This window comes from Variovorax sp. GW823-FHT02B07 (assembly GCF_058797695.1).
The window spans coordinates 499,004-723,018 of sequence record NZ_JBXAJX010000001.1 but is presented as its reverse complement, the minus strand read 5'-3'; the positions used below and the strand labels follow the sequence as shown (position 1 = coordinate 723,018).

Below are 224,015 nucleotides of genomic sequence, written 5' to 3'. Positions count from 1 at the left end.
AGGGGGCACGGGGCTCCATCACGAGCGGCAAAGTCCGCGCACTGGCCGTGACAGGCACGCGCCGCATGGCTGCATTGCCAGACGTCCCCAGTTTGACCGAATCCGACTTCAAGGGGCTCGACGGCGTGGACCCGTACAGCTACTACGGCCTGCTTGGCCCTGCCGGGATGCCGCCCGAAATCGTGGCGAAGCTCAACAACGCCATCAACCAAGTGTCGCGCAAACCCGACGTCGTCGGCCACGTGCAGCAGCGACTCTATGCCGAGCCCGCAGCGGGCAGCCCCCAAGCCTTCCGCGAATACATCCAACGCGACCTGGCGAAATGGCGTGGATTCGCACGCCACGTGGTCCTTCCCGATCAATAAAAGTTCCGACCATTGGAACCGGTATTGACAAACAAAACCTGTGCTAAACTAAACTTAACCATCGGAGTGTTCTCATGATCTATACACGAAGCGGAGCAGACGCACTGTCTAAGCGCATCGACATCGTCTCGCCTGGCACTGGCAACAAGCATTGGGGCACCACGTACTTCGGTCCTCGAAGCTCCAACAAAGAAGCGACGGGCCCTCAGGCCACCATGTCCGAGCTGCAGGCCAACGAGTCGGTCGTGCCGCACTTCCACGGCGTTTCGATGTTCCAGTTGTTTATTGCCGGCTACGGCACTATCGGCAACCAAGGCAAGGAACTGAAGCCGCTGACGGTGCAGTTCAAGGACCACCACACCGCCTACGGCCCCATCGTCGCTGGGCCTCAGGGTCTATGCTTCGTGGCATTGCGCATGTACACGGGCAACTCTGAGCCGGTCTACCTCTCCGAGCCAGGCTATCGCGACCGACTAAAGCCCAGCAAGCGCCGCAACCTCACGTCTCCGCAGGTTCACTTCTCCATCGAGCCGGTCATGCAGCACCGTACTGAAGTGGCATGGGAAACCTTGCTGGAAGCCGATGACGGCATGCATGCACAGGTCGTGCGCCTCGGCGCGGGCATGAAGGTGCAAGGTCCCGACCCGAAGGTGGCGGGCGGCTATTACATCTTCGTGGGCAACGGCAGCATCGTGCACAACGGTGAAACGCTACCAAAATGGTCAATGGTCGTGGTCGAGAACAACGAACAGGAGTTCGAAATTCGAGCAGGCGACCAAGGCCTCGAAGCCTTGGTACTGCAGTACCCACGCGAAGAGTCCTAATCGGCCCAGGGCTTGCCAGCTTGCCTGGCAAGTCCTGCGTCGGTTATGCGCAGGCCTCGGTCCGCCCCAATGCGCGGTGCCCTCAGCATGCTGTTACGGCTCCTAATGAAGAGCCCCGGACCAGCAAATGCCCCCGTCTTCGAGAACTTGACGTGGCAGGAAATCGGCCTCTGACTGCGCCTGATGTCCGAGCGCATCAGACTACCAAGCTCTGCCCTGTTGCGCATAGCCCAGAACCTGCAGATAAGAGCACTACCTAGCGCAGGTAGACGAACAGCAGCACCGCCCCCCATTTTCCGCTTTACGCCTCTGGCTGACCCGGAGCACTGAGCATTCACAAAGTGGTGCGTCTAGTGATGCCCAGGCGAACGAAGATGATGGGGTGATGCCGTGGCGTCTCAGATAGCCAACACAGAAGGACGCATGTGCATCGGCGAGGTTGCAACCGCATGTCCGTTGCTCAGCTTGGTAAGCAGGTCCCCAAATTTTTCGGGTGCCAGGCTCACATCTGCCGACCAAGAAAGCATTGCGGCTTCTTGCCCGACCGGTCACGAAGGAAAAGCGTGTGCAAGTCCTAGCGCAGATTTAACTCATCGTCATCCACGACAAGGGATTCACGCTCTTGCACGGCGAATGGGTGGTCAGCGTGCCTGTTGGCGCGGCGCCATCTCGGGCGCCGAGACAACCGATTGCATTGCTGCGCCGGGCTAGCCCCCTTTCGCGTGAAGGAAAAGTTCATGCCACTGGCGCTGATGGCAAGCCGCCACAGATTCTTCGCGCCACCACGGCGGGGCTTTGCGTCCAGTGCTACCACGCGGGTCGAAATCTGGGCGTCCTACACGCGCATCAGTACCGACTTGGTTTGCGTATATGCGTCGATCGACTCTGCGCCCATCTCGCGCCCGAACCCGGATTGCTTATAGCCACCGATGGCCATGACGGGATCGGATTCAGCGTAGGTATTGATCCAGACGCGCCCGGACTTGATAGCGCGCATCATCCGGTGCGCCCGCCCGATGTCACGCGTCCACACAGCGGCCGCCAGCCCGTACGGAGTGTCATTGGCTTTGGCGACGGCGTCCATCTCATCCTTGAACGCAATGACGGAAAGCACCGGTCCGAAGATCTCTTCCCTCGCGATTGTCATGTCATTTGTCACACCGGCGAAGATGGTCGGCTCGACGAAATAGCCTGCAGTGCCGATGCGCGACCCGCCCAAGACCAGCTTCGCCCCCTCTCGCCGACCGGCCTCGACATAGGAAAGCACCCGCTCCATCTGCTTCGCCGAGATGAGCGGTCCCAAATCCGTATCGCCCGAAAAGGGCGAGCCCACCTTGTAGCGGGACGCAACCGCCGCGACACGCGCGACCACCTCGTCGTATACGCTTTCATGAACGAGCAGCCGCGTCCCTGCAGAGCAAACCTGACCGGAATTCCTACAGAACGCCAGTGCCGACGCCTCGATCGCTCGGTCAAGGTCGGCATCTGGAAAGATGATGTTGGGTGACTTTCCACCCAACTCCAGCGTCGCCTTCTTCATGTTGCCGGCCGAGGCCTGCAGGATGCTGCGGCCTACGGCTGTGGACCCCGTGAAGGCGATCTTGTCTACGTCGGGATGCGCCGCCATGGCGGCGCCGACCACCGCACCATCACCCTGGACTATGTTGACGACCCCGTCGGGAACCCCCGCTTCCTGGATGAGCTCGGCGAGCCGCAAGGTCGTCAATGGCGATTGTTCTGCAGGTTTCAGCACGGCGGTATTTCCGCAGGCCAGTGCGGGCGCGAGCTTGCTCGCAGCCATCACGAGCGGAAAGTTCCAAGCGTTGATGAGCGCGCACACCCCCATTGGCTCACGCACCATGTAGATGAAACGTGAATCGTCGCTGGCATTCGTAGTCCCGTAGATCTTGCTCGTCCATCCCGCGTAGTAGCGGAAACGCTCCGCAGTGCCCGCCACCTGTGTTCGGGCGAAGCTCAACGGCGCGCCGATGTCCAGCGATTCGAGCGCGGCGAGTTCCTCGGCATGCACCTCGATCGCATCGGCGATCCTTTCTAGGTAGCGCCCGCGCGCATGGGGCGAGATGCCGGACCAGGACGGCCTGTCGAATGCACGCCGGGCCGCAGTGACTGCAGCATTGACGTCTCGCTCGTCGGCCTGAGCCACCTCGGCCAGGCACGCCTCCGTCGCGGGGTTGATCGTCTCGAAGGTTTTTCCGGATGCGCTCTCGATCCAGCGACCATCGACCAGGAGTCGCTTCTTGCCCGCCCCGATCCACTCGAGTGCTTGTTGCTGGCCAGATCTTTCGGCCTTCTCGATATTTTCATTTCCTGACATTTTTATCTCCAATGACTCGAATACTGCTCAGGCCCGGCGCGCGATAGCGTCCTGTAGGATCATGGCGGCGCCCTTCTCCCCGATCATCATGGTCGGTGCGTTGGTGTTCCCCGATGTGACCTGCGGCATGATCGATGCGTCGACGACGCGCAGGCGGCGAGCCCCTCTCACGCGCAGGCGCTCATCGACAACTGCCAGCTCATCGAGGCCCATCTTGCAAGTGCCAGCTGGATGGTGGGCGGAGTTGCCGTGCGTGCGCATGTATTCGAGGATCTCGTCATCAGTACGCGCTCGCGGCCCCGGCATCCGCTCCTCGATCACGCGCGAAGCGAGAGGCTCGGTGCCCAGAATCTGACGGATCGTCTTGATGCCCTGAATTACCGCACGCACATCGTCGGGGTGTGAGAGGAAATTCGGCTGGAACGCGGGGGCCTCGCGCGGATCCGCGGAGCGGAGCGTTACTGTCCCCGTACCGGCCGGACGCAGACGGTACACCGAAGCAGCAATCGAAGGCCGGTCGTCCACTTCCACCACGCCATCGCCGTGGTAGGTGAACGACATGGGGCGAAAGCTGATTTGCAAGTCCGCGTATGGCTCCTCTGGGCGACTTTTTACAAACGCGGCGGCCTGCGAAGATCCCAGCGCGAGATAGCCCTTTCCATTGAGCAGGTAACGCAGGCCCTGCCAATACTTCCGCAATCCCGTGATCTCGTGGTTGTAGGAGCTCTTGCGCGTCGCCTCATAGCTGGTATGCACGTAGAAGTGATCTTGGAGGTTCTGACCGACGCCGGGGCTGGCCAGAACCTGTGCAATCCCGTGGCGCTGCAGCTCCTGCGGAGGGCCGACGCCCGACAGCATGAGAATCTGTGGTGAATTCAGCGCGCCCGCCGATAGGATGATTTCGCGCGCGGCCGCAACTTGGCGCAACTCGCCGCCCTCTAGCAACTCGACGCCGACGGCTTCAGTGCCCTCGAACAGAATGCGCCTGACAAACGCCCCGGTGCGGATGGTGAGATTCGGGCGCGTGCGCACGGGCTCGACGTAAGCCATGTAGGCCGAGTGACGCTTGCCATGGCGGATGTTGTGCTGCATGAAGCCGACCCCGTCGTGCAACTCTCCATTCAGGTCTTCGGTACGCGGAATCCCGAGCCGGGCAGCCGCCTCGATGAAGTCGGCCGAAGCGGGGTGGCGGATCACGGGGTCGCTGATCCACAACGGGCCGCCTACGCCCCGATAAGCATCCGGGCCTCGCTCGTTGTGCTCCATGCGCTTGAAGTAAGGAAGCACGTCCTCGAAGCCCCAACCCGGGTTGCCAAGGTTCTTCCAGGTGTCGAAGTCGCTTCGATGGCCGCGGATGAAGACCATGCCATTGATGGCGCTGCTGCCCCCCAGCGCTTTGCCTCGCGGCCAGTACATCCGCCGGTCATGCAACTGCGGCATCGGCTCAGTGAAGTAGTTCCAGTTCATCTCCTCGTGGAAATACAGCCGGGCCATGCCCGCTGGCGCCTTCACCCAGAACTGGTCAGCTTCGGGTCCGGCCTCAAGCAGCAGGACGCGTGAACCCGGGTCCTCGGAAAGCCGCCGCGCGAGCACGCAACCAGCGGATCCAGCGCCAATGACAATGTAGTCGTACGTTTCTGTTGATTGGTACATGGTGCGACGCATGGCGTCCTAAAGTCCAGGGAGCCACATCAAGGAGACGGAGGCCCCCTCGAGAAGGAACGAAACGCACGAAGTGGGGAGCGGGGCGACCAGCATCTCAGTCCTTGGTGAACTTCAGTTCGACCGCAACCTTCGCCATGTCGGTGTACTCGCGCGCGAGGTACTCGGAAAAGTCCCTGGGCGTCATGAAACTCGTGTCCGAGCCGTCCGCGCGAATGCGGTCTCCCACCTCCTTGCTTTCGAGGGCGTACCGGATCGCTTCAGACAGCTTGTTAACCACCTCGGGCGGCGTACCCGACTTGGCGAGCAATCCCAACCAGACGCTGTAAGTAAAGTCCGTGCCCAATTCTCGAAATGTCGGCACATTGGGCAGCGCGGGCAGACGGGTCTGTGAAGTCACGGCGAGCGCCTTCATCCGCCCTCCCGAGATCTGACCGCCGCTGCTGACGTATGCGTCGAAGAAGAACGATACGCGGCCTGCCATGACATCAGGCATCACGGCACCATTTCCCTTGTATGGCACAGCAAGCACTTGATTCAGGTTGTACGCTCGCTTGAACAGTTCACCGGCAATATGCGGCGCACCGGCCACTCCGCCGTGCCCGTAACTGAGCTTGTCGCCCTCCCGGCGTGCCAAGGCGACGTAGTCGGCGATGCTGCGCACGGGCTCATTCCCACCCACCAGCATGATGAACGGAATACGAGACATCATGCCGACGCCCGTGAAATCCTTGGGCGAGTAACCGGGATTGTTCTTGATGTAAGGCAGTGTCGAGAAATTGAGTGACTGCGCGAGGAGCGTATAGCCGTCCGCCGGTTGTTCACGCACGTGAAGGATGCCGATAAGCGTATCGGCACCTGGACGGTTGTCGATGATGACCGGCTGTCCCAGCTTCTCGCTCATCTTCTGCGCGACGAGGCGTGTCGTCGCATCCGTCGCGCCGCCCGGAGCCGTGCACACCACGATGCGGATGGGCCGTGTTGGCCAGGGCTCCGCCGCGGCGCACGTGCCTGCCGTTGCGGCGAGGGCGAAGGCGACTGCCGCGATGGTTCTTCTGGTGAATTTGAGGGGCGTCATGTTGTCTCCTGGTCTTGTTGCTTGGTTTCACTGATCAGAACCATTGTCACTGTTCGACTATTCCCCTTGCAAATGAATAGAATGAAGGAGTCCATAAGCAAAAGCACATGCCGAGCAAACTCGATGAAATTCCGTGGGCGCGGCGGCTGAAGCTGCGGCACCTCGAGGTGTTCCTGGCGGTGCACGAAACCGGCAGCCTTACCTCAGCGGCCGTGCGCCTGCACATGACCCAGCCAGCCCTTTCGCACTGGCTCTCGGACGCCGAAGAAGCGGTGGGCCGACCGCTCTTTTTGCGACTTCGCCGACTCACCTTGACCCCTGACGGAGAGGTATTCCGCGCCCACGCGGCAAGGATGCTGGGCGATGTGGAACGCACCGATGCCGATTTGAAGGCCGTGCGCGCCGGCTTGCAGGGGCGATTGCATGTCGGAACGGGGTTGCCGCGTGTGCTGTTGCCGCGTGCGATCGCCCGGCTGCACGAATCACGGCCCGGGATTTTTGTTTCGGTCTCGGAAGCGCCTCTGCCCCAGCTGCTCGAGATGCTCGCCAAACGCGAAATCGACATGATCATCGGCGCCCTCGCTGCGCAGGCGCGTGCATCGGGCTTTGCCGTCGAACCGCTGCTCGTCGACAGCGTGCAAGTCGTCGCACGCCGGCAGCACCCGTGCCTCCAGCAACCCGCGACCTGGGAAAGCACGCTGCAGTACCCATGGATCCTGCCTCCAGTAGGCGCCGTGATGCGCGGTGCGCTCGACGCTGCGTTCGCCGCCCAGCACCTGGCTCCGCCTATACCTTGCGTCGAAGCGAACTCATCGGTGCGCGTCCAACTTCTTCACGAAGAGCGCAACTACTTGTCTATCCTGTCCGCTTCGGAAGTGATGCTCTACCGCTCGCAGGGCGTCCTGGACAATCTGCGCCTCTTTCCAGAGATCCCCTCGCCTGACATCGGCGCAATCTGGGAGGATGAACGGGATTCAGGACTCGTGAGCCATTTCCTTGAAGCACTACGAGCCCAGGCGCAGGTGGAGGCGATCGAGCTCTCTCATTCGGACGCCAAGTAAGCGATTCAGCCTGCCTCGCCCGCAGTCGACTCGATCCTGCTGCGAACCTCGTTGACCACCAGGATCGACGCGCCTTCGCGGATCGCAAGCTCGGCCACTTCGCGCAGATGACTGGCGACGAGATCCAGGTCGCTTACATCGGGCAGTGAGACAGCAGCGGCACCGAGCTTCTCGAGGACCTGGCTCCAGCCCGAGCTAGCCTGCACGGCTGCCACGAGGCGCCCCGGCTCCAGTCCCTGCTTCACGCCCATTGTCAGCGCCTCCTGAGTGACCCATCGATTGCAGATGGCAGTCGCCTTGTCGATAACGCTCAGCAGACGTTTCTGGTGCGCGGATGACAATTCATCGGCCGCGGCTCCTACGATGCGCGTGCCACTCATAGATTCGACCAGCCTCACGACATCTTCGAGTTGCGCCGAGTCACCCAACGTGTTGCAGCCGATCTGCAGCAGGCCGCGAACAATGCCGGTAATGGGCATGAGCGCGCGCGCGTCCATTCCCATCTGAACCGATTGATTGATGTCCTTGAGCATATGCTTCAGCGCGAAATTGGTGGATACACGCCCTTCCACCAGTGCGGTGAGCATCAGCTGAGAGGGCCTGCTCCTGCCTGCTCCGGAGTTCAGCGCGTCCGCAATGGCGGCAAGCGACAGTCCGCATTTTCGGCCCAGTGCCGCCATCTCCAACATCGCGAGCCGGCAACCGGTGTTGATGGTGTTGTTGACCAGCTTGGTCGCCTGCGCATCACCCACATGCGCACCGCAATTCAGTACCTTCTGGCTGATTGCATGCAACCAGGGCATGGCACGCGCCACGTCCTCGGCGCCGCCGGAGTACAAGACGGTGCATTCGCCTGCAGCTGCTGCGGCTGTGGTGCCGGACACCGGCGCGTCGATCATCGACACACCTGCTTTGCGCAGTCGCGCCGCGATGAGGCGCGTATCCGCCGGCGTGCCGCTTGTCTGATCCACCACTAGCGCGCCAGGCTTCAGCCCCTGCAACAACCCTCTCGCACCTTGGATCACCTGCTCGACGTCTGCGGTGCGCGGCAGGGACAGGAAGACGATGTCGCATCGTTGTGCCAACGCCGCAGCGTCCTCCATGGCGATAGCGCCTTCGCGTTCGAGGGTGCTCACGGCGGAGGCATTGAGGTCCCAGATATGCAGCCGTGCAGCCGGGAGGAGGCGACGGGCCAACATGCCGCCCATAGCGCCGAGTCCAATATAGCCGACGGCGATCTGCACCGGTTCCTTCGTTGCCATGAACTGCTCTCCTTGTAGTGGCCGCATGGTAGGCACCAGCCACGAACGGGACGGGACATGAACTTGAAAGATCTTCAAGTGTGCATTGCAAGTTAGCGCACTGCGCTGTGCACGGGAAGGGTTCAGCCCGCGCTCACCATCCCCATCCAGTACTGCATGCTGGAGCCTGGCGTCTCCACATCGATCGTGCGCACAAAGTTCAGGCGACCGTCGTCCGAGATGCGGAACACCGACAAGGTCGCCGGCACTGGCTCCACGACGCCTCCAGTTCGCCGACAAAGCGCTTTGATGCTCGCCGTGATAAGCAGGCGGCCGGTTGGGTCAATCGAAAACGTGCGCACGTGAAAAGAATGCGTGTCCGCGTGCTGCAGCAGCATCGGCTCTCCGGACCGCGCATCAATCGCATACACGGCGATGCTGTTCTCCCCCCCCGTGAAGACCTTGCCCTGCGGCGTTTCAATCGATTGATCACAGCGGTTGGCCGCGTACACGAACTTTCCGTTCGGATGCACATGGATCGCCCCGCCCAGCTGGCGCGGCCGCGCCGTGTCGGGCTCGCGCAGCATGTCGCGCGTGAACGCGGGATCGCCTTCCAGGCGGTCGTTGTCATGGCGGAACATGTAGAGCCGGCTGGTCCTCTCGTCGGCCACATAGAGCCACGGCATGGAAGGGTGGAAATCCACATGACGCGGCCCGAAGCCGAAGCCACCACCAGGAGCTACTACCTGAACCGGACCTGCTGTGCCATTGCCCAAGTCGAACGCGCGCAGGGCCCCCGGATCCTCGGGCTTGCTCGCCTGTGCGTGATTGCCACGGTCCACGATCAGCACCGTGCGACCAGACGGGAACACCATCACCTGGTGCGGGTAGATCCCGAAGTCCACCCCCCCATCCTGCGGGATTTCATCCAACACACGGCCATCCGTGTCCAGCCGGTGCACCGACAAGTCGCCTTTGCCAAAGTTGTGCGCATTGATCGCGAACCGGCCATTGGCATCCACGCACATGTGGACCGCGCGCTTGCGCAGCGCCACTGGCTCGCCGAGGGCCCCAAGCGCGCCATCCGACCCGATGCGAAACGCGCTCAGGTAGTTGCAGTCAGACGCGACGCGGGGGCCGCCGTTGCTGCTGCTGACGTAGAACACGGGCAGCGACGGGTGCCTCCACGCGTATTGCACCTTCGCCGGTAGTGCGACAGACGAGCGCTTGGCGAGTGCGGCACCATCCACATCCACGGCCCAGCAGAACAGCACCTCATCCACAGCGCTGTAGAGATATGTGCCGCTCATGGCGCAATCGGCGTGAACATCGGCACAGCCGTGCCGTTCTCCGAATGGCGGAATACGACCTGTACGCGTTGGCCGATGCGCACTGTGTCCAGGTCCGTGCCAACGATATTGGTCATCATCGTGGGGCCCTCGTCGAGCGTGACGTAGGCAATGCAGTACGGCGCACCCGGGCCACGGCGCGCGACGCTGAAGGTGTAGATCTCGCCTTGGCCCTTCGCATCCTCCCAGTGCACATCCGAACTCCAGCAGAACGGGCATATCGTGCGCGGATAGTGATGCGCTTGGCCACAGGCGTGGCACGCCTTGAGCACGAGGCGCCCCTCCGCGGCCGCGTCGAAAAATGGTCCATCGCCAGGATTGAGCGGTGGATCGGCGATCTTGCGGTCTTCGTTGAAGGTGGGCATGGCTTATTCCCTTTCCAGAATGACAGTGGCGGCGCCGTGGCGGTGGCCGATGGCCCCCCCGATGCCGGTAGCCAGCGCCAGCTGGCAATTGGGCACCTGCACCTTGGGATTGGCTTCGCCGCGCAGCTGGCGCACCGCCTCGATGATCTTCGTCATGCCACCGCGGTTGGCGGGATGGTTGTTGCATAGGCCACCGCCATCCGTGTTGAAGGGCAGCTTTCCCACTCCGGAGATCAGGTTCCCATCCATAACGAACCTTCCGCCATCGCCCTTTTTGCAGAACCCGAGGTCCTCGAGCTGCAACAGCACGGTGATGGTGAAGCTATCGTAGATGGAGGCGTACTGGATATCGGCGGGTGTCACGCCCGCTTCCTCAAAGGCGCGCGGTCCGCTCCATGCCACACCGGTGTAGGTGAGGTCGATCTTGCCGCCTGACTGGTGCTTAGTCGTCTCGCCGGCACCAATCAGCTTCACGCGTGGCCGGTTGAGTGACTTCGCGATCTCAGGCCGCGCGACGATGATGGCGCCACCGCCATCGCTCACCACGCAGGAGTCGAGCCGGTGCAGCGGATCGGAGATGACGGGCGAGGCGAGCACGTCTTCCACCGTCACCAAGTCGCGCAGCATGGCATGGGGGTTGTGCTGCGCGTGGTGCGACGCTGCGACCTTGATCCAAGCGAGCTGCTCGGAGGTGGTCCCGAATTCGTGCATGTGCCGTTTCGCACTCATTGCATAGAGATTGAGGTTGACCGGCGAGTACGGAAACTCATAGGGCGATTCCGGCAGGTTGGTTCCGCGGACACGCACGGTGGTGCCGGAGCTGCCTTCGGAATTGGGTCGGCCCGCCAGCGTGATGAGCGCAACGTTGCACTTGCCCGCCGCAATCGCCTGCGCCGCGTGCGCGACATGCATGAGGTACGAGCACCCCCCCATGTCAGTCGAATCGATGTGGCGCAGCTTTTCCAGGTTGAGATGGCTTGCCAGCGACCAGGCGTTGGCGCCGGGCGCGTCGGCTGCGCAGAAAAAGCCGTCGATGTCAGTGCGGGACAGTCCCGCGTCCTCGATCGCGCCTTTAGCGACTTCGGCGTGCAGCTGAGCGAGCGAATGATCCGGCGCCTTGCGCAGTGGATGCTCGTACGCCCCAATGATGTAAGCCTTGCCCTTGATCGTCATGGTTGCAGGTTACCCGTGTTGGATTGAGAATTCTTCTTGCCCAACAGTTCCACTGATTGGAATTAGTGTTGACTGTTAGAACTCATGATAACATCGCCGCACGCACAAGCCACACGCAACTGGAGACAGCATGAACGACACCCCTTTCAAAGTCTGGCAGTGCATCCTGTGCGGCTTCGTCTATGAGGAAGCCGCCGGCATGCCACAGGACGGCATTGCGCCCGGCACGCGCTGGGCCGACGTGCCCCAGAACTGGATCTGCCCCGAGTGCTCGGCAACCAAGGCCGACTTCGAAATGATCGAAATCTGACAACGTAAGGCAAATCCAGCATGATCGATGTTCTGGTCATCGGCGGCGGCAACGCTGCCCTGTGCGCCGCCCTTATGGCGCGCGAGGCCGGCGCCAGCGTGCTGCTGGTCGAGTCCTCGCCGCGCGAATGGCGCGGCGGAAACTCCCAACACACCCGTAACCTGCGCTGCATGCACGATGCACCGCAGGATGTGCTTGTCGATGCCTATCCTGAGGAAGAGTACTGGCAGGACCTTCTGAAGGTCACCGGTGGACTCACTGACGAGCACCTCGCGCGGATCGCGATCCGTGCATCGTCGACCTGCCGCGACTGGATGCGCAGCCACGGCGTTCACTTCCAGCCGCCACTGTCCGGCGCACTGCACGTGGCGCGCACCAACGCCTTCTTCATGGGTGGAGGCAAGGCACTCGTCAATGCCTATTTCCGCAGCGCCGAAAAGCTGGGAATACAGATCCGATACGACACGCCCATCGTCTCGGTCGAGCTGGATGGCGACCGCTTTGTCGCAGCGCTGACGGCCAAGGGCGAGCGCATCGAGGCGCGCAGTTGCGTGTTGGCCGCTGGCGGCTTCGAGTCCAACCGCGAGTGGCTCAGCGAAGCCTGGGGCGTGAACGAGCGTGGCGAGCGCCCAGTGGAGAACTTTCTGATCCGCGGCACCCGCTTCAACGAAGGCGTGCTACTCAAGGCGATGATCAAGGCTGGTGCCGATTCGATCGGCGATCCGACGCAGGCACACATGGTCGCAATCGACGCCCGTGCGCCGCTGTACGACGGTGGCATCTGCACACGCATCGACTGCGTGTCGCTCGGCGTGGTGGTCAACCGTGAGGCGAAACGCTTCTACGACGAGGGTGAGGACTTCTGGCCCAAGCGCTACGCGATCTGGGGCCGGCTGGTAGCGCAGCAGCCGGGACAGATCGGCTATTCGATCATCGACCGCAAGGCCATCGGTCGCTTCATGCCGCCGGTATTTCCGGGAACGGTGGCCGACAGCCTACCGGAACTCGCGCGCAAGCTGGGCCTGCCTGAAGCGGCCTTCGTCGAAACCGTCAGCGCCTACAACGAGGCCTGCCGTGTCGGCACCTTCGATCACACCGCACTCGACGATTGCCACACCGAAGGGTTGGCGCCCGCCAAGACGCATTGGGCGCGACCGATCGACACCCCGCCGTACTACGGCTATGCGCTCCGTCCCGGCGTCACCTTTACCTATCTGGGTTTGCGAGTGAATGATGAATCAGCCGTGCATTTCGACGGTCGTCCAAGCCCCAACCTCTTCGTCGCAGGCGAAATGATGGCCGGCAATGTACTCGGCAAGGGCTACACCGCGGGCGTCGGGATGGCCATCGGCACGGCCTTCGGTCGCATCGCAGGCACGCAGGCCGCCAAGGCTGCGAATACTCTGAAGGAAGCACGGCATGCAATCGCTTGATGCTCTGACGCGTGAAGCCGCCTCGCTCGCAAGTAGCGGCGGGCGCGCTGTAATCCCGATCCTGAGCGAACGCGAGGCCGAGGTCGGGCGCCAGATGCAAATCTGCAATGCCTGTCGCTATTGCGAAGGTTTCTGCGCGGTCTTCCCAGCAATGACGCGGAGGCTGGAGTTCGGCCGCGCCGACATCCACTATCTCGCCAATCTCTGCCACAACTGCGGCGCGTGCTTGCATGCCTGCCAGTACGCGCCGCCGCACGAGTTCGCGGTGAACGTGCCGCGCGCGATGGCAGAGGTGCGGGGCCAGACCTACGCCGACTACGCCTGGCCACCAGCGCTGGGCAAGTTATATCAACGCAACGGATTGACCCTGTCGCTTGCGCTGGCGGCGGGACTGGCGTTGTTTCTGATGCTGGCAATGGCGTTCAAGGGAACGCTATGGGGAGCCCCGCTGCAAGGAAACTTCTACAACCTGTTTCCGCACAACCTGCTAGTCAGCCTTTTTGGGCCAGTATTTTTGTTTGTGGTCTTCGCGCTAGGAATGGGCGTGACACGTTTCTGGCGCGAGCTGAAGCCCGCGACCAGCGGCGCACCCGTGAGCGCGCCGGCGGCGGCGGAAGCGACTCAAGCGGTGCTGAGCCTCAAGTACCTCGACGGCGGCCACGGCAAGGGCTGTCACGACGAGGACGATGCGTACACGTTGCGTCGGCGTCGCTTCCACCACTTTACCTTCTACGGCTTCCTTTTGTGCTTCGCGGCGACCTCCGTCGCGACGCTCTATCACTACGTCCTCGGGTGGCATGCGCCCTACGAGTTGCCGAGCCTTCCCAAACTGCTCGGAGCGGTGGGAGGCGTGAGCCTGATGATCGGCACCGGGGGACTCTGGCACCTCAATCGCCGGCGCCATACCCTGCAGTCCGATGCTGCGCAAAAGCCGATGGACCTCGGCTTCATTGCCTTGCTTTTCCTCACCAGCGCGAGCGGACTGGCGCTATGGATCGGACGTGGCACGCCGGCGCTCGCGCTGTTGCTATGCCTTCACCTCGGCGCAGTGATGGCGCTCTTCGCAACTCTGCCTTATGGAAAGTTTGCCCACGGCATCTTTCGCAGCGCGGCGCTGCTTCGTCACGCAGTCGAGAAGCGACAGCCGAATCGCCTGCAACTCGGCTCGGATTAATAACTAGCATCAGGAGACAGACGTGCCATTGATATCTTTTACGCGGATCATCGCGACCGCTTGCACCTTCGCATTCGCTTCGGGCGCTGTGCAAGCGCAGCAATACCCATCGCGCCCTATCAAGATCCTGGTGGGCTTTGCCGCGGGCGGCGGTGTTGACACGATCGCACGTATCTACGCGCACAAGCTGCAGGAGATCTTAGGCGCACCCATCATCGTGGAGAACAAGCCGGGGGCATCCGAGTTGCAGGCGATCACACCACTTGTGAACGCGCAGCCGGACGGCTATACGCTCATGATGACGAGTGCCAGCAGCATGGTGCGAGGTCCTGGCGTGCGCACCGACTTGCCTTACGACCCCCTCAAGCAGATGACCTTCATCGCCAAGCCCGCGACGGTCGAGGCGATGTACGTGGTCAGGAACGATCTGCCGATCCAGACAGTGCCTGAGCTTTTGGCCTATGCCCGAGCAAACCCCAAGAAGCTGAACTACGGCTCCGCTGGCATTGGGTCATCCAACCACCTCCTGACCGAGCAGATGAAGATGCTCACGAAGACGGAGCTGGTGCACATCCCCTATAAGAGCGACGCGGAGGTGGCACGCGAGATGGCGGCCGGCACACTGGATTTCGCCATCGCGATCACGACGTTCACGGTGCCGTTTATCAAGGACAACAAGATCCGCGCGATCGGCGTCACAGGTGCGCAACGCGTCGCCGCTCTACCCAATGTTCCCACCCTCGACGAAAGCGGCGCACAAGAACTCAAGGACTTGGGTAACTACCTCTTCTATGGCCTGGTCGGTCCGGCCAACCTGCCACAACCCATCGTCGCCAAGCTCAACGACGCGATGAATAAGGCGGCCGTCATGCCTGATGTAGTGCAGCGGCTCGAAGGTGCGCAATTCCGTCCTGCCACAAGCACCCCCGCCGAGTTTCGCCAGCTCATCGAAAAGGAGCTGGCCAAGTGGAAGGAGATCGGCAAGACGGTGAAGGTGGGCAATTTCTGAAATGCCCACCATGCAGGCCGACTTGCTTCATGACTTCATCGTTGTCGGCGCAGGCAGCGCCGGCGCCATCGTGGCCAGCCGCCTGAGCGAGGACGGCAAGTACTCCGTTCTTCTGCTGGAAGCAGGTGGCTGGGACCTCAACCCTTGGATTCACATTCCGCTCGGGGTAGGCAAGACCATCACCAACAAGAAGGTGAACTGGGCTTTTCAGACCGAACCGGTCCCCCATTTGGGCGACCGCAGCGTGTACCTGGCCTGCGGCAAGGTCGTGGGCGGCTCGGGTGCGATCAACGGCATGGTGCACGTGCGAGGCCAGCCCGAGGACTTCAATGGCTGGCAAGAAGCCGGCTGCGACGGCTGGGGCTGGAGCGATGTTCTGCCCTACTTCCGAAAATCGGAGGACCACTACCTGGGCGATACCCCGCTGCACGGCAAGGGCGGCCCGGTGAGTGTCACGAAGTCGCGTACACCGTCGGCGCTTTGCGACCACTTCATCGCGGCCGGCATCAACGCCGGACTCGAGCGCAACGACGACTTCAACGGCGAGAAGCAAGACGGCATCGGCGTCTATGACCACACAGTGCGGCGCGGCCTGCGCTCCAACTCCGCCATCGGCGCATTACGCGAAGCCAAGCGCCGCCCCAACCTGCGCATCGAAACCCGTGCACAAGTCGAGCGCATCCTGTTCGATGGCCGCACAGCCGTCGGCGTCACGTACCGGGACTCGCGCGGCAACTCTCAGCATGCCCGCGCGTCGCGCGAAGTGGTCCTGTGCTCGGGCGCGCTCAATACGCCCAAACTGCTCATGCTGTCGGGCGTGGGACCGGCGGCGCAGTTGCAAGCGCACCGCATCCCTGTGGTCGCGCAACGCGAGGAAGTGGGACGCAACTTGCAGGACCATCTTGCGATTCGCGTCGTGTGCAAGACTCGCGATCCGATCACAGTGAATGACGATCTGCGCAGTTGGAGAAAGCGCTTGCTGATGGGCGCTCGCTTTGTGTTTCAGCGGCAAGGACCGCTCACTTTCGCGTCGGCGCACGCCGGCATGTTCTTCCGGACACGCGAGAGCGAACCAAGGGTGGACGCGCAGGCCTTTCTCATGCCGTTCAGCGTGCCAGGCATCGGCCAGTATCCGGATCCGTTCTCAGCATTTACCGTGTCGGTCACGCAGTCGTGGCCGAGCAGCCGCGGTCGCGTCGAGCTGCGCGACGGGGATCCACGCACGCCACCGGCGATCCATCCGAATCACCTCGCCACCGAAGAAGACCGGCAGTTCTTCGTTCGCGCAATGCGCAAGGTGCGGGAGGTGCTCGCCACGTCACCTATGGATCGTGTCGTCGCTGAGGAGTATCTGCCGGGCAAGGCCGTGACGACCGATGAGCAGATTCTGGACTACGTGCGCAACCGGTCGAACACGATCTACCACCCGTGCGGCACCTGCCGCATGGGCGGCGACCCCAATGCAGTAGTCGACCCGGCGCTGCGCGTGCGCGGCGTGAAGGGCCTGCGCATCGCCGACGCGTCCATCATGCCGCGCATCACGTCGGGCAACATCAATGCGACCTGCATCATGATCGGCGAGAAAGCCGCCGACCTCATATTGGCATCCCATACGGACCACGCGACCGCGTGACCATCGCCCCATTCCCCTCCCACACCCAATAGGCTCATCATGAAACACTACGGCAACTTCTACATCGACGGCGAATGGGTCCAGCCCCTGCAGGCCCGTACGCAGGAACTCATCAATCCCGCGACCGAAACGGTGTTTGCCACGGTGAGTCTCGGTAGCTCGCAGGACGTGGACCGCGCTGTTGCCGCTGCGCGCAAGGCGTTCGTGTCATTCAGCGAATCGAGCAAGTCCAGCCGCATTGAGCTTCTCGAGCAAATCGTGCGCAAGCTCGAAGCGCGTGAAAACGAAATCATGGAGGCAATCACCACAGAGTTGGGGGCGCCCCGAACATTGAAGGGACAAACCGGTTCGGCCGTGGCGGCGTTCCGCCAGGCCGTCACCGTCCTGCGAGACTACGAGTTTGAATCGCGTCTGGGCAATAACATCATCCGCCGCGAGCCGATTGGTGTGTGCGGCCTTATCACTCCCTGGAACTGGCCGCTGCAGACACTGGTGACCAAGCTCGCGGCGTCCATCGCGGCCGGCTGCGCAGTGGTTGTCAAGCCCAGCGAGGTCACGCCGGTAAGCGCGATTCTGCTTACCGAAGTGCTCCATGAAGCGGGCGTGCCGGCCGGGGTTTTCAACCTCGTCAACGGCGACGGCCCCACCGTGGGTGCCGCCATCTGCAGGCACCCCGACGTCGACATGGTGTCGTTCACGGGCTCCACGCGAGCCGGCATCCTGGTCGCCGAGGCGGCGGCCCACACCGTCAAGCGCGTGTGCCAGGAACTAGGCGGCAAGTCGGCGCACATCATCCTGCCCGACGCTGACCTAGCGAGCGCCGCACGCTTCAACATCGTGCGTGGGTTCTCCAACAGCGCGCAATCCTGCCACTCACCGAGCCGCATGCTGGTGCACAAGGATCAGGTAGAGCAGGTGCTGGAGTTGCTCACGCAAGAGGTGGCCAAGCTGAAGGTCGGCGATCCGCAGGACAGCGCAACCACCATGGGCCCGGTCGCGAACGGCTCGCAGTTCGAGAAGATCCAGAAGTACATTCAAAGCGCCATCGACGAGGGGGCGCGTCTGGTGTGCGGCGGCCCTGGCCGGCCTGAAGGGCTGGACAAGGGCTACTACATCCGCCCCACGGTGTTCGCCGACGTCAGCCCAGAAATGACCATTGCCCGAGAAGAGATTTTCGGACCGGTACTTTCGGTGATGGCCTACTCGACCGTGGACGAAGCCATCGCGATCGCCAACGCCACGCCCTACGGCCTCGGCGGCTACGTCTACGCCGGCGACCTGGCCGAAGGCAAGGAAGTCGGCAAGCGTCTACGCGCAGGCCGCATCTTCTATAACGGTGCCCCCAGCAACCTGGTTGCCCCCATGGGCGGCTACGGTCAATCGGGCAACGGCCGCGAGGTCGGTGTGTACGGGCTTGAGGAATACCTCGAGGTCAAGGCCATGATCGGGTTCGAGGTGGCTGACGCAATGTGATTCGGGTTCCGGTGGGTGAGATACTGTGATCTACTAGAGTCTTCACAGAATTCTTGCCCACCCCTCCGATCATGATGCGTTCCGTGCAGCGAATACTCGCCGTATTCGAGAGTTTCACTACCGAGAGAAACACCCTCACTCTTCAGGAAATCGCCGACCGCATCGATCTTCCGAAGTCCACGTCCTTCCGGATTGTGCAGAGCCTGGAGAAAGCAGGCTACCTCGTTCGCCTCGAAGACCAGCAATACTGCCTGTCCTTCCGCTTCACGCGCCTCGCGGGCCTCGTCAAGAGCACGCTCGGCATCCGCGAAATCGCCCGGCCAGTGATTACCGAGCTGGCCGACAAGTCCAAAGAGACCGTGTCCATCCACACCGTGGTCGGGCGCAACCGGGTGTGCATCGATGCGATGTCCACGTCGTCGGCGCTGCGCAGCGTGATCCAGCCCGGCGAGCAGGTGCCACTGCTGGCGGGCTCAGCCACCAAGGTGTTGATCGCCTACCTGGAAAAGAAAGAGCTGACGCCCATCGCCGCGTCGATCGCCAAGGCGATGAAGAAAACTCAAGCCCAAGTGATGGCCGAGATCGCCGCCGTGCGCGAGCAGGGCTTTGCCGTGTCACACGGCGAGCGCCTGCTTGGCGTGTCGGCGATTTCTGCACCCATCAAGGACGTGGAAGGTCAGGTCCACTACTGCCTGTCCATCGGCGGGCCCAGTGTCCGCATGCAGATGCACGAGAAGGAATTCGTGAAGCTCGCGGTGGATGCCGCAGCCGAAATCTCGCTGCAGTTCGGCGCGCAGATGCCCTGAGGGGCTGCTGGCGACGCCGTCAGATCATCGCGCCGACCATCCCGCCTTCGACGTTGATGCTGGAGCCGGTGACGAAACCGGCCTGCATCGACGCGAGGAACGTCACCACGCCGCATACCTCTTCCTGCTTGCCCATACGCCCAAGCGGCGTGAGCTTCCTGCGAGCTTCCGCCTGAGCCTGCGTGTAAGCCGCGCCACCAGTGCGGTGTGACGTGTCGATCAACGCAGGTGCGACGCAGTTCACCGTAATGCCTCGGGCGCCCACCTCGTTGGCCAGGTGCTTCATGTAGGCCGTAACGCCAGCGCGAAACACTGTGGACAGGCTGTGATGCGGCATTGGTTGCTTGACCGATGACGAGGTGATCGCAATGATGCGGCCCCAGCCCCGGTCAAGCATCAGCGGCAAAACCCCGTTGGCCACCTGGATGACACCCCACAGCTGATTTTGGTACGCCTCGTCCCAGCGCTGCTGCTCAGTCTCCTCGAGCGTGGCACGAAGGGGATTGGGCGCGCGGCCCGTATTCAGGACGAGGATGTCGAGGCCGCCGAACTCATGGCGAACCGCCGCGCCCAAGCGATCAACATCGGTTTGCGCCAGCATGTCACCGGCCACCGGCAATACCTTCACACCGTGCTTTTCACGGATTTCAGCAGCCACTGCTTCGAGTTTCTCAGCGGTACGAGCGAACAGCACAACGTTGACGCCCTCGGCCGCAAGCGCGTTAGAGATATTCTTTCCCATGCCCGCGCTCGATGCCGTGACCAGTGCGACCTTGCCCTTGATACCGAGGTCCATGGCTTACTCCGACACGACGACTTCGTCGCCCTCGACGGTGAAGCTGTGCGGCATGTCTTCGGACGCCCACTTCATATAGTCGACTACCTGCTCAAAACGGGGGTCACCACGGCGCAGCACTTCGGGACGGTACTTCTCGTCAAACATCACCGGTAGGAACGAATAGCGCGCGCTGCCATCCTTGACCACCACAGCCTTGGCGAGGAGGCTGATCGTGCAGTCCTTGCCGTAGGGCATGAAGGGGTACGCCGGATCCAAATCCGCGTGATTTCGAACGGCACCGTGCATCCACGCCGGCTCCTTCCACGAAGGAGCGGGGAACGACTTGGTCATCGCGAACACGCCGATACTGTAGAAGATCGCTTTGCCTTTGTACATCTCGACCGCCTTTGGCAGGTGCGGCGCATGGCCCACCACCATGTCGGCGCCCGCATCGATCGCCGCGTGCGCCACTGCGACTTGGTAGTCAGAGATAACGCGCGGCAGGCGGATCACCCCTGCGTGAAAGGCCAGCACAATGAAGTCCACTTCACGCCGCAGCTTGGCGATATCTTCTACTAGATTGGCCAGGTCCTTCGCGTCGGGCTCGGTTCGCACACGCACCGGCTGGTGCGGGCCGCGCGTCTCGTACATAGTCTTGACGCGGATCGGCGCGATGCCGGGCTTGTCCGGTCCCGCTTCGCTGCCGGCCGGGCCGACGGACGTGTAGCCGAGGTAAGCGATCCTCACGCCGTTGCGCTCGAAGACAGCGGCACGGCGCGCCTCTGCAAGGTTGCGCCCCGCGCCCGTCACCTGGATGCCGCGCGAGTTCAGCAGCTCTCGCGTGTCCACCAATGCATCCGGGCCGCTGTCGTAGCTGTGATTGTTGGCCATGGTGACGGCATCAAACCTGCCGTTGGTATAGATGTCAGCCATCTCGATGGGCTGACCGACCTGCGGCGCATGGTCCATCTTCACACCGCGCGTCGAGTAGGTGCGCATGCAATTCACAAAGCGCAGGTCCACGGCATCAAGCGCGGGCTTCACAAGATCGGTATAGCCCTCGATGGGGAAACCTTGTGCAGGGCCGTGCGTGGGCCCGCAATCACCGCCAATCAGAAGGCTGGTCTGAGAGTTCATTTTTTCTCCTTGCGAGGATGGATGTATGCAGTTTCACTGAATGGAACTTATGCTGCCAATCAGAACCGATGTTATCATCAACCCATACGAATGCCTACAGCATGACGCGCACAGCGCGCACCACTACGACCTGAGGAATACCCATGAAACCAACATCAAGACAAGGCGAGGGTTGGACGCCCGCCCAGCGCCTGCAGGGCAAGACTGCCGTGGTCATCGGCGCGGGCCAGAGTCCGGGCGAAGGCATCGGTAACGGCCGCGCCGCCGCCATGCGTTTCGCGCGTGAAGGTGCGCGCGTGCTGTGCGCGGACCGCCGACTCGATTCCGCCGAAGAGACCGCGTCACTCATCCGCGGAGAGGGTTTCGAGGCCATAGCGTTCGAAGTGGATGTGGCGCGCGAGAAAGACCTCGCCGAGGTCATGGCCGAAGCGCAAGGGCGTTGGGGCTCGCTCGACATCCTGCACAACAACGTGGGCGTGAGCCTGGGCGGCGGCGACGCAGACTTGCTCGAGATCACCGAAGAGAATTTTGACAATGTCGTGCGCATCAACTTGCGCGGCACCGTTTTCGCGTGCAAGCACGCGGTCGCAATCATGCGGGAGCAAGGCTCCGGTGCCATCGTGAACGTAGCGTCGGCCGCAGGGCCTGGCAAGTACCCTTATGCCGCTTACAAGGCCTCCAAGGCTGGTGTGATTGCATTCACGGAACAACTGGCCCTTCAGCAGGCTCCCTTCAACATCCGCGCCAACAGCATCCTGCCCGGGCTCATCGGCACGCCAATGGCGGTGGAGACACGCTCGAAGGTTTGGAAGATGTCACGCGAGCAGATCGAGGAGGAACGGGCCGCCAAGGTGCCTCTGGGCCGCCAGGGTTCGGCCTGGGATGTGGCCAATGCAGCCCTCTTCCTCGCCTGCGATGAATCTTCTTTCGTGACCGGGGTTTCGCTCCTCGTTGACGGCGGCCGCATTCTGAATCGCATCTGATGCCAGCGGGTCGCGCAGACCCCCCTGCCCTCCGCCTGGGCTGGGAGATCGCGCGAAGCATCGCCGGCCAGATCTGCCTGCATGCAGCGATGGCTGGCGCTCGGCTCACGACAGCGCTCCTCGCGCTCTCGCAGGGCTATAGCAAGGCGGCCGTGGGTGCGCTTGTGGCGCAATTTGCGCTCATGCAGGTGTTCCTGGCGTTGCCAGCGGGCAGATTCGCCGACCGGAACGGGCTCAAGCGGCCGCTCACCTACAGCACCATCGCAGCGATCACGGGCCTGTGCTTGGCCGCCACTTGGCCCATCTATCCCGTCTTGTGTCTGTGCGCGCTGCTATGCGGCGGAGCGACCGGCGCGGCGGCCATCGCGCTGCAGCGACACGTGGGCCGACTTGCCCAACCCCCTGCACAGCGTCGTACGGTTTTCACGTGGGTCGCAACGGCCCCAGCGATGGCGATCGTCATCGGCCCGGCAGCGGCAGGTTTCATCATCGACCACGCAGGGTTTCGTGCCGCGTTTCTCATCATGGCGCCATGGCCGATCGCGGCATGGCTGCTGTCGAGGATGGCGACCGAGAGCACGACAGAGGGCACTCCCGCGAAGCCTGCGGGCACCACATGGGACTTGCTACGTGCCCCGTATATGAGCGTCCTACTGCTCATGAACCTGTTCATGTCAATTTCATGGGAGCTACACGCCTTCATGGTGCCGGTGCTCGGCCATGAGCGCGGACTGCATGCCTCGCAGATCGGCACGATCCTGGCCTGCTGCGCCACAGGTGTCGCCGTAGTGCGGATTGCAGTCCCACTGTTCGCCGCTCATCTGGCCGAGTGGCTACTGATCACGCTCGCGGTGGCGTTTGCGGGCGTTCTCATCATTGCGTATCCCTTCGCGCCGTCGACGCTCGTGATGTGCGTTGGCTCCGCGCTAATCGGCATGACCCTGGGTTGCGTGCAGCCCATGGTACTGAGCATGCTGCACCAGATCACGCCAGCCGACCGGCAAGGCGAGGCCTTGGCAATCCGAATGATGACGGTGAACGCCTCTGCCGTGACCATCCCGATTGTGCTCGGAGCGGTGACTGCAATCAGCGGTCCAGCGGGCGTCTTCTGGGTAATGGGCATGGTGACTCTTGCTGGCAGCACGCTCGGCAGACGCCTGCGCTTCGCGCCCCGGCATTCGTGACCATCCTAAGTTCCACCCATCGGAATTGATTCCAAATTTATTGACGTACTCGGCCGACCGCAGTACAGTCCCGTCGACGCTCCTCCCCGCCCCTTTCTGCTTTCCCATGAAAAACTTCCAGCACCTCTTCGAGCCTCGTTCCATCGCCGTCGTTGGCGTGTCGGACGACGCCGTCCGCCCCGGTTCACAGGCCGTGCGCGCCCTCATCAATAACGGTTACGCCGGCACCATCTACCCCGTAAACCCGAAGTACCCCGTGTTCGAAGGGCTCAAGTGCTATGCCGCGGTGGCTGACATTCCCGATACGGTTGATCTGGTCGTCATCGGTGTTCCCGCGCAGGGCGTCCTACCCGTGTTGGAACAGTGCGCTGCGAAGAAGGTGCCTTACGTGGTGGTGCTAAGCGGTGGCTTCCGCGAAAGCGGTCCTGAAGGCATCGAGCGCGAACACCGAATGATGGAAATAGCGCGTGCAGCGGGCATCCGCATCGTGGGCCCGAACTGCCTGGGCTTCGCCAACATCCACTCCAACGTCTACGCTGCATTTGGCAGCATCACGCGCGCCCCCAAACTGCAGAAGGGCTCAGTCTCACTGGTCACGCAAAGCGGCGGTTTCGGCTATTCCATTGCCCTCGCCTGCGCCGAAGCGGGCATCGGTTTCCGCCACGTCATTGCGACCGGCAATGAAACGGATGTGGACACCGTCGAACTCATTGACGCGCTGATCGACGATGAAGCCACTGGTTGCATCGTCGCGTATATCGAAGGCTCGCGCGACGGGCGCAAGCTGTTGGAAGTCGGGCGTCGCGCCCTCATCGCGGGCAAACCCGTACTGCTCTGGAAAGGCGGCGTGACCGAACAGGGCGCGCGTGCAGCTGCATCGCATACGGCCAGCATGACCGGGACCTACGATTTCTACAAAGCACTGTTCAAGCAGACCGGCATCATCGAGATCCAGGAACTGCACGAAACGGTGGACTACCTCAAGGCCCTGGTGCCCGGCAAGTACCCGGCAGGTCGTGGCGCGGCAGTGATGGGAGTATCGGGCGGCTCCGCCATCGTCTTCGCCGACGCGGGCGAGCGTGTCGGCGTGACCATGTGCGACCTGGCGCCGCCTACGCAGGAACGCCTGGCCAAGGTCGTGCCGAACATCGGCGCCGTGCACAACCCGATCGACCTTACCGCCGGCTACTTCTCGGCTGCCAACCAGGAGAAGCTCGCCGAAGCCGTGCGCGCCGTCCTCGCAGACCCAGACGCCGATTCACTGTGCGTGAATCTCGCGACGACCGGCAAAGCCGGTAGCCTCGCCGCAGCCGAAGTGCTTGGTCGTGTGGCGAAGGAAACCGACAAGCCGATCGTCGTCTTCTCGTCGGCACCGGCCAGTGAAGTTGGCGAGGCAATGGCGCATTTTGCGCAAGCCGGCATCCCGGTCCTGCCCTCCCCCTCGCGTGCTGCACGCGCCCTGGGCGTACTGGCGGACTTTCGGCAGGCGCGTGCAAAGCTGAGCGCAGCCGATCCCGCCATCGACGTCGCTTCGTTCGAATTGATCAGCACGCTGGAGCAGCTCGCGACGCAGGGAGCGCTGTCGGAAACTCAGTCCAAGTCCATCCTTTCCAGAGCGGGTGTTTCGGTGTCGAAGGACGTCGTGGTCCAAGGCGTGGATGGCTCCGTCTTCGACCACATGAAAGCGCCGCTGGTGGTGAAGATCGTCTCGAAGGACATACCTCACAAGACAGAAATCGGCGGCGTCAAGATTGGCATCCAAACGCGCGCCGAGCTGGAAGAGGCGATCGCAGAAGTGCTGGCTAACGCGAAAGCGCGCGCACCGGGTGCCTCCATCGAAGGCGTGCTGGTGTCGGAAATGGTGCGCGGCGGCTTCGAGCTAATCGCCGGCGTCGTGAACGATGAGGTCTTCGGCCCAGTCGTTGTCGTGGGCGCCGGTGGCATCTACACCGAAATCCTGCGGGACACGTCTTGCCGCATCGCGCCCTTCGGCGAATCAACCGCGCGCGAAATGCTGGACGAGTTGAATTGCCGCCGCATCCTTGACGGCGTTCGCGGTGGCCCCGCGCTGGACGTCGCAGCTGTGGCGAAGTCGCTCGCGGCGCTCTCGCAATTCGCATGGGCCGCGCGCGACGTGGTGCAGGAAGTCGATGTCAACCCGATCTTCGTGCTGCCGCAAGGCGCCGTGGCGGTAGACGCCTTGATCGTTCCGCGCAACGCGGCATCCATCGCCGCGCACTGAAGGGCCATGATGAACGCCCCGCAAGACGAACTGGTTCTCATCGCGCGACGTGGTGCACACCTCGTGCTTACGCTAAACCGCGCAGACAAGGCGAACGCGATGACTGTGGCGATGGTCGAGACGCTCACGGCTCAGATCACACAGGCAGCAAATGACGCGGGCATTCGCGCCATCGTCCTCACGGCCAATGGCGAACGGGTGTTCTGCGCCGGCGTCGATGTACGCGAGAAACCCGCCGACGGCGACATTGCCGCGCAGCGCGAGCGCCGCTCGCACGCGCTGGCAGCCTTGCAGGATGCTGTCACCGACGTCCCCAAGCCAGTTGTCGTATCACTGAACGGCACAGCCACCGGCGCGGGCGCGATGATCGCGCTTATGGCGGATGCGTGCGTCGCTGTAGACAGCGCGAGCATCGGCCTGCCCGAGATCGACATCGGCATCGCGAGCTTCTCGGGCGCCAACATCCTCACCGTAATCGGCGGCCGCGCTCTGGCACTGGACCTGATCCAGAACGGCCGCAAGATGCCCTCGGGCGAAGCACTCACCCGCGGGCTCGTTCGCACCGTCGCTGCGCGATCCGAACTTGAAGGCGCGGCTCAAGCCACGGCCGATTTGCTTGCGGCAAAGGACGCGCAGGCGTTCGCGGCCAATAAGCACTGGATCAACCGCGGCTTGAAAGCGGCTCTGGTCGAAGCACGTGCCGAGCACGCGCGGCATCGAGCGAAAGCCACCGCGAAGTAACCTGCAATCAGCAACGCACAAGGAGACACACGTGGCAGATCTGGAACTCGGAACGCACGACGGCGTAATGGTCGCGACACTCAATCGTCCCGACAAGAAAAATGCCACCAGCAAAGAGATGCTTGAGGCGCTGCAGACAGCGCTGAAGCAGGCCAACGACGACGAGACGATCCGCTGCTTCGTGCTCACTGGCGCAGGCGACGCTTTCTGTTCGGGTGGCGACCTCGGCCGTCGTTCGAAGGAGATGGGAGATCCGACGCCGCTCGAACGCAAGAACCAGTTGGCCTATACCCAGCGACTTGCTCTCGCCATCGAGCAGTTCGAAAAGCCCTTGATCGCCGCCGTCAATGGTCCTGCGGTCGGTGCGGGCATGGACCTCTCACTCATGTGCGACATCCGCTTCGCCGCAGCGTCCGCGCGCTTTTCCGAGGGCTACATCAAGGTGGGGCTTATCCCTGGAAACGGCGGCTGCTGGTTCCTTCCACGGCTCGTCGGAACGGCGCGCGCGCTCGAGTTGCTCTGGACAGGCGACCACGTCGACGCACAAGAGGCGTTGCGTATTGGCTTGGTGAACCGCGTGACTGCGGACGACAAACTGATGCCTGAAACGCTTGCCTTCGCGAAGCGCCTAGCCGAAGGTCCGCCGCTACAGCAACGCGATATCAAGAAGCTCATGTATCAGGGCCTGCGCACAGACTTGCGCACGAGCCTAGAGGCGGTGACGACGCACATGGCGGTCGTGCAATCGACGGCCGACTACAAGGAAGCCATCCAGGCCTTCAAGGAAAAGCGCAAGGCGGTGTTCAGCGGTCGTTGAGCGACGGCGTCCACCGCTCGCGACCAAAACCCGCCCGCGAGTTGAACATCGGCATTTCAGTGCGGTTCTGCGCTTTCGTGATTTTTTCAATAGATGGAACTGGTTCCAGTTGAATCCAGAAGCGCGACAACAATAGGAGACAAGGATTCCCATGAGAATCGGATATATCGGACTGGGCGCCCTCGGCAGTGAGCTCGCCCGCCGCTTCGTCGCAGGCCATGAGCTGACGGTGTGGGATCTCAACAACCGCGCGGCGGCACCGCTCGCGCGGGCCGGCGCACGTGTGGCGCCTTCAGCGGCGGAGCTCGCAAAGCAGTCGGACGTCATCCTGTTATGCCTGCCGCGCAGCGCCGATGTGCGCGACCTCATTTTCGGCTCCGGCGGCCTCGCCGAAGGTCTCTCCCCAGGGCAACTCGTCATCGACCAGACCAGCGGTGTGCCGAAGGAGACCGCCGAGACGGCGGCCCGCCTCGCAACGCTCGGTGTAGCGATGATGGATGCGGCTGTATCTGCGAGCCCTCACGTGGTCGCGCAAGGTGCAACCACCCTCATGGCGGCCGCGCCCGACGACGTGTACGAACGCGCCCTGCCGGTGCTGCGTGCGATCACTGAAAAAATTCATCGCTGCGGCACGCGGGTCGGCGACGGCCAAGCCATGAAGATCGTCAACAACGCCATGAACGCGGCCTGCAGGCTCGGTACGCTCGAAGTCGTGGCAATGGGCCGGAAGGCGGGGCTGTCGCTGGCCGCGATGACCGAGACACTCAACACCGGACGCGGATGCAACCAGACCACCGAGAAGATGCTGCCAGCGATCGCACGCGGCGAGGCATCGACTAACTTCGCGCTGGCGCTGATGCTCAAGGACGTGAACCAGGCCACTGCTCTGGGCATGGAACAGAGCGTGCCGATGCCGATTACCGGCATCGTGCGCAGCCTGCTACAGATCGGCTTGAACACGCTCGGTCCGCAGGCAAAACTGGAAGACATGGTCGGCCTCACCGAGGCTATGGCGGCAACTCGCTTCGTGGACTCGCCCCTGGGAGCTGCGCCTGAAGAGGATGCCGCTGACACCCTGCTGACGATCGATTCCGCTGTGGCGGCACTCGGACAGCTCGTTACCTACGAATGCGTGGCCGCGGGTTCTAGACACGGCCTTGCACTGCCTGACATGGCGCGCATCCTTCACGGGACCTCGGGCTGGAGCCACGAGTCGCGCGAGGTGTTCGCGCAATTGAACGCCGGCACCAAGGTTTCGAGGGAGCAATTCGGACTCATGACCGCGAGCTTGGCAACCGCCGCGGAGTTGGGCCTGCGCGTCGGCGCACCTATGCCGATTTCCTGCGCCGTGCGCGGCGTAGCCGAGTCGGCATACCACGGCACCGCAATCCAATTTTTCGGAGACTAAACCATGAAGACTTTCAATCTGCTGCGCGCGCTTGTCGCACTCATCTCGGTGGCGGCGACCTCTCATGCGGCGCTCGCCGCCGATGCGTTCCCCACACGCCCCGTGCGAATCGTCGTCAACACGGCCCCGGGCGGGCTGACCGACATCACCACGCGACTGGTCGCGCAGCACATGGGCGAGGCACTCAAGCAGCCCGTCATCGTGGATAACCGTGCCGGCGGCGACGGGCTCATCGGCATCCGTGCCGTGAAGTCCGCGCCCGCCGATGGCTACACGCTGCTTGCCACCGCAGGGACCATTGCGTTGCAGATGGCGGTGCGCGAGGACCCGGGTTACGACTTGGTGAAGGACTTCACTGGCGTAGGGCTCATGGGCCGTTCGCCCTACCTCATGGTCGTAGCCCCAACCGCGCCGTACAAAACGTTGGGCGAATACGTCGCCGCCGCCAAGGCGAACCCGGGAAAGGTCACCTACGCGTCTGCTGGCGTCGGCACGGCAGTTCACCTTGCCACCGAGCGGTGGATGCACCAGCTCGGAATCAAGCTGATGCATGTGCCCTACAAGGGTAATGGCGCGGCGATGCCCGACGTGATGGCGGGTCGCGTTGACATGATTCTCGAAGCCTACGGCAGCAGCAGTGGAAAGCTTAAAGGCGGACAGTTGCGCGCGCTAGGCGTCACAAGCACGTCCCGCATCAGCGCCTTGCCGAACGTGCCCACCTTTGCGGAGTCCGGCGCGCCGGGCTACAGCTACTACACGTGGCTGTGCGTCGTCGCTCCGGCCGGCACGCCCAAGGACGTCGTAGCGAAGCTTTCCGAAGCTCTTCGCAGTGCGACCAGCACAAAGACCGTCAAAGACCGCTTCCGCGATGACGGTATGGAGGCGATGAACCTCACGCCGGATGAATTCAATCAATTTCTCTCGCGCGAAGTGACCCAGGCGCAGGCAACCGTAACCGAATTGGGTTTGCCGAAGCAATGAGAAAGGCACGCACATGACGTCCCTTCATACTGGGCGACGTGTCATCGCTCGCATCATGGCTGCGGCGATGACGCTGTGCGCTTTCGGGTTTCATTCCGGTGTTGGGTATGCGCAGGCGACGAACTTTCCCGACCGACCGATCCGCTGGATCGTGCCCTGGCCGCCCGGTGGGGGCGCCGACATGCTCGCCCGTATGCTGAACGTGAAGCTGGGCCAAGTGCTGGGTCAGCCGGTCGTGATCGACAACCGCGGCGGCGCTGGCGGCAACATCGGCGCATCCGCCGGTGCCAAGGCCGCACCCGATGGCTACACGATGACGTTCGCCTACTCGGCAACCCACTCGATCAATCCGCACGTCTATCCGAAGATGCCCTTCAAGGAGAGCGACTTCGCTCCAGTGATCTTCATCTCGCTGGTGCCGCAAGTCCTTGTCGTCAATGCTTCGTCGCCGGCGCGCAACGTACAGGAGTGGCTAGCACTTGCAAGGAAGCGGCAGATGGCTTTTGCATCTGCAGGACAGGGGTCCATTGGCCACCTCGGTGGCGAGCTATTCGCTTCGCTTACCGGCATCAATATGCTGCACGTTCCCTACAAGGGCGGTGGCCCGGCCTTGGCCGCCGTGCTCTCGGGCGAAGTGGACGCCTTGTTCGGCGTGCCTGTCGTGCTCGCGCCGCAGATCAAGGCGGGAAAACTGCGCGCGATCGGTGTCACGACCGCGATGCGCACCGGCGTGCTTCCCGATGTTCCCACCATCGCGGAGCAAGGAGTCCCGGGCTTCGACGTGAGCTCGTGGAACGGGGTCCACGTACCTACGGGAACACCACCCGAAGTGATCGCAAGACTTAACGCAGCCTTCAACAAGGTGCTTGGGGACCCCGAAGTTCGCAAGCAGCTGATCGAGAACGGCTACGAAATCATCGGCGGCGAGCCGGTGAAGTTTTCCAGCTTCGTTGCGGTCGAGCTGGAGAAATGGAAACCCGTCCTCAAGAGGGCCAAAGTGCAAATCGAATGAACCACGCCATGACTGAAAACCTGCTGGACAGCGACAACGACGATTCCGTGCGCATGAGCGTGGCCGAGGCGCGTGCGCTCGGCGAAGAAGCGCTTGGCACCCTGGGCTTTTCACCAGACGATGCAGCTGCCATCGCTACGCACCTGGTGGATGCTTCCACATGGGGCTATGAATTCGCGGGCTTGCCCCGCATTCTGGTCATCGCGAACCGCGCGGAACTGAAGAAGCCGGTGACCCCCGTCACTGTCGTCAAGGAAACGGCGGTCTCCGCATTGCTCGACGGCGGCAACCAGGTGGGCTATCTCTCGCTCAATCGGGCAACGGACATCGCGATCGAGAAGGTTCGAACGGCAGGCGTCGCAGTGGTGGGGCTGCGCAACAGCTGGTTCGCAGGGCGAAATGCGTACTACCTCGAGAAGGTGGCTCGCGCAGGCTACGCGGCCGTGTACTTCGGCAGCAGCACGCCGACGGTGGTGCCTCAAGGCGCAGTTCAGAAAGCACTGGGAACCAACCCGATGGCGATTGCGCTGCCGGGCAAAGACAACCCCTTCGTCTTCGACATGGGTACGGCCTCAGTCATGTCGGGTGAAGTGTTGATGAAGGCATTCCTTGGCGAGCGATTTCCACACGTCGTTGGGGTGGACAAGGACGGCAACCCGACCAGCGACGCGCGTGAACTACTCGAAGGCGGCGTCCTTCCCTTCGGCGGCCACAAAGGCTATGGCCTGTCGCTTGCCGTCCAGGCCCTCGGCCTGATGGCGGGCGCACGTATGCGCAATGGTGAAGTCAGCGACTTCGGCTACCTTCTAATTGCGTTCGATCCTGGGCTTCTCATGCCCGCCGAGCAATTCATCTCTGAGTTTCAGGAGCTGCTCGAAAAGATCAGGGGCTTGCCGCGCCAACCGGGCGTCTCCGAAATCCGGATTCCTTCCGAGCGTGGATTCCGGGAACGTGAGATCCGGCGCAAGCAGGGAATCCTGGTGAACAAGCGCGTGGTCGAGCGGCTGCGTGAAATGTGCGAAAAGGCCGGCCCACACTGAATGGAGCGACCGCATGAAAAAGCACCCCACGCGGCGAGCTGTGTTGTCCCTGCCTCTGGCGGCTACAGCGCTATACCTACCCGGCGCCTTTGCGCGGAGCGACTATCCGAACAGGCCAATCAAGATCCTCGTCGGGTTCGCACCGGGCGGTTTCACTGATGTGGCCGCGCGCTTGATCGGCCAGAAGCTCGCCGATTCGCTGGGACAACCTGTGGTGGTAGAAAACCGCCCCGGTGCCAATGGCCTGATTGCGAGCGACGCTACGGCGAAATCGCCGCCGGATGGCTATACGCTCTTCATGTCGTCTCTAGGCCTCACTACGAACCCCCTGCTGCAGGAGCGCGCCACCTACGATCCAGTCAAAGGCTTCACGCCGATTTCACTGCTGGCGATGGTCCCTAACGTGCTGGTAGCAGGCCCGAGTGTGCCGGCGAACAACCTGAAGGAACTGCTTGCACTCGCTCGCACACGCAAGCAGCCTCTGACTCAGGCATCAGCGGGCAACGGGTCGCCGGGACACCTCTCAGCAGCCCTGCTGCAGGTCATGACACAGATTCGTCTCGACCACGTCCCCTACCGCGGCTCGGGCCCGGCCATGACCGATCTGATCGGAGGCCACGTGGACATCTCTTTTCCAACGATTCCCACTGCCTTGCTTCAGGTACGCACCGGTAAGCTCAAAGCCATCGCGGTGACCGGCGCGAAGCGATCACCGTTGCTGCCCGAAGTACCCACCATGGCTGAGGCGGGTGTACCTGGCTACGACATGGGCGGTTGGTACGGCCTGGTTGCACCGCCGGGTATGCCCAAAGAGATTGCCGACATGCTGTCATCCGAGGTCGTCAAGATCGTCAAGATGCCCGACGTGCGCGAACGCTTCCTTGCCGAGGCCTCCGAGCCGGTGGGTTCGGATGGCGTCGAAATGGCCGCCTTCCTCGCTCGCGACTTCAAGCGCTGGAAACAAGTCGTCCAGGCCGCCAACATCAAGCCGGGCACCTGAGAATCATGGCCGCACCCGTCGCAGTCGACCCCAACCGACCCCAGGGCCACGCCCGCCGTCTGCTCGAGCTGTTGCATGCCCTTGGCAACGATGCGCCCGTGGCGCCCATGGAGAAAGCGCGCTGGTGCTTGCTCGACGCGCTGGGCTGCGGCCTGCTTGGGGCTCACCAGCCCTGGGGAGTCATCATGACGACTGAGGTGCTGGCAGATGGCGCGCATGGCGCGTGCAGCATTCTCGGTACGACTCACACCACTGCACCGGCACAGGCAGCGCTATGCAATGGCACGGCGATCCACGGCTTCGAGCTCGATGACCTGTTGTCCGAGGCGGTAATCCATCCGGGAGCGGTGATCATTCCGGCCGCGCTCGCTGCGGCGCAGACCTGCGATGCTTCGGGCGAGCAACTGCTGCGCGGCATCGTCGCCGGCTACGAAGCGACCGCTCGCATCAGCATGGCGCTGGGCATGGAAGCCTCGCAACGGGGCTTTCACAAGACCAGCGTGGTGGGCCCGGTGGCCGGTGCGATCGCAGCCAGCGTGACGATGAAGCTTTCTCTCGAGCAGATGGTGAACGCCGTAGGTTTGGCGTGTTCCTGCGGCAGCGGTGTCAAGAATTTCGCGACGGGTTCTGCCGGTATGGTCAAGCGCATGCACGCGGGCCGCGCCGCTGAAGCCGCCGTGCGCATGACGCTGCTCGCCCAGCGCGGCTTCACCGCACCGCCAGCGGCCATCGATGGCTCCTACGGCCTGCTCGACGCCTTCAGCGGCAATCAGGCGCAGCCGCAGCGGCTGGACGCCGCCTGGGGCGAGAAATGGGCCGTTGACGACGTGTGGGTCAAGGTGTATCCCATCTGCGGCTGGATCCAGGGCGTGGTGCAGATCCTGAGCGCGATGCGCTCGGGATGCGGCTTCACTGCAGCCGACGTGGAGAACGTCGTCGTCGCCACCAGTTCATTCGCAGTGAAAAACAACGCGAACGTCGACGTGCGCGACACCATGGACGCGCAGTACAGCATCCCCTATTGCGTCGCTGTGGCGCTAGTAGGCGACCCGATGAACCCCGAAGAGTTCGCGACACCCCACATCTTCGACGCTGTGCGACAGGGAATTGCGCAAGACGTGGAGCTACAGGTAGACCCGATAGCCGACCAGGTATATCCACGCCAATTTGCGAGCCGCGTGGAAGTGCGCTTGAAAGACGGCCGCACGTTGTCACGTAGCACGCTCGATCCTCATGGCACGCCCGCTGACCCGTGCAGTGTGGATGAGCAGATCGGAAAGTTCAGGAAACTGGCGCGCCTCTCGGGGATAGTCAAGGACTTGTCAGGTGCGATCGACATCGTGCGCACATTGGAATCGCGTCAAGTCAGCGAACTGATGCGTGAACTGCGGAAAGCCTGATGGAAACGTTCGACTACGTCGTCGTGGGCGCGGGGTCCGCCGGCTGCGTCGTGGCGCGACGCCTGTCCGACGATCCCACTGTGCGCGTTCTTCTGCTCGAAGCGGGCGCACAGGCTCGCGGATTCTGGACGCGCGTCCCCGCAGGCATGGGAAAGATGTTCAGCGCGAACCCGTTCAATTGGGGCTATACCACCGAGCCAGTCCCGGGCCTGAACGGTCGCTCGCTTTTCTGGCCACGCGGAAAAACGCTGGGAGGCAGCAGTGCGATCAACGGCATGGTGTTCACGCGCGGCAACCGGCAGGACTACGACAACTGGGCCCGCGCTGGCAATGCCGGCTGGTCATGGGACGAAGTTCTTCCCTACTTTAAGGTGCTCGAAGACAATCAGCGCGGTGGCAACGACGTGAGGGGCGCGGGCGGGCCACTCAGGATCAGCGACCCTGCACTTCGCTCACCGGTGGTCGATCAGTTCATCCTCGCGGCGCAACGGCTAGGCGTTCACCTGGTGGAGGACCTCAGCGTTCGGGGTGTAGAAGGCGTCGGCATCCTGCAGGCGTCGATCCACAACGGTAGGCGGCAGTCCACCTACGACGCGTACCTTGAGCAGGTACGCGAGCGCGGTAACCTCGTGATTCGCACGGTGTCGCATGTATCACGCGTCGTGCTGGCTGATCGCATCGCCACTGGTGTAGAAGTGATGGACGGCGGCCAGTTGCGCACCATCCATGCGGCCCGGGAGGTTGTGCTGTGCGCAGGTGCGCTCAATTCACCGCAGTTGCTGATGCACTCCGGCATCGGCGATGGCGATCAGCTTCGCTCGCATGGCATTCCCGTCGCATTGCACCTGCCCGGCGTGGGCAAAAACCTGCAAGATCATCTCTCGGTGAACGTGAAGGTGCGCACGGGCCCAGGTGTCTCACACAACCGGCATCTGAACGGCTGGCGCAAGTACCGCGAGGGCGTTCGCTACCTGCTGGCGAAGAACGGCTACCTTGCGTGCGGCGCGACGCTCGCTGCGGCCTTCACACGCAGCCATGCCGGGGCCGACTACGCGGACCTGGAACTGGGCTTCAGGCCGATCAGCTTCAGCTACTCGCCTTCAGGGCAAGTGACGGTGGATGACATCGATGCGGTTAGCGTAGCCGTTTTCGCATGTCGTCCGGCATCGCGCGGCGAGGTGAGGCTCGCATCGTCTGATCCGCTGCAGCCGCCCGTACTCCTTCCCAACTACCTCGACGATCCGGTTGACCTAAAGGCCATGCTCGCGGGTATCCGACAGATTCGCGAGCTGCTGCGAATACAACCCATCGCCGCCTCGATCGAGGCCGAACTGCTACCCGGACCGCAGGTCACCAGCGACGAGCAACTCACGGAATTCATCCGCAATACGGGCAAGACGTCCTTCCACGTGTCAGGCACCTGCCGGATGGGCTGCGACTCGATGGCCGTGGTAGACCCGCAGTTGCGCGTGCGCGGCATCAACCGCCTACGCGTTATCGACGCTTCCATCATGCCCACCGTGACCTCGGGCAACACCAATGCCCCCACGATCATGATCGGCGAAAAGGGTGCAGCCCTGCTCAAGCAATTCCCACCGCATGTTTAGAAGGCTCCCATGTATTCGTCCACAAAGAAACTTACCTGGCTGGCCGGGGCAGCATTCGCGCTAGCCCTGGTGAACGTGGGCCCGGTCCGTGCGCAAGGCTACCCCACAAAACCGATTCGCATCCTGGTGAACACTGCGCCCGGCGGCGCGGTGGATGCGACCACGCGCCTGGTCGCTCAGCACCTGTCCGAGGAACTCAAGCAGAGCGTTTTCGTCGAGAACAAGCCGGGCGGCGGCGGCCTACTGGGCATCCGGACGGCGAAATCAGCGCCGCCGGACGGCTACACGCTGCTCGCTGTATCGTCCACGATCACCATCCTGCCATCGATCCGGAAAGATCCTGGCTACGATCCGCTGAAGGATTTCATCCCCATCGGGTCCATGGTGCGCATGCCTTTTGTCCTGGTCGCTCCGGCGAATCTTCCGTACAAGGGGGTGCAAGACATGCTCGCTGCAGCGAAGACGTCCCCCGGCAAGATCAACTTCGCCTCCGCAGGGCAGGGATCAACCACGCACCTGGCCGTGGCGAAGCTGTTCAAGGATGCCGGTCAGGAGGCGACGCACGTGCCGTACAACGGGAACGGTGCCGCCATGGCCGACCTCCTTGGCGGTCGCGTGGACCTTCTCTTCGAGCAATACGGCGTCGCCCTGCCGCACGTCAAGGCCGGCCGCTTACGCATGCTGGGTGCCAGCACGGCTTCGCGCATGGATGCGGCGCCCGATCTCCCAACGGTTGCCGAGCAAGGCGTACCCGGCTACAACTACGTGGTGTGGAATGGAATCTTCGCACCGACGGGCACGCCGAAGGAAGCGGTACAAAAGCTCGACGAAGCCCTGCGTCGCGTGCTGGCAAAAAAGGAGGTGGCCGACCGCATCCGCAGCGGCGGCGACGAGCCGCTCCTGATGAGCTCGCGCGACTTCCACAACTTCGTAGCCGGTGAAGTGGTGAAGATGGAAAAGCTGGTCAGCGACCTACAGCTTCCGAAGGATTGATCACAGGCATGCGGCCCAGAGGACCTGCACTCTCACTCCAAAGAGAGGAGCGCTATCTCGGCCGAGCATCCGGCCCATGTGCGCCGGGTCCGGATTCATGCAACGAAGAGATGATGCAAGGTGTCGGCACCGTTCAAACCCGAAGCCGAACCTGCCCGCCTCGTGGTCGAGGACCGTTAGGGTCGGATGAGAATCAAGGATGCGATCCAGTACAGCAGCCGTTCCGGCCGCTCCTCTGCTGCGAGGCATACGGCGATCAATGGCAACTGCAATGGACGCGCACGAGCGGGGGCAGATCCCGCCGTCCGGTGTGCCTGATTCGCGAGGCTCGGCGGAGCATTGCCGCTGCAAGCGACGTTGCGCCAGTCAGGACCGCGAGGGAATGGGCTCCATGGACGCAGAGCCCGTCGTCAGCGGGATGCTGAAGCCGCAGCCGGCGCATTGCGGATCAGGTCCACCATTCGCTTCCAGCGGGCCGCTTCCGCAGGTGCTTCCGCGACGATCTTCCTGTAGTCGGCCACGTCGGAATACATCAGAGGCCCCTTGAGGTGCTCGAGGAAGTGTGGGGTCTGCGCGATGCGCGTCACTTCATCGGACAGTCGGTGCTGCACTGCAGCAGGGATGCGTGCCGGTGCCATCAACGTGATGAAAGACGAAATCTCGAAGCCGGGCACGCCGGCCTCAGCCACTGTAGGGACGTTCGGAAGAGCTTCCAGACGTCGCGCTCCCGTCACCGCCAGAGCGCGCAGTCTCCCAGCCTGCACCAGCGAGAGAACGGAGGCCGGCCCCTGGCACGTGAGGTCCACGCGGCCACCTGCCACATCGGTCACCGCTGTCGTGGTTTCGCGATAGCCGACATGACGTGCCTTCGTAGTACTCGAATCATTCAGCGCGACCATGCAGATGTGGGCGGTGCTGCCCACGCCCTGCGACGAATACGTAATGAGGTCGGGCTGCATCTCCATCGCCCTCAGTAGGTCCTTGAATGTGCGGTAGGGTGAGTCCGCGCTCACGACAATCGCCTGGGAGACGCGGGCCACACGTGCGATGGGACTGAAGTCAGTCAACGCATCGAACGGAGGCGGCTGCGCCTCGGACAGCAGCGCCGTGAGGTACAGCGGAATGCCCGCCATGATCAGCGTGTAGCCATCGGCTGGCGACTTGGCCACCGAGGCATAGCCGATCAACCCCCCTGCACCACTGCGGTTCTCGACCACGACTGCGGTGTTCAACTGCTTCGCCAACGCATCGGCCAGCGCGCGAGTCACCACATCGATGCCGGTTCCCGCGGATGCGGCTACGATGATCTTGATCGGCCGAGACGGAAAGGCCTGGGCCCTCGTTGCTCCCGCTACGAACAACGGCAGCGCGCAAGCCGCCTTGACCATCCTTCTTCTGTCTGAACGCATTTCCTCTCCTTGTCTGTCTGAGGCTGAATCGATCTCGTTAAAGCCTGGCGTCCTCGGCGAGCAGGGCGGCCCCTTTTTCGCCGATCATCATCGAGGGCGCCGCCGTGTTGCCCGAGGTCAGGGTCGGCATGATCGACGCGTCGATCACGCGCAAGCGCCCGACGCCACGCACGCGCAGGCGATCGTCGACCACCGCATTCCCATCATTTCCCATGCGGCATGTACCCACGGGGTGGTAAGCCGACTTTCCGTTTTTTCGGATGAACCCCGCTAACGCATCGTCCGTGCGAAGCGACGGGCCAGGGGAGATTTCAGCCTCGACAGCACCTGCGAGCGGCGCTGCGGCGAAGATCTGCCTGATCTGGCGAATGCCCGCGATGGTGGCACGCATGTCGTCGGGCGCGGACATGAAGTTCGTGTGCACCTCAGGAGCCTGCATCGCGTCGGGGGATTTCAGGAGAATCTCACCTCGCGACGAGGGGCGCACACGGTACACGTTCGCGCTCACTGCTGGCGTGGGATCGACCATCACAAGCCCACTGGGCGCATAAGTGAAGGTGATGGGCCGAAAGCCGATCTCTAGGTCCGCATAGGCAATCTCGCTGCTGCTGCGCGTAAAAGCCGCCGCTGGCGTGGAACTCGCGGTGAGATAGCCCTTGCGCACCGCAACGTACTTGAAGCCTTCCCAGTATTTACGCCAGCCACTCAGGTCGGGGTTATACGACCAGCCCCTGCGGGCGCTGACCTTCACGTGCACGCTGCAATGGTCCTGCAGGTTCTGCCCCACGCCGGGTGCGTGCACCTGGGCCGCGATGCCCATGCGCGAGAGATGATCACCGTTTCCAATGCCCGAGAGCATGAGGAGTTGGGGCGTATTGAGGGCTCCAGCAGAGAGGATGATCTCGCGCGTGGCGGACACGTGGCGCACCATGCCGCCTTGCAGTATCTCGACGCCTCGGGCCTCCCGGTTCTCAAACAACACGCGCCTCACATGCACACTGCTCCACACAGTGAGGTTGGGACGAGAGCGCACCGGCCCGATGAATGCTTCGTAAGCGGTCTGCCTCAGGCCGCGGTGGATGGTGGCCTGAAGCCTTCCGACACCTTCTTCGCCGGCCACGCTGAGCTCCTCTTGGGGCGTGATACCGCACTCGGCAGCAGCTTCTATGAAAGCCAGCACAGCACGCGACATTGGCGCCACGTCACCAACCCTCATCGGACCGCCCACGCCGCGGAACTCGCTGGCCCCGCGAGCGTTGTCTTCCAAGCCTTTGAAGTACGGCAGCACATCGTCCCAGGCCCAGCCGCGATTGCCCAGCGACGCCCAGTGGTCGTAGTCGCGACGGTTGCCGCGCGTGTACACCATGCCGTTGATCGCGCTGCTCCCTCCGAGTGCCTTGCCTCGCGGCGACGGGATGAGCCGGCCATCGAGTTCAGGATTTGGCTCGGTCATGTAGCGCCAGTCGAAGCGCTCGGCACCGATCACCTTGGCCATTCCAGCTGGCGTGCGGATCCAAAAGTGATCGGGGCGTTCCCCCGCCTCGATCAGTAGTACGCGCACCGTGGGATCGTCCGAAAGACGTCTGGCCACAATACAGCCCGCGGAACCCGCGCCAGCAACTATGTAATCCCAACTCTCCATGCGCTCGGTATCTCCTCTGGTGGCCGACCACGCCGACCTGATCGCATGTTCGATGGGCCCGGCACTTCGGTCCAATCGATTTTTCCAGTGAGCTGAACGTTCGCGCCTATAACGCTCTGATCACGTCCCTTGCGCAATCAAGAAACTGTCGAAGTGCGGGCGACATGGACGACGCATTCCAGACGAGCGATGCAGGAGCGTCAAGCGGCTCGCCGCTGATCGGTGCGAAGCGAACACCAGACCACCCCAGGCGAGCAAGGGAGCCGGAAACCACCGCCAAGCCGCGGCCCTCCGAGACCATCGCCACCATCGTGAGCCAGTTGCGAATCGAGTGGACGAACCTCGGGTAGATGCCTGCGTTGTGAAAGAGGCCCACTACGGCGTCGTGACTCATCGGGTTGACGTCACGGTTGAACATGAGAAAAGTCTCGCCCCTTACCTCATGCAACTCAATGATGGGAAGCTGAGCCAGTGGATGCTGCACGGGCATGCAGAGCACGAAGGAATCCGGCTCCATCGCTATTGCATCTAAGTCCGGGTGCGATGGCGCTGCGTACATGAATCCGGCGTTCAGACGCGCACGACGCAAGCGATCGATCTGCTCGTTCGATGGAATCTCATGCAGCGCCACCTCAATGTCGGGCGCTCGACGTTGGAATTCGTTGAGGATACGAGGGATACCTCGCAGAATGAGCGTTCCGGCGAAGCCGATGTCGAGCCGCCCGGCCATGCCGCGGTCCACTGCCACCGCAACATTCCGGGCCCGTGAGACGGCATCGAATACATGTCGCGCTTCGACGAGGAACGCCGCGCCGGCGGGTGTCAGTTCCACCTTCGTCTTGTCCCTGTCAAAGAGCAACACACCTAGCTCCTCTTCGAGCGACTTGATCGCACCGCTCAAGGTCGGCTGTGTGATCGCGAGCTTCGCGGCTGCACGGCCGAAGTGCAACTCCTGTGCAAGGACAGTAAAGTACCGCAGGAACGCAAGTCGCATCATTTCGCGACTGTCGCGTGCCTCACGGCCGTCCCGTGCGACGCCGCCGGAGCCCCGATCAGGCTGACGCACCTGTTGCCATCACTCGTTGAGCGAGACTGGATGCGAAGGTTGGCTCCGCTTCAAAGCTCCAATCGAGTGTGTGGCGACGCTGTGCAATGCGCCATTCCCCACTGTCCTGGCGCAACTGATCGATGTATCGCAAGCCTCGCACAGCCATCTGTCCAGAGATGTTTTTCGGTGGAATCATGAACGCGATGGCGTAGGTCTCGGTATCCGCAAGGTCACCGTCCAGACGTATCAGGTTGAAGTTGCCCATGAAATGCATGGTCAATTGCATTTCACCAGCGGCAATGCGCTTGAACGTCTTGAGAGAACCGATGACAGCATCGATGCCCTTCTCCGGCGCCCGCCCGTCGTACAGAACCTGAGCATCTTCGGAAAAACAGCTGCGCACCAACGCCTTGCTTCCGCTGTCGATGCCTCGGAAGTAGCGCGCAATGACGTCCTGGATGCACGCCCGATGCCCAAGCATCTCCAAGTCCATGCAAGTCTCCGATTAGGAACAGGCTAGGAACAATACACCCATTGAAACAATATTGGCACTTGTTTCGACTATCGGAACTTGCATTGAAAGTGCTTTCTTGATCGGCCCGCAATCAGAGCGCCACGACGAAGCCGCGGCGGAAGAACTCATCGAGCAGTGCTTTGGGGCTGCCGCAGGCCGCTGCCATTCGGTATCACAGGGTCATGGCTCACCGTGCTCGGCGTGCTGCATGCGACTGCAGTCATCCTCATGGAGGAAGGCTCCATCGGGTTCGAGCGAAGCCACAGGCTTTCGAGTTTGCCGAAGGCTAGCAGGAACCCTGAGCGATGCGATGAATGTGGAACCTAGTATTCCGGCGCTGCGAACCCCCACTAGGAAACAAACTCATGCAGAAATCACTAATCACACTGGCAACGCTGGCTGTCGCCGCATCGGCGTCGGCCCAATCATCCGTGACCATGTTCGGCGTCGTCGACGTTGCCGTCAGCCGCTACAGCGTTAAGAGCGAGTGGTACAACAACACCGCCAACCCCTTCCTGCTTCCACCGCCCGGCCAGCCGGCGAGCGTCAAGCGAAGCCAGACGGCCATGTCGCAGGGCAACCTGGCCACTAGTCGCCTGGGCTTTCGCGGCACCGAGGATCTCGGCGGCGGCCTGGCTGCCGGCTTTTGGCTTGAAGGCCAGATCAATCCGGACGACGGATCGCGCGGCCCCCAGAACTTCAATCGCCGCTCCACCGTCAGCTTGTCTTCAAGCACTCTCGGGGAGCTGAGGCTCGGTCGCGACTACACGCCTTCTTTCTGGAATGACACCGTGTTCGATCCACTCGGCGGCGTGGGAACCGGTATCAGCCTGATCAATACAGTTTTCACCAACCTTGCTTCCGTGCGCGGAGCCGCGACCACGGCCAATCCGGGCGTCATCAGCTTGGGTGGTTCTGACTCCTACGTGCGCACCAGCAACTCGATCGGCTACTTCCTGCCGCCCAACCTCGGCGGTGTCTACGGCCAGGTGCAGTACGCGCTGCACGAGAACGTCGATCAGAGCAACGTAGCGGGCACTCCGAGCAAGAAGGGGCGCTACTTCGGCGGACGCCTGGGTTATGAAAGCGGGCCTTTGAACGTCGCAGTAGCGTATGGCGAAAGCACGGCAGGCGACTTCACCGCGGTTACGCCTGCAGGCCTGCCCACCGGTGCGGGCTTCGAAAACAAGATCAAGAGCGCTAACCTGGGTGCGTCCTATGACTTCGGCGTAGTGAAACTGTTCGGCGAAGTATCGGTGGCACGCGATGAGCTCAAGTCCAGTGTGCCCTTCGCGGGCCAGCCGTTCACAACAACTGAAAAGGACAAGTACACGGGCGGCCTGATCGGTGCCACGGTGCCAGTGGGTCCCGGGCTCATCCGTCTCGCGTACCAGCGTGTCAAGTTCAAGAATGACCCGGGCCTGACACCGCCAACGCCTTTCGCATCCAGCCGGGATGCTTCGGCGAACAAGATCGCCATCAGCTACGTACACAACCTGAGCAAGCGTACTGCGCTATATGCGACGGCTGCCCGCATCCGCGTGAAGAATGGCGAGAACAATCCCGCGATCATGGGTGCGACCGCGCTCGGCTCGGCGCAGTATCTTTCCACCGGCAACGGTGTGACGGGCTACCGGCCGCGCAGCGCAACCGGCTTCGACTTCGGCATTCGGCACGCGTTCTGAGCGCAAACCTGCCCCGCCCTCACGGGGTCCAGGTCCCGAAACACAACCAGAGAGAGTTTCCCGCAGAGTTGATCGCAAGTTTCTCCACGGGTTCGGGCCGGGCGTTCTGCGCCCGGCTTTTTTCCACCTCGGGTCCTCTAAAAAGGAATGGACTACTCAGTGGTGCAATGGGCCTCGAGGGGAAAAGATGCGATGGGGTCGGAGTCATACATGCCTCATGCCCCTAAAAGGCAATACCACTTTCGCCGGCAGCCGGCTGGACACATGGGGAACAGGTAGCCACAAGGTTCTTCACGCGCTTGAAACGTTGCCTGTCCACTGGGCCAGAAATGCGGCGACCCTTTCTCTGATGTGACTCTCGACAGTTCGCAAGCGAAGCAAGGGAATGCCGCTCTTTTCCAAGATGCTGTTCTTCAAGGCATCTCGCTCGGCCTGATCCAGTCTGTCATGGGATGCGCCATCGACTTCGATCACGCCCAACGGCATCTTTCCTACCTTGAAATACAGCACAAAATCACAACTGGCGCGGTGCGCCATGAACGCCCGCTCTCGATCCGTCAAGGCGGGATTGCTGGATAAGGCCACCTTGTTTAGAGCGATCTGGGAGTGGAAGGTCAGCCCCTGGCCGGATGCTTCCGACATCGCCTCCCGTAACAGTTGCGCCAAGATCTGCTCGGACTTGTAGCGTGAATCAGCAGGCCGCAGCTTGGCATTGAGCGATGCCAGGGATTGGTCGTATTCTTTGTACAGTAGGTCAAAGGCAGAAACCACGGGAGCGCGACGCACCTGCCCATCATCCGCATAGTAGGTGACGTACCGTATCAAAGCGGCGATCGACCCGTTGCTGACGGAAAAAACGTCGTCGCCCGTCACCAGGGTGAACCGGTTTTTTGCCCTGGACACCGCCACGTTGACCATGCGCGGATCATCCACGAAATCCAGCCGAGCCTGGCTGCTGCGCTTCTTATCCAACACGGTAGAGAAGACGATCTCATCGCACTCTCGGCCCTGAAACTTGTGCACGGTCTCTTTGATGAAATCCGCTGGCAGGTGCGTGCTTGAGAGCGCGACTTGGGCGCGAAAGGGCGCGATGAAACCCCTGCCATCCTCGCCCTGCCAAAGACTTTCCCCTGCATCGTCGAGTGCTTTGAGCAGCGAGTCCAGTTCTCGCAGATTCGTGTTCTTGCGGGTGTGATTGCCCTTGGACGTGATCACCAGGCGCAAAGCCTGCTGGCCGTCGTCCTGCGTCATCGGAATCAGGGCGTTGTCATAGAACTGCTGGTTGCAAAACTGGATGATTCTGGGGTGGCATCGATAGTGCTCCTTCAGCAGTGTCTTGGGCAGCGCCTCTTTGAAGACCCGGAGGCACGAGTCGAGCAGACTGTGCTTCTCGCAATCCCAGTCATCAGCGGGCGCCGCTAAGCCCAACGTCACAGGAATGTGCGCCAACTGCCTGCCGTCGCCGACGACCACCAGGTTCTTCGCGCACCCCAGTGCCAAGATGCCCGGAACGATGTCCTGCTGCGAGGCCTCGTCAATGATGACGTAGTCGAAGATCGCTCCCTCTTTGATCGAGTTGACGATGGAGTGTGTGCTGCTGCCAAAGATCGGAAAGCGCTTTAGGAACGCATCGAAATTTCGATGGTAATTCCCTACTTCGAAAGTTTGGGAGTCCTGAATATGCGCATGAAGATGGCTCTTCAAATATCGCATCGAACCCGCTGTCAGTTCATCCAACAGAGCCTTGAATTCGCCACGTTCCAACGATGCCCGGCAAGCAGCCAGGGTCGCCTCTTTCTCCCGCAAGGCTTGATCGTAGTAGTGAAGCTGCAAGGCATGGATGACGGATTGGCGCCTGTCCCCATTGCCGAAAGGCTCGGTTCGGAAGATCCTGAAGTTGAGCAGCAGCGCGATCCTGTCCTGAAGCCTGATTCGCTGCTCAGCAAGATGGGACAGGTAGGCCATCAGGTCTGTTGTTTTGCGTGGAGACAGCCCGTACTTGCCCAGAGATGGCGAGGCCTGCACCCCGTTCTCGCGCTGCCACTGCAACAGATAGCGCCGTTCGATGACCAGTTCGTCCACTTCGGCCTGCAGTTGCGCGGCCGTGTTGTGCGCGTGCAGAAGGTCTTTCAACTGTGCCAGGATTGCTTGTATGCGCGCCATCGTGGGAGGAGGTTCAGGAACATCCGGCGGCACGGTCGGCATACAGGCGAAGAATCTCTCTCGATGCTCTTTGCTCCCGAGCCGAGCGACAAGGTAATCCAACCCAGCTTTGCCCAGCTTTTCATACACGTTCTCTACAGCCGCGTTGTTGTTGGACAGAACCGCGACCGTTTTCCCGCGCACCACGACATTGGCGATGATGTTCAGGATCGTCTGCGTCTTGCCTGTGCCCGGCGGACCTTCGATCAAGCTGACTTGCGAAGTGAAAGCCTCCTCGACCGCCACGAGCTGGCTTGCGTTCACGCCGAACGGATAGATCAGGGGGGTCACCAGCGCCTGTCGGGCGAGCTGCCTCGTGCAGTAGCCATTCAAGACGGTGCCCGAGTAGGCCGGCAACCTCCCCAGCTGGCGCACCACATTGGCGGCGATCTGCTTCTGCACCGCTGAGGTGGCTCGCTGCTCCCGTGCGTTTGCCACGGCAACGAAGTAGTGGAAGATCGCTTCGTCCTTCATCGTGGTCTGAGGAACAAAGTCGATATCGCCCAGCTTCCTGACATAGGGCTTGGAATTTCCGGGCGAGTGGACGACGGCGTACTTCTCGCCGTAGATCACCACCTTGTCGATGGGCGTGACAACCGCACTGCCCTTTCTCATCAGCAAAATCTTTTCCTGCTCCCGGCTGGGCGTAACGCGGCAGTCGCTGAGTGGTCTGGAGAATGATTTGCCGGAGTGGAAGTGGCAGGTCAGCGTTAAGGCCGCACGCTGTTCATTCCATCGGATCTCCCAGTCACTGATTTGCCGGGTCCTGTCTTCGCCCTGGACGTAGATGGAAACACGGATCTCTTGCGTCATGCGTCCCTAATACAAGTTCGATCGAAGCCCGGGAACATCTGCCACCTCGAAAGTCGAATCCTCTGATTTTTCGAGTTGGGGGATCCATCTTGCCATCACTGCATTGGGGGCGACACGATGTGCCGCTCAACTGCATCATCAAATCTGTGTCTCTGTTGATCAGGCGTATGCGTCGGGCGAAGTCAGTGGGCTGCTGCCGGTCTCATAGACATCGACCCAAGCTTTTTTAGCTTTCTCGAACTCTATCGGACTGACGTAGCCGTGGCACTACTGCACCGTTAGCCCGCGATCCAAATCGACGATCTCCACCTATCAGGTTGGGGACGACTGGCAGTTGGTGAGCTGAGTTAGCGGTCGCGACAAAGGGCCTCCTGCACACCCGGCCGCAGGCCCCTGCATTGCAGGGCTCTTGAGAACTCGCCCATGCCAGTATTCAGGCAGCACGCGATTTGAAGGGCACCACGACAGCTCCGTCGCGCAAGCCGTCCAGGTAGTCAGCCCAGTGTTGAATTTGCTGGAACCGCTTCGCCAAGTATTGCGTGCGGTTGTAGCTACGACCATTGGAATCCTTTACGGCGTGCGCGAGGTTCGCTTCAATCGCCAGAGGATCCAGGTCGAGCTGATCAACCATCATGGTTCGGGCGCTGGCTCTGAAGCCGTGCCAACTCTGCTCCTTACCGACGCCCAGGGCATAGAGAGCCGTGCGTACCGAGTTGTCGGACATGGGTCGGTCATGGTCGCGCTGGCCCGGAAAAACGTAGCGGCCGCGCCCGGTCAATGGCTGGAGTTGACGCAACAGATCAACAGCCTGTTTGGGCATGGGCACGATGTGGGGCTCGCCTTGCTCTTTCTCCTTCACCCCGCGCTTCATCTTGGCGCTGGGGATAGTCCATAGTGCCGTGTCCATGTCCAGTTCAGCCCATTCCATCGTGCGCAGGTTAATGGGACGCTGATACAGAATCGGTGCTAACAATAGGGCCGTGCGCACCACCGGCCCGCCCTTGTAGGCGTGCATGCCGCGTAGTAGTTCACCGAATCGCTGCGGCTCCACAATGGCCGGAAAGTGCGTGCCGCGGTACGGCGTGAGGCGCTTTTGGAGCCCTTCGGTGATATTGCGCTGCCGTTTGTCAGCAGTGGGCAACCAGTACGCGTATACCTGCCGCGCCAACATCAGCGCGCGGTCGGCCGTCTCGTTGGCACCCCGCTCCTCGATCTTCTGCAATACGGCCAGCAGTTCCATGGACTCGATCTCATCCATGCGCCGGTCCCCCAGCCAGGGAAAGAGGTCTCGCTCAAGCTGTCGCTTCATCCGCTCAGCGTGGCCCGGACTCCAATTGCCAACCTGCTTGTCGTGCCATTCCAGAGCGACGGCCTTGAACGTGTCCCCTCCTTCACGCCACCCCTTGAGCTTCTCGAGTTTGCGAGCCTGGATGGGATCCACACCAGCAGCCCTCTGCATCTTGGCCGCATCTCGGGCTTGACGGGCAGCCGTCAGTGTGACAGTCGGATAACTGCCGAGCGCCAGCTGCTTTTCCTTCCCATCGACCCGGTACTTCAGAAACCAGCGCTTTGAGCCTTGCGGGCTAACTTGGAGGTACAGCCCGCCCGCATCGGCAAAGCGCGCCTGTTTACGATCAGGCGGACACGTGGCGTTGCGGCATCGGACATCGGTCAACATGGGGTACAGAACTCCGGGACAAGCGGGGGACGGACTGGGAACCAGTGGGCCAATCGTGCCCCCAGCAGGGGATTGAGGCAATTTAAGGGGGTACAGAGAGGAAATTCTACGGTTTTTGCCTCGCCATACCCCCATCCGCACCCCCACTTCGCTCTGGATGCAGTCGGACTGCATCACACTCACCTGGACAGTAAGTCGTTGATTTTCCAAAGAAAAAAGGCGTCCATCGGATGCCGATGGACGCCTTTGGACAGTGTGATGGTGGAGCTGGGGGGATTTGAACCCCCGTCCGCAAGCCTTCATCGCGCAGTTCTACATGTGTAGTGATCTGATTTAAGTCTCGCTTCCGGAGTCGCGCAGTCACACGCTAAACCGGACGCCAGCACCCTATTTTCTCGCCCCGACCCAAGGTACCCGGATCGGAGCCAGCCCATGTAATTATCCTTGCAGCCGGGAGGTCAGGATTGCTCCAGACCCCCTTGCCCAGCCCATCGGCCAACTGTTGCAAGGCTCACTGGCAATTAAGCAGCGAGTGCGAAACGTTCGTCGTTTGCAGTTAGTTTGTTTGAATCTGTTTTACGAGCGCATTCAGCTCGACATGCCCCGCTGCGACTCCGAACCCACGTCGAAACCAGTGCAGCCCCAAGCGACTCATTTTAGGCGCTATTGAGTAACTTCAAGAGCTCCAGGGGCGAAGAGATTGAGGCATCGGCTTTCCACAGCGCCGCATCGGCCTGAGAACCCATGTAGCCGTAGGTGGCCGCCACGGTTCCCATGCCTGCGGCGCGGCCCGCGATGATGTCGCGCTCGTCGTCTCCCACGTAGATGCAGGCCTCGGGCGCCACGCCGAGGCGACGCGCCGCCTCGTGCAACGGCTCGGGGTGCGGCTTGGCGAACGGCGTGGTGTCGCCGCTCACGATCGCGCCGGCGCTCGCGAAGAGCGGCATCGCGGCGGTCAGCGGTTCGGTGAAGCGGGCCGACTTGTTGGTGACCACGCCCCAGCGCAGGCCGCGCTCGCGGATCGCCTCGATCAGCGGCGCCACGCCGTCGAACACCAGGGTGTTGAGCAGCATGCGGCGTTCGTAGCCGACGTAGAACTCCTCGCGCAGCGCGTCGAACTCCGGCGCATCGGGCGTGATGCCGAAGGCGATGCCGAGCATGCCGCGCGCGCCGGCACCGGCCATCGGGCGGTAGCGCTCCAGCGGGTAAGGCGCCAGGCCTCGGTCGGTGCGCATCTTGTCGGCCGCCGCGCCCAGGTCGGGCGCGCTGTCGATCAGCGTGCCGTCGAGGTCGAACAGGATGGCCTGTGTGGTCGTGCTCCCGATCTTCATCATCCCTGCGCCTCCGGCAGCGCCGGCTTCTGGGTCGCGAAGAGGTAGTTGACGCTGGTGTCGGCGCTGAGCCAGTAGCGGCGGGTCAGCGGGTTGTGCTCCATGCCGCGGGTGTGGCGCAGGTCCAGGCGGGCAGCGCGGCAGTAGCCGGCCAGTTCGCTGGGGCGGATCAGCTTGGGGTACTCGTGCGTGCCGCGCGGCAGCATGCCCAGGACGTACTCGGCGCCCACGATCGCCAGCATGAAGGACTTCAGGTTGCGGTTGATGGTCGAGAAGAACACCCAGCCGCCCGGCTTCACCAGGGTGGCGCAGGCCTGGATCACCGACGCCGGATCGGGCACGTGCTCCAGCATTTCCATGCAGGTGACCACATCGAAGCTGCCGGGCTGCTCGGCCGCCAGCGCCTCGGCACTGATTTCGCGGTACTTGACGCCGCGCGTCCCGGCTTCGAGGGCGTGCAGTTGGGCGACCTTGAGCGCCTTGGTCGCGAGGTCGACGCCCAGCACATCGGCGCCCTTGCGCGCCATCGAATCGGCCAGGATGCCGCCGCCGCAGCCGATATCGACCACGCGCTGGCCCGCAATAGGCGCAATACCGTCAATCCATTCCAGCCGCAATGGATTGATTTCGTGCAGCGGGCGGAATTCGCTCTCCAAATCCCACCACCGGTGTGCGAGTTCCGAAAACTTGGCCAGTTCGGCCGGGTCTGCATTCACGTTTTCTGTCATGGGGCAATTATGAAGCGAGCCAAGCCCGGCTCGAACGCAATGGGCTTGCATCGGGCACGGCCGCAAATACGGCAGGCATAAAAAAACCCCGCCGAGGCGGGGTTTTCATTCGTCGATGTAATCGATCGATCAGTTGGCGCGGGTGCCAACCACTTCGATTTCCACGCGACGGTTCTTGGCGCGGCCTTCCTTGGTGCGGTTGTCAGCCACAGGCTGCTTCTCGCCCTTGCCTTCGGTGTAGACGCGGTTGCGTTCGATGCCCTTCGAGACCAGGAAGGCCTTGACGGCTTCGGCGCGACGCACCGACAGACGCTGGTTGTAGGCGTCGGTACCGATGGAGTCGGTGTGACCCACAGCGATGATGACTTCGAGGTTCACGCCACGAATCTTCTCGACCAGGTCGGTCAGCTTGGCGCGACCTTCGGGCTTCAGCACCGACTTGTCGAAGTCGAAGAAGGCGTCAGCAGCGAAGGTGACCTTCGAAGCAGCGACTTGTGCGGCAGGCGGAGCGACCGGAGCGCCAGGCGTGGGAGCCACAGCAGCCGGAGCAGCCGGAACCAGAGCGCCGTCGCAACCGGCGGCAGCCGTTGCGGGCGTCCAGTTGGCATCGCGCCAGCACAGTTCGTTCGTGCCGTTCTTCCAGACCAGTTCGCCGGTGCCGTTTTGCCAGTTGTCGATCGTAGGACCGCCGTTCGCAGCGGTGACACGGGTCTGCGCGCCGGCGGCAGTGGCGAGCGCAGCGACTGCAAACATCATCGCCACTTTATTCAGTTTCTTCATGGTTCTCCTCTTGGGGAAAAAGCCGCAGCCGCGCTGCGAATCAAGGACGCTTTAAGTGACCACCACCCAAAACGTTGAGACGATTGTGCCATAGGGTCTTTGGCAAACAGGCCGCTGGACGCCCCTGAAGCGTAGGACGGAGGCGGAATAGAGCCCTTGTGTTGCGGCGGTGCGACACCCCTCACAGCGTAAAATTTCGCCTTCCTGCCGCCAGCCTCTTGCTCATGACCTCCTTCGCCAAAGAAACCCTGCCCATCAGTCTCGAAGAGGAAATGCGCAGCAGCTACCTCGATTACGCCATGAGCGTGATCGTCGGCCGGGCGCTTCCCGACGCCCGCGACGGCCTCAAGCCGGTGCACCGGCGCGTGCTGTACGCGATGCACGAGCTCAACAACGACTGGAACCGGCCGTACAAGAAGTCGGCCCGTATCGTCGGCGACGTGATCGGTAAGTACCACCCGCACGGCGACCAGTCGGTCTACGACACCATCGTCCGGCTGGCCCAGGACTTCTCGATGCGCCACATGCTGGTCGACGGCCAGGGCAACTTCGGGTCGGTCGACGGCGACAACGCCGCCGCAATGCGTTATACGGAAATCCGGCTGGCCAAAATTGCGCACGAAATGCTGGCCGATATCGACAAGGAAACTGTCGACTTTCAGGACAATTACGACGGCTCCGAAAAAGAACCGAAAGTTTTGCCCAGCCAGCTGCCGAATTTGCTGGTCAATGGCTCCGGCGGTATTGCGGTCGGCATGGCCACCAATATCCCGCCGCACAACCTGAATGAAGTGGTGGATGCCTGCCTGTATCTGCTGCGCAATCCGCAGGCGAGCATCGACGAACTGATGGAAATCGTGCCGGCGCCCGACTTCCCCACCGCCGGCATCATCTACGGCATCAACGGCGTGAAGGACGGCTACCGCACCGGCCGCGGCAAGGTCGTGATGCGCGCCAAGTGCCACTTCGAGGACATCGACCGCGGCCAGCGCCAGGCGATCATCGTCGACGAGCTCCCCTACCAGGTCAACAAGAAGACGCTGCAGGAGCGCATGGCCGAGCTGGTGCACGAGAAGAAGATCGAAGGCATCAGCCACATCCAGGACGAATCCGACAAGTCGGGCATGCGCCTGGTGATCGAACTCAAGCGCGGCGAAGTGCCCGAGGTGGTACTCAACAACCTCTACAAGCAGACCCAGCTGCAGGACACCTTCGGCATCAACATGGTGGCGCTGGTCGACGGCCAGCCCAAGCTGTGCAACCTGAAGGACCTGATCGAGGTCTTCCTGCAGCACCGCCGCGAAGTGGTCACGCGCCGCACCGTCTTCACGCTGCGCAAGGCCCGCGAACGCGGCCACGTGCTCGAAGGCCTGGCGGTGGCGCTGGCCAACATCGACGAGTTCATCCGCATCATCCGCGAGTCGCCCACCCCACCGGTCGCCAAGGCCGAGCTCATGACCCGCAGCTGGGACAGCAAGCTGGTGCGCGAAATGCTCACGCGTTCGCGCGCCGACGGCGGCGTGATCAATGCCGACGACTACCGCCCTGAAGGCCTCGAGCGCGAGTACGGCATGGGCGGCGACGGCCTGTACCGCCTGTCGGAAACGCAAGCGCAGGAAATCCTGCAGATGCGTCTGCAGCGCCTGACCGGCCTCGAGCAGGACAAGATCGTCGCCGAGTACAAGGACGTCATGGCCGAGATCGACGACCTGCTCGACATCCTGGCCAAGCCCGAGCGCGTCTCGATCATCATTGGCGACGAGCTGGGCGAGATCAAGCAGGAGTTCGGCCAGTCGAAGATCGGCGCCCGCCGCAGTCTGGTCGAGCACAGTGCCTACGACCTCTCGACCGAAGACCTGATCACGCCGACCGACATGGTGGTCACGCTCTCGCACAGCGGCTACATCAAGAGCCAGCCGCTGGGCGAGTACCGCGCGCAAAAGCGCGGCGGGCGCGGCAAGCAGGCCACGTCCACCAAGGACGACGACTGGATCGATCAGCTCTTCATCGCCAACACGCACGACTACATCCTGTGCTTCTCCAACCGCGGCCGGCTGTACTGGCTCAAGGTGTGGGAAGTGCCGGCGGGTTCGCGCGGTTCGCGCGGGCGCCCCATCGTCAACATGTTCCCGCTGCAGGAAGGCGAGAAGATCAACGTCGCCCTCGCCCTCACCGGCGAGAAGCGCAACTTCCCGGCCGACCAGTACGTGTTCATGGCAACCTCGATGGGCACGGTCAAGAAGACGGCGCTCGACGAATTCAGCAACCCGCGCAAGGGCGGCATCATTGCCGTGAACCTCGATGAAGGCGACTACCTCATCGGCGCGGCGCTGACCGACGGCAAGCACGACGTGATGCTCTTCAGCGACAACGGCAAGGCCGTGCGCTTCGACGAGGAAGACGTCCGCCCGCTGGGCCGCAACGCCCGCGGCGTGCGCGGCATGTCACTGGAGCCGGGCCAGGGCGTGATCGCCATGTTGGTGGCCGAAGACGAACAGCAGAGCGTGCTCACCGCCACCGAAAATGGTTACGGAAAACGCACAAGCATTACCGAATACACGCGTCATGGCCGAGGAACCAAAGGCATGATCGCGATTCAACAGAGTGAGCGCAACGGCAAGGTCGTTGCCGCCACGCTCGTTCATGCGGACGATGAGATCATGCTCATCACCGACAAGGGTGTGCTCGTGCGCACCCGTGTGGCCGAGATTCGCGAACTGGGTCGGGCGACGCAAGGCGTCACGCTGATCGGGCTCGACGAAGGCGCCAAACTCAGCGGGCTTCAACGCATCGTCGAAAACGACGCGAACGGCGAAGGTGAGCCGGACGCAGACGACACTTCCACATCTTCAACGGAGAATCCTCAGTGAAAAAACAACTCAAGCTCGCACTCCTGACCGCTGCCCTCGCCGGCTCGTCCATGGCCGCCATGGCCCAGGACAAGGCCACGCTGATCAAGCAGTTCATCGAGATCCAGCGCCCCGGCATCGAGTCGCTGGCACGCGGCCTGATCGAGCAATCGAGCGCCCCCATCGCGCAAGCCGGTTCGCAGTACCTGCAGACCCAGGTGCCCGAAGCCAAGCGCGAGTCCGCCGCCAAGGCCGCCGACGCCGAGCTGAAGAAGTACTTCGACGAGGCCTACCCGCTGGTGCGCGACAAGGCCGTGCAGATCGCCCCTGGCGCCCTCACGCCCATCCTCGAGCAGAACTTCAGCGAAGACGAACTCAAGCAGTTGCTGGCCTGGATCAACTCGCCCCTGAGCAAGAAGTACCAGGAACTGAACCCGAAGATGCAGACCGCTCTGACGGAAAAGCTGGTGACCGAAACCCGCGCCACCATCGAACCCAAGATGCGCGCACTCGACACCAACGTCGCCAAGGCCCTCGGTGCTCCGACCGACGGTGCAGCAGCTCCCGCCAAGGCGCCCGCCGCCAAGGCTCCCGCCAAGAAGTAAAGCAACGTGACCCAGCAGCAGACGCCGGCCGGCAAGCGCCCCTACAACTTTTCGGCCGGTCCGGCTGCCATGCCGGAGGCGGTGCTGCAACGCGCCGCTTCCGAGATGCTCGATTGGCAGGGCAGCGGCATGAGCGTGATGGAGATGAGCCATCGCGGCAAGGAATTCGGTGCCATCTGCACCCAGGCCGAAGCCGACATCCGCACGCTGCTGGCCATCCCCTCGCACTTTCACATCCTGTTCATGCAGGGTGGCGGCCTCGGCGAGAACGCCATCGTGCCGCTGAACCTGTCGCGCGGCGGTGTTGCCGACTTCGTCGTCACCGGCAGCTGGAGCGCCAAGTCGCACAAGGAAGCGCAGCGCTACTGCACCGCCCGCGTGGCGGCCAGCAACGCCGACAACCAGCACACGCAGCTGCCCGATCCCGCCAGCTGGCAGCTGTCCGCCGAAGCCTCGTATGTGCACGTGTGCAGCAACGAGACCATCAACGGCATCGAGTTCCAGCAACTGCCCGACCTGGCCGCGCTCGGCAGCAAGGCACCGCTGGTCATCGATTTTTCTTCCCACGTCGCCTCGCGCAGCGTCGACTGGAGCCGCGTCGGCCTGGCCTTCGGCGGCGCCCAGAAGAACCTCGGCCCCGCCGGCCTGACCATCGTGGTCGTGCGCGACGACCTGCTGGGGCACGCGCTCGAGATCTGCCCGAGCGCGTTCAACTACAAGACCGTGGCCGACAACCACTCCATGTACAACACCCCGCCGACCTGGGGCATCTACATGGCGGGGCTCACGTTCCAGTGGCTGCTGCTGCAGACCGAGGGCGCGCTCACCGGCGTTGCCGCCATGGAGCAGCGCAATGTCGAGAAGGCGAAGCTGCTTTACGACTTCATCGACGACTCCGACTTCTACGCCAACCGCATCGACGCCAACTGCCGTTCGCGCATGAACGTGCCGTTCTTCCTGGCCGACGAGGGGCGCAACGAGGCCTTCCTGGCCGGCGCGCGCGAAGCCGGGCTGCTGCAGCTCAAGGGCCACAAGTCGGTCGGCGGCATGCGCGCGAGCATCTACAACGCCATGCCGTTGGCAGGGGTGCAGGCCTTGGTGGCCTACATGAGAGAATTCGAGCGATCGCATGCGTAGGCGCATGCCCTGTTGCTCGCACCGATGACCGCCTCTGCCCCCACACCACCCACCACCCCCGACAATTCCGAAAGCTTGGCCGGTCTGCGCGTGCAGATCGACTCCCTCGATCAACGGCTGCTGAGCCTGCTCAATGAGCGCGCCCATGTGGCCGAGCTGGTCGGCGAGGTCAAGAAGCGCGAAGGCACGCCCTTCTTCCGCCCCGACCGCGTCGCCGCAGTCATCGACAAGATGCAGAAAAGCAATGGCGGTCCGCTCAAGGACCTCCATGTCGCGGCCATCTGGCGCGAGATCATGTCGGCCTGCCTGGCACTCGAATCGCCCCAACGCGTGGCCGTGCTCGGCCCCGAGGGCACCTTCTGCGAACAGGCCGCCATCGAGTACTTCGGCGGCGCCGCCGACCTGATCTACTGCGCCAGCTTCGACGAGGTGTTCCACGCCACCGCCGCGGGCAGCGCCCAGTACGGCGTGGTCGGCGTCGAGAACTCGACCGAAGGCGTGGTCACGCGCTCGCTCGACCTGTTCCTGCACTCGCCCACTCATGTCGTCGGCGAAGTCAGCCTGCTGGTGCGCCATCACCTGATGCGCAGCAGCAATTCGCTCGAAGGTGTCGAGGCCGTACTGGCCCATCCGCAGGCACTGGCGCAGTGCCAGACCTGGCTGTCCAAGCACCTGCCCAACGCCGAGCGGCGCGCCGTGTCGAGCAACGCCGAAGGCGCGCGCCTCGCGGCCACCAACCCGGCCTGGGCCGCGCTGGCCGGCGAACGCGCCGCCACCCGCTTCGGCCTGCACATCGTGGCGCACGCCATCCAGGACGACTCCTACAACCGCACCCGCTTCTCCGTGATCTGCCTGCCGCAGACGCTGGCCATGCCGCCGGCCTCGGGCAAGGACTGCACGAGCCTGATCGTCTCGGTGCCCAACCGCCCCGGCGCGGTGCACGACCTGCTGGTGCCCCTGAAGGCCAACAACGTGTCGATGACGCGCTTCGAGTCGCGCCCCGCACGCACCGGCCAGTGGGAGTACTACTTCTACATCGACCTCGACGGCCACCCCTCGCAGCCCAACGTGGCGGCGGCGCTGGCCGAACTGCGCGGCCTCTGCGCCTTCTACAAGGTGCTCGGCGCCTACCCGATCAAAGCCTGAGCCGAACGGACCGACGCGATGTTCGAGCAACTGGGATTGATCGGCTGCGGCCTCATGGGCGGCTCCTTTGCGCTCGCGCTCAAGCGCGCGAAGCTGGTGAAACGCGTGGTGGGCTACAGCAAGTCGCCCTCCACCACCGAGCGGGCGCGCCAGCTCGGCGTGATCGACGTGGCGGCGCCCTCGGCGCTGCTGGCGGTGTCGGGCGCCGACATCGTGCTGCTGGCCGTGCCGGTGGCCGCGTCGGAAGCCACCTTCAAGGCCATCCGCCACGGCATCTCGGCCGACACGCTGGTGATGGACGTGGGCTCGACCAAGGGCGACGTGATCGAGGCCGCGCGCAACGGCCTGCAAAAGCAGTTCGCCAGCTTCGTGCCGGCGCATCCGATCGCCGGCAAGGAAGTCTCCGGCATCGAGCATGCCGAAGCCTCGCTTTTCACCGGCCGCCAGGTCGTGCTGACCCCCGTCAAGACCACGCTGCGCTCCAACGTGCAGCGCGCCTCGCAGGTGTGGAGTGGCATCGGCGCCAACGTCGTCACCATGACGCACGAGGAGCACGACGCCGCCTTCGCCGCCGTGAGCCACCTGCCGCACCTGCTGGCCTTTGCTTACACCAACGCGCTCATCGGCCAGCCGCAGGGCGACCGCTTCCTGAGCCTCGCGGGACCGGGCTTTCGCGACTTCTCGCGCATCGCCGCCAGCGACCCCGTCATGTGGCGCGACGTGCTGCTCGCCAACCGCGAGCAGGTGCTGCAGCAGTCGCAGGCCTTCCGCAAGGCGCTGGAAGACCTCGAGACGCTGATGACCGCCGGCGACCTGCAGGGCCTGGAGCAATCCATCGCCGCCGCCAGCAAGGCACGCGCCGCCTGGCGGCCGAATTCGAGCACCGACGCTCTGGCCCAGCAGGACAGCTGACATGTTCTCGACCGCCTTCCTCGACCTCCCGCCCCTCGCGGGCGCCGCCGGCACGGTCCGGCTGCCGGGCTCCAAGAGCATCTCCAACCGCGTGCTGCTGCTGGCGGCGCTCGCCAGCGGCACCACCACGATCCACGACCTGCTCGATTCCGACGACACGCGCGTGATGCTCGACGCCCTGCGCGCGCTGGGCTGCGGCATCGAGCCGGCCGGCGCCTCGCTGCGCATTACGGGCCTGGGCGGCCAGCTGCCGCCGTCGCTGGGCGCGACGCTGCTGCCGCTGTTCCTGGGCAATGCCGGCACCGCCATGCGTCCGCTGACGGCGGCGCTGTCGCTGCTCGGCGGCGAATTCGAGCTCAGCGGCGTGCCGCGCATGCACGAGCGGCCGATCGGCGACCTGGTCGACGCCCTCACGCAACTCGGCTGCCGCATCGACTACCTCGGCAACCCCGGCTACCCGCCGCTACGCATCCACCCGGTGTCGCACGACGAGCTGGCGCTGGGCGCACCGATCCGCGTGCGCGGCGATGTGTCCAGCCAGTTCCTGACCGCCCTGCTGCTGGCGCTGCCGCTCGCGGCGGCCGACGACATCGTGATCGAGGTGGTCGGCGAGCTGATCTCCAAGCCCTACATCGAGATCACGCTGAACCTGCTGGCGCGCTTCGGTATCACGGTGCAACGCGACGGCTGGGAGCGCTTCACCATCCCCGCCGGCAGCCGCTACAGCTCGCCGGGCGAGATCCACGTCGAGGCGGATGCTTCCTCTGCTAGCTATTTCATAGCGCTCGGCGCCATTGCGACGGGCGTCTCGGGCCAGAACGGCATCCGCATTGAAGGCGTCGGCGCGGCCTCAATCCAGGGCGACATCCGCTTCATCGACGCCGCCCAACAGATGGGCGCGCTGGTCGACAGCGGCCCGAACTGGCTCGAAATCCGCCGCGGCGCCTGGCCGCTCAAGGCCATCGATCTCGACGCGAACCACATCCCCGACGCCGCCATGACGCTGGCCGTCATGGCGCTGTACGCCGACGGCCCCAGCACGCTGCGCAACATCGCGAGCTGGCGCGTGAAGGAAACCGACCGCATCGACGCCATGGCGAACGAGCTGCAAAAGCTCGGCGCCACGGTCGAGGCCGGGCCCGATTTCATCCGCGTCCACCCGCTGCCCGCCGCCGGCTGGCGGCCCGCCAGCATCCGCACCTACGACGACCACCGGGTCGCCATGTGCTTTTCGCTCGCGGCCTTCAATCCGGCCGGCGTGCCGGTGCGCATCCTCGAGCCGCACTGCGTCGCCAAGACCTTCCCCGACTACTTCGAGACCCTGTTCTCCGTGGCCGAGGCCGCCGAAGTGCCCGTGATCTGCATCGACGGCCCGACCGCCTCGGGCAAGGGCACGCTGGCCGCCGAGGTGGGGCGCCTGCTGGGCTACCACTACCTCGATTCGGGATCGCTCTACCGCGTGACCGGGCTCGCCGCCCGCCGCGCCGGCCTGGAGGCCAACGCCGCGAACGAAGCGCAGATCGCCGCGCTCGCCGCCGCCCTGCCCCTGCAGTTCACCGAGGGCAAGGTGCTGCTGGCCGGCGAAGACGTGAGCGACGACATCCGCACCGAAGCCGCCGGCATGGACGCCTCCCGCGTCTCCGCGCTGCCCGCCGTGCGCGAGGCGCTGCAAGACCTGCAGCACCGCTTTCGCCGCCTGCCCGGCCTGGTGGCCGACGGGCGCGACATGGGCACCGTGATCTTCCCCGACGCGGCGCTCAAGGTGTTCCTCACGGCGGGAGCCGCCCAGCGCGCCGAACGGCGGCATAAGCAGTTGATTTCAAAGGGTATTTCGACTACACTCGACAGTCTTCGCTCCGACTTGGAAGCACGTGACGCCCGGGACTCTTCCCGCAGCGTTGCACCTCTGAAGCCGGCGCAGGACGCTCGCCACCTCGACAACTCCCAGCTGTCCATCGAACGCTCGATCGACACGGTGTTGAACTGGTGGCAAGAAATTCAACCGTTCAAGTCCGCTTGAGCGGATTGAAGTGCAGCCTTTCAAGTCCGCTTGAAAGGCTTGCGTCTCCCGGGTGTTCCGGGTGGCGCCTACCGCTCCAGCAGGCTCCTTCCGCGCGACAGCGCACCGGCCTGCTGGTTGTTCAACCAACCGGGCTCACGCCCACAACCTAACCGCCGTCTACAGACCCACAGCAGCCGCACGCAATTTCGCAAGAGCGCCTGCCAACCCTGCCTGACGGAAGGAACCATAAATGTCTGAATCTTTTGCCGACCTATTCGAAGAGTCCCTGAAGCGTTCCGAAATGCGCAGCGGCGAGGTCATCACCGCCGAAGTCGTGCGTGTCGAACACAACCACGTCGTCGTCAACGCCGGTCTGAAGTCCGAAGCGTATGTGCCGATCGAAGAGTTCAAGAACGACAAGGGCGAACTCGAAGTCCAGGCCGGCGATTTCGTTTCCGTTGCCATCGGCAGCGTTGAAAACGGCTACGGCGACACCATCCTCTCGCGCGACACCGCCAAGCGTCTGGCTTCGTGGCTCGCCCTCGAGAAGGCCCTGGAATCGGGCGACTTCGTCACCGGCACCACCAGCGGCAAGGTCAAGGGCGGTCTCACCGTCCTGGTCAACGGCATCCGCGCGTTCCTGCCGGGTTCGCTGATCGACACGCGTCCGATCAAGGACCTGACCCCGTACGAAAACAAGACCCTCGAATTCAAGGTCATCAAGCTCGATCGCAAGCGCAACAACGTCGTGCTGTCGCGCCGTGCCGTGGTCGAAGCCAGCATGGGCGAAGAACGCGCCAAGCTGATGGAAACCCTGAAGGAAGGCGCAGTGGTCCGCGGCGTGGTCAAGAACATCACCGAATACGGTGCGTTCGTGGACCTCGGCGGCATCGACGGCCTGCTGCACATCACCGACATGGCATGGCGCCGTGTCCGCCACCCGAGCGAAGTCGTTCAGGCCGGCCAGGAAATCACCGCCAAGATCCTCAAGTTCGACACCGAGAAGAACCGTGTCTCGCTGGGTCTCAAGCAAATGGGTGACGACCCGTGGATGGGCGTTTCGCGCCGCTACCCGCAATCGACCCGCCTGTTCGGCAAGGTCACGAACATTGCCGACTACGGCGCGTTCGTCGAACTCGAACCCGGCATCGAAGGCCTGGTGCACGTCTCCGAAATGGACTGGACCAACAAGAACATCGCTCCGAACAAGATCGTCTCTCTGGGCGACGAAGTCGAAGTCATGGTCCTGGAAATCGACGAAGACAAGCGCCGCATCAGCCTGGGCATGAAGCAGTGCAAGGCCAACCCGTGGCAAGAGTTCGCTCAGAACACGAAGCGTGGCGACCGCGTCAAGGGCCCGATCAAGTCGATCACCGACTTCGGCGTGTTCGTGGGTCTGGCTGCCGGCATCGACGGCCTGGTGCACCTCTCGGACCTCTCGTGGAACGAAACCGGCGAAACCGCCGTTCGCAACTACAAGAAGGGCCAGGAAGTCGAAGCGATCGTGCTGGCTGTCGACGTCGACCGCGAACGCATCTCGCTGGGCATCAAGCAGCTCGACAGCGATCCGTTCACCACGTTCACCACCGTGAACGACAAGGGCCAGATCGTGACCGGCAAGGTCAAGACCGTGGACGCCCGCGGCGCTGAAATCGACCTCGGCGAAGACATCATCGGCTACCTGCGTGCTTCGGAAATCTCGCGCGACCGCGTCGAAGATGCCCGCAACGTGCTCAAGGAAGGCGACGAAGTCACGGCCATCGTGGTGAATGTGGATCGCAAGACCCGCAACATCCAGCTGTCGATCAAGCAGAAGGACATGGTCGACGAACAAGGCGCCATGGCCAGCCTGAGCCAGCAGTCGGCACGCGAAAACGCGGGCACGACCAGCCTGGGCGCCCTGCTGCGCGCCAAGCTCGACAACAGCGACAACAAGTAAGCTGAGTCCGAAGACAGAGGCAGGCCCCCGGGGCCGCTCTGTCTTTTTTTTCGTCCACGTTTTTCGTTTATGTTTGGCCTATGACCCGCTCAGACCTCGTCGAAGAACTCGCAGCCCGTTTCGCGCAGCTCACGCACCGCGATGCCGAATACGCCGTCAAGACCATCCTGGACGCGATGAGCGACGCGCTGGTGCGCGGCCACCGCATCGAGATCCGTGGCTTCGGCAGCTTCTCGGTCAACCGCCGTCCGCCGCGCATCGGCCGCAACCCGCGTTCGGGCGAGAGCGTGCAGATTCCCGAGAAGCGCGTGCCGCACTTCAAGCCGGGCAAGGCACTGCGCGAAGCCGTCGACGCGAAGACCGCCGAGCTCGATGCAGGCAAGGAAGCCGCCGGCCGCAAGGCCTGATGCAAATGAATGCAAACGTAGAATGCTCCCGGCAACGGGAACAGCTATGAAGTACCTCCTGTGGCTGCTCAAGGCAGCCATTTTTTTTACGCTCTTCGCCTTCGCGCTGAACAACCAGCACGACGCGACCGTCTACTTCTTCTTCGGAACCCACTGGCGCGCGCCGCTGGTGCTCGTCGTGCTCGCGGCCTTTGCCGGCGGGCTCGTGGTCGGCGCGCTGGGCATGCTGCCGGGCTGGTGGAAACACCGCGCCGCCGCGGCCCAGGTGCCTGCGGTTTCCGAAGCCCCCTCGCCCGCACCGCTGGCCACTGCGACCGCCTCCGCGGCAACGCCGTCCATCTCCGCCACCGACCTTCCCGCCGTACGTCAACATGGACTTTGATCCCAGCTGGCTGCTGATCGGCCTGCCCGTCGCCTTCGTGCTGGGCTGGCTCGCATCGCGCTTCGACATCCGCCAGCTCAAGCTCGAGAACCGGCAGGCGCCCAAGGCCTACTTTCGCGGCCTGAACTTCCTGCTCAACGAGCAGCAGGACCAGGCCATCGACGCCTTCATCGAGGCCGTGCAGAACGACCCCGACACGCAGGAGCTGCACTTCGCGCTCGGCAACCTGTTTCGCCGCCGCGGCGAGTACCAGCGCGCTGTGCGCGTGCACGAGCACCTGCTGGGTCGCGGCGACCTGAGCCGTGCCGACCGCGAGCGCGCACAGCACGCGCTGGCGCAAGACTTCCTGCGCGCCGGGCTGCTCGATCGCGCCGAAGCGGCGCTTCAAAAGCTCGAAGGCACGCGCTACGAGAACGAGGCCCGCCTCGCGTTGCTGGCCATCTACGAACGCTCGCGCGAATGGGCGCAGGCCGCCGACGTGGCGCAGAAGCTCGACGAGTCCGACCAGGCCAGCTACAGCACGCGCCGCGCCCACCACCTGTGCGAGCAGGCCAACGAACGCGTCGCGGCCGGCGACCTGCAGGGCGCCGGCGACCTGCTCACGCAGGCCCGCGCCCTGGCGCCGCAGGCACCGCGCCCGGCCATCGACACCGCCACCTTGCAACTGCGCAACGGCGAAGCCGCCGCGGCCTTCGACACGCTCGAAGGGCTCAGCGACACGGCGCCGCTGGCGCTGCCGCTGTACGCCGCGTCGCTGCAGAAGGCCGCCGTGGCCGCGCAGCGCGAAGGCGAGGCGCTGGCGCTGCTGCAACGACGCTATGCCGAGTCGCCGTCGATCGACGTGCTCGAAGCGATGATCGCGCTCGGCGGCACACCCGACGCCACGCCATCGGACACGCCCACCGAAGCCCCCACGCCGCGCGACAGCTACATCGCACACCTCGCGCACCAGCCCTCGCTGGTCGCCGCCTCGCGCTGGCTCGCTGGCGAGCGCTTCGAGCACGAGCAGTTCCACCCGCAGGTGCAACGCGCGCTCGACCAGGCGACCCGTCCGCTCATGCGCTACCGCTGCGCGGCCTGCGGCTTCGAGGCGCACCAGTACTTCTGGCACTGCCCCGGCTGCCAGGCCTGGGACAGTTACCCGCCGCGTCGCGTGGAAGAACTCTGACCACGGTTCAGAACAATCGTCACACGGGGCCTCTGGCCCCGTTTTCACGTCAACTGCCGCGCGCGCCCTCTCGTTGAGCCGAAGCCGATATTCCTGTCGGCATAGCCATACCAACGATTGAAGAGGGAGTTTTCACCATGTTCAAGAAAGTCATCGCCACGCTCGCCATGTGCTTCGCGGCCGTCTCGTTCGCCGCCGTCGACGCCAACAAGGGCAGCGCCGCCGACCTCGATGGCCTCAAGGGCGTCGGCCCGTCGCTGTCCAAGCGCATCCTCGACGCGCGCAAGGAAGGCGAGTTCAAGGACTGGCCCGACCTCATGCAGCGCGTGAAGGGCGTGAAGGAGAAGAGCGCGGCCAAGCTGTCGGCCGAGGGCCTGACGGTCAACGGCCAGAGCTTCAACGGCGCGGCGGCCCCGGCCAAGGCAAGCAAGGCCGCCAAGGTGGCCGAGGCGAAACCCGCCAAGCAGTGACACTGCCCTGACACGAAGAAACCGCCCCCGAGGCGGTTTTTTTACGCCCGCACCTGGTGCCGCATCGACACCACATGGCAGGGAAATGCCTCAGCGAATGGCCCGGAATTTGCACGTATGCTTTTCTTTCATTCAGCTTTGACTACATTCCGGAGCGCGTCCATGAATCACAAGTTCGGCATTGCCCTGGCGGGCCTCACCCTTGGCGCCGCCGCCTTCGCGCAAACCAAGTGGGACCTGCCCACCGCCTACCCCGCGACCAACTACCACACCGAGAACATCACGCAGTTCGCCAAAGACGTGGACGCGGCCACCGGCGGCAAGCTGAAGATCACGGTGCATGCCAACGCGTCGCTGTTCAAGGCACCCGAGATCAAGCGCGCCGTGCAAAGCGGCCAGGCCCAGGCCGGCGAGATCCTGCTGGCCAACTACGCCAACGAGAACCCGATCTACGCACTGGACGGCGTGCCCTTCCTGGCCACCACGTATCCCGAGGCCCGCAAGCTCTACGACGCCTCCAAGCCCGCGATGGACAAGCTGCTCGCCGCCCAGGGCATCAAGGTGCTGTTCGTGGTGCCGTGGGCGCCGCAGGGCATCTACACCAAGAAGGAGATCGGCTCGGTGGCCGACCTGCGCGGCATCAAGTGGCGCGCCTACAGCCCGGCCACCGCCAAGATCGCTGAACTCATCGGCGCGCAGCCCGTGCAGATCCAGCAGGCCGAACTGAGCGCAGCGATGGCCACCGGCGTGATCGAGAGCTACATGAGCTCGGGCTCCACCGGCTACGACACCAAGACCTTCGAGCACATCAAGAACTTCTACGACACGCAGGCCTGGATTCCGAAGAACGCGATCCTCGTGAACGCCAAGGCCTTCGATGCACTCGACGCCGCCGGCAAGGCCGCCGTCACCAAGGCCGCGGCCGACGCCGAGGCGCGCGGCTGGAAGGTCGCGCAGGAGAAGAACGACGAGTACAAGCGCCTGCTGGCCGAGCGCGGCATGAAGATCCACAAGCCCTCGCCCAAGCTGGACACCGACATGCGCCAGGTCGGCGGCATCATGCAGGCCGACTGGCTCAAGGCCGCCGGTGCGGACGGCGCATCCATCGTCGACACCTACAAGAAGAAGTAAGCCGTGCGCCGCTTCCTCGACCGCCTGTACGACGGTGCAGGCGCGCTGGGCGCTTTCTGCGTGTTCCTGATCTTCGTGCTGATGATCGTGGCGGGCGTGGGCCGGCAGATGAACTGGCACGTGAGCGGGCTCAACGACGCGGTGGCCTGGCTGTGCGCGGCGGCGGCCTTCTTCGCGATGGCGCATGCCTTTCGCCACGGCGACTTCGTGCGCGTCACGCTGCTGCTCGATGCCGTGCCGCCCAAGGTGCGCCGCGTGCTCGACGTGGCCTGCCTGCTGATCGCCGCCGTGTCGGTGGCCTACCTGACCTACTGGGCCACCAGCTTCACGTACGAGAGCTACGAGTTCAAGGAAATGGCCACGGGCCTGCTCGTGATCCCGATCTGGATTCCGCAATCGAGCTTCGCGATCGGCTGCTGGCTGCTCTTGATCGCCATGGTCGACGAACTCGTCGGCGTGGTGCGCGGCGAAAAACCCAGCTATCAGCGCGCCGTCGAAGAGCGCCATGCTGCGGGCGACTTCTCCTCCGACGTCTGAACGACAACAACAAAGACACCCGATGCTCGAAACCCTTCTGATGGGCGCGCTGCTGCTCGGCATCATGCTGTTGCTGCTCGCCGGCGGCGTCTGGATCGCCATGACCCTGGCCATCGTCGGCTGGGTCGGCCAGGCCTTCTTCACCAACACCCTGCCCGGCAAGAACCTGTTCTCGGCCTTCTGGGAAAGCAACGCGAGCTGGGAGCTGGCGGCGCTGCCGCTGTTCATCTGGATGGGCGAGATCCTGTTCCGCACCAAGCTCAGCGAGGAGATGTTCGAAGGCCTGCGGCCGTGGCTCAACCGCGTGCCCGGCCGGCTCATGCACACCACCATCCTCGGCTGCGGCGTGTTCGGCTCGGTCTCGGGCTCGTCGGCCGCCACCTGCGCCACCATCGCCAAGGTGGCACTGCCCGAGCTCAAGCGCCGCGGCTACAACGAGAAGCTGGCCATCGGCTCGCTGGCCACGGCCGGCACGCTGGGCATCCTGATCCCGCCCTCGATCACCATGGTGGTCTACGCGGTGGCTGCCGACGCGTCAATCATCCGCATCTTCCTGGCGGGCTTCCTACCGGGCTTTTTGCTGATGCTGCTGTTCTCGGGCTACATCGGCTGGTGGAGCCTGCGCCACCCTGACCAGGTGCCGCCGGCCGATCCGCCGACCACCTTCATGGAGAAGATCCGGCTGTCGGGCAACCTCATTCCCTGTGCGCTGCTGATCGTGTTCATCGTCTGGGTGCTGGTGGCCGGCTGGGCCACGGCCACCGAGTGCGCGGCCTTCGGGGTGCTGGGCTCGCTGGCCATCGCGGCCTACGGGCGCAGCCTCACCTGGCAGAACTTCAAGGACGGGATCATGGGCGCCACGCGCACCAGCTGCATGATCATGTTCATCCTGGCCGGGGCCGCGTTCCTGACCAAGACCATGGCCTTCACCGGCATCCCGCGCGAGCTGGCCGAGTGGGTCGACAGCATGCACCTGTCGCCCTATGCGCTCATCGGTGCGCTGGTGGTGGTGTACCTGGTGCTGGGCACGGCGCTGGACGGCATCTCGATGATCGTGCTGACCAGCGCCGTGGTGCTGCCGATGATCCAGAAGGCGGGCTTCGACCTGGTCTGGTTCGGCATCTTCGTGGTGCTGCTGGTCGAGATCGCCGAGGTCACGCCGCCCGTGGGCTTCAACCTGTTCGTGCTGCAGAACATGACCGGAAAAGACAGCAACGTGATCGCCAGGGCGGCCATTCCGTTCTTCTTCTGCCTCGTGCTGTGCATCGCGCTGATCACGCTGTTCCCGGGTATCGTCACGATCCTGCCCGACCTGGTGATGGGCAAGGAGAAATGACAGTGCGACGACGACAAGGGAACGGATGCCTCCTCTATTGCCGGTTCTAGCGATCTGCGTGGGCGCCTCGTGCGGCGCCCTCGCCCGCTGGGGCCTGGGCCTGTGGCTCAACACCGGCGGCCCCGTGCCCTACGGCACGCTGGCCGCCAACCTCGTCGGCGGCTACCTCGTCGGCGTGGCGGTGGCCGTCTTCCAGGCGCTGCCGCAGCTCGACCCGGTGTGGCGGCTGCTGCTCATCACCGGCTTCCTCGGCGGGCTCACGACCTTCTCGAGCTTCTCGGCCGAAGTGGTCGCACTGCTGCTCGGCGGACGGCCGCTGCTGGCGCTGGGCACCGGCCTGCTGCACCTGTGCGGCTCGCTGGTGCTGACCTGGCTGGGCATTCGCAGCGTGCAACTCGTGCTGGCTTCGTGACAGCGAAAAAACTGCCCGTGCTCCTGCGGTTATAGACAGGGGCTCTCCAGAGGGTCGGTCGATAGAATCGACCCCCGATGCCCCTCGCCCTTCTCGTCGCACTCCCCTTTCTTGCCAGCGTGCTGGCCGCGTTGATGCCGTCCAACGCGCGCAACCGGGAGTCGACCCTTGCAGGGCTCGTCGCATTGGGCTGCGCGATCCAGGTCGCATGGCTCTTTCCGCAGATCGCGCACGGCAACGTGCTGCGCCAGGAGATCGAGTGGCTGCCGGCCCTCGGCCTGAATCTCGTGTTCCGCCTCGACGGCTTCGCGTGGCTGTTCTGCATGCTGGTGCTGGGCATCGGCGCGCTGGTGGTGCTCTATGCGCGCTACTACATGTCGGCCTCCGACCCGGTGCCGCGCTTCTTCTCGTTCTTCCTCGCGTTCATGGGCGCGATGATGGGCGTGGTGCTCTCGGGCAACCTGATCCAGATGGTGCTGTTCTGGGAGCTCACCAGCCTGTTCTCCTTCCTGCTCATCGGCTATTGGCACCACCGGCGCGACGCGCGGCGCGGTGCGCGCATGGCGCTCACCGTCACCGGCGCGGGCGGGCTGTGCCTCTTGGCCGGCGTGCTGGTGCTGGGCCGCATCGTCGGCAGCTACGAGCTCGACATCGTGCTGGCCTCGGGCGACATCATCCGCGCGCACGCGCTGTACCCGGTGGCGCTGGTGCTGATCCTGCTCGGCGCGTTCACCAAGAGCGCGCAGTTCCCGTTCCACTTCTGGCTGCCGCGCGCCATGGCCGCGCCCACGCCGGTGTCGGCCTATCTGCACTCGGCCACCATGGTGAAGCTGGGCGTGTTCCTGATGGCGCGGCTGTGGCCCGTGCTCTCGGGCACCGAGCAGTGGTTCTGGATGGTGGGCGGCGCGGGCGCGATCACGCTGCTGCTGGGCGGTTTCGCGGCCATGTTCCAGCGCGACCTGAAGGCGCTGCTGGCCTACTCGACCATCTCGCACCTGGGCCTCATCACGCTGCTGCTGGGCCTGAACAGCCCGCTGGCGGCGGTCGCGGCAGTGTTCCATGTCATGAACCACGCGACCTTCAAGGCCTCGCTGTTCATGGCGGCCGGCATCATCGACCACGAGACCGGCACGCGCGACATCCGCAAACTCAGCGGCCTGATGCGCCTCATGCCCATCACGGGCACGCTGGCCATCATCGCCAGCGCCTCGATGGCCGGCGTGCCGCTGCTCAACGGCTTTCTCTCGAAGGAAATGTTCTTCGCCGAGACCGTCTTCATCCAGGCCACGCCCTGGATCGACCTCAGCCTGCCAATCATCGCCACGCTCGCGGGCATCTTCAGCGTGGCGTACTCGGCGCGCTTCGTGTTCGACGTGTTCTTCGGCCCGCCCTGCGGCCCCGACGTGCCCAAGCCCCCGCACGAGCCGCCGCACTGGATGCGCGTGCCGGTCGAGCTGCTGGTGCTGGTGTGCCTGGTGGTGGGCGTGGCGCCGGCCTGGTCGGTCGGCCCGATGCTCGCGGCCGCGGCCACGCCGGTGGTCGGCGGCACGCTGCCCGTGTACAGCCTGGCCGTGTGGCACGGCTTCAACCTGCCGCTGATGATGAGCTTTGTCGCGCTGGCAGGTGGCGCCGTGCTCTACCTGCTGCTGCGCCGTCCGCTGGGCAGCGGGCGCCTGGAGCACACGCCGCTGCTGCACCGCTTCGACGGGCAGCTCATCTTCGAACACCTGATCGCGCTGCTGAGCGAAGCCGGCCGGCGCAGCCGCCGCCTCTTCGGCACGCGCCGCCTGCAATGGCAGCTGCTGTGGCTGGTGGTGGTGGCCGTGGCCGGCGCCGCGGCCTCGTTGTGGACCACGCCGGCCGAGCGCGGCACGCGCGAGCTGCTGCCGTTCTCGCCGATGTTCGCGATGACCTGGCTCATCGGCTGCACCTGCGCCGTGGCCGCCGCCTGGCAGGCCAAGTTCCACCGGCTCGCAGCGCTGATGCTGGCCGCGGGCGCCGGGCTGGTCTCGTGCGTCACCTACATCTGGTTCTCGGCCCCCGACCTGGCGCTCACGCAGCTGGTGGTCGAGGCCGTGACCACCGTGCTCATCCTGCTGGGCCTGCGCTGGCTGCCGATGCGCAGCAAGGACGTGGTGCAGCCCGCGCGCATGCGGCTGCGCCCCTGGGGCCGCCGCGGGCGCGACCTGCTGGTGGCTACCATCGCCGGCTGCGGCATGGCGGCGCTGGCCTGGGCGATGATGACGCGCACCTTCCCGCAGAGCATCTCGCCCTTCTTCCTCGAACGCGCGCTCACCGAAGGCGGCGGCACCAACGTGGTCAACGTGATGCTGGTCGACTTCCGCGGCTTCGACACCTTCGGCGAGATCACCGTGCTGGGCATCGTGGCGCTCACCGTGTATGCGCTGCTGCGGCGCTTCCGCCCGGCCATCGAATCGATGGCGCTGCCGATCCAGCAACGCCTGCAGGTCGACGACGGCAGCAGCGACCTGCTGAACCCGCGCCGCGCCACCGACTCCGCCATCGGCTACCTGATGGTGCCGGCCGTGCTGGTGCGCCTGGTGCTGCCGGTGGCCGTGCTGGTGTCGGTGTACTTCTTCATGCGCGGCCACAACGCACCGGGCGGCGGCTTCGTCGCGGGGCTGGTGATGTCGGTCGCGCTGGTGCTGCAGTTCATCGTCTCGGGCACCGAGTGGGTGGAAGAGCACCTGCGCATCTACCCGCGCCGCTGGATCGCCATCGGCCTGCTGTTCGCGCTGGCCACCGGCGGCGGCGCGATCGTGTTCGGCTACCCGTTCCTCACCACGCACACCGCGCACGTGCACGTGCCGCTGCTGGGCGACATGCACGTGCCCAGTGCCCTCTTCTTCGACATCGGCGTGTTCGCGCTGGTGCTCGGCGCCACCATGCTGATCCTGACCGCGCTGGCCCACCAGTCCATCCGAAGCCACCGCTGGGCCGACGAACAAGAAGAGAAAGAAGCGCAGGCCCGCGCGGCCGCCGAAGCCGAAGAGGCTGCCACCGCCACCGGAGGAGCCCGCTGATGGAAATCGTGCTGGCCATCGCCATCGGCGTGCTCACCGGCTCGGGCGTGTACCTGCTGCTGCGCCCGCGCACCTTCCAGGTCATCATGGGCCTGACGCTCATCTCGTACGCGGTCAACCTGTTCATCTTCAGCATGGGCCGGCTCAAGGTCGACAGCGAGCCGGTGCTGGTCGAAGGCTTCAAGGCCACGCTGGCCAACACGGCCGACCCGATGCCGCAGGCGCTGGTGCTCACGGCCATCGTGATCGGCTTCGCGATGACCGCCCTGTTCCTCGTCGTGATGCTCGCCTCGCGCGGCCTGTCGGGCACCGACCACGTGGACGGTGAAGAGCGGGAGGCCGTCGAATGAACGACCTCTTGCACCTGCTCGACCGCTTCCTCGAGTTCAGCATGCCGCACCTGGTGGCAGTGCCCATCCTCGTGCCCATGCTCACGGCGGCGCTGATGCTGCTGATGAACGAGAACCACAGGCGCACCAAGTCCTTCCTCAGCGTGGTCTCGGGCCTGGTCGGCCTGCTGGCCGCGCTCGCGCTGCTGCGCTGGGTGAACGCGGCCGACACCGGCGGCGGCCCGGGCTCCATCGGCGTGTACCTGCCGGGCAACTGGCGCGCGCCCTTCGGCATCACGCTGGTGGCCGACCGGCTCTCGACCATGATGGTCGCGCTCACGGGCGTGGTGGCCTTCGCGGCCTCGATCTATTCCACCTCGCGCTGGGACCGCGCGGGCGTGCACTTTCATCCACTGCTGCAGCTGCAGCTCATGGGCCTGAACGGCGCCTTCCTCACGGGCGACCTGTTCAACCTGTTCGTGTTCTTCGAGGTGATGCTGGCGGCCTCGTACGGCCTGCTGCTGCACGGCTCGGGCCGGCTGCGCGTGCGCGCCGGGCTGCACTACATCGCGATCAACCTCGCGGCCTCGTCGCTGTTCCTGATCGGCGCGGCCATCCTGTACGGCGTGACCGGCACGCTCAACATGGCCGACCTGGGCGCGCGCATCGCCGAACTCGCACCGGGCGACCGCGGCCTGGTGCACGCGGCTGCAGCCATCCTGGCCACCGCGTTCTTCGCCAAAGCGGGCGCGTGGCCGCTCAACTTCTGGCTGGTGCCGGCCTACAGCGCGGCCGTGTCGCCGGTGGGCGCGGTGTTTGCGCTCCTGACCAAGCTCGGCGTGTACACCGTGCTGCGCCTGTGGACCGTGCTGTTCGCGCCCGACACCGGCGCCTCGGCCGCCTTCGGGCAGGCCGCGCTGGTGGGCGTGGGGCTGGCGACGCTGTTCGTCGGCGCCATCGGCATCGTCGGCACGCAGCGGCTGTCGAACCTCGCGGGCTTCAGCGTGCTGGTGTCGGCGGGCACGTTGCTGGCCGCCGTCGGGCTGGGCGATCCGGCCGTGTGGGCGGGCGCGCTGTACTACATGCTGAGCTCGACGCTCGCAGTGGCGGCCTTCTTCCTGCTGATCGACATGATCGAGCGCTGGCGCAACGCGGGCATGAGCGTCGCGCCGCACGAGGCGGCGGGCAACGCGCCCTTCCTGGCCGAAGACCTGCGCGCGCTCGACGACGTGAACCTCGACGACGACGCCCAGGCGCTCTACGGCCGCGCCATCCCGGCGGGCGTGGCCTTCCTGGGCCTGAGCTTCATGCTGTGCACGCTGCTGCTGGCGGGCCTGCCGCCGCTGTCGGGCTTTGTCGGCAAGTTCGCGATGCTCTCGGGCCTGCTCGACGGCAGGACCGTGGCCTCGGCCGGCTGGACCTTCCTGGGCCTGCTGATCGTCTCGGGCTTTCTCTCGCTGATCGCCCTGAGCCGCACCGGCATCCGCCATTTCTGGACGCAGCCCCACGCCACCATGCCCTCGCTGCCCGCGCTGGAGGTGCTGCCGGTGGCCGCCCTGCTCGCGGCCTGCGTGGCGCTCACCGTCTGGGCCGAGCCCGTGATGCAGCACGCGCAAGCCACCGCCGGCGGCCTGCGCACGCCCACCGCGTACCGCGAGGCCGTGCTCGGCGCGAAGCAGAAGCCCAACCCGGTGCCCGCAAAGAAAGAGGAGGCCAAGCCATGAAGCGCTTGATGCCTTCCCCACCGCTGTCGTTCGCGCTGTTCGTCATCTGGCTGCTGCTCAACCAGTCGCTCGAAGCGGCCACGCTGCTGTCGGCCGCGCTGCTCGCCATTGCCGTGCCGCTGATCACCAAGGGCCTGCGCCCCGCCACCGTGCGCATGCGCCGGCCCGGCGTGGCGCTGCGGCTGTCGTTCCTCGTCACCTTCGACATGCTGAAGTCGGCGTACGACGTGGCGCGGCTGCTGCTCACGCGCCGCACCGCCGACATCTCGGCGCGCTTCGTGCAGATTCCGCTGGACATGCGCGACCCCAACGGCCTCGCCGTGCTCGCGATGATCATGTGCCTCACGCCCGGCACGGCCTGGGGCGAGGTGTCGTTCGACCGCACCACGCTGCTGATCCACGTGTTCGACCTCGAGGACGAGGCGGCCTTCATCGCCCTGATCAAGACCCGCTACGAACGTCCGCTGATGGAGATTTTCGAATCATGACGCCTGTTCTCTTCTGGGCCCTGAAGGCCGCGCTCTTCCTGCTGGCCGTGGCGATGCTGTGCGCGCTCTTTCGCCTGCTGGCCGGCCCGTCCGCACAGGACCGCGTGATGGCGCTCGACTGCCTCTACATCAACGGCATGCTGATGATGCTGGTGCTGGGCATCAACTACGCGAGCAGCGTGTACTTCGAGGCGGCGATGCTGGTGGCGCTGTTCGGCTTCGTGGGGTCGACCTCGATCGCCAAGTTCTTGCTGCGCGGGGAGGTGATCGAATGAGCGCCACGGCACTTCCTCTTTGGGCCGAGATAATCACCGCCGTGTTCGCGGTGCTGGGCGCGGCCTTCGCGGCCATCGGCTCCTTCGGCCTGGTGCGCATGCCCACCTTCTTCCGCCGCATCCATGCGCCCACGCTGGGCGCCACGGTGGGCGCCTGGTGCCTGACGGTGGCCACCATCGCCTACTTCTCGGTGCAGGGCTTCAGCCTGTTCCTGCACGCGGTGCTGATCGTGCTGTTCATCGTGCTGACGGCGCCGATCACCACCATCTTCCTGATGCGCGCCGCCCTCTTCCGCGAACGGCAGAAGGGCAACACGAAGGTGCCGCCCTCCTCCGAGTCGCGCTGAAGCGGCTTCTTCCCATCAGTTGGGCGCCATCCGCACGCCCTTGTCGAGGAACTCGTTGGTGAACAGCGTCGCCGGGTCGTAGGCCTTGTCGATGCCGATCAGCGAAGACACGAGCTCGTAGTCGGCCTTCACGCGCGCACCGTCGAAGGCGCCGAGCGCCACCTTGGTGGTGGTGTCGTCGCGCATCAGCTGCTTGATGCGATTCCACTGGTCGCGCTGGTTGTCGGGCGTGAGGCCGCTCACGCTGGCCTGCAGCGCCTGCAGGCAGGGCTCGAAGCTCTTCACGCAGGCGTCGTAGGCACGCTGCGTCACGGCCACGAACTTCTTCACCTGGCCGGGGTTCTTCGCGAGGTACGGGCCGTTCACGATCAGCGAGTTGCCGTACACGTTCACGCCCGCGTCGCGCCACGGCTGGAAGCCCAGGTCAGCGCCGAACTCGCGCGCCTTCAGGTCGTGCTCGTTGTAGAAGTCGCTGATGATGTCGACCGACTTGCTCTTCAGCGCCGCCACCTTGGCCTGCGGGCTCACGTTGACGAAGGTCACGCTGGCCGGGTCGAGCCCCACCTTCTTGGCGAAGGCCGGCCACATGAGGCGCGCGGCGTCGCCGGGCGGGTTGCCGATCTTTCGGCCCGCGAAGTCCTTCGGGCCATTGATGCCCGACGACTTGAGCCAGTAGAAGCCCTGCGGGCTGTTGGCGTAGATGACCATCACGGCCTTCACGTCGGCGCCCTTGCCCTTGGCCTGGATCGTGGTGGGCAGGTCGGAAATCCCGAGGTCGCTGCCGCCGGTGCCCACGCGCTGCGCCGACACGGCCGAACCCTTGCCGGCCTCGATGTTCAGGTCGATGCCCGCCTCGGTGTACCAGCCCTTGGCCTTCGCGAAATAGATCGGCGCATGATCGGCCGTGGGTGTCCAGTTGAGCATCAGGCTCATGGCATCGGCCGCGAACGCGGCAGGGGCCGAGGCCATGAGCAAGGCGGTGGCGCCGGCGGCCGACAACAGCTTTTTCATGCGGAACACTCCAAAAGAAGGTAAAAACAGATCCTGAAATTCATATTACCAACTGTTTGGTTGACAGGCAATCCAGATCATCCAGACTGCGTTGCCACTGCCGGGAGAATCAAAAACACCATGACCGCCACCAGCCCTACCCGCACCGCCCGCAGCACCGTTTCCACGAAACGCGAGCGCGACCCCGTCGCCGCCAAGCAGGCACTCATATCTGCCGCGGTGGCCGAGTTCGCCACCAAGGGCTTCGCAGGCGCGCGCGTCGACGAGATCGCCGCCAACGCCGGGGTCAACAAGCAGCTCGTGTACCACTACTTCGACAGCAAGCAGGGGCTGTACCTGGTCGCACTCGAATCGGTCTATGCCGAGATCCGCGAGAAGGAACAGAAGCTCACGCTCGACGCGCTCGAGCCGCTCGAAGCCATGAAGCAGCTGGTGGCCTTCTCGTTCGACTACCTGGCCGAGCACCCCGAGTTCATCGCGCTGCTGGCCGACGAGAACCGCAACCACGGCGCGCACCTGCGCGAGTCGGAGCGGCTGCAGAAGATGCACTCGCCCTTCATCGAGATGCTGGAGGCCACGCTCGAGCGCGGCGTGGCAGCCGGCGTGTTCCGGCCCGACTTCGACGCGATCAACCTCTACATCTCGATCGCCGGCATCTCGTATTTCTTCTTCTCCAACAACCACACGCTGTCGGCCATCTTCGGCAAGCCGCTGGATGCGCGCGGCGCGCTGCTGCAGCGGCGCCGGCACGTGATCGAGTTCGCGCTCAACGCCCTGCGCCCCGACAAGGCCGCCGCATGAAAATTATCAACTAGTTGGTTGACTCGGGTCGTGGCGACTCCTATGATTCGCCGCATTGCTTCCTAGACCCAGGAATTGAGATGACGGCACCTGATGGCGCTCTGGCGCCCCCCGCTCTTGCGCCCTTGTCGGGCGAGCGCCCCGAATGGCAGCGCTGGGCCCTCGTGGTCGCGGTGCATCTGGCGGGCATCGCGCTGTGGGAGCTCGCGGTGCGGGTCTTCGCGATCCAGCCCTTCATCCTGCCGGCGCCCTCGAAAGTGCTGGCCACGCTGGCCAACCCGAACTACAGCTGGCTCAAGAACACCGGCGTCACCGCGCTCGAAGTGTTCGGCGGCTACGCGCTGGGGCTGGTGCTCGGCATTCTTTGCGCGCTGCTCTTCATCACCAGCAAGCGGCTGATGCTGCTGGTGTTCCCGCTGCTGGTCACGCTCAACATGATTCCCAAGGTGGCGATGGGGCCGCTGGTGATCGTGTGGTTCAGCTACGGCATCGGGCCGAACATCCTCATCACGTTCAGCCTGTGCTTCTTCCCGATCCTGCTGACCACCATCCGCGGCCTGAACGAGACCGAGCCCGAGCTGCTCGACCTGGTGCGCGCGCTCAAGGGCTCGCGCTGGCAGCTGTTTCGCTACATCCAGCTGCCGGGCTCGCTGCCGTACGTGTTCTCGGGCATGAAGGTCGCCACCATCCTCGCCGTGGCGGGCGCGGTGGTCGGCGAGTTCATCGCCTCGGAACGCGGCCTGGGCTATCTGATGATCCAGGTCCAGGCCTCGCTGGACACGCCCGCGGTCTTCATGGCCGTGCTGCTCATCACGGGCCTGGGCGTGCTGCTCTATCTGCTGGTGCTTCTGCTGGAGCGCCTCTTCATCACCCAGGACGCAAGAATCCAATGACCTCCACGCCTGTCCTCGACGACCTGCCCTTTCCCGAGCGCTTCGAGAGCGAAGCCGCGCTTGAAGACTACCTGGCCACGCCTTCGCGCGACCTCGTGCGCGACATGGCCCGCCTCGACGGCGACCTGATGATCCTCGGCGTGGGCGGCAAGATGGGCCCGACGCTGGCCCGCCTCGCCAAGAACGCCATGCCCGGTCGCCGCGTGATCGCCGTCGCCCGCTTCAGCGAAGCCGGCGTGCGCGAAGCGCTCGAGGCGCACGGCATCGAGACCATCGCCTGCGACCTGCTCGACCGCGCCGCCATCGCCGCGCTGCCGCCGTGCGCCAACGTGGTCTTCATGGCCGGGCGCAAGTTCGGCGCCGACGCCGACAACCCGCTGACCTGGGCCATGAACGCGCACGTGCCGGCGCTGGTGGCCGAGCACTTCCACGCCTCGCGCATCGTCGCCTTCTCGACCGCCTGCGTGTACCCCTTCGTGCCCGTGACCAGCCAGGGCGCGAGCGAGAGCGACGCACCCAACCCGCCCGGCGAATACGCCAACTCGTGCGTGGGCCGCGAGCGCATGTTCGAGTACTTCTCGCAGCGCCACGGCACGCCGGGGCGCCTGTTCCGCCTGAGCTACGCCATCGACCTGCGCTACGGCGTGCTGGCCGACGTGGCGCTCAAGGTGTGGCGCGGCGAGCCGGTCGACGTGACCATGGGCCACGTCAACGTGATCTGGCAGGGCGACGCGAACGCACAGGCGCTGCGCTGCCTCGCGGCGGCCACCGTGCCGACCTCGCCGCTGAACGTGAGCGGGCCCGAGACGACGTCGATCCGCTGGCTCGCGGAAGAGTTCGCGCGCCAGTTCGACAAGCCCGTGACGATCAGCGGGCAAGAGGCCCCGACCGCGTGGCTGATGAACACCGGCGAAGCCGAGCGCCTGTTCGGCTACCCGCGCGTACCGCTGGCGCAGCAGATCCGATGGGTGGCTGACTGGATCTCGCGCGAGCAGCGCCAGTACGGCAAGCCGACCAAATTCGAATCGCGCGACGGCAAGTACTGAGCCCATGACCATGCCCGCCGTCGAAGCCCTGTCGTCGATCACGCCCGGCATCGCCCCGATGCTCGACGCGCTGGTCGCCGCGAGCGGCTGGAACCAGACCGCGCTCGACTGGCGGCTGTTCGAGCGGCTAGGCACGCTGCATGGCGTGCGTGACGAGGCGGGCCAGCTCATCGCCAGCGGCGCGGTGCTGCCGATGGAAGGCGTTGCCTGGATCAGCATGATCCTCGTGATGCCTGCCGCGCGCGGACAAGGCCTGGGCCGCGCGGTGTTCGCGCGCTGCCTTGAGCAGGTGAAGGCCGCCGGCCTCGTCGCCATGCTCGACGCCACGCCGCAGGGCGAGCCGCTCTATGCGAGCTTCGGCTTCACGCCGCTGTGGCGGCTCACGCGCTGGCAGCGCGAGGCCACGCCCGCCACCGCATCGCTCGCCGCGGACAAGCCCGCCCTCGACAACCTGGCGGCGCTCGACGCGCAGGCGCTGGGCTTCGCGCGCCCCGCCGTGCTCGCCGACCTGCTCGGGCGCGAGGACAGCCGCTGCGTGCGTAACGGCCTGGGCTTCGGTCTCGTGCGCGCGGGCCGCACCGCACACCACATCGGGCCGCTGCTGTCGTCCGACGAAGCCGTCGCCGCCGCGCTGCTGACACAGACGGCACGCGGCCTCGACGGCCGCATCTACGTCGACGTGCCCGACGACCGCAAGACCATGACCGCCGCGCTACGCGCCGCCGGCTTCACACCGCAGCGCAGCTTCGCACGCATGGCGCTGGCCACGCGCGAGGGCACGCAGCCGCCCACCGGACACCCCGCCTTCATCCACGCCATCGCCGGCCCCGAGTTCGCCTGAGGACCTTCGCCCATGCCACTGAACCGCTCCGACCTTCCCGCCGACGTGCTTGCGCTGCTGTCGCAAGGCACCGTCATCCCGGCGCACCCGCTCGCGCTCGACGCCGACCGCCAGTTCGACCGCCAGCGCCAGCGCGCGCTCACGCGCTACTACGTCGATGCGGGCGTCGGCGGCCTCGCGGTGGGCGTGCACACCACGCAGTTCGCGATCCGCGAGCGCGGCCTCTACGCCACCGTGCTCGAGGCTGCGATGCAGGACCGCCTGGCCTGGAACGATCGCCCGATGGCGATGATCGCCGGCCTGTGCGGCCCGACCGCGCAGGCGCAGGCCGAGGCGCGCACCGCCGTCTCCCTGGGCTATCACGCAGGACTGCTGAGCCTCGCGGCGCTGGCCGGCTCGTCGGAAGACGCGCTCATCGCCCATTGCGAGGCGGTGGCGCAAGAGATCCCGCTGATCGGCTTCTACCTGCAGACCGTGGTCGGCGGCCCGATCCTGTCGAGCGACTTCTGGCGCCGTTTCGCGCTCATTCCCAACGCGCTGGCGATCAAGGTCGCGCCCTTCAACCGCTACCGCAGCATCGACGTGGTGCGCGGGCTGGTCGATGCGCGCGCCGAAGAGCGCGTGTTCCTCTACACCGGCAACGACGACCACATCGTGCTCGACCTGGCGCTGCCCTTTGCCGCGATGCGCGACGGCGCGCCCGTGCAGGTGCGCTTTCGCGGCGGCCTGCTGGGCCACTGGTCGGTGTGGACGTCGAGCGCGGTGCACCAGCTGCAGCAGATCAAGGCCGAGCTGGCCGCCAGCGGCGGCGCGCTGAGCCCCGCCCTGCTCGCGCTCGACTCGCGCGTGACCGACTGCAACGCCGCCTTCTTCGACGTGGCGAACAACTTCCACGGCTGCATCGCGGGCTGCCACGAGGTGCTGCGGCGCCAGGGTCTGCTCGAAGGCATCTGGTGCCTCGATCCCGAAGAAGGTTTGGGCCAGGGCCAGTCGGCGGAGATCGACCGCGTCTACCGCCAGCACGGCGACCTGTCCGACGACGCCTTCGTGCGCGACAACCTGGCACGGTGGCTGGCATGAGCGCCGTGCTCGCGCCCGTACAAGATGCGCCGCTGATCCGCATGCGGCAGCTGCGCAAGGTCTACCGCAAGCGCAACGAAGAATTCCTCGCGGTGTCCGACGTCACGATGGACGTGCATGCGGGCGACATGATCTCGCTGGTCGGTCCCTCGGGCTGCGGCAAGTCGACGCTGCTGAAGATTCTGTCGGGCTTGCACGGCCACGACGGCGGCACGCTCGAGATCGGCGGCCCTGGCGGCACGGGCTTCAACCCAGGCCGCGACGTCGGCATGGTGTTCCAGCAGCCGCTGCTGCTGAAGTGGCGCACCATCCTCGAGAACGTGCTGCTGCCCGCCGACATCCTCGGGCTGGACCGCAAGGCCGCCAAGGCGCGCGCGCACGAGCTGCTCGACATGGTCGGCCTCACGGGCTTCGCCGACAAGCTGCCCTACGAACTCTCGGGCGGCATGCAGCAGCGCGCCGCCATTGCACGCGCGCTCATCCACGACCCGAAGCTGGTGCTCATGGACGAGCCTTTCGGCGCGCTCGATGCGCTCACGCGCGAGAAGATGAACCTGGAGATGCTGCGCATCTGGGAGCGCAGCCGCAAGACCTTCATCGTGGTCACGCACAGCATCCAGGAGGCGGTGTTCCTGGGCTCGCATTGCGCCGTGCTCACGGCCGGGCCGGCGCGCATGGCCGACTTCTTCCGCATCGAGCTGCCCGAGCCGCGCAAGCTGCACGTGAAAACCAGTCCGGAGTTCGGCGAGTACGTGCGCCGCATCTACGACCTGCTGGGCGTGGACTGAGCGCCGCGCAGCAGTTCGGTTCAGCTCGGTTGCAGCTGCTGGATTTCCTTGGCGCGCGCCACTTCCACTTCGCGCGGCAAGGTCACCGCGTTCTTCACCGCCAAAATTTCCGCCATCACGCTCACCGCGATCTCGGGCGGCGTCTTGCTGCCGATGAAGATGCCGATGGGCCCGCGCAGGCGCGCGAGCGACTCGGCCGTCTGATCGAAGTGCTCGATCATGCGGTCGCGCCGCGCGTCGGCGTTGCGGCGCGAGCCGATGGCGCCCACGTAGAAAGCCTCGCTCTGCAACGCTTCGAGCAGCGCGAGGTCGTCCAGCTTGGGATCGTGCGTGAGCGCGACCACGCAGCTGCGGCGATCGGGCTTGAAGGCCAGCACGGCGTCGTCGGGCATCTCGGTGGTGATCGTCACGCCGGACAGCGTCCACGCGGTGCGGTACTCGGCGCGCGGGTCGCACAGCGTCACGGCGAAGCCGCTGAACTTGGCCATGGTCGCGAGGTATTCGGCGAGCTGGCCGGCGCCGATCAGCAGCATGCGGTACTCGGGACCGAAGGTGTTGGTGAGTTCGGTGTCGTTCACCGTGAGCTCGTCGGGCGCGGTCGCCTCGGCCAGCCGCACCGCGCCGGTGGCCAGCGTCACCGTGCGGCGCATGAGCTTGCCGCGCTCGAGTTCGGCGACCAGCGTGTCGAGCGCGTCGGCGTCGGGCGCGTATTCGAGCAGCAGCTCGAGCGTGCCGCCGCAGGGCAGCCCGAAGCGGTGTGCCTCGTCGGCCGTGATGCCGTACTTGACGAGCGCGGGTGGCGCGCCCAGCGGCACGTCTTCGCCCTTGCCGTGGGCGTGGCTGTAGCGCGCGATGAGGTCGTCCTCGATGCAGCCGCCCGAGACCGAGCCGACCACGGCGCCGTCCTCGGCCAGCGCCATGATCGAGCCCACGGGCCGCGGCGACGAGCCCCAGGTGCGCACCACGGTGGTCAGCAGCGCGCGCTTGCCGGCACGCCGCCAGTCGCGCAGCGTGCGCAGCACCATGACGTCGAGGTTTTCCATGGCAGGACCTTGTGCGTCAGGCGGCGTCGCCCGGGGTGGATGCGTCCTTGGCGTCCTCGCCGTCCTTCTTGCCGAAGCCCATCTTCTTCATGAGGCCCGACATCACGCCGGCCTTCTCGGCGGGCGCCTCGGCCGCCGCTTCCGCGGGCGGTGCGGGCGGCGGGCCGTAGCGGCTTTGCATCTCGGCCTCGAAGCGTTTGAAGAAATCGTCGGCGGTGGACTTGGCCGCGCCGTCGATCAGGCGCTGGCCGAGCTGGGCGATCTTGCCGCCGACCTGGGCCTGCACGGTGTAGTCGAGTTCGCAGCCGGCGGGCGCCGCAGCCACGGGGGCGGCTTCGGCAGCAGGTGCGCCCTCTGCGATGGGTGCGCTGTCGGCCACGGCCACCGGCTTGAGCGACACGCTCGACGAGCCCTTGGCGAACCCCGCCACGCCGCCCTGCCCCTCGAAGGTGAGCTTGTAGCCGTCGGGCGCGACGATGTCCGACAGCATCACCTTGCCGCTGAACTTGGCCGACACCGGGCCGATCTTCACGGCCAGCGCCACGCTGTAGGTGTTGTCGCCCGTGAGTTCGAACTTGTCGCAGCCGGGGATGCACTTCTTGAGCGTCTCGGGGTCGTTGAGCGCGTCCCAGGCCTGTTGTTGGGTGACGCCGAGGCGGCGGTTTCCGAGCATTTCCATGGTGGGTTTCCTTTGTTCCTTCCTGAGTCCGGTCCTAGCGACTGGCGCGCATCAGCGCAGCCAGGCTGGCGGCCAGCTGTTCGAGTGCATTCAGATTGTGGACCGCCAGCATCGCGTCCGCATGGCGGTGCAGCACGGCGGCCCCACGCGCCAGAGGGGCGTAGCCCTCGAAGCGCAGCAGCGGGTTGAGCCACAGCAGCCGGCGCGAATGGCGCTTGAGCCACTGCAGTTCGGTCTCGAGCTGCGCGGGCTCGCCCGTGTCGAGGCCGTCGCTGATCACCAGCACCAGCGTGCGACGGCCGATGAGCCGGCGCGCATGCGACTGGCGCAGCTCGGCCAGCGAGCCGCCCAGCCGCGTGCCGCCCGCGAAGTCGTCGATGGCCAGGCTGGCGGCCCCCAGCATGGCGTCGGTGTCGGCCAGCCGGAAGGCGGGCGTGAGGTCGGTCAGCCGCGTGCCGAAGGCGAACACGTCGCGCCGGCCGGCGCGCCGCGTGGCGGCATGCAGGAAGGCCAGCAGCAGGCGCGCGTAGCGCTCCATCGAGCCCGACACGTCGACCAGCACCAGGAGCGGCAAGGGCTGCTCGCGCCGCGACAGCCGGGGCAGGCGCAGGATCTCGCCACCCGTGCGGGCCGCCTCGTGCAGCACACCGGGCCAGTGCATGCGGGCGTGCGCGCTGCCCGCATCGCCGGCCGGGCGCAGGCGGCGCGTGGGCAGCCGGGGCACCGGCAGCGTGATGTCGCGCGCCAGCCGCTCGACCAGCCGGTACTCGGCCGCGCCCAGCGCGTTGAAGTCGGCATGCTGCAGCCGCTGGCGATCGCTGGCCGTCATGGCGGCGTCGAACTTGATCTCCTCGTCGGGCTTCGTCGGTGTCGCGGGCTTCACGGCATCGCGCGGCGGGCTCAGCGCCTCGCGCACGCGCGGGCGGCGTTTGGAGGGCTCGGCCTTGCCTTCGGCGCTGGGCAGCATCTGGGCGAGCAGCTTGTTGGCCAGTTCGGGGTCGCGAAACCACGCGTCGAAGAGTTCGCGGAACACCAGCCGGTCCTGCTCGCGGCTGACCATCACGGCTTCCATGGCGGCGCCCAGGTCGAGCTTGTCTTCGACACCGACCAGGGTGACCGCCTCGGTCGCGAGTGCGATGCGCATGGCGTCGGTGCGCACGCCGGCGCGGCGCAGTGCGCGGCCGAAGGCGGCGATGTTGCCTGCCAGCTTGCCGCTGCGGACGTCGCCGAGTTGCTGGATGCCGGCCATGTAGGTGCCTCGGCCTCGCTCAGCTCGCGAGCGGTTCCTCGGGCCTCAGCAGGTCGGAGGCCAGCTCGTGCGTCAGCGCCGCCACGTCGTCGCGCTGCTTGAACAGGATGCCGGCGGTGTCGACGACCACCTCGGGGTCGAGTTCGACGGTGTCGAGCGCGATGAGCGCCCGCGCCCACTCCACGCTTTCGGCGATGCCGGGCGCGCGCTGGAAGGCGTTGACGAACGGCGCCGAGCGCAGCCGCGCGACGAAGGCCGCCACCTGCGCCGACAGCACCTCGCCGGCCTGCGGCACCTGCGCACGCACGATGGCGAGTTCGCGCTCGCGCTCGGGGTAGTCGAGCCAGTGGTAGAGGCAGCGCCGTTTCACGGCGTCGTTGAGCTCGCGCGTGCGGTTGCTGGTGAGCAAGGTGACGGGCGGCACCACGGCGCGCACGGTGCCCAGCTCGGGAATGCTGACCTGGTACTCGCCCAGGTACTCGAGCAGGAAGGCTTCGAAGGGCTCGTCGGCGCGGTCGACCTCGTCGATCAGCAGCACCGAGCCGGGCGCCGGCGTCTGCAGTGCCTGCAGCAGCGGGCGGCGGATCAGGTAGTGCGGCTGGTAGACCTCGGCCTCCACGTCGCGTGCCGCCCCGGTGGCTTCGGCCGCGCGCATGTGCAGCAGCTGCGCGGCGTAGTTCCATTCATAGAGCGCCTCGCGCTGCTCCATGCCGTCGTAGCACTGCAGGCGCAGCAGCTCGCGGTTCAGGGCCGTCGACAGCGCCTTGGCCAGCTCGGTCTTGCCGACGCCGGGCTCGCCTTCGAGCAGCAGCGGGCGCTGCAGCTTGAGCGCGAGGAACACCGCAGTGGCCAGGCGGCGGTCGGCAAAGTAGCCGGCCTGCCGCAAGCCGTCGGAAAGGGCGTCGATGGTCGGGAAGATCATGGGCAAGCGTAGCGGAAGACGCGAGGGTGTCGCGCCTTCCGGTGGGCGGCGGCGCAGGGCTGCTTCAGCCGAGTGCTTTGGTCACGGCGCGCTGGGTCAGCACGCTGATCAGGTTCGCGCGGTAGGCGGCCGAGGCATGCAGGTCGCTGTTGAGGTCGCTCGCGTCGATCTTCACGGCGGCAGCTGCCGCGGCGGTGAAGCTCTTGTTGAGCGCATCCTCGAGCCCGGCATGGCGGAACACGCCGTTGCCCGCGCCGGTGACGGCCACGCGCACGCCGCTGTCGTACTGCGCCAGGAAGATGCCGACCAGCGGGAAGTTCGAGGCCTTCTGGCGCAGCTTCTCGTACACCGCACGCTTCGGAATCGGGAAGCGGATGGCGACGATCAGCTCGTCTTCTTCGAGTGCCGTGGTGAACAGGCCCTGGAAGAAGTCGTCGGCCGCAATTTCGCGCTTCGAGGTGACGATGGTCGCGCCCGAGGCCAGCACCGCGCTCGGGTAGCACGCCGCCGGGTCGTTGTTGGCCACCGAGCCGCCGACCGTGCCCATCGCGCGCACCTGCCGGTCGCCGATGCGCGACGCGAGATCGGCCAGCGCGGGGTACGCGGCCTTCACGTCGGCGTTGTTCGCCACGTCGAGGTGGCGCGACATGGCGCCGATGGTGATCGCGCCGCCGTCCTTCTTGATGCCGGTGAGTTCCTTGATGCCGCCGAGGTCGACGAGCTGCTCGGGTGCCGACAGCCGCAGCTTCATCGAGGCCAGCAGGGTCTGTCCGCCGGCCAGTGGCTTGCCGCCCGCGGCGATGAGCCGGGCCGCGTCCGCCACGCTGGCGGGCCGTTCGAGTGTGAAGGCATACATGGGGTGATTCCTTCTCTGTTATTTCTTGTGTCGTTCAGGGCTTGGCGGCGGCCTGCATCGCTTCCCAGACGCGGCTGGACGAAGCGGGCATGTCGAAATCCTTGACGCCCAGCGGCGCCAGCGCGTCGAGCACGGCGTTGATGACCGCCGGCGGCGACCCGATGGCGCCCGCCTCGCCGCAGCCCTTGGTGCCCAGCGGGTTGTGGGTGCAGGGGGTGCAGACGGTGTCGAGCTTGAACTGCGGGAAGTCGCCGGCGCGCGGCATGGCGTAGTCCATGAAGCTACCGGTGAGCAGCTGGCCGGTTTCGTTGTCGTAGACGCAGTTCTCGAGCAGCGCCTGGCCGATGCCCTGCACCAGCCCGCCGTGCACCTGGCCCTCGACGATCATCGGGTTGATGATGGTGCCGAAGTCGTCCACCGCGGTGAAGCGGTCGACCTTCACTTCGCCGGTCTCTTTGTCGATCTCGACCTCGCAGATGTAGGTGCCGCCCGGGAAGGTGAAGTTGGTCGGGTCGTAGAAGGCGGTTTCGTTCAGGCCCGGCTCGAGCTTGTCGAGCGGGTAGTTGTGCGGCACGTAGGCCGTGAGCGCCACCTGGCCGAACGGGATCTTCTTGTCGGTGCCCTTGACCGTGAACTCGCCGTTGGCGAACTCGATGTCGGCGTCGCTCGCCTCCATGAGGTGCGCGGCGATCTTCTTGGCCTTGGTCTCGATCTTGTCGAGCGCCTTCATGATGGCCGCGCCGCCCACCGAAATGGAGCGCGAGCCGTAGGTGCCCATGCCGAAGGGCACGCGGCCGGTGTCGCCGTGCACCACGTCGACGTTCTCGACCGGAATGCCCAGGCGCGCGGCCACGACCTGCGCGAAGGTGGTTTCATGGCCCTGGCCGTGGCTGTGCGAGCCGGTGAACACCGTCACGCTGCCGGTCGGGTGCACGCGGATCTCGCCGCACTCGAACAGGCCCGCGCGCGCACCGAGTGCCCCCGCGATGTTCGACGGCGCGATGCCGCAGGCCTCGATGTAGCTCGAATAACCCATGCCGCGCAGCTTGCCCTTGGCTTCGGTGGCCGCCTTGCGCGCGGCATAACCGTCGACCTCGGCCAGCACCCGCGCCTTGTCCATGCAGGCATGGAAGTCGCCGGTGTCGTACTGCAGCGCCACGGGCGTCTGGTACGGGAAGCTGGTGATGAAGTTGCGCTTGCGGATCTCGTCCTGGCCCAGGTTCATTTCCCAGGCGCAGCGCGACACGAGGCGTTCCAGCAGGTAGGTGGCTTCGGGCCGCCCGGCCCCGCGGTACGCATCGACCGGCGAGGTGTTGGTGAACCAGGCGTCGACCTCGACGTAGATCTGCGGCGTCGTGTACTGGCCCGCCAGCAGCGTGGCGTACAGGATGGTCGGCACCGCGGTCGAGAAGGTCGACAGGTAGGCGCCCAGGTTGGCGTCGGTGTGCACGCGCATGGCCAGGAACTTGCCGTCCTTGTCCATCGCCATTTCGGCGTGGCTCACATGGTCGCGGCCGTGCGCGTCGGACAGGAAGCACTCCGAGCGTTCCGCCGTCCACTTGATGTTGCGATTGAGCTGCTTGGCGGCCCAGGTCAGGCACACGTCTTCGGCGTAAAGGAAGATCTTGGAGCCGAAGCCGCCGCCCACGTCGGGCGCAATCACGCGCACCTTGTGCTCGGGCAGGCCCAGCACGAAGGCCGTCATCAGCAGCCGCTCGACGTGCGGGTTCTGGTTCGACACGTAGAGCGTGTAGTCGTCGGTGCCGCGGGCGTAGCTGCCGATGGCCACGCGCGGCTCGATCGGGTTGGGCACGAGCCGGTTGTTGACCAGGTCGAGCTTGGTGACGTGCGCGGCGGTGGCAAACACCGCATCGACCGCCGCCTTGTCGCCCAGCGCCCACTTGTAGCACTGGTTGTCGGGCGCCTCGTCGTGCAGGGTGACGCCGCTGGCCTTCCTGGCGGCGTCGGCCACGCTCACCAGGGCCGGCAGCACGTCGTAGTCGACCACCACGGCCTCGGCCGCGTTCTTGGCCTGCTCGACCGTCTCGGCCACCACCATGGCGACGTGGTCGCCCACGTAGCGCACCTTGTTGATCGCCAGGATCGGGTGCATCGGCTCCTTCATCGGGGTGCCGTCGGGGTTGTTGATGAGCCAGCCGCAGGGCAGTCCGCCCATCTTGCCTTCGATGTCCTTGCCGCTGAAGATGCCGACCACGCCGGGCATCTTCGAGGCTTCGGCGATGTCGATGGACTTGATGACGGCATGCGCGTGCGGCGAACGCACGAAAACGGCGTGGCTCTGGTTGGCCAGCGTGATGTCGTCGGTGTAGTTGCCCGCGCCGGTCAGGAAGCGATAGTCTTCCTTGCGCCGCAATGCCTCGCCGATGTGCGGCAGGTTGGAGAAGTCGGAAGCGCCCATGTCGCTCTCCTCAGGCCGTGACCGTGGTTTGCTGGGTCGGCACCGGATTGCCCGATGCCATGGCCTCGCCGCCCATCTTCACGGCCTTGACGATGTTCTGGTAGCCCGTGCACCGGCACAGGTTGCCCTCGAGCAGCTCGCGGATTTCCGATTCGCTCGATTTGGGGTGGTGGGTGCACAGGTCGATGGCGCTCATGACCATGCCCGGGGTGCAGAAACCGCACTGCAGGCCGTGGCATTCCTTGAAGGCCGCCTGCATGGGGTGCATGGTGCCGTCGGCGGCGGCCACGCCCTCGATGGTGGTGACGTCGGCGCCGGCCGCCTGCGCGACCAGGATGTTGCACGACTTGACCGCGCGGCCGTTCAGGTGGACCGTGCAGGCGCCGCACTGGGCGGTGTCGCAGCCGACGTGGGTGCCGGTGAGGTGGAGGTGCTCGCGGATCGCGTGCACAAGGAAGGTGTTGGGTGGGGCGTCGACCGTGACCGGCCGGCCGTTGACCTTGAAAGCGACCTGCATGTGGCTGTCTCCGTGAAAGGTGATGGCTGGTTCAGCGAGGCATCTTGGATGCCGCCCTTTCGCACTATCCTAGGCAAAAACCCTTGACACTTGCACAGAGCGCGGGAAATTCTCAAAATGAAACAGCTTGCCAACCGGCCGGCCCGCAAAAGCAGCCCTCCCCGCGCGAAGAAGAACTTTCACGATGATGTCCGCTTCCGCCGTCCCCCCTCCTGCTGAGCGCTCGCTGGCCATTGCGCAGGCGCGCCGCGAGCTGATCGACGGCGACGGCCCCCGCCCGCGCGGCAGCGTGCGGGTCGACCCGGGCATCACCCGCTCCTGGCAGCGCTGCCTGGAGGCCGGCCGCCGGCCCCAGCAGCGCGTGAGCTTCGAGCCCGTGAGCCGCACCGCCAGCCGCGAGGTCACGGAATGCAACCGGGCCCTGGTCACGGCGGCGCGTCCGGTGATCGAACGGCTCTCGCGCGCCATCGCCGACACCCGCTATTTCGCCATCCTGACCGACGCCCGCGGCATCGTGGTCGACGTGGGTACCTTGCCCGACGGCACCGACCCCGCCGCCCGCTATGCACGCGACATCGGGCGCATCGGCGTCGACCTGTCCGAAAGCGCCATCGGCACCAGCGCCATCGGCACGGCGCTGGCCGAGCAGGAATCGGTGTGGCTGCACCGGGGTGAGCACTTCTTTGACGACACCAGTGTGTACAGCTGCGCCGGCGCCCCGCTCTTCGGGCCCCGGGGCGACTGCATCGGCATGCTCGACCTCACGGGCGTGCAGGTGGTCGAGCGGCCCGAGCTGCGCCACCTGGCCACGCTGTCGGCGCGCAGCATCGAGAACCTGCTGGTGCAGCGCGAGCCCTGCGAGCTGCTGCTGCGCCTGCTCTGGCCCGGCTGCCCGAGCAGCGAGACCACCGAGGGCCTGCTGTGCATCGACGCCGCGGGCCATGTCACCGGCGCCAACGCGGCGGCGCGGCAGATGCTGCACCAGCCGCTGGTCTGCCATGCCGGCGGCCTGCATTTCAACGACCTGTTCGCGCTGCCACTGCACATGATGTTCGACGCCGCCCGGCGCGGCGACGCCATGCTCGAGGTGCCGCTGTGGTCGGGCCTGCGGGTGCAGGTGCGGGCCCAGCGCGGCGGCAGCGAGCATGGCGGCGTGCCGGGCGACGCCACCGATGGCCGCCCCCGCCTGCGCGACGTGGAAACCGCGCTGATCCGCAAGGCGGTGAGCGACGCACGCGGCAATGTGGCCGAGGCGGCGCGCACGCTGGGCATCAGCCGCGCCACGGTCTACCGCAAACTCTGGCGCGGCCGGCCGGCGGGCGACTGACCCGCCTGCTTCATCACGCGCCCGCGGGCACGCGGTCGAGAAAACCCGTCACCGCGCGCAGCTTGCCTGCGTCGAGCTGGGCGAAGTCGGTGCCCTGGATCAGGTCGTCGGCGCCGCTCGGGCCCAGGGTCCACGAGAAGCGCAGGTTGTCGCCGTGCGCCTCGGCCTTGCCCAGCAGGTGGAAGCGAAAGCCCGGGTAGCGCTGGTGCACCGCGCCGACCAGCGCGCTGATCTGCTCGCGGCCGCTGGCCTGCGCCATCGGGTCGACATAGCGGGCGTCGGCGGTCCAGCCGGCGTCGATGAGCGCGGCGCGGCGCGCGGCGTCGGTCTCGTTCCAGACGGCGATGTAGCCCGTGGCGATGGCATGGGCGTCGTGGGCGGCGGTGTTCATGGCGACTGTTCCTTTCGAGGGTTCGACCCGCAACAGCGCGGGGTGAAGGAATGGTCGCGGGGCACGCGCCGCGCGTCGATGACGTGGCAGGTTATGCGGGCGCGTCCATCGCCGCGTTCGCGTCGAGCGGAAACACCGGCCGGCGCACCTGGCTGAACGGGAACAGGCTGTAGTCCGAGCTCGTCACGCCCGGGCTGTCGCACTCCACCAGCGCCGCCGACAGCGGCTCGAACACCGGCCGGCAGTACATGCGCGACTTCAGCAGCAGGAAGCGCTCGGTGCGCGGGTCGAGCCCGGCGCACTCGAACACGCCGATGTCCCACGGCTCCTGCGTGCGCTCGGTGACGACGATGCGCGCCGCGCCGATGTCGAACAGCACGGTGCGCCCCATGCTGCTGCGCTGGCCGGTGTAGGTGGGGCCGGTGATCACGTACTCGCCGTCGCTGATGGTTCGCACCATGCCGGTCAGCCGCACCGGCGTCTTCGCGAGGCCGATGCCTTCCAGCGACACCTTGTTGCCCAGCGCCACCGTCACTTCGGCGCCCTCGCCCGCCGCGACCAGCGCGGCCACCGCCTCGGGGTCGCACAGCGGCCCGACGCCGATGCCGTCCAGGCCCTGCGCCAGCGCTTCCTGCAGCACGTCCATGGTGTCGCAGCTGCCGCCCGACATGCAGTTGTCGCCGTGGTCGAGCAGCAGCACCGGTCGAGTCGCACCACCGGCGATGAGTTTCGCGCGCGCGACCGATGCGGCCAGCGGCTCGCTGCGATAGATGAAGGCTTCGCGCTCGGCCCACATCTGCGCCGCGATGCGGTCGGCCGTGGCCTGCGCGCGTGCGGGCGATTGGGCATCGACCACGATCACGCTCATGCACGGCGCCGTGATGTCCGACAGCGAGAAGCCCGCCAGGATCGACACCGCCAGCGACTCGGATTCCTCCGCCGCGCGCGCCGCCTCGATGGCCCGCTGCATCGCACCGGTGAACGAAGCGCTGCGCAGCGTGTGCGCCATGAGCGGCAGCTGGCGCCAGCGCATGTGCGGCTGGCTGCGCCCGGCCAGCAGGTCGAACAGCAGGCGGCCGGCGTGTTCACCGGTCTCGTACATGTCGACGTGCGGGTAGGTCTTGAAGCCGACGATCACGTCGGCGTTCTCCACCATCTCGGGCGTCACGTTGGCATGCAGGTCCAGTGCCACGCCGATCGGCACGCCGGGCGCCGCGGCGCGCAGGCGCACCAGCAGGTCGCCTTCGCCGTCGGTGCTGTTCTGCGCCACCATCGCGCCGTGCAAGTCGAGCAGGATCGCGTCGCAGCCCGGCGCCGCATCGACGATGCATTGCGTGAGCGTGGTGTAGGCCTGCGCATCGACCGGCCCGCTCGGGTTGGCCGAAGCCGACACCGGCGTGACGAGCTGCGCGCCCGCCGCCTCGGCCAGGTCGATGAAGGCCGACATCGCGGTGCGCATGCCCTTGTTGTCGGTGTAGGCCTGCGCACCGAAGGTCGGACCGTCGGGCCCGAAGGCCGCGAGCGGCGTGGGCACGGGCGAGAAGGTGTTGGTCTCGTGGTTGAGACGGGCGATCAGGACTTTCATTGGGCAAACTTTCCGGCGCTGCCCAGCATGGTGATGTCGCCAAAGCTGGAGCCGTTGCGGTTGTCGGGACGGAACGCGACCGTGAAGCCATTCAGGTTCATGGGCGGCGAGTTCTCGATGCTGCGGCGCAGCGATTCGGTGGTGATCGGCCCCTTCACGCGCTGCAGCGATTCCGCAAAGGCCTTGGCCGTGATGTAGCCCTCCAGCCCCAGGTAGGAGCCTTCGCCTTCGCTTCCCGCAGCCTTCCTCGCACGCTGGTATTCGTCGACGATGGGAAAGCGTGTCTTCCAGAACGGCGGCACCACCTGCGACAGCACGATGCCGCGGCTCTTGTCGCCGAGCTCCTTGTACAGAAGGAACGAGCTCGCCACCGAGTTCGTGTAGATCTGCGGATGGATGGGCGCAGCCACCAGCGAGCGGATGATGTTGATCGCCGGCGTGCCGGCCGCGATGACGTACACCGCCTGCGCCCCGCTCGCGATGACCTGCTGCGCGATGGCGGGATGGTCCTTTTCCTTCGGATCGAAGCGCAGCGACAGCAGCGCAGGCTGCTTGCTTTTCTCAAGCGCGGCCAACGCATCCTTCTCGATCCCCTTGCCGTAGGCGTCGTCGCTGGAGACGATGGCGATGCGCGTCAGGCCCACGGTCGTCAGGTGGTTCATCACACGCGAGACCTCGTCGGCATACGACTCCCGCACGTGGAAGATCGGCACCTTCGGCCCGCGCAGCACCGCCGCGCCGGTCAGCCCGCCGAAGATGAAGCTGTCGTACTTCGCCGCCACCGGCACCATGGCCGCGCCGATGCCCGTGCCCATGGTTCCGAACAAGCAGACGACGCGGTCCGTGCCGAGCAGCTTCTCGGCATTGGCCGCGGCCTTCTCGGGGATGTAGGCGTCGTCGTAGGTGATCATCTTGACGGGCCGGCCACCGACGCCGCCCGCCTTGTTCAACTGGTCGAGGAACAGCGTCTGGCCTTCCATGAACGCGAGGCTGTTCGGCGTGAACGGGCCGGTGAGCACCGCGGACTGGCCGACCAGGATCGGCTCTCCAGCCGCCAGGGCCGCCGTCGACGCCGCGACCATGCCCATCGCCAGGACGCAGTGAAGGCCGATGCGGCGAAGCGCCGCTTTCATGCGGCCACTCCCGCGCTCTGCAGCATCGCCTGCAGCAGCACGTTGCAGCCGGCCTCGAGGTGGTCGGGCTGCGCGTCCTCGATCTCGTTGTGGCTGATGCCGTCCAGGCAGGGCACGAAGATCATCGCCGCGGGGCACACGCGCGCGAGGTACACCGCGTCGTGGCCGGCGCCGCTGATCACGTTCATCCACGTCATGCCCTGGTCCTGCGCGGCCTCGCGCACAGCCGACACCAGCGCGGGCGTGAACGGCTGCGGCGGGAAGTACACGACCTGCTCGGCCGTCGCCTCGACCTTGCCTTTGGTGGCGATGCGCTGCACGGCTTCTTTCAGTGCCGCGTCCATGGCCGACAGCACCACGTCGTCGGCCGCGCGCAGGTCGACGCTGAGCTTCACGCGGCCCGGGATCACGTTGCGCGAGTTCGGGTAGTTGTCGATCCAGCCGACCGTGCCGCGCCCGTGCGGCGCATGGGCCAGCGCGATGCGGTTCACCTCGACCACGAGTTCGGCGGCGGCCAGCAGCGCGTCTTTTCGCAGTTCCATCGGCGTGGGGCCGGCATGGGCTTCCATGCCTTGCACCACCACGTCGTACCAGCGCTGGCCCAGCGCGCCCTCGACCACGCCGATGACGCGCTCGTTGGCTTCGAGCACCGGGCCCTGTTCGATGTGCGCCTCGAAGTAGGCGCCGACCGGCGACGCCGCCGCCGAGGCGGGCACGGCGCCGGCATAGCCGATGGCCGAGAGCGCATCGGCCACGCTCACGCCTTCGGTGTCGCGCTGCGCGAGCGCGTGCTCCAGCGTGAAGGCGCCGGCGAACACGCCCGAGCCCATCATCACGGGCACGAAGCGCGAGCCTTCCTCGTTGGTCCACACCGCCACTTCGAGCGGTGCTTCTGTTTCGATGCCCGCCTCGTTCAGCGCGCGCACCACCTCGAGCCCCGCGAGCACGCCGTAGTTGCCGTCGAACTTGCCGCCCGTGGGCTGCGTGTCGATGTGGCTGCCGGTCGTGACGGGTGGCAGCGCGTTGTTGCGGCCCGCGCGGCGCGCGAAGATGTTGCCGATGGCGTCCACGCGCACCTCGCAGCCGGCCTCGCGCGCCCAGCGCGTGAAGAGGTCGCGGCCCTGGCGATCGAGGTCGGTGAGCGCGATGCGGCACACGCCGCCCTTCTCGGTGGCGCCGAGCTGCGCGAGCTGCATCAGCGAGTCCCAGAGGCGCTGGCCGTTCACGCGCAGGGCGCGCACGTCCGTGGCGGCGGAAAGTTCGTTCGTTGTGTTCATGGTTTTTGCGACGAATGGATGGCGGGGTCAGGCGAGCCCGACGCCGAGGTATCTGTCTTTCACGTCGTGGTCGGCCATGAAGGCGGCATTGCCGGCCTCGTGCACGATCACGCCCTGCTCCACGATGTAGTGGCGGTCGGCCAACTGCACGCAGACCTCGAGGTTCTGCTCGACCAGCAGGATGGCCACGCCCGCGGCCTTGATGGTCTTGAGCTGCGCGACGATCTCTTCCACGATCACCGGCGCCAGGCCTTCCACGGGCTCGTCGAGGATCAGCAGGCGCGGGTGGTTCATGAGCGCGCGGCCGATGGCCAGCATCTGCTGCTCGCCGCCCGACAGCTGCCCGCCGCCGTTGCGCCGGCGCTCCTTCAGGCGCGGAAAGATGCGGTAGATGTCGGCCAGCTGCCAGGGCGAATCGCGCCGCAGGCCGAGCAGCAGGTTCTCTTCCACCGTGAGCAGCTTGAAGATGCCGCGGTGCTCGGGCACGAGGCACACGCCGCGCGTGGCGATGCGGTGCGGCGGCTGGCCCGCGATGTCCGCGCCCTGGAAGCGCACGCGCCCTTTCGTGGGCGTGACGGCGCCGGCAATGCTCTTGAGCGTGGTCGACTTGCCCGCGCCGTTGCGGCCCAGCAGCGTGACCAGTTCGGCCTCGCCCACCGTGAGCGACACGCCCTGCAGCACATGGCTCTTGCCGTAGTGCGCGTGCAGGCCTTCGACTTCGAGGATGCTCTTCGCGGCGCTCATGCCTTGCCTCCGGTGATCATGTTGCCCAGGTAGGCCGTGCGCACGCGCGCATCGGACCGGATGTCGCCCGGCAGCCCCTCGGCCAGCACGCGGCCCAGCTGCATGACGGTCACGGTGTCGGAGATGTCCATCACGATGTTCATGTTGTGCTCGATCAGCACCACGGTGTGCGCGTCGCGCAGGCCACGGATGAGATGCTTCATGTCGTCGAGGTCGTCGATGCCCATGCCCGAGGTCGGCTCGTCCAGGAAGATGGCCTTGGGCTTCGCGGCCAGCGCCATGCCCACTTCGAGGCGGCGCTGCTGGCCGTGCGAGAGCACGCTGGCGGGCGTGTCGGCCAGCCGTTCGAGGCCGACGCGCGCGAGCACCTCGGCCACCGTGTCGGCGCAGGCGCGCTCGCCGATGGGCGCGCGCCAGCAGTTCATGGCCTGGCGCGGCGCAACGCCCTGCGCCGCCACGCGCAGGTTCTCGCGCACCGACAGGCTGGGGAACAGGCTCGTGACCTGGAACGAGCGCGCCATGCCGCGCTGCACGCGTTGATGGTCGGGCTCGCGCGTCACGTCGTGGCCGTCGAACAGGATGCGCCCGCCGGTGGTCGTTCCGGTGCCCGTGAGCATGTGGAACAGCGTGGTCTTGCCCGCGCCGTTGGGCCCGATCACCGAGTGCACGGTGTTGCGCCTGATCTTCAGGTCGACGCCGCCGAGCGCGGCGAACTTGCCGTAGTGCTTGGTGACGCCGATGGCTTCGATGAGGATGTCGCTCATGCTTGTTCTCCTTGCACGGCCGGCGCCTTGGCCTCGGCCGCCGTCTTGCGGAACACCCGGCGCCAGGCGCTTTCGCCCAGGCCCCAGAGGCCGCGTTGCATGCCGATGCTCACGCCGATCAGCAGCAGGCCCAGCAGCAGCAGCCAGCGCGGCCACAGCGTGGAGAGCCAGTCGGCCAGCAGCACGTAGAAGGCCGAGCCCAGCACCGAGGCGAAGAGGTTGCCGGTGCCGCCGATCACGGTGATGACCAGGATCATTTCGCTCGTGTGGTACTCGGCGTTGGACAGCGGCGCGATGCCGGTCATCATGGCGTGCAGGCCGCCGGCCAGGCCGGTGACGGCGCCCGAGATCACGAAGGCCAGCAGCTTGAAGCGCTTCAGGTCGTAGCCCACGGCAGCGGCGCGGTCCTCGTTGTCGCGGATGGCGAGCAGCGTGCGGCCGAAGACCGAGTCGGTCACCTTGAGCAGCAGCGCGAACGCGGCCAGGAAGATCACCGCCACGAAGGCGTAGTACTTCCACGGCGTATCCATGAAGGCCGGGCGCGGCACGTCGAGCAGGCCGTTGTCGCCGCCCGTGAGCCCCGAGGCCGTGTAGGCGATGAAATAGAACATCTGCGCAAAGGCCAGCGTGAGCATCACGAAGTAGGTGCCGCGCTGGCGAATGGCGACCCAGCCGACCACCGCCGCGCCCAGTGCGCCCATGCCGATGGCGGCGAGCAAGGCGAGCGGCATCGGCAGTTGCAGCCGCGTGAGCAGGATCGCGATGGTGTAGCTGCCCAGCCCGAAGAAGATGCCCTGGCCGAACGAGAGCAGCCCCGTGTAGCCCAGCAGCAGGTTGCAGCCCAGCGCGGCGAGCGCGTAGATGAGCACTTCGCTCGCGAGCGAGCCCGAGCGCATGAACAGCGGCAGCGCGAGCGCGACGATCAGCGCCAGCAGGAAGGTGTATTTCTTTGGCATGGCGCGTTCATCCTCTGCGGCCGAGCAGGCCATGCGGGCGCAGCAGCAGCACGGCGCCCATCGCGATGTAGATCATCAGGCTCGCCCCCGGCGGCCAGATGGTGCTCATGAGGCTTTGCACGATGCCGATCAGCACGCCGCCGACCAGCGCCCCGCTGAAGCTGCCGAGCCCGCCGATCACCACGACCACGAAGGCCACGCCCAGCGCCTCGACGCCCATGAAGGGCTCGGCCCCGCGGATCGGCGCGGCCAGCACGCCCGCCAGCGCCGCCGTGGCCGCGCCGAGCGCGAACACCAGGCTGAACACGCGGAACACGTTGATGCCCAGCAGCGAGACCATCTCGGTCGATTCGCTGCCCGCGCGCACCGCGCTGCCCAGGCGCGTGCCTTCGAGCACCCACCACAACCCCACCGCGAGCACGGCGGTGAAGCCGATCACGAAGAGGCGGTACTTCGGGTAGATGAAGCTGCCCCACATCACCACGCCCTGCAGCAGGTCGGGCGTGGGCACGCTGTTGCCCAGCGGGCCCCAGAACACGATGACGATCTCCTGCACCGCGAGCGCCAGGCCCACGGTCACGAGGATGTGGAACTCGTGCGCCTTGGCATACACGCGGCGCAGCAGCAGCTTCTCGGCCAGCCAGCCGAGCGCGCCGACGAACAGCGGCACCAGCACGAGCGCGGCCCAGAAGTTGAGCCCCCATTGCATGGCCTGGAAGCACAGGTAGGCGCCCAGCAGGTAGAAAGCGCCGTGCGCGAAGTTCACGAAGCGCAGCAGGCCGAACACGATGGACAAGCCAACGGCCAGCAGGAAATACAGCATGCCGATGCCGATTCCGTTGATGGTCTGGAGCAGGTAGACGGACATAGGTGTCGTGGGGGTGGCAAACGTGCAGGCGGCACGCGCCCTGCCCGCGCCCAAAAACGGCGCGGGCGCGGCGCGAAGCCGGGCGGCGTCAGGCCAGCTTGCAGCCGGTCTTGTCGACGGGCAGGAAGGACTTGCCCGAGCTCACCACGTCCACGTAGTCGGCCGGATTCACCATCTTCGACTTCGCCTTGCCCTTGAGCAGGTAGTAGTCCTTGATGACCTGGTGGTCGGCCTTGCGGATTTCTTCCACGCCCGTGAGGCCGTCGAACTTCATGCCTTCGAGCGCCGCGACCACCGCCTTCGGATCGACCGTGCCGGCCTTCACGATGCCGTCGATGAGGATCTTGGTGCAGATGTACGAGCCGGCCAGGCTGTAGTTGGGCACGATCTTGAGCTTGTCGGCGGTGCGCTTCACCAGGTCCTTGTTGAGCGGCGTGTCGACCGTGTGCCAGTACTGCGCACCGAAGTAGACGCCGTCGCACAGGTCGGCGCCCAGCTCGTCGAACTGCTCCAGGCCCGAGGCCCAGGCCATGAGGATCGTCATGTTCTTGTGCATGCCGAAGCTCACCGCCTGGCGCAGCGCGGCCGACGACTGCGCGCCGAAGTTCAGCAGCAGCAGCACGTCGGGCTTGGCGGCCATGGCGTTGGTGAGGTAGCCGCTGAACTCCTTGTCGTTGAGCGAGTGGTAGCTGTTGCCCACGTGCTCGATGCCCTTCTCCTGGAAGATGGTCTTGGCCGCGCTCAAGAGGCCGTCGCCGAACACATACTGCGGCGTGATCGTGTACCAGCGCTTGGCCTTGGGCATGGACGCGATCAGCGGGCGCACCGTCTGCTCGATCGCACCGAAGGTGGGCACCGACCAGCGGAAGGTGGCGGGGTTGCAGTCCTTGCCGGTGATCTCGTCGGCGCCCGCGGTGGTGATGAACAGGCCGCCGGCCTTCTCGGCCTCCTTGCCCATGGCCAGCGCCTCGGACGACAGGATGCCGCCGACGAAGAACTTGGCGCCCTGCTGCTGCGAGGCCTCCTGCACCTTGCGCACGGCCGTGGCCGGCTTGCCCTCGGTGTCGAGCACCGTGTAGGCCAGCGGCCGGTTCAGCACCTTGCCGTACTGCTCGATCGCCAGCTTGGTGCCCAGGTCGGCGAACTTGCCGTTGGCCGCGAAGGCACCCGACATGGGCACCGGCGCACCGAATCGGATCGCGTCGGTGGCCTGGGCGAAGACCGAGCGGCTCATCAGGAGCGAAGCCGGGGCGGCCGACAGGGCGGCCAGCTGAAGGAGTTGTCTGCGTTGCATGGGGTTCTCCGGTCGTGGTGTGGGAAGTGGGGAAGAAAACACAGTGCCTGCGATCGCCGGCAATTTAAGCGGATAAATAGGATTAATATGTTGGTAAAAACCCGTTAGCAAGCCCCGTGCCCAAACCCAACCCGACCCTGCCGATGACGCCGTTAAGATCGCGCGCTGTTGCGCATCCCGCGCATCTCCCGATGTGCATGGATGGAGCGTTTTGATGAGAGTGGGGCACAACCCTCCGAAGCGGCAGAAGCTCTCGGACGTCATCGTCGAAGACGTCAAGCGATGGATCGTTGCCGAGCGCAAGCAGCCCGGCGACCGGCTACCGAACGAGAAGGAACTGATCGAGCTCTTCGGCTATTCGAAGAGCACGGTGCGCGAGGCGCTGAAGGCGCTCGAGGTGCGCGGGCTGATCTCGATCCGCACCGGCCCAGGCGGCGGCGCGTACCTGCAGCAGGTGTCGGTCGACCATGCGTCGGAGCCGCTGCGCAACTTCCTGCACTTTCATCACCTGGACGGCCACCACATCTACCAGCTGCGCAAGGCGCTGGAGCCCGAACTGGCCGTGAGCGTGGTCGGGCGGCTCACGCCCGAGCAGTTCGCGCGGCTCGAAGACAACGTGCGCCTGTGCACCGTCGAGCCGACCAACGAGGACGAATTGCGCACCCAGCGCGAGGCCGAGCTGGCCTTTCACACGATGCTGGCCGAGGCCTGCCCCAACCCGGTGCTGTCCTTCATGTGCCGCTTTCTCAACGACCTGCTGCGCGACCTCGTCGTCTACAAGAAGGCGCTGGACCACCACCACTTCGGCGAGACCAATGTGGACTACCACACGCAGCTGCTGGCGGCCTACCGCAAGGAAGATGCGGACGAGGTGCGGCGGTTGATGGTGGAGCACATGGTGGATGCGGAGCACCACATGCATGAGATGGAAGCGCACATCGGGGCGAAGCATTTGTTGCTGCCCAGCGGACAGCGATAGCACCACAAAGGTCTAGAAGACCTTGCGGAACCGCTCGGCCCTGCCGAAGCGCACGGCGACAGTGCCGTTCGCCTCGAATCCGCATCGAAGGTAGAACGACCCGGCGTGCGGATTGCCGGTGACGTGGAGTGCCGACGCACCCTGGCGCCGGGAAAGCTCGACACAGTGCGCGACCAATGCCTTGCCGATGCCGCGACGCCATGCCTCGGGCTCGACGAACAATCCATCGAGCTCGGCGCTACCGTCATCGTTGGGCAGCACGACAGCGAATCCCGCCACCGCGCCATGGATCTCTGCCACGAACACCCGGCCATCGACGATCTGGGCCAGAGGCAGTTCGATGGCGTCCGGATCGGACTGAATCGCCTCGCGATCGCCAGGGTTCGCGAGCGATGCGCGCCGCTGCAAGTCTTCGAGTGCCCGGTGTTCCGACGCAAGTGCAGGGCGAATACGCAGTGGTGTTTCGGTCATTTGGGGTAGTTTCAGTGCCATCAGATCTGCTTCGCACCGCCATGCGCCTGCTCCAGGCACGTCTGAAACGCCAGCACCGCCCGTGAAGGCTTCGGCGACCGCCGCAGCAGGCTCACGAACCGGCACGCATAGTTGAAGCGCGCCGGCAGCACCGCCTTCATCAGCCCGCGCTGCTCGAACACCTGCGCGTAGTGGTCGGGCAGAAAGCCCAGGAAGCGCCCCGACAGGATCAGCGTCGCAATCGCCTCCTGGTCGAACCCCGTCGCCTTGCGCGACAGCCTTGCCCGGTGACTCAGTTCCATGTTCGGCGAGTGATACCCCAGCCCCGCAAAATGGTGCTCGCCCAGTTTCGACCAGGTGAGCTTGCCGTGCGGGCTGTCGAACAGCGGATGCCCCTGGCCGCAGTACAGCAGCATGGTTTCGTCGAACAGGTCGGCATACACCAGGCTCTTCGAGCTGCGGTGCGCCGGGATGATGCCGATCTGGAAGTTGCCCTCCAGCACGCCCTGCTCGATGGCGTTGATGGAGCCCACGTGCACCGCCAGGTTCACCTCGGGCGCGATCTCGGTGAAGCGCGCAATGGCCTCGCCGATGCGCGCCTTCGGGTTGGTCGCGGTCTTGTCGAACAGCGCCACGTCGAGCTGCCCGCCCATGCGGTTGTGGATGTCGTCGATGCTGCCGCGAAAGGCGTCGACCGAGGCCAGCAGGCGCAGCGTCTCGTCGTACACGCGCTGGCCCTCGGCCGTGAGCGCAAAGCCCGCCCGGCCGCGCCGGCACAGCACGAGGCCCAGGCGCGTCTCCAGGTCTTTCACATGGCGGCTCACGGTGGAGGTGCCGATGTTCAGCTCCAGCTCGGCCGCCGCCATGCCGCCGCAGTCGACCACGCTCTTGAACACCTTGAGCAGGCGCAGGTCCATGTCGCTGAGCTGCCCCAGCACGGCGCGGTTGCGGGTGCCCTGGGCAGCGGTTTCGTCGGCGGGCGAGGCCTTGGCCTTTACTTGCATGGATCGTCAAGTGAACATTGATATTGCGCCATTCTCCACACTGAAGGCGTTGCGAACAATCGGCGCATCCCTTCACCCCCGGAGCCCGCCTTGCGCGGGATGCGCCATGACCCTCGCCACACCCGCCATCGAACCCACGCCCACCGCGCGCACCGACGCCGCCTGGCTCGAGGCGCACTGGATGCCCTACACCGGCAACCGCAACTTCAAGGCCGATCCGCGGATCATCGTGGAGGCCAAGGGCGCCTACTTCACCGACAACGACGGCCGCAAGATCTTCGACGGCCTGTCGGGCCTGTGGTGCTCGGGCCTGGGCCACGGCCGCCCCGAGATCACCGAGGCGGTGAGCCGCCAGATCGCCAAGCTCGACTACTCGCCCGCCTTCCAGTTCGGCCACCCGCTCTCCTTCGAGCTGGCCAACAAGATCAAGGAACTGACGCCCGCCGGCCTGGACTACGTGTTCTTCACCGGCTCGGGCTCCGAAGCCGCCGACACCTCGCTGAAGATGGCGCGTGCCTACTGGCGCACCAAGGGCCAGGCCGGCAAGACGCGCCTGATCGGCCGCGAGAAGGGCTACCACGGCGTGAACTACGGCGGCATCTCGGTGGGCGGCATCGCGGCCAACCGCAAGCTGTTCGGCCAGGGCGTCGAGGCCGACCACCTGCCGCACACGCAGCTGGCCAGCAACGCCTTCTCGCGCGGCATGCCCGAAAGCGGCGCCGAGCTGGCCGACCGCCTGCTCGACCTGATCGCGCTGCACGACGCCTCGACCATCGCGGCCGTGATCGTGGAGCCCTTCGCGGGTTCGGCCGGCGTGGTGATTCCGCCCAAGGGCTACCTGAAGCGCCTGCGCGACATCTGCACGGCCAACAACATCCTGCTGATTTTTGACGAAGTGATCACCGGGTTCGGCCGCTGCGGCGCGCTCACGGGCGCCGATGCCTTCGGCGTCACGCCCGACATCATGAACATCGCCAAGCAGGTCACCAACGGCGCGCAGCCGCTGGGCGCCGTGGTGGCCAGCAAGGACATCTACGACACCTTCATGGCCGCCGGCGGCCCCGAGTACATGCTCGAGTTCCCGCACGGCTACACCTACGGCGCGCACCCCGTGGCCTGCGCCGCCGGCATCGCCGCGCTCGACGTGCTGCAGAAGGAAGACATGATCGGCCGCGTGCAGACGCTGGCCCCGCACTTCGAGAACGCCGTGCACAGCCTGAAGGGCAGCAAGCACGTCACCGACATCCGCAACTACGGCCTGGCCGCCGGCATCACCATCGCCGCGCTGCCGGGCGAGCCCGCGCGCCGCCCCTACGAGATCGCGATGAACTGCTGGAAGAAGGGCTTCTACGTGCGCTACGGCGGCGACACGATCCAGCTCGCACCGCCTTTCATCGCCGAGAAGGCAGAGATCGACCGCATGGTCAACGCCCTTTCCGACGCACTCGCCGAAACCAACTGATCCCTTTCGAGATACCCAGTCATGCAACACGACAAGAACGTCACCGCCACCATCGGCCACTTCATCGACGGCAAGCACGTCGGCGGCGGCAGCCGCGTGCAGCCGGTGTTCGACCCCGCCACCGGCCTGTCGGCCAAGAGCGTCGCGCTCGCCGACAAGCTCACGGTCGAGCAGGCCATCGCCTCGGCGCAGGCCGCCTTCCCGGCCTGGCGCAACACGCCGCCGCTCAAGCGCGCCCGCGTGATGAGCCGCCTGAAGACGCTGCTCGAAGAAAACGCCGACACCATCGCCGCGCTGATCACCGCCGAGCACGGCAAGGTGCTGGCCGACGCGCACGGCGAGCTGCAGCGCGGCATCGAGAACGTCGAGTACGCCAGCTACGTGCCCGAGCTGCTCAAGGGCGAGCACAGCAAGAACGTGGGCCCGTCGATCGACTCGTGGAGCGAGTTCCAGGCCATGGGCGTGGCGGCCGGCATCACGCCGTTCAACTTCCCCGTCATGGTGCCGCTGTGGATGTGGCCGATGGCCGTGGCCTGCGGCAACACCTTCGTGCTGAAGCCCTCGGAGCGCACGCCCTCCTCCACGCTGTTCATGGCCGAACTCGCGCTGCAGGCCGGCCTGCCGCCGGGCGTGCTGAATGTGGTCAACGGCGACAAGGAAGCCGTCGACACGCTGCTGACCGACCGCCGCGTGAAGGCCGTGAGCTTCGTGGGCTCCACGCCCATCGCCGAATACATCTACACCACGGGCACGGCCCACGGCAAGCGCGTGCAGGCGCTCGGCGGCGCCAAGAACCACGCGGTGGTGATGCCCGACGCCGACATCGGCAACGCGGTGAGCGCGCTCATGGGCGCGGCCTACGGCTCGTGCGGCGAGCGCTGCATGGCGATCCCACTGGTGGTGGCCGTGGGCGACGCCACGGCCGACGCGGTGGTCGAGGGCCTGAAGGTCGAGATCGCCAAGATGAAGGTCGGCCCCGGCACCGACAACGGCAACGACATGGGCCCGCTGGTGACCCAGCCGCACTTCGAGAAGGTCAAGGCCTTCGTCGACGCGGGCGTGGCCGCCGGCGCCAAGCTGGTGGTCGACGGCCGCGGCATCCAGGTCGAAGGCCACGAGGGCGGCTACTACCTGGGCGCCTGCCTGTTCGACCACGTGAAGCCCGGCATGACGATCTACCAGGAAGAGATCTTCGGCCCGGTGCTCGGCGTGGTGCGCGTGAAGACGCTGCAGGAAGCCATGGACCTGATCGACGCGCACGAGTACGGCAACGGCACCTGCATCTTCACGCGCGACGGCGAGGCCGCGCGCTGGTTCAGCGACAACATCCAGGTCGGCATGGTCGGCATCAACGTGCCGCTGCCGGTGCCCGTGGCCTACCACTCGTTCGGCGGCTGGAAGCGTTCGCTGTTCGGCGACCTGCACGCCTACGGCCCCGACGCCGTGCGCTTCTACACCAAGCGCAAGACCGTCACGCAGCGCTGGCCCTCGGCCGGCGTGCGCGAGGGCACGATGTTCTCGTTCCCCTCGAACCGTTGATGCGGTAGCCGCGGGTCAGGCCTTGTCGGCTTTTCCCGCGGCGTTCGCGAGCTTGCTGAGCATGCGGTCCACCAGCCATGGCTGGCGGTCCTCATCCTCAGCGCGTTCCTTGCGGCGGATCGCGTTGCGCACGACGATCGAGCCCACATAGCGCATCGGCTCCGGCGGAAAGTAGCCCAGCGGCCCGCCCGTGATCGGGCTGCGCGTCCATGCGTTGTCCTGGTCGAGCACCAGCGACGACAGGATCTGCCCGCCCATGTAGGTCGGCCCCACCCCGTTGCCCGAGTAGCCGAAGCCGTAGTAGATGTGCGGCGCCCCATCGAGCTTGCCGAAGAACGGAAAGCCCGTCACCGAGCGGTCGGACGGGCCGTTCCAACTGGCGGTGATCGGCGTGTTGCTCAGCGCGGGAAAGAAGGAATGCAGCGCCTGCGTGAGCTCGCCCTCGTAGGGCGAGCGCTCGTCGAACACCTTGGCCATGCGACCGCCCCACGCGAAGGTGTTGCCGCCCTTGCCCAGCATGATGCGACCGTCGACCGTGCTGCGGTAGTAGTACACGAAGGTGCGCGAGTCGAGCACCGACACGCCGTCGGTCAGGCCGATCTGCTGCAGCAGCTCGGGGCAGCGCTCGGTGATGATCATGTCGCTCGAGACGATGGCGATGGTCCGCTCGAACTGCGGGAAGCGGCTGGCCATCCACGCGTTCATCGCGAGCACCAGTTTCTTCGCACGCACGCGACCGGTGGGGGTGTGCACCAGCACGGGCTGGTCGGTGCTGAAGTCGAGCATCGGCGTGCGCTCGTGGATGCGGATGCCCATGGCCAGCGCCACGCGCCGCAGCCCGCGCACCAGCTTGCCCGGATGCACGGTGGCGGCGATCGGCGAGTACACGCCGGCCAGGTTGCGCGCCGAGCCCGAGCGCCGCGCCACCTCGTCGGGCGGCAGCGCGTGGTACGAATGGATGCCGCGCGCCTCCAGCGCCTGCATCATCGGATCGAGCGTGCCGATCTGCGCCTGCGAGGTCGCGGTGTAGAGCGTGCCGTCGCGCCGCAGCTCGGCGTCGATGCCGTGCGCCGCGCAGAAGTCGGCGATGTGCCCCACCGCCGCTTCCGACGCCTTCACGAGGCGCACCGCCTCGTCTTCGCCGAACAGCCGCCGCAGGGTCAGGAACTTGGCCGACCAGGTGAGCAGGCAACCGCCGTTGCGCCCGCTCGCGCCGGCGCCGCACAGGTCGCTTTCGAGAATGACGATGTCGAGCGTGGGCGCCTGCAGCTTGGCCTGGATGGCCGTCCACAGGCCGGTGAAGCCGCCGCCGACGATGCAGACGTCGGCGCTGGTTTCACCTTGCAGCGCCGGGGCCAGATCGCCATCATTGAAGAGCGCTTGTTCGATCCAGAAGGGGCGCATCCGTGTGCCTTAAGCAGTGGTGAGGGCTTGCCGGTGTTCGGCGGAACTGATCTCGAGGTGGCGCACGAAGTGCGCGAGGCCGGGCATGTCGGCATCGGCCAGCTTGGCCGTGTCGTCCCACTGCCGCAGGCGCACTGCGTCCATTGCATACGGCAGCGTCTCGAAGGCGTTGGCCTGCGCCTCGTCGAACACGCCGCCCTGCAGTTGCAGGCTGCGCTTCGAGTCGGGCGACAGCGCCTCCAGGTAGCCCGGCACGCGCGCGCACAGGAAGCGCTTGGCGTCCACATGCAGCCGGATCGGCTCCAGCGTGGCCGGGCCGAACAGCGCACGCAGGAACGGCAGGCAGCGGTACTGGTGCAGGTCGTCCAGGCCCTGCTGCGTCGGCGTGCCGCCGAAGTCGTGCAGCAGGTGGCCCAGGTCGTGCAGCAGGGCGGCGGCGATCAGCGCGCTGTCCGCCCCCTCCTGCTCGGCCAGGTGCGCCGACTGCAGCGCATGCTCCAGCTGCGTGACCGGCTCGCCGTCGTACTGCGCATGGCCCTTGGTCTCGAAGAGGCCGACGATGTCGGGGATGCTGAGGCTCATGGTTACCAGGGCAGCGAGTAGGTCTTGGTGTTGGTGAAGCTCTTCATCGCTTCGAGCACGCCTTCCTTGTAGCCCAGGCCCGAGTCCTTGATGCCGCCGAAAGGCGTGAGCTCCAGGCGGTAGCCGGGCACTTCGCGCACGTTCACGCTGCCCACGTTCAGCTCGCGGATGAAGCGCGTGATGTAGTCCAGCCGGTTGGTGCAGATCGACGACGACAGGCCGTAGGCCGTGCCGTTGGAGATGCGGATCGCCTCGTCGATGTTCTTGAAGCGGATGACCGGCGACACGGGGCCGAAGGTCTCGTGCTTGGCCACGGTCATCTCGGGGTCGACGTGGTCGAGCACGGTGGGCGAATACAGCGCGCCGCGGCGTTCGTTGCCGTACAGGAGCTTGGCGCCGGCGGCGATGGCTTCGTTGACCACGGCTTCGAACTGCTTCGCAGCCGCTTCGTCGATCACGGTGCCCATGTCGGTGTCGGGGTCCATCGGGTCGCCGTACTTCAGCGCCTTGGTCTTCTGCACCAGCAGCTCGACGAAGCGATCGGCCACGGCTTCGTGCACCAGCATGCGCTTCACCGCCGTGCACCGCTGCCCCGAGTTCTTGTAAGACCCATTGGCGGCCAGCGTCGCCGCCTCCTCGATGTCCGCGTCTTCCATCACGATGATCGGGTCGTTGCCACCCAGCTCCAGGATCTGGCGCTTGTAGGTGGCCTTGCCCGCGATGTACTTGCCGATGGGCACGCCACCCGTGAAGGTGACGAGGTCGACGTCGGCATTGGTCAGCAGCTCGTCGGCGATCTCCTTGGGGTCACCCGTGAGCACCGACAGCATCTGCGGTGGCAGGCCCGCCTCGTACAGGATGTCGGCCAGCAGGAAGGCCGTGAGCGGCGTCTTCTCGCTGGGCTTGAGCACGATGCGGTTGTTGGTCGCAATGGCCGGCGCCACCTTGTGGATCACCTGGTTCAGCGGATGGTTGAACGGCGTGATGGCGGTGATGGCGCCCAAGAGCGGCTCGCGCATCGTGTAGACCTTGCGGCTCTTGCCGTGGTGCGTCAGGTCGCAGGAGAACACCTGGCCGTCATCCACCAGCGCCTGGTTGGCGGCGAACAGCAGCACGTCGGAGGCGCGGCCCACTTCGTACAGCGAGTCCTTGCGCGACAGGCCCGATTCGAGCGTGATGGTGCGCGACATTTCATCCAGGCGCGAGGCGATGATCTCGCCGGCGCGCATGAGGATCTTGTAGCGCTCGTAGCGCGTGAGCGTGGGCTTGTAGTCGCGGGCGATGCGCAGGGCGTTGCGCACGTCGTCCAGTGTGGCCTTGGGCACGGTGGCGATCACCTCGCCGGTGTACGGGTAGGTGACCTCGATGGTGCGCTCGCGGTGGACTTTTTCGCCGGCGATGCGCAGCGCTTCGCGGTGGACGGTGCCTGGCTTCAGGATGGCTTGGCTCATGAGTGCTCCGTGCGGTGTCAGCGTGCGTGGTTCAGGGCGAGGTCGAGCGCATCGAAGTTGCGCAGCCGGCGCCCGGGGGCAATGCCTTCGACCGGGCGGTTGCAGATCAGCGGCACCTTCTGCTCCGAGACCCCACCGTGCGAACGCAGCGGCACTTCGAGCGCCGACAGGTCGTGGCGGCTGGCAGCGGTACCGATGACGGTGCTCTGCTCGCTCACCACCACGATGTCGCCGATGCGGTCCGGCGGCAGCTCGAAGCGCTTGGCGGCTTCGGCGCGCGAGAGCACGAGCTCCATGCCCGGAATGCCCTTGATGCGTTCGATCCAGCCCGGCACGCTGGCTTCATCGGGTGCGTACACAGTGGCGAAGGAACCGAGCGCGCCGTGATGCACCACGTACGGATCGGTGATCGGCAGGATCACGCGGGCCTTTTCAGCGCCGTACCAGCCGTCGAGCACGTCCTGCAGGTAGATCACGTTGGGCGAACCGTCCGCACCGTGCTTGTCGTTCATGCCGTGGTCGGCCGTGAGCACGATGGTGGCGCCCAGCGCGTCGAGCTGCGCCAGGTAGCCGTCCATCATTTGGTAGAAGGCATTCGCTGCGGGGCTGCCCGGCGCGGCCTTGTGCTGCACGTAGTCGGTGGTCGACAGGTACATGAGGTCAGGACGCTGCGATTCCATGAGCTTCACGCCGGCGGCGAACACGAACTCCGAGAGTTCGGCGCTGTAGACCGAAGGCACCGGCATGCCGACCATGTCGAGCACGTTGTCGATGCCGTTCTCTTCCATCGTCACCTGGTCCGATTTCTCGGACGAGAAGCAGATGCCCTTCATCTTGTGGCCGAGCAGCTTGCGCAGCTTGTCCTTGGCCGTGACCACCGCCAGCTTGGCGCCCGCGTCGGCAAAGGCCGCGAGCACGGTGCCGGCGCGCAGGTACTTGGGGTCGTTCATCATCACTTCCTGGCCCAGCTCGCGGTCGAAGAAGTAGTTGCCGCAGATGCCGTGCACCGCGGGCGGTGCGCCGGTCACGATCGACAGGTTGTTGGGGTTGGTGAACGAGGGCACGACGCAGTCGGCGAGCAGATCGGCACCGTCCTTGCGCATGCGGGCGATGTAGGGCGCCACGCCGGCTTCGATGGCCGCGTCGAGGTAGGCCGGCTCGCAGCCGTCCACGCACACGACCACGATCGGACGCGCCATCCAGCGATAGCTCCTGGCATTGACTTCAAGTGTCTCCGGTGTCATTTCAGACTTCCTTTTGGGGTGGGTGGTTCGGGGTAGCGGTGGTGTTGCTGGAAGTGGCCGCATCGGCGTCGATGCGGCCGAAGGCCTTGTGCATGCGTGCGCGGCTGCCGGCCACGTGTTCGCGCAGCGCGCGCCCTGCCGTGTCGGGGTTGCCGCTGGCAATGGCGTCGACGATGTGGCTGTGCTCGTCGGCCGAGACCCGCAGGCCGCCGCCGCTGTCGAGCGCGCGCATTCTGAAAAGGTGCAGCTCCTTGACGAGCCGCTTGTAGGTCTCGGTGAGCTTCTTGCTGCCGGCGGTATCGAGCAGGATCTCGTGGAACTGCAGGTTGAGTTGCGCGTACTGCTCCACGTCCTGCGCCTGGGCCGCCGAGCGCATGGCGTCGACCATGGCGCGCAGGCGCTCCACCGCGTCGGGCTGGATGGCCAGGGCCACGCGCCGGCCGATGATTTCTTCCAGCGCCTCGCGCAGTTCGTAGATCTCGTCGGCCTCCTCGAACGCGATCTCGCGCACGAAGACACCGCGGTTCTTCTCGTTGCGCACGAGGCCGGCTTCTTCCAGCGCGCGCAGCGCCTCGCGGATCGGCCCGCGGCTGGTGTTGAAGCGCTGCGAGAGCTCGCTCTCGTTGATGCGGCTGCCCACGGGGAGCTCGCCCGTCATGATCAAACGCTCGATTTCTTCCTGCATCAGCATCGGCAGCGAGCTGGACTGGAGGAACGCGAGGGCGGCGGAGTGATTGCTGGTGACCATGGGGCGTATTTTCCCGAAGGATCGTCAACTGTCAACAATTTTTTATTGACAGTCATCAATCAGCAACCTACATTGCAAACACCGGATGGCGTTGCCCACCCTCGCGCCGGCGCCAGCCCTCACCCTTCTTCAGTGACAGCCAGCCTTTCAGGAGAAACAGATGACGATGAAACAAAGCACGCGCCGTCTCACGGCCGCCCTGTGTGTTGCGGCCCTCGGCCTCATGTCCGGCAGTGCGTGGGCGCAAAAGACGCCGCTCCTGGTCTACACGGCGCTCGAGACCGACGCCATGAAGCTCTACAAGGACGCGTTCGAGAAGGCCAACCCCGACATCGAGGTGAAGTGGGTGCGCGACTCCACCGGCATCGTCACCGCCAAGCTGCTGGCCGAAAAAGCCAACCCGCAGGCCGACGTGGTGGCCGGCCTGGCCGCCAGCAGCCTGGCGCTGCTGCAGCAGGAAGGCATGCTGCTTCCTTATGAGCCCAAGGGCTTCAAGGAGCTGAACCCCGCGTACTCCGACGCCGCCCGCCCGCCCGCCTGGGTCGGCATGGACGTGTGGGCCGCCACCATCTGCTTCAACACGGTCGAGGCCAAGAAGCTCGGCCTGCCCAAGCCCGAGAGCTGGAAGGACCTGACCAAGCCCATCTACAAGGGCACGATCTCGATGCCGCACCCCGCCTCCAGCGGCACCGGCTACCTCGATGTGTCGTACTGGCTGCAGAACATGGGCGACGCCGAAGGCTGGAAGTACATGGACGCGCTGCACCAGAACATCGCGCAGTACGTGCACTCGGGCTCCAAGCCCTGCAAGCAGGCGGGCGCGGGCGAGTTCCCCATCGGCATCTCGTTCGAGTTCCGCGCGCACCAGGTGAAGAAGTCGGGCGCGCCGGTCGACCTGATCTTTCCGAAGGAAGGCCTGGGCTGGGACATCGAGGCCACCAGCCTCATGAAGACCAGCACGAAGCTGGCGCAAGGCAAGCGCTTTGCCGACTGGATGGCGAGCAAGGAGGCCAACCAGATCAGCGCGCGCTGGTGGGCCGTGGTGGCTTACCCGGGCGTGGTCTCCAAGCTGGAAGGCATTCCGGACAACTACGAGAAGCTGCTGGCCAAGAACGACCTGAATTGGGCTGCGAAAAACCGCGAACGCATCCTCGCTGAATGGAGCAAGCGCTACGAAGGCAAGGCCGAACCCAAGTAAGCCCGACGGCATCCCCCGGTTTTCAATTCAAGGGTGCCGCCGCAGCTGGTGACGCCCTCCAACGACGAGTGCGAAAAATGGACATGACCGACACCCGCTTCATCGCCAGCCAGTTGACTCCCACCTCGGCCCCGCCCGCGGCCCTCGAGATCGTCGGTGTTCGCAAGGACTTCGAGACCTTCAGCGCGCTGCGCGACGTGCACCTGCGCGTGAACCCGGGCGAGATGCTGTGCTTTCTCGGCCCCTCGGGCTGCGGCAAGACCACGCTGCTGCGCATCATCGCGGGCCTGGAGACGCAGACCGCCGGGCAGATCCTGCAAAACGGCAAGGACGTCTCGTGGCTCTCGCCAGACAAGCGCGACTACGGCATCGTGTTCCAGTCGTATGCGCTCTTTCCCAACCTGTCGATCGCGGAGAACGTGGGCTACGGCCTCGTCAACAGCCGTGCGAAGCGGGGCGAAATCAAGGCGCGCGTCGACGAGCTGCTGAAGCTGGTCGGCCTGCCGACCTCGGGCGCCAAGTACCCGAGCCAGCTCTCGGGCGGCCAGCAACAGCGCGTGGCCCTGGCCCGCGCGCTGGCCACGCGGCCCGGCCTGCTGCTGCTGGACGAGCCGCTGTCGGCGCTCGACGCGCTGGAGCGCATCCGCCTGCGCGGCGAGATCCGCCGGCTGCAGAAGCAGGTCGGCATTACGACCATCATGGTCACGCACGACCAGGAAGAAGCGCTCTCGATGGCCGACCGCATCGTGGTGATGAACCACGGCGTGATCGAGCAGGTCGGCACGCCGATGGAAATCTACGAGCAGCCGGCCACGCCCTTCGTGGCCGACTTCGTGGGCAAGGTCAATGTGCTGCGCGCGATGGCGTTGGGCAACCAGCGCTTCCAGGTCGGCGACATGGAACTGCAGTGCGACGCCTGCGACGGCGCCTTCGAGCCCGGCGACGCGGTCAACCTGTACCTGCGGCCCGAAGACCGCGCGGTGGAACACCTGCGCGAGGACACGCCCAACCGCCTGCAGGCCAAGGTCACGAAGGTCGAGTTCCTGGGCGGCCTGTGCATTGCCGAAGTGACGGCCGACGCGCTGCACGGCCAGACGCTGGGCCTGCACTTCTCGCTGAACCAGCTGCACGACCTGGACATCCGCGAGGGCAACACGATCGACATCGCCTTGCGCGCCAACCGCATCCGCGCCTTTGCCGCGCGCACGTCGAAGCCATGAACACGCTGGCACACCCCCGCCCGGCGTTGGCCGCGCGCCCCGCCCTGCGCTGGAGCCGCGACGAGACCATCGCGCGCGCCATCCTGTTCGTGGTGATGGCGATGCTGTTCGTGTTCCTCATCGCGCCGCTCTTGACCATCCTGGCCCACGCGGTGCAGGACAAGAACGGCCGCTTCGTCGGCCTGGCCCACTTCATCACCTACTTCCAGACGCCGAGCCTGCTGCGCGCGGCCTGGAACTCGGTGTGGGTGTCGGCCGCAGTGGTGATGATCTCGGTGCCCACGGCCTTCGTGTTCGCCTACGCGCTCACGCGCAGCCGCATGCCGGCGCCGCTGAAGGCGGTGTTCCGCCTCATCGCGCTCATTCCGCTGCTCGCGCCCTCGCTGCTGTCGGCCATCTCGTTCGTGCAGTGGTTCGGCAACCAGGGCGCACTCAAGTTCCTGCTGGGCGGCGCCTCGATCTACGGCGCGCCCGGGATCATCCTGGCCGAGGTCTACAACACCTTTCCGCACGCGCTGATGATCCTGGTCACCGCGCTGTCGCTGGCCGACGGCCGGCTGTACGAGGCGGCCACCGCGCTGCGCACGCGGCCCCTGCGCCAGTTCATGACGATCACCCTGCCCTCGTGCAAGTACGGCCTGATCAGCGCGGCCACGGTGGTCTTCACCTACGTGGTGAGCGACTTCGGCGCGCCCAAGGTGATCGGCGGCAACTTCAACGTGCTGTCGGTCGACGTGTTCAAGCAGGTGGTGGGCCAGCACAACTTCTCCATCGGCGCGGTGGTGGGCATGCTGCTGCTCGTTCCGTCGATCATTTCCTTCGTGATCGACTACGTGGTGCGGCGCAAGCTGAAGGCGCAGCTCACGGCGCGCTCGGTGCCCTACACGCCCAAGCCGCGCAAGGTGGCCGATGCGCTGCTCACGCTGTTCTGCACCGTGGTCTGCAGCCTGCTGCTGGCGACCATCGGCATGGCGATCTACACCTCGGCGATCTCGCTGTGGCCCTACGACCTGTCGTTCACGCTCAAGCACTACCACTTCGTGCTGGTGGAAAGCGACATGGCCGCCGCCTACGGCAACAGCCTGCTCGTGGCCATGGTCACCGCGGTGGCCGGCTCGCTCATCGTGTTCGTGGGCGCCTACCTGATCGAGAAGACGCGCAACCTGGGCCTCATGCGCAAGGGCATGCACCTGATGGCGGTGCTGTCGATGGCGGTGCCGGGCCTGGTGCTGGGCCTGGGCTACGTGATGTTCTTCAACCACCCGGCCAACCCGCTGAACTTCCTGTACCAGACGATGGCGATCCTGGTCATCTCGATGGTGGTGCACTACTACACCTCGAGCCACCTCACGGCGGTGACGGCGCTCAAGCAGATCGACAACGAGTTCGAGGCCGTGTCGGCGTCGCTGAAGGTGCCGTTCTTCAAGACCTTCCTGCGCGTGACGGTGCCGGTGTGCCTGCCGGCCATCCTGGACATCGGGCGCTACTTCTTCGTGGTGTCGATGGCCAGCCTGTCGTGCGCCATCTTCCTGTACACGCCGGAGACCATCCTCGCGTCGGTCGCGATCATGCACCTGGACGACGCAGGCGACATCGGCCCGGCCGCCGCGCTGGCCAGCCTGATCGTCGTCACCTCGACGCTGGTGTGCATCGCCTATGCGCTGCTCACGCGCGTGCTGCTCGCACGCACGCAGGCCTGGCGCAACCTCGCCCGTGGCTGAACGAACACCCCACCTCTCGCCCCTCATTCCCTTTCCCTCCCTGGAGACACCATGAGTCAAGCCGCCCACCCCATCCTGCTCACGCCCGGCCCCCTGACCACCTCGGACCGCACCCGCCAAGCGATGCTGCGCGACTGGGGTTCATGGGACGCCGACTTCAACCAGATCACGGCGCGCATCCGCAAGGAAGTGCTGAACATCGTGCACGGCACGGGCACCCACGAATGCGTGCCCCTGCAAGGCAGCGGCACCTTCTCGGTCGAAGCAGCCATCGGCACGATCGTGCCGCGCAACGGCCACGTGCTGGTGCCGAGCAACGGCGCCTACTGCCAGCGCCTGGCCAAGATCTGCAAGGTGCTCGGCCGCAAGCTCACCACCATCGACTACACCGAAGAGAAGCAGGTCTCGCCCGCCGACGTCGACCGCGCCCTCGCGGCCGACCCGAGCATCACGCACGTCGCGGTGGTGCACTGCGAAACCGGCGCGGGCGTGCTCAACCCGCTGCACGAGATCGCGCTGGTGGTCGCCAAGCATGGGCGCGGCCTGATCATCGATGCGATGAGCTCCTTCGGCGCGCTGGAGATCGATGCGCGCAAGACGCCCTTCGACGCCGTGGTCGCCGCCTCGGGCAAGTGCCTCGAAGGCGTGCCGGGCATGGGCTTCGTCGTCATCAAGCGCAGCACGCTCGAAAAGTGCGAAGGCAACTGCCACTCGCTGAGCATGGACCTGTACGACCAATGGGTCTACATGGAAAAGACCACGCAGTGGCGCTTCACGCCGCCCACGCACGTGGTGGCCGCGCTCGACACCGCCATCGCGCAGTACATCGAGGAAGGCGGCCTGCCCGCGCGCGGCGGGCGCTACACGCGCAACTGCAAGGCGCTGGTCGACGGCCTCGCCACGCTGGGCTTCCGGCCCCTTCTCGACCCGGCCATCCAGGCGCCGATCATCGTCACCTTCCACGCGCCGGACGATGCCAACTACGACTTCAAGACCTTCTACCAGGAGGTGAAGAAGCGCGGCTACATCCTCTACCCCGGCAAGCTGACGCAGGTCGAGACCTTCCGCGTGGGCTGCATGGGGCACTTCGGCGACGCGGGCATCCCGGGCGCGGTGGCGGCCATTGCCGACACGCTGAAAGCCATGGGCATCCGGCAGGTGACGGCGGCCGTCGCGGCCTGAAGCACCTGTGAGCGGACCGGCGCATTGCAGCGCCGGTCCTACAGCGAGGGGGTGATGCGCTTCGCATAATGCCCCGCATGACGGTTCTGCGCAGCGACATCCCTGCCCGCCTGGACCGCCTGCCGTGGTCGCGCTGGCACTGGCGCGTGGTGATCGCGCTGGGCGTGGCCTGGATCCTCGACGGCCTCGAGGTCACGCTGGTGGGCTCCATCGGCGCGGTGCTGGAGCGGCCAGACACGCTCGGGCTCACGGCGGGAGAAATCGGCTGGTCGGGATCGATCTACATTGCGGGCGCGGTGATCGGCGCGCTGGTGTTCGGCCGGCTCACCGACCGGCTCGGGCGCAAGAAGCTCTTCCTGCTCACGCTCGTGGTCTACACGCTCGGCACGCTGGCCACGGCCTTCTCCCCCAACTTCGCCTTCTTCGCGCTGTGCCGCTTCGTCACGGGGCTGGGCATCGGCGGCGAGTACGCGGCCATCAACTCGGCCATCGACGAGCTCATTCCGGCGCGCGTGCGCGGGCGCGTCAACCTCGCGATCAATGGCAGCTTCTGGATCGGTGCGGCGCTCGGCGCGGCGCTGAGCCTGGTGCTGCTCGATGCGCGCGTGATCGGCCCCGTGTGGGGCTGGCGCGCGGGCTTTGCGCTGGGCGCGGTGCTGGCGGTGGCCATCTTGCTGGTGCGCCGCCACGTGCCCGAGAGCCCGCGCTGGCTCATCGCGCACGGACGCGCGGATGAAGCCGAGCGCATCGTCGCGGGCATCGAGGCCGAGGTGGCGGTGCAGCACGGGCCGCTGCCCGCCGCACACGGCCACGTGATGTACACCGCCGCGCGCCAGAACAGCCCGCCGATGCGCGAAGTGGCGCGCGTGCTGCTGCGGCGCTACCCGGCGCGCAGCGTGGTGGCGACGGCGCTGATGGTGTCGCAGGCCTTTTTCTACAACGCGATCTTTTTTACCTACGCGCTGGTGCTCACGCGCTTCTACGGCGTGGCCGAAGGCCGCGTGGCGCTGTACATCTTTCCGTTCGCGCTGGGCAACGTGCTCGGGCCACTGCTGCTGGGTCCGCTGTTCGACAGCGTGGGGCGGCGCAGGATGATCGCGCTGACCTATGTGCTGGCCGGGGTGGGCCTGGCGCTCACGGGCTGGGCCTTCATGCAGGGCTGGCTCGACGCGCGCAGCCAGGCGCTGTGCTGGTCGGCGGTGTTCTTTCTTGCGTCGGCCGCGGCCAGCTCGGCCTACCTGACGGTGAGCGAGGTGTTCCCGCTGGAGATGCGCGCCATGGCCATCGCGATCTTCTATGCCATCGGCATGGGCGCCGGCGGCTTCGCGGCGCCGGTGCTGTTCGGGATGCTGATCGAGACCGGCAGCCGCGGCGCGGTGATGGTGGGCTACCTGATCGGTGCCGTGCTGGTCATCGTCGCGGGGCTGCTGGCGTTGCGCTACGCGGCCGATGCGGAACGCAAGCCGCTGGAAGAAGTGGCGCCGCCGCTGTCGTCGGAAGCGGGCGGCGAGCGGCCCTGAAGACGGCTACAGCGCGCAGGTGCGGAAGCCGAAGAAGCCGTCGTCGGCATCGGGCAGCGCGAAGCCACGGCGGCGCGGCGAGCGCAGCCGCGCACGGGTCGCGAACGAGGCGCCGCGCAGCACGCGCGCACGGCCGAAGGCGGCCACCGGATCGAACTCGCCACCGGCGCTCCACGGATCGGCCCGGAAGCCCGGCCAGGGTTGCAGCGTGCCTGCCGTCCACTCGTGCACGTCGGCCCAGCGAAAGCCGCGCCGCGCCGCCGTGTGAGCCGCGATTTCCCACTCGACCTCGGTCGCGATGCGCCGGCCGGCCCAGCGCGCCCAGGCGTCGGCCTCCCACCAGCTCAGGTGCACGGCGCTGTGGTGCCCGGCCGCGCGCACGGTGACGCCGAAGCGCTGCTGCAGCACCGAGCCACCCGTGCCGTTGCGCGACACGCCGATCTGCTCCACATGGCGCGGCCCGCGCCGGCCTTCGGTCTGCGCGGCGAGCCAGCGCCAGCCGTCGCTGTGCCACAGTTCCTCGCGGTCGTAGCCGCCGTCGTCGACGAACTCGATGTACTGGTCCCAGGTGACGGGCTGGGCGTCGATCTCGAACTCGGGCACGTCGACGCGGTGCGCCGCGCCCTCTTGCGCAAACAGGAAGCCGCTGTGCTCGGGCAGGCCGAGCTCCCAGCGTGTGGCCGGCAGCAGCAGCGGCTCGCGCGTGACGGCGGTGGGCGGCTGCTCGATGTTCAGCGGCAGGCCTAGCGTCTGCGCCAGCACCACGAGCTGTTCGCCGCGCAGGTCTTCATGGAACAGCGCCAGTCGATAGAAGTACAGGCCGGCATCGGTCTCGGCGGCGTTCTCGAGCAGCTCGAGCGTGCTTTCGAGGGTTTCGAGCAGGTAGGCCTTGGTCTGGCCCAGGCCCGGCAGGTCGGGCGACCAGCAGCGATCGGTCGCGCCCTGGGCCGGGTTCCACCAGTCGTCGGCGTCGGGGTCGATGGCGGCCAGCCGCGTGGGGCGCACGGGGCAGTCGATGCCGAAGGCGCGCTGGGTGTTGCGCCCGATCCACCATTCGGCGAACCAGCCGATGTGGCCCGCCAGCCAGACCGGCGGCACCACGCCCGGCTGCGGCGGCACGCGCATGGCTTCGCCCAACGCCTGTTCGAACAGGGACAGCAGGTGCAGCGTGTGGTTGCGCGCATCGATGAGGGCCAGCGAGAGCAGGTCGCGGCCGGCGCGGCGCATGTCGGGGGAGTCGATCGACAGGGGCGGGCTCGCCGCACCGAAGGGCGTCGAAGGCGGCGGGCTCGAAGACATGGGGCATTATGGCGACCGCCCGACAGGCCCTCTGGCGACGCGGATTCCGGGTAAACCCGAGTTTGTGTCAAGGCAATACTAAGGTTCACCGAGATACCATTGCGGGCTTTGCGCGCAGCCCCCACCAGGGGCCGGCGCTTCACCTTGGGCTTCGCGGGAGACACCCCTTGTCTGTATTCCTCAAATTCGCGGCCGTCATGGACTGGGTCAGCGAAAAACTCGGCAAATTTGCCGGCTATGCCGTTCTGGCCGCGTCGCTCATCTCGGCCGCCAATGCCTTCGTCCGGTACGGCTTCGACTTCAGCAACAACGCCTTCCTCGAGATCCAGTGGTATCTGTTCGCCGCCACCGTGATGCTCGGTGCGCCGGTGGTGCTGCGCTTCAACGAGCACGTGCGCGTGGACATCATCTACGGCAAGCTCAAGGGCCACGGACCGGTGTATGTCGACCTGTTCGGCCTGACCTTCTTCCTGCTGCCGGTGATGGGCCTGCTGACCTACCTCACCTGGCCGTTCTTCTGGAACACCTGGGTGTCGGGCGAGATGTCGGGCAACATCGGCGGGCTGATCCGCTGGCCCGCCGCGCTGCTGATGCCCGTGGGTTTCTGCACGATGTTCCTGCAAGGTGTCGCCGAGATCATCAAGCGCATCGCCTACCTGCGCGGACTGATCGAGATGAACACGCACTACGAGAAGCCGGTGCAGTGATGGCGTTCGTCGCGCTTCGCCAGACCGCCCCGACACCGCCCGCACCGCAGGACAAGTAGACATCATGCACATGGAAAATTTCGCCCCGATCATGTTCGCGGGGCTCGTGGTGATCATGCTGATCGGGTTTCCGGTCGCGTTTTCGCTCTCGGCCCTCGGCCTGATCTGCGGCTTCTTCGCCATCGAGATGGGCTGGTTCCCGGCCGGCTTCATGGCCAACCTGCCGCTCAACGTGTTCGGCATTTTGTCGAACGAGACGCTGCTGGCCATTCCGTTCTTCACGCTCATGGGGGCGGTGTTAGAGAAATGCGGGCTCGCCGAGGACATGCTCGACTCGATGGGCCAGCTCTTCGGCCCGATCCGCGGCGGCCTGGGCTACTCGGTGATCATCGTGGGCTTCATCCTCGGCGCCATCACCGGCACGGTGGCCGGCCAGGTGATCGCGATGGCGATGATCTCGCTGCCGGTCATGATGCGCTACGGCTACAACATGCGTTACTCGACCGGCGTGCTCGCCGCCTCGGGAACCATCACGCAGCTGGTGCCTCCCTCGCTGGTGCTGATCGTCATGGCCGACCAGCTTGGCACCGACGTCGGCCAGATGTACAAGGGCGCCTGGGGCCCGTCGATCCTGCAGGTGGTGATCTTCGCGATCTACACCTTCCTGGTCTCGCGCATCCGTCCGCACTACGTGCCAGGCCTGCCCGCCACGGCGCGCACGCTGCACGGCTGGGCGCTGTGGGGCAAGTGCCTGCGCGGCATCATCCCCTCGGCCATCCTGATCTTCGCGGTGCTCGGCTCGATGGGCGGCCTGCCCTTCATGGACAAGGCCATCGCCACGCCGACCGAGGCCGGCGCCATGGGCGCGGTGGGCGCGCTGGTGCTGGCGCTCATTCACCGTCGCCTGAACTGGGCGCTGATGAAGGACGCGATGGAAGGCACCATGCGTCTCACGGCGATGGTGGTGTTCATCCTGATCGGCTCGCGCGTGTTCTCGCTGGTGTTCCAGGGCGTGGACGGCGCCAAGTGGATCGAGCACATGCTCTCGGGCCTGCCGGGCGGCCAGATCGGCTTCCTGATCGCGGTCAACATCTTCGTGTTCTTCCTGGCGTTCTTCCTCGACTTCTTCGAGATCGCCTTCATCATCCTGCCGCTGCTGGGCCCCGTGGCCCACAAGCTGGGCATCGACATGGTGTGGTTCGGCGTGCTGCTGTGCGTGAACATGCAGACCTCGTTCATGCACCCGCCCTTCGGCTTCGCGCTGTTCTATTTACGGGGCATCGCCGACACCCTGTTCAAGAACGGGGCGTTGCCCAAGAAGGTGGAGTCGCGCGACATCTACCTGGGCGCCGTGCCGTGGGTCGTGATGCAGCTGCTGCTGGTGGCCATCGTGATCTTCTTCCCGCAGACGGTGACCGTGTTCCTCGAGAAGGAAAAGGTCGTCGACATCGAGAAGGTCAACCTCGACATGCCGGTCGACCCGAACGCGCCGCCCGCCACCGACAACGGCGTGAACATGGAAGACCCGTTCGGCAACCAGAAGACGCCCGAGGAAACGCCGGCGCCGGCGGCCCCGGCGGCGGGCGAAGCTTCCAAGCCGTGAGCGACGCCCGCCCCGGCGACGCCCCGAACGACCACCCCGCAACGAACGAAGGCGGCCCGCTCGAAAGCGCCGCCTTCCCGCCGCTGCTGCGTACGCTGGCGGTGGTGCTGGTGGTCGATCTCTTCGCCTTCGCGCTGTGGAGCCTGCCGTCGCTGCGCACCACCAGCTGGTCGGCCACCAGCCTGTTCGTCTTCGGCGTGGCGGGCCTGTGCGTGATCTGGGTCGGCTACTGGATCGTCTACAGCCGCACCCGCCTCGAAGGCGACGTGCTGACGCAGACCTGGCTGTGGAACAAGCGCGTGAGCGCGCAGGACGTGGCGCAGCTCAAGCTGGTGCACATCCGCATGCTCGAGCGCGTGATCGCGCCGCGCCTGCTGGTGCGCCGGCGCTTCGGCGGCATCACCTGGTTCCATGCCTACGACCCGCAGGTGCTGATCGCGTTCGGCGAACAGGTGGCGATGCGCACGCTGCCGTCCGCGCCACCGCCCTCCCCCGAACCCGACCCCGACCCCGCGTCCAAATGAAAAAAGCCCCGCCGAAACCGGCGGGGCTTTTTTTCTTGTGAGGTGCGAAGCGCCGGGTTGCGGCGCCGCGTGCCTTACAGCTTCTGCTGTTGCATGAAGCGGTCGAAGGTGCCTTCGGTGTAGCGGAACCAGGCGTTCTGGTCGGCCAGGAACTTGGACCAGTCGCTGTAGATCTTCTTCCACTCGGGGTTGCTGTTGTTCAGGTCCGAGTAGATCTGCTGGGCCGACTTGAAGGCGGCGTTCATCACGTCCTGCGAGAACGGACGCAGCTTGGTGCCCGAGCCCACGAGCTGCTTGAGCGCGATCGGGTTCTTGGCGTCGTACTTGGCCGTCATCGTGATGTTGGCGTGTGCGGCAGCCGCTTCGACCACGGCCTTGAAATCGGCCGACAGGCTTTCCCATGCCTTGGTGTTGATGTAGAAGTCGAGCTCGGGGCCACCTTCCCACCAGCCGGGGTAGTAGTAGAACGGGGCGATCTTGTTGAAGCCCAGCTTCTGGTCGTCGTACGGGCCGACCCATTCGAGACCGTCGAGCGTGCCCTTTTCGAGCGCGGGGTACAGGTCGGCGCCGGGGATCGATTGCGGGATCACGCCGAAGGGCTCGAGCACCTTGCCGGCGAACGGGTTGGTGCGGAACTTCAGGCCCTTCAGGTCGGCGACCGACTTGATTTCCTTGCGGAACCAGCCGCCCATCTGCGCGCCCGTGTTGCCGCCCGGCAGGTTGATGATGTTGTACTTGGCGTAGAAGGCGCGCATCAGCTTCAGGCCGTTGCCTTCGTACATCCAGGCGTTCTGCTGGCGGGTGTTCATGCCGAAGGGCACGGCGCAACCCAGGCAGAAGGTCGGGTCCTTGCCGTAGAAGTAGTAAGGCGCCGTGTGCGCCATTTCGACCGCGCCGCTCTGGATGCCGTCGACCACGCCGAAGGCGGGCATCAGCTCGCCGCCCGCGTGCACGGAGATCTGGAACTTGCCGCCCGTCATGTCGCTCACGCTCTTCGAGAACACCTCGGCGGTGCCGAAGATGGTGTCCAGCGACTTGGGAAAGCTCGATGCGAGACGCCAGCGAACGGTGGCTTGCGCGTGAACCGCGGGCGCGATGCCGGCAGCCAGAACGCCCGCGATGCCGGCGTTTTTGATGAGGGAACGACGATCCATTGAATTCACTCCGAGTGCTTTGGAAAAAACAAAACGCGGCTTGTGACCGCGTCAGGGACTTTTGTGAGTCCTTTTGATTGTAAAAACGCGCTTACAGGTGGCCGGCGGGGGTTTACCCTGCGACCTCTTGTCAAACGAAGCGTTTCTTGATCGCGGCGGCAATGCCGTCGGCATCGAGGCCGATCGATGCGAGCAGCTTGGCCGGATCGCCGTGCTCGATGAAGCGGTCGGGCAGGCCCAATTGCAGCACCGGCTTCTGGATACCCGCGGCCTGCAGGGCCTCGACCACCGCACTGCCCGCGCCGCCCATGATGGCGCCCTCTTCGAGCGTGACGAGCGCGTCGTGCGTGCCCGCGACCTGCAGCAGCAACTCGACGTCGAGCGGCTTGGCCCAGCGCATATTGACCACGGTGGCATCGAGCGACTCGGCCGCCGTGAGCGCCGGGTACAGCAAGGTGCCGAACGCGAGGATGGCGATGCGCTGGCCTTCGCGCCGGACTTCGCCCTTGCCGAAGGGCAGCGCGTCGAGCGTGAGGTGCGGCGTGGTGCCGGCGCCCGCGCCGCGCGGGTAGCGCACGGCCACCGGATGGTTCTGCTCGTAGGCGCTCGTCAGCAGCTGACGGCACTCGCGCTCGTCGGCCGGGCAGGCGATGCTCATGTTGGGAATGCAGCGCAGGAACGGGATGTCGTACGCACCCGCGTGCGTGGCGCCGTCGGCGCCCACGAGGCCCGCGCGGTCGAGCGCGAACACCACGGGCAGGTTCTGGATCGCCACGTCGTGGATCAGCTGGTCGTAGGCGCGCTGCAGGAAGGTCGAGTAGATCGCCACCACGGGCTTCAGGCCCTCGCAGGCCAGGCCGGCCGCGAAGGTGACGGCATGCTGCTCGGCAATGCCGACGTCGTAGTAGCGGTCGGGGAAGCGCTTCTCGAACTCCACGAGCCCCGAGCCTTCGCGCATCGCGGGCGTGATGCCCACGAGGCGGCCGTCGTGCGCGGCCGTGTCGCACAGCCACTGGCCGAAGACCTGCGTGAAGGTCTGCTTGGCCGCCGTGGTCGACTTGACCAGCCCGACCTGCGGATCGAACTTGCCCGGGCCGTGGTAGGCCACCGGGTCGGCTTCGGCCAGCTTGTAGCCCTGCCCTTTTTTCGTGACCACGTGCAGGAACTGCGGGCCGTCCAGGTGCTTGAGGTTCTCGAGCGTGGGCACCAGCGAGTCGATGTCGTGGCCGTCGATGGGGCCGACGTAGTTGAAGCCGAACTGCTCGAACAGCGTGGCCGGCACGACCATGCCCTTGGCATGCTGCTCCAGCCGCTTGGCCAACTCGAACAGCGGCGGCGCATTGCGCAGCACGCTCTTGCCGACGCTCTTGGCGGCGGCGTAGAAGTTGCCGCTCATGAGCTGCGCGAGGTAGCGGTTGAGTGCGCCCACCGGCGGGCTGATCGACATGTCGTTGTCGTTCAGGATGACCAGCAGCTTGCAGTCGCACACGCCCGCGTTGTTGAGCGCCTCGAAGGCCATGCCGGCCGTGAGCGCGCCGTCGCCGATGATGGCCACGGCATGGCGCTTCTCGCCCTTCTGCTTGGCGGCCATGGCCATGCCGAGCGCGGCCGAGATGCTGGTCGACGAGTGGGCGGTGCCGAAGGTGTCGTACTCGCTCTCGGTGCGCTGCGGAAAGCCCGAGATGCCGCCGAGCTGGCGCAGCGTGGGCATGCGCTCGCGCCGGCCCGTGAGGATCTTGTGCGGGTAGGTCTGGTGGCCCACGTCCCACACCAGCCGGTCGTGCGGCGTGTTGAACACATGGTGCAGCGCCACCGTCAGCTCGACCGTGCCGAGGTTGGAGCTCAGGTGGCCGCCGGTGCGCGAGACGTTGTCGAGCACGCAGGCGCGCACCTCGTCGGACAGCTGCTTGAGCTGGGCCCGGTCGTACTGGCGGATCGGCGAAGGGTCGTGGAGAGTGGGAAGCAGCGGAGCCATGGAGGTGGGTTCTTTTTTCTTCTCAGCGGTCGCGGTCGACCACCATGTGGGCCAGGGCGCGCAGTGCGGCAGTGTCGGCCAGGCCGCTCTTGTTCAGCGCGGCGATGGCATCGGCAAGAAGCTGGCTCGCCTGCGCGCGCGCGCCGTCCAGGCCGAGCAGCGACACGTAGGTGGGCTTGTCGGCCGCGGCGTCCTTGCCGGCGGTCTTGCCCAGGGTTTGCGAGTCGGCGGTGACGTCGAGGATGTCGTCGACCACCTGGAACGCCAGGCCGATGGCGGCGCCGTAGTCGCGCAGCGCCGCCAGCGCGGCCGGCGACACGGTGCCGCAGGCGGCGCCCATCTCGACGCTGCCCTGCAGCAGCGCGCCGGTCTTCAGGCGGTGCATTTCGCGCAGCTGGGTTTCGTTCAGTGCGATGCCGACGCTGGCCAGGTCGATGGCCTGGCCGCCGGCCATGCCCTGGCTGCCAGCGGCGCGCGCCAGCAGGCGGCACAGCAGGGCCTGCATGGCCGCGGGCACCTCGTCGCCCTCGGGCGCGAGCAGCTCGAAGGCCAGCGCCTGCAGCGCGTCGCCCGCGAGCAGCGCGTCGGCTTCGCCGAACTTCACGTGCACGGTGGGCTTGCCGCGGCGCAGCACGTCGTTGTCCATGCACGGCAGGTCGTCGTGCACCAGCGAATAGGCGTGGATGAGTTCGGTGGCGCAGGCCGCACGCAGCGCGGCGTGGGCGTTGCCGCCGACCGCTTCATTGGCCGCGAGCACCAGCAGCGGCCGCAGCCGCTTGCCGCCGTCGAGCACGGCATAGCGCATGGCGTCACCCAGCAGCACCGGCGCATCGACGCCTACCCAGCGCGACAGCGCCGCTTCGACCGTGGCCAGGTGGGGCTCGGCCCAGCCGGCCAGCGTCTTCGCGTCCCAGGGAGTGGCGGTGGTGGGGGCAGCGGAGGTCATCGGGACGGCGCTCATTCGGCCGTCCAGGGCTTGAGGCTGCCCGCGTCGAGCACCTTGATCTGGTCCTCGACCGCCTGCAGCTTGTCGCGGCAGAAGCCGAGCAGTGCGGCGCCGCGCTGGTAGCTGCCCAGCAGCTGGTCCAGCGGCAACTGGCCCGATTCGAGTTCTGCAACCAGTTGTTCCAGTTCCTGGAGCCCGGCTTCGTAGCTGGCGGGCAGCGGCCCGGTGTCGGGCGTCGCCGCCGGGCTGGTCGTGGAAGGAGAAGGCACCTTGGGCATGCAACGAATCGTGGATGAAACGGAACATTTTAGGGCGGGGGCGCAACGAACCGCCGGGCAGCCTGTGCACGCGCGCGCGACCCTTTGCAACACCCTGTATGACGCCCGGCCATGCGAGGCAAAAACCCGGCGGGCGCAAAAATGCCCCCCGGGTACAATCCCCGCTTCCCCCGCCGGTCGCACCGGCACACCTCTTCGGGCCGTCACCCTTGCAGACGGCGCCTTCCGTTTTTTTCTTTTTTTCTCCCTGTGGGGAGCTTGGTCAGGTCCTCCATGTCTGATTTAAGTCTTCAACTGCAGCAGGCCGCGAGCCAACTTCCAGTTACCGCGTATTTCGACGAGGCCTTGTACGCCCGCGAAATGCAGAACCTTTTCGCGCGAGGGCCCCGCTACGTCGGGCACCGACTGGCCGTGCCCGAGCCGGGTGATTTCCACACCCTGCCGCAGGAACACCAGGGCCGCGCGCTGGTCCACACGCCCAAGGGCGTGGAACTCATCTCGAACGTCTGCCGCCACCGCCAGGCCCTGATCCTGCAGGGCCGGGGCCAGCTCGACGCCCAGACCGGCGGCAACATCGTCTGCCCGCTGCACCGCTGGACCTACGCCGCGAAAGACGCCCGCACCACCGGCACGCTGATCGGCGCCCCGCATTTCGACCAGGACCCGTGCCTGAACCTGCACAACTACCCGCTCACCGAATGGAACGGTCTTCTGTTCGAGAAGAACGCCGACGGCAGCGGCCGTGACGTGGCGGCCGACATGGCGGGCCTGGGCCCGCAGGCCGACCTCGACTTCTCGGGCTACGCGCTCGACCGCGTCGAGTTGCACGAGTGCAACTACAACTGGAAGACCTTCATCGAGGTCTACCTCGAGGACTACCACGTCGGCCCGTTCCATCCCGGCCTGGGCAGCTTCGTCACCTGCGACGACCTGCGCTGGGAGTTCAAGCCCGAGTTCTCGGTGCAGACGGTGGGCGTGGCCAACCGCCTGGGCCGCGCGGGCAGCCCGGTCTACCAGAAGTGGCAGGAGCAGCTGCTCAAGTACCGCGACGGCAAGCCGCCGAAGTACGGCGCGATCTGGCTCACCTACTACCCGCACGTGATGATCGAGTGGTACCCGCACGTGCTCACCGTGTCGACCCTGCACCCGGTGAGCCCGACCAGGACGCTCAACATGGTCGAGTTCTTCTACCCCGAGGAAATCGTCGCCTTCGAGCGCGAATTCGTCGAGGCCCAGCAGGCCGCCTACATGGAGACCTGCGTGGAAGACGACGAGATCGCCGAGCGCATGGACGCCGGCCGCCGCGCGCTCATGCTGCGCGGCGACAACGAAACCGGCCCCTACCAGAGCCCCATGGAAGACGGCATGCAGCAGTTCCACGAGTGGTACCGCAACGCCATGCAGCAACCACCCGTCTGACCCTCGCCTCTCTCGCCCCGCACCCGCCGGGGCTTTCTTTTTTCTGATCTGGATGTCAATCGATGCAAGCGCTGTGGATGGTGCTCGGGGCCTTTCTGTTCGCCACCATGAGCGTGGTCGTGAAGGTGGCCTCCGAATGGTTCAACAGCGGTGAGATGGTCCTGGGGCGCGGCCTCATCGGCATCGTGTTTCTCTGGCTGCTGGCGCGCAACCGCGGCACCTCGCTGGCCACCAAGTACCCCGGCATGCACGCCTGGCGCAGCACCATCGGCGTGGTGTCGCTGGGCGCGTGGTTCTACGCCATCGCCCACATGCCGCTGGCCACGGCCGTCACGCTCAACTACATGAGCAGCGTGTGGGTCGCGGCCTTCCTGGTCGGCGGCGCGCTGCTGGCCTGGGTGCCGGTGCCCGGGCGCGACGGCCGCATCGAGCGCCCGCCGCTGCAGGGCCCGCTGGTGATGACGGTGCTCGCGGGCTTTGCCGGCGTGGTGCTCATGCTCAAGCCCACGGTGGGCGGTGGTGACGGCTTCGCGGGCATGCTGGGCCTGCTGTCGGGCGTCACGGCCGCCTTTGCCTACATGCAGGTGGTGGCGCTGTCGCGCATCGGCGAGCCCGAGCTGCGCACGGTCTTCTATTTCGCGGTCGGCTCGGCCGTGGCCGGCGCCTTCGCCACGGCCGCGACCGGGTTTTCGGGCGGCAGTTCGTGGACGTGGCAGCATGCGCTGTGGCTGCTGCCGATCGGCCTCCTGGCTGCCCTCGGACAGCTGTGCATGACCCGCGCCTACGCCACCGCCAAGACCCAGGCCGGCACACTGGTGGTGGCGAACCTGCAATATTCGGGCATCGTGTTCGCGGCCTTCTACAGCGTGGTGCTGTTCGACGACCGCATCGACGCCGCCGGCTGGGCCGGCATGGCGCTGATCATCGCCAGCGGCATCGCGGCCACCGTGCTGCGCCAGCGGGCCGTGCCGAAGGCGCCGGCCGAGGAACACTGAACGCAGCAGCCACGGCACCCATCGCCGAACCATTTTTCGAAGGAGCTCCCGCCATGTACACCACCCTCATCTCCGTCGAACAACTCAGGCAGCTGCGCGAGGGCGACTCGCCCCTCATGGTGTTCGACTGCAGCTTCGACCTCATGAAGCCCGAGGCCGGCGCACAGCTGTACGCCGCCGCGCACATCCCGGGCGCGCAGTACGCCAACCTCGACACCGACCTCAGCGCCAAGCACGGCCTGCCCGGCGCGCGCGGCGACGTGGTGGTGGCGCAGGACGACGGCGTGCCCGCCTCGGGCGGGCGCCATCCGCTGCCCAGCCGCGAGAAGTTCGCGGCCTGGCTCTCGTCCGTGGGCTTCTCCAACACGATGCAGGCCGTGGTGTACGACCGCAACGGCGCCAACTACTGCGGGCGCCTGTGGTGGATGCTCAAGTGGATGGGCCACGACGCCGTGGCCGTGCTCGACGGCGGCCTGCAGGCCTGGCAGGCCGCGGGCGGCGAAGTGACCGAACGCGAGGAGCCCGCGCGCTTCCAGTCGAATTTCGTACAGGGCGAGCCGATCGCCAAACTCGTGACCACCGACACCGTGGTGCGCCGGCTCGGCCAACCTGACCAGCAGCTGATCGACGCGCGTGCCGGTGCACGTTACCGCGGCGAGGTGGAACCTCTGGACCCGATCGCGGGTCACATCCCCGGGGCCCTGAACCGGCCCTTCGCCGACAACATCGGTCCCGACGGCAAGTTCAAGCCCGCCGCGCAACTGCGCGCCGAGTTCGAAGCGCTGCTCGCGGGGCGCGATGCGGCGACCGTCGTCCACCAGTGCGGCAGCGGCGTGAGCGCCGTGCCCAACCTGCTCGCGATGCAGATCGCGGGGTTCGGGACGACCGCGCTCTATGCCGGCAGCTGGAGCGAATGGAGCAACACGCCGGGGCTGCCGACCCGGCAAGGCGCAGAACCATGATGCACACCCTGCACACCCGACTTCGACGCACGTCCTCCGGCTTCGCACTGACCGCCGCCGCGCTGTTCGCGGCCGCCATCCTTCCCGCACAGGCCCAGCAACAGCACGCGCATGTGCACGGCCAGCTCAAGCTCGACGTGGCCATCGACGGGCCCACCATCGTGATCGCCATGGAATCGCCGCTGGACAACATCGTCGGCTTCGAGCGCGCGCCCAAGACCGACGCCGAGAAGAAGACCGTCGAGGCCGCCATCGCCCAGCTGCGCGCGGCCGACAAGCTCTTCTCCATCGACCCCGCCGCCAACTGCAAGCTCGGCCCCGTCGACCTGCGCTCCGGCGCGCTCGGCCTGGGCAACCCCGACCCCGCCGAATCGAGCGGGCACGCCGACCTCGACGCCTCTTTCTCCTTCAACTGCACCCAGGCCGCTGCCGCGAAGTTCATCGACCTGAACCTGTTCTCGGCCTTCAAGGGCGCACGCCAGATCGACGTGCAGATCGCCAGTGCGCAAGGCCAGTTCAAGCGCCAGCTGAAGCGCCCGAGCGGCGCGCAGGCGGCGCAGCCTTCCCGCCTGACGCTGGGCAAGTGACAGCGTGAGCACCCTCCCGCAGGCCGAGACCACGCACTTGCGCGTCGTGCTCGCCGCCGAAGCCCTGCGCTTCACCTGGCCCGGCGTGAAGACACCCTGCATCGACATCGAGGCCCTGCGCATCACGGCGGGTGAATCCGTGTTCCTGCACGGCCCGAGCGGCTGCGGCAAGAGCACGCTGCTGTCGCTGCTGGCCGGCGTGCTGGTGGCCGACGAAGGCCGCGTCACGCTGCTGGGCCACGACTGGGCCAAGCTCTCGGGCACGCAGCGCGACCGCGCCCGCGTGGCGCACGTGGGCTACATCTTCCAGCAGTTCAACCTGCTGCCCTACCTGAGCGTGCTCGACAACGTGCTGCTGCCCTGCCGCTTCTCGGCACGGCGCGAGGCGCAGGCCGCGCGCAACGGCAGCTCGCGCGACGAAGCCGAGCACCTGCTCGACCAGATGGGCCTGGACCGCGCGCTGTGGAAGCGCCAGGCGCTGCAGCTCTCGGTGGGCCAGCAGCAACGCGTGGCCGCGGCGCGCGCGCTCATCGGCCAGCCCGAGGTCGTCATCGCCGACGAGCCCACCTCCGCGCTCGACGAAGACCGGCGCGAAGCCTTCCTCGACGTGCTGCTCACGGCCTGCGCCGTGAACCACAGCGCGCTCGTGTTCGTGAGCCACGACCAGCGCATCGCACCACGCTTCGCGCGGCATGTGCTGCTGCCGGAGATCAACCGTGCGGCGAGCAACGCGATGGCGGTGGACGCATGAGAGCTCTCTTCTCCATCGCGTGGCGCAGCGCCTGGAACCGCCGCTTCACGCTCGCGCTCACCGTGTTCTCGATCGCGCTGTCGACCTTCCTGCTGCTGGGCGTGGAGCGCATCCGCACCGAGCTGCGCGAGAACTTCGCCTCGTCGGTCTCGGGCACCGACCTCATCGTGGGCGCGCGCACCGGCTCCACGCAGCTCCTGCTGTACTCGGTGTTCCGCATCGGCGCGGCCACCAACAACATCTCGTGGAAGAGCGTGCAGGCACTGCAGGCGCACCCCGGCGTCGACTGGGTGGTGCCGCTGTCGCTGGGCGATTCGCACCGCGGTTTCTCGGTGCTCGCGACCACGCCCGAGTACTTCACGCACTTCCGCTACGGCGACCGCCAGACCTTGAAGCTGCGCGAAGGCAAGCCCTTCGATGCGCTGTTCGATGCCGTGGTCGGCGCCGAGGTGGCCGACAAGCTGGGCTACCACGTGGGCCAGAAGATCACCCTGGCGCATGGCAGCGGCGAGCTCAACGTGGCCGAGCATGCCGACAAGCCCTTCACCGTGGTGGGCGTGCTCGCGCGCACTGGCACGCCGGTCGACCGCACGGTGCACATCGGCTTGGCGGCCATGGAAGCCATCCACCTCGAATGGGTGGGCGGCGCGCCGATGCCGGGCGTGAAGATTCCGGCCGAGCAGGTGCGCAAGTTCGACCTCACGCCCAAGAACGTGACGGCCGCGCTCGTGGGCCTGAAGAACCGCGCCGCCGTGTTCGGCGTGCAGCGCTGGATTTCCACCTACACCGGCGAACCGCTGATGGCCATCCTGCCGGGCGTGGCGCTCGACGAGCTGTGGAGCGTGATCGGCATCGGCGAGAACGCGCTGCTGCTGATGTCGGCACTGGTCGCGCTCGTGAGCCTGGCGGGGTTGGTGTCGGTGGTGATGGCGGGCCTGAACGAACGCCGCCGCGAGCTCGCCGTGCTGCGCGCCGTGGGCGCGGGCCTGCGCCATGTGCTGGCGCTGCTGGCGCTCGAAGGCGCACTGGTCACCGTGCTGGGCGTGCTGCTGGGCGTGACGATGGCGGTGCTCGGCATCGCCCTGCTCTCGCCATGGCTGCAGGCGCAGTTCGGGCTGACGCTGAGCCTGTCCGAACCTACACTGAACGAATGGCTGCTGACGGCGAGCCTGCTGGTCGCCGGCTGGCTCGCGAGCCTGCTGCCCGGCATCCGGGCCTACCGCCTGTCGCTGGCCGACGGCCTTTCTCCGAGAATCTGACCATGACGAAGACCTCCACACCCCGCGTGCTCACCGCCCTGTCGATGCTGCTGGCCGGCGCCTGCCTCGCAGCCGCCGCCTGGGCCGCCGAGCCCGCACCGAAGGACACCACGGCAACCAACCCGCTGGGCGGCAAGCCGGCCGCCGCCGCGCCGCAGGCCGCGGCGGGCCAGCCGCGCCAGATCAGCTGGGAAGAGCTGGTGCCCAAGGACTGGGACCCGGCCAAGGCCTTCAAGGGCATCGACCTGAGCACGCTCGACGACGGCGACCCGCGCGCCAACGAGCTGCTGATGAAGATGCAAGAAGTGTCGAACAACGCGCCCACCAACCCCGCGCTCAACGGCGTGGAAGTGAAGATCCCCGGCTTCATCGTGCCGCTCGAAGAGGCCAAGGGCGAGGTCACCGAGTTCCTGCTCGTGCCCTACTTCGGCGCCTGCATCCACACGCCACCGCCGCCGGCCAACCAGATCCTGCACGTCATTCCGCAGAAGGGTGCCAAGTTCCGCGCCATGGACACCGTGTGGGTCACCGGCAAGCTGCAGACGCTGCGCAACGACTCGATGATGGGCGTGAGTGGGTACCACGTGAAGGCCAGCAGCGTCACCAAGTACTCGGGCGGCGCCAAGTAACGACTTAGAGGTCTTTCCCCGGGCGATCGCCACGTCGCCCGGTGGTCTCGTGGTCCTGCGCCGACAGCACAGGCGGCGCACCGCCGACACAGACCGTTGCATCCGGGGCGCAGGCTGTGTCATCGCCTGCTCTGGCCCGCCGTTGAAGGAGTTCCGGGCACCCTGCCGGCGTCTTCAGGACATGCCAGATGACACCCTCTCCCCACCGCCCCCTCCTTCAGCGGCGCCTCATGGCTTCGCTGTGCGTCGCAGCCTTGTTCGTTGCGGGCTGCGACAAGCCCGCAGCACCGCCTCCCGCCGCTGAAGCACCGGCCACCCAGGCACCAACCCCCGCGCCCGTCGCCGCGCCGGTGCCCGCCGCCTACACGCCGCCTTCGGCCGAGCAGCTCTACCAGCTGGTCGCGCCGATTGCGCTGTACCCCGACAAGCTCGTCGCGCAGATCCTGGCCGGCGCCACCTACCCCGATCAGATCACCGCGGCCCACGGCTGGCTGCAGCAGAACCCCACGCTCAAGGCCGGCCCGCTCGCCGACGCCGCCAACCAGCAGCCGTGGGACCCGAGCGTGAAGTCGCTCACCGCATTCCGGCCCGTGATGGACCAGATGGCCGGCAACATCGCGTGGACCACCTCGCTGGGCAAGGCCTACTACAACGACCCGGCCGACGTGATGAACGCGATCCAGGTGATGCGCCAGCGCGCGTCGAAGGCCGGCCGCCTCAAGAACAACGACAAGCTGCGCGTGGCGCGCGCCGCAACGCCGCCCAACTACACGCCCGCGCCCGACATGCAGCCGATGTACGCGGGCCCTCTGGTGATCGAGCCGCCCGAGGAACTCATCACCATCGAGCCCGTGCAGCCCGACGTGGTGTACGTGCCGCGCTACGACCCGCAGGTCGTGTACGACACGCCCGTGGCCGTCTACCCCGGCTATGCCTATGCACCGCCGCCGGTGGTGGTCGAGCCCGGCTACAGCCGCGGCCAGGTGGCCGCGGTGGGCGCGCTGGCCTTCGGCAGCGGCGTGATCGTCGGCTCCGCACTGGAGCGCCACGGCTGGGGCTGGAACGCCTGGAACATGAACTGGGGCGCACCGCGCTGGCGCGACCGCGCGGCACCGCCGCCCCCGCCCTACCGGCCCGCGGTGGTCTACAACAACAGCACGTATGTGTCGCGCTCGACCACGGTGGTCAACAACGTGCGCAACGTCTACAACAACAACTACGCAGGCGATCGCAGCGGCCCGCCGACCGGTGCGGCGGCATGGCAGGCGGCGCAGCAGCAAGAGCAGCTGCAACAACAGGCGCGTGCCCAACAGCAGCAACAACAAGCGCTGATGCAGCAGCAGGCAGCCCAGAACCAGGTGCGCGAGCAACAGCAGGCGCAACAGGAACAGGCTCGGCGCCAGCAACAGGTGCAGCAGGAACAGGCCTTGCGCCAGCGCCAGGACCAGCAGGAGCAAGCCCGTCGACAGCAGATGCAGCAGCAACAAGCGGCACAGAACCAGCAACGTCAACAACAGGCGCAGCAAGAGCAGGCACGGCGTCAGCAGCAGATGCAACAGGACCAGGCTCTGCGCCAACGCCAGGATCAGCAGGAACAAGCCCGTCGCCAGCAGATGCAGCAACAGCAGGCCACGCAGGACCCGCAGCGTCGACAACAGGCCCAGCAGGAGCAGGCACGGCGCCAGCAGCAAGCGCAGCAGGAACAGGCACTGCGTCAGCGGCAAGACCCGCAAGAGCAAGCCCGTCGCCAACAGATGCAGCAACAGCAGGCCACGCAAGACCAGCAACGTCAACAACAGGCGCAGCAGGAACAGGCACGACGTCAGCAGCAAGCGCAACAGGAGCAGGCCCTGCGTCAACGCCAGGACCCGCAGGACCAAGCCCGTCGCCAGCAGATGCAGCAGCAACAGCAGGCCCAGCAAGAGCAGGCGCGTCGCCAGCAGCAAGCGCAGCAACAGGAACAGGCGTTGCGCCAGCAACGCCAGGACCAGCAGGAGCAGGGCCGGCGCCAACAGATGCAGCAGCAACAGGCACAACAGGAACAGCTACGTCGCCAGCAGGAACAGCAGCAGGCCCAGGCCGCCCAGCAACAGCAACGGCAGGCGCAGCAGGAACAGGCCCGGCGCGCGCAGCAGATGCAGCAGCAGGCTCAACAGGAACAGGCCCAGCGAGCGCAGCAGATGCAGCAACAGGCTCAACAGGAGCAGGCCCGTCGCCAGCAGCAGCAGCAGCAGCAGCAGCAGCAGCAACAGCAACAGCAACAGCAACAACAGGCACAGGCGCAAGCGGCGCAACAGCAACGCCAGGCCCAGATGGAACAGGCGCGCCAGATGCAGATGCAACAGCAGCAAGCCGCCCAGGCCCAGCAACGCCAGCAGCAGGAGCAGATGCAGCGCCAGCAGATGCAGCAACAACAGCAGGCGGCGCAGAACCAGGCCCGCCAGCAGCACCAACAGGAACAGATGCAACGCCAGCAGGCGCAACAGCAGCAGGCCCAGGCGCAGGCCGCAGCGGCGGCAGCTGCCGCCCATCGCCGCCGCCCGGGCGATCCCAACGCACCGCAGTGAACCCGCGGCCCCTGCCTTGGGCGCACTGCGCGCTACAGACTCAGTTCTTGCCGATCTCGGTCAGCAGCCGCGTCACGAGGTACAGGCGCGGCACGATCGAGTCGACCTCGATGTACTCGTCGCGCGCGTGGTAGCCGAAGCCCGCGAGGCCGAAGCTCTCGACCACCGTGGCCTTGCCCGAGCGGCCCGCGAAGCCCGCGTCGGTGCCGCCGCCGGTCATCGGCGTCAGCGCCAGTTCGCGGTCGAGTTCCTTGTAGATCGCCTGCGCCTTCTCGGCCAGCGCGCGGCCCTTGGCGCCCGCGACGAAGGCCGGGCGGCCCACCTCGACCTTCACCGTGGTCTCGGTGTCGGGAATCAGCTTGCCGCTGGCGATCTTGGCCTGCAGCGCCTCGGTGAGTTTCTTCTCGGCACCAGGTTGCGTGATGCGGATGTCGCCCAGCGCCTGCGCCTTCTCGGTGATCTGGTTGATCGGGCCGGTGGCGCGCGCCACGGTCCAGTTCAGCGTCACGCCGGGGATGTCCTTGGCGAGGTCCTTGGTCTGCAGCATCTGGTACGACAGCTCGTACAGCGCGTTGCGGCCCAGCTCGGGCGCAGCGCCGGCGTGCGCCGCGCGGCCCTTCACCTCGAGCGTGGCCTGCGCGATGCCGGCCGCGCCGAGCAGCAGCGACTCGCCCTTGGCCACCGCCTTGGCGGCCGTCGGCTCGAAGGACAGCACCGTGTCGTGCAGGTCGGCCGTGGTGGCGATGAGTTCGCCCGAGCCCACCGAGCCCACCTCTTCGTCGGGGTTCACGAGCACCGTGAGCGTGTCGTAGTCGCGCCAGCCCGCGTCGGCCAGGATCTTGAGCGACGCCATCATCACCGCGAGGCCACCCTTGTCGTCGGCGATGCCGGGGCCGTAGATGCGATTGCCGTCCACCTTGTAGGGCTGGCTGTTCAGGATGCCCGGCGCGTACACCGTGTCCATGTGGCCTTGCAGCATGATCTTGCGCTTGCCCGTGCCCTTGATCGTGCCGATGACGATGTCGGCGCCCGCGCCGGCCGAGGCCTTGCGGCGCTCCGTCTTGAAGCCGGCCGCCTTCAGGCGCCCTTCGATCACGTCGGCCATCTTCATCAGGCCCTCGACGTTCAGGCTGCCCGACTCGATGGACACCATCTCCTTCAGGTTGTCGATGACGGCGGGCTGCGCCTTCTCGGCAGCGGCCAGGAGCTTCGCATCGGGCGCCGCCTGCGCGGTGGCCACGGCGCCGAGCGCCAGGCCGCAGGCCAGGGCGACGGAACGCAGGGAGAAGAAAGACGAGGTACGCATGGTCATGAGAGTCTCTTTTCCTGGAGTGATTGGCGGGCGCCAGCATAGCGACATGGCGGGCGAAACGGTGCAAATCGGCGACAGCGCCCGGGTGGCGGTTTACAGTGCGCCGCATCCTTCCACACGCCGCTGATCCAAGACCATGAGCCTCGCGAACGACGCCAGATTCTGGGACCGCAGCTCGCGCCGCTACGCGAAGAGCGCCATCGCGGACGAGGCCGGCTACGCGCGCACGCTCGAGCGGACCCGCGCCCTCTTCAAGCCCGACGCGCGCGTGCTCGAACTGGGCTGCGGCACCGGCACGACGGCCCTGCGCCTCGCGGCCCACGTTCGCGCGTACCTGGCGACGGACATCGCCGAAGGCATGATCGCCATCGCCGAAGAGAAACACGCCGCCGCCCCTGTGCCCGGCCTGGCGTTCCGCGTGGCGACCGCCGAGACGCTGGCTCCGGGCGAAGGCCCCTTCGACGGCGTGCTGGGCTTCAACTACCTCCACCTGGTGCGCGACCTGCCCGGCACGCTGCGCCGCATCCACGCCCTGCTCGCACCCCAGGGCCTGCTCGTCTCCAAGACGCCCTGCCTCGGCGACATGACCCCGCTGCTGCGGCTGGCCTTGCTGCCCGCGATGCGCGCGATCGGGCTGGCGCCGCATGCCGGCGTGTTCCGGGCGGCAGAACTCGGGGCGCATCTGCAGGCGGCCGGCTTCGAGATGCTTGCCAGCGAGAACCACGCGACGAAGGGTGGCGAGAACCGCCCCTTCATCGTGGCGCGCAAGCGGTGACCTGCACTTCGGCGCGTGGCGTCGCCCTGCCCCGATCCGCTACCATCCGGGCCGCGGTGCAAGCCGCGCCCGGGCCCGCGGGAAGGGTTGAACCCACTTGCCTTCTTCATGACGATCCACAGCCTTTTGTGCAGCCGGATTTGCGGGTCATCGGCGCCTGATGCACGGAGGTTTCCATGAAGCGCATTCCCGCCCGGCCCGACATCGGCCACCTGAAGAAGCAAGCCAAGGAACTGCTTGCCCTCTACCGAAGCAACGACCCCGAGGCCTTTCACCGATTTCGTAGCGCTCTGCCGGCTGCGTCGGGCAAGACCGATGCCGCTTTGGCAGCCCAGGGCTTGCGCCTGCACGATGCCCAGTCGTGCGTGGCGCGCGAGTACGGCTTCGCGTCGTGGGCCGACCTGCAGGGCTTTGTCCTCGCCCGCAGGGCGCAGGCCGATGACCCGGCCCAAGCAGTGCTCCATTGGCTGCGCCTCGTGTACGCAGGCGACATCACCGGCGGCACGAACCGCGCACGGCCCGCGGTGGCCTTGCGCATGCGCGACGAGAACGCCGCCCTGGTGGCGGGTGGCGACCCGTGGGTGGCCTGCGCCATCGGCGACGAAGCCGCGCTGCGCCACGCCACCGCGCAAGACCCGGCATGGGTCCATCGCGCGGGCGGCCCGCTGCAACTGCCGCCGCTCGTCGCCGTCACGCACTCCGGCCTGATGCGACTGCCCGGCCATCGCGAACGCCTGCACGCGTGCGCGAAGTTCCTGCTCGACGCCGGCGCCTCTCCCGATCAGTCCGCCGGCAACCGCTGGCCTCCCGCATCGCTCGAAGCGCCCGCCGACACCGAGCGGCTTTCCGCGCTGTACGGCGCGGCCGGGCAGAACCACGACGCTGAGCTGACGAAGCTGCTGCTCGACGCCGGCGCCGATCCGAACGACGGCGAATCGCTGTACCACTCGCTGGACCAGCCCGCCTGCACGAAGCTGCTGCTGGAAGCCGGCGCGCGCGTGACAGGTTCGAACGCGCTGTACCGGGTGCTCGACCTGGACGACGTCCAGACGCTGCGCCTCCTGCTCGCACACGGCGGCGACGCGAACGAACCGCCGCAGGGCCCACCCATCTCGGACTGGGGTTCGCCGCTGCTGTGGGCCCTTCGCCGCCGCCGTTCGCCCGCACACATCGAGGCCTTGCTGGCCGCCGGCGCGCGACCGGACGTGTTCACGCAAGACGGCACGCCCGCGCACACCATCGCCCTGCGCTTCGGGCTGACCGAGGTCGCACAGCTGCTGCAGGCCGCGAGCGGCGACCCGGCGCCACTCCCCACCAGCGAGGCCTTCATCGCAGCCTGCGCGCGAGGCGACGAAGCCACGGCGCGAGCGCTGCAGGCGCGGCACCCTGGCCTCATCGGCGCGCTCGACCCCACACAGCTTCGCCTGCTGCCGGAACTCGCAGCCCAGGGCTGCAGCGATGCAGTGAAGGCGATGGTCACGCTCGGCTGGCCCCTCGAAGTCCGTGGCGGCGACTGGGACGCCTCGGCGCTCAACCACGCCGTGTTCTGCGGCGATGCGGCGCTCACCCGGTTCCTGCTTGCACACGGTGCCGACTGGCAGGCGCCGCACGGCTTCGGCGACAACGCCTGCGGCACCTTGTCGTGGGCCTCGCTGAACGAGCCCGTCGAAGGCGGCGACTGGGTCGGTTGCGCCCAGGCCCTGGTGGCCCACGGCATGCCTGCTGCGCGGCCCGACCCGCAGGACGCGAACGGCGTGTTCCTCGGTGCGCGGCGCAGCGTGTTCTCGGACGAGGTCACGGACTTCCTGCTGGGCGCATCGATGGCGTGAAGCGGGACGGTGCCGCGCGCTCAGCGCACCACCATCGCCCCGAACACCACGATCAACAAGGCCAGGTAGACCTTGGCGTGGATGCGGTCCGGAATGCGCCCGATCCACAGTGCGGCGACGCGGATGCCGATCCACGAACCCACCACGAGCGCCGCCGCCGCGCGCACGTCGACATACCCCACATGCCACGGCCCGAACGCCGGCGTCGAGGTGGCGGACAGGGCCACGTAGGTGGCCGTGCCCGCCAGCGCGACCGGCAGGGACAGCGGGTTCGCCATGGCCGTCGCGCGACTCATCTCGATGCCGCGACGGCGCATGAGCGGCACCGTCATCACGCTGCCGCCGACGCCGAGGAACGCGGCAATCCAGCCGATCGCCAGGCCCGACAGCGTCGTGGCCGCGAGAGAGGGCGCCGCCTTGCTCGCCACGATCGGCGAAAGAAAGCCGGGGCGCAGCCAGCAGTCCACGATGGTCAGCGCGAGGTACGCCGCAAACGCCCAGCGCAGCCATTCCCCGTGGACCGCGGTGGCGGCCAGCGCCCCCAGCACCGCACCGGCACCGATGACGCCCAGCAGCGGCCGGATGTGCGACCAGTCCAGCGTCCCTGCACGCTGATGGCGCCACGTGGCCAGCAACGCGCCGAAGACCATCACGCAGGTGGACGTGGCCACCGCGATCTGCATGGCCGACTGCCCGACGGCGCTGTCGGCCGCGTTCAGCTGGGACAGCAGCTGGTAGAGCAACGGGACCACGACGAATCCACCGCCGAAACCGAACAGCACGGTGGTGACGCCCGTCAGGCATCCGCACACCACCAACATCACATACAGCGACACAAGGCACTCCATCGACACGGAAAGAAGCCTTGAGGCTAGAGTTCGAGGGGCTGGCGCGCTTGCGATGTTCGGTCAACAATATTTGCGTTCCGGCCAACCCACCGACCCGCTGCCGTGCGCAACCAGTCCCTCGACACCCTCGACCCCACGCCCCGCGCCGTGCTGGCCATCGGCACCGACTACGCGCCGGGCACCCTGCTCGAAATGCACAGCCACCGCCGTGCCCAGTTTCTCTACGGCGCGACCGGGCTGATGGAGGTGGGCACGGACGACGGCGCCTGGGTCGTGCCGCCGCACAGCGGCGTCTGGATTCCGGCCGGCAAGCCGCACCGGGTGCGGATGGTGGGCGTCAGCACGCGCAGCCTCTACATCGAGCCGGCCGCCGCGCCGCGCGGCGGTCCGCAGTGCGAGGTGCTGGCCGTGTCGCCGCTGCTGCGGCAGCTGTTGATCGAGGCCATCGACGTGCCGGCGCTGTACGACGAACGCGGCCGCGACGGCCTGTTGATGTCGCTGGTGCTGAAAGAAGTCGGCCGCGCGGCGGCCCTGCCCTTCTTTGCGCCGCTGCCGGGCGAGCCGCGACTGGCGGCGCTGTGCATCGCCTTCCTACACGCGCCCGACGTGCGCACCTCGCCCCTGGCCTGGGCGCAGCAGCTGCACCAGAGCGAACGCACCTTCAGCCGGTTCTTCCGCCAGCACACCGGGATGGCGTTCGCCGAGTGGCGCAGCCAGGCCTGCCTGCTCTCGGCCATGGCCCAGCTGGCGATGGGCCGGCCGGTGACCGCGGTGGCGCTTCAGCTGGGCTACGACAGCCCGGGCGCCTTCTCCACCATGTTCCGCAAGCGGCTGGGGCAGAAGCCTTCGGCGTTCATCGCGGCCTGAGGCGCAGGTTCTCGCTCGCGGCGATGCATGGCATCCTTCGCCTGCTTGCCACCGATTCACAGGGAGTGAAACCAATGAAGCCTCGTCTGCCCGAGCACCGCGCCGTGCTGGCACGCCACCTTGTCGCATTCGCTTGCGCAGCGGCGACCTTGCTGACTGCAGTTGCCACACACGCCGCCGACACCTGGACCGAGATCGCCACCACCCCGCGCAAGCAGGTCCTGCTGCAGCGCGATTCGATCAAGCCGCATGGCGATGCCGTGGAAGCATGGACGCTCTACCGCTACGACGAACTGCAGACCGACGTGGGCAAGACCCCGTTTCGCACCTCGCGCTATCTCTACGACTACGACTGCAAGGGCCGGCGTGAAAAGATGCGCCGCGTCGTCAGCCACAACGGGCCGCTGGAAGTGCACGACATCGACCTCGCCCGGCGCAGCGAGTGGAAGGCCGTGGGCGGTCCGACCACGGTGAGCGGGATCGTGTTCAAGCACGTGTGCGCGAAGGCGCGTTGACCGAAAAGACGCACGGGCGCCTTCCAGCAACGTGAAGAGGGTCTGAGGGCCTCACGTTGCCAGCAGGAACTGCCACTGCTACGATGCCCTTCCGCGGGAAAACAGCCTCCCGCGCTGCAAAGCAAGACGGTGTCCCGTCCAAGCGCTGGTGACCCTCAACGGAGTTTTCCGTGGACACCGCCTTGCCTGACGCCTCCTCTGCGCTTCCTGCGCCTCCCACGCCCATTTCCTTTGCCGAAGCGTTTCGCTTCTGGCTCAAGCTCGGCTTCATCAGTTTCGGCGGGCCCGCCGGGCAGATCGCGATCATGCATGCGGAGCTGGTCGAGCGGCGGCGCTGGATCAGCGAGAAGCGCTTCCTGCATGCGCTGAACTTCTGCATGCTGCTGCCCGGCCCCGAAGCGCAGCAGCTGGCCACCTACATCGGCTGGCTCATGCACCGCACGCGCGGCGGCCTCGTGGCCGGCGCCCTGTTCGTGCTGCCCTCGCTGTTCATCCTCATCGCGCTGTCGTGGGTCTACCTGCGCTTCGGCAACGTGCCCGTAGTGGCCGGCATCTTCTACGGCATCAAGCCGGCCGTGACCGCGCTGGTGCTGCATGCGGCGCACCGCATCGGCAGCCGCGCGCTGAAGAACCGGTGGATGTGGGGCATCGCCGCCGCGGCCTTCGTCGCCATCTTCGCGTTCGATGCGCCGTTTCCGGCGATCGTGCTGGCGGCCGGCCTGATCGGCCACTTCGGCGCGCGACGGGCGCCCGAGGTGTTCGCACTCGGCGGCGGCCATGGCAGCGCGCAACAACACTACGGCCCGGCGCTGATCGACGACGACACGCCCACGCCGGCGCACGCGCGCTTTTCACGCGCGCACCTGCTCAAAATTCTGGGCATCGGCCTGGGCCTGTGGCTGCTGGCCGTGGGCGTGCTCGTCGCGACCCAGGGCCTGCACGGCACGCTCACGCAGATGGGGTGGTTCTTCACCAAGGCCGCGCTGCTGACCTTCGGCGGCGCCTATGCCGTGCTGCCCTACGTGTACCAGGGGGCCGTCGAGCAGTACCACTGGCTTTCAGGCGCGCAGATGATCGACGGGCTGGCGCTGGGAGAGACCACGCCGGGTCCGCTCATCATGGTGGTGGCCTTCGTCGGCTTTGTCGGCGGCTGGCTGACGCAGGTGCTGGGGCCCGACTCGCTGTTCCTCGGCGGCGCGCTGGCAGCGACGGTCGTCACCTTCTTCACCTTCCTGCCCTCGTTCGTCTTCATCCTGGCGGGCGGGCCGGCCATCGAGGCCACGCACGGCCGGCTGGGCTTCACGGCGCCGCTGTCGGCGATCACCGCGGCGGTGGTGGGCGTGATCCTGAACCTGGCGCTGTTCTTCGCGTACCACGTGCTCTGGCCGCACGGTTTCGCAGGCCGCTTCGACGCGATCTCGGCGGTGATGGCCGTGGCCGCGGCCGTCGCCCTGTTCCGCTTCAAGGTCGGCGTGATGACGTTGCTCGGTGCCTGCGCGGCCATCGGGTTGGCGCTCACGTGGCTGTCTGCCCTGCCGCGCTGAAGGAGTTCCCATGGACGCCCGGCCCCAACCATTGCCCTTCGATCCCGCCACGCTGCGTGGCTTGTCGCAGAAGCTTCTGAACAGCCATCACCAGAACAACTATGGCGGCGCCATCAAGCGCCTCAACGCCATCCGCGCGCAGCTCGCCACGGCATCGTTCACCGCCATGCCCGGCTTCGCGCTCAACGGCCTCAAGCGCGAAGAGCTCATCGCCAGCAACTCGATGCTGCTGCACGAGCTGTACTTCGCATCGCTCGGCGGCGACGGCCGGTCGATGGAGCCCGCGATGGCGCTCGCCCTGGCGGCAAATTTCGGCAGCGTCGATCGATGGCGCGAGGAATTCGCAGCGATGGGAAAGGCGCTTGGCGGCGGCTCGGGCTGGGTGCTACTCACCTTCCAGCCGCGCGAGGGCACGCTGGTCAACCAATGGGCTGCTGACCACACCCATGCGCTGGCGGGCGGCATGCCGCTGCTGGCGCTGGACATGTACGAGCACGCCTACCACCTGGACCACGGCGCCGCCGCCGGTGCGTACGTCGATGCCTTCATGGCCAACATCGACTGGGCCCCGGTGTACGCGCGCTACCAGCAGGCGGTGCACGCCGCCAGCGAACCCTTCGGCGCGGCGCAGGACGACGTGGCCGGCTCGATGCTGCTCGACGTGCGCCGTGCCGGCGTGTTCGCGCAGGCCGCGTCGATGATCCCCGGCGCCCGCTGGTGCGACCCGGCCGCGGTCGATCGCTGGGCCGCCGAACTCCCGGCCGACCGCGCGCTGGTCGTCTACTGCGTGTACGGCCACGAGGTGGGGCGCAGCACGGCCCTGCGGCTGCGCGCCGCGGGCCTGGATGCCCGTTATCTGCGCGGCGGCATCGACGGCTGGCAGGCCGCCGGCCGTCCGCTCCAGCCCAAGCCTGCCGACCCAGGAGCCACGTCATGAAATGGATCACCCGCGAACGCCCGAAGATCGACCGCATTGCCTGCCCGTGGCTGATCCTGCGCTTCATCGACCGCGAGGCCGAGTTTCTCTACGTGCCGCCGGCGGACGTGCTGGCCATGGCGCAAAGCACCGGCGCCACGCCCTACGACATTCCGGGCGTGGAGATGAGCCACGTCGGCGAGCGCTGCAGCTTCGACGCCTTCCTCGCGAAGTACCGGCTCACCGAGCCTGCGCTGCACCAGCTGGCCGACATCGTGCGCGGGGCGGACACCTCGCGGCTCGACCTCACGCCGCAGTCGGCAGGGCTCTACGCGATCTCGCTGGGCCTGTCGCGCGTGTTCGCCGATGACCACGCCATGCTGCAGCACGGGCTCGTGATGTACGACGCGCTCTATGCCTGGTGCAGCGAGGGCCGTGGCGAGACGCACAACTGGCCGCCGAAGATGCCGGGTTGAAACGGATCGACGAACGACTGACGAACACGGATGACGATGGCCTGCCTTGCCGGAAGCACGCTAACATTTCGCCCGGCTCCGCCGCACCACCCGGGTCGGACCCTTGAACGCACAGCGACAACCCAGGGTGTCACCGCAAATGGAGCGTCCCGATGTGGAGCATCCTGGCCGACCTTGTCGTCGGCATCTTTGATTTCGTTCTCGATGTCCTGCTGTTCCGCGGCCTGCGCCGCAAGCACGGCCAGCGCCACCGCAGCATGACGGAAGACACCGTCGAGGTCGCGCGCTTCGATTTCGTCACGCTGACTTTCATCGCGCTGATCAGCGTCGGCTTGATGCTGATCCTGGCGATCGGATTCGATGTGCCGGCGGGCTGGAGCGTGGGCATCGGCATCACCGTCGGCGCAATCTGGGGCCTCTGGCGGTATGCCCAGCTGGTTCGTGAATGAGTTAGTGATGAACGCATGAAGCACTCAAGAGGGTCAACGATGCAGGGCACGACTCGTTTCGCACGCCTGGTCACCGGGGTTTCGATCGCAGCGGCCGCCTTGCTGATCGCCAGTTCCGCGGCAGCACAGTCCCTCGCCTGCAACGGCTACCTCGTCGGAAAAGGGGCGTCGCCCGCGACCTTGCTCCAGACCTGCGGCGAGCCGGTCTACCGGCAGATGGTCTGCGTGCCGATGGTGCAGCTGGGCTGGGTGCTCACGCCCTATCGGCCGGGCAGCCCCGAGGCGGTGCTGGCCAATCAATGCGTACCGATGGAAGAGTGGACCTACGACCGCGGGCCGGGCACCTTCTTCGGCATCGTGCGCATCTACAACGGCACCATCGAATCGGTGCGCGACGGGGACCGCGGCCGTTAGGGGGTCGACCGATCGGCGCGCCCGAAACGCCCGGCAACATCTCCGGTACCCACTACAGGGGAGGACGCCCGCGCAACGGCGTTGACGACGATGCCTGGCAGGGCCACCATGGCCCATCGTCCCCGTCACGCATGCCCAAACAGGCAACGGACTCGTTGGAGCAAGGGAGCAGGCCCGCTCTGTTCAGAGCTTTCAAGGAGTTCCCATGGCCGACGAAAGCGACAAGGTGTTCGCGGGTTCGATCCCGACGTTCTACGACACGCTGATGGTCCCCCTGATCTTCGAGGGCTACGCCGTCGACGCGGCCGCCCTGGTCGCTGCGTTCTCGCCCGGTGCGGTGCTGGAAACGGCGGCCGGCAGCGGCGCGGTCACGCGGATGCTGGCACCCCAGCTCGGCGCCGGTGCGCGCTACGTGGTGACCGACCTCAACCCCGCCATGCTCGACTACGCCGTCACGCGGCAGGCGAGGGACAACCGCATCGAATGGCGGCAGGCCGACGCGCTCGCCCTGCCGTTCGAGAACGCCTCATTCGATGTGGTCCTGTGCCAGTTCGGCGCCATGTTCTTCCCGGACCGTGTCGCCGGCTACAGCGAGGCGCGCCGCGTGCTCAAGCCCGGCGGGCGCTTCGTGTTCAGCGTCTGGGACCGCATCGAAGACAACGCCTTCGCCGACGACGTCACCCGCGCCGTCGCCACCGTGTTCCCGGACGACCCGCCGCGCTTTCTCGCGCGCACGCCGCACGGCTACCACGACGTCGCACAGATCCGCGACGACCTGCGCCGCGCGGGGTTCACCGACATCGAGGTCCAGACGCACGAGAAGCTGAGCCGCTCGCCCTCGGCACGCGAGGTGGCGGTGGCCTACTGCCAGGGCACGCCGCTGCGCAACGAGATCGAGGCGCGCGATGCGAGCCTGCTCCAGCTCGCGACCGACCGCGCGGAGGAGGCGATTGCCAGCCGGCATGGCGCGGGGCCGGTGGCTGGGAAGATCCAGGCGCACGTCATCGTGGCGACGGGCTAGAAAGGCACTACGTCCGCAGGATCTTCTCGATCGCCTTGCCCTTGGCCAGCTCGTCGACCAGCTTGTCCATGTAGCGGATCTTCTGCATCAGCGGGTCTTCGACTTCCTCGACGCGCACGCCGCACACCACGCCCTTGATCAGCGCGCGGTTCGGGTGCAGCGCCGGGGCCTGCGCGAAGAAGGTCCTGAAATCGTTCTGCTGTTCGATCTGCTGCTGCAGCCCCGCCGCGTCGTAGCCGGTGAGCCAGCAGATGAGCTGATCGACTTCGTCTTTCGTGCGTTGCTTGCGTTCCGCTTTCTGGACGTACATCGGGTACACCTTGGCGAACGGCATCGCGAAAATCTTGTGCTCGGACATCGTCATGTCTCCTTCAAGTCGGGCCGCAGGCTGACGCGGGCGCTCAGCCCTTGCGGCCACCTGCGGTCTTCTTCACCGCCACAGTCTTGCGCGCCGGCTTCATCGCAGGCGCCTCGCGCGCCGACTTCATGTGCCCGCTCTCCCCCGAGGTCATGCCCACGATCTTCGCGAGCTGGCGGCTCACGCTCACGTAGGCGTGGCCGAGGCGGCTGTCGAAGTACAGCGAGTCGCCGCGCGCCAGGCGCACCACCTCGCCGTTGTCGAAGTACACGTCGATCTCGCCCGACAGCACGTAGGCGAACTCTTCGCCCGTGTGGCGCACGAAGTCTTCGGGGCCGTTGATTCGGCGCGCGTGCACGGTGCCGACGATGGGGCTCATCTGCTTGCCGGCGGCGGTGGTGCCCAGGAACTCATAGGCGATGGCCAGCCCCTTGTAGACCACGCCCTTGCCCGCGCGCGTGACGACCGGGCCGTCGAGCTGCTCGGGCTTGACGCCGGCGCCCGCGAACATGGCGTTCATGTCCATCTCGAGCGCGCGGCCCAGCGCGGTGAAGTTCTCGTAGCCGAGCGCGAGCTGGCCGCGCTCGGCGCGCGAGATGGTGGTGATCGACACGCCGGAGCGCTCGGCCAGTTGCGCCAGCGTCCAGCCGAAACGCTTGCGCGCGGTGCGCAGGCGATGGCCGAAAGTGGTGCGGTCCAGCGTGGGCGGCTCTTCCTTCGGCTTCGCCCCGCCCCGGTTCCCTGTGTGTGGAGTCACGCTTGGCTTTCTCTAGGTATGCCGGGCGATTCTGCCAGCCCCGCGCCCGGCCGGCCACGCACGGCGCGACAGCCCCGGCATGCGTTTTGCGTATGCGCAAATTGCGTGTACGCAAATTTCACCTTGGTGGTGCACCCATGGTTTCCCCTTGGTCGGCGCAAATCAATTTGCGTATCCGCAAATTTCTACCTACACTTTTCGGCGATGACAACAAACACAACCACTCCCGTCGTGGCCGACTACCTCGTGATCGGCGGCGGCATCGCCGGGGCCTCGGTGGCCCACTGGCTCGCCCCGCATGCCCGCGTGATCCTGCTCGAACGCGAAGCCCAGCCGGGCTACCACTCCACCGGCCGTTCGGCCGCGCTCTTCATGGAGAGCTACGGCACGCCGCAGGTGCGCGCCCTCACCATGGCCAGCCGCGCCTTCCTCGAACACCCGCCCGAAGGCTTTGCCGAGCACCCGCTGCTCACGCCACGCGGCGCGATGATGGTCGCGGGCACCGAGCACCTGCACGAACTCGAGGCGCACTGGGAACTGCTGCGCGCCATGGACGTCGGCGCCCAGCGCCTCGACGGCGAGCAGGCGCGCGAGATGGTGCCGGCGCTGCGCCCCGAGCAGGTGGCCGGCGCGGTGTACGAACCCGACGCCTCCGACATGGACGTGCACGCCATCCACCAGGGCTACCTGCGCGGCATGCGCCAGGCCGGCGGCAAGCTGGTGTGCGACGCCGAGGTCACGGCTATGGAACGCGTGGGCGAGCGCTGGCGCGTGACGGCCGGCGACGCGGTGTACGAAGCGCCCGTGGTGCTCAACGCAGCGGGCGCCTGGGTCGACACCATCGCGCAACTGGCCGGTGTGCGCCCGCTGGGCATCGAGCCGCGCCGCCGCTCGGCCTTCATCTTCGCGCCGCCCGAGGGCCAGAGCGTGGCGCACTGGCCGATGGTGTTCGCCGCCGACGAAGGCTGGTACATCAAGCCCGACGCCGGCATGCTGCTGGGCTCGCCGGCCAACGCCGACCCGGTCGAGCCGCAGGACGTGCAGCCCGAAGAGATGGACATCGCCATCGCCATGCACCGCATCGAGGAGGCGACCACGCTCGCCATCCGCCGCCCCACGCGCACCTGGGCCGGCCTGCGCTCCTTCGTGGCCGACGGCGACCTGGTGGGCGGCTTCGCGCCCGACGCGCCCGGCTTCTTCTGGGTCGCGGCACAAGGCGGCTACGGCATCCAGACCTCGGCCGCCATGGGCGAAGCCTGCGCCGCGCTGGCACGCGGCCTGCCGCTGCCCGAGCGCATCGCGGGCTTCGGGCTCACGGCCGAGATGCTCGGCCCGCAGCGCCTGCGCACGGCCGGCTGATCCCCGTTCCCTCCCCCACCAATCTTCCCCACGAGAAATCACCATGCGTGTCTTCAGTGCCTCCCTCGCGACCGAAACCAACACCTTCGGCCCGATGCCGACCGGCATCGCTTCCTTCAAGGACCGCGGCTACTTTCCCGCCGGCCAGCATCCCGATGCGCTGACGATCTACTCGGGCCCGCTGTGGGCCGCGCGCATCCGCGGCAAGGAAAAGGGCTGGACGCTGCTCGAAGGCATGGTGGCGGGCGCGCAGCCCAGCGGCATCACCACGCGCCACGCCTACGAAACCCTGCGCGACGAAATGCTGAACGACCTGCGCGCCGCGCTGCCGGTCGACATGGTGCTGCTCGGCCTGCACGGCGCGATGGTGGCCGACGGCTACGACGACTGCGAAGGCGACATGCTGGCGCGCGTGCGCCAGATCGTCGGCCCTGATGTGGTGATCGGCGCCGAGCTCGACCCGCACAACCACCTCACGCCCGCCATGGTGGACAACGCCAACGTGATGGTCTCCTTCAAGGAGTACCCGCACACCGACGTGCTTGAGCGCGGGCTGGAGCTGGTCGACATCTGCGCCGCGGCCGTGGAAGGCAAGGTCAAGCCGGTGGTCGCGATGGTCGACTGCGACATCATCGTCACCGTCCACACCTCGCGCGAACCGGCGCGCAGCTTCGTGCAGCGCATGCAGGCGCTCGAAGGCAAGGACGGCGTGCTCTCGGTCTCGCTCACGCACGGCTTCTCGTGGGGCGACGTGCCCGAGATGGGTACCAAGGTGCTGGTCTACACCGACGGCGACCAGGCCAAGGCGAATGCCCTGGCGCGCCAGCTCGCCGACGAAGTCATCGCCATGCGCGACGGCCTCACCGTCAACTACCCCAGCATCGACGACTCGCTCGACGAAGCCCTGGCCTTCGACGGCGGCCCCGTGGTGCTGGCCGACGGCGCCGACAACCCCGGCGGCGGCGCGGCGAGCGACTCCACCTTCATCCTGCGCCGCATGCTGGAGCGCGGCATCACCAACGCCGCGCTGGGCCCGATGTGGGACCCGATCGCCGTGCGCATCGCCTTCGACGCCGGCGTGGGCGCCAGGCTGCAGATGCGCATCGGCGGCAAGATCAGTCCGCTGTCGGGCGACCCGCTGGACCTCGAATGCACCGTGAAGGCGCTGAAGGAAGACCTGGTGATGACGGGCTTGTCGAACACGCCCACCGCCATGGGCGACTGCGCGCTGGTCGAGGTGAACGGCATCGACATCGTGCTGATCACGCGGCGCAACCAGGCCATGGGCACCGACCTGTTCACGCAGCTGGGCTGCGACCTGGCGGCCAAGAAGATCGTCGTGGTCAAGTCGTCGCAGCACTTCTACGCGTCGTACTCGCAGGTGGCCAAGCACGTGATCTACGCCGGCGCACCGGGCGCCGTGACGCTCGACCTCACCACCCTGCCGTACCGCAAGGCTCGCCTGCCGAAGTGGCCCATCGGCGTCGCCGCCTGAACTCCCTCTTCTTCTTTTTTGTTTCGCCCCACCGACCGGAGAACCGACGATGACCCGACGAACGCTTGCTGCCCTCGCTGCCCTGGCCCTTTCGGCCGCCAGCCTTCCCGCGCTCGCCCAGACGCCGCCCAAGACACTCAAGGTGGTGGCGCATGCCGACCTGAAGATCCTCGACCCGACCTTCACCACGGCCTACATCTCGCGCAACTTCGGCCACATGGTGTACGACACGCTGTTCGCGCAGGACGCCACCGGCAAGCCGCAGCCGCAGATGGTCGAGAAGTACACGACCTCCAAGGACGGCAAGCAGTGGAGCTTCACGCTGCGCCCCGGCCTGAAGTTCTCCGACGGCGCCGCCGTGACCTCGGCCGACGCCGTGGCCTCGCTGCAGCGCTGGGCGGCGCGCGACAGCCTGGGCCGCGCCATGACGGCCGTGGGTGCCGAGTGGAAGGCGACCGACGCGCGCACCCTCACGCTCACGCTCACGCTCAACGAGCCCTTCGGCATGGTGCTCGACGCGCTGGCCAAGCCCTCGGGCTTTCCGCCTGTGATCCTGCCCGAGCGCATCGCCAAGCTGCCGGCCACCGCGCCCCTCACCGAGGTCGTCGGCTCGGGGCCCTTCATCTTCAAGCGTGACGAATGGGTGCCGGGCAACAAGACGGTGTTCGTGCGCAACCCGAACTACGTGGCGCGCAGCGAGCCGCCGAGCGGCCTGGCCGGCAGCAAGAAGACCAGCCTCGACCGCGTCGAATGGCTCTACCTGCCCGACGCCAACAGCGCGATCTCGGCGCTCAAGCGCGGCGAGGTCGACTACATCGAGCAACTGCCGCCCGACTACATCGCACCGCTGCGCACCGACAGCAACATCAAGATCGGCTCCGGCGGCGCCTACCAGGGCTTCCTGGTGATGAACCAGCTGCACCCGCCCTTCGACAACCCGAAGGTGCGCCAGGCGCTGCTGCAGGCCGTGAACCAGGAACGCTTCGTCGCGGCCATGGGCTTCCCACTGGACATGCGCATGGCCTACTGCGCCACCTGGTTCATCTGCGGCAGCCCCAACGACACCTCGGCCGGTGCGGAGCCCTTCCGCAAGGCCGACGTCGCCAAGGCGAAGAAGATGCTCGCCGACGCCGGCTACAAGGGCGAGAAGGTGGTGCTGATGGTGCCCAGCGACGTGCCCTACCTCAACGCCGAGGCGCTGATGGCCGCGCAGACCATGAAGAGCATCGGCCTGAACGTCGATGCGCAGACCATGGACTGGGCCTCGATCGGTGCGCGCCGCGCCAAGCGCGATGCGTCCGACGCCGGCGGCTGGAACATGTACGTCACGGTGGCCGGCGAGTTCGACGTGAACTCGCCCATCAGCAACGCCTACCTGGGCGCGGCCTGCGGCAACACGCTGCCCGGCTGGCCCTGCGACAAGAAACTCGACGAGCTGCGCACCGCCTGGCTGAAGGAAACCGTGCCGGCCAAGCGCAAGGAACTGCTCGACGCCTTCCAGTCGCGCGCCTACGAAGCCGTGCCGTACATCAACGCGGGCCAGTACTCGGCCGCGTTCGCGGCGCGCGCCAGCATCAAGGGGCTGGACAAGATGTGGGCCGGCATGCCCACCGTCTGGGTGCTCGACAAGTAAGCCACGCGCACCGCCATGGGCTACATCGTTCGACGCTTTCTTTCCACGCTGCCGGTGATGGCGGTGGTGGCCGTGGTGGTGTTCCTGCTGATCCACCTGTCGCCCGGCGACCCGGCCGCGCTCATCGCGGGCGACCTCGCCACCACCGAGGACATCGACAAGCTGCGCGCCGCGCTCGGCCTGAACCTGCCGCTGTGGCAGCAGTTCGGGCTGTGGATCGGCAAGATCTTCACCGGCGACCTGGGCACCTCGATCTTCACGCAGGTGCCCGTGACGCAGCTGCTCGGCCAGCGGCTGGAGCCCACGGTGTCGATCGCGGCGCTGACCATGCTCATCACGCTGGTGACGGCCGTGCCGCTGGGCACGCTCGCGGCCTACTGCGCGGGCACCTGGATCGACCGCCTCGTGATGCTGTTCGCCGTGCTGGCGTTCTCGGTGCCGGTGTTCCTCGTGGGCTACCTGCTGGTCTACACCTTCGCGGTGCAGCTGCCGTGGTTCCCGGTGCAGGGCTACGTGAACTTCTCCGAAGGCCCCGGCGCCTGGCTGCGCGCGCTGGTGCTGCCCTGCGTGAACCTGGCGCTGGTGTACATCGCGCTGGTGACGCGCATGACGCGCGCCACCGTGCTCGAGGTGCTGCACGAGGACTACATCCGCACCGCGCGCGCCAAGGGCCTGGGCGTGCTGCCGGTGCTGGGCCATGCGCTGCGCAACGCGGCCATTCCCATCGCCACCACCATCGGCGCGGGCATTGCGCTCCTGATCGGCGGCGTGGTGGTCACCGAGACGGTGTTCGCCATTCCGGGCGTGGGCCGGCTGGTGATCGATTCGGTGCAGCGCCACGACTACCCGGTGATCCAGAGCGTGCTGCTGCTGTCGGCGGGCGTGTACGTGCTGATCAACCTCCTGATCGATTTGAGCTACCGCCTGTTCGATCCGCGCATCCAGTACTAGAACAACGAACGAGCCCCACGACGCCATGTCCACTGCCCTGCCCTTGCGCGAGGTCGATGCGCCGGTTCCCGCCGCCGTTGCCGACGCCACCGAAGACCCTCCTTGCGTACCGCCGCGCTGGCGCTGGGTGCGCAAGCACCCGACGCTGATCGTCGGCGCGCTGCTGCTCATCGCGGTGGCTGCGCTCTCCATCGCCGCCCCCTGGATCGCCACCCACGACCCGCAGGACATAGACCCGCTGGCGCGCATGCAGCCGGCTTCGGCCGAGCACTGGTTCGGCACCGACGCGCTGGGCCGCGACGTGTTCAGCCGCGCCGTGTGGGGCGGTCGCGTGTCGATGATCGTGGGCGCCTCGGTGGCCGTGCTCGCCACCTTCTTCGGCATCGCGCTGGGCCTGGTTTCGGGCTTCGTGCGCTGGGCCGACGGCCCGATCATGCGGGTGATGGACGGCCTCATGGCCATCCCCGGCATCCTGCTGGCGATCGCGCTCATGGCGGTGACGCGCGCCAGCCTCACCACGGTGATCATCGCCATCACCGTGCCCGAGATTCCGCGCGTGGTGCGGCTGGTGCGCTCGCTGGCGCTCACGCTGCGCGAACAGCTGTTCGTGGAGGCCGCGCATGCGGTCGGCACGCGGCTGCCGGTGATCCTCGTGCGGCACGTGCTGCCGAACATCGTGGCGCCGCTGGTGGTGCAGGCCACCTTCGTGGCCGCCGCCGCCGTGCTCACCGAGGCCGCGCTGTCCTTCCTCGGCGTGGGCGTGCCTTCGCAGACGCCGAGCTGGGGCAACATGATGGCCGAGGGCCGCAACTTCGTGACCGTGGCGTTCCACATCATCCTGTACCCGGGCCTGCTGCTGGCGGCCACGGTGCTGGCCATCAACCTGCTCGGCGACGGCCTGCGCGATGCGCTCGACCCGCGCCTGGCGCGGCAGCTGTGAAGAGGAACGCGCCATGACCACTCCCATGTCCCAGGCCACCCTCGCCCCCGGCGAGCCCTTGCTCGAGGTCGACAACCTGCGCACCTACTTCAGCACGCTCGCGGGCACCGTGCGCTCGGTCGACGGCGTGTCGTACACCGTGCGCGCGGGCCGCACGCTCGGCGTGGTCGGCGAGTCGGGCTGCGGCAAGAGCGTGACGGCGCTGTCGATCCTGCGGCTGGTGCCCACGCCGCCCGGGCGCCACATGGGCGCCGTGCGCCTGCGCGGCACCGACCTGATGCAGCTGAGCGAACGCGAGATGCGGCAGATCCGCGGCAACCGCATCTCGATGATCTTCCAGGAGCCGATGACCTCGCTGAACCCGGTGCTCACCGTGGGCCGGCAGATCGCCGAGACGGTGCAGCTGCACCAGAAGGCCAGCCGCGCCGAGGCGCTGCAGCGCGCGGTCGAAATGCTGCGCCTGGTGCAGATCCCCGAGCCCGAGCGGCGCGTGAACGAGTACCCGCACCAGCTCTCGGGCGGCATGCGCCAGCGCGTGATGATCGCGCTGGCCCTGGCCTGCAACCCCGAGGTGCTGATCGCCGACGAGCCCACCACCGCGCTCGACGTGACCATCCAGGCGCAGATCCTCGACCTCATCAAGCGGCTGCAGAAAGAGCTGGGCATGGGCGTGGTGATGATCACGCACGACCTGGGCGTGGTGGCCGAGAGCTGCGACCGCGTGGTCGTCATGTACGCCGGCAAGAAGGTGGAAGAGGCCGACGTGATCGACCTCTTCGACCGCCCGCTGCACCCCTACACCCGCGCGCTGATGGCCTCGATGCCCGCCATGAGCACGTCGAGCGCGCGGCTGCACGAGATTCCGGGCATGGTGCCCGCCGCGCACGAGCTCGGGCGCGGCTGCGCCTTTGCCGCGCGCTGCGCGCAGGCGCGCGAACGCTGCCGCCGCGAAACGCCGCCGCTGTCCACGCAGGGCGACGGCCACGTGGTCGCCTGCTTCGCGGTGCAGGAACAATGGACCGACGAGGCTGCCGAGGTGAGCGCATGACGACAACGATAACCACAACAACATCCGCCAAGGCGCCGCTGCTGCAGGTGCGCGAGCTGCGCAAGCACTACACCTCGCCGCGGCGCTGGCTGCGCCCGACCAAGCCGGCCATCCAGGCGGTCGACGGCGTGTCGTTCACCGTGGGGCACGGCGAGACGCTGTCGCTGGTCGGCGAGTCGGGCTGCGGCAAGACCACCACGGCCAAGTCGGTGATGCGGCTGGTCGAGCCCACCTCGGGCTCGGTGCGCCTGAACGGCGAAGAGCTGCTGACCCTGCCCGCGAACGCGATGCGCCAGCGCCGGCGCGACCTGCAGATCATCTTCCAGGACCCGTACGCCTCGCTGAACCCGCGCCTCACAGCCGGCGACATCGTGGCCGAGCCGCTGCGCAACTTCGGCGACGTGTCGGTGGCCGAGCGGCGCGAGCGCGTGCAGTGGCTGTTCTCGCGCGTGGGCCTGCGGCCCGAGGCGGCGAAGAAGTTTCCGCACGAGTTCTCGGGCGGCCAGCGCCAGCGCCTGGGCATTGCGCGCGCGCTGGCGCTCAACCCCAAGCTGATCGTCTGCGACGAGCCCGTGTCGGCGCTCGACGTGTCGGTGCAGGCGCAGGTGGTCAACCTGCTGATGGACCTGCAGGCCGAGTTCGGCATCGCCTACCTGTTCGTCGCGCACGACCTCGCCGTGGTGCGCCACATCAGCCACCGCGTGGCCGTGATGTACCTCGGCCACATCGTGGAGATCGCCGACCGCGACACGCTGTTCTCGGCACCGCGCCATCCGTACACCGAGATCCTGCTGTCGGCCGTGCCCGTGCCCAACCCACGCACGCCGGCGCGCCGCCTGCTGCTGCAGGGCGACCCGCCGAGCCCGGCCAACCCGCCCTCGGGCTGCCGCTTTCACACGCGCTGCCCGATGGCGCAGGCCGTGTGCAAGGAGAAGACGCCCGAACTGAGCGAGCGCCCCTCGACTTCCCAGGGCGGCCACTGGGTCGCCTGCCACTTCCGTTGAAAGCATTGCCCTCATGACCGACAAGACACCCCACTACGACCTCTTGATCCACGGCGGCACCGTGATCGACGGCACCAAGGCCCCGCGCTTCGACGCCGACGTGGGCATCGTCGGCGGCCGCATCGCCGCCATCGGCAAGCTCGCGGGCCACACGGCCGACCAGACGCTCGACGCCACCGGCCGCATCGTCGCGCCGGGCTTCATCGACTCGCACACGCACGACGACCAGGCCGTGCTGTCGCATGCGCAGATGCCGTTCAAGGTGTCGCAGGGCGTGACCACGGTGGTGGCGGGCAACTGCGGCATCAGCGCCGCGCCGCTGCGCGCCGACATGGACCTGCCGATGCCGCTGAGCCTGCTCGAGACGCCGCCGGAAGACCGCTTCACAACGTTTGCGGCCTACCTCGACGCGCTGCGCGCCACGCCCTCGTCGGTCAACGTGGCGGCGATGGTCGGCCACTCGACCCTGCGCGCCGTGACCATGTCCGACCTCGACCGCCCCGCCACCGCGCAGGAGATCGCCGCCATGCAGGCGCTGGTCGAGGAAGCCATGCAGGCCGGCGCCATCGGTCTGTCGACCGGCACCTTCTACCCGCCGGCCGTGAAGGCGACGACCGAGGAGATCATCGAGGTCGGCCGCCCGCTCACGGCGCGCAAGGCGCTGTACGTGACGCACATGCGCGACGAGAGCGACCACGTGATGGAATCGCTGGAAGAAACCTTCCACATCGGCCGCGCGCTCGACATCCCGGTGGTGGTGTCGCACCACAAGGTGCAGAACACACAGAACTTCGGCAAGACCAAGGTCACGCTGCCCTTCATCCAGGAAGCGATGAAGCACCAGTGCATCGGGCTCGACTGCTACCCGTACACCGCCGGCTCCACCATGATCCGCACCGACCGCGGGATGATGGACGGGCGCGTGCTCATCGCTTCGAGCGTGCCGCACCCCGAGTGCGCGGGCCGCGACCTGAAGGACATCGCGGCCGAATGGGGCGTGTCGGGCGAAGAGGCCGCGCTGCGCCTGTCGCCCGGCAGCGCCATCTATTTCATGATGGACGAGGACGACGTGCAGCGCGTGCTCGCCTTCGACGAGACCATGATCGGCTCCGACGGCATTCCGCTGGGCGACAAGCCGCACCCGCGCCTGTGGGGCACCTTCCCGCGCGTGCTGGGGCACTACAGCCGCGACGTGGGGCTGTTCCCGCTGGAGACGGCGGTGTGGAAGATGACGGGGCTCACGGCGCGCAACTTCGGCCTGCACGAGCGCGGCGCGCTCAAGGTCGGGCACCACGCCGACGTGGTGGTCTTCAATGCCGCGACGGTGCGCGACACCGCGAACTACGAAACGCCGACCGAGCCCGCCGAAGGTATCGACGCGGTGATCGTGAACGGCGCCGTCACCTGGCGCCACGGCGTGCACAGCGGTGCGCGCAACGGCCAGGTGATCGTGCGCCAGGACGCGGCCTGACAGCGCGCACCCCGGCGGCGCCTGCACGGTGCCCGCCTTCGCATCCTGGTGCACGCGCAGCACCGGATCGGTGAACACGCCGGGCCTCATGGGCCCGGTTTTTCTTTCTCCCTGGCGCTTTTCCCCTCTGGCAGTGCGCCCCTAGGGGATTTCCCTCGACAGCTGGCCCGGAGCTTGCGTAGTTTGCCCACATAGTTGAACATTTCAACTATTGAAGACTTCTACCAACCCGCCATGCACGCCCCGCTTCGCCTGAAAGACGACTACCTCAACGTGCTGATCGACCTGGCGTCGCAGCGCACGCGCGACCGCGGCTCGCGCATCTACGAGATCGAGCTCGGCCTGTCGATCCGCGACGTGCGGCTGCTGCGCATGATCGGCGCCGCGCCTGGCATCACCATGGGCCAGCTGGTGCAGACCTGCGCCATCGAGAAGACGCTGGTCTCCAAGCTGGTGAGTTCGCTGGTGCAGCGCGAGCTGGTCGAGCGCCAGATCGGCGCCGAGGACGCGCGGCAGATCCGCCTGTGCCTCAGCAAGACCGGCATCGACATGGTGCTGCGCGCCGAGCCCATCGGGCACGAGATGGAAGCGCGCTTTCTCGACTGCCTGAGCGTCGCCGACATCGAGAACCTGCGCCGCATCATGCACAAGCTCATCGACGCGGAAGAAGGTTCGCGCGACATCTTCGAATTCCTGCTGGTGCAGTTGCGCGAAAGCAAGGAATCGCCCCCGTCTTCCTCTCCCTCGTCTTCCGCTCCCTCCCGAAAGAAGTAAGGCTCCATGGCAATCCACCTTTCACCGCGCCGCGTCGCGGCGGCTTCCCTGTCGGCGCTCGCTTTGTGCTTCGCCGCCACCGCGTCCGCCCAGACCGTGCTTCGCACCGTGCCCTCGTCGGACCTGAAGATCGTCGACCCGATCTGGACCACCGCCAACATCACGCGCAACCACGGCCTGATGATCTACGACACGCTCTTCGCGATGGACGAGAAGGGCGTCATCAAGCCGCAGATGGTCGACAAGTACAGCGCGAGCGCCGACAACAAGGTGTGGAGCTTCACGCTGCGCCCGGGCCTGAAGTTCCACGACGGCGCGCCGGTCACCTCGCAGGACGTGATCGCCTCGCTGGCGCGCTGGGCCAAGCGCGACACGCTGGGCCAGAAGATGTACGAGGCGATGGACAGCATCGCCGCCGACGGCCCCAACGGCTTTCGCATGACGTTCAAGCAGCCCTTCGGCGTGGTGCTCGACGCGCTCGGCAAGCCCAACCCGCTGGTGCCGTTCATCATGCCCAAGCGCGTGGCCGACACGCCCGCCGACAAGCAGATCGACGAGATGGTGGGCTCCGGCCCCTTCACGCTCGCCAAGGAAGACTTCCGCCCGGGCGACCGCGTCATCTACCGCAAGAACACCGCCTACGTGCCGCGCAAGGAACCCGCCTCGGGCCTGGCCGGCGGCAAGGTGGTGCACGTCGACCGCGTCGAATGGGTGATGCTGCGCGACCCGCAGACGCAGGCCAATGCACTGCTCAACGGCGAGGTCGACATGCTCGAGACCGTGCCCTCGTCCGGCTACACCGGCATGCGCACCAACGACAAGATCGAGCTGGTCGACGTGATGCCGGCGGGCCCCTTCACGGTGCTCTACAACCACAAGGTGCCGCCCTTCAACAGCCCCAAGGCGCTGAAGGCCGCGATGCTGGCCATCAACCAGGAAGCGATGCTGCGCGCGCAGGTCACCTTCCGCGACTTCTACAAGCCCTGCGCGTCGATCTACCTGTGCGGCTCGCTCTACGCGAGCGACAAGACGGGCTTCTACACCGGCAAGCCGCAGTTCGAAGAGGCACGCAAGCTGCTCAAGGAATCGGGCTACGACGGCAAGCCCGTGGTGATCCTGCTGCCGGGCGATGCGCCCGCGCTGAACAAGCTGCCCGCGGTGTACGGCCAGCTGCTCAAGCAGGTGGGCTTCAACGTCGACGTGCAGACCACCGACTGGGCCACGCTCGTGACCCGGCGCGCCAAGAAGGACCTGCCCGAGAACGGCGGCTGGAACGCCTTCATCACCTTCTGGGGCGGCGTGGACGCGAGCAGCCCCATCGGCTACAGCCCGCTGACCGGCAACGGCGACCAGGGCTACTTCGGCTGGCCCGTGGTGCCCGAGCTCCTGACCGGCTGCGCCTTGCGCGGCAGCCGGGCGGGACTTCCTTTGCCCGCGCCACACGCCCGGCCCCTCGTCAAGGACCTGATTCACATGCTCCACTTCCTGTTGCGCCGCGGACTGGCCACCGCGCCCGTGCTCCTGATCGTGGCCGTCATCGTCTTCCTGCTGCTGCGCATGACGCCCGGCGACCCCGCGGCGGCCATCGCGGGCGATGCGGCCAGCGCGCAGGACATCGCGCGCATCCGCGCCCAGCTGGGCCTGGACGCATCGATCGTGACGCAGTTCGTGCACTGGCTCGGCCAGGTGCTGCGCGGCGACCTCGGCTACTCGTTCTTCTACCGGATGCGCGTGACCGACCTGATCGGCCAGCGCCTGGAACCCACGCTCTCGGTGGCGGCGGTGACGGTGGTGCTCACGGTGCTGATCGCCGTGCCGCTGGGCGTGCTCGCGGCTTCGCAGCGCGGCGGCCGGCTCGACCGCTTCATCATGGGTGCCTCGGTGCTCGGCTTCTCGGTGCCGGTGTTCGTGGCCGGCTACGTGATGATCTGGCTGTTCTCGATGCAGCTCGGCTGGCTGCCCTCGCAGGGCTACCAGCGCATCGGCGACGGCGTGGGCCCGTGGCTGCGCCACCTGGCGCTGCCCTGCGTCACGCTGGCCGTGATGTACGCGGCGCTCATCGCGCGGGTCACGCGCGCGGCGGTGTCGGAGGCGCTCACCGAAGACTACGTGCGCACCGCGCGCGCCAAGGGCATCGCCGAGTGGCGCATGCTGCTGCGCCACGCGCTGGCCAACGCGGCCGTGCCGATCGCCACCGTCATCGGCCTGAGCGTGGCGGGCCTGATCGGCGGCGTGGTGGTCACCGAGACGATCTACGCGATCCCCGGCCTGGGCCAGCTCACGGTGGACGCCGTGCTCTCGCGCGACTACCCGCTGATCCAGGCGATCACCCTCTTCTTCTCGCTCGTGTACGTGGTGGTCAACCTGCTGGTGGACCTGAGCTACCTGCTGCTCGATCCGCGCATCCGGTACTGACCTTCCTTCGAAAGCCCCGCCATGACTTCGATCTCCCTGCGCGACGACGCGCCTGCCTCTGCCGCGGTTCCTCCCGCCGCACCCCGGGCCCCGGCCCGCTCGCTGCTGCGCCGCCTGCTTGCCAACGGCGGCGTGCGCATCGGCGGCGTCCTGCTGGCCGCGATGCTGCTGCTGGCGGTGGCCGCGCCCTGGCTCGGCACCATCGACCCGAACGCGATGGACCCCGCGAACTCGCACCTGCCGCCCGGCGCGCGCGCCGAGTTCACCACGCTGGCGGGCGACAGCTTCGATCGCTTCTTCCCGCTGGGCACCGACAGCATGGGCCGCGACCTGTGGAGCCGCACGGCCTACGGCGCGCGCATCTCGCTGTCGGTGGGCGTGGCGGTGGCGCTGGGCTCGGTCGCGTTCGGCCTCGTGGTGGGCATGGTGGCGGGCTACTTCCGGCGCCTGGACGGCGTGATCATGCGGGTGATGGACGGGATGATGGCCATCCCCGGCATCCTGTTCGCGATCGTGCTGGTGGCCGTGTGGCGACCCAGCCTGCTCACGGTGATCCTGGCCATCGTGGTGCCCGAGACGCCGCGCGTGGCGCGGCTGGTGCGCTCGGTGGTGCTGTCGGTGCGCGAGGAGCCGTACGTGGAGGCGGCCGTCGCGCTCGACACGCCGACCTGGAAGTTGATGCTGCGCCACATCCTGCCCAACACGGTGGCGCCGCTGATCGTGCAGGGCACCTTCATCTGCGCGGCGGCGATGCTGGTGGAGGCCGTGATGTCCTTCCTGGGCATCGGCCTGCCGTCCGAAGTGCCGACCTGGGGGAACATCATGTCCGAAGGCCGCACGCACTTCACCTCGCACCCCTCGACCGTGCTGCTGCCCGGCTTCTTCCTGGCGCTCACGGTGCTGGCCGTGAACATGCTCGGCGACGGCCTGCGCGACGCACTCGATCCCAAGTTCAAGGCACGCGGAGGCTGAGCATGACATCCACCCCTTCCACAACGTCCGCCGCGCCCTGCCTCGTGGTGCGCGACCTCGCCATCGACCTGCCCGCCGGCGCCGACCGCGCGCACGCGGTGCACGGCATATCGTTCGACGTCATGCCCGGCCAGGTCGTGTGCCTGCTGGGCGAATCGGGCTCCGGCAAGTCGGTCATCGCGCAGGCCGCGATGGGCCTGCTGCCCACATCGCTGCGACCCTCGTCCGGGCGCATCGAGGTGCAGGGCGAGGACGTGCTCGCGGCCAGCCCGGCGCGGCTGCGCGCGCTGCGCGGCGCGCGCATGGCGATGGTGTTCCAGGAGCCGATGACCGCGCTCAACCCGGTGATGCGCTGCGGCGCGCAGGTCGACGAGATCCTGGCCGAGCACACGACGCTGGGCGCCGCCGCGCGCCGCGCGCGCGTGCTGGCCATCTTCGAGCGCGTGCGGCTGCCCGAGCCCCAGCGCATCTACGACGCCTACCCGCACCAGCTCTCGGGCGGGCAGCGCCAGCGCATCGTGATCGCCATCGCGCTGATCCTGCGCCCGGCCCTGCTGATCTGCGACGAGCCCACCACCGCGCTCGACGTGACCACGCAGGCCGAGATCCTCGCGCTCATCCGCGAGATGCAGCAGGAGAACGGCACCGCCGTGCTGTTCATCACGCACGACTTCGGCGTGGTCGCCGACATCGCCGACCAGGTGGTGGTGCTGCAGCTGGGCCGGCAGGTCGAGAGCGGCCCGAAGGACGAGGTGCTGCGCCGACCGAAGGAGGCCTACACGCGCATGCTGCTCGACGCGGTACCGCGGCTGGCCCCGGTGCTGCGCGCGCCCATCGACACCCAGGCGCCGCTGCTCGATGCGCGCGGCGTGGGCAAGGTCTACCGCACGGGCAGCTGGCCCGGCAAGCGCCGCACGGTGCATGCGGCGGCCGACGTGTCGCTGAAGCTGCATGCGGGCGAGACGGTCGGCATCGTGGGCGAATCGGGCTCGGGCAAGTCGACCGTGGCGCGCTGCATCGCGCGGCTGATCGAGCCGACCGACGGCGACATCCGCGTGCCCGGCATCGAGGGCTCGCGCGGCGCGCAGCGCTCGGCGTTCCGGCGCATGGTGCAGGTCGTGTTCCAGGACCCGAACCGCTCGCTCAACCCGCGCCGCACGGTGGGCCAGTCGATCGTCGAGGGGCCGGTGAACTTCGGCGTGCCGCACGCCCGGGCCTGGCAGCGCGCCGAGGAGCTGATGGCACTGGTGCGGCTGCAGCCCGAGGTGCTGCACCGCTACCCGAGCGAGTTCTCGGGCGGCCAGCGCCAGCGGCTGTGCATTGCGCGCGCGCTGGCCTGCGAGCCGCGCGTACTGATCGCCGACGAGGCCGTGTCGGCGCTCGACGTGTCGGTGCAGGACCAGATATTGAAGCTGCTCGCGGAGATCCAGCAGCGGCTGTCGATCGGCATCCTGTTCATCACCCACGACCTGCGCGTGGCCAGCCAGATCTGCGACCGCCTCATCGTGATGCACAAGGGCCGCATCGTCGAGCAAGGCAGCGCGCACGACGTGCTGCTGTCGCCGCGCGAGGCCTACACGCGCACGCTGCTGGCCGCGGCGCCGGGCCAGGGCTATGCGTTCGGGGGCGGCTGAGCGCCGTCCTCTTTCCCCCTCTTTCAACCCACCTTCATCCCACCACCCCAAGAAGAAACGAAGACATGACCACACCCCTGTACGAACTCAGTGCCCTCCAGTTGCTCGAACGCTACCGTGACCGCGCCTTGTCGCCGGTCGAGGTGACGCAGGCCGTGCTTGCGCGCATCGAGCGCTGGGAGCCGCACATCCACGCCACCTACGGGCTGGACGCCGAGGCCGCGCTCGCATCGGCGCGCGCCTCCGAGGCACGCTGGGCGCAAGGCAAGCCGCAGGGCGACCTCGACGGCGTGCCGGTCACGCTGAAGGAGAACATCGCCACGCGCGGCACGCCCACGCCGATCGGCAGCGCCGCCACCGTGCTGGCACCCGCCGCCGCCGACGCCCCCGCGGCCGCACGCCTGCGCGAAGCGGGCGCGGTGATCGTGACCAAGACGACGATGCCCGACTTCGGCTTCCTCGGCGCGGCGCCCTCGAGCTTCCACGCGCTCACGCGCAACCCGTGGGACCTGGGCCGCAACACCGGCGGTTCGAGCTCGGGCGCCGGCGCCGCCGCTGCCGCGGGCTACGGCCCGCTGCACCTGGGCACCGACATCGGTGGCTCGGTGCGCATTCCGGCCAGCTTCTGCGGCGTGTTCGGCCTCAAGCCCAGCCAGGGCCGCATCCCGGTCGACCCGCCCGCCGCCGCGCGCGTCATCGGCCCGATGACGCGCACCGTGGCCGATGCCGCGCTCTTGATGCAGGTGGTGACGCGCCCCGACGCGCGCGACTACATGAGCCTGCCGCCGAACGACTTCGCGTGGCAGCGGCTCGAGCGCAACGTGAAGGGCCTGCGCATCGGTTTGTGGACCGAGACCATGGGCGGCTGGCCGATCGATGCGGAAGTGAAGGAGGCCGTGCTGGCCGCGGCCCGCCTGTTCGAGCAGGCCGGCGCCATCGTCGAGCCGCTGGCCGACTGGACCACGCTCGACATGCGCATGGGCATGGCCCACTTCTTCACGATGCGCTGCCGCGTCGACCTGGCCGCGATGGCGCCCGAACGCGCGAAGCTCGCGGCCGGCTACATCCACCAGGCGGCCGAGTTCGCCGCCTCGCTCACGCCCGAAGACACCTTCCGCGCCTTCACGCGCATGCAGGCCTTGCGCGCGGCCACCGTGGCGGCCACGCAGCCCTTCGACTACGTGCTGTCGCCGGTGTCGCCGGTGCTGCCCTTCGCGGCGGAGGCCATCAACAGCGGCTCGGAAAACCTGCTGAAGGACTCGCACTTCACGTCGGTGTTCAACCAGTCGGAACAACCGGCCGCGTCGATCAACTGCGGCCATGCAAAGAACGGCCTGCCGATCGGCCTGCAGATCGCGGGGCGTCGCTTCGACGACCTGGGCGTGCTGCAGATGGCGCGCTTCTACGAATCGGTGCGTCCGGCACAGGCGCGCTGGCCTGAACCGGCCTGACCGGGCTGGGTCAGGCGAATCAGTCCGGCGCGTTCATCACGCGGTCGAACTCTTCGTCGGCCGGCACGTTGTCGGCATCGAGCTCGCTGGCATCGGTGAGGTCGATGCCCGTTTCGTCCGACAGGTCGTCGGACGCATCGGCTTCGAGTTCATCGAAGTCGTCGGCAGGCGTGCTGTCGTCATCGTCGTCTTCGGACGACGAGGCGGAGCGCGCGGTGGCATCGGCTTGGGGCGTCATGATCGAATTCCTCGGCAGATGAGTAAACGGCCCTCTATGGTGCGCCTGTTTTGCCCCTTGCGGTGGATCGACGGGCTGACGTCGGTGTCGGAAAGTTTCCCGTCTCCCGAGGCCGCACGCACGCGTGCTCAGAAGGTGTGAATGAATCCGGCGTGGCCGAGCAGCCCGCCCAGGCGCGTCCCCTCAAGGCGCAAAGCGCAGCCATAGCTCGGGCTATGGCGAGCATTTGCAACGCCGAGGGGGCGTGTCTGGGCGCGATGAGCGGACATGGCGGGTTCGTTCACACCTTCTAGTCCTTGTGGACGTGGCCGTGCTCGCCGTGTCCTTCATCATGGCCGTGTTCGTGGCCATGCTCGCCGTGCGCGAGCCGGCTCACGAGCGTAACCAGCAGGATGCCCGCCGCGAGCCACGCGATCTGCGCCGCGGTCTGGCGCGCGGGCAGGCGCTTTTGCAGCTGCGGGATCAGGTCGGCCAGCGCCACGTAGACGAAGCTGCTGCCCGCCAGCACCAGGAAGTACGGCAGCCAGCCATGCAGCTGGTCGACCAGCCACCAGCCCGCGATGCCGCCGAGCATCGTCATCGTGCCCGCGAGCGACACCTTCACCAGCGCCGCGCGCGAATTGGCCGAGCTCTGGCGCAGCACCACGAGGTCGCCGATGTGGTGCGGCACTTCGTGCGCGAGCACGGCCAGCGCGGCCACGAGGCCCAGGCGGATGTCGGCCACGAAGGCCGAGGCGATCAGGATGCCGTCGCCGAAGCAGTGCACGCTGTCGCCGGTGAGCACGGCCCAGCCGCCGCCGCCCGTGGGCGGTGCGTGGTGGTGATGGGCGTGCGAATGGCCGTGATGATCGTGGCCGTGGTGGTCGTGCGCGCCCTCTTTCGCCGGTGCGGCATCGCCATGGTGGTGCTCATGCCCGTGATGCCACAGCTCGGCCTTGTCGAGCAAAAAGAAGAACACCAGCCCGAACAGCAGCACCGCGAACAGCAGCGCGGGCTCGATGCGGCTTTCGAAGGCCTCGGGCAGCAGGTGCATGAAGGCGGTGGCCAGCAGCGCGCCGGCCGCCAGGCTCAGCAGGTGCTGCGGGTTCACGCCGCCGCCGCCGCTGCGCACGCCCACGCGCAGCAGCAGGGCCGCGAGCCAGACGCTTCCGATGCCGGCGACCAGGGTCGCCACGAGGATTACTATCAAATTCATAGCTGCTTGCGCAAGAGGGACGGCCGTTATGACCTTGTTCCGTTCATAAAAAGAGAAAGGCCGTCACTTCGGACGGCCTTCGGCGGCAGGTGGCTACGGGCGCCGTCTTCGGTCAGGCGACACCATTGGCTTTGAACCAGGCCGTGGCACGCTGCCAGCCGTCTTCCGCGGCGCTCTTGAGGTAGCTGGGGCGGTAGTCGGCGTGGAACGCGTGGCCTGCTTCGGGGTACACGACGAAGCTCGATGCCTTGGCCGCCGGAGTCCCACCGGCCAGAGCAGCTTTCATCTTATCAACCGTGTCAAGGGGGATGCCCTGGTCTTTTCCGCCGTACAGGCCGAGCACCGGCGCCTGCAGGCTGGCGGCGATGTCGACGGGGTGTTTGGGCTGCAGTTCGCTGGCCTGCCCCACCAGCCGGCCGTACCAGGCCACGCCGGCCTTGACCTTGCCCGTGGCCGCATACAGCCACACGATGCGCCCGCCCCAGCAGAAGCCGGTGATGCCGGCCTTGCTCGTGTCGCCGCCGTTGGCCTTGGCCCAGGTCAGCGCGCCGTCGAGGTCGGCCATGACCTGCGCGTCGGGCACCTTGGTGACGATGTCGGCCTGCAGCTTGGGAATGTCGGTGTAGCCACGCGGATCGCCCTGGCGCGCGTACAGCTCGGGCGCGATGGCCAGGTAGCCCAGCTCGGCGAAGCGGCGGCAGGTGTCGGCGATGTACTCGTGCACGCCGAAGATCTCCTGGATCACCAGCACCACGGGCAGCCCCGTCTTGCCGGCCGGCGCCGCGGCATAGGCAGGCACCCCGAAGCCGTTGACGGTGTACTTGATGGGGCCGGCCTTCAGGCCGTCGGCCGGGGTGGTGATGGCCGTCTGCGCGGCCACCGGCAGCACGGCGGCGGCGTAGCCGACACCGAGGGCGGCCTTGAGCGCGGTGCGGCGCGTGGCCCCCTGCTCGGTGCTGTCGCCGGGGCGCAGCGAATCGAATTCGGAACGGTTGTCGTCGAAGGAGGTCATGCAAGGGCTCCGGTTGAATCGTCTGACAAGGGGGTGTGGCGTAGAAAAACGCACGCCGCAATGTAGGCGAAATCGGGCCGGGCCGTGTGACCGGACCGTAAAGCAGCCGGGCCGCTTCGGGCTGCGGTCAGGTGCCGTAGGCCCGCCGTGCCAGCGCTTCGGCCAGCACCTGGGCCGGATCGACGAGGCGCAGCCCCGCCACCGCGGCCGAGCCCTGCAGGCCCAGCGGCACCTCGGTGCAGCCCATGATGATCGTGACCGGGCCGTGCCGTTCGGCCAGCCGCAGCGCGACCTCGGAGAAGCAGCGTTCGGCCAGCGGCAGGTTGCCGGCCTTCACGCCGTCGAAGATGCCGCGCATGATGGTCTGGCGCTCGTCGGCCGACGGCACATGGCAGCCCAGGCCGGCCTCGGCCAGTGCCTGCTCGTACAGCCGCACGCGGTAGGTGCCTTCGGTGGCCATCAGCGCCACCTCGCTCGCGCCCTGCGCGGCCAGGTGCTGCGCGGTCTCGCGCGCCATGTGCAGCAGCTCGACCTGCGGAAAGCGCTCCTGCAGGTTGGCGTGCCACGCATGCGCGGTGTTGCAGGCGATGGCCACGGCACGGCTGCCCAGCGCGGCCAGCCGGCCCAGCGCCTGCAGCATCGGTTCGAGCGGCTGGTGCGCGCCCTGCGCGTCGGAGGCCAGCGCGCCGGTGCGGTCGGGCACCGGCACCTGCGCCAGCCAGTGCTCGGGAAAGGACTGGTCGCGCACCGGCTCGCCGCGCGCACGCATCTGCTGCGCGCAGGCCTGCACGAAGAGCCGGACGAAGTCGGCGCCCGCCGCGGGGCCCATGCCCCCCAAGATGCCAACTACGTTCGTCGAAGCCATGGTCTTTCTCTGTTTCAGGAATACCGCGGAACCGGCTTTGCCGGGCCGCTGGTATTGCCCCCGGTAGGGGGTTGGCGAAGCGACACGAAGTGCGCGCAGCCTGGGGGCGAGCTCAAGTTGCCGGCTTGTCGCTGAAGGCCTTCAGGTTTTCTTTGAGCTGGTCGCTCATCGGCAGGTTCAGCGGCACGTTCTTCGGCGGGATCGGCTGCATGAACCACTTGGTGTAGAGCTTCTCGAACTCGCCGCTCTTCATCATCGCGGTGAAGGTGTCGTCCACCAACTTCTTGAAGGCCGGGTCGTCCTTGGGCAGCATGCAGGCGTAGGGCTCGACCTGCAGCGACTCGCCCACCACTTCGTAGTCGGCCGGGTTCTTCGAGTTGGCGATGAGGCCGAACAGCAGGATGTCGTCCATGGCGAAGGCCACGGCGCGGTCGCTCTCGACCAGCAGGAACGCGTCGGCGTGGTCCTTGCCGAGCACGATGTTCATGTCGAGGTTCTTCTCGGTGTTGTACTTGCGCATGACCAGCGCGTTGGTGGTGCCGGTGGTGCTGGCCACGGTCTTCTTCGCCAGGTCGGCGTAGTCCTTGATCTTGGAAGACTTCTTCGTCAACAGGCGCGTGCCCGTGTAGAAGTGGTTCACCGCAAAGGCCACGTCCTTGCCGCGCGCGGTGTTGTTGGTGGTGGAGCCGCACTCCAGGTCGATGGTGCCGTTGGTGATCAGCGGGATGCGGTTCTGCGAAGTGACCGCCATCAGCGAGACCTGCAGGTTGGGCTTGTTCAACTTCTTCTTCACCGCCTCGACCACGGCGTTGGAGAGTTCCACCGAGAACCCGATCGGCTTGTTGGGGCCGTCCAGGTAGCTGAAGGGCACCGACGACTCGCGGTAGGCGAGCGAGATCTTGCCGGACTCGGCGATCTTGGCGAGCGTGTCGGCAGCCTGCGCGGCCGGTGCAGTGAAGAGGACCGCGGCAGCCAGGGACGCCATCAAAACGGAGAGTTTCATTCGAGCCTTCATCGGTTGGATTGAACAGACAGCCAGTGTAAGAAGGAGTGACACATCGGGACAATTCCAATTAACCCCGGGGTCATGCCCAAAGGTTATGGGCTGGGTTCTTTTGGCATTTCCGGGCACGGCGAGGGGCCTCTACAGTCGCACGCTGTCTCTTCTGTTCCCTTTCTTCTTCACTTCCGAAAAGTTGCCTCCATGCATGTGTGCGTGCTCGGCGCCGGCATCGTGGGCCTGGCGACCGCCTGGCAACTCGAGCGCCAGGGCCACCAGGTCACGGTGATCGACCGCGCGGCGCCCGGCGCGGGCGCCAGCGGCGGCAACGGCGCGCAGCTGAGCTACTCGTACGTGCAGCCGCTGGCCGATCCGTCGATCTGGACGCAGCTGCCCAAGCTGCTGTTCTCCCCCACCTCGCCGCTGAAGCTGCGCCCGCAGCTCGATCCGCTGCAGTGGCGCTGGGGCCTGGCCTTCCTGGCCGCGTGCAACGCCGCGACCTCGCGCGACACCACCGCGCAGCTGCTCGCGCTGGCGGCCGCGAGCCGCACCGGCTTCGAGGCCATGCAGGCCGACCTCGCGCCCGACTGCGATTTCTCCGCCACCGGCAAGCTGGTGCTCTATGCGAGCGCCGCCTCGCTGGCCGGCGCGAGCGCGCAGGTCGAACTGCAACGCACGCTGGGCAGCGAGCAGCGCATCGTCACGCCCGATGAGTGCGTGGCCATCGAGCCCGCGCTCGCGGACTACCGCGGCCAGATGGCGGGTGCGGTCCACACGCCGAGCGAGTGCGCGGCCGACTGCCTCAAGGTGTGCGCCGAGCTGATGCGCGCACTGAGCGCGCGCGGCGTGCGCTTCATGCTCGGTGCCGACGTGCACGGCTTTGCGCGCAGCGAGGGCCGTGTCGCCGCCGTGCAGACCAGTGAAGGCGACATCGAAGCCGATGCCTTCGTGATGGCGCTGGGCTCGGCGTCGCACAAGCTCGGTCGCGCGCTCGGCGCCTACCTGCCGGTGTACCCGCTCAAGGGCTACAGCATCACGGTCGACGTCGACCCCGCGCCCGGCGCGGCGCCGCGCGTGAACGTGACCGACAGCGCGCGCAAGGTCGTCTTCGCGCGCATCGGCTCGCGCCTGCGCGTGGCCGGCATGGCCGAGCTCGTGGGGCACGACGCGAGCATTCCCGCCACGCGCATCGAGACGCTGGCCGACGCCACGCGCGCCGTGTTCCCGCGCGCCAGCCGGCTGGCCGAGCTGCATCCCTGGACCGGCATGCGCCCGGCCACGCCGAAGGGCCTGCCGATCATCGGGCGGCTGCCGCATGCGCCGTCGAACATGCTGTTCAACACCGGCCACGGCGCGTTGGGTTTCACGCTGGCCTTCGGCTCGGCGCAGCGGATCGCGCAGGCGCTGGACGCGGCCCCGTCGCACTCTTGAGCTTGCGGCCCAGGCGCCGCCATCCGATCACCACGCCGGTCAGGCTCAGCAGCGCACCGCCCGCGCTCAGTGCGACCAGCAGCACGTCCCACAGCGGGCGATGTTCGAGCAGCGGCAGCCAGTCCCAGCTGTGCAGCATCGCGAACAGCCAGCGGCTCAGGCGGCGCGTGCTGTCGCTGCGGCCGAGCACGGCGCCGGTCTGCGGATCGACATGGACCCAGGTGGCGTGCGCGTCGGCGAACACCACGCGCCAGACGGGCAGCGGCTTCTCGCTGCCGCCGGTCATGGTGTGCGCTTCGCGCGTGTAGTAGTGGCTGTCGTAGGCGGTGAGCACGTCGATGCGCGCGACCGGGTCGGGCAGCAGCTGCGCGACGGCGGTGCGCAGCGCCTCCGGGTCGATCTGCCGAGGCTGCGCGCTGGCCGCATCGCGCACCAATGGGCGGCCACTCGCGGTGCTGGCCAGCACCAGCGTCTGCCCCGCCGCGCGCACCCAGCGCAGTTCGCGGATGTCGCCGCGCGTGGAAGCCAGCAGTGCAGCGGGCGCCGCATCGCCAGCGTCCACCACGAGCGGCCCGCCCTGCATCGCCGCCATGCGCAATGCCGGTGCGCCGCTGTCGAACACGCGCCAAGGGTTCATCGACATCAGCCCACTGAAGATCCACGTCAGCGTGACGAGCGCGAACAGCAGCCCGCTGATGTGATGCCAGCGCATCATGAAGCCCTGGTACGGCGAGTGCGAGCCGCTCTTGTAGGTGCGCCGGAAGCGCCAGCGCATCACGCCCACCACCGTGCCCGTGAGCGTGACGGCGATGCCGACGATCGACAGCCAGTTGACGATGTCGGCCCAGTAGCGGTCCAGGCCCGTGCCGCGCAGCGGGTACAGCCAGTGGATCCACGCGCCGGCGTAGTTCCACAGCCGCTCGGCGCGCGGCGCGTCGCGCACCACCTCGCCGGTGCGGCCCGAGATGTACAGCCGCGTGGCCTGCGCATCGGCCAGGTCGACCACATGCAGCGGGCGGTGCGCGTCGAGCCCGCGCGAATGGGTGAAGGCGTCTTCGTCGATGGTGCCCCGGTACTGGAGCACCACGCCCTCGCCCCCATAGGCCTGCGCGCTCACGAGTGCGCGGGCGCGGTCGACCTGGCGCAGCACGGCGCCGGTCTGTGCATCGACGACGACCACGCCGCGCCCCGGCGGTGATCGGCGCGCGCCGGGTTCCGCCGCGTGCGCCGGCACCGCAAGGTACACCGCCTGCCCGCCGCTGGCCACGGCCAGCCGCAGGTCCTGCAGCGGCCCCGCGATACCGGCCGCATCGAGCGCCTGCCGCGGCCCCAGCAAGGGTGCCTTCGCATCGAGCGGCGGCAGGTGCTGCAAACGCTCGGCCTCGGTGAGCTTGGGGTAGCCCACGTACATCATCACCACGCCCGAGACGAACCACATCGCGAAGAAGGCGCAGACGACCACGCCGAGCCAGCGGTGGACCAGGAACAACCAGCGTTTGGCATGCATGGCGGCGCTCCCTCGGTTCAGAAGCTCACGCGTACCGACACATCGGCCGTGCGCGGCGCACCGAGGTAGGCGAAGCCGGCGCCGACGTTCGCGGCGTACACGCGGTCGGTCGCGTTGCGCACGCGGCCCACCAGCGTGACGTTGCGGTTCACCTGCCAGCTCAGCCCGAGGTCGATCAGCGTGTAGCCGGGCCAGTGCATCGTGTTGGCCGCGTCGGCGTACACCTTGCCCACATGTCGCACGCCCGCCGTGGCCTGCAGGCGCGGCGTGATGGCGTACGACACCCAGAGGTTCGCGACCACCGCCGGCGTGTTGGTCGGCGTGCGGCCCGCGAGCGACACGCCGCCCTGGCGGAACTGGTCGTAGCGCGCATCGACGTAGGTGAGGTTGCCCTGCAGCGACCACTGCGGCGTGGGCTGCAGCCCGAGCGCCAGCTCCACGCCCTTGGACGACTGCTCGCCGACCAGCACCGTGAGCGCGCTGTTGGCCGGGTCCTGCGTCGCGATGTTGGTGCGGCGGATGCTGTAGGCCGCAAGCGTGGCCGTGCCCTTGCCCTGCCAGAAGTCGAGCTTGGTGCCGACCTCGACCTGCCGGCCCGTGGTGAGCTCGCTGTTGTTGCGCACGTCGGCGAACGAGGCGGTCGAGAGCACGCCCGACGGCGGGTCGGCCGCCGTGGCGTACTGCGCGTACAGGTTGGCGCCGGGCGCGATGTCCCACACCAGGCCGATGCGGCCGGTGGTGGGCCGGTAGCCGCGATGGAAGGTGGCCGGGTTCGCCGCATCCACGGTGCGGCGGTTGACCAGGTCGAGGTCGATGCGCTCGTGACGCAGCGCCGTCACGAGGTGCAGCGACGGCTGCAGCGCGGTGCGGTTCTCCAGGTACAGCGCGGTGGTCCGCACCTTGTTGTCGCGGTCGGGACGGAAACTGGGCGTCATGCCCGGCACGTCGAAGAAGCGCTCGGTGGCGAAGACGTACGGATTCACCGTGCTCACGGTGCCGGGCAGGCTGTTGGGGAAACGCGTCTGCCGGTTCACGCTGAAGTCCAGCCCGAAGGACCAGTCGCTCTTGAGCCCGCCGAGCTGGCCCTTGTAGATGCCTTCGACGCGGTTGCCCCACACGTCCTGGTCGTGCCGCTGCAGCAAGGCGCCCGAGCGGATGACGGCCGTGTTGCGCGCGTTGTAGCGGTAGTTCTCGACGTTGCGGTAGTCGCGCAGCGCGTCGTAGGCATGGAAGGTGTTCTTGAACTGCAGCGCGTCGCTGGCCTGCCATTCGGTGACCGAGCGCAGCCACTGCACGCGCTGCGCATAGAGGCCGTCGGCGCTGTTGTAGTTCTTGAAGCGCGTGCCGCGGTCGATGCGCATCTCGCCGCCCGCCGGGTTCAGCACCGGCGTGCCCCAGTAGGGCCGCGTGACGTCTTCGTCCTGGTATTCATAGGCCAGCGTGTGCTTCAGGCCGCCGCCGAAGTCCGACAGCAGCGAGGCCGCGAGCTGCGTCGATTGGCTCTTGGTGCCGTCGGTCCAGCCGTGGGCGTCGCGGTGGTTCACGTCGATGCGCGCGTAGTGGCTGCCCGCGCCGCCGTCGCCGGCGATGCGGCGGTTCAGGCCAAAGGAGGCCTCCTTCAGGTTCTGCGTGCCCAGGCGCAGTTGTGCTTCGGCGAAGTCGCTGCGCTCGGGCGCCTTGGTGATGTAGTTGATCGAGCCGCCCAGCGCACCCGAACCGAACAGGAAGCTCGACGGGCCGCCGATGGCCTCGACGCGGTCGTAGATCCAGCTGTCGACCGGGCGCGCCGCGATCGAGTACTGCAGGTTGATGCCGTTGAACAGCTGCGCGATCGAGCCGCTGCCGAAGCCCCGGTAGCTCACGCCGACGTTGCCGGGCGCGTCGTGCGCGGTCACACCGGGCACGGCGCGCAGCGCCTCCTGCGTGTTCTGCGCGCCACGCGCATCGAGCACCGCGCGGTTCACCACCGTGACGGAGGCCGGCGTCTCGCGCGGCGTGAGGCCCAGGCGGCTCGCGGTGTCGGCGGGCGTGTCGAGGTCGAGCCGGCCGTTGGGGCGCGGGGCGTCGTCGGCCACTTCGATCAAAGGCAGCGAAGACACGGTGGTCTGGGCTTGGACAGGCGCGCTGACGGCGCCGAACAAGGCGAGCAGCCCCAAAGCGGGGGCACGGGAAAGGGTGGGCATGGCATCTCTCTTGCGACGACGCTGGCGAAAACAAATGGAGCGCAGCGCCGGCCGCACAACGACCGGGAACGCACCGCGCGGCCCGTTCAGGCGGCGTCAGGTGCAGGAACGACGAAGCTCAGGAGAGATGCGTGGGCGGCCCGCGCGCCGGCAGCGGCGAGGCCGTGACTGCCGCGAGGCGGGCAGCGGGAATCGATTGCAGCGCGCGGCCCAGCGGCAGCGGCGTGGGCAGCGTCACCTGCACGGTGGCCGGCGGCGGCCCGGAGACCATGCACAGCGGGCAGTCCATGGCCGCCATGCCGACTTCGGTGGCGCCGTCGTCGCCCTGCACGATGAGCTTGACGGTGCCCGCGGCGGAACACACGAGTTCCATCGCCTGCGGGTTCACGAGCGGCGACGCGCCCGCGATCAGCAGCGACGCCATGAACCACGCCAGCACCAGACGGTGCATTGCGCAGAAGGTTCGAAGGACGTGCATGGGCGCGGATTATGGCGCGAGGCGAATGCCCCGCATCTTTCTCAGGCGGTCTGCTCGATCGCTTCGCGCATGCAGCGCGTGATGCCGCGCACGGCCACCGAGTCGGGCCGGCCCGCGAAGCGCAGCGCGCGCACCGGCACGGGAATGTGCGGCTCCAGCGTGAGCACGTCGACCTTGGCACGGTCGGCCGAGCGCGCCGTGCAGCCGTCGACCAGCGCCACGCCCAGCCCGTGGTGCGCCATGGCCAGCGCCGCGTGGTAGGTCTGCACCGTGACCACGGCCTGCTGAAAGCCCACACCCGCCTGCCGGCAGGCCTGGCTCAGGCTGGTGCCGACCGGGTCGCGGCCATCGAGGCCGATCACCGGGCGGTCGATGAGGTCGTGCAGCGCCACCGAGCCGTTGCGCACCAGCGCGCGCGGCAGCATGCCCTTGGGCGCGACGCACACCATGCGGCTGTCGGCCAGCGTCTCCTGCGTGAGCGAGGGGTGCACCGCAGGGCTGAAGGCAAAGCCCACGTCGGCCTCTTGCAAGAGCAGCGCCGACATGATCTGCGGCGAATGCAGCGACTCGACCGTGATCGCGTAGCCCGGGTGCATCTCGCGGAAGGCCTTGAGCGCGCGCGGCAGGATTTCGTAGCTCAACGCGAGCACGCTGAGGATGCGCAGCTCGCCCGTGTCGTTGCCCGCGCGCAGGTTCGCCGCCAGCCGCTGCACCTCGTCGAGCTGCGCGAACAGCCGCTCGATGTGCGGGTACAGCGTGAGCGCCTCGGTGGTCGGCGTGAGCCGCCCCTTGGCGCGCTGGAACAGCGGAAAGCCCAGCTGCAGCTCGGCATGCTGCAGCGTGCGGCTCACGGCCGGCTGCGTGATGTTGATGAGCCGCGCGGCCGCGCTCACGCTGCCCGCGAGCATGATCGCGTTGAAGACCTCGATGTGGCGCAGCCGCATGGCCGACAGCGGTCGGTGGCGGTCAGCGGACGGTGGTCTTGCCGGTAGCGATGTCCATCACCATGCGCACGCCCAGATAGAGACGCGGCTCGATGGAGTCGATCAGCACGTACTCCGCGTCGGCCGTGTGCGCGCCGAAGCCTTGCAGGCCGAAGCGTTCGATGACCGGCGCCTTGGTCTTGAGCGAGGCAAACGCCGCGTCGGTGCCGCCACCGGCGGCCTTGTCGTCGGCGCCCAGCGGGCGGCCCAGCTCGTCCTTGTAGATGGCCTGCGCGTGCTTGGCCAGCGCGCGCGACGCGTCAGTGGCCTCGAGCGGCGGACGGCGGCGTTCGAACTTCAGCTCGACCTTGGCGTCGGGCACCAGCTGCTTCTTCACGCGCTCGTTCACCTGCTGCTCGATGCGGTCGTAGTCGGCCACCTTGAGCACGCGCACGTCGGCGCCCGCCGTGGCGCTGGCCGGGATCACGTTGCGGTTGGTGCCCGACTTGGAGATGGTCCAGTTCATCTTCAGGCCCGTGGCCGGGTCGGACAGGTCGCGCATCTGCAAGATTTGATGCGACAGCTCGTACAGCGCGTTCACGCCCAGCTCGGGTGCGGAGCCCGCGTGCGAGGCCTTGCCCGCCACGTTCAGCGTGACCGAGGCGATGCCCGCGGTGGCCAGCGAGAGCTTGTCGTCCTTGATGGACGCGCCCTCGAACGACAGCACGGCATCGTGCTCGCCGCCCAGCTTGGTGAGCAAGGCGCGCGAACCGGGCGAGCTGATTTCCTCGTCGCCGTTGATCAGCACGGTGAGCGTGCCGTAGTCCTTGAACTTCAGCGCCTGCAGCATCGACACCAAGTGCGTGATGACGGCCACGCCCTGCTTGTCGTCGGCAATGCCCAGGCCGTAGGCCTTGTCGCCGTCGACGCGGAACGGCTGCTTGTTGAGCATGCCCACGGTGTAGACCGTGTCCATGTGCGCGATGAGCATGATCTTCTTGGTGCCCGTGCCCTTGAAGGTGGCGCGCACCACGCGGCCGATTTTTTCGGGCGTGTCTTCCATGCGGTAGGCGTCGGCGCTCGGGTCGATGAGCTCGACCTCGCCGCCCAGTGCCTTGAACTTGGCGGCGATGAGATCGGAGATTTTCTCGAGGCCTTCGATGTCGCGGCTGCCCGACTCGATGGAGACCAGCTCCTTCAGCGTCTCGAGCAGGGCGGGCTTTTCCTTGGCGGCCAGCGCGGCGATGCGGGCATCAGGGGCTGCGGAAGCGGTGCCGAGGAAGGCCGCGCAGACGGCGGCGAGCAGGAAGGTGCGGGGCTGGAGTTTCATGGGCGTGTTTCTTCTTTCTGTCGTTTGTCTCTTGGGGATCGTGCGAACGTGGATCAGTGAGGATCAGTGGGCCTTGTCCCAGTTGGGACCGACGCCGATCTCGGCGAGCAGCGGCACCTTGAGCGCCGCCACGCCGGCCATCAGGCGCGGGATTTCGGTGCGCACCCATTCGACCTCGGCCTCGGGCACTTCGAACACCAGTTCGTCGTGCACCTGCATGATCATCTTGGTGGCGCGCTTTTCTTCGTCAAGCACGTTCTGTACCTTGACCATGCTGAGCTTGATGAGGTCGGCCGCCGTGCCCTGCATCGGCGCGTTGATGGCCTGGCGTTCGGCCGCCTTCTTGCGGGGGCCGTTGCCGCCGTTGATCTCGCTCAGGTAGAGGCGCCGGCCGAACACGGTCTCGACATAGCCCTTGTCGCGCGCGAACTCCACGATCTGGTCCATGTAGGTCTTCACGCCCGGGTAGCGCGCAAAGTAGCGATCGATGTACGAAGCCGCGGCCTTGGTCTCGATGCCCAGGTTCTTCGCCAGGCCGAAGCTGCTCATGCCGTAGATGAGCCCGAAGTTGATGACCTTGGCGTAGCGGCGCTGCTCGCTGGACACCTGGTCGGGCGTGGTGCCGAACACCTCGGCGGCCGTGGCGCGGTGCACGTCGACGCCGTCGGTGAAGGCGCGCAGCAGCGACTCGTCGCCGCTGATGTGGGCCATGATGCGCAGCTCGATCTGCGAGTAGTCGGCACTGGCGATCACGCTGCCCGCCGGTGCCACGAAGGCCTCGCGCACGCGCCGGCCTTCGGGCGTGCGGATCGGGATGTTCTGCAGGTTGGGGTCGTTGCTGCTGAGGCGGCCCGTGACGGCCACGGCCTGCGCGTAGTGCGTGTGCACACGGCCGGTGCGCGGGTTGGCCAGCTGGCCGAGCTTGTCGGTGTAGGTGCCCTTGAGCTTCGAGAGGCCGCGGTGCTCGAGGATCTTGGCGGGCAGCGGATAGTCTTCGGCCAGCTTCTCGAGCACTTCTTCGTCGGTGCTGGGCGCGCCGCTCGGCGTCTTCTTGACCACGGGCAAGCCCAGCTTGGTGAAGAAGATCTCGCCGATCTGCTTGGGCGAACCCAGGTTGAAGGGCTGGCCCGCGATGTCGTAGGCCTCCTGCTCCAGCGCCATGATGCGCGTGCCCAGGTCGTGGCTCTGCGCGGCCAGCGTGGGCGCATCGATCAACACGCCGTTGCGCTCGATGCGGTACAGCGCCTCGCTCGAATCCATTTCGAGCTGGTAGATGTAGGCCAGCTTTTCTTCCTTCTGCAGCAGGGGCCACAGCGCGTGGTGCACGTCGAGCGTCTGGTCGCTGTCTTCGCACGAGTACTCGGCGGCCTTGGCGATGTCGACCTGGCTGAACGGGATCTGGTGCGCGCCCTTGCCGCACAGGTCTTCGTACGAGATGCCGCTGCGCCCCAGGTGGCGCTCGGCCAGGGACGACAGGCCGTGCGGCTTGTTCACTTCGAGCACGTAGCTTTGCAGCATGGTGTCGTGGGCGTAGCCCTGCACCTCGATGCCGTGGTTGGCGAACACGTGGCGGTCGTACTTGATGTGCTGGCCGAGCTTCTTCTTGTCGGCGTTCTCGAGCCAGGGCTTGAGCCTGGCGAGCACCTCGTCGATGGGCAGCTGCGCGGGCGCGTCGGGGTAGTTGTGCGTGAGCGGAATGTAGGCCGCTTCGCCCGGCGTGACGCTGAAGCTGATGCCCACGATCTGCGCGACCATTTCGTCCAGCGAGGTGGTCTCGGTGTCGATGGCCGTGAGTTCGGCGGCCTCGAGTTTGGCGAGCCAGGCGTCGAACTGCGCCCATTCCATGATCGTGTCGTACTTGAGGTTGCTCGCGGGCGCGGCGGCCTCTTGGGCGTCCAGCTCGGAGGGCTCGTCGAACAGGCCGCCCTGGTCGCGGTCGGCCTTGGCGGCGGCCTTCTTCTTGGCGTTCTCTTCGATCAGCTCGGGCGGCACTTCCTGCGCTTCGAGCGACTTGACCAGGCTCTTGAAACCGAACTTCTCGTAGAAGGGCTTCAGCTCGGCCGTCTGCGGCGCGCCAACGGGCAGGCCTTCGAGCGAGGGCAGGCCTTCGACATGGCCGTTCAGGTCGCAGTCGGTGCGGATGGTGACGAGGCGTTTGCTCAGCGGCAGCTTGTCGAGCGCCTGGCGCAGGTTTTCGCCGGCGGCGCCCTTCACTTCGGCGGCGCGTTCGACCAGCGCATCGAGCGAGCCGTATTCGAGCAGCCATTTGGCCGCTGTCTTGGGGCCGACCTTGGGCACGCCGGGCACGTTGTCGACCGTGTCGCCGATGAGCGTCTGGTAGTCGACCATGAGGCTGGGCGGCACGCCGAACTCGGCCGTCACGCCGGCGATGTCGCGCTTCTTGCCGTTCATCGTGTCGATGATGGTGATGTGCTCGTCGACCAGCTGGCTCAGGTCCTTGTCGCCGCTGGACACGATCACTTCGACGCCCTGCGCGGCCGCCACCTTGGCGAGCGTGCCGATCACGTCGTCGGCCTCGACATCGGGCACCGTGAGCACCGGCCAGCCGAGCAGCTTGACCACTTCGTGGATGGGGTCGATCTGGCTGCGCAGGTCGTCGGGCATCGGCGAGCGGTTGGCCTTGTACTCGGGGTACCAGTCGTCGCGGAAGGTCTTGCCGGGGGCGTCGAAGATGCAGGCCGCGTAGTCGGCGCGCACCTCGCGGCGCAGCGCGGTCATCATGTTGATCATGCCCCGGATCGCCCCAGTGGCCGGGCTCTTGGGGTCGCCGGGCACGGCGCGCAGATCGGGCATCGCGTGGAAGGCCCGGTACAGGTAGCTCGAGCCATCGACGAGCAGCAGCGTTTTCTTGTCGGTCATCGGGGCATTTTGCCGTGCCCGGACCGGCGTCCGGAACGACACCAGGGTCGGCTGGCGGCCGACACGCCGCCAGCGGGTGCACGCCTACAATCCGTGCATGCCTAGCTCCCCACTCCTGGTCGCCCGCCGCATCCTGCTGGCGCTGGCTTTCGCCACCCCCGTTGCCGCCCTCGCGCAGGCGCCGGCCGCGCCCGCCGCCAAGCCGGCCCCGGCGGAACCGCTACAAAATCAGGAGCAGGCCGACGGCCGGCGCAACCAGAAGGTCGAGCACATCCACACGGAAGACAGCGGCGCCTCGGTCGACGAGGTGCGCTACGGCGGCCGCACGCAGAGCATCAACGTCAAGCCCAAGTCGAACATGCCCGGTTACGAAGTGCTGCCCAACGACGGCGGCAGCGCCCGCCCCGGCACGACCGGCGACGCGAACAGCGGCGGCAACGGCCCGCGTGTCTGGAACGTGCTGAAGTTCTGACCGTGACGCTGTCGTTCTCCTTCCCGCCCTCCCTCTTTTCTCCCGCAGCCGCCGTCCGGCGCTGAGCATCGCCATGGCAGTTTTTACCGAAGTCCAGTTCGGCGAGGCAGACGCGCTCGTCCAGCGCCTTGGCATGGGCACCCTGCGCGAGCTGCGCGGCATCGAGGGCGGCATCGAGAACACCAACTACTTCGCCACCACCGAGTCGGGCGAATTCGTGCTGACGCTGTTCGAGCGCCTGAGCGCCGAGCAGCTGCCGTACTACCTTTGCCTCATGAAGCACCTGGCCGGTGCCGGCCTGCCTGTGCCCGCGCCCGTGGCCGACCCGGCCGTGGCGCCGCCGACCGGCCATGCGCTGTCGATCCCCGCGCAGGCGCCCTGCGAGCTGCTGCACCGCGTGGCCGGCAAGCCCGCGGCGCTGGTGCAGAAGCTCTCGGGCCGCAGCGAGCTGGCCCCCACGGCCGCCCACTGCGCCGAACTGGGCGCCATGCTGGCCCGCATGCACCTGGCCGGGCGCGACTACCCGCGCATCCAGCCCAACCTGCGCGGCCTGCCTTGGTGGAACGAGACCGCCCCGGTGGTGCTGCCCCACATGGACGAGGCCCAGTCGGCGCTGCTGCGCGCCGAGCTGGCCTACCAGAACCATGTCGCCGAATCGTCGGCCTACGCGGCGCTGCCGCGCGGCCCGGTGCATGCCGACATGTTCCGCGACAACGTGATGTTCGCGACCGACGGCGGGCCTGATGCGCCGCCGCGCCTCACGGGCGTGTTCGACTTCTACTTCGCCGGCACCGACACCTGGCTGTTCGACTTGGCCGTGTGCCTGAACGACTGGGCCATCGACCTGGCCAGCGGCCGGCACGACGCCGCCCGCGCCGACGCCTTGCTCGCCGCGTATGAGAGCGTGCGCAGGCTGAACGCCTCCGAGCGCGCCCTGCTGCCCGCGATGCTTCGCGCCGCCGCGCTGCGCTTCTGGATCTCGCGCCTGTGGGACTTCCACCTGCCACGCGAGGCCAGCATGCTCAAGCCCCACGACCCGACGCACTTCGAGCGCGTGCTGCGCGAGCGCGCCACCCACCCGCACGCCATCGCCCACGTCCTCGAACCGGCGCTGGCAGCCTAAAGAAGGTGTGACCGAACCCGCCATGCCCGCTCATCCCGCCCAGACACACCCACTCTGCGTTGCAAATGCTCGCCATAGCCCAAGCTATGGCTGCGCTTTGCGCCTTGATTGGGCGCGTCTGGGCGGCCTGCTCGGCCACGCCGGATTCATTCACACCTTCTGACCCCCACATGAAACTCCACCTCGTGCCGGCGCGCACCGGCTTCGACTGGGTCCGCCTCGGACTCAAGACCTTCTGGCGCCAGCCGCTGGCCTTCATCTCGCTGTTCTTCCTGCTGATGGCGATGATCTCGACGGTGTCGATGCTGCCGCTGCTCGGCAGCGTGCTCGCACCGATCCTGCTGCCCTTCATGACCCTCGGCCTGATGGTCGCGACCTCGGTGGCCGCAACCGACAACGCCGACGGCCTGGGCAATGCGGGCGACCTGGGCCGCCCCACGGGCTCGGCCATGTTCATCGCGGTGTTCGACGCCATGCGCACCGAATGGCGCTCGCTGGTGGTGCTGGGCGTGATCTCGGCCGTGTACTTCGTGCTGGCCGTCACGCTGACGGCGCTGGTCGACGGCGGCCAGCTCATGCGCGCCTACCTGTTCGACGAAGCGGTGACGCCCGAAGTCATGAAGAGCAGCGAGTTCCTCACGGCGCGCACGCTGCTGATGTGCCTGAACCTGCCGCTGTCGCTGGCCATGTGGCATGCGCCGGCGCTGGTGCACTGGCACCGCGTGGAGCCGGTGAAGAGCGTCTTCTTCAGCATCGTCGCGCTGTTCCGCAACTTCGGCGCCTACGCGCTGTTCGGCCTGGCGTGGTTCGGCGTGTTCATGCTCGCGGGCATCGCCATCGGCCTGCTCGCCACCGTGCTGATCGGCGTCGGCGCCATGGGCTCCGACGGCGCGGCCCTGGCGATCGGCAACATCCTGATGATCGGCACCGCGCTGGTGCTGGCGGCGATGTCGCTGGCCTCGACCTGGTTCACGTTCCGCGACAGCTTCGACGCGAACTGAGCGGGCATCGCCCGCTGCCCTTTCGGGCAAGCGGGACCGCCGGACTCAGACCGGCGTGAGCTTCGCCACCGACAGCGCCAGCCACTTCACGCCGTGGCGCGCGAACTTCACCTGTGCCCGCGCATCGTCGCCGGTGCCTTCGAGCGCGGTCACCGTGCCCTCGCCGAACTTGTTGTGGAACACCTGCATGCCTGAGCGCAGGCCGTGCGACGGCGCGGTCTTCTGCGGCGGCACGGGCGGGCTGGCGAAGGTGTCCTTGCCGGCGCTGCTGCCGCCCCCGCTGTAGCGATTGCCGCCACCCCCACCACCGTAGCCACCGGCACCGCCGCGCGTGCTGCCGTAGCCGCCGCCATAGCCGAAGGCCGAGGGCGCAAAGCCCTGGTTCTTCGGCGTGAGCCACTTGAGTGCGCTTTCCGGCAGCTCGTCGAAGAAGCGGCTCTTGACGTTGTAGCGGGTCTGGCCGTGCAGCATGCGCGTCTGCGAGTGGCTCAGGTACAGGCGCTTGCGGGCGCGCGTGATGGCCACGTACATCAGGCGGCGTTCTTCCTCGAGGCTCTCGAAATCGCTCATCGAGTTCTCGTGCGGGAACAGGCCCTCTTCCATGCCGGTGATGAACACGCAGTCGAACTCCAGGCCCTTGGCGGCGTGCACGGTCATGAGCTGCACCGCGTCCTGGCCGGCCTGCGCCTGGTTGTCGCCCGACTCGAGCGCTGCGTGCGTCAGGAAGGCCGCGAGCGGGCTCAGCGTTTCGCCGGTTTCGGCATCGGGTGCCAGCGGCTCGTCGAGCACCGGCCGGCTGGGGTCGAGCCCCTGGCTGGCGGGCGACTGGCGCAGTTCGTCGACCGGCAGCGCCACGGCGTCGCGGCCGAAGCCTTCCTGCGTGACGAAGCTTTCAGCCGCGTTCACGAGTTCGTCCAAGTTCTCCAGGCGGTCGGCACCTTCGCGATCGGCCTTGTAGTGTTCGACGAGGCCGCTGTGGTCGAGCACCAGCTCGATGATCTCGCGCAGGCTCACACCTTGCGTCTGCTCGCGCAGCACGTCGATCTTGGCGACGAAGGCCGTGAGGTTCGAGCCGGCCTTGCCGCCGACCGCGCTCACCGCGTCGTGCAGCGAACGCCCGGCGGCGCGCGCCGCGTCCTGCAGGCTTTCGAGCGTGCGCGCGCCGATGCCGCGCGGCGGGAAGTTGACGACACGCAGGAAGCTGGTGTCGTCGTCCTTGTTCTCGAGCAGGCGCAGGTAGGCCAGCGCATGCTTGATTTCGGCGCGTTCGAAGAAGCGCAGGCCGCCGTACACGCGGTACGGCACCGAGGCATTGAACAGCGCCGTTTCGATCACCCGGCTCTGCGCGTTGCTGCGGTAGAGCACGGCCATTTCCTTGCGGTCGAAGCCGTCGCGCGCCAGCTGGCGCATTTCCTCGACCATCCACTGCGCTTCGGCGAGGTCGGTGGGCGATTCGTACACGCGCACAGGCTCGCCCGGCCCCTGATCGGTGCGCAGGTTCTTGCCCAGGCGCTTCTTGTTGTGGCTGATGAGCTCGTTGGCCGAATCGAGGATGTTGCTGTAGCTGCGGTAGTTCTGCTCCAGGACGATCTGGCGGCGCACGTCGAACTCGCGCACGAAGTCGGTCATGTTGCCCACGCGCGCGCCGCGGAAGGCGTAGATGCTCTGGTCGTCGTCGCCCACGGCGATCACGCTGTTGTGCTCGCCCGGCGTGAAGTGGCCGCCGATCGCCGTGTGGCCCGCGAGCATCTTCAGCCATGCGTACTGCAGGCGGTTGGTGTCCTGGAACTCGTCGACCAGGATGTGGCGGAAGCGCCGCTGGTAGTGCTCGCGCACGGGCTCGTTGTCGCGCAGCAGCTCGTAGCTGCGCAGCATCAGCTCGCCGAAGTCGACCACGCCTTCGCGCTGGCACTGCTCTTCGTACAGCTGGTAGAGCTCGACCTTCTTGCGGTCGTCGTCGCTGCGGGCCTCGATGTCGCCGGGGCGCAGGCCGTCTTCCTTGGCGCCGGCGATGAACCACTGCGTCTGCTTGGCCGGAAAGCGCTCGTCGTCGACGTTGAACTGCTTCATCAGGCGCTTGATGGCCGAGAGCTGGTCTTGCGTGTCGAGGATCTGGAAGGTCGAGGGCAGGTTCGCCAGCTTCCAGTGCGCGCGCAGCAGGCGGTTGCACAGGCCGTGGAAGGTGCCGATCCACATGCCGCGCACGTTCACCGGCAGCATCGCGGTCAGCCGCGTCATCATTTCCTTGGCGGCCTTGTTGGTGAAGGTGACGGCCAGGATGCCGCCGGCGGACACCTGCCCCGTCTGCAGCAGCCAGGCGATGCGGGTGGTGAGCACCCGCGTCTTGCCGGAGCCGGCACCGGCGAGGATGAGGGCATTGCCCGCGGGCAGCGTGACGGCAGCAAGCTGCTCGGCGTTGAGGTTGTTCAGCAACGGCGAGGCAGGGCCGCCCGTATCGGCTGCGGACGCGCCGGAAAACAGGTCGTGAGGGAGCATGGGTGCCATTGTAGAAAGCTGCCCCGCCCAGGGCCTCGCCGAGCGCGCTTGCCCCTGCAGGCATGACCTGGATCAAGGCCGGGCCCGCCGGCGTGCGCGGGCCCGCCGCGCTTGCGACAGATCAAGCGAGGCGGCCATGCCCGGCGGGAGACTGCCTTCCAGTTGCCGGCCCTGCGCGCCGGCCGTCACTGGAGAACCCATGCCCAAGAAACTCGCCCCCGCCTGCCTCGCCGCCCTGCTCGGCGCCATGGCCGTCCTGCCGGCCGCCGCGCAGGAAGCACAAGGCAACTGGCTGGTGCGCGCCCGCGCCGTGTACCTGAAGCCGGCGAACCACTCGGCCCCGGTGGCCGACCTGTCGATTCCGGCCGATGCCATCACGGTCAACAGCAAGACCATTCCCGAGCTCGACGTCACCTACTTCTTCACGCCGAACATCGCCGCCGAGCTGGTGCTGACGGTGCCGCAGAAACAGACGGTCACCGTGCAACAGAGCGCGCTGGGCGGCCCGGTGGACATCGGCACCTTCAAGCACCTGCCGCCCTCGCTGATGCTGCAGTACCACTTCATGCCGACCGCGAAGATCCGGCCCTACATCGGCGCGGGCCTGAACTACACGCGCCTGAGCAGCGTCAGCCTGCAGGTGCCGACGGTCGGGCGCCTGCAGCTGCAGAACGAAAGCTTCGGCCTCGCGCTGGGCGCCGGCGTCGACATCGAGGTGGCGAAGAACACCTACCTCAACCTCGACGTGAAGAAGCTGCGCATCCGCAGCGCAGTGAACATGAATGGCGTGCAGCTGTCGACCGTGAAGGTCGACCCGTGGCTGTTCGGCGTAGGCATCGGCTACCGGTTCTGAGGAAGAGCCGCACCATGGTCGTCGGGTATACGCAGCAACCCATAGGGTCAATACGCCTCGACGACTTGCGCATCATCGCCATGGCCGTAAAATCAATCACCGGGCCCAAGTTTCTTGCGTCCGGTTTTTTTTGGCCGTCATTTTCATGACGCGACCACGAGAACCGGCCGGACCAAGCGCTCATTCGTTCCACTCAACGATTCCTTTCAGGAGCCTGGTCATGCAAATCTTCGATTACGACAACATCCTTCTGCTGCCGCGCAAATGCCGCGTGGAAAGCCGCTCGGAATGCGACGCCAGCGTCACGCTGGGCGAACGCACCTTCCGCCTGCCGGTGGTGCCTGCCAACATGAAAACGGTGGTCGACGAGTCGATCTGCCTGTGGCTCGCGCAGAACGGCTACTTCTACGTGATGCACCGCTTCGACCTGGACAACATCCAGTTCGTGAAAGACATGCAGGGCAAGGGCGTGTTCGCCTCGATCTCGCTGGGCGTGAAGAAGCCCGACTACGACACCGTCGACCAGATGGTGGCCCAAGGCCTCGTGCCCGAATACATCACCATCGACATCGCGCACGGCCATGCCGACAGCGTGAAGAACATGATCGGCTACCTCAAGGCCAAGCTGCCCAAGTCGTTCGTGATCGCCGGCAACGTCGGCACGCCCGAAGCGGTGATCGACCTGGAGAACTGGGGCGCCGACGCCACCAAGGTCGGCATCGGCCCGGGCAAGGTCTGCATCACCAAGCTCAAGACCGGTTTCGGCACGGGCGGCTGGCAGCTGTCGGCGCTCAAGTGGTGCGCGCGCGTGGCCACCAAGCCGATCATTGCCGACGGCGGCATCCGCGACCACGGCGACATCGCCAAGAGCATCCGCTTCGGCGCATCGATGGTCATGATCGGCTCGCTGTTCGCGGGCCACGAAGAATCGCCGGGCAAGACGGTCGACGTCGACGGCACGCTCTTCAAGGAGTACTACGGCTCGGCCAGCGACTTCAACAAGGGCGAGTACAAGCACGTCGAAGGCAAGCGCATCCTCGAGCCCATCAAGGGCAAGCTGGCCGACACGCTGGTCGAGATGGAGCAGGACGTGCAGAGCTCGATCAGCTACGCGGGCGGCTGCACGCTGATGGACATCCGCAAGGTCAACTACGTCACGCTGGGCGGCGACAACGCCGGCGAACACCTGCTGATGTGAGCGCGACGGGCGGCCCTCCGCCCGTCTCTTTTCTTTCAGGCCTCGAGCAGCTGCACTGCGTAGCGGTGCAGCGCGTGGGCCGGATCGGCCAGCGCATCGACCACGCCGAAGTGGTCAAGCCCCGGCAGCACCTCGCACACCGGCACGGTGTGGCGGCCCCAAGCCTCGCGGATCATCGCGTTGTGGCGGATGAACTCCGCACTCTCGTTGCCCCCCACCGCCGCATGGAGCTGGCCGCGCGCCGGCGCGGGCCACAGCGCCGGGCTCGCACGCCGCGCGTCGGCATCGGTGAGCTTCAGCGTGTGCTCGAGGAAGGGCGTGCGCTGCAGCGGACGCAGGTCGAACAGGCCCGAGACCGACAGTGCATTGCGCACCAGCTGCGCGGGCAGATCGGGCGCTACGGCCTTCCAGTCGCAGGCCAACAGCGCCGCCGCCATGTGGCCGCCGGCTGAATGTCCCGCGACGGTGATGCGCGAAGGGTCGCCGCCATGCGCTGCCACATGGCGCCACGTCCATTCGAGCGCCCGCACCATCTGCAGCAGGATGCCCGGCACCGTCACCGGCTGGTCGACCGGGCCCGGGCACAGCGCGTAGTTGGGCTGCACCACGCAGATGCCGCGGTCGTGGAAGGCGGGGCTGATGAACGAGTGGTCCTTCTTGTCCATCGCGCGCCAGTAGCCGCCGTGGATGAAGACCAGCACCGGCGCATCGGGCACGGGCGCCGGAAAGACGTCGAGCGTCTCGTTCGGGCCGGTGCCGTAGGGCACATCGATGCGGCACGGCAGCGTGTCGCGCGCCGCGGCGGAATCGCGCCCCCAGCGCGCGAAGTACGCGGGGTGTTCCTTCACCCGCGCCAGGTTGTTGTACATGCCTTCCAGCCAGGCGGGGTCGTGCGCTTCCATGCGGTGCTTGCTCCTTGTTTTTCCGGGGCGCATCTTGGCACGGCCGCGTGCATGGAAATGCGCGGCTGGATAAAATGTGGGCTGTGTTGGGGGGGTAGCTCAGCTGGGAGAGCGCCGCGTTCGCAATGCGGAGGTCGGGAGTTCGATCCTCCTCCTCTCCACCAACCGACCCAGCAAAAAGGCCTTGGCAATCGCCAAGGCCTTTTTCATTTGCAGCTGTGCGCTGCGGCCGGGAAATGTCAGGCGTCGAGCGTCAGGTGCTGGCCGTGCAATGCTGCGGCGCCCGGCGATGCCAGGAAGCCGATGGTCTGCGCCGCAACCGAGGTCGACACCCACTCGGCCGGGTTCGCGTCGGGCATCGCCTGGCGGTTGGCCGGCGTGTCGAGCACGCTGGGCGCCACGCTGTTGATGTTCACGCCGTGCGGCGCGGCCTCGGCCGCCATCGACTCCACGAGGCGCTGCAGCGCGCTCTTCGACGCGATGTACGCCGCCATCGCCGGCAGGCCGCGCGCCGCCACCTTGGCCGTCACCGCGACGATGCGGCCCGCGCGGCGCTCGATCATCGAGGGCAGCACGGCCTGCGTCACGGCGACGAACGACCAGGCGTTGAGGTTCATCATCCGGTCCCAGCTCGCACGCGTGAGTGCGTGCGTCGCCTCGCCCATCTCGAAGCCGCCGGCGATGTGCACCAGCGCGTCGACGCGGCCGAAGGCCTGCAGCACCTGGCCGGTGAGCGCGGCCATGTCGGGCGCCGAGGTCACGTCGCCAGCCAGCAGCAGGTGCTGCGAGTTGTCCAGGCCCGGGAAGACTTCGGCCAGGCGACCGGCGTGGTGATCGACCAGCGCGAGCCGCGCGCCCTGGTCAAGAAAGTGCTGGGCCACGGCCCGGCCCAGCGCGCCCGCGGCGCCGGTGATCAGTACATGGGGCGTGTTGCTTGCATCGCTCATCGAAAACTCCTCGGATAGGGGGTGGGGCGGGGCCCCGACGGTCGCGCATCCTAACGCTCTCGTACAAATGTGCAGAAAATTTTTGAAGTCCCAAAAAGATTGGTATATACTCGTGGTCTTGCCAGAAAACACTAACGGTTTTCAAAGCAAGGGCTCTTAGCTCAGTTGGTAGAGCAGCGGACTCTTAATCCGTAGGTCGAGTGTTCGAGTCACTCAGGGCCCACCAACCAACATCGCGGCAACGCTGGAAAGCCTGCTACCCACAAGGTAGCAGGCTTTTTTCATGGTGCGTTCACTTGTACGTTTGATCGCGCCGACGCGACCCTTCGCAAGCCTCTCCCCGACATCCCGTGAAGAAATCCAAACCCGCGCCATCGCCGAAATCCTTCGACCTCAAGCAGCACTGGCATTGGGGCCGCGGCATGCGCCAGCTGCGCATCGCCGACTTCCTGAAGGACGGCCGCCTGCTGGTCCCCGGCGACCTCACGGGCGAAGGCCCGGCCACCGACGACGGCACCGGTGCGCTGCGCACCGTGGGCGGCGTGCAGGTCGGCAGCGCCGACTATGAAACCGGCCTGATGTGGGTCGGCCGCAAGCTGCGCGAAGGCGACCTGCCGAGCAAGCCCCAGGGCTGACCTAGCTACGGCGCCGTGACGCGCCGCAAGAACTGCAGCGAGCGCTCCAGCGCCAGCCGTCCCGGCGCATCGTCGAGGTTGAACTGGTACTCGTGCGGCAGCGCCGGCGTTTGATCGGCGGGGAAGAACAGGCTGTCGACCTGCACGCCCTTCGCGGTCAACGTCTGCGCCATCGACCGCGACTGCCCTTCGAGCGGATCGCCGTTGCCCGCGGTGATGAACGACGGCGGAAAGGCCCCGGTCACATAACGGCGCACCGACGCAGTCTCGAAGGCCGGCGCGTTCTGGAAATCCTTGCTGCCGCTGTACGACCAGAACACGGTCCGCAGGAAGCCGCCGAAGGCACCGTCGAGTTTGGCCTGCGCCGCGTCGTAGGCCCCGCAGTGCAGCAGCATGCCGCGCAGCTGCTCGCGCGCGATGACGGGCGTGAGACCGACGGCTTTCGCGTAGCCCGGCACGGCCACGGCGTTCGCAACCTGCGCGACGATGTGCGCGCCCGCCGAGTCGCCGGCCAGCACGAGCCGCGCGGGGTCCACGCCCAGCCGTGCCGCCTCGCGCACCAGATAACCCAGCGCCGTGTTCACCTGCCGCACCGGCACCGGATAGCCCTCGCCCGGCGCGATCGAATAACCGACGGCCACCACGGTGAAGCCCTGCCCCGCCAACACGCGCGCGTAGTTCGCCACGTCGAGCCGGTGGCCCGAGACCCAGGCGCCGCCGTGCACCCACACGATGGTGGGCAAGGGCCGAGTGCCCGCCGAGGCCGGGCGGAACACGTCGAGGTAGGCATCCGGATCGGCCTCGTCGTAGTGCTGGTCGAGCACCGCCGCGATACCGGGCGGCACGTGCTTCTGCAGCGACTGCGATGCAGCGTCCGAGCCCTTGCCGAAGGCGTAACGAATCATCAGCACCGAAGGCCACGGGCTCCACTGGAACGCGGCATAGCCCACGACAACGAGGCCGGCGATGACACCGAGGATTCGCAGCAGGATGGTCTTGAGCTTCACGGTGGAGCGCCTGCACCGGACGGCCCGGCGCTTCAGGGAGCGCCCCGCATTCTGCTTGCCACGGGCAGTGCCCCGCTATGCTCGCCTCACATGTCGCCACCGCCCGTCATCGCACCCTCCTCCGCGCTCACACAACCGCTGCACCACGCCGCGCGCACGCTGTGCGCAGCCCTGGCGTTCGCGGCGGCGCCGACCTTCGCATCGGCCGCTTCCGGCTGCCTTGCCACGGCCTCCTACATTCCGCCGCCGCCACGCGCCCTCGCAATGGCCGCGCTGGCCCGACAAGAGCACGTTGCCTTCGGCAGCCAGACCATGGACGCCGAAGGCCGACTCACCGAGTCTGGCTATTCGGAAGCAGAAGACACGCGCTATCCGATCGACGCGCAGCCCGCATGGCAACGCGTGCTGCGCTACTGGCGCGCGGTCGATCCGTCGAGCGAGCGGTTGCCCTCGCTAGTTCGCTTCGGCGCCCCGCACGCGGCCGACCGCACGCGATTGACCGACGCGCTGAACCAGGCGAGCGCCGCGCGCCTGCAAGGCCTGGGTGTCGGCCCCGGCCAGGGGCTGGACGCGTCGGACCAGCGCGCCCTCGAAGTGGCCCTGCAGCGCGTCGCGGTGATCGACACGCCCTGGTCCGCCGCGTTCATCAGCTGGGTCGCGCGCGAGGCCGGGCTCGGTGCCGACGAGTTCGTCTTCTCCGAGGCCCACGTCGACTACGCGGGCGCCGCGTGGCAGGCCGGCATCGATGAAGCGGCGGGCCGCGCGACCCCGCAAGCCTTGCGCGCCTGCGACCTGATGCGCACGCCGCCGCGCCCGGGCGATCTCGTCTGCCATGCACGCGGCCCGCGCGGTGCCGCGCTCGACGGCTTCGGCAAGATCGGCGAGTGGCTCACTGGGCGCCCGACGGGCGGCGCACCGTTGCCGATGCACTGCGATGTGGTGGTGGGTGTGGACGGGGCGGGCTTCGATGCCGTGGGTGGCAACGTGCTGCAGTCGGTCACCTTGCGGCGCCTGGCCTTTGCGCCCGGCACGCGGCTGCTGGACCCGAGCTACCTGCCTGAAGGCTGCACGGCGGGCGGCAGCGCATGCGTCGATCGCCACATGAGCCGGCAGCCGTGGTCGCTGCTGCTGCAGTGGCGCTGAAAGAAAAACAGGAACGGTGGGGGCTTGTGCCCCGGGCCGTCAGTCGCGGTAGTACACCTCGACAGCGCCCTTGAGCTTGATCAGCAGCGGATAGCCCTTGCGGTCCAGCGTGCGGCCGGCGGGCACCTTGATCCAGCCTTCGCTGATGCAGTATTCCTCGACGTCCAGGCGGTCCTTGCCGTTGAAGCGGATGCCGATCGGGTGCTCGAACACGGCGGGGATGTGGTGCGGGCTGCGCGGATCGGTCGAGAGATGGTCGGGCAGCGTGGGCTTGGAGGTGGCTTCTTCGGTCATGGGAAAACGGGTGTCTGAATCGACCCGAATGATAGAACCTGCCGCATGCCCCTTTGCGGGCGCCGCTAGCGCCGCTTCTTCCAGGCCTTGGGCGGCGGTTTCGGCCCGAAGCCCAGCGCGGCCCGCGCGAGCGCATCGGCCTCGGCGTTGCGGTGGCGCGGAATCCATTGCACGCGCGCCTCGTCAAAGCCCTGCAGCAGCATGCGTGCCTCCTCGAACAACGGCGCCATGCGCACGATCGGCCGCACGTCGGCAGCGCCGCTCAGCTGTTCGACCAGCGTGCTGTTGTCGCTGAAGGCCTGCACGCTCGTAGCGCCGCGCGCCTGCAGCTCGCGCAGCGCGAGCGTCAGCGCCCGCAGCTCGGCCTCGTTGTTGCAGCCCGTGGTGTGCGTGGCCTGCGAGAAGGTGTGGCGGGTGCCGTCGGGCTGGGTGATGACGACGCCGACGCCCATGCGCCCGGGGTTCGGCATGGCGCTGCCGTCGCAGTGGACGACCCACGGGGAAAGGCGCTCGGGCGCGGCAACGGTCATGAAGAAGCAGGAAGCAGAGGAAGAGGGACGAACGCGCTCAGCAGTTGCTGCGCTTGATGCCCGCGAGATTGCACGGCCGCTGGCCAGGCGGCGGCCCCGGATCGCGCGGCGGACGCGGCGGCCGGGGGTGATACCCCGGTCGCGGCGGGCCGTAGTACGGATCGCCGCCCCAGATGTAGGTCGGCCCCGGGTCGGCCGCAGGCGCCTCGCCCACCGGGTAACGCGGAATGATGGCCGGCCCCGAAGGCGCGGGCTGCGGCGGGGGGGCGGACGGTGCCGCGTAGTCCGAACGACGCGGCGTGTCTTCCTCGCTGGAGGCACGCGGCGGCGCAGGCGGCGGCTCGTCGATGCGCAGCTGCCGCGACTGCCTGGTACCCGGCGGGCAGGCGCCGTCGGTGTAAACGATGCGCCCGTCGGCATCGGTGCAACGCACCACCTCCGCCTGCGCGGCCGGGGCGGCCACGACAAGCCAGAGCAGCGAAACGAAAAGAATGGTGGGCGAGCGCATGGAGACGCCCTTTGTAACAGTGCGCGGCCGCTCGAACAAGCGGGCACGCAGAAACGGGTGGGGGATGAGGCTCGCAGCAGAGGAAAAGTCGATGCCGGCCGGCACGTCAACGCGACTTGGCTCGCGCCCCTTTCCTGGCCGGAGGACCGGCCTGCGTGGTGATGCGCGGGTAGTGCTCGAAGGTATGTTTCATCACATCGCGCAGCCAGACCACGGCAGGGTCGTGGTGAAAGCGCGGATGCCAGTGCTGGTTGAGTTGAAACTGGGGCACGGGCACCGGCGGCTCGAACATGCGCACCGTGCCCATGCGGGCGAAGACCTCCGCCAGTTCGCGCGGCACCGTCGCGAGCAGATCGGCGTGCCGGTCCATCAGGAGCGGAACCATCAGGAAGTGGGGCGTCATCACGGCCACGGTGCGGCGGATGCCCTGGTCTTCCAGCACCTTGTCGTAGCTCTCCGCCGAGTGGCCGGTGAGCGAGACCACGATGTGCCGCATCGCCTCGAAGCGCTCGCGCGTGAGGGTGGCGCCGATGTCCTTGTTCCGCGCGCTGGCGATGGTCACGAAGGAGTGCAGGAACAGGCGCTGATGAAACAGCCCCTCGGGCGCCGCACGGATGGACCCCACCGCCAGGTCGGCCTCGCCTGACGCAAGCAGCCCTTCGACCTGCTCGAGCGGCACCTGCAGCGTGCGCAGCGAACACCCGGGCGCCTCCTTCTTGAAGCGCTCGAGCAGCGGCGGCAGGAACACCAGTTCGCCCATGTCGGTCATGCACAGGGTGAAGGTGCGTCGCGCCAGTGCGGGCTCGAACCGGGCGCCCGCCAGGATCTGCTGGCGCACGGTGGTCATCACCTCCACCACCGCAGCGCGCATGCCCTCGGCCTTGCGCGTGGGCTCCATGCGGCTGCCGACCTTGACGAACAAGGGGTCGTCGAAGAAAGCACGCAGCCGGTTGAGCGCATGGCTCATCGCACTCTGCGTCAGTCCGAGGCCCTGCGAGGCCTTCGTGACACTGGCCTCACGAAACATCGCGTCGAAGACCGCCAGCAAATTCAGGTCGAGGTTTTCAGCATGCATGTCGCGCATTCTAGGAATGACTGAAATGACATTGATACATGGGAACCCTCGTCCTACGCTCTGCCCATGCCGTGACTCGGACGCGGCGAACAACAAAGGAGACGCCCCATGTTCATCAAAAACACCTGGTACGTGGCTGCCTGGGACAACGAGCTCACGCCGCAGGGCCTGTTCGCCCGCACCATCATCGGCGTGCCCGTTCTCATGTACCGCAAGGACGACGGCGAGATCGTCGCCATGGAAGACCGCTGCTGCCACCGCGGCGCGCCCCTGTCGGTGGGGCGGCGAGAAGGCGACTGCGTGCGCTGCATGTACCACAGCCTGAAGTTCGACGCCTCGGGCCAGTGCATCGAGGCGCCCGCCCAGAAGCGCATTCCCATCCAGGCCAGGGTGCGCACCTTCCCGGTGGTGCAACGCCACCGCTGGGTCTGGATCTGGATGGGCGCTCCCGACAAGGCCGACCCTGCGCTGATCCCCGACACGCCCTGGCTGGACGACCCGCACTGGCGCAGCCTGGACGGCTACATCCACTACGACGTCAACTACCTGCTGATCTGCGACAACCTGCTGGACTTTTCCCACCTGCCCTTCGTGCACCCGACCACGCTGGGAGGCAGTGCGGACTACGCCGCCGCCCAGCCCAAGGTCGAACGCATCGACAACGGCGTGCGCATCACCCGGTGGGCCCTCGACACCGAGCCGCCGCCTTTCGCCCAGGCGGTCAAGGACTGGGGCAGCAGGGTCGATCGATGGAACATCTACAACTTCACCATCCCGGCCGTCCTGCTGATGGACTCCGGCATGGCGCCCACCGGCCAGGGCGCTGCCGAAGGCAACCGCGAAGGTGCGATCGAATTTCGCGGCTGCCAGGCCATCACGCCCGAGACGGAAAACTCCACCCACTACTTCTTCGCGCATCCCCACAACTTCGCCATCGACCAACCCGAAGTCACGCACTCGATCCACCAGGCCGTGGTGGATGCCTTCGATGAAGACCGCGACATCATCACCGCGCAGCAAAGGAGCCTGGCGCTGGCGCCCGACTTCAAGATGATGGCCTTCGGCATCGACGCCGCGCTGAACCAGTTCCGCTGGATGGTCTCGCGCCGGCTGGAAGAAGAAGCGCTCGAGGAAGCCGCGGCCCGCCCTGCCGCCACAGCAGCGCCCGAACCCGTCAAGGCCTGAGCCATGAAGCTCCTCGTCACCCGCCTCACGCAAGAGGCGCAGGATGTGCTCGGCTTGGAATTGCGTGCGCAGGACGGCACCGCGCTGCCGCCCTTCACCTCGGGCGCCCATGTGGACCTGCTGCTGCCCGGCGACATCCGCCGCCAGTACTCGCTGGCCAACTCGCCGCTGGAGCGCCACCGCTACGTGCTCGGTGTGGGCCTGGCGCCAGCCTCGCGCGGCGGCTCGGCCTTCGTTCACCAGCGTCTTGCCGTGGGCGATGTGCTCGAGGTGGGCGCGCCGCGCGCCCTGTTCGGCATCGACCCGGCCGCCACCGAGCACGTGTTCGTGGCCGGGGGCATCGGCATCACGCCCATCCTGAGCATGATCCTCTGGTGCGAGGCCCACGCCAGGCCCTGGAAGCTGCTGTACTGCGTGCGCACGCGGGCCCGTGCCGCCTATGCGTGGACATTGGCGCGCCACCATGACCGCGTGCAGCTGCACGTGGACCAGGAAGCGGCGGGCACGCCACCCGACCTGGCGGGCTGGCTGGCCGGTGCGGCCCCGGGCGCCCACGTCTACTGCTGCGGCCCCGAAGGGTTGATGAACGCGGTCGACGCGGCCGCAGGCGTTGTCGGCATCGACAAGGCGGCCACCCATTTCGAACGCTTCGCACCGCCGGAACCCGCCACGCCCGCAGCGCCGGCCGGCACCTTCACCGTGGTGCTGCATCGCAGTGGCCAGAGGATCGAGGTCGCACCGCGGCAGAGCCTGCTCGATGCACTGGAAAGCGCCCACATCAGCATTCCCTTCTCGTGCCGCGAAGGCATGTGCCGCAGCTGCGAGGTGCCGCTGCTCGAGGGCGAGGCGGATCACCGCGACTTCGTGCTCAGCGACGAGGAACGCGACAGCCACACCTGCATCCTGCCCTGCGTGTCTCGCGCGCGCAGCGCCGTGCTCGTCCTCGATCTCTGACGTTCCCCAACAACAAGCAGACCACCCAACCCCACCACTGGAGACAACCATGTTCAAGAAAATGACTGCCGCATGCGCAGCGATCACGCTGGCGCTGCCCATCGCCGCGCAGGAGAGCTACCCCTCGCGGCCGATCCGCCTCGTCGTGCCCTACGCCGCCGGCGGCGCGACCGACTTCGTGGCACGCACCCTGGGCGATCGCCTGTCGAAATCGATGGGGCAGCCGGTGGTGGTGGACAACAAGGCGGGTGCGGCAGGCGCCATCGGCGCCGGTGAAGTCGGCCGCGCCAAGCCCGACGGCTACACGCTGCTGATGACCATCACCGATTCGCAGATCAACAACACGGCGCTGTTCAAGACCCTGGCCTACGACCCGCAGAAGGACTTCGTCGGCGTCACGCAGGTGGTGCGCAGCCCGGCGCTGATTTCCACGCACCCCGGCACCGGCATCAAGAGCATCGAAGACCTGAAGGCCAAGGTGGCCAAGGGCGGCGCGAAGCTGAGTTACGGGTCCTGGGGCGTCGGCGGACTGGGCCATCTGGCCGGCGAGAGCCTCAACCGCGGCCTGAATGCAGGCATGGTGCATGTGCCGCAGCGCGGTGAGGGTCCCGTGGTGACCGACCTGCTGTCGGGCACCATCGACGTCGGCCTGTCGTCGGTGCCCAGCGCGATGCAGCATGTGCCAACGGGCAAGGTCGTGCCGCTGGCCGTGCTGGGACGACAGCGCTCCACCACGCTCCCGCAGGTTCCGACCATGAACGAACTGGGCTTCAAGGACCCGCTCTACGACACCAACGTCTGGATCGGGCTGCTGGCACCGGCGAAGACGCCACAGCCCATCGTCGACAAGCTGGCCCGTGAAGTGCGCGCCATCGTCGGCTCGCCCGACGTCAGCCAGCTGTTCGTGGGCCGGGGCTTCGAGGTGATGAACAGCACGCCCGAGCAGTTCGCGGCGTCGTACAAGGAGGAGTTCAACGTGATCACCAGGCGGATGCGCGAGCTGGGCGTCGAGGCGCAATGAGGCAGGCAACCACCCGGACCGTCATGCAAGGACGACCGACGCATCTGCCGGGCGCCAACCGCCAGTGACCGTGTGGCCGGCCGCATCAGGCGTTCCCTAGGCGACAGGCGCGGCGCGGAGACTTTGCCATCATCGCGAACTCGACTGGCGCCCGCCGCCGGCTACACGGAGCCCTCCCCCATGACCTCGCCTTTCACCACCACCGCCCTGGGCCTGTGCGGCCCGCTGCGCCAGCCGCGCCAGATGCTGGCCGACCAGACCTACGACGACCACAAGTCGATCCACGACGACGCGACGGCCGAAACGCTGGGCCTGCGCGCCGGGCCGATCGAAGGGCCGACGCACTTCAGCCAGTTCGATCCCCTGCTGTTCCATGTGTTCGGACAGGCCTGGTTCGAAACCGGCTGCATCAGCGCCCACTACCAGAACATGGTGGTCGAGGGCGAGTCGGTGCGCGCCTTTGTCGACCTGCCCGCGCCGGGCGCCACCTTCGTGCGCCTGCGCGCCGAGAAGGCCGACGGCACGCCGGTGCTGACCGGCACCGCGTCGGTGGGCGATGCCGGCCAGCACCCGCACGAGCTGCCGCAGCGCATCGCCAAGCTGCGCCCGCCCCAGGGCCTGGTCATCAACCGCGACCTGCGCGTGGGCCAGCGCGGCGCGGTCGTCGAGAAAATCCGCATGGGCTTCGACCAGCACATGGGCGACCACTACCCCTTCACGCTCGCCGACAAGCTCAAGGTCATCACCGAGCCCTGCGACTGGTACACGGCCGAAGGCGGCCAGCGCTCGCCGTGGGGGCGGGCCATCATCCCGACCGAGATGATCAGCGTGCTGCTCGGCTCCACCAGCGCCGAGGCGCAATTGGGCGGCCGCAAGCCGGCCGTGGGCCTGTTCGCCGGGCAGGAGATTCGCCTCATCAAGGGCCCGCTCTTCGTCGACCAGGACTACGAACTGGAGCGCGAGATCATCGCGCTGAGCGAGAGCGCGCGCACCGAGTCCGTGTGGGTGCGCACCCAGGTCTACGAGATGCCGTCGCGCACGCTCGTGGCCGAGATGATCCTCAACGGCGCGACGATGAAGGCGTCGTACCCCCACTACGAAGCCGAGGCCAAGGAGCTGGGGCTGGCCTGAGCGCGGTTCGCGCAGCTGCATCGAGCGCCGTCGATCGAGGGGGCAGAATCCCCTCTTTTTCCGGGTGCCGTATGCCAGCTGTACTTGAAGGGGGTTGCCTCTGCGGCAAGGTCCGATTCAGCACGACCCAGCCGCCGCTGCGCACGTTCGCGTGCCATTGCACGTTCTGCCAGCGCATGACCGGCACGTCCTTCTATGCGGAGTCGCTTTTTCCGATGGACGCCGTGCAGTTCAACGACGGCGAACTGCGGCAGTACGCGCACCGATCGGACGGCAGCCACAAGCAGGTCTTCGTTCATTTCTGCCCCTCGTGCGGCACGACGATGGGCCTGACCTTCGAACGTTGGCCCGATGTGCGCGCCATCTCGCGCGGGTGCTACGACGACCCCAACGCGGTCGAACTCACGAGCCACATCTGGACCCGCTCCGCCCAAAGCGGCGTGGCCTTGCCGGCCGATGTGGATTGCTTTGCCAGAGCGCGGGCCACGCTCGACGGCCAGCCGGAGCCGGCCTCGCGGCATGAGGCGCCTGTCTTGGCCCGGCAAGACGGCGGGGCCTGAACTTTCGCTTCAGCGGCTCATCAGCGGCCATTCGCCCGACGACGGCGAAGCACGACCCCAAAGTAGTAGATGGAGAGGCACGTGAAGAGGCCTGCGACCACGGACCAGACGGCGCCCCCGCCGATCAGATTCGCTCCGTCGGGCGCGATGCAGCTGGAGGCGGATGCTTCGATGCAGTCCCTGTGCCTGTAATACCGCTCATGGAACGCCCACCAGAAGAACCCCGCCGCGGCGGCGCATGCGACGCAGAGGATGGCGGGCCGGGTGATTGGAAGAGGGTCTGTGGTCATGGGCTTGGATCGCCATGCCGGGCAGCCAGGGGGCCGCGGAGCACGATGCGAATGAGCGCTTTCCTCACGGCGGACGTTCAGCGCGATCGCGACGCCACACGGAGCGCTTCTTCCCTGATGTACGAAGAGGCCGCCGTGTTCGCCAGATCGTGCAGCGTCTGCAGCAATGAGACGCCGCCGATCTCCGTCGTGCCGGCGTTCAGGATGCGCCCGATCATCGTGATGCCGAGTTCGCTGGGCTGTCGCGCGAGGGAGCGAAGAAGCTCAGGCTGGTAGTTCGGCAAGCTCTCCAATCCGTGAACGATGGTCCACATGACCCCGTAGCCGTCTTCCTCGGGGTAGCGCTCGAAGACGCTCAGCATTTCGAGCATGGCTTGCTCCGGATTGCCTGCCCGCCAGAGTTCATCCAGAAGCGAGTCCAGGTGGCGCCAGCTGCCATCCTCCGGCGGTTCGAAGTTGGCGATGTCGTGAGCGATCTCGGAAGTGGTTCGGGGCATTGGAAGTCTTGTGCGCGTGGCTGCTTCTGGCCGACTCTAGCGGCTCAGGCGGCCTTCTGCTTTTTCTGTACGGACCTTGGCGCCTCGCTTCGCGCCAGCCACAGTCCGCTCGCAACGATCAGCGCCCCGCCGCCCAGCGTCCATGCATCGGGCGCGGCCTGCCAGAACACCCAGTCCATCACGAGCGCCCATGCGAGCGCGCTGTATTCGAAGGGCGCGATGGCCGCGGCCTGGCCGTGACGGAAGGCCTCGGCGATGGCCAGCTGACCCAGGAAGCCGCTGAGGGCCAGACCCGCCAGCGCCCACGCGTGCCCGGCCTGCAGCGGCACCCATTGCGGCGCCGCGAGCAGGCTGCCGCCGACAGCCATGCCCGCCGTGGTCCAGAAGACCAGTGCGGCGCTCGGCTCGGTGCGGCTGATGAGCCGGCCCAGCATGTTCGACAGCGCATAGCAGACGGCGGCCACCAGGATCGCCAGCGCGCCCGTCGAAAGGAAGGCCCCCTGCTCGGGCCGCAGCGCCACCACCACGCCGACGAAGCCCAGCCCGATGGCGATCCAGTGCCGCGGCTGCACCGATTCGCCCAGCATCGGCACGGCGATGAGCACCATCAGCAGCGGCGCGATGAACGTGAGCGTGTAGGCCTCGGCCAGGCCCAGGGTCTTCAGGCCGTGGACGAAGAGCACCAGCATCGTCATGTTCAGCGCGGTGCGCAGCAGGTGCAGGCGCCAGCGCAGCCGACGGTTGAAAACACCGGCTGCCTCGCGCCGCCAAGCGATGTACAGGCACACCAGGGGCAGCGCCGTGAGACCGCGCAGCGCCATCACCTGCACCGGCGGGTAGTGCCCGGCCAGGGTCTTGAGCAGCGCGTCCATGCAGGCGAAGAAAGCGCAGGCCAACAGCATCGCGGCGATGCCGCGCAGGGTTCCGGTCGGGTGCATGGTCAGGCTGTGGTCTCGCGGCGGTGGCCGGGACGGACGGGGTTTGTTCTTGAACGCCGAGCATAGGCGCTGTGAACGTCGGGGGCTTGGCCTGATGCCGCCGGCCCCTGCCTACCGGCACTCGTTCCAGTACCCATCCGGGTTCGCCTCCAGCGGCGTGGCGACCCGTTTGAGCGACACACGGCCCTGCGCGTCCTTCGCGACCACGAAGACGTGCCCGTCCTGCACCGGGAAACCGTTGCGCAGAAACTTGAAGCCGCTGCGCACCGACGAAAAGTCGGCCTCGTTGAGCGCGTTGCGCAAGGCACCGCGATCGGCGACGGAGCCCTTGGTCTCCTTCAGCGCGCGGTCGATCAGGAGCGCCGCATCGAAACCTTGCGCCGCATACTGCGAGGGGATGCGCCCGTGCCTCTTTTCGAAGGCGGCAACGAAAGCCTTGCTCGTCGGGCTCGGCAGGTCGGGGCCCCAGACCGCGCCGGCCAGCACATGGAGCGCAGCATCCTTGAGCAGCGGCAGCGTCGTGCCATCGACCGTGCCCACGGTCAGCAAGGGCACCTTGCTCAGCAGGCCCGAGCGGTTCATCTGCTGGATGAAGTTCACGCCCATGTCGCCCGGCAGGAAGGCCACCACCGCATCGGGCGCCACGCGCTGGATCTGCGCCAGCGCCGCCGCGTAGTCGGTCTGGTCGGGCTTGACGTTGATTTCGCTCACCACCTCACCCGAGTAGTAGCGCTTGAAGCCGCGCAGCTGGTCCTTGCCCGACGCGTTGTCGGGCGCAATGAACAGCGTCTTCCAGTAACCCTTGTCGACCGCGTACCGTCCCACGATCCCGGCCTGGTACTCGTCCTGGTACGAGGCGAAGACGAACCTGGTGTTGCACTGCTTGCCGGCGATCGGCGCGGGGCCGGCATTCGAGCCGACGAACAGCATGCCCGCCCGGGCCATCGGCTTGGCCATGGCCATCATCACGTCGGAGAAGGTCACGCCGGTGATGAAGCTGACCTTGTCCTTCTCGATCAGGTTCTGCACCAGCTGCGCCCCGCGCTCGGGGTTGTGCTGGTCGTCTTCCTTGAGGACCGCCACGGGAACGCCGCCGAGCATGCCTTGGCGCTGCTCGACCGCCAGCATGAAGCCGTCGTACTGCTCCTGCCCGAGCGCGGCCCCGGGGCCGGAGAGCGTGCCGATGAAGCCGATGTTGACCTGCGCGGAAACGGCCAGTGCCGCGGCGCCCAAGGTGCAGGCCACGAGGGCCGTGCGGATGCGGTGGATCAAGATGTTCCTTGTGATTTCGCTCGCGATGTTTCGCGGTTCGACTACCCGGCCTTCAACGGACCGACGACCTTGTAGGCGCTGAGGAGGATGCCTGACGGCATTGCTTTCGTGGTGACGAGCTCGAAGGCGCGGGGTGGCGTGCCCTGCGCGAAGAAGCGCTTTCCTGCGCCCAGCAGCACCGGATAGACGACCAGCAGCACTTCATCGGCAAGGCCATGCTCCAGCAGCGTCGATGTCAGCGAGGAACTGCCCCAGAGGATCAGATTCGGGCCCGCCTGCGACTTGAGGCGGCGAACGCCTTCGACGACGTCCGTCCCCACGCTTTCGAACGGTCCCCATGCCAGGCTCTCGGGGCGGTGGGTCACGACATGCTTGGTTGCTGCATTCAGTCCATCCGCCATCGCACCGCTCGGTGCCTTGGGCCAGTAGTCCGACCACATGTCGTAGGTGCGACGTCCGAGCAGCAGATCGAAGCGCCCGCCATGCGCGGCGAGCACTTCATCCCGGCCGGCGGGGCTGCGGTAGGGCGCGGTCCAGTCCGCGTAGGGAAAGCCGTCTTCGCCCGAGGTCTGGATCACGCCATCCAGCGAGATGTGCTCCATGATTTTCAGCGTTCTCATGCGGATCTCCTTGCTTGGGGTGGGAGGGTGCTCAATGGGCCTGCGCATCAAAGTATGCCGGCCACGACAGCGGCGAAGCCTGGAGCCCTTCGGCTCCACGGAATGCAGACATGGCTTTCGCGCGTGAGCCGAAGTTCATCGTTGCCACGCCGAGGTTGAAGAAAGTGTTCCGGTCGGTGGAGCCGAGTTCGACTGCACGCTTCAGGGCGGATGCAGCCTCTTTGTGCTTGCCTTGATCGGAAAGCACGGCGCCCAAGCACGTCAGGGCAAGGACATTGCCAGGGGATTCAACGAGCGCCTTCGAGAGCAACGCTTGCGCAGAGGCAAGATTCGTTTCCCACTTGTCGGGGTTGCTCCATGCGTCCTCGACAAGCGATCGACTGATGGAGATGAAGTCCTCGCTCATAGGCTATTCAGTTTTTTCGACTCTAATTCCGTCCAGTACTCGACTGACAGGCCCCGGCCAATTCAGGTTGCAAGCAGATATTGAAGCACCGCTCTTTGCACCGGCAAGAGGAGCTTCTTCTGCTCGTAGCCGGCGAAGTGCGGATAGCGACGAGGGTCCACCGAAAGTTCACCACCGACAGTGAACGGTGGCGTCGGCAACAGCACGGGGTTGCCCATCCGAGTCAGATCTTCGACGGACAGTGGACGGCTCAACTGCTCCGTGCCTCGAGGCCAGCCATCGGTGATGACCACGTCCGCTGCGTCTGGGGAAGCCGATGAAAAGGCGACGTTGGGGATGGTCTCGTGGAAGCTCTCATGGCAGACATGAGCCTGATCGTACCTACCCGCCCCGGACGCCTCCCCGGCAAGCAGTGACAATCACCCCATGGCCCAAGGAAAACGAATTTCTTCCGACATCGGAGACGACGCGATCGAAGCGATCAAGGCGTTCGGTGCTGCTGCCAAGCTGGCGCGCACAACGGCTGGCGAGGGCCAGGCCGTCGCTGCCGCGCGCTTGGGCGTTCACGTCCAGACGATCGCGCGAATTGAGTCGGGTGAGCCGGGCGTTGCCATCGGGCACGTGCTCGGCATGCTGGCGCTCTACGGCATCTCAACGACGCTACAGCAGCGACAACAGCAACCACCGGCGGAAAACGGCGAGCGCCCCGCCTGAGCCGTCAGCCCCGCTGGGCATCGCCCACGGCAGCACGCAGCGACTGCAGCGTGGTCTCCGCCCTTTCGATGCGCCGCTGCAGTTCTTCGTTGACCAGCCGCACGAGCGCGCCGAGTTCGGTGCGCGTCGGGTACACGTCATCGGTGTCGTTCACGTGTTGCGGCACGATGAGTTTCTCGATGCACGCATACGCGCGGCGCACCATGTGAAAGCTGTCGAGGTCGTCGCAGGCCTGAAGGGCGAGCGATTCGGCGCAGAGAGTCGCCGAGGATTCGGGGAGCAAGGGAACGAGCGCCATCATGGCCTCCAAGAGGTGAGCGCAGAGGTGCTTCGGGAGACCAAGCCCGGCCGCGCCTCCTCAGGCGCAACGGGCGGCAGTATAGCCACGCATTCCCACCCCCTTTGCAGCGCAAAACCGGGATGCCCCTACGACCCGTGCCCCCTCCCCCGATGCTGGAACAATGCGCCGATCTATGGATGGTCTCGATCTCATCAAAACGTTCCGCGAAGTCGCGTTCCGGCGCAGCTTCTCCCGCGCGGCCCTGTCGCTGGGCATGTCCAAGGCGACGGTCAGCCGCTATGTGGCCGAGCTGGAAGCGCGCAGCGGCGTGCGCCTGCTCAACCGCTCGACCCGCTCCCTGAGCCTCACCGACGCGGGCGAGGTGCTGCTGGAGCGCAGCACCGAGCTGGTGACGATGGCCGAGAACACGCTCAACGACCTGCAGGCGCACGGCTCGCACCCGCGCGGGCGCCTGCGCATGAGCGCGCCGCACGGGCTCATCGCGGGCTGGCTTTCGGACGTGATCGCGGAGTTCATCAAGCTCTACCCCGACGTGTACGTGAGCCTGAATTTCACCAACCACGACATCGACCTGATCGAGGAAGGCATCGACATCCACCTGACGGGCGGGCGCATCGACGACATGAACCTGATCGTGCGCCGGCTGGTGCGCTTCGACATGGTGGTGTGCGCGTCGCCCGCCTACTGGGCGCAGCGCGGCATTCCGCAGGTGCCCGAGGACATGGCGCGCCACGACGTGCTGAGCTATTCGCCGATGCCCACCACGCACCTGCCGTTCGAGACCGACGGCCAGCCGCACGACGTGGCGGTGCACAGCCGCATGGAGGCCAACGACGCGGTGGCGCTGATCGAGCTGGCGCTGCGCGGCGTGGGCGTGGCCTACGTGCCCGAGCCGCTGGCGCAGTCGCACCTGGAGCGCGGCGCGCTGGTGCCGGTGCTGCGCGACCACATGCCGCACGAGCACTGGCTGTATGCCGCGTACTCGCAACGCCGCCACAACAGCGCGGCGATGCGCGCAATGCTCGACTTTCTCGAAAAGTCGATGGGGCCGGTGCCCGAGCCCATGCCCGCAGCGGTGCCGGTGGCGCTGCCGTCCTGCCCTGTCAACGCCGCGACCACCGCCGCTGCCGCCATCGCGGCGCGCGGCACACTCGCTCCCAACGGAAAGGCCTCCTGACCCCATGACCACGCCCGCGCTCCTGATCCGCCCGCCCACGCCCGACGACTTCGCCGCCTGGAAGCCGCTCTGGGACGGCTACAACGCCTTCTACGGCCGCGAGGGCCCCACGGCCCTGCCCGAGGCGATCACGCAGGTCACGTGGCAGCGCTTCTTCGATCCGTACGAGCCGGTGCATGCGCTGGTGGCCGAACGCGAGGGGCAGCTGGTGGGGCTGGTGCACTACCTGTTCCACCGCAGCACGACGCGCATCGAGCCCAACTGCTACCTGCAGGATCTGTTCACGCAATCGTCCGAACGCGGCCAGGGCGTGGGCCGGCAGTTGATCGAGGGCGTGTACGAACAGGTGCGACACGCGGGTGCACACCGCGTGTACTGGCAGACGCACACGACCAATGCGGCGGGGCGGATGCTCTACGACAAGATGGCAAAGCACGAGGGCTTCATCGTCTACGCGACGATGGTCTGACCGATCAGTACTTGATGGTGATGCCGGCCTTCACGCCGGTGTTGGCCTTGCCGTCCGAGTGCGCACCGCCCGAGAAGGAGACGTCGCCGCCGGTCTTGGCACCGACCGAATAGGTGGGCCGCTTGCCAGACGTGTCGGTACCGGCTTCCAAAGCACTGCCGTCCGGGCGCTGCACACCGACCGTGGCACCGTTCGTGCGGGCCGAGGTTTCGGTGGAGTTCACGTTGGGCGCGATGTAGGCCGTGCCCTTGTCGTCGCTGTCGACGGGCACTCTCACGGGCTCAGCAATGGCTACCACGGCGGCAGCGCAGGCAACCCCACCCAGGAACGCAAGAATCACTCTGTTCATGGGCACCGATGGTGGATGCAGCGCGTCGCGCGGGCTGTGGGCGTGGCCTCACCGCGCGCGTAGGACGAAGGCGGCATCAGTGCCATGACAGGTTGAACAGGAAGAACGCCGCCAGCACCCACAGGAGCAGCACGAGGTGCGTGAGCTGCAGGCCCTCTTGCCGTATCCAGTAGCCGAACCACAGGCCGCCCAGGTGCATCGCAAACAGGAAGGCGGCAAAGCCGGCCAGCCCCAGGTTGAGCCATGGCCGTGCGGCCGCCAGGTCGCCACCGACCACCAGCATCGCGCTGCCGGCCCAGAACGCCAGCGCCGCCGCCAACTGCAGTGCCAACACCACGCCCAGCGCCGCGCGGTGCAGCGCCACCGAGCGGATGGCGCGCGTCAGCAAAGGCGTGTCGATGGCAGGGTCGACGCGCAACGGCGCCATCGACATCGTGCCGCCGACCGCGAACGCTGAGCCCGCAAAGCCGCGCCAGTTGTTGCGCACGGCAATCGAAAGCCACAGCGCCATGCCCAGCGCGTGGAGGGACTGGAACAGCCAGACGGAGATAGGGAGATTCATCGGAGCGCCTGCGTTTTTAAATATCAAAGATTATTCTTTGATATTTACGTGCCCGCCGGCCGGCGCTCAAAGTCCCTCAAGGAAGGTCGAACCAATGCCATGAACAACGCCACCACCCCACCCGGCCCCTCCCCCGAGGCGCTCGAGCGCCTGCTGGCCGCCGGCCGCGACGGCGCCCTGCTGCGCATGAGCCTGGCGCTGGCGCACCACCGGCGCGACGACGCGCCCACGGCGCTGATGCATGTCGAGAAGGCGCTGGCCTTCGACCCCGAGTTCACCGCCGCGTGGCGCTTGCAGGGCCTGCTCGCGCTGGCGCTCGGCGACGCCGCGAAGGCCGAAGCCTCGTTCGCGCAGGCGCTGGAGGTGGCGCAGCGGCGCGGGGAGCTTCAGCTGGTGAAGGAGCTCACCGTGCGGCTGCGGCGCCTGCGCACGCCGAAGCCGCCCGCCGACTGAACGGCTTCAGGCCGCCGCCGTCTTCGCCAGCGGATTGAGCCCCGGCTCGCCGACGCGCGTGAGCGTGTTGCGGTCGGTGTGATGGAAAGGCTCGGCCTGGCCCAGGATCTGCATCACGGTGTCCTGGTCGTACGACCAGGTGCCGTCGGCGTTGATCTTCACCGTGATGTTCCACGCCACCGTGGTGAAGGCGCGCTCCAGGAACGGGTTCGACACGATGCCGTTCACCAGGCTGCCGTGCTCGGCGCTGAGCGTGAACTCGGTGTCGCCGGGCTTCACGTGGCCGCTGGCCATGGCCACCTGCCCGCGCGGAATGGCCAGCGTGAGAAACACGGTGCTGGTGGCCGGCTCCCACAGCCAGTAGCCGACCTGGTCGTGGTACATCTTGGTGAGACCGGGCTTGTGGATGTAGGTGTGGTAGCGCAGGCCGTACAGCAGCTGCGGGCCGTTGGTCTGCGCGTCGATGGGCTGCAGCTCGTAGTGCTCGACATACACCTGCGTCTTCGGGCCCTCTTTCTTCGGCTTGACGTCGACGCCCTTCATGCCCTCCCAGATGCCCGCCATCGGCCGCAGCGGGCCGAGGTTGGCGAGCGTGTCGGGGTCGGCCGGGGGTTCGGTGTAGATGTCTTCGGGAGTGGTCATGGGATCGATCGTGGGAGGAAGAAAACGGAGAGAAGTTTTTCGGTTCTGATTCTGCTTGAGTGCCGCAGCGGCCCGGTCGTCAGAGCGTGTCCCAGACCTGCACGAGCCCGACGAGGTGCACCACGCCGTACACGAAGCACACGAGCGAGCTCCACACCCAGAAAGCACTGAGGCGGCGCCGGTCGAACAGCCACACCGCGACGGCGACAAGGCCGCGCAGCAGGTACACGGCGGTGATGGCGGGCAGCACCAGCGCCTGCAAGGGCAGCGGCTGCAACACGCCGGCGCCTGCCAGCGCGTAGGCGGCCCACACGCCCAGCATGCCGGCGATGACCAGCGTGACGGCCACGGGGTACAGGTGGCCGGCTTCTGCGCTCGCGGCCATGCGCTCGCCCGCACCGAAGAAGCGGTACCAGGACGGGCCGCCGAAGATGACGCAGATGTGCAAGAGCGCGGCGATGGCGCTCAGCACGGCACCGGCGATCAGGAAGAGGTTGGGGGTCACGCAGGCTTTCTCATGAGATCAGAGCAGCAGGTCGCGCGCGCGAACGGCCTCGCGCACTGGACCGAACGCGCCGAAGCGCACGGGCAGGCCGCTGAGGGCTTCCACGCGCCGCACCCACTCGGGGGCGCTGGCGACGGGTTGCGATTCGTACAAAGGTTGGGCGCCTTCCAGCAGGCGGGTGAGCGCGTGCTGGTGGTCCAGGTCGGTCGCATCGCCGAGCGGCAGCGATGACAGCGTGTGGCCGTCGGCGCTGCGGTAGCCGGTGCACCAGCGCAGGTCCGCATGCGCGACGGCATCGAGATGGCTGGCGAGCAGCCCGTCGAGCGGCCCGGCGGCGGCGAGCGCGTAGCGCAGCAGCACCGCGTCGGGGTGGCCACGGCGGAACGCGCCCTGCCAGCCGTCGTCGGCGTTGTGCGGCTCGGCCAGCCGCGCATCGAGCGCGCGGTCGTGCGTGGGCAGCGGGCCGGCGCCGTGCCGCGTGAGGTGGCTGCGCAGCACGCCCAGGTGCTGCACGGGTGCGGCAATGCCCGCGTCGCGCAGCACCGCCTCGACGGCGGCGGTGGAGACGGTGCTCCAGGTCGTGTGCGGATGAAAGCCGCGCCACTCGTCGAGCAGCACGCCCTGCGCGCCTTCGAACAGCACGGTGCCGGCGCGCGCCAGCCGTTCGCCGATGGTGTCGGCGCTCGCGGGCGGCGACTGGCGCAGGCAGGGCTGCACGGCGTCGAGCCAGCGTGATGCGAGTGAGGCATCGGCGAGCACGGACAGCTCTTGCGCGGCCTCGGCCGACGAAGGCAGCGCGTTCGCGTACTCGCGGTGCAGCGCGAGGCGCAAAGCCTCGAGCGTGTCGAGCGTGCGCGCAGGGTGAACCAGATCGCCGTAGTGCAGCGTCGTTTCGGGCGCTGCCAATGCTTGCCGCACGGTCTCGCCCACGCCGACGCCGCAGCTGCCATGCGCCGCCGCGCCGCGTGCCCATTCGCGCAAGCGGCCAGCAGCCTGATGGAACGGCGTGGTCACGCGGCAGCGTGCATCGACGAACAGGCGAGCAAAAGCGTCGGGCACACCCGCGCGCTGCAGCACCTCGGCCTCGACGCGCAACGCCGTCGGGTGCACCACCGCCGGGCTGGCGAGCACCGTCGCCACGCCGGCATGGAAGCTGCCCGCGCCGAACTGCGAGAAGGTGTGGTGGCGGCCGTCGGCCAGCACCACGTTGTGGCCGGCCTGCGCGCCGCCGTTGAAGCGCACCACGGTGTGCGCGCCCCAGGCGCCACACAGGAAGTCGGTGAAGCGGCCCTTGCCGCAGTCGCCGAAACCGAGGCCGAGCAGCGAGACGTAACGCGTCGAAGTCAACGGCAGGCCGTCAACCGAAGAGCCGCTTCCACCACGAGCTGCGCGCCCCGTGACCGGCGGCCGGCGTGGCGCGGCGCGGTGCGTTCGGATCGAGCAGCGCGGCGTAGCCGTCGAGCGCGTGCAGCACGCCGCCCACGCGCTCCTTGGCCATGCCGGTGGCGGCCATCACGCCGGCCAGCGCGTCGAGGCTGGGCACGGCCTTCTCGGTGAGCGCGACGATGCCGGCCGCCACGGCACAGGCGTCGTCGGGCGAATCCATGCAGATCACGTGGTCGCCGAGCAGTTCGCGCCAGCGCGGCTCGCAGCGGCGACGGCGTTGTGCGTCGGGAATCAAAAAGAACAGGTGGGTGGTCTCGGCCGCGGCGGCGATGACTTCCTCGATGGGAATGTCCTCGTCGAGCTTCTCGCCGATGAGCCCCTCGACCTGGTGGCGCGACACCGCCGGGTACGGCAGCTCGTCGCCGGTGACGAACAGGTAGCCGCGCTTCTTGCGCTTCACCCAGCAGTCCATGTCGGTGTGCTGCGCCATGACGTAGAAGGCCAGCTCGTAGCTTTCTTCGCCGCTGCCCCCGCCGCCGCCTTCGAGGTAGCTCCAGGTGAGCCACTGGTCCATGAGATTGGCGGTCGACTCGAACTGGCCCACCTGCAGCGGCGCCTGGTCGGAGGTGGCGTCGCCGATGGCCATGAACAGCAGTTGGGGGTCTGCCACGCCGCAGTCGGTCAGGAGCTTCATGAAGGTGGGCAGCTCGCGGCGTGCGAGGGTCTGCGGGATGTCGCCCATCGAGCCGGTGACGTCGAGCGCGAAGGCGATGCCCAGCGAGTTCGGATGGTCGGCGTTGTCGCGCGACTCGCGCACCTTGAGCCCCTGCGGGTTCATGAGCGCGTGCGTGGCGGTCTGCGTGAAGACCTCGCTGCCGGACTTGGCGGCGCGGTCGGCCACGATGGCCGCGTGGGCGGCGTGCGAGTAATTTCCGTAACCCATGGACGTGCTCCTTCGTGCGGGAAAAAGTGAAAGGCTGGCGGCTAGCCGGCCGGCGCGGGGTCGAAGTGAACGAAGCGCGGCGGCCCGAAGGCCTCGCGCGAGGCGACCGACAGCGCCTGCTCGATGCCCTGCGCGCCCAGGCGCTCGCAGGCGACGGCGTCGTCGCTGCATTCGCGCAGCAAGGCGGCGATCGGTGCGGGCGCGGCGCCATCGGACAGCAGCGCGCGCACGCTGCGCGCCGACGCCATCAGGTCGCGCCCGATGGCGCCGCCCGACACGTCCTGTCTGGCCTGCGACCAGCCGATGAGCAGCACGCCGTGGTCGCGCGGATGCACGAGCGCATGCGCGGGCGTGAGCGCGCGGTGCGTCCAGCCGGCGCCGTGCACGAAGGCCAGCACTTCGAGCATGCGCCGCCAGAGCCAGACGGCATGGCGCGCATCGATGCCTTGCGGATTGGCCTGCTGCACTTCCTGCAGGCTGCCCCAGAAACCGGTCGGGTGACGCAGCACGAGCGCCTGCCGTTCGCCGTCGCCGAGGCCCTGCGCCACGCCCAGGCCCAGCGGCTGCGGCAACCGCCGCGTGAAGTAGGCCGCGCCGGACACCGACAGGGCTTGCAGCGCCTGCAGCACGGCGGCCTCGCGCGCCAGCACGGCGTCGCCCGCCGCGTCGCGCGCGAGCTTGATCGTCACGCGCTCGGGCACGGCGCCCAGCCGTTCGGCCAGCAGCACCTCGCTGTGCTCGCCCTGGCCCAGCGGCGCGAGCACGCGGTAGTGCGCGCCGCGCCATTGCAGCAGCCGACCGGTGTCCGACAGCTGCGCCGCGTTGGCGCGGCGCCAGGCGGCGCGAAAGCTCTCGCGCTCGACGGTCTCGGTGCCGCGCGTGATGGTGGCGCCGCAGTAGCCGCAGTTGACGGTGCGCCAGCGCGCCGCGCGCGGCAGCGGGGCCGAGCATTGGGGGCAACTCAGTGCAAGCAGCGACAGCATGGCCGCGCCCTCCTCTTCAGTCTTCTTGCGGCGCGGCCGGGTCCGGCGACGCCAGCACGCGGTCGATGCGGCGCCCTTCGAGCGCCACGACCTCGAAGCACCAGCCCGCGCAGTCGATGTGCTCGCCCACGGCGGGCAGGTGGCCCGACACGGACATCAGCAGGCCGGCCACGGTGTTGTAGCGGCCACGCTCTTCGTCGGGCAGCTCGCGGATGCCCAGGCGCGCGCGCAGTTCCGACACGGGCATGAGGCCGTCGAGCTCCCACATGCCGTCGGCGCGCTGGTGGGCCCAGGCGTCGGCCTGCATGCCGGGCTGCAGCTCGCCCGTGATGGCCTCGAGCAGGTCGCGCGGGGTCATGAGGCCCTGCACCACGCCGTACTCGTCGACCACGAACACCAGCCGGCCGGCGCGCGTGCGGAACTGCTCGAGCAGCTCCATGCCGGTGAGCGTCTCGGGCACGAACACGGCGGGCGTGGCTTCCTGGCCGAGCACGCCCTTGTGGCCGGAACCCAGGCGCAGCAGGTGCGCCACGCTGATCACGCCGACCACGTCGTCCAGCGAGTTGCGGCACACGGGGTACCACGAGTGCACGAGGTTGAGCGCCGCGGCGTCCGCCACCTTCTGCAGCGCCTGCGCCACGGTGTTGGAGGCGTCGAGCCATTCGATGTCGGCGCGCGGGATCATGAGCGACGACAGGCGGCGGTCGTCCAGGTGGAACACGTTGCGCACCATCTGGTGCTCGTGCTGCTCGATCACGCCGGCGTCCACGCCTTCTTCGAGGCTGGCCGAGATTTCTTCTTCCGTCACCGAGCGCGCGGCGTTGGCGTCGATGCGCAGCAGCTTCAGCGTGGTGGCGGTGGCGCCGGCCAGCAGCCACACGAAGGGCTTGGCCGCCTTGGCCAGCCCGCGCATGGGGCGCGACACGAAGCGCGCCACCGGCTCGGGGTACAGCTGGCCGATGCGCTTGGGCACCAGCTCGCCGAAGATGATGGTGAAGAAGGTGATGCAGGTCACCACCACCGCGGTCGACACGATGCTGGAGGTGCCGGCGCCCATGCCCAGGCCTTCCATCCACACCGCGAGCGGCGCCGCGAAGGCGGCCTCGCCCACGATGCCGCTGAGCATGCCGATGGACGTGATGCCGATCTGCACGGTCGAGAGGAATTGCGTGGGCGATTCCATCAGCTTCAGCGCGGCCTCGGCCCCGGTGTCCCCCGTTTCGGCCAAGGCCGCGAGGCGTGCGCGGCGGCTGGTGGAAAGGGCCATTTCGGACATTGCGAACACCGCATTGAGGGTGGTCAGCAAGGCCAGCAGGAAGACATCCATGAACGGGGGGAGAGAATGAGGGAATGTCACTTTACTGTATCGGCGACGTCCAGGGCTGCGATGCCCCCCTGGGCCGGCTGCTCGACAAGATCGATTTCTCTCCCAGCCGCGACACCCTCGTGGTGCTTGGCGACCTGGTCAACCGGGGCCCCGATTCGGCCGCGGTGCTGCGCCGCCTGCAGGGCTACGGCGCCTCGGCGCGCGGCCTGCTGGGCAACCACGACCTGCACCTGCTGGGCGTGGCGCACGGCGTTCGCAAGGGCGGCCGCAAGGACACCGTGGCCGGCCTGCTGGGCGCGCCCGACAGCGAGGCGATGCTCGACTGGCTGCGCCAGCAGCACATGGCGCTGCACATGCAGGTCGGCGGCGGCGACCTGCTGATGGTGCATGCCGGCGTGCTGCCGCAGTGGACGGTGGGCGACACGCTGGCGCTGGCGTCGGAGGTCGAGTCGGTGCTGCGCGGCCCTGCACTGGGCGACTTCCTGCACGAGATGTACGGCAACACGCCCGACCACTGGGACGACGCGCTCACGGGCCACGCGCGGCTGCGCGTGATCGTCAACGCGCTCACGCGCCTGCGCTATTGCACGCCCGAAGGCGTGATGGAGTTCGAGAGCAAGGACGGCGCCATTCCCGGCCCCGAGGGCTTCCTGCCGTGGTTCGACGTGCCGGGCCGCAAGACCGCCGCGGCCACGGTCGCCTTCGGCCACTGGTCGACGCTGGGCTGGCTCTCGCGGCCCGACCTGCTGTCGACCGACACGGGCTGCGTGTGGGGCGGCTGCCTCAGTGCGGTTCGCTTCGGCGCGACGCTGGACCAGCGCGAGCTGGTCCAGGTGGAATGCGAACAGGCGCAGAAGCCCGGCAAGGGGGCCTGACGAGCGCCCGCCCCGTTCGGGGGCTCAGAACCCGTGTGTCATCAGCGCGTAGACCGTCTGCACGCCGGTCACGTAGTTGCCCATGCGCAGGTTCTCGTTCGCCGCGTGCTGGTTGTTGTCGGCGTTCACCAGCGGAATGATCGCGAACGGCACCTGCAGCACGCGCACGATTTCCGCCGTCGGCACGGTGCCGCCCATCATGCGGATGCGCACCGGCTCGGGCGTGGTGCCGAAGGTGTCGGTCAGCGCCTTGTAGGCCCACTGGCCGATCGGTGAGTTGATCGGCGAGCCCGCCGCGTCGGCGCCCTCGCTGCGGTAGCTGAAGCTGGCGAGCTTGTCGTAGCGGGCGCGCTCCTCGTCGGTCGGCGCGCCCTTCACGAGGTGGTAGCCCTGCTTGACGATGTGCGCCTCGATGAGCTTGCCCAGGTAGGGCGCGTCGGAGTCGGGCGTGGTGCGCAGGTCCATCTCGGCCTCGGCCTTGTCGGGGACGATGTTCGCCACCTTGTCGCCCACGGCCGCCGAGGCCATGCCGCGCACGTTCAGCGAGGGGTACTGCATCGCCTCCTGGTAGTTGGCGCCGACCCTGTCGGTGCGGGCGATGCCCAGGCGGCGCTTGAGCGCGGCCTCGTCGTCGGGCACGGCGGCCATGATCTTGCGCTCGGCCTCGCCGATCTTCACGCGGTCGTAGTAGCCGGGCACGGTGACGCGCCCCGTGTCGTCCTTCATCGTGGCCAGCAGGCTGGCCAGGCGCTGGGCCGGGTTGGGCGCGTAGTTGCCGTAGTGCCCGCTGTGCAGCGGCACCTTGGCGCCGTACACGGTGAGCCGCGCATCGGCCGCGCCGCGGTTGCCGAACACCAGCGTGGGCCGGTTGGTGGCGTGCATGGGGCCGTCGTGGATCACGATGGCGTCGCTGCGCAGCAGCTCGCGGTGGGCCTGCATGACCTGGCTGATGGACGGCGAACCCTTTTCTTCCTCGCTGTCGAGGATCACCTTCACGTTGACCGCCGGCTGGCCGCCGCCGGCCTTGAGCGCGTCGATGGCCGCCAGCAACATCATGATCGGGCCCTTGTCGTCCGCCGAGGCCCGGCCGAACACGCGCCACTCGGGGTCCAGCGGGCCGCTGAAGAGCGGGGCCGCGTCGATCTCTTCCCACTCGCCCTTGTCCGTCCTGCGCTTGAGCACGGGCGTCCACGGGCTCTTTTGCGCCCACTGCGCGGGGATCACCGGCTGGCCATCGAGGTGCATGTAGAACAGCACCGTCTTGCGCGCGGGGTCGCTGCCCGGGAACTCTGCGTAGAGCATCGGCTTGCCGCTGTTGGGCAGCTGCTTCGTCGTGAAGCCGCGCTTGCGGAAGGCCTGCTCCAGCCAGTCGACGTTCTTGCGGATGTCTTCCGGCACGGTGGCGTCGTTGGGCAGGGCCAGCAGTTCGAAGTACTCGCGGTAGGTGCCCTGCGCATGGCGCTCGGCCAGGGCTGGCGAGAGTTCGGCCGACTGCGCGAGGCCGTGGCCCAGCAGCAGGACAGCCGTGGGGAGCAGCGCCATCAGGCGACGGGAAGAGCGAGGGGAAGGAGTGGGCATGGGTGGCAGCGCAGAAGGGAGCAGGACGGAGAACCGGGTGTCTGCGCAGCATAAAAAGCGGGCACCTTTTCAACAATTGCTATTTTCTTGAGCTACCTTTGCATTCCTTGCAAACCTCACCTCACCCCATGCCGAGCCGCCGCCTGCAGGAAACCTCGCTGCGCTACTTCCTCGAAGTGGCCCGCACGGGCTCGCTCACCGAGGCGGCCGCGCGGCTGAACGTCAGCATCTCGGCCATCAGCCGCCAGGTGGCCGCGCTCGAAACCCTGGTGGGCGCGCCGCTGTTCGAGCGCCGCCCGCGCGGCATGGTGCCCAGCGCCGCAGGCGAGCTGCTGGCGGCGCACGCGCTGCGCGGCGCGCTGGAGGCCGAGCGCGTGCTGTCGGACATCCAGGCGCTGCAGGGGCCGCTGAGCGGGCGGGTGCGCATCGCCTGTTCCTCGGGCTTCGCCAACGAGTTCCTGCCGCGCACCATCGCGGCATTCCGCGAACAGTACCCGGGCGTGCGCTTCCGGCTCGATGCCACCGGCCCGACGCAGGTGAGCGATGCCGTGCTGCTTGGCGAAGCGGACATCGGCCTGACCTACAGCCGCGCGGCGGTGCGCGGCATCCGGGTCGAGCATCGCCAGCCGGCGTCGGTGTTCGCGATCATGCGGCCCGACCATGCGCTAGCGAAGTCGCGCAGCGTGACGCTGGCGCAGATGCACCCCTTCCCCATCGCGCTGGGCAGCCCCGAGAACACGGTGCGCCAGCTGTTCGACGTGGGCTGCAGCAACCGCGGCCTCGTGTTCGAGCCCGTGCTGGTGAGCAACCGTTTCGAGGCGCTCGCCAACTTCGTGCTGCAGGGCGGCGGCCTGGCCATCACGGGCGAGATCACGGTGCGCGACCGCGTGCAGCGCGGCGAACTGGTGGCGGCCGAGATCCGCGAGCCCGGCATGCGCGGGCGTTCGGTCGAGCTGCAGACGCTGGCCGATCGCACGCTGCCGGAGGTGGTGCGCACCTTCCTGGCTTACCTGCGCGAGCAGTTGCCGGCGGCCGGCCGCATGCCCACGCCGCGCACGCGCAAGGCCGCCTGAGCTCAGCCGCGCGCGGGCCCGGACCCCGGGAAGCTGATCACCCGGCGCTGCGTCGCGCCCGAGGGGCGCAGCAGCCCGCGCCGCATGGCCTCGTGCACGGCCTGCGTGCGCGAATGGACCGACAGCTTGCGGTAGATGCTCTTGATCTGGCTGGCGACCGTGCTGTCGGAGCGGTGCAGCGCCTCGGCCACGCGCCGGTTGCTCCAACCCTGGGCCACGAGCTCCAGCACCTTGAGTTCGCGCGGCGAGAGCAGGCCCTCGTCGCCGGTTTCTTCGTGCGCCCTGTCGAGCCCGTGCGCCGCCAGGGCCGCCTCCTCGATGTCGCACAGGATCTGCCGCGCCGTGCGCGCAGCGGCCCACACGTCGCCGCGCTCGACCGCCGCCATCAGGTTGGCCAGCTCCAGCTGGTTGGCCTGGGCAAAGAGCCGCGCCGCGGCGTTCGCGGCCACCGCGGGGCTCAAGGGCGGTGCGTCGTCCAGTTCCGAAATGGCACGCAGCTCGGCGCTTCCTTTGGACATGTCAATGCTCGCTCGGTCGATCAACGCTAGGGGAAAAAGTAAACCCGGCGTCCTTGTGCCACGAAATGCAATGCAAGGACGCCTCTCGCGAGCCTGAGGTCGCTTTGTAAACAGCCTTGACCTTCCGTCTCAGTTCTTGGGAGAATTTCGCAAAATCTGTGATTTTTTAACGCTTAGTTAGTACTATTTGGCGGGCATGGACCCCCCAGCCCCTTGGCGCCGCTCCGACCTCGCCCTATGACGCACAGCGCCGCCACGGCCCCCGAACGCCCCCTCTGTCCCCCGGGCGTGGCGCACAGCCATTTCGACGTGCACGCAGAGCCGCCCGACCGGCAGTTCCTGGCCTGGCGCGCGCGCGTCGGCCATGTGATGGACGCCCTGCCCTCGCGCGACGCGCTCGAGCGCCCCTTCCACGCCGCGATCGACCGCTACGACGTGGGCGGCCTGGTCTTCACCGAATGCCGCTCCGACACGCTGGTGCTGGAGCGCTCGCTGGCCCGCGTGTCGACCGACAGCGTGCGCGACTTCGTGTTCCATGTGTTCGAGGAAGGCGGCGTGGACGACCTGCGGGTGCGCGCCACGCCGGGTGCACGCCGCAAGGGAGAACCGCCGCCCGCCCCCGCCGGCACGCCCACCATCCTCGCGCTGGACATGAACCAGCCGGTGCGCATGCGGCGCCACGACTGCCGGGTCCACACCTTCTTCGTGCCCGGCGCGCTGGTGCAGGAGAGCTTCCCCGACCCCGAGGCCCTGCACGGGCGCACGCTGGCCTGCACCACGCCGCTGGCGCGGCTGGCGGCGGGGCATGCGATCTCGCTGGCGCGCCACATCGGCGGCATGACGCCGGCGGCGGCCCAGAGCGCGGTGCGCACGGGCGCGCAGCTGGTGGTGTCGGCCTTCGGCAAGCAGGCCGGCTTCGACGGCAACGCGCGCGCGGCGGCACGCGCCGCCATGTTCGACCGGGTGCGCCGCCATGTGCAGACGCACCTGCACCGCGCCGACCTCACGCCCGAGAGCGTGCTGGCCGCGCTGCAGCTGCCGCGCCCCACGCTGTACCGCATGTTCCAGCACGAAGGCGGGCTGGGCAGCTACATCCGCAGCCTGCGGCTGCGCCAGGCGGCGAGCGACCTGGCGCGCTACCCGCATGTGATGGTGACCGACATCGCCTACGGCGCCGGCTTTCGCAGCGCCTCGGACTTCAGCCGCGCCTTTCGTCGCGCCTACGGCATCGCACCGCAGGACTTCCGCGTGCAGGCGCTCGAACGACGGCCCTAAGCAGCTGCGTTGAAGAAGCCCGTGTCGAACGTGCCCTTCACGTCGAGCGGCTGCTTGATGAGCCCCACCTGCCGGTAGAAATCGGCTGTGCCCTGCTGGTCGGCGATGACCTGCGCGTCGATGGCCACCCACTGCTGCTGGCGGCGCTCGAACTGCAGCTTCGCCGCCTCGGGCGGAATGCCGATGATGCGTGCGAGCGTGGCCGAGAAGGCATCGACGTTGCGGTACGACCAGCGCTGCGCCTTCACCACGCGCTGCAGAAAGTCCTGCAGCACCGGCCGCTTGGCGGCAATGGCAGCGTCGGTCGCGGCGAGGTAGCTCAGCCCCGGCAGCAGGCCGCGCCCGCTGACCAGCACGCGCGCATGGCGGCTGATTTCGGCCAGCGCGGTGTAGGGCTCCCAGGTGGCCCAGGCATCGACCGAGCCTTGCGTGAGTGCGAGCTTGGCATCGGCCGGCGCGAGGAAGCGCAGGTTCACATCCTCGGGCTTCAGGCCCGCCGCGGTGATCGCCTTGAGCGTGACGTAGTGGCCGATGGAGCCGCGGTTGGTGGCGACGCTCTTGCCCTTGAGTTCGGCCGCGCTCTTGAGCGGCGAATCGGGCCGCACCAGCACCGCCGTGCCGTAGGCGTCGGAGCGGTTCGCGCCGATGGCCTTGACGCGCGTGCCGGCCGCGAGCGCGAAGATCAGCGGCGCATCGCCGATCGGACCCGAATCGACCGCGCCCGCGTTGAGCGCTTCGGCCAGCGGCGCGGCGGCCGGGAACTCCGACCACTGGATGTCGTAGCCCAGGCCTTCGAGCCCGCCCGCCGCTTCGAGCAACGCGCGCAGCCCGCCCTTCTGGTCGCCGGCCTTGAGCACCGGGCGGCCCTGCGCGCGGACGAAGGCGGGCAAGGTGGCGGTCGTGGCAGCGGCAAGGCCGCCGGCAAGCAGCTGGCGGCGCGATCGGTCGAGGTGTGAGGTCATGGGTTCGTTCTCCGTGGAAGCAGTGAAAAGAAATCAGTGGATGAAGCCGCCCTTGACGAAGCGCACCGGCTCGGCGTCCATGCGGGCGATGAGCGCGCCCAGGCCATCGAGCGGCAGCACGGCGCCTTTCGCCGAAGCGGCCGGCGGGCTGTCGCTGCGGCACAGCAGGTCGTCGTCGGACCAGCCGGCCTGTCCCGGCTGGCCGCGCACGCGCAGCCAGCCGTCGCGGTCGGCGATCAGCTGCATGCCCGCGAGCTGGTCGGTGCCCGCGATGAGCGCCAGCGCCTCCCACGCGGCCGGTGAATCGGCCACGCAATCGGCGGTGACACCTGCGGACTTCGCCCCGGGCGGCAGCAGCTGCACCGTCACCAGGCGCGGGTCTTCGCTCGGCGCGACCGCGCCCGCCACGACGCGCACGCGCTGCCCGCGCCACTGCGCGAGCGACCGGGGCGCCTGCGCGCCGCAGCGCACCGCCATGTCGGGCAGGCCCACGGGTTGCGGCCAGTGGCCCAGCGTACGCAGGCTCTGGCCTGCGCCCTGCGCCTTCATGTAGTCGATGAGCGCCCAGGCATCGGCCGCGTCGAGCGGGCCGTCGAAGCCGGGCATGGCGGCGGTGCCGTGAAGCACGCGCCAGAGCAGGTCGCCATCGGCGCGGCGCCACAGCAGCGGGCCCGTGAGGTTCGGCGGCCACACGGCGAGCGAGGCGGCCAGCGGCCCTTCGCCCTTGCCGTCGGTGCCGTGGCAGCTCACGCAGTGCTGCGCATAGAGCACGCGCCCCTTCGCAATGGAAGCGGCCGTGAAGCCAGTCGGCGACGCCTGGAAACTCGTCGGCGTCGCAGGCACCAGCACGACGTTCGCGTGGGGCCATGGCGCAACGATCAGCAGCATCGGCACCAGCGCGAGCAGGTACCAGCGCGGACGCCGCCAGACCAGCGCAATCAACAGCAGCAACAGCGCCACGCCCACGCACACCAGCGTCCATGCGAGGCTGCGCGCCTGCCCCAGGTCGATCAGCAGGTTCTCGCCCGACAGCCGGTGCGCCCACGGCCACGCCGGCTGGCCATTCACCTTTTGCACGAGGCCGAGCGCATCGAGCACGCGCAGCAGCTGCAGTTGGGCGCCCTGGAGCAGGTCGATCAGGAAATTGAGCCAGTCGGCTTCCGGCAGAGCGTTCATATCTGTTCAAGGGGGCCGCCGCGCACGGCCGCCCGAAGCGGCCGGCCCGCCCCCGGTAGGGGGTTGGCGAAGCGACACGAAGTGCGCGCAGCCTGGGGGCGAGCTACATCTACCAGGTGGCGTCGAGCCCCAAGTGGCGCAGCGCTTCGTGGCGCAGTTCAGCAAGACGCGCGTGCCCGCGATGCCGCGGGTACGGCAAATCGACCACGAGCTCCGCCGCGATGCGCGCCGGCCGGTCGCTCAGCACGATCACGCGGTTGGCGAGGAACAGCGCCTCTTCCACGTCGTGCGTCACCAGCAGCGCCGAGAAGCCCGCGCGCTGCCACAGGTTGACCAGCTCGCTCTGCATCGCGATGCGCGTGAGCGAGTCGAGCTTGCCCAGCGGCTCGTCGAGCACCAGCAGTTGCGGGTCGTTGACCAGCGCACGCGCCAGCGCCACGCGCTGCGCCATGCCGCCCGAGAGCTGGTGCGGAAAGGCTTTCGCGAAGTCGGCGAGGCCGACGAGCTTCAGCGCTTCGTCGACGCGCCCGCGTTGCGCCTTGAGCACGCCGCGCGCCTGCAGGCCGAGCGCCACGTTGTCCCACACGCTGCGCCAGGGGTAGAGCGTCGGGTCTTGAAAAACGACGATGCGCGACGGATCGGGCCGCGTGATGGGTGCGCCGTCCTGCGTGATGCGCCCGGCCGTGGCGGGCTCGAGGCCGGCCACGAGGCGCAGCAGCGTCGACTTGCCGCAGCCGCTCGGCCCGAGCAGCGCGACGAACTCGCCGGGCTTCACCGTGAGGTCGATGTCGTCGAGCACCTGCAGCGGCCCGGCCGGCACATCGAACCAGTGGCTCACGCCCTGGATGTCGATCTGCGCGCCGGCCTGGCGCACGTTGGCTTCAACGGTGGCTACCATTTCACGGTCCCCTTCTGCCACGACAGCACGCGGTCGCGCACCTTGAACAGCAGCGTGATCAGGCCCGAGCACAGCAGCGCCATCACGATCAGCGCCGCGTACATGTTCGAGTACGAGGCCCACCCCTGCGCCCACGACAGGTAGAAGCCCAACCCGGCCTTCACGCCCATCATCTCGGCCGTCACCAGCACCGAGAAGGCGGCGCCCAGCCCCATGAACAGGCCCACGAACACCTGCGGCAGCGCGGCGGGAATCGCCACGCGCAGCACCAGGAAGCGCTCGCTCGCGCCCATGGTGCGCGCCACGTCGTAGTAGTTGCGGTTGACGCCCGCCACGCCCGACCACGTCAGCACCGCCACCGGAAAGCCCGTGGCCAGCGCGATCAGGAACACGGCCGCCGCGTAGCTCGACGGAAAGAAGAAGAACGCCAGCGGCAGCAGCGCCGAGGCCGGCACCGGCCCCACGAAGCGCAGCACCGGATGCACCCAGTAGCCCGCGATGCGCGACCAGCCGATGGTCACGCCCGTGAGAAAGCCCGCCAGCGCGCCCAGCACGAAGCCGTGGGCGAGCAGCCGCGCCGAATGCGCCAGGCTTTCGCCGAGGCGGCGCCAGTCGTCGATGTAGGTTTCGATGAGACTCTGCGGCGGCGCGAAGAACGGCGTGGGCAGCAGCGCGAGCTTGGCCGTCGCGATCTCCCAGATCGCGAACAGCACCGGCAGCGCGACCAGCCATGGCCCGGCCGGCCGCAGCGTGCGCGCCACGCGGCCGGCGCGCGTGCCGAGCAGCGCCACGAGCAGAAGCGCTGCGCCGATGGCGATGGCGGCGATGCCGAACTCGTCGGTGTAGGCCCAGTCGCTGAAGCCCACGGCCTTGTTGGGCCAGTAGACGGTGAGCATGCCCAGCGCGATCCAGCCCGCGCTCGCAAGCGCGCCGGTGCGCCAGAAGCCTTCGGCGGGACGCGCGAACACGGAAGCCGGCGCGGCCTTCTCGATGCCAGGGCGGCGCCAACTGCCCGGCGCCGACGGCGGTGCTTCCAGCACCCGGTCGATGACGGCGCTCATGCCAACGGATCGAAGGACACGTGCTCCGCGAAGCGCACCGGGTCGGTGGTCTTCTTGAGCACGCCGACGCCGCGGAAATCGCGCGCGTAGAACTCCACCTCGTCGCGCAGCTTGCGGCCCAGCGGGTGGTGGTTGTGCGTGAGCGTGCCCAGCAGCGCGCGCAGGTCTTCGACCGGCACCTTGGGCGAATACTTGGCGAAGAGCTTGGCCGATTCGTTCGGGTTCTCGGCCACGTAGTCGGAGGCCTGCGCGATGGCGCGCACCAGCGAGGCAACGGTCGCCTTGTCCTTGCGCACCAGCTCGCCGCGCGCGCCGACGATGCAGCAGACCTTGTCCTTGTACTCGCCCGAGAGGTTGCTCGCGAGCTCGACGAAGGTGCCCTGGTTGCGCTTTTCGATCAGGTACACGTTCGGGTCGCCGTCGGCGATGGCGTGGATCTCGCCCTTCTTCACCGCGATGTCGAGCAGGTCGGCCGGGTACTGGCGCCAGGTCACGTCGCGGTCGGCGTCGATGCCGTTCTTCGCGAGCAGGATCGAGAAGAAGTTCTTGCCCGGGCTCGCGATGTCCGACACGCCGATGATCTTGCCCTTGAGGCTGGCCAGGCTGGTGGCGCCCGCGTCCTTGGCGCCCACCAGGCGCACGCAGCCGCCGTGCGAGCTGCCGACGATCTTCACGTCGAAGCCCGATTCGAGCGGCTTGAGCCAGCGGTGGATCATGCCCACGGCCGCGTCGGCCTTGGCGGTGGCGAGCGATTCGAGCAGCTGGTCGGTCGAGCCCGTGTAGTTGATGAGGTCCACCTGCAGGCCGTTGCGCTCGAAGTAGCCGCGCTCCTGCGCCACCACCACGGGCGAGAGGCAGAAGGCCGCGGCGTTCCAGGCGAAGGTGAGCTTGCGCGCCTGCTGCGAGAAGGCCTGCGAGGCGATGAGGCCGCCCGAGGCGACCACGGCGGCGGCGGCGCCGGTGCGCAGCACGCTGCGGCGGGAAAGGGATGCGTTCATCGGGGAAAGGCTCCGGGGGTTCGTCGTCATTGTCAAAGCAGGAGTTCGGGTTCGGCCTCGACCAGGCCTTCGTACAGGCTGTCGAAGGAATGGATCGCGCCTTCGGGCCCGCCGATCTGGCCGTGCGTGTGGCGCGCGGTGGCTTCGTCGATCGGCTGCGGCGTGCCTGCCGCCTCGGCCAGCAATTGCGTGTGGCAGGCGTTGTCCAGCGCGATGTACCACCACGCGGCGGCCTCCACGGTGGGGCCGGCCGTCAGGATGCCGTGGTTCTTGAGGATGGCGCCCTTCCTGTCGCCCAGCGCGCGGGCGATGCGATCGCCCTCGCTGGTGTCGACCACCATGCCGGTGAAGTCGTCGAACAGCGCCACGTCGTCGTGGAACACGCAGCTGTCTTGCGTGAGCGTGTCGAGCTTGCGGCCCAGCGCGGACCAGGCCTTGCCGTAGGTCGAGTGCGTGTGGGCGGCGGCCACGATGTTCGGGTTGTGCTCGTGGATCGCGGCGTGGATAGCGAAGGCGGCCTTGTTGAGCGGCCGGTCGCCGACGACCGTCTCGCCTTTCGAATTGACGAGCAGCAGGTCGGACACCTTGATGCGCGAGAAGTGCACGCCCAGCGGGTTGACCCAGAAGTGGTCGGTCAGCTCGGGGTCGCGCGCGGTGATGTGGCCGGCCAGGCCTTGGGCAAAGCCGAAACGGGCGAAGAGGCGGAAGGCGCCCGCCAGGCGCTCCTGCCGGTGGCGGCGTTCGGCCTGCACGGTGGGGCGCGGCGGAATGGGGTCGAACCAGTGCTTCTGCTGCGGGTTCGCGTGCAGCTTCAGCGGCTGGGTCGCGCTGCGGTCGATCGACAGGACGGCGCTCATGGCTCAGGCCGCCTTGCGCTGCGACTGCAGGCGCTGCGCGACGAGTTCGCGCGTGCGCGGAATCAGCGCGCGCCCATAGTCCGTCGCGTCTTCGAGCGGATCGAAGCCGCGGATCAGGAAGGTGGTCACGCCCAGGTCGTAGTAGTCGAGCAGCGCATCGGCCACCTGCTCGGGCGTGCCGACCAGCGCGGTGCTGTTGGAGCGCCCGCCGATCTCCTGCGCGACCGCGGTCCACAGGCGCTTGTCCAGGCGCGAACCCTTCTCGGCCGCGGCCAGCAGGCGCTTGGCGCCTTCGCTTTGCTGCGGACCGCCGCGGTTGTAGCCCTGCACCACGCGCAGGCGTTTCGTCTCCGCCAGGATGTTCTCGGCGCGCGCCCATGCGGCTTCTTCGGTGTCCGCCAGGATCGGGCGGAACGACACCGAGAAGCGCACGCTGCGCCCGTGCTTCGCGGCTTCGGCGCGCACGCGGGTCGTGAGTTCGCGCGCCTGGTCGAGCGATTCGCCCCACAGCGCGTACACGTCGGCGTACTTGCCCGCGACCGGAATCGCCGCCTCCGACGCACCGCCGAAGTACACGGGCACGTGCGGCTTGCCGTGGCGCGTCTGCAGCGGCTTCACTTCGGAGAACGCGTTCTGGAAACGGTAGTGCGCGCCTTCGTGGTCGAAGGGCTTCTCGGCCGTCCACACCTTGTGCAGCACCTCGAGGTATTCGTCGGTGCGGGCGTAGCGCTGGTCGTGGTCGAGCCAGTCGCCGTCGCGCTTCTGCTCTTCGTCGGAGCCGCCCGAGATGTAGTGCACGCCGAGCCGGCCGCCGCTGAACTGGTCGAGCGAGGCGAACTGGCGCGCCGCGAGCGTGGGCGCCACGAAGCCGGGGCGGTGCGCGAGCATGAAGTGGATGCGCTCGGTCACCGAGGCCGCGTAGGCCACGGTGAGCGTGGCGTCGGGGCTGGTGGAATGGTGCGGCACCAGCACGCGGTCAAAGCCGGCGTTCTCGTGCGCCTGCGCGAAGGCGCGCACGTAGTCGCGGTCGATGGCCGGGCCCTTGGCGGCGTGGATCTCCGAGACCTTCTGGCCCTGGATCATGCCGATGAATTCAACGTCGTTCTGGCTCATGGTGTCCTCGTGGATGCGGATGGAATGAAGGGGTCAGGCGGCGGGCAACCGCAGCAGGTTCTCGAAGCGGCGGTCCCACAACGGCTTCACGTCGGCGGGGCCGTCGAGCACGCCGATCTTCTGGAAGGTGTCGGCCACGTCCTGGTGACTGCGCACCACGGCGTCGGTGACGGGACCGAGGCTGTAGTCGCCGCTGCGGCCGTTGAACAGCTCGACCAGGTCACCCACGGGCACGCGCGTCTCGGCCGACTGCGCACGGGCGTAGGCCAGGAAGTTGCCGTTGATCCAGGCGAACGCGCGCTGCAGGCGCTGCAGCAGGTCGCCCAGCGCCGCGCGGCGCAGCGTGTCGTCGAGCGCGCGCGGGTTGGCGTAGATGGGGAAGTTGCCCGACAGGTAGCCCACGCCGGTCTTGACCGTGCGCGCGCCGTACTGGGTGCGCGCGAGCTGGCCGTTGTAGCCGTAGATGGCCCACGCATCGAGGTCGCCGCGCGCAAAGGCCGAGAGCCCGTCGGCCGGCGTGAGGCTCACGGGCTGGATGTCGGCGAACGACAGGCCCGCCTCGGCCAGCTGCTTGGCCAGGTAGTAGTGCGAGGTGGTGGCGCGCACGTAGCCCACGCGCTTGCCCTTGAGGTCGGCGATGCTGCGGATCGGTGCGTCCTTGCGCGCCAGCGTGGCCTGGTTGTTGAGGTCTTCGTGCGTCACGGCCACGAGCCGCACGCTCGACTTCTGCCGCGCCGCGAACACGGGCGGGATCTCGCTGCCCGAGCCCAGGTCGAGCGCGTCGCCGTTGATGGCCTCGATGTGCAGCACGCCGTTGTTGAGTTCGCGCCAGTCGATCTTGTAGGGCGTGTCGGCCTGGCCCGAGGCCGTGAGCAGCGGGCGCCACAGGCCCTTGTAGGTGCCCACGCGCAGCGTCACGCCCGACAGGTCGCGCGAGGGCGCGGCGGCCTGCGCCACGCCCGAAGCCGCCACGCCCCATGCGGCGGCGGCCTGCAGCAGGCGGCGTCGGTCCAGCGGGAAATCGGGTGTCATGCCTTGTGTTCTTTCTTCTTCACTCACTCACGAGGAGAAGCGAGACCGTACCGAGGCAGGCCCCGAAAACGAACGCAGAAAAACGAATTTGGATATGCGCGATGCATCCTTCGCGCGCTGGCAGCGGGCCTTTACCGTGCGGGCACCATGAGTGCACTCCCCTTGCGCCGCGCGCCGGCCGTTCCCGAAACAGACACCCCGCCCTCCGTCGATCCCGCCGTGCTGGCCCGCCTGTCGGCCCAGTTCGCGGCCACGGCGGAAGACCACGACCGCAGCGGCGCCTTTCCGCGCCAGAACTTCGAGGCGCTGCAGGCGCACGGCCTGATCGGCCTCGTCGCGCCCGCCGCATACGGCGGCGGCGGTGCCACGCTGGCCACGGCGCGGCGCGTGATCGCGGCGGTGGCACGCGGCGAGCCCGCCACCGCGCTGATCCTCACCATGACCTACCTGCAGCACCAGGCGCTCGCGCGCCGCGAGAGCCGCTGGCCCGCGCACCTGCGCGAGCGCGTGGC

The 224,015-nt window shown here is 67.1% G+C and carries 210 protein-coding genes, 2 tRNA genes, 1 other RNA gene and 1 pseudogene (2 of these 214 running past the window's edge); 118 read left to right on the top strand and 96 right to left on the bottom strand.

All coding sequences use genetic code 11. From position 1 onward, the window contains the following. Both AC1RGU_RS03455 and AC1RGU_RS03450 read left to right on the top strand, forming a co-directional pair. Nucleotides 1–365: the 3' portion of a Bug family tripartite tricarboxylate transporter substrate binding protein gene (locus AC1RGU_RS03455; protein WP_492694725.1), read on the top strand. Its footprint begins 616 nt before the window's first position; only the last 365 of its 981 coding nucleotides appear in the window; the start codon falls outside the window, past its left edge; it ends in the stop codon at nt 363–365. Between the two features lie 74 nt (nt 366–439). Further along, entirely contained in the window at nt 440–1,189 is a 750-nt protein-coding gene (locus tag AC1RGU_RS03450) for a hypothetical protein (protein WP_492684945.1), read from the top strand. A gap of 835 nt (nt 1,190–2,024) precedes the next feature. On the opposite strand, the gene AC1RGU_RS03445 is transcribed toward AC1RGU_RS03450, so the two are convergent. From AC1RGU_RS03445 to AC1RGU_RS03435, 3 genes are all read right to left on the bottom strand, one after another. Beyond that, the gene (locus AC1RGU_RS03445) at nt 2,025–3,524 is read right to left on the bottom strand and encodes an aldehyde dehydrogenase family protein (protein ID WP_492694723.1); all 1,500 of its coding nucleotides are present in this window, start codon (nt 3,522–3,524) and stop codon (nt 2,025–2,027) included. A 27-nt stretch (nt 3,525–3,551) separates the two neighbouring features. Then, nucleotides 3,552–5,189 carry a GMC family oxidoreductase gene (locus tag AC1RGU_RS03440; protein WP_492694721.1) on the bottom strand — a complete coding sequence of 546 codons (1,638 nt, stop codon included), beginning with the start codon at nt 5,187–5,189 and terminating at the stop codon, nt 3,552–3,554. 94 nt (nt 5,190–5,283) lie between these two features. Continuing rightward, on the bottom strand, nt 5,284–6,264 hold the full coding sequence (locus AC1RGU_RS03435) for a Bug family tripartite tricarboxylate transporter substrate binding protein (RefSeq protein WP_492694719.1): 981 nt from the start codon (nt 6,262–6,264) through the stop codon (nt 5,284–5,286). Between the two features lie 107 nt (nt 6,265–6,371). On the opposite strand from AC1RGU_RS03435, the gene AC1RGU_RS03430 reads away from it, so the two are divergent. Continuing rightward, nucleotides 6,372–7,325, top strand: coding sequence for a LysR substrate-binding domain-containing protein (locus AC1RGU_RS03430; protein WP_492694717.1), 954 nt, complete (start codon nt 6,372–6,374; stop codon nt 7,323–7,325). Nucleotides 7,326–7,330: 5 nt separating this feature from the next. Here the strand turns inward: AC1RGU_RS03430 and AC1RGU_RS03425 are convergent, their stop codons facing one another. Genes AC1RGU_RS03425 through AC1RGU_RS03410 form a run of 4 tightly spaced genes read right to left on the bottom strand, consistent with a single transcriptional unit; the run spans nt 7,331 to nt 11,453 of the window. Next, a complete protein-coding gene (locus AC1RGU_RS03425; protein WP_492694715.1) occupies nt 7,331–8,665 on the bottom strand; it encodes an NAD(P)-binding domain-containing protein in 1,335 nt (444 codons plus the stop codon). 44 nt (nt 8,666–8,709) lie between these two features. Beyond that, nucleotides 8,710–9,876 carry a lactonase family protein gene (locus tag AC1RGU_RS03420; protein WP_492694713.1) on the bottom strand — a complete coding sequence of 389 codons (1,167 nt, stop codon included), beginning with the start codon at nt 9,874–9,876 and terminating at the stop codon, nt 8,710–8,712. Next, on the bottom strand, nt 9,873–10,280 hold the full coding sequence (locus AC1RGU_RS03415) for a Zn-ribbon domain-containing OB-fold protein (RefSeq protein ID WP_492694711.1): 408 nt from the start codon (nt 10,278–10,280) through the stop codon (nt 9,873–9,875). The genes AC1RGU_RS03420 and AC1RGU_RS03415 overlap by 4 nt, the downstream gene beginning before the upstream one ends. Nucleotides 10,281–10,283: 3 nt before the next feature. After that, a complete protein-coding gene (locus tag AC1RGU_RS03410) occupies nt 10,284–11,453 on the bottom strand; it encodes a thiolase family protein (RefSeq protein WP_492694709.1) in 1,170 nt (389 codons plus the stop codon). A 130-nt stretch (nt 11,454–11,583) separates the two neighbouring features. Here AC1RGU_RS03410 and AC1RGU_RS03405 point away from each other — a divergent pair, with 130 nt between their 5' ends. The 7 genes from AC1RGU_RS03405 (at nt 11,584) to AC1RGU_RS03375 (ending at nt 19,291) form a co-directional block, all read left to right on the top strand. Beyond that, the gene (locus tag AC1RGU_RS03405; protein WP_492684936.1) at nt 11,584–11,763 is read left to right on the top strand and encodes a rubredoxin; all 180 of its coding nucleotides are present in this window, start codon (nt 11,584–11,586) and stop codon (nt 11,761–11,763) included. A gap of 20 nt (nt 11,764–11,783) precedes the next feature. After that, on the top strand, nt 11,784–13,196 hold the full coding sequence (gene tcuA, locus AC1RGU_RS03400; RefSeq protein WP_492694707.1) for an FAD-dependent tricarballylate dehydrogenase TcuA: 1,413 nt from the start codon (nt 11,784–11,786) through the stop codon (nt 13,194–13,196). Then, complete coding sequence (tcuB, locus tag AC1RGU_RS03395) at nt 13,183–14,370, top strand: tricarballylate utilization 4Fe-4S protein TcuB (protein ID WP_492694705.1); 1,188 nt, start codon at nt 13,183–13,185, stop codon at nt 14,368–14,370. The genes tcuA and tcuB overlap by 14 nt, the downstream gene beginning before the upstream one ends. A 22-nt stretch (nt 14,371–14,392) precedes the next feature. Further along, a complete protein-coding gene (locus AC1RGU_RS03390; RefSeq protein ID WP_492694703.1) occupies nt 14,393–15,379 on the top strand; it encodes a Bug family tripartite tricarboxylate transporter substrate binding protein in 987 nt (328 codons plus the stop codon). A gap of 1 nt (nt 15,380) precedes the next feature. Then, nucleotides 15,381–17,012, top strand: coding sequence for a GMC family oxidoreductase (locus tag AC1RGU_RS03385; protein WP_492740789.1), 1,632 nt, complete (start codon nt 15,381–15,383; stop codon nt 17,010–17,012). A 39-nt stretch (nt 17,013–17,051) separates the two neighbouring features. Then, nucleotides 17,052–18,485 (top strand): aldehyde dehydrogenase family protein, encoded by a 1,434-nt coding sequence (locus AC1RGU_RS03380; protein ID WP_492684931.1) that lies wholly within the window; start codon nt 17,052–17,054, stop codon nt 18,483–18,485. A gap of 71 nt (nt 18,486–18,556) precedes the next feature. Next, the gene (locus AC1RGU_RS03375) at nt 18,557–19,291 is read left to right on the top strand and encodes an IclR family transcriptional regulator (RefSeq protein ID WP_492684930.1); all 735 of its coding nucleotides are present in this window, start codon (nt 18,557–18,559) and stop codon (nt 19,289–19,291) included. Between the two features lie 19 nt (nt 19,292–19,310). Here AC1RGU_RS03375 and AC1RGU_RS03370 read toward each other — a convergent pair whose 3' ends face one another. Both AC1RGU_RS03370 and AC1RGU_RS03365 read right to left on the bottom strand, forming a co-directional pair. Further along, nucleotides 19,311–20,087 carry an SDR family oxidoreductase gene (locus AC1RGU_RS03370; RefSeq protein ID WP_492684929.1) on the bottom strand — a complete coding sequence of 259 codons (777 nt, stop codon included), beginning with the start codon at nt 20,085–20,087 and terminating at the stop codon, nt 19,311–19,313. A gap of 3 nt (nt 20,088–20,090) precedes the next feature. Next, nucleotides 20,091–21,206, bottom strand: coding sequence for a CapA family protein (locus AC1RGU_RS03365; RefSeq protein ID WP_492684928.1), 1,116 nt, complete (start codon nt 21,204–21,206; stop codon nt 20,091–20,093). Between the two features lie 143 nt (nt 21,207–21,349). On the opposite strand from AC1RGU_RS03365, the gene AC1RGU_RS03360 reads away from it, so the two are divergent. The 13 genes from AC1RGU_RS03360 to AC1RGU_RS03300 all read left to right on the top strand — a co-directional run bounded on the left by AC1RGU_RS03360 (nt 21,350) and on the right by AC1RGU_RS03300 (nt 36,614). Then, nucleotides 21,350–22,189: an SDR family NAD(P)-dependent oxidoreductase gene (locus tag AC1RGU_RS03360; RefSeq protein ID WP_492684927.1), complete on the top strand. Its 840-nt coding sequence runs from the start codon at nt 21,350–21,352 to the stop codon at nt 22,187–22,189. After that, entirely contained in the window at nt 22,189–23,373 is a 1,185-nt protein-coding gene (locus tag AC1RGU_RS03355) for an MFS transporter (protein ID WP_492694701.1), read from the top strand. Before AC1RGU_RS03360 ends, AC1RGU_RS03355 begins: the two co-directional genes overlap by 1 nt. A gap of 106 nt (nt 23,374–23,479) precedes the next feature. Continuing rightward, on the top strand, nt 23,480–25,615 hold the full coding sequence (locus AC1RGU_RS03350) for an acetate--CoA ligase family protein (RefSeq protein ID WP_492694699.1): 2,136 nt from the start codon (nt 23,480–23,482) through the stop codon (nt 25,613–25,615). Nucleotides 25,616–25,624: 9 nt separating this feature from the next. After that, the gene (locus tag AC1RGU_RS03345; RefSeq protein ID WP_492694697.1) at nt 25,625–26,356 is read left to right on the top strand and encodes an enoyl-CoA hydratase/isomerase family protein; all 732 of its coding nucleotides are present in this window, start codon (nt 25,625–25,627) and stop codon (nt 26,354–26,356) included. Between the two features lie 31 nt (nt 26,357–26,387). Beyond that, complete coding sequence (locus tag AC1RGU_RS03340; RefSeq protein ID WP_492694695.1) at nt 26,388–27,173, top strand: enoyl-CoA hydratase/isomerase family protein; 786 nt, start codon at nt 26,388–26,390, stop codon at nt 27,171–27,173. Between the two features lie 151 nt (nt 27,174–27,324). Continuing rightward, complete coding sequence (locus tag AC1RGU_RS03335) at nt 27,325–28,581, top strand: NAD(P)-dependent oxidoreductase (protein WP_492694693.1); 1,257 nt, start codon at nt 27,325–27,327, stop codon at nt 28,579–28,581. A 3-nt stretch (nt 28,582–28,584) separates the two neighbouring features. After that, the gene (locus AC1RGU_RS03330) at nt 28,585–29,562 is read left to right on the top strand and encodes a Bug family tripartite tricarboxylate transporter substrate binding protein (protein WP_492684921.1); all 978 of its coding nucleotides are present in this window, start codon (nt 28,585–28,587) and stop codon (nt 29,560–29,562) included. A gap of 13 nt (nt 29,563–29,575) precedes the next feature. Continuing rightward, nucleotides 29,576–30,574 (top strand): Bug family tripartite tricarboxylate transporter substrate binding protein, encoded by a 999-nt coding sequence (locus AC1RGU_RS03325; protein ID WP_492694691.1) that lies wholly within the window; start codon nt 29,576–29,578, stop codon nt 30,572–30,574. A gap of 8 nt (nt 30,575–30,582) precedes the next feature. Beyond that, nucleotides 30,583–31,614 (top strand): Ldh family oxidoreductase, encoded by a 1,032-nt coding sequence (locus tag AC1RGU_RS03320; protein ID WP_492684919.1) that lies wholly within the window; start codon nt 30,583–30,585, stop codon nt 31,612–31,614. A gap of 13 nt (nt 31,615–31,627) precedes the next feature. Further along, nucleotides 31,628–32,614, top strand: coding sequence for a Bug family tripartite tricarboxylate transporter substrate binding protein (locus AC1RGU_RS03315; RefSeq protein ID WP_492694689.1), 987 nt, complete (start codon nt 31,628–31,630; stop codon nt 32,612–32,614). Between the two features lie 5 nt (nt 32,615–32,619). Continuing rightward, the gene (locus tag AC1RGU_RS03310) at nt 32,620–34,014 is read left to right on the top strand and encodes an MmgE/PrpD family protein (protein WP_492684917.1); all 1,395 of its coding nucleotides are present in this window, start codon (nt 32,620–32,622) and stop codon (nt 34,012–34,014) included. After that, nucleotides 34,014–35,621, top strand: a complete 1,608-nt coding sequence (locus AC1RGU_RS03305) for a GMC family oxidoreductase (protein ID WP_492694687.1) — start codon at nt 34,014–34,016, stop codon at nt 35,619–35,621. Before AC1RGU_RS03310 ends, AC1RGU_RS03305 begins: the two co-directional genes overlap by 1 nt. Before the next feature lie 9 nt (nt 35,622–35,630). Beyond that, on the top strand, nt 35,631–36,614 hold the full coding sequence (locus AC1RGU_RS03300; RefSeq protein ID WP_492684915.1) for a Bug family tripartite tricarboxylate transporter substrate binding protein: 984 nt from the start codon (nt 35,631–35,633) through the stop codon (nt 36,612–36,614). Between the two features lie 410 nt (nt 36,615–37,024). Here the strand turns inward: AC1RGU_RS03300 and AC1RGU_RS03295 are convergent, their stop codons facing one another. The 4 genes from AC1RGU_RS03295 to AC1RGU_RS03280 form a co-directional block, all read right to left on the bottom strand. Then, nucleotides 37,025–38,023 carry a Bug family tripartite tricarboxylate transporter substrate binding protein gene (locus tag AC1RGU_RS03295; RefSeq protein ID WP_492694686.1) on the bottom strand — a complete coding sequence of 333 codons (999 nt, stop codon included), beginning with the start codon at nt 38,021–38,023 and terminating at the stop codon, nt 37,025–37,027. 37 nt (nt 38,024–38,060) lie between these two features. Beyond that, nucleotides 38,061–39,665: a GMC family oxidoreductase gene (locus tag AC1RGU_RS03290; protein WP_492684913.1), complete on the bottom strand. Its 1,605-nt coding sequence runs from the start codon at nt 39,663–39,665 to the stop codon at nt 38,061–38,063. Between the two features lie 106 nt (nt 39,666–39,771). Continuing rightward, nucleotides 39,772–40,662 (bottom strand): LysR family transcriptional regulator, encoded by an 891-nt coding sequence (locus AC1RGU_RS03285; protein ID WP_492694684.1) that lies wholly within the window; start codon nt 40,660–40,662, stop codon nt 39,772–39,774. Nucleotides 40,663–40,717: 55 nt separating this feature from the next. After that, nucleotides 40,718–41,206, bottom strand: coding sequence for a nuclear transport factor 2 family protein (locus AC1RGU_RS03280; protein ID WP_492684911.1), 489 nt, complete (start codon nt 41,204–41,206; stop codon nt 40,718–40,720). Between the two features lie 386 nt (nt 41,207–41,592). Between AC1RGU_RS03280 and AC1RGU_RS03275 the strand changes: the two genes are divergently transcribed. Further along, nucleotides 41,593–42,912 (top strand): porin, encoded by a 1,320-nt coding sequence (locus AC1RGU_RS03275; protein ID WP_492684910.1) that lies wholly within the window; start codon nt 41,593–41,595, stop codon nt 42,910–42,912. A 291-nt stretch (nt 42,913–43,203) separates the two neighbouring features. Here the strand turns inward: AC1RGU_RS03275 and AC1RGU_RS03270 are convergent, their stop codons facing one another. The 6 genes from AC1RGU_RS03270 to ompA form a co-directional block, all read right to left on the bottom strand. Then, nucleotides 43,204–45,927, bottom strand: coding sequence for an AAA domain-containing protein (locus tag AC1RGU_RS03270; RefSeq protein WP_492684909.1), 2,724 nt, complete (start codon nt 45,925–45,927; stop codon nt 43,204–43,206). Nucleotides 45,928–46,360: 433 nt separating this feature from the next. Then, nucleotides 46,361–47,605 (bottom strand): tyrosine-type recombinase/integrase, encoded by a 1,245-nt coding sequence (locus AC1RGU_RS03265; RefSeq protein ID WP_492684908.1) that lies wholly within the window; start codon nt 47,603–47,605, stop codon nt 46,361–46,363. A gap of 259 nt (nt 47,606–47,864) precedes the next feature. Then, nucleotides 47,865–48,249: a transfer-messenger RNA gene (gene ssrA, locus AC1RGU_RS03260) on the bottom strand. A gap of 12 nt (nt 48,250–48,261) precedes the next feature. Beyond that, complete coding sequence (locus tag AC1RGU_RS03255) at nt 48,262–48,939, bottom strand: HAD family hydrolase (protein ID WP_223301488.1); 678 nt, start codon at nt 48,937–48,939, stop codon at nt 48,262–48,264. Further along, nucleotides 48,936–49,664 (bottom strand): bifunctional 2-polyprenyl-6-hydroxyphenol methylase/3-demethylubiquinol 3-O-methyltransferase UbiG, encoded by a 729-nt coding sequence (ubiG, locus tag AC1RGU_RS03250; RefSeq protein ID WP_492694682.1) that lies wholly within the window; start codon nt 49,662–49,664, stop codon nt 48,936–48,938. The genes AC1RGU_RS03255 and ubiG overlap by 4 nt, the downstream gene beginning before the upstream one ends. A 129-nt stretch (nt 49,665–49,793) precedes the next feature. Next, on the bottom strand, nt 49,794–50,444 hold the full coding sequence (gene ompA / locus AC1RGU_RS03245) for an outer membrane protein OmpA (RefSeq protein ID WP_062468651.1): 651 nt from the start codon (nt 50,442–50,444) through the stop codon (nt 49,794–49,796). Between the two features lie 224 nt (nt 50,445–50,668). Here ompA and gyrA point away from each other — a divergent pair, with 224 nt between their 5' ends. The 21 genes from gyrA (at nt 50,669) to mnhG (ending at nt 73,084) form a co-directional block, all read left to right on the top strand. Continuing rightward, the gene (gene gyrA, locus AC1RGU_RS03240; protein ID WP_062468652.1) at nt 50,669–53,314 is read left to right on the top strand and encodes a DNA gyrase subunit A; all 2,646 of its coding nucleotides are present in this window, start codon (nt 50,669–50,671) and stop codon (nt 53,312–53,314) included. Continuing rightward, nucleotides 53,311–53,898, top strand: coding sequence for a DUF2059 domain-containing protein (locus tag AC1RGU_RS03235; RefSeq protein ID WP_492694680.1), 588 nt, complete (start codon nt 53,311–53,313; stop codon nt 53,896–53,898). Before gyrA ends, AC1RGU_RS03235 begins: the two co-directional genes overlap by 4 nt. Before the next feature lie 6 nt (nt 53,899–53,904). Further along, entirely contained in the window at nt 53,905–55,035 is a 1,131-nt protein-coding gene (serC, locus tag AC1RGU_RS03230; RefSeq protein ID WP_492694678.1) for a 3-phosphoserine/phosphohydroxythreonine transaminase, read from the top strand. Nucleotides 55,036–55,059: 24 nt separating this feature from the next. Further along, complete coding sequence (gene pheA, locus AC1RGU_RS03225) at nt 55,060–56,181, top strand: prephenate dehydratase (protein ID WP_062468655.1); 1,122 nt, start codon at nt 55,060–55,062, stop codon at nt 56,179–56,181. An 18-nt stretch (nt 56,182–56,199) separates the two neighbouring features. Next, complete coding sequence (locus AC1RGU_RS03220; protein WP_390345520.1) at nt 56,200–57,093, top strand: prephenate dehydrogenase; 894 nt, start codon at nt 56,200–56,202, stop codon at nt 57,091–57,093. Between the two features lies 1 nt (nt 57,094). Next, nucleotides 57,095–59,113: a bifunctional 3-phosphoshikimate 1-carboxyvinyltransferase/cytidylate kinase gene (locus tag AC1RGU_RS03215; RefSeq protein WP_492694676.1), complete on the top strand. Its 2,019-nt coding sequence runs from the start codon at nt 57,095–57,097 to the stop codon at nt 59,111–59,113. A gap of 232 nt (nt 59,114–59,345) precedes the next feature. Then, nucleotides 59,346–61,034, top strand: a complete 1,689-nt coding sequence (rpsA, locus tag AC1RGU_RS03210) for a 30S ribosomal protein S1 (protein ID WP_062468664.1) — start codon at nt 59,346–59,348, stop codon at nt 61,032–61,034. Nucleotides 61,035–61,114: 80 nt separating this feature from the next. Beyond that, nucleotides 61,115–61,441: an integration host factor subunit beta gene (locus tag AC1RGU_RS03205; protein ID WP_056582668.1), complete on the top strand. Its 327-nt coding sequence runs from the start codon at nt 61,115–61,117 to the stop codon at nt 61,439–61,441. A gap of 46 nt (nt 61,442–61,487) precedes the next feature. After that, on the top strand, nt 61,488–61,823 hold the full coding sequence (locus tag AC1RGU_RS03200; RefSeq protein ID WP_095744339.1) for a LapA family protein: 336 nt from the start codon (nt 61,488–61,490) through the stop codon (nt 61,821–61,823). Next, nucleotides 61,813–62,991 carry a lipopolysaccharide assembly protein LapB gene (gene lapB / locus AC1RGU_RS03195; protein WP_307584920.1) on the top strand — a complete coding sequence of 393 codons (1,179 nt, stop codon included), beginning with the start codon at nt 61,813–61,815 and terminating at the stop codon, nt 62,989–62,991. Before AC1RGU_RS03200 ends, lapB begins: the two co-directional genes overlap by 11 nt. A gap of 137 nt (nt 62,992–63,128) precedes the next feature. After that, nucleotides 63,129–63,461, top strand: coding sequence for a ComEA family DNA-binding protein (locus AC1RGU_RS03190; RefSeq protein WP_062468671.1), 333 nt, complete (start codon nt 63,129–63,131; stop codon nt 63,459–63,461). A gap of 162 nt (nt 63,462–63,623) precedes the next feature. Further along, nucleotides 63,624–64,592 carry a TRAP transporter substrate-binding protein gene (locus AC1RGU_RS03185; protein WP_492694673.1) on the top strand — a complete coding sequence of 323 codons (969 nt, stop codon included), beginning with the start codon at nt 63,624–63,626 and terminating at the stop codon, nt 64,590–64,592. 3 nt (nt 64,593–64,595) lie between these two features. Further along, nucleotides 64,596–65,129, top strand: a complete 534-nt coding sequence (locus AC1RGU_RS03180; protein ID WP_492694671.1) for a TRAP transporter small permease — start codon at nt 64,596–64,598, stop codon at nt 65,127–65,129. A 22-nt stretch (nt 65,130–65,151) separates the two neighbouring features. Beyond that, nucleotides 65,152–66,465 (top strand): TRAP transporter large permease, encoded by a 1,314-nt coding sequence (locus tag AC1RGU_RS03175; protein WP_492694669.1) that lies wholly within the window; start codon nt 65,152–65,154, stop codon nt 66,463–66,465. Between the two features lie 25 nt (nt 66,466–66,490). After that, nucleotides 66,491–66,877: a fluoride efflux transporter CrcB gene (gene crcB, locus AC1RGU_RS03170; protein ID WP_062468679.1), complete on the top strand. Its 387-nt coding sequence runs from the start codon at nt 66,491–66,493 to the stop codon at nt 66,875–66,877. A 77-nt stretch (nt 66,878–66,954) separates the two neighbouring features. Next, nucleotides 66,955–69,921, top strand: coding sequence for a monovalent cation/H+ antiporter subunit A (locus AC1RGU_RS03165; protein WP_492694667.1), 2,967 nt, complete (start codon nt 66,955–66,957; stop codon nt 69,919–69,921). Further along, nucleotides 69,921–70,271 (top strand): Na+/H+ antiporter subunit C, encoded by a 351-nt coding sequence (locus AC1RGU_RS03160; RefSeq protein ID WP_056582686.1) that lies wholly within the window; start codon nt 69,921–69,923, stop codon nt 70,269–70,271. Before AC1RGU_RS03165 ends, AC1RGU_RS03160 begins: the two co-directional genes overlap by 1 nt. After that, nucleotides 70,268–71,974 (top strand): monovalent cation/H+ antiporter subunit D, encoded by a 1,707-nt coding sequence (locus AC1RGU_RS03155; protein ID WP_159274629.1) that lies wholly within the window; start codon nt 70,268–70,270, stop codon nt 71,972–71,974. Before AC1RGU_RS03160 ends, AC1RGU_RS03155 begins: the two co-directional genes overlap by 4 nt. Then, nucleotides 71,971–72,462 carry a Na+/H+ antiporter subunit E gene (locus AC1RGU_RS03150; protein ID WP_062468688.1) on the top strand — a complete coding sequence of 164 codons (492 nt, stop codon included), beginning with the start codon at nt 71,971–71,973 and terminating at the stop codon, nt 72,460–72,462. Before AC1RGU_RS03155 ends, AC1RGU_RS03150 begins: the two co-directional genes overlap by 4 nt. Beyond that, nucleotides 72,459–72,737 carry a K+/H+ antiporter subunit F gene (locus tag AC1RGU_RS03145; protein ID WP_062468691.1) on the top strand — a complete coding sequence of 93 codons (279 nt, stop codon included), beginning with the start codon at nt 72,459–72,461 and terminating at the stop codon, nt 72,735–72,737. The genes AC1RGU_RS03150 and AC1RGU_RS03145 overlap by 4 nt, the downstream gene beginning before the upstream one ends. Further along, the gene (mnhG, locus tag AC1RGU_RS03140) at nt 72,734–73,084 is read left to right on the top strand and encodes a monovalent cation/H(+) antiporter subunit G (RefSeq protein WP_062468694.1); all 351 of its coding nucleotides are present in this window, start codon (nt 72,734–72,736) and stop codon (nt 73,082–73,084) included. Before AC1RGU_RS03145 ends, mnhG begins: the two co-directional genes overlap by 4 nt. Before the next feature lie 15 nt (nt 73,085–73,099). On the opposite strand, the gene AC1RGU_RS03135 is transcribed toward mnhG, so the two are convergent. Then, nucleotides 73,100–74,095 (bottom strand): ABC transporter substrate-binding protein, encoded by a 996-nt coding sequence (locus AC1RGU_RS03135; RefSeq protein ID WP_167394993.1) that lies wholly within the window; start codon nt 74,093–74,095, stop codon nt 73,100–73,102. 120 nt (nt 74,096–74,215) lie between these two features. On the opposite strand from AC1RGU_RS03135, the gene AC1RGU_RS03130 reads away from it, so the two are divergent. The 6 genes from AC1RGU_RS03130 (at nt 74,216) to AC1RGU_RS03105 (ending at nt 79,544) form a co-directional block, all read left to right on the top strand. Further along, nucleotides 74,216–74,896 (top strand): TetR family transcriptional regulator, encoded by a 681-nt coding sequence (locus AC1RGU_RS03130; RefSeq protein ID WP_487850194.1) that lies wholly within the window; start codon nt 74,216–74,218, stop codon nt 74,894–74,896. Nucleotides 74,897–74,976: 80 nt separating this feature from the next. Then, nucleotides 74,977–75,789, top strand: a complete 813-nt coding sequence (locus tag AC1RGU_RS03125; protein WP_492694664.1) for an ABC transporter permease — start codon at nt 74,977–74,979, stop codon at nt 75,787–75,789. Then, complete coding sequence (locus AC1RGU_RS03120; RefSeq protein ID WP_159277848.1) at nt 75,786–76,835, top strand: NAD-dependent epimerase/dehydratase family protein; 1,050 nt, start codon at nt 75,786–75,788, stop codon at nt 76,833–76,835. The genes AC1RGU_RS03125 and AC1RGU_RS03120 overlap by 4 nt, the downstream gene beginning before the upstream one ends. Nucleotides 76,836–76,839: 4 nt before the next feature. Beyond that, nucleotides 76,840–77,676: a GNAT family N-acetyltransferase gene (locus AC1RGU_RS03115; RefSeq protein ID WP_492694661.1), complete on the top strand. Its 837-nt coding sequence runs from the start codon at nt 76,840–76,842 to the stop codon at nt 77,674–77,676. A gap of 12 nt (nt 77,677–77,688) precedes the next feature. Beyond that, nucleotides 77,689–78,756, top strand: a complete 1,068-nt coding sequence (locus AC1RGU_RS03110; protein ID WP_492694659.1) for a dihydrodipicolinate synthase family protein — start codon at nt 77,689–77,691, stop codon at nt 78,754–78,756. Continuing rightward, nucleotides 78,753–79,544, top strand: coding sequence for an ABC transporter ATP-binding protein (locus AC1RGU_RS03105; protein WP_492694657.1), 792 nt, complete (start codon nt 78,753–78,755; stop codon nt 79,542–79,544). The genes AC1RGU_RS03110 and AC1RGU_RS03105 overlap by 4 nt, the downstream gene beginning before the upstream one ends. Before the next feature lie 20 nt (nt 79,545–79,564). On the opposite strand, the gene AC1RGU_RS03100 is transcribed toward AC1RGU_RS03105, so the two are convergent. The 7 genes from AC1RGU_RS03100 to AC1RGU_RS03070 all read right to left on the bottom strand — a co-directional run bounded on the left by AC1RGU_RS03100 (nt 79,565) and on the right by AC1RGU_RS03070 (nt 87,229). Continuing rightward, nucleotides 79,565–80,587, bottom strand: a complete 1,023-nt coding sequence (locus AC1RGU_RS03100) for an XdhC family protein (RefSeq protein WP_062468715.1) — start codon at nt 80,585–80,587, stop codon at nt 79,565–79,567. Between the two features lie 16 nt (nt 80,588–80,603). Then, nucleotides 80,604–81,266, bottom strand: coding sequence for an SRPBCC family protein (locus AC1RGU_RS03095; RefSeq protein WP_492694654.1), 663 nt, complete (start codon nt 81,264–81,266; stop codon nt 80,604–80,606). 34 nt (nt 81,267–81,300) lie between these two features. Then, nucleotides 81,301–82,515 carry a vWA domain-containing protein gene (locus AC1RGU_RS03090; RefSeq protein ID WP_492694652.1) on the bottom strand — a complete coding sequence of 405 codons (1,215 nt, stop codon included), beginning with the start codon at nt 82,513–82,515 and terminating at the stop codon, nt 81,301–81,303. Nucleotides 82,516–82,534: 19 nt separating this feature from the next. Continuing rightward, complete coding sequence (locus tag AC1RGU_RS03085; protein ID WP_070063989.1) at nt 82,535–83,437, bottom strand: AAA family ATPase; 903 nt, start codon at nt 83,435–83,437, stop codon at nt 82,535–82,537. A gap of 64 nt (nt 83,438–83,501) precedes the next feature. Continuing rightward, the gene (locus AC1RGU_RS03080) at nt 83,502–84,293 is read right to left on the bottom strand and encodes an FAD binding domain-containing protein (RefSeq protein WP_492694650.1); all 792 of its coding nucleotides are present in this window, start codon (nt 84,291–84,293) and stop codon (nt 83,502–83,504) included. Between the two features lie 34 nt (nt 84,294–84,327). Beyond that, on the bottom strand, nt 84,328–86,712 hold the full coding sequence (locus AC1RGU_RS03075; protein ID WP_139701853.1) for a xanthine dehydrogenase family protein molybdopterin-binding subunit: 2,385 nt from the start codon (nt 86,710–86,712) through the stop codon (nt 84,328–84,330). A 10-nt stretch (nt 86,713–86,722) separates the two neighbouring features. Next, nucleotides 86,723–87,229 carry a (2Fe-2S)-binding protein gene (locus AC1RGU_RS03070; protein WP_062468730.1) on the bottom strand — a complete coding sequence of 169 codons (507 nt, stop codon included), beginning with the start codon at nt 87,227–87,229 and terminating at the stop codon, nt 86,723–86,725. Between the two features lie 187 nt (nt 87,230–87,416). On the opposite strand from AC1RGU_RS03070, the gene AC1RGU_RS03065 reads away from it, so the two are divergent. Then, nucleotides 87,417–88,556 carry a helix-turn-helix domain-containing protein gene (locus AC1RGU_RS03065; protein WP_139701974.1) on the top strand — a complete coding sequence of 380 codons (1,140 nt, stop codon included), beginning with the start codon at nt 87,417–87,419 and terminating at the stop codon, nt 88,554–88,556. A 13-nt stretch (nt 88,557–88,569) separates the two neighbouring features. Here the strand turns inward: AC1RGU_RS03065 and AC1RGU_RS03060 are convergent, their stop codons facing one another. The 9 genes from AC1RGU_RS03060 to AC1RGU_RS03020 form a co-directional block, all read right to left on the bottom strand. Beyond that, nucleotides 88,570–88,947, bottom strand: coding sequence for a nuclear transport factor 2 family protein (locus AC1RGU_RS03060; RefSeq protein ID WP_447742316.1), 378 nt, complete (start codon nt 88,945–88,947; stop codon nt 88,570–88,572). Between the two features lie 91 nt (nt 88,948–89,038). Then, nucleotides 89,039–90,532, bottom strand: coding sequence for a M81 family metallopeptidase (locus tag AC1RGU_RS03055; protein WP_492694648.1), 1,494 nt, complete (start codon nt 90,530–90,532; stop codon nt 89,039–89,041). Continuing rightward, nucleotides 90,529–91,665 (bottom strand): ABC transporter substrate-binding protein, encoded by a 1,137-nt coding sequence (locus AC1RGU_RS03050; RefSeq protein ID WP_492694646.1) that lies wholly within the window; start codon nt 91,663–91,665, stop codon nt 90,529–90,531. Before AC1RGU_RS03050 ends, AC1RGU_RS03055 begins: the two co-directional genes overlap by 4 nt. Continuing rightward, nucleotides 91,662–92,942, bottom strand: coding sequence for a Zn-dependent hydrolase (locus AC1RGU_RS03045; protein WP_307694424.1), 1,281 nt, complete (start codon nt 92,940–92,942; stop codon nt 91,662–91,664). The genes AC1RGU_RS03050 and AC1RGU_RS03045 overlap by 4 nt, the downstream gene beginning before the upstream one ends. A gap of 27 nt (nt 92,943–92,969) precedes the next feature. Continuing rightward, on the bottom strand, nt 92,970–93,686 hold the full coding sequence (locus AC1RGU_RS03040; RefSeq protein ID WP_492694644.1) for an ABC transporter ATP-binding protein: 717 nt from the start codon (nt 93,684–93,686) through the stop codon (nt 92,970–92,972). Further along, nucleotides 93,683–94,450 carry an ABC transporter ATP-binding protein gene (locus AC1RGU_RS03035; RefSeq protein ID WP_139701858.1) on the bottom strand — a complete coding sequence of 256 codons (768 nt, stop codon included), beginning with the start codon at nt 94,448–94,450 and terminating at the stop codon, nt 93,683–93,685. The genes AC1RGU_RS03040 and AC1RGU_RS03035 overlap by 4 nt, the downstream gene beginning before the upstream one ends. Further along, a complete protein-coding gene (locus AC1RGU_RS03030; protein WP_062468748.1) occupies nt 94,447–95,406 on the bottom strand; it encodes a branched-chain amino acid ABC transporter permease in 960 nt (319 codons plus the stop codon). The genes AC1RGU_RS03035 and AC1RGU_RS03030 overlap by 4 nt, the downstream gene beginning before the upstream one ends. Nucleotides 95,407–95,413: 7 nt before the next feature. After that, complete coding sequence (locus tag AC1RGU_RS03025; protein ID WP_095744319.1) at nt 95,414–96,274, bottom strand: branched-chain amino acid ABC transporter permease; 861 nt, start codon at nt 96,272–96,274, stop codon at nt 95,414–95,416. A gap of 88 nt (nt 96,275–96,362) precedes the next feature. Further along, a complete protein-coding gene (locus tag AC1RGU_RS03020) occupies nt 96,363–97,568 on the bottom strand; it encodes an ABC transporter substrate-binding protein (protein WP_492694641.1) in 1,206 nt (401 codons plus the stop codon). 214 nt (nt 97,569–97,782) lie between these two features. Between AC1RGU_RS03020 and AC1RGU_RS03015 the strand changes: the two genes are divergently transcribed. Then, entirely contained in the window at nt 97,783–98,547 is a 765-nt protein-coding gene (locus tag AC1RGU_RS03015) for a FadR/GntR family transcriptional regulator (RefSeq protein WP_062468755.1), read from the top strand. A 12-nt stretch (nt 98,548–98,559) separates the two neighbouring features. Here AC1RGU_RS03015 and AC1RGU_RS03010 read toward each other — a convergent pair whose 3' ends face one another. Further along, a complete protein-coding gene (locus tag AC1RGU_RS03010; RefSeq protein WP_492694638.1) occupies nt 98,560–99,039 on the bottom strand; it encodes a GNAT family N-acetyltransferase in 480 nt (159 codons plus the stop codon). Further along, nucleotides 99,039–100,022, bottom strand: a complete 984-nt coding sequence (locus tag AC1RGU_RS03005; RefSeq protein ID WP_492694636.1) for a LysR family transcriptional regulator — start codon at nt 100,020–100,022, stop codon at nt 99,039–99,041. Before AC1RGU_RS03005 ends, AC1RGU_RS03010 begins: the two co-directional genes overlap by 1 nt. Before the next feature lie 106 nt (nt 100,023–100,128). On the opposite strand from AC1RGU_RS03005, the gene aptA reads away from it, so the two are divergent. Continuing rightward, nucleotides 100,129–101,484, top strand: coding sequence for an omega-aminotransferase AptA (aptA, locus tag AC1RGU_RS03000; protein WP_492694634.1), 1,356 nt, complete (start codon nt 100,129–100,131; stop codon nt 101,482–101,484). A 21-nt stretch (nt 101,485–101,505) separates the two neighbouring features. After that, a complete protein-coding gene (locus tag AC1RGU_RS02995) occupies nt 101,506–103,023 on the top strand; it encodes a CoA-acylating methylmalonate-semialdehyde dehydrogenase (RefSeq protein WP_095744313.1) in 1,518 nt (505 codons plus the stop codon). 15 nt (nt 103,024–103,038) lie between these two features. Here AC1RGU_RS02995 and AC1RGU_RS02990 read toward each other — a convergent pair whose 3' ends face one another. From AC1RGU_RS02990 to AC1RGU_RS02970, 5 genes are read right to left on the bottom strand one after another with little or no spacing between them, the layout of a single operon-like run. Continuing rightward, entirely contained in the window at nt 103,039–104,427 is a 1,389-nt protein-coding gene (locus AC1RGU_RS02990; protein WP_492694632.1) for an FAD-dependent oxidoreductase, read from the bottom strand. 9 nt (nt 104,428–104,436) lie between these two features. Further along, nucleotides 104,437–105,009 carry a phosphonate degradation HD-domain oxygenase gene (locus AC1RGU_RS02985; RefSeq protein WP_062468773.1) on the bottom strand — a complete coding sequence of 191 codons (573 nt, stop codon included), beginning with the start codon at nt 105,007–105,009 and terminating at the stop codon, nt 104,437–104,439. A 2-nt stretch (nt 105,010–105,011) separates the two neighbouring features. Next, entirely contained in the window at nt 105,012–106,460 is a 1,449-nt protein-coding gene (phnY, locus tag AC1RGU_RS02980) for a phosphonoacetaldehyde dehydrogenase (protein WP_492694630.1), read from the bottom strand. Between the two features lie 17 nt (nt 106,461–106,477). After that, on the bottom strand, nt 106,478–107,704 hold the full coding sequence (gene phnA, locus AC1RGU_RS02975; protein ID WP_062468779.1) for a phosphonoacetate hydrolase: 1,227 nt from the start codon (nt 107,702–107,704) through the stop codon (nt 106,478–106,480). A 1-nt stretch (nt 107,705) separates the two neighbouring features. Then, nucleotides 107,706–108,452, bottom strand: a complete 747-nt coding sequence (locus AC1RGU_RS02970) for a phosphonate utilization associated transcriptional regulator (protein WP_070061830.1) — start codon at nt 108,450–108,452, stop codon at nt 107,706–107,708. A gap of 160 nt (nt 108,453–108,612) precedes the next feature. Here AC1RGU_RS02970 and AC1RGU_RS02965 point away from each other — a divergent pair, with 160 nt between their 5' ends. From AC1RGU_RS02965 to AC1RGU_RS02945, 5 genes are all read left to right on the top strand, one after another. Next, the gene (locus tag AC1RGU_RS02965; RefSeq protein ID WP_095946855.1) at nt 108,613–109,650 is read left to right on the top strand and encodes a putative 2-aminoethylphosphonate ABC transporter substrate-binding protein; all 1,038 of its coding nucleotides are present in this window, start codon (nt 108,613–108,615) and stop codon (nt 109,648–109,650) included. Nucleotides 109,651–109,727: 77 nt separating this feature from the next. After that, entirely contained in the window at nt 109,728–110,870 is a 1,143-nt protein-coding gene (locus tag AC1RGU_RS02960) for a putative 2-aminoethylphosphonate ABC transporter ATP-binding protein (protein WP_095744307.1), read from the top strand. Continuing rightward, nucleotides 110,867–112,591 carry a putative 2-aminoethylphosphonate ABC transporter permease subunit gene (locus tag AC1RGU_RS02955; RefSeq protein WP_492694627.1) on the top strand — a complete coding sequence of 575 codons (1,725 nt, stop codon included), beginning with the start codon at nt 110,867–110,869 and terminating at the stop codon, nt 112,589–112,591. The genes AC1RGU_RS02960 and AC1RGU_RS02955 overlap by 4 nt, the downstream gene beginning before the upstream one ends. 51 nt (nt 112,592–112,642) lie before the next feature. After that, nucleotides 112,643–113,773 (top strand): 2-aminoethylphosphonate--pyruvate transaminase, encoded by a 1,131-nt coding sequence (locus AC1RGU_RS02950; RefSeq protein ID WP_492694625.1) that lies wholly within the window; start codon nt 112,643–112,645, stop codon nt 113,771–113,773. Between the two features lie 77 nt (nt 113,774–113,850). Then, nucleotides 113,851–115,293 (top strand): MFS transporter, encoded by a 1,443-nt coding sequence (locus AC1RGU_RS02945; RefSeq protein WP_492694623.1) that lies wholly within the window; start codon nt 113,851–113,853, stop codon nt 115,291–115,293. A 6-nt stretch (nt 115,294–115,299) separates the two neighbouring features. Here the strand turns inward: AC1RGU_RS02945 and AC1RGU_RS02940 are convergent, their stop codons facing one another. Further along, nucleotides 115,300–116,592: an SUMF1/EgtB/PvdO family nonheme iron enzyme gene (locus tag AC1RGU_RS02940; protein ID WP_492694621.1), complete on the bottom strand. Its 1,293-nt coding sequence runs from the start codon at nt 116,590–116,592 to the stop codon at nt 115,300–115,302. Between the two features lie 167 nt (nt 116,593–116,759). On the opposite strand from AC1RGU_RS02940, the gene AC1RGU_RS02935 reads away from it, so the two are divergent. From AC1RGU_RS02935 to AC1RGU_RS02925, 3 genes are all read left to right on the top strand, one after another. Continuing rightward, complete coding sequence (locus tag AC1RGU_RS02935; RefSeq protein ID WP_070061823.1) at nt 116,760–117,299, top strand: TRAP transporter small permease subunit; 540 nt, start codon at nt 116,760–116,762, stop codon at nt 117,297–117,299. 64 nt (nt 117,300–117,363) lie between these two features. Next, nucleotides 117,364–118,902, top strand: a complete 1,539-nt coding sequence (locus AC1RGU_RS02930) for a TRAP transporter large permease (RefSeq protein ID WP_070061822.1) — start codon at nt 117,364–117,366, stop codon at nt 118,900–118,902. Continuing rightward, nucleotides 118,899–119,426 (top strand): hypothetical protein, encoded by a 528-nt coding sequence (locus tag AC1RGU_RS02925; protein WP_492694619.1) that lies wholly within the window; start codon nt 118,899–118,901, stop codon nt 119,424–119,426. The genes AC1RGU_RS02930 and AC1RGU_RS02925 overlap by 4 nt, the downstream gene beginning before the upstream one ends. Nucleotides 119,427–119,500: 74 nt before the next feature. Here the strand turns inward: AC1RGU_RS02925 and AC1RGU_RS02920 are convergent, their stop codons facing one another. From AC1RGU_RS02920 to xseB, 4 genes are all read right to left on the bottom strand, one after another. Beyond that, on the bottom strand, nt 119,501–120,580 hold the full coding sequence (locus tag AC1RGU_RS02920; protein ID WP_062468808.1) for a TRAP transporter substrate-binding protein: 1,080 nt from the start codon (nt 120,578–120,580) through the stop codon (nt 119,501–119,503). A 130-nt stretch (nt 120,581–120,710) separates the two neighbouring features. Further along, complete coding sequence (gene dxs / locus AC1RGU_RS02915; RefSeq protein ID WP_070061821.1) at nt 120,711–122,555, bottom strand: 1-deoxy-D-xylulose-5-phosphate synthase; 1,845 nt, start codon at nt 122,553–122,555, stop codon at nt 120,711–120,713. 22 nt (nt 122,556–122,577) lie between these two features. Next, nucleotides 122,578–123,501: a polyprenyl synthetase family protein gene (locus AC1RGU_RS02910; RefSeq protein WP_492694617.1), complete on the bottom strand. Its 924-nt coding sequence runs from the start codon at nt 123,499–123,501 to the stop codon at nt 122,578–122,580. 11 nt (nt 123,502–123,512) lie between these two features. Continuing rightward, nucleotides 123,513–123,779 carry an exodeoxyribonuclease VII small subunit gene (gene xseB / locus AC1RGU_RS02905; RefSeq protein WP_062468817.1) on the bottom strand — a complete coding sequence of 89 codons (267 nt, stop codon included), beginning with the start codon at nt 123,777–123,779 and terminating at the stop codon, nt 123,513–123,515. Between the two features lie 273 nt (nt 123,780–124,052). Here xseB and AC1RGU_RS02900 point away from each other — a divergent pair, with 273 nt between their 5' ends. From AC1RGU_RS02900 to AC1RGU_RS02865, 8 genes are all read left to right on the top strand, one after another. Next, a complete protein-coding gene (locus AC1RGU_RS02900; protein WP_056582780.1) occupies nt 124,053–125,198 on the top strand; it encodes an aromatic ring-hydroxylating oxygenase subunit alpha in 1,146 nt (381 codons plus the stop codon). Nucleotides 125,199–125,260: 62 nt separating this feature from the next. Continuing rightward, entirely contained in the window at nt 125,261–126,193 is a 933-nt protein-coding gene (locus tag AC1RGU_RS02895; protein ID WP_062468822.1) for a DMT family transporter, read from the top strand. A gap of 53 nt (nt 126,194–126,246) precedes the next feature. Beyond that, the gene (locus tag AC1RGU_RS02890) at nt 126,247–127,155 is read left to right on the top strand and encodes a sulfurtransferase (protein WP_492694615.1); all 909 of its coding nucleotides are present in this window, start codon (nt 126,247–126,249) and stop codon (nt 127,153–127,155) included. Then, the gene (locus AC1RGU_RS02885) at nt 127,152–127,742 is read left to right on the top strand and encodes a DUF2796 domain-containing protein (RefSeq protein ID WP_492694613.1); all 591 of its coding nucleotides are present in this window, start codon (nt 127,152–127,154) and stop codon (nt 127,740–127,742) included. The genes AC1RGU_RS02890 and AC1RGU_RS02885 overlap by 4 nt, the downstream gene beginning before the upstream one ends. A gap of 4 nt (nt 127,743–127,746) precedes the next feature. Beyond that, complete coding sequence (locus AC1RGU_RS02880) at nt 127,747–128,493, top strand: ABC transporter ATP-binding protein (protein ID WP_062468827.1); 747 nt, start codon at nt 127,747–127,749, stop codon at nt 128,491–128,493. Then, nucleotides 128,490–129,752, top strand: a complete 1,263-nt coding sequence (locus tag AC1RGU_RS02875; protein WP_070061815.1) for an ABC transporter permease — start codon at nt 128,490–128,492, stop codon at nt 129,750–129,752. Before AC1RGU_RS02880 ends, AC1RGU_RS02875 begins: the two co-directional genes overlap by 4 nt. 2 nt (nt 129,753–129,754) lie before the next feature. Then, nucleotides 129,755–130,381 carry a DUF3299 domain-containing protein gene (locus tag AC1RGU_RS02870; protein ID WP_492694610.1) on the top strand — a complete coding sequence of 209 codons (627 nt, stop codon included), beginning with the start codon at nt 129,755–129,757 and terminating at the stop codon, nt 130,379–130,381. A 188-nt stretch (nt 130,382–130,569) separates the two neighbouring features. Next, nucleotides 130,570–132,948, top strand: coding sequence for a DUF3300 domain-containing protein (locus tag AC1RGU_RS02865; RefSeq protein WP_492694608.1), 2,379 nt, complete (start codon nt 130,570–130,572; stop codon nt 132,946–132,948). A gap of 40 nt (nt 132,949–132,988) precedes the next feature. On the opposite strand, the gene AC1RGU_RS02860 is transcribed toward AC1RGU_RS02865, so the two are convergent. Further along, entirely contained in the window at nt 132,989–134,260 is a 1,272-nt protein-coding gene (locus AC1RGU_RS02860) for a M20/M25/M40 family metallo-hydrolase (protein ID WP_062468836.1), read from the bottom strand. 136 nt (nt 134,261–134,396) lie between these two features. On the opposite strand from AC1RGU_RS02860, the gene AC1RGU_RS02855 reads away from it, so the two are divergent. Both AC1RGU_RS02855 and AC1RGU_RS02850 read left to right on the top strand, forming a co-directional pair. Continuing rightward, a complete protein-coding gene (locus tag AC1RGU_RS02855) occupies nt 134,397–135,035 on the top strand; it encodes a class I SAM-dependent methyltransferase (protein WP_492694606.1) in 639 nt (212 codons plus the stop codon). A gap of 176 nt (nt 135,036–135,211) precedes the next feature. Further along, on the top strand, nt 135,212–136,864 hold the full coding sequence (locus tag AC1RGU_RS02850) for an ankyrin repeat domain-containing protein (RefSeq protein WP_492694604.1): 1,653 nt from the start codon (nt 135,212–135,214) through the stop codon (nt 136,862–136,864). A 20-nt stretch (nt 136,865–136,884) separates the two neighbouring features. Here the strand turns inward: AC1RGU_RS02850 and AC1RGU_RS02845 are convergent, their stop codons facing one another. Further along, on the bottom strand, nt 136,885–137,712 hold the full coding sequence (locus AC1RGU_RS02845; protein WP_492694602.1) for a sulfite exporter TauE/SafE family protein: 828 nt from the start codon (nt 137,710–137,712) through the stop codon (nt 136,885–136,887). 102 nt (nt 137,713–137,814) lie between these two features. On the opposite strand from AC1RGU_RS02845, the gene AC1RGU_RS02840 reads away from it, so the two are divergent. The 8 genes from AC1RGU_RS02840 to AC1RGU_RS02805 all read left to right on the top strand — a co-directional run bounded on the left by AC1RGU_RS02840 (nt 137,815) and on the right by AC1RGU_RS02805 (nt 143,914). Further along, nucleotides 137,815–138,579, top strand: a complete 765-nt coding sequence (locus AC1RGU_RS02840; RefSeq protein ID WP_492694600.1) for an AraC family transcriptional regulator — start codon at nt 137,815–137,817, stop codon at nt 138,577–138,579. 74 nt (nt 138,580–138,653) lie between these two features. Continuing rightward, entirely contained in the window at nt 138,654–139,094 is a 441-nt protein-coding gene (locus AC1RGU_RS02835) for a surface-adhesin E family protein (protein ID WP_492694598.1), read from the top strand. Nucleotides 139,095–139,264: 170 nt separating this feature from the next. Next, nucleotides 139,265–140,638: a chromate efflux transporter gene (gene chrA / locus AC1RGU_RS02830; protein WP_492694596.1), complete on the top strand. Its 1,374-nt coding sequence runs from the start codon at nt 139,265–139,267 to the stop codon at nt 140,636–140,638. A gap of 10 nt (nt 140,639–140,648) precedes the next feature. Next, nucleotides 140,649–141,575, top strand: coding sequence for a Fe-Mn family superoxide dismutase (locus tag AC1RGU_RS02825; protein WP_492694594.1), 927 nt, complete (start codon nt 140,649–140,651; stop codon nt 141,573–141,575). Continuing rightward, on the top strand, nt 141,572–142,030 hold the full coding sequence (locus AC1RGU_RS02820) for a chromate resistance protein ChrB domain-containing protein (RefSeq protein WP_492694592.1): 459 nt from the start codon (nt 141,572–141,574) through the stop codon (nt 142,028–142,030). Before AC1RGU_RS02825 ends, AC1RGU_RS02820 begins: the two co-directional genes overlap by 4 nt. Nucleotides 142,031–142,182: 152 nt before the next feature. Further along, the gene (locus AC1RGU_RS02815) at nt 142,183–142,479 is read left to right on the top strand and encodes a hypothetical protein (RefSeq protein WP_492694590.1); all 297 of its coding nucleotides are present in this window, start codon (nt 142,183–142,185) and stop codon (nt 142,477–142,479) included. A gap of 39 nt (nt 142,480–142,518) precedes the next feature. After that, nucleotides 142,519–142,893 carry a DUF2845 domain-containing protein gene (locus AC1RGU_RS02810; RefSeq protein ID WP_492694588.1) on the top strand — a complete coding sequence of 125 codons (375 nt, stop codon included), beginning with the start codon at nt 142,519–142,521 and terminating at the stop codon, nt 142,891–142,893. Nucleotides 142,894–143,098: 205 nt separating this feature from the next. Continuing rightward, on the top strand, nt 143,099–143,914 hold the full coding sequence (locus tag AC1RGU_RS02805; RefSeq protein ID WP_492694586.1) for a class I SAM-dependent methyltransferase: 816 nt from the start codon (nt 143,099–143,101) through the stop codon (nt 143,912–143,914). A 7-nt stretch (nt 143,915–143,921) separates the two neighbouring features. Here the strand turns inward: AC1RGU_RS02805 and AC1RGU_RS02800 are convergent, their stop codons facing one another. Then, nucleotides 143,922–144,272: a DUF2200 domain-containing protein gene (locus tag AC1RGU_RS02800; protein ID WP_492694584.1), complete on the bottom strand. Its 351-nt coding sequence runs from the start codon at nt 144,270–144,272 to the stop codon at nt 143,922–143,924. Between the two features lie 43 nt (nt 144,273–144,315). After that, on the bottom strand, nt 144,316–145,029 hold the full coding sequence (locus AC1RGU_RS02795) for a helix-turn-helix domain-containing protein (protein WP_492694582.1): 714 nt from the start codon (nt 145,027–145,029) through the stop codon (nt 144,316–144,318). 204 nt (nt 145,030–145,233) lie between these two features. Between AC1RGU_RS02795 and AC1RGU_RS02790 the strand changes: the two genes are divergently transcribed. From AC1RGU_RS02790 to AC1RGU_RS02725, 14 genes and pseudogenes are all read left to right on the top strand, one after another. Continuing rightward, nucleotides 145,234–146,388: an NAD(P)/FAD-dependent oxidoreductase gene (locus AC1RGU_RS02790; RefSeq protein WP_492694580.1), complete on the top strand. Its 1,155-nt coding sequence runs from the start codon at nt 145,234–145,236 to the stop codon at nt 146,386–146,388. A 43-nt stretch (nt 146,389–146,431) separates the two neighbouring features. Then, nucleotides 146,432–147,883, top strand: coding sequence for a M81 family metallopeptidase (locus AC1RGU_RS02785; RefSeq protein ID WP_159274575.1), 1,452 nt, complete (start codon nt 146,432–146,434; stop codon nt 147,881–147,883). Between the two features lie 49 nt (nt 147,884–147,932). Next, the gene (locus AC1RGU_RS02780) at nt 147,933–149,516 is read left to right on the top strand and encodes an ABC transporter substrate-binding protein (protein WP_492694577.1); all 1,584 of its coding nucleotides are present in this window, start codon (nt 147,933–147,935) and stop codon (nt 149,514–149,516) included. Nucleotides 149,517–149,531: 15 nt separating this feature from the next. Continuing rightward, complete coding sequence (locus AC1RGU_RS02775) at nt 149,532–150,467, top strand: ABC transporter permease (protein WP_056574393.1); 936 nt, start codon at nt 149,532–149,534, stop codon at nt 150,465–150,467. Between the two features lie 25 nt (nt 150,468–150,492). Next, nucleotides 150,493–151,407: an ABC transporter permease gene (locus AC1RGU_RS02770; protein ID WP_492694575.1), complete on the top strand. Its 915-nt coding sequence runs from the start codon at nt 150,493–150,495 to the stop codon at nt 151,405–151,407. A gap of 13 nt (nt 151,408–151,420) precedes the next feature. Further along, complete coding sequence (locus AC1RGU_RS02765) at nt 151,421–152,455, top strand: ABC transporter ATP-binding protein (RefSeq protein WP_492694573.1); 1,035 nt, start codon at nt 151,421–151,423, stop codon at nt 152,453–152,455. Further along, on the top strand, nt 152,452–153,459 hold the full coding sequence (locus AC1RGU_RS02760; RefSeq protein WP_492694571.1) for an ABC transporter ATP-binding protein: 1,008 nt from the start codon (nt 152,452–152,454) through the stop codon (nt 153,457–153,459). Before AC1RGU_RS02765 ends, AC1RGU_RS02760 begins: the two co-directional genes overlap by 4 nt. Before the next feature lie 13 nt (nt 153,460–153,472). After that, entirely contained in the window at nt 153,473–154,930 is a 1,458-nt protein-coding gene (locus tag AC1RGU_RS02755; protein WP_492694569.1) for an N-acyl-D-amino-acid deacylase family protein, read from the top strand. A gap of 234 nt (nt 154,931–155,164) precedes the next feature. After that, nucleotides 155,165–155,704, top strand: coding sequence for a MarR family winged helix-turn-helix transcriptional regulator (locus AC1RGU_RS02750; protein ID WP_492694567.1), 540 nt, complete (start codon nt 155,165–155,167; stop codon nt 155,702–155,704). A gap of 6 nt (nt 155,705–155,710) precedes the next feature. Next, nucleotides 155,711–157,045, top strand: a pseudogene (locus tag AC1RGU_RS02745) (ABC transporter substrate-binding protein); the annotation flags it as partial. A 132-nt stretch (nt 157,046–157,177) separates the two neighbouring features. Next, nucleotides 157,178–158,119 carry an ABC transporter permease gene (locus tag AC1RGU_RS02740; protein ID WP_369644225.1) on the top strand — a complete coding sequence of 314 codons (942 nt, stop codon included), beginning with the start codon at nt 157,178–157,180 and terminating at the stop codon, nt 158,117–158,119. Nucleotides 158,120–158,140: 21 nt separating this feature from the next. Next, nucleotides 158,141–159,091: an ABC transporter permease gene (locus tag AC1RGU_RS02735; protein WP_307637370.1), complete on the top strand. Its 951-nt coding sequence runs from the start codon at nt 158,141–158,143 to the stop codon at nt 159,089–159,091. A 2-nt stretch (nt 159,092–159,093) separates the two neighbouring features. Further along, nucleotides 159,094–160,725 (top strand): dipeptide ABC transporter ATP-binding protein, encoded by a 1,632-nt coding sequence (locus AC1RGU_RS02730; protein ID WP_492694565.1) that lies wholly within the window; start codon nt 159,094–159,096, stop codon nt 160,723–160,725. A 65-nt stretch (nt 160,726–160,790) separates the two neighbouring features. Then, nucleotides 160,791–162,176, top strand: coding sequence for an amidase (locus AC1RGU_RS02725; RefSeq protein ID WP_492694563.1), 1,386 nt, complete (start codon nt 160,791–160,793; stop codon nt 162,174–162,176). A gap of 19 nt (nt 162,177–162,195) precedes the next feature. Here the strand turns inward: AC1RGU_RS02725 and AC1RGU_RS02720 are convergent, their stop codons facing one another. The 5 genes from AC1RGU_RS02720 to AC1RGU_RS02700 all read right to left on the bottom strand — a co-directional run bounded on the left by AC1RGU_RS02720 (nt 162,196) and on the right by AC1RGU_RS02700 (nt 166,489). Beyond that, nucleotides 162,196–162,414 (bottom strand): hypothetical protein, encoded by a 219-nt coding sequence (locus AC1RGU_RS02720; protein WP_062468907.1) that lies wholly within the window; start codon nt 162,412–162,414, stop codon nt 162,196–162,198. Between the two features lie 289 nt (nt 162,415–162,703). After that, nucleotides 162,704–163,609: a ZIP family metal transporter gene (locus AC1RGU_RS02715; RefSeq protein ID WP_369644228.1), complete on the bottom strand. Its 906-nt coding sequence runs from the start codon at nt 163,607–163,609 to the stop codon at nt 162,704–162,706. A gap of 112 nt (nt 163,610–163,721) precedes the next feature. Next, nucleotides 163,722–164,621, bottom strand: coding sequence for a dienelactone hydrolase family protein (locus tag AC1RGU_RS02710; RefSeq protein ID WP_492694560.1), 900 nt, complete (start codon nt 164,619–164,621; stop codon nt 163,722–163,724). 127 nt (nt 164,622–164,748) lie between these two features. Beyond that, nucleotides 164,749–165,486: an aspartate/glutamate racemase family protein gene (locus AC1RGU_RS02705; protein WP_070061788.1), complete on the bottom strand. Its 738-nt coding sequence runs from the start codon at nt 165,484–165,486 to the stop codon at nt 164,749–164,751. Nucleotides 165,487–165,598: 112 nt separating this feature from the next. After that, entirely contained in the window at nt 165,599–166,489 is an 891-nt protein-coding gene (locus tag AC1RGU_RS02700; RefSeq protein ID WP_062468917.1) for a transporter substrate-binding domain-containing protein, read from the bottom strand. 201 nt (nt 166,490–166,690) lie between these two features. Here AC1RGU_RS02700 and AC1RGU_RS02695 point away from each other — a divergent pair, with 201 nt between their 5' ends. Further along, a complete protein-coding gene (locus AC1RGU_RS02695) occupies nt 166,691–167,917 on the top strand; it encodes a D-amino acid dehydrogenase (RefSeq protein WP_492694557.1) in 1,227 nt (408 codons plus the stop codon). Here AC1RGU_RS02695 and AC1RGU_RS02690 read toward each other — a convergent pair. From AC1RGU_RS02690 to polA, 6 genes are all read right to left on the bottom strand, one after another. Further along, complete coding sequence (locus tag AC1RGU_RS02690; RefSeq protein ID WP_492694555.1) at nt 167,850–169,424, bottom strand: PepSY domain-containing protein; 1,575 nt, start codon at nt 169,422–169,424, stop codon at nt 167,850–167,852. The genes AC1RGU_RS02695 and AC1RGU_RS02690 overlap by 68 nt on opposite strands. Before the next feature lie 17 nt (nt 169,425–169,441). After that, nucleotides 169,442–171,607, bottom strand: a complete 2,166-nt coding sequence (locus tag AC1RGU_RS02685) for a TonB-dependent receptor (protein WP_492694553.1) — start codon at nt 171,605–171,607, stop codon at nt 169,442–169,444. Nucleotides 171,608–171,725: 118 nt separating this feature from the next. After that, entirely contained in the window at nt 171,726–172,085 is a 360-nt protein-coding gene (locus tag AC1RGU_RS02680) for a hypothetical protein (protein WP_492694551.1), read from the bottom strand. A 41-nt stretch (nt 172,086–172,126) separates the two neighbouring features. Next, a complete protein-coding gene (locus AC1RGU_RS02675) occupies nt 172,127–173,029 on the bottom strand; it encodes a LysR family transcriptional regulator (protein ID WP_062468929.1) in 903 nt (300 codons plus the stop codon). Between the two features lie 22 nt (nt 173,030–173,051). Continuing rightward, on the bottom strand, nt 173,052–174,338 hold the full coding sequence (locus AC1RGU_RS02670; protein ID WP_492694549.1) for a M20/M25/M40 family metallo-hydrolase: 1,287 nt from the start codon (nt 174,336–174,338) through the stop codon (nt 173,052–173,054). Nucleotides 174,339–174,401: 63 nt separating this feature from the next. Further along, the gene (gene polA, locus AC1RGU_RS02665) at nt 174,402–177,218 is read right to left on the bottom strand and encodes a DNA polymerase I (RefSeq protein WP_492694547.1); all 2,817 of its coding nucleotides are present in this window, start codon (nt 177,216–177,218) and stop codon (nt 174,402–174,404) included. 97 nt (nt 177,219–177,315) lie between these two features. Between polA and AC1RGU_RS02660 the strand changes: the two genes are divergently transcribed. From AC1RGU_RS02660 to AC1RGU_RS02650, 3 genes are all read left to right on the top strand, one after another. After that, nucleotides 177,316–177,690 (top strand): hypothetical protein, encoded by a 375-nt coding sequence (locus tag AC1RGU_RS02660; protein WP_062468938.1) that lies wholly within the window; start codon nt 177,316–177,318, stop codon nt 177,688–177,690. 73 nt (nt 177,691–177,763) lie between these two features. After that, complete coding sequence (locus tag AC1RGU_RS02655; RefSeq protein ID WP_492694545.1) at nt 177,764–178,813, top strand: homoserine kinase; 1,050 nt, start codon at nt 177,764–177,766, stop codon at nt 178,811–178,813. Between the two features lie 170 nt (nt 178,814–178,983). Further along, a complete protein-coding gene (locus tag AC1RGU_RS02650) occupies nt 178,984–179,814 on the top strand; it encodes a BPSS1780 family membrane protein (protein WP_062468943.1) in 831 nt (276 codons plus the stop codon). A 45-nt stretch (nt 179,815–179,859) separates the two neighbouring features. On the opposite strand, the gene AC1RGU_RS02645 is transcribed toward AC1RGU_RS02650, so the two are convergent. Continuing rightward, nucleotides 179,860–182,310: a UvrD-helicase domain-containing protein gene (locus AC1RGU_RS02645; protein ID WP_492694543.1), complete on the bottom strand. Its 2,451-nt coding sequence runs from the start codon at nt 182,308–182,310 to the stop codon at nt 179,860–179,862. A 199-nt stretch (nt 182,311–182,509) separates the two neighbouring features. On the opposite strand from AC1RGU_RS02645, the gene AC1RGU_RS02640 reads away from it, so the two are divergent. Next, nucleotides 182,510–183,163, top strand: a complete 654-nt coding sequence (locus tag AC1RGU_RS02640) for an OmpW/AlkL family protein (protein WP_492694541.1) — start codon at nt 182,510–182,512, stop codon at nt 183,161–183,163. A gap of 220 nt (nt 183,164–183,383) precedes the next feature. After that, entirely contained in the window at nt 183,384–184,361 is a 978-nt protein-coding gene (locus AC1RGU_RS02635) for a GMP reductase (RefSeq protein ID WP_492694539.1), read from the top strand. A gap of 35 nt (nt 184,362–184,396) precedes the next feature. On the opposite strand, the gene AC1RGU_RS02630 is transcribed toward AC1RGU_RS02635, so the two are convergent. Beyond that, on the bottom strand, nt 184,397–185,263 hold the full coding sequence (locus AC1RGU_RS02630) for an alpha/beta hydrolase (RefSeq protein WP_492694537.1): 867 nt from the start codon (nt 185,261–185,263) through the stop codon (nt 184,397–184,399). Between the two features lie 88 nt (nt 185,264–185,351). On the opposite strand from AC1RGU_RS02630, the gene AC1RGU_RS02625 reads away from it, so the two are divergent. Next, nucleotides 185,352–185,427 (top strand) — tRNA-Ala (locus AC1RGU_RS02625). A gap of 75 nt (nt 185,428–185,502) precedes the next feature. Here the strand turns inward: AC1RGU_RS02625 and AC1RGU_RS02620 are convergent. Beyond that, complete coding sequence (locus AC1RGU_RS02620) at nt 185,503–186,210, bottom strand: SDR family NAD(P)-dependent oxidoreductase (RefSeq protein WP_095946812.1); 708 nt, start codon at nt 186,208–186,210, stop codon at nt 185,503–185,505. 150 nt (nt 186,211–186,360) lie between these two features. Here AC1RGU_RS02620 and AC1RGU_RS02615 point away from each other — a divergent pair. Then, nucleotides 186,361–186,436, top strand: a tRNA-Lys gene (locus AC1RGU_RS02615). Between the two features lie 124 nt (nt 186,437–186,560). After that, the gene (locus AC1RGU_RS02610) at nt 186,561–186,845 is read left to right on the top strand and encodes a hypothetical protein (RefSeq protein ID WP_062468955.1); all 285 of its coding nucleotides are present in this window, start codon (nt 186,561–186,563) and stop codon (nt 186,843–186,845) included. 5 nt (nt 186,846–186,850) lie between these two features. On the opposite strand, the gene AC1RGU_RS02605 is transcribed toward AC1RGU_RS02610, so the two are convergent. Beyond that, on the bottom strand, nt 186,851–187,852 hold the full coding sequence (locus AC1RGU_RS02605; RefSeq protein WP_492694535.1) for an alpha/beta hydrolase: 1,002 nt from the start codon (nt 187,850–187,852) through the stop codon (nt 186,851–186,853). Between the two features lie 90 nt (nt 187,853–187,942). On the opposite strand from AC1RGU_RS02605, the gene AC1RGU_RS02600 reads away from it, so the two are divergent. Further along, nucleotides 187,943–188,995 carry a DUF2272 domain-containing protein gene (locus tag AC1RGU_RS02600; RefSeq protein ID WP_492694533.1) on the top strand — a complete coding sequence of 351 codons (1,053 nt, stop codon included), beginning with the start codon at nt 187,943–187,945 and terminating at the stop codon, nt 188,993–188,995. Nucleotides 188,996–189,034: 39 nt separating this feature from the next. Here the strand turns inward: AC1RGU_RS02600 and AC1RGU_RS02595 are convergent, their stop codons facing one another. From AC1RGU_RS02595 to AC1RGU_RS02580, 4 genes are all read right to left on the bottom strand, one after another. Then, nucleotides 189,035–189,289, bottom strand: coding sequence for a DUF3297 family protein (locus tag AC1RGU_RS02595; RefSeq protein ID WP_062468964.1), 255 nt, complete (start codon nt 189,287–189,289; stop codon nt 189,035–189,037). 65 nt (nt 189,290–189,354) lie between these two features. After that, nucleotides 189,355–189,819 carry a ribonuclease HI family protein gene (locus AC1RGU_RS02590; protein WP_492694531.1) on the bottom strand — a complete coding sequence of 155 codons (465 nt, stop codon included), beginning with the start codon at nt 189,817–189,819 and terminating at the stop codon, nt 189,355–189,357. A 37-nt stretch (nt 189,820–189,856) separates the two neighbouring features. Further along, a complete protein-coding gene (locus AC1RGU_RS02585) occupies nt 189,857–190,327 on the bottom strand; it encodes a DUF4124 domain-containing protein (protein ID WP_492694529.1) in 471 nt (156 codons plus the stop codon). Nucleotides 190,328–190,433: 106 nt separating this feature from the next. Then, the gene (locus tag AC1RGU_RS02580) at nt 190,434–191,402 is read right to left on the bottom strand and encodes a LysR family transcriptional regulator (RefSeq protein ID WP_492694527.1); all 969 of its coding nucleotides are present in this window, start codon (nt 191,400–191,402) and stop codon (nt 190,434–190,436) included. A 108-nt stretch (nt 191,403–191,510) separates the two neighbouring features. On the opposite strand from AC1RGU_RS02580, the gene AC1RGU_RS02575 reads away from it, so the two are divergent. The 5 genes from AC1RGU_RS02575 (at nt 191,511) to AC1RGU_RS02555 (ending at nt 196,253) form a co-directional block, all read left to right on the top strand. Then, a complete protein-coding gene (locus AC1RGU_RS02575; RefSeq protein ID WP_492694525.1) occupies nt 191,511–192,587 on the top strand; it encodes an aromatic ring-hydroxylating dioxygenase subunit alpha in 1,077 nt (358 codons plus the stop codon). A 3-nt stretch (nt 192,588–192,590) separates the two neighbouring features. Beyond that, a complete protein-coding gene (locus AC1RGU_RS02570; protein WP_492694523.1) occupies nt 192,591–193,541 on the top strand; it encodes a PDR/VanB family oxidoreductase in 951 nt (316 codons plus the stop codon). 49 nt (nt 193,542–193,590) lie between these two features. Beyond that, on the top strand, nt 193,591–194,562 hold the full coding sequence (locus tag AC1RGU_RS02565; protein WP_492694522.1) for a Bug family tripartite tricarboxylate transporter substrate binding protein: 972 nt from the start codon (nt 193,591–193,593) through the stop codon (nt 194,560–194,562). Nucleotides 194,563–194,742: 180 nt separating this feature from the next. Continuing rightward, the gene (locus AC1RGU_RS02560; RefSeq protein WP_492694521.1) at nt 194,743–195,693 is read left to right on the top strand and encodes a hypothetical protein; all 951 of its coding nucleotides are present in this window, start codon (nt 194,743–194,745) and stop codon (nt 195,691–195,693) included. A gap of 71 nt (nt 195,694–195,764) precedes the next feature. Further along, on the top strand, nt 195,765–196,253 hold the full coding sequence (locus AC1RGU_RS02555; protein ID WP_447742163.1) for a GFA family protein: 489 nt from the start codon (nt 195,765–195,767) through the stop codon (nt 196,251–196,253). Nucleotides 196,254–196,620: 367 nt separating this feature from the next. On the opposite strand, the gene AC1RGU_RS02550 is transcribed toward AC1RGU_RS02555, so the two are convergent. The 6 genes from AC1RGU_RS02550 to AC1RGU_RS02525 all read right to left on the bottom strand — a co-directional run bounded on the left by AC1RGU_RS02550 (nt 196,621) and on the right by AC1RGU_RS02525 (nt 200,569). Further along, the gene (locus AC1RGU_RS02550) at nt 196,621–197,040 is read right to left on the bottom strand and encodes a hypothetical protein (protein ID WP_492694519.1); all 420 of its coding nucleotides are present in this window, start codon (nt 197,038–197,040) and stop codon (nt 196,621–196,623) included. A gap of 44 nt (nt 197,041–197,084) precedes the next feature. Next, on the bottom strand, nt 197,085–197,978 hold the full coding sequence (locus AC1RGU_RS02545; protein WP_492694517.1) for a DMT family transporter: 894 nt from the start codon (nt 197,976–197,978) through the stop codon (nt 197,085–197,087). A 111-nt stretch (nt 197,979–198,089) separates the two neighbouring features. Further along, complete coding sequence (locus AC1RGU_RS02540) at nt 198,090–199,250, bottom strand: ABC transporter substrate-binding protein (RefSeq protein WP_492694515.1); 1,161 nt, start codon at nt 199,248–199,250, stop codon at nt 198,090–198,092. A 41-nt stretch (nt 199,251–199,291) separates the two neighbouring features. Continuing rightward, entirely contained in the window at nt 199,292–199,870 is a 579-nt protein-coding gene (locus AC1RGU_RS02535) for a dihydrofolate reductase family protein (protein ID WP_492694514.1), read from the bottom strand. A 31-nt stretch (nt 199,871–199,901) separates the two neighbouring features. After that, on the bottom strand, nt 199,902–200,276 hold the full coding sequence (locus AC1RGU_RS02530) for a tetratricopeptide repeat protein (RefSeq protein WP_492694513.1): 375 nt from the start codon (nt 200,274–200,276) through the stop codon (nt 199,902–199,904). A 62-nt stretch (nt 200,277–200,338) separates the two neighbouring features. Further along, on the bottom strand, nt 200,339–200,569 hold the full coding sequence (locus tag AC1RGU_RS02525) for a hypothetical protein (protein WP_492694511.1): 231 nt from the start codon (nt 200,567–200,569) through the stop codon (nt 200,339–200,341). Between the two features lie 133 nt (nt 200,570–200,702). On the opposite strand from AC1RGU_RS02525, the gene AC1RGU_RS02520 reads away from it, so the two are divergent. Next, nucleotides 200,703–200,990 (top strand): helix-turn-helix domain-containing protein, encoded by a 288-nt coding sequence (locus AC1RGU_RS02520; protein WP_492694509.1) that lies wholly within the window; start codon nt 200,703–200,705, stop codon nt 200,988–200,990. A gap of 4 nt (nt 200,991–200,994) precedes the next feature. On the opposite strand, the gene AC1RGU_RS02515 is transcribed toward AC1RGU_RS02520, so the two are convergent. Further along, nucleotides 200,995–201,288 carry a hypothetical protein gene (locus tag AC1RGU_RS02515; protein WP_492694507.1) on the bottom strand — a complete coding sequence of 98 codons (294 nt, stop codon included), beginning with the start codon at nt 201,286–201,288 and terminating at the stop codon, nt 200,995–200,997. Nucleotides 201,289–201,463: 175 nt separating this feature from the next. Between AC1RGU_RS02515 and AC1RGU_RS02510 the strand changes: the two genes are divergently transcribed. Together AC1RGU_RS02510 and AC1RGU_RS02505 are read left to right on the top strand one after the other, a co-directional pair. Beyond that, complete coding sequence (locus tag AC1RGU_RS02510; RefSeq protein ID WP_492694505.1) at nt 201,464–202,468, top strand: LysR family transcriptional regulator; 1,005 nt, start codon at nt 201,464–201,466, stop codon at nt 202,466–202,468. Nucleotides 202,469–202,472: 4 nt separating this feature from the next. Further along, nucleotides 202,473–202,937: a GNAT family N-acetyltransferase gene (locus tag AC1RGU_RS02505; protein WP_492694503.1), complete on the top strand. Its 465-nt coding sequence runs from the start codon at nt 202,473–202,475 to the stop codon at nt 202,935–202,937. A 4-nt stretch (nt 202,938–202,941) separates the two neighbouring features. On the opposite strand, the gene AC1RGU_RS02500 is transcribed toward AC1RGU_RS02505, so the two are convergent. Next, complete coding sequence (locus tag AC1RGU_RS02500) at nt 202,942–203,214, bottom strand: hypothetical protein (RefSeq protein ID WP_492740788.1); 273 nt, start codon at nt 203,212–203,214, stop codon at nt 202,942–202,944. Between the two features lie 148 nt (nt 203,215–203,362). Then, entirely contained in the window at nt 203,363–203,848 is a 486-nt protein-coding gene (locus AC1RGU_RS02495) for a DUF2165 family protein (RefSeq protein WP_492694501.1), read from the bottom strand. A 99-nt stretch (nt 203,849–203,947) separates the two neighbouring features. On the opposite strand from AC1RGU_RS02495, the gene AC1RGU_RS02490 reads away from it, so the two are divergent. Beyond that, nucleotides 203,948–204,301: a hypothetical protein gene (locus tag AC1RGU_RS02490; protein ID WP_492694499.1), complete on the top strand. Its 354-nt coding sequence runs from the start codon at nt 203,948–203,950 to the stop codon at nt 204,299–204,301. Nucleotides 204,302–204,307: 6 nt separating this feature from the next. Here AC1RGU_RS02490 and AC1RGU_RS02485 read toward each other — a convergent pair whose 3' ends face one another. The 6 genes from AC1RGU_RS02485 to AC1RGU_RS02460 form a co-directional block, all read right to left on the bottom strand. After that, nucleotides 204,308–204,943, bottom strand: a complete 636-nt coding sequence (locus tag AC1RGU_RS02485) for an FABP family protein (protein WP_492694498.1) — start codon at nt 204,941–204,943, stop codon at nt 204,308–204,310. A 79-nt stretch (nt 204,944–205,022) separates the two neighbouring features. Continuing rightward, on the bottom strand, nt 205,023–205,448 hold the full coding sequence (locus AC1RGU_RS02480; RefSeq protein ID WP_492694496.1) for a hypothetical protein: 426 nt from the start codon (nt 205,446–205,448) through the stop codon (nt 205,023–205,025). Nucleotides 205,449–205,466: 18 nt separating this feature from the next. Then, nucleotides 205,467–206,795 (bottom strand): adenylosuccinate synthetase, encoded by a 1,329-nt coding sequence (locus tag AC1RGU_RS02475; RefSeq protein WP_492694494.1) that lies wholly within the window; start codon nt 206,793–206,795, stop codon nt 205,467–205,469. 10 nt (nt 206,796–206,805) lie between these two features. Beyond that, nucleotides 206,806–207,777, bottom strand: a complete 972-nt coding sequence (locus tag AC1RGU_RS02470) for a VWA domain-containing protein (RefSeq protein WP_492694492.1) — start codon at nt 207,775–207,777, stop codon at nt 206,806–206,808. 41 nt (nt 207,778–207,818) lie between these two features. Next, on the bottom strand, nt 207,819–208,760 hold the full coding sequence (locus tag AC1RGU_RS02465) for a protein kinase family protein (protein WP_492694490.1): 942 nt from the start codon (nt 208,758–208,760) through the stop codon (nt 207,819–207,821). Between the two features lie 16 nt (nt 208,761–208,776). Then, nucleotides 208,777–210,087, bottom strand: coding sequence for a hemolysin family protein (locus tag AC1RGU_RS02460; protein WP_307637330.1), 1,311 nt, complete (start codon nt 210,085–210,087; stop codon nt 208,777–208,779). A gap of 23 nt (nt 210,088–210,110) precedes the next feature. On the opposite strand from AC1RGU_RS02460, the gene AC1RGU_RS02455 reads away from it, so the two are divergent. After that, complete coding sequence (locus AC1RGU_RS02455) at nt 210,111–210,962, top strand: symmetrical bis(5'-nucleosyl)-tetraphosphatase (RefSeq protein WP_492694488.1); 852 nt, start codon at nt 210,111–210,113, stop codon at nt 210,960–210,962. A 24-nt stretch (nt 210,963–210,986) separates the two neighbouring features. Here AC1RGU_RS02455 and AC1RGU_RS02450 read toward each other — a convergent pair whose 3' ends face one another. Continuing rightward, the gene (locus tag AC1RGU_RS02450; RefSeq protein WP_492694486.1) at nt 210,987–212,540 is read right to left on the bottom strand and encodes a M20/M25/M40 family metallo-hydrolase; all 1,554 of its coding nucleotides are present in this window, start codon (nt 212,538–212,540) and stop codon (nt 210,987–210,989) included. Between the two features lie 128 nt (nt 212,541–212,668). Between AC1RGU_RS02450 and AC1RGU_RS02445 the strand changes: the two genes are divergently transcribed. Beyond that, the gene (locus AC1RGU_RS02445) at nt 212,669–213,613 is read left to right on the top strand and encodes a LysR family transcriptional regulator (RefSeq protein WP_492694484.1); all 945 of its coding nucleotides are present in this window, start codon (nt 212,669–212,671) and stop codon (nt 213,611–213,613) included. Between the two features lie 2 nt (nt 213,614–213,615). On the opposite strand, the gene AC1RGU_RS02440 is transcribed toward AC1RGU_RS02445, so the two are convergent. Continuing rightward, the gene (locus AC1RGU_RS02440) at nt 213,616–214,131 is read right to left on the bottom strand and encodes a response regulator transcription factor (protein WP_492694482.1); all 516 of its coding nucleotides are present in this window, start codon (nt 214,129–214,131) and stop codon (nt 213,616–213,618) included. A gap of 237 nt (nt 214,132–214,368) precedes the next feature. Between AC1RGU_RS02440 and AC1RGU_RS02435 the strand changes: the two genes are divergently transcribed. Beyond that, complete coding sequence (locus AC1RGU_RS02435) at nt 214,369–215,406, top strand: AraC family transcriptional regulator (protein WP_492694480.1); 1,038 nt, start codon at nt 214,369–214,371, stop codon at nt 215,404–215,406. Here the strand turns inward: AC1RGU_RS02435 and AC1RGU_RS02430 are convergent. The 8 genes from AC1RGU_RS02430 to AC1RGU_RS02395 all read right to left on the bottom strand — a co-directional run bounded on the left by AC1RGU_RS02430 (nt 215,403) and on the right by AC1RGU_RS02395 (nt 223,503). Beyond that, a complete protein-coding gene (locus AC1RGU_RS02430; RefSeq protein WP_492694478.1) occupies nt 215,403–216,368 on the bottom strand; it encodes an ABC transporter substrate-binding protein in 966 nt (321 codons plus the stop codon). The two genes, AC1RGU_RS02435 and AC1RGU_RS02430, sit on opposite strands and share 4 nt — an antisense overlap. Before the next feature lie 33 nt (nt 216,369–216,401). Then, nucleotides 216,402–217,544 (bottom strand): c-type cytochrome, encoded by a 1,143-nt coding sequence (locus AC1RGU_RS02425; protein ID WP_492694476.1) that lies wholly within the window; start codon nt 217,542–217,544, stop codon nt 216,402–216,404. 109 nt (nt 217,545–217,653) lie between these two features. Continuing rightward, nucleotides 217,654–218,442, bottom strand: coding sequence for an ABC transporter ATP-binding protein (locus tag AC1RGU_RS02420; RefSeq protein ID WP_492694474.1), 789 nt, complete (start codon nt 218,440–218,442; stop codon nt 217,654–217,656). Continuing rightward, nucleotides 218,436–219,503 (bottom strand): ABC transporter permease, encoded by a 1,068-nt coding sequence (locus tag AC1RGU_RS02415; protein WP_492694472.1) that lies wholly within the window; start codon nt 219,501–219,503, stop codon nt 218,436–218,438. The genes AC1RGU_RS02420 and AC1RGU_RS02415 overlap by 7 nt, the downstream gene beginning before the upstream one ends. After that, nucleotides 219,500–220,501, bottom strand: coding sequence for an ABC transporter substrate-binding protein (locus tag AC1RGU_RS02410; RefSeq protein ID WP_062482528.1), 1,002 nt, complete (start codon nt 220,499–220,501; stop codon nt 219,500–219,502). The genes AC1RGU_RS02415 and AC1RGU_RS02410 overlap by 4 nt, the downstream gene beginning before the upstream one ends. Before the next feature lie 32 nt (nt 220,502–220,533). Further along, nucleotides 220,534–221,358, bottom strand: a complete 825-nt coding sequence (locus AC1RGU_RS02405) for a class II aldolase/adducin family protein (RefSeq protein WP_492694470.1) — start codon at nt 221,356–221,358, stop codon at nt 220,534–220,536. Between the two features lie 3 nt (nt 221,359–221,361). Further along, complete coding sequence (locus tag AC1RGU_RS02400; RefSeq protein ID WP_369644272.1) at nt 221,362–222,471, bottom strand: LLM class flavin-dependent oxidoreductase; 1,110 nt, start codon at nt 222,469–222,471, stop codon at nt 221,362–221,364. Between the two features lie 33 nt (nt 222,472–222,504). Continuing rightward, on the bottom strand, nt 222,505–223,503 hold the full coding sequence (locus tag AC1RGU_RS02395; RefSeq protein WP_492694468.1) for an ABC transporter substrate-binding protein: 999 nt from the start codon (nt 223,501–223,503) through the stop codon (nt 222,505–222,507). Nucleotides 223,504–223,650: 147 nt separating this feature from the next. Between AC1RGU_RS02395 and AC1RGU_RS02390 the strand changes: the two genes are divergently transcribed. Next, nucleotides 223,651–224,015 carry the start of an acyl-CoA dehydrogenase family protein gene (locus AC1RGU_RS02390; protein ID WP_492694466.1) on the top strand. It continues 868 nt past the right edge of the window, so 365 of the gene's 1,233 nt are visible here — the first part of the coding sequence; it begins with the start codon at nt 223,651–223,653; the stop codon falls past the right edge of the window.

Excerpts from the sequence above, each read along its gene's own strand:
- AC1RGU_RS03450 (WP_492684945.1), top strand. The coding sequence starts at position 440 with ATGATCTATACACGAAGCGGAGCAGACGCACTGTCTAAGCGCATCGAC.
- AC1RGU_RS03445 (WP_492694723.1), bottom strand. The coding sequence starts at position 3,524 with ATGTCAGGAAATGAAAATATCGAGAAGGCCGAAAGATCTGGCCAGCAA.
- AC1RGU_RS03440 (WP_492694721.1), bottom strand. The coding sequence starts at position 5,189 with ATGCGTCGCACCATGTACCAATCAACAGAAACGTACGACTACATTGTC.
- AC1RGU_RS03435 (WP_492694719.1), bottom strand. The coding sequence starts at position 6,264 with ATGACGCCCCTCAAATTCACCAGAAGAACCATCGCGGCAGTCGCCTTC.
- AC1RGU_RS03430 (WP_492694717.1), top strand. The coding sequence starts at position 6,372 with ATGCCGAGCAAACTCGATGAAATTCCGTGGGCGCGGCGGCTGAAGCTG.
- AC1RGU_RS03420 (WP_492694713.1), bottom strand. The coding sequence starts at position 9,876 with ATGAGCGGCACATATCTCTACAGCGCTGTGGATGAGGTGCTGTTCTGC.
- AC1RGU_RS03415 (WP_492694711.1), bottom strand. The coding sequence starts at position 10,280 with ATGCCCACCTTCAACGAAGACCGCAAGATCGCCGATCCACCGCTCAAT.
- AC1RGU_RS03410 (WP_492694709.1), bottom strand. The coding sequence starts at position 11,453 with ATGACGATCAAGGGCAAGGCTTACATCATTGGGGCGTACGAGCATCCA.
- AC1RGU_RS03405 (WP_492684936.1), top strand. The coding sequence starts at position 11,584 with ATGAACGACACCCCTTTCAAAGTCTGGCAGTGCATCCTGTGCGGCTTC.
- tcuA (WP_492694707.1), top strand. The coding sequence starts at position 11,784 with ATGATCGATGTTCTGGTCATCGGCGGCGGCAACGCTGCCCTGTGCGCC.
- tcuB (WP_492694705.1), top strand. The coding sequence starts at position 13,183 with ATGCAATCGCTTGATGCTCTGACGCGTGAAGCCGCCTCGCTCGCAAGT.
- AC1RGU_RS03385 (WP_492740789.1), top strand. The coding sequence starts at position 15,381 with ATGCCCACCATGCAGGCCGACTTGCTTCATGACTTCATCGTTGTCGGC.
- AC1RGU_RS03380 (WP_492684931.1), top strand. The coding sequence starts at position 17,052 with ATGAAACACTACGGCAACTTCTACATCGACGGCGAATGGGTCCAGCCC.
- AC1RGU_RS03375 (WP_492684930.1), top strand. The coding sequence starts at position 18,557 with ATGATGCGTTCCGTGCAGCGAATACTCGCCGTATTCGAGAGTTTCACT.
- AC1RGU_RS03370 (WP_492684929.1), bottom strand. The coding sequence starts at position 20,087 with ATGGACCTCGGTATCAAGGGCAAGGTCGCACTGGTCACGGCATCGAGC.
- AC1RGU_RS03365 (WP_492684928.1), bottom strand. The coding sequence starts at position 21,206 with ATGAACTCTCAGACCAGCCTTCTGATTGGCGGTGATTGCGGGCCCACG.
- AC1RGU_RS03360 (WP_492684927.1), top strand. The coding sequence starts at position 21,350 with ATGAAACCAACATCAAGACAAGGCGAGGGTTGGACGCCCGCCCAGCGC.
- AC1RGU_RS03355 (WP_492694701.1), top strand. The coding sequence starts at position 22,189 with ATGCCAGCGGGTCGCGCAGACCCCCCTGCCCTCCGCCTGGGCTGGGAG.
- AC1RGU_RS03350 (WP_492694699.1), top strand. The coding sequence starts at position 23,480 with ATGAAAAACTTCCAGCACCTCTTCGAGCCTCGTTCCATCGCCGTCGTT.
- AC1RGU_RS03345 (WP_492694697.1), top strand. The coding sequence starts at position 25,625 with ATGAACGCCCCGCAAGACGAACTGGTTCTCATCGCGCGACGTGGTGCA.
- AC1RGU_RS03335 (WP_492694693.1), top strand. The coding sequence starts at position 27,325 with ATGAGAATCGGATATATCGGACTGGGCGCCCTCGGCAGTGAGCTCGCC.
- AC1RGU_RS03330 (WP_492684921.1), top strand. The coding sequence starts at position 28,585 with ATGAAGACTTTCAATCTGCTGCGCGCGCTTGTCGCACTCATCTCGGTG.
- AC1RGU_RS03325 (WP_492694691.1), top strand. The coding sequence starts at position 29,576 with ATGACGTCCCTTCATACTGGGCGACGTGTCATCGCTCGCATCATGGCT.
- AC1RGU_RS03320 (WP_492684919.1), top strand. The coding sequence starts at position 30,583 with ATGACTGAAAACCTGCTGGACAGCGACAACGACGATTCCGTGCGCATG.
- AC1RGU_RS03315 (WP_492694689.1), top strand. The coding sequence starts at position 31,628 with ATGAAAAAGCACCCCACGCGGCGAGCTGTGTTGTCCCTGCCTCTGGCG.
- AC1RGU_RS03310 (WP_492684917.1), top strand. The coding sequence starts at position 32,620 with ATGGCCGCACCCGTCGCAGTCGACCCCAACCGACCCCAGGGCCACGCC.
- AC1RGU_RS03305 (WP_492694687.1), top strand. The coding sequence starts at position 34,014 with ATGGAAACGTTCGACTACGTCGTCGTGGGCGCGGGGTCCGCCGGCTGC.
- AC1RGU_RS03300 (WP_492684915.1), top strand. The coding sequence starts at position 35,631 with ATGTATTCGTCCACAAAGAAACTTACCTGGCTGGCCGGGGCAGCATTC.
- AC1RGU_RS03295 (WP_492694686.1), bottom strand. The coding sequence starts at position 38,023 with ATGCGTTCAGACAGAAGAAGGATGGTCAAGGCGGCTTGCGCGCTGCCG.
- AC1RGU_RS03290 (WP_492684913.1), bottom strand. The coding sequence starts at position 39,665 with ATGGAGAGTTGGGATTACATAGTTGCTGGCGCGGGTTCCGCGGGCTGT.
- AC1RGU_RS03285 (WP_492694684.1), bottom strand. The coding sequence starts at position 40,662 with ATGATGCGACTTGCGTTCCTGCGGTACTTTACTGTCCTTGCACAGGAG.
- AC1RGU_RS03280 (WP_492684911.1), bottom strand. The coding sequence starts at position 41,206 with ATGGACTTGGAGATGCTTGGGCATCGGGCGTGCATCCAGGACGTCATT.
- AC1RGU_RS03275 (WP_492684910.1), top strand. The coding sequence starts at position 41,593 with ATGCAGAAATCACTAATCACACTGGCAACGCTGGCTGTCGCCGCATCG.
- AC1RGU_RS03270 (WP_492684909.1), bottom strand. The coding sequence starts at position 45,927 with ATGACGCAAGAGATCCGTGTTTCCATCTACGTCCAGGGCGAAGACAGG.
- AC1RGU_RS03265 (WP_492684908.1), bottom strand. The coding sequence starts at position 47,605 with ATGTTGACCGATGTCCGATGCCGCAACGCCACGTGTCCGCCTGATCGT.
- AC1RGU_RS03255 (WP_223301488.1), bottom strand. The coding sequence starts at position 48,939 with ATGATGAAGATCGGGAGCACGACCACACAGGCCATCCTGTTCGACCTC.
- ubiG (WP_492694682.1), bottom strand. The coding sequence starts at position 49,664 with ATGACAGAAAACGTGAATGCAGACCCGGCCGAACTGGCCAAGTTTTCG.
- ompA (WP_062468651.1), bottom strand. The coding sequence starts at position 50,444 with ATGAAGAAACTGAATAAAGTGGCGATGATGTTTGCAGTCGCTGCGCTC.
- gyrA (WP_062468652.1), top strand. The coding sequence starts at position 50,669 with ATGACCTCCTTCGCCAAAGAAACCCTGCCCATCAGTCTCGAAGAGGAA.
- pheA (WP_062468655.1), top strand. The coding sequence starts at position 55,060 with ATGACCGCCTCTGCCCCCACACCACCCACCACCCCCGACAATTCCGAA.
- AC1RGU_RS03220 (WP_390345520.1), top strand. The coding sequence starts at position 56,200 with ATGTTCGAGCAACTGGGATTGATCGGCTGCGGCCTCATGGGCGGCTCC.
- AC1RGU_RS03215 (WP_492694676.1), top strand. The coding sequence starts at position 57,095 with ATGTTCTCGACCGCCTTCCTCGACCTCCCGCCCCTCGCGGGCGCCGCC.
- rpsA (WP_062468664.1), top strand. The coding sequence starts at position 59,346 with ATGTCTGAATCTTTTGCCGACCTATTCGAAGAGTCCCTGAAGCGTTCC.
- AC1RGU_RS03205 (WP_056582668.1), top strand. The coding sequence starts at position 61,115 with ATGACCCGCTCAGACCTCGTCGAAGAACTCGCAGCCCGTTTCGCGCAG.
- AC1RGU_RS03200 (WP_095744339.1), top strand. The coding sequence starts at position 61,488 with ATGAAGTACCTCCTGTGGCTGCTCAAGGCAGCCATTTTTTTTACGCTC.
- lapB (WP_307584920.1), top strand. The coding sequence starts at position 61,813 with ATGGACTTTGATCCCAGCTGGCTGCTGATCGGCCTGCCCGTCGCCTTC.
- AC1RGU_RS03190 (WP_062468671.1), top strand. The coding sequence starts at position 63,129 with ATGTTCAAGAAAGTCATCGCCACGCTCGCCATGTGCTTCGCGGCCGTC.
- AC1RGU_RS03185 (WP_492694673.1), top strand. The coding sequence starts at position 63,624 with ATGAATCACAAGTTCGGCATTGCCCTGGCGGGCCTCACCCTTGGCGCC.
- AC1RGU_RS03175 (WP_492694669.1), top strand. The coding sequence starts at position 65,152 with ATGCTCGAAACCCTTCTGATGGGCGCGCTGCTGCTCGGCATCATGCTG.
- crcB (WP_062468679.1), top strand. The coding sequence starts at position 66,491 with ATGCCTCCTCTATTGCCGGTTCTAGCGATCTGCGTGGGCGCCTCGTGC.
- AC1RGU_RS03165 (WP_492694667.1), top strand. The coding sequence starts at position 66,955 with ATGCCCCTCGCCCTTCTCGTCGCACTCCCCTTTCTTGCCAGCGTGCTG.
- AC1RGU_RS03160 (WP_056582686.1), top strand. The coding sequence starts at position 69,921 with ATGGAAATCGTGCTGGCCATCGCCATCGGCGTGCTCACCGGCTCGGGC.
- AC1RGU_RS03155 (WP_159274629.1), top strand. The coding sequence starts at position 70,268 with ATGAACGACCTCTTGCACCTGCTCGACCGCTTCCTCGAGTTCAGCATG.
- AC1RGU_RS03150 (WP_062468688.1), top strand. The coding sequence starts at position 71,971 with ATGAAGCGCTTGATGCCTTCCCCACCGCTGTCGTTCGCGCTGTTCGTC.
- AC1RGU_RS03145 (WP_062468691.1), top strand. The coding sequence starts at position 72,459 with ATGACGCCTGTTCTCTTCTGGGCCCTGAAGGCCGCGCTCTTCCTGCTG.
- mnhG (WP_062468694.1), top strand. The coding sequence starts at position 72,734 with ATGAGCGCCACGGCACTTCCTCTTTGGGCCGAGATAATCACCGCCGTG.
- AC1RGU_RS03135 (WP_167394993.1), bottom strand. The coding sequence starts at position 74,095 with ATGAAAAAGCTGTTGTCGGCCGCCGGCGCCACCGCCTTGCTCATGGCC.
- AC1RGU_RS03130 (WP_487850194.1), top strand. The coding sequence starts at position 74,216 with ATGACCGCCACCAGCCCTACCCGCACCGCCCGCAGCACCGTTTCCACG.
- AC1RGU_RS03125 (WP_492694664.1), top strand. The coding sequence starts at position 74,977 with ATGACGGCACCTGATGGCGCTCTGGCGCCCCCCGCTCTTGCGCCCTTG.
- AC1RGU_RS03120 (WP_159277848.1), top strand. The coding sequence starts at position 75,786 with ATGACCTCCACGCCTGTCCTCGACGACCTGCCCTTTCCCGAGCGCTTC.
- AC1RGU_RS03115 (WP_492694661.1), top strand. The coding sequence starts at position 76,840 with ATGACCATGCCCGCCGTCGAAGCCCTGTCGTCGATCACGCCCGGCATC.
- AC1RGU_RS03110 (WP_492694659.1), top strand. The coding sequence starts at position 77,689 with ATGCCACTGAACCGCTCCGACCTTCCCGCCGACGTGCTTGCGCTGCTG.
- AC1RGU_RS03105 (WP_492694657.1), top strand. The coding sequence starts at position 78,753 with ATGAGCGCCGTGCTCGCGCCCGTACAAGATGCGCCGCTGATCCGCATG.
- AC1RGU_RS03100 (WP_062468715.1), bottom strand. The coding sequence starts at position 80,587 with ATGGAAAACCTCGACGTCATGGTGCTGCGCACGCTGCGCGACTGGCGG.
- AC1RGU_RS03095 (WP_492694654.1), bottom strand. The coding sequence starts at position 81,266 with ATGGAAATGCTCGGAAACCGCCGCCTCGGCGTCACCCAACAACAGGCC.
- AC1RGU_RS03090 (WP_492694652.1), bottom strand. The coding sequence starts at position 82,515 with ATGGCCGGCATCCAGCAACTCGGCGACGTCCGCAGCGGCAAGCTGGCA.
- AC1RGU_RS03085 (WP_070063989.1), bottom strand. The coding sequence starts at position 83,437 with ATGATCTTCCCGACCATCGACGCCCTTTCCGACGGCTTGCGGCAGGCC.
- AC1RGU_RS03080 (WP_492694650.1), bottom strand. The coding sequence starts at position 84,293 with ATGTATGCCTTCACACTCGAACGGCCCGCCAGCGTGGCGGACGCGGCC.
- AC1RGU_RS03075 (WP_139701853.1), bottom strand. The coding sequence starts at position 86,712 with ATGGGCGCTTCCGACTTCTCCAACCTGCCGCACATCGGCGAGGCATTG.
- AC1RGU_RS03070 (WP_062468730.1), bottom strand. The coding sequence starts at position 87,229 with ATGCAGGTCGCTTTCAAGGTCAACGGCCGGCCGGTCACGGTCGACGCC.
- AC1RGU_RS03065 (WP_139701974.1), top strand. The coding sequence starts at position 87,417 with ATGTCCGCTTCCGCCGTCCCCCCTCCTGCTGAGCGCTCGCTGGCCATT.
- AC1RGU_RS03060 (WP_447742316.1), bottom strand. The coding sequence starts at position 88,947 with ATGAACACCGCCGCCCACGACGCCCATGCCATCGCCACGGGCTACATC.
- AC1RGU_RS03055 (WP_492694648.1), bottom strand. The coding sequence starts at position 90,532 with ATGAAAGTCCTGATCGCCCGTCTCAACCACGAGACCAACACCTTCTCG.
- AC1RGU_RS03050 (WP_492694646.1), bottom strand. The coding sequence starts at position 91,665 with ATGAAAGCGGCGCTTCGCCGCATCGGCCTTCACTGCGTCCTGGCGATG.
- AC1RGU_RS03045 (WP_307694424.1), bottom strand. The coding sequence starts at position 92,942 with ATGAACACAACGAACGAACTTTCCGCCGCCACGGACGTGCGCGCCCTG.
- AC1RGU_RS03040 (WP_492694644.1), bottom strand. The coding sequence starts at position 93,686 with ATGAGCGCCGCGAAGAGCATCCTCGAAGTCGAAGGCCTGCACGCGCAC.
- AC1RGU_RS03035 (WP_139701858.1), bottom strand. The coding sequence starts at position 94,450 with ATGAGCGACATCCTCATCGAAGCCATCGGCGTCACCAAGCACTACGGC.
- AC1RGU_RS03030 (WP_062468748.1), bottom strand. The coding sequence starts at position 95,406 with ATGCCAAAGAAATACACCTTCCTGCTGGCGCTGATCGTCGCGCTCGCG.
- AC1RGU_RS03025 (WP_095744319.1), bottom strand. The coding sequence starts at position 96,274 with ATGTCCGTCTACCTGCTCCAGACCATCAACGGAATCGGCATCGGCATG.
- AC1RGU_RS03020 (WP_492694641.1), bottom strand. The coding sequence starts at position 97,568 with ATGCAACGCAGACAACTCCTTCAGCTGGCCGCCCTGTCGGCCGCCCCG.
- AC1RGU_RS03015 (WP_062468755.1), top strand. The coding sequence starts at position 97,783 with ATGAGAGTGGGGCACAACCCTCCGAAGCGGCAGAAGCTCTCGGACGTC.
- AC1RGU_RS03010 (WP_492694638.1), bottom strand. The coding sequence starts at position 99,039 with ATGGCACTGAAACTACCCCAAATGACCGAAACACCACTGCGTATTCGC.
- AC1RGU_RS03005 (WP_492694636.1), bottom strand. The coding sequence starts at position 100,022 with ATGCAAGTAAAGGCCAAGGCCTCGCCCGCCGACGAAACCGCTGCCCAG.
- aptA (WP_492694634.1), top strand. The coding sequence starts at position 100,129 with ATGACCCTCGCCACACCCGCCATCGAACCCACGCCCACCGCGCGCACC.
- AC1RGU_RS02995 (WP_095744313.1), top strand. The coding sequence starts at position 101,506 with ATGCAACACGACAAGAACGTCACCGCCACCATCGGCCACTTCATCGAC.
- AC1RGU_RS02990 (WP_492694632.1), bottom strand. The coding sequence starts at position 104,427 with ATGCGCCCCTTCTGGATCGAACAAGCGCTCTTCAATGATGGCGATCTG.
- AC1RGU_RS02985 (WP_062468773.1), bottom strand. The coding sequence starts at position 105,009 with ATGAGCCTCAGCATCCCCGACATCGTCGGCCTCTTCGAGACCAAGGGC.
- phnY (WP_492694630.1), bottom strand. The coding sequence starts at position 106,460 with ATGAGCCAAGCCATCCTGAAGCCAGGCACCGTCCACCGCGAAGCGCTG.
- phnA (WP_062468779.1), bottom strand. The coding sequence starts at position 107,704 with ATGACACCGGAGACACTTGAAGTCAATGCCAGGAGCTATCGCTGGATG.
- AC1RGU_RS02970 (WP_070061830.1), bottom strand. The coding sequence starts at position 108,452 with ATGGTCACCAGCAATCACTCCGCCGCCCTCGCGTTCCTCCAGTCCAGC.
- AC1RGU_RS02965 (WP_095946855.1), top strand. The coding sequence starts at position 108,613 with ATGACGATGAAACAAAGCACGCGCCGTCTCACGGCCGCCCTGTGTGTT.
- AC1RGU_RS02960 (WP_095744307.1), top strand. The coding sequence starts at position 109,728 with ATGGACATGACCGACACCCGCTTCATCGCCAGCCAGTTGACTCCCACC.
- AC1RGU_RS02955 (WP_492694627.1), top strand. The coding sequence starts at position 110,867 with ATGAACACGCTGGCACACCCCCGCCCGGCGTTGGCCGCGCGCCCCGCC.
- AC1RGU_RS02950 (WP_492694625.1), top strand. The coding sequence starts at position 112,643 with ATGAGTCAAGCCGCCCACCCCATCCTGCTCACGCCCGGCCCCCTGACC.
- AC1RGU_RS02945 (WP_492694623.1), top strand. The coding sequence starts at position 113,851 with ATGACGGTTCTGCGCAGCGACATCCCTGCCCGCCTGGACCGCCTGCCG.
- AC1RGU_RS02940 (WP_492694621.1), bottom strand. The coding sequence starts at position 116,592 with ATGTCTTCGAGCCCGCCGCCTTCGACGCCCTTCGGTGCGGCGAGCCCG.
- AC1RGU_RS02930 (WP_070061822.1), top strand. The coding sequence starts at position 117,364 with ATGCACATGGAAAATTTCGCCCCGATCATGTTCGCGGGGCTCGTGGTG.
- AC1RGU_RS02920 (WP_062468808.1), bottom strand. The coding sequence starts at position 120,580 with ATGGATCGTCGTTCCCTCATCAAAAACGCCGGCATCGCGGGCGTTCTG.
- dxs (WP_070061821.1), bottom strand. The coding sequence starts at position 122,555 with ATGGCTCCGCTGCTTCCCACTCTCCACGACCCTTCGCCGATCCGCCAG.
- AC1RGU_RS02910 (WP_492694617.1), bottom strand. The coding sequence starts at position 123,501 with ATGACCTCCGCTGCCCCCACCACCGCCACTCCCTGGGACGCGAAGACG.
- xseB (WP_062468817.1), bottom strand. The coding sequence starts at position 123,779 with ATGCCCAAGGTGCCTTCTCCTTCCACGACCAGCCCGGCGGCGACGCCC.
- AC1RGU_RS02900 (WP_056582780.1), top strand. The coding sequence starts at position 124,053 with ATGTCTGATTTAAGTCTTCAACTGCAGCAGGCCGCGAGCCAACTTCCA.
- AC1RGU_RS02895 (WP_062468822.1), top strand. The coding sequence starts at position 125,261 with ATGCAAGCGCTGTGGATGGTGCTCGGGGCCTTTCTGTTCGCCACCATG.
- AC1RGU_RS02890 (WP_492694615.1), top strand. The coding sequence starts at position 126,247 with ATGTACACCACCCTCATCTCCGTCGAACAACTCAGGCAGCTGCGCGAG.
- AC1RGU_RS02885 (WP_492694613.1), top strand. The coding sequence starts at position 127,152 with ATGATGCACACCCTGCACACCCGACTTCGACGCACGTCCTCCGGCTTC.
- AC1RGU_RS02875 (WP_070061815.1), top strand. The coding sequence starts at position 128,490 with ATGAGAGCTCTCTTCTCCATCGCGTGGCGCAGCGCCTGGAACCGCCGC.
- AC1RGU_RS02870 (WP_492694610.1), top strand. The coding sequence starts at position 129,755 with ATGACGAAGACCTCCACACCCCGCGTGCTCACCGCCCTGTCGATGCTG.
- AC1RGU_RS02865 (WP_492694608.1), top strand. The coding sequence starts at position 130,570 with ATGACACCCTCTCCCCACCGCCCCCTCCTTCAGCGGCGCCTCATGGCT.
- AC1RGU_RS02860 (WP_062468836.1), bottom strand. The coding sequence starts at position 134,260 with ATGACCATGCGTACCTCGTCTTTCTTCTCCCTGCGTTCCGTCGCCCTG.
- AC1RGU_RS02855 (WP_492694606.1), top strand. The coding sequence starts at position 134,397 with ATGAGCCTCGCGAACGACGCCAGATTCTGGGACCGCAGCTCGCGCCGC.
- AC1RGU_RS02850 (WP_492694604.1), top strand. The coding sequence starts at position 135,212 with ATGAAGCGCATTCCCGCCCGGCCCGACATCGGCCACCTGAAGAAGCAA.
- AC1RGU_RS02845 (WP_492694602.1), bottom strand. The coding sequence starts at position 137,712 with ATGGAGTGCCTTGTGTCGCTGTATGTGATGTTGGTGGTGTGCGGATGC.
- AC1RGU_RS02835 (WP_492694598.1), top strand. The coding sequence starts at position 138,654 with ATGAAGCCTCGTCTGCCCGAGCACCGCGCCGTGCTGGCACGCCACCTT.
- AC1RGU_RS02825 (WP_492694594.1), top strand. The coding sequence starts at position 140,649 with ATGGACGCCCGGCCCCAACCATTGCCCTTCGATCCCGCCACGCTGCGT.
- AC1RGU_RS02820 (WP_492694592.1), top strand. The coding sequence starts at position 141,572 with ATGAAATGGATCACCCGCGAACGCCCGAAGATCGACCGCATTGCCTGC.
- AC1RGU_RS02815 (WP_492694590.1), top strand. The coding sequence starts at position 142,183 with ATGTGGAGCATCCTGGCCGACCTTGTCGTCGGCATCTTTGATTTCGTT.
- AC1RGU_RS02810 (WP_492694588.1), top strand. The coding sequence starts at position 142,519 with ATGCAGGGCACGACTCGTTTCGCACGCCTGGTCACCGGGGTTTCGATC.
- AC1RGU_RS02805 (WP_492694586.1), top strand. The coding sequence starts at position 143,099 with ATGGCCGACGAAAGCGACAAGGTGTTCGCGGGTTCGATCCCGACGTTC.
- AC1RGU_RS02800 (WP_492694584.1), bottom strand. The coding sequence starts at position 144,272 with ATGTCCGAGCACAAGATTTTCGCGATGCCGTTCGCCAAGGTGTACCCG.
- AC1RGU_RS02790 (WP_492694580.1), top strand. The coding sequence starts at position 145,234 with ATGACAACAAACACAACCACTCCCGTCGTGGCCGACTACCTCGTGATC.
- AC1RGU_RS02785 (WP_159274575.1), top strand. The coding sequence starts at position 146,432 with ATGCGTGTCTTCAGTGCCTCCCTCGCGACCGAAACCAACACCTTCGGC.
- AC1RGU_RS02780 (WP_492694577.1), top strand. The coding sequence starts at position 147,933 with ATGACCCGACGAACGCTTGCTGCCCTCGCTGCCCTGGCCCTTTCGGCC.
- AC1RGU_RS02775 (WP_056574393.1), top strand. The coding sequence starts at position 149,532 with ATGGGCTACATCGTTCGACGCTTTCTTTCCACGCTGCCGGTGATGGCG.
- AC1RGU_RS02770 (WP_492694575.1), top strand. The coding sequence starts at position 150,493 with ATGTCCACTGCCCTGCCCTTGCGCGAGGTCGATGCGCCGGTTCCCGCC.
- AC1RGU_RS02765 (WP_492694573.1), top strand. The coding sequence starts at position 151,421 with ATGACCACTCCCATGTCCCAGGCCACCCTCGCCCCCGGCGAGCCCTTG.
- AC1RGU_RS02760 (WP_492694571.1), top strand. The coding sequence starts at position 152,452 with ATGACGACAACGATAACCACAACAACATCCGCCAAGGCGCCGCTGCTG.
- AC1RGU_RS02755 (WP_492694569.1), top strand. The coding sequence starts at position 153,473 with ATGACCGACAAGACACCCCACTACGACCTCTTGATCCACGGCGGCACC.
- AC1RGU_RS02750 (WP_492694567.1), top strand. The coding sequence starts at position 155,165 with ATGCACGCCCCGCTTCGCCTGAAAGACGACTACCTCAACGTGCTGATC.
- AC1RGU_RS02740 (WP_369644225.1), top strand. The coding sequence starts at position 157,178 with ATGCTCCACTTCCTGTTGCGCCGCGGACTGGCCACCGCGCCCGTGCTC.
- AC1RGU_RS02735 (WP_307637370.1), top strand. The coding sequence starts at position 158,141 with ATGACTTCGATCTCCCTGCGCGACGACGCGCCTGCCTCTGCCGCGGTT.
- AC1RGU_RS02730 (WP_492694565.1), top strand. The coding sequence starts at position 159,094 with ATGACATCCACCCCTTCCACAACGTCCGCCGCGCCCTGCCTCGTGGTG.
- AC1RGU_RS02725 (WP_492694563.1), top strand. The coding sequence starts at position 160,791 with ATGACCACACCCCTGTACGAACTCAGTGCCCTCCAGTTGCTCGAACGC.
- AC1RGU_RS02720 (WP_062468907.1), bottom strand. The coding sequence starts at position 162,414 with ATGACGCCCCAAGCCGATGCCACCGCGCGCTCCGCCTCGTCGTCCGAA.
- AC1RGU_RS02715 (WP_369644228.1), bottom strand. The coding sequence starts at position 163,609 with ATGAATTTGATAGTAATCCTCGTGGCGACCCTGGTCGCCGGCATCGGA.
- AC1RGU_RS02710 (WP_492694560.1), bottom strand. The coding sequence starts at position 164,621 with ATGACCTCCTTCGACGACAACCGTTCCGAATTCGATTCGCTGCGCCCC.
- AC1RGU_RS02705 (WP_070061788.1), bottom strand. The coding sequence starts at position 165,486 with ATGGCTTCGACGAACGTAGTTGGCATCTTGGGGGGCATGGGCCCCGCG.
- AC1RGU_RS02700 (WP_062468917.1), bottom strand. The coding sequence starts at position 166,489 with ATGAAACTCTCCGTTTTGATGGCGTCCCTGGCTGCCGCGGTCCTCTTC.
- AC1RGU_RS02695 (WP_492694557.1), top strand. The coding sequence starts at position 166,691 with ATGCATGTGTGCGTGCTCGGCGCCGGCATCGTGGGCCTGGCGACCGCC.
- AC1RGU_RS02690 (WP_492694555.1), bottom strand. The coding sequence starts at position 169,424 with ATGCATGCCAAACGCTGGTTGTTCCTGGTCCACCGCTGGCTCGGCGTG.
- AC1RGU_RS02685 (WP_492694553.1), bottom strand. The coding sequence starts at position 171,607 with ATGCCCACCCTTTCCCGTGCCCCCGCTTTGGGGCTGCTCGCCTTGTTC.
- AC1RGU_RS02680 (WP_492694551.1), bottom strand. The coding sequence starts at position 172,085 with ATGCACGTCCTTCGAACCTTCTGCGCAATGCACCGTCTGGTGCTGGCG.
- AC1RGU_RS02675 (WP_062468929.1), bottom strand. The coding sequence starts at position 173,029 with ATGCGGCTGCGCCACATCGAGGTCTTCAACGCGATCATGCTCGCGGGC.
- AC1RGU_RS02670 (WP_492694549.1), bottom strand. The coding sequence starts at position 174,338 with ATGAAACTCCAGCCCCGCACCTTCCTGCTCGCCGCCGTCTGCGCGGCC.
- polA (WP_492694547.1), bottom strand. The coding sequence starts at position 177,218 with ATGACCGACAAGAAAACGCTGCTGCTCGTCGATGGCTCGAGCTACCTG.
- AC1RGU_RS02660 (WP_062468938.1), top strand. The coding sequence starts at position 177,316 with ATGCCTAGCTCCCCACTCCTGGTCGCCCGCCGCATCCTGCTGGCGCTG.
- AC1RGU_RS02655 (WP_492694545.1), top strand. The coding sequence starts at position 177,764 with ATGGCAGTTTTTACCGAAGTCCAGTTCGGCGAGGCAGACGCGCTCGTC.
- AC1RGU_RS02650 (WP_062468943.1), top strand. The coding sequence starts at position 178,984 with ATGAAACTCCACCTCGTGCCGGCGCGCACCGGCTTCGACTGGGTCCGC.
- AC1RGU_RS02645 (WP_492694543.1), bottom strand. The coding sequence starts at position 182,310 with ATGCTCCCTCACGACCTGTTTTCCGGCGCGTCCGCAGCCGATACGGGC.
- AC1RGU_RS02640 (WP_492694541.1), top strand. The coding sequence starts at position 182,510 with ATGCCCAAGAAACTCGCCCCCGCCTGCCTCGCCGCCCTGCTCGGCGCC.
- AC1RGU_RS02635 (WP_492694539.1), top strand. The coding sequence starts at position 183,384 with ATGCAAATCTTCGATTACGACAACATCCTTCTGCTGCCGCGCAAATGC.
- AC1RGU_RS02630 (WP_492694537.1), bottom strand. The coding sequence starts at position 185,263 with ATGGAAGCGCACGACCCCGCCTGGCTGGAAGGCATGTACAACAACCTG.
- AC1RGU_RS02620 (WP_095946812.1), bottom strand. The coding sequence starts at position 186,210 with ATGAGCGATGCAAGCAACACGCCCCATGTACTGATCACCGGCGCCGCG.
- AC1RGU_RS02600 (WP_492694533.1), top strand. The coding sequence starts at position 187,943 with ATGTCGCCACCGCCCGTCATCGCACCCTCCTCCGCGCTCACACAACCG.
- AC1RGU_RS02595 (WP_062468964.1), bottom strand. The coding sequence starts at position 189,289 with ATGACCGAAGAAGCCACCTCCAAGCCCACGCTGCCCGACCATCTCTCG.
- AC1RGU_RS02590 (WP_492694531.1), bottom strand. The coding sequence starts at position 189,819 with ATGACCGTTGCCGCGCCCGAGCGCCTTTCCCCGTGGGTCGTCCACTGC.
- AC1RGU_RS02585 (WP_492694529.1), bottom strand. The coding sequence starts at position 190,327 with ATGCGCTCGCCCACCATTCTTTTCGTTTCGCTGCTCTGGCTTGTCGTG.
- AC1RGU_RS02580 (WP_492694527.1), bottom strand. The coding sequence starts at position 191,402 with ATGCATGCTGAAAACCTCGACCTGAATTTGCTGGCGGTCTTCGACGCG.
- AC1RGU_RS02575 (WP_492694525.1), top strand. The coding sequence starts at position 191,511 with ATGTTCATCAAAAACACCTGGTACGTGGCTGCCTGGGACAACGAGCTC.
- AC1RGU_RS02570 (WP_492694523.1), top strand. The coding sequence starts at position 192,591 with ATGAAGCTCCTCGTCACCCGCCTCACGCAAGAGGCGCAGGATGTGCTC.
- AC1RGU_RS02565 (WP_492694522.1), top strand. The coding sequence starts at position 193,591 with ATGTTCAAGAAAATGACTGCCGCATGCGCAGCGATCACGCTGGCGCTG.
- AC1RGU_RS02560 (WP_492694521.1), top strand. The coding sequence starts at position 194,743 with ATGACCTCGCCTTTCACCACCACCGCCCTGGGCCTGTGCGGCCCGCTG.
- AC1RGU_RS02555 (WP_447742163.1), top strand. The coding sequence starts at position 195,765 with ATGCCAGCTGTACTTGAAGGGGGTTGCCTCTGCGGCAAGGTCCGATTC.
- AC1RGU_RS02550 (WP_492694519.1), bottom strand. The coding sequence starts at position 197,040 with ATGCCCCGAACCACTTCCGAGATCGCTCACGACATCGCCAACTTCGAA.
- AC1RGU_RS02545 (WP_492694517.1), bottom strand. The coding sequence starts at position 197,978 with ATGCACCCGACCGGAACCCTGCGCGGCATCGCCGCGATGCTGTTGGCC.
- AC1RGU_RS02535 (WP_492694514.1), bottom strand. The coding sequence starts at position 199,870 with ATGAGAACGCTGAAAATCATGGAGCACATCTCGCTGGATGGCGTGATC.
- AC1RGU_RS02530 (WP_492694513.1), bottom strand. The coding sequence starts at position 200,276 with ATGAGCGAGGACTTCATCTCCATCAGTCGATCGCTTGTCGAGGACGCA.
- AC1RGU_RS02520 (WP_492694509.1), top strand. The coding sequence starts at position 200,703 with ATGGCCCAAGGAAAACGAATTTCTTCCGACATCGGAGACGACGCGATC.
- AC1RGU_RS02515 (WP_492694507.1), bottom strand. The coding sequence starts at position 201,288 with ATGGCGCTCGTTCCCTTGCTCCCCGAATCCTCGGCGACTCTCTGCGCC.
- AC1RGU_RS02510 (WP_492694505.1), top strand. The coding sequence starts at position 201,464 with ATGGATGGTCTCGATCTCATCAAAACGTTCCGCGAAGTCGCGTTCCGG.
- AC1RGU_RS02505 (WP_492694503.1), top strand. The coding sequence starts at position 202,473 with ATGACCACGCCCGCGCTCCTGATCCGCCCGCCCACGCCCGACGACTTC.
- AC1RGU_RS02495 (WP_492694501.1), bottom strand. The coding sequence starts at position 203,848 with ATGAATCTCCCTATCTCCGTCTGGCTGTTCCAGTCCCTCCACGCGCTG.
- AC1RGU_RS02490 (WP_492694499.1), top strand. The coding sequence starts at position 203,948 with ATGAACAACGCCACCACCCCACCCGGCCCCTCCCCCGAGGCGCTCGAG.
- AC1RGU_RS02485 (WP_492694498.1), bottom strand. The coding sequence starts at position 204,943 with ATGACCACTCCCGAAGACATCTACACCGAACCCCCGGCCGACCCCGAC.
- AC1RGU_RS02470 (WP_492694492.1), bottom strand. The coding sequence starts at position 207,777 with ATGGGTTACGGAAATTACTCGCACGCCGCCCACGCGGCCATCGTGGCC.
- AC1RGU_RS02465 (WP_492694490.1), bottom strand. The coding sequence starts at position 208,760 with ATGCTGTCGCTGCTTGCACTGAGTTGCCCCCAATGCTCGGCCCCGCTG.
- AC1RGU_RS02460 (WP_307637330.1), bottom strand. The coding sequence starts at position 210,087 with ATGGATGTCTTCCTGCTGGCCTTGCTGACCACCCTCAATGCGGTGTTC.
- AC1RGU_RS02455 (WP_492694488.1), top strand. The coding sequence starts at position 210,111 with ATGTCACTTTACTGTATCGGCGACGTCCAGGGCTGCGATGCCCCCCTG.
- AC1RGU_RS02450 (WP_492694486.1), bottom strand. The coding sequence starts at position 212,540 with ATGCCCACTCCTTCCCCTCGCTCTTCCCGTCGCCTGATGGCGCTGCTC.
- AC1RGU_RS02445 (WP_492694484.1), top strand. The coding sequence starts at position 212,669 with ATGCCGAGCCGCCGCCTGCAGGAAACCTCGCTGCGCTACTTCCTCGAA.
- AC1RGU_RS02440 (WP_492694482.1), bottom strand. The coding sequence starts at position 214,131 with ATGTCCAAAGGAAGCGCCGAGCTGCGTGCCATTTCGGAACTGGACGAC.
- AC1RGU_RS02435 (WP_492694480.1), top strand. The coding sequence starts at position 214,369 with ATGACGCACAGCGCCGCCACGGCCCCCGAACGCCCCCTCTGTCCCCCG.
- AC1RGU_RS02430 (WP_492694478.1), bottom strand. The coding sequence starts at position 216,368 with ATGACCTCACACCTCGACCGATCGCGCCGCCAGCTGCTTGCCGGCGGC.
- AC1RGU_RS02425 (WP_492694476.1), bottom strand. The coding sequence starts at position 217,544 with ATGAACGCTCTGCCGGAAGCCGACTGGCTCAATTTCCTGATCGACCTG.
- AC1RGU_RS02420 (WP_492694474.1), bottom strand. The coding sequence starts at position 218,442 with ATGGTAGCCACCGTTGAAGCCAACGTGCGCCAGGCCGGCGCGCAGATC.
- AC1RGU_RS02415 (WP_492694472.1), bottom strand. The coding sequence starts at position 219,503 with ATGAGCGCCGTCATCGACCGGGTGCTGGAAGCACCGCCGTCGGCGCCG.
- AC1RGU_RS02410 (WP_062482528.1), bottom strand. The coding sequence starts at position 220,501 with ATGAACGCATCCCTTTCCCGCCGCAGCGTGCTGCGCACCGGCGCCGCC.
- AC1RGU_RS02405 (WP_492694470.1), bottom strand. The coding sequence starts at position 221,358 with ATGAGCGCCGTCCTGTCGATCGACCGCAGCGCGACCCAGCCGCTGAAG.
- AC1RGU_RS02400 (WP_369644272.1), bottom strand. The coding sequence starts at position 222,471 with ATGAGCCAGAACGACGTTGAATTCATCGGCATGATCCAGGGCCAGAAG.
- AC1RGU_RS02395 (WP_492694468.1), bottom strand. The coding sequence starts at position 223,503 with ATGACACCCGATTTCCCGCTGGACCGACGCCGCCTGCTGCAGGCCGCC.